Here is a 230686-nt window from a genome sequence, read left to right on the forward strand (position 1 = left end):
GTTGGTTTTTCCTGCCAGGGCTGTAAGAATTTTCCAAAGCGGATCAGGTCAGATCGTCTGCTGCATTCCCAGTAAAACTCACGTCCTCTTTCATCCAGCAGCTGATCCAGGGTTACACTGGCCCATGGAGCAACGTTGCGGGCAACACGTAGGATGTTTACCGGAACGAGTGCGCCGGCGGTATTTCCCTGGCGGAGTAATGCTTCAGCTTTCATGAGCAATACATCAGAATAGCGGTAATACACAAAGTCATTCTCAACTTTTCCATTACCATCGTTCACATAATCAGGGCAGTATTTAACTACCCGGATACCTGTAACCTCCAGGTTGGCACCGGTTTCAATGCTGTGTACTTCCGGGATGAATATCAATGGTGCACCTGTTCTGTCGGTTAAAGCCGCATTGGTTGTCAGATCATATTGCTGACCAATCAGGAATCCGACATTGATTCGTTTACCAGGGTTACCGGGTCCGTTAGTAGTATAAGCTGCTCCGCGTCTTACATCTGCAGCTTCAAACTTGTTGTAGAAGTCGGAAAGTGTGGCCCAGCCATTCCATCCTGCAGGATTTTGGTTGTAGTGCATTACAGTATGCCAAACAGAGCGTATGTCGCCTGCGTCCACACCGCCGATGTTTTCAGCAGTGAAGATATTCTCTTTCGAAATAGCGCCATTGTTTGGTGCAAAGTTGTCGAAGTAATTTGCACTGAAACTGTATCTGCCACTGGTGATGATAGCATCAGCCAGCTCCACAACTTTTGCCATATCCGCAGCATTGAAGGTAGGAGTAGCCCGGTTGGCGATCACTCCCTTATTCAGATAGCATTTCATCAGCAACATTCTCGCTGCATCCTGATTGGCCTTGGTGATATTGTGTTTATCTGCAGCCACATCAGGAAGATCATTCATCACTGCAGTCACTTCAGACATAATGTAGTCCAGGGCTTCTGCTCCGGTTCTTACTTTCGCCGGTACTGTTACTTTTTCTCCCGGCTCCCTGTATGGTACCTGGTTAAAGAGATCCAGCATACTGAACATGGCAAAGGCTCTCAGAAACCTGGCTTCTGCTGCCTGCTGTTTGGAAGGGCTGAACTGAAGAATGTTAGTAGCGGTATATACTACACCTCCAAGGTTGTTGAAAGCATCACGGATATGGATATTGTCGCCATCCCACTGGTGTGAGTGCAATACGCGCCATACGCCGTTATCATCCCAGTCGCCGCCCCTGGTAGGAGCTATCTGCTCGTCGGTACTCATTTCAGACAGTGCAAATACCTGATCATTATTCTGATATGGCAAGCGCATCGAATTATATACACCTTTCAGCAGGGCGTCTGCTGATCCGCCGCTACCGCCCACCTGTTCTGTGGTTGCCTCTCCCTGGAGTTTTTCATCCAGCTTGGTACAGGCTGAAATCAACAGTATGCCGGTGAGTAGAAAATATTTTGTTACGTGGTTCATATAAGCAATGTTTTTGGATTAGAGAGAAAAATTAACCCCCAGTGTAAATGTGCGGGCAGATGGGTAAGGCTGGTATTCAATACCTGCGGATGGAACACCACCAGCTGTAGACATGCCGGTTTTTGAATCTGCACCCGGTGTACCACTACCTTTATCCACATTTACCTCAGGATCAAATCCCCTGAACTTGGTGATCACAAACAGGTTCTGAGCGGTCAGGTAAACATTCAGTCCTTTAACTACATGGCTGATATCGCCGATAGCGTAAGCCAGTGAAAGGTTAGACAGTTTTACGTAGTTGCCGTTCTCAATAAACCGGGAAGAGGAAGTAACACGATTGGAAAGCGATTCCTGTACAGGAGCATTGTAGAATGCTTCTGCAATGTTACGGGTTCCCCTCAGGTTGCTTAGATTCACCACGTTGTTGAATGTATTGTTATAGATCTTGTGCCCAAATGCGCCGTTGAGGTTAGCAGTGAGCGTCAGTTTTTTGTAAGTAAGCGTAGTAGTAAAACCCAGTAGTGTAGAAGGGTTCGGATTTCCCTGATAACTTAGGCTATCACCGTTCGGGTAAATAGACTGACCATCCTTATCGATACCGCCAAATGTTCTTGTATAGAAAGCATTGATGGGCATGTTATTGTAAATGATTTCCACCAATGTACCGGAAACACCCTGGCCGTTCAACTGACCTGTATAGATGGGAGCTTTCATGCCGGTAACATTGTTTTTCAGGAAGGTAGCGTTTGCACCAACTTCCCAGATGAAGTTTTTCTGAGAAATAATAGTGGCGTTGACCATGGCTTCTACCCCTTTATTGATGATCTTGCCATCCAGGTTTTTCCAGGTTACAACTGATTGGGAGGCTGCCGGCTGAATAGCGGTTGTAGGATAAAGCAGATCAGATGTAGTTTTGTGGAAATAGTCCACAGAACCTGTGATCCGATTTTTCAGTAAACCGAAGTCCAAACCGATATTGAACTGTTTGTCAGATTGCCATTTCAGATCGGGGTTGTCGTTGGATTTCTGGCCAACGGCTCCGTTGTTCTGGAATGCCCACCTGGCCTGAGACGCGCCGGCAGGGAATTCCTGATTACCGGTGATACCCCATCCGCCTCTCAGTTTCAGGTTGCTGACTACGTCTTTATGGAAGAATTCTTCGTTACTGATATTCCAGGCTGCGGCAAATGAAGGGAAATAGCCATAACGGTTATTCTTACCGAATTTAGTGGAACCATCTGTCCTGAGAGTAGCCGTGAGCATGTATCTGTCTTTCGCATTCAGGGTCACCCTGCCGAATACAGATTGCAACTCTGAGATCGGATCTGCAAAAGACGTGATGTTTCGGCCTGCGGCATTGGAGAACTGGATATAATCTGTAAGGTCCAGGCCGTAGTTACCGAAGCCACCTGTTTGCGCAGGCCCAAGCCCGTTCATATAGGCTCCTTTATTGGTGAACTTCATGTACTCATATCCGACAAGTGCATTCAACCTGAAATTCTGGTTTAGTTGCTTGTTATAAGTCAGGGTGTGGGTTACCTGTTGCGTGGTCAACTCATTGTTGCCGATATTAGCCCAACCCAAACCGGTGGGATATTGAGGCGTAATACCAAAGGTATTGAGGTTGATGTTGCCATCTACCGCTGTTCTCCGGATACCACTGCTGTAGTTAATACTGTATTGCATACGATATTCCAGGTCATCAGTGATCTTGTAGTAAGGAGAAACACTTCCGAGAATAGTGGTCACTTTGGATCTGTCGTGGTAAACCCGTGACATAGCTACTGGATTTACTGCAGCACTACCTTGTTTAATGTTCAGGCTACCATCAGCATTGTACAATGGTTCTGTAGGGTTCCATTGTAACGCTTGCCCAATCAGGCTGTTGCCAAAGCCGGCGTCATTGGTGATAGGAGGAATATTTTCGAGGTACTGGTTGGCGATCACATTCAAATCAACTCCCAGTCTTCTGTTGTTAAGGAATTTGAAACCAGAGTTGAGGCCTACGGAGTATTTTTTGAAATCAGACTTTTTGATAATACCCTGCTGGTCCAGCATACCAATAGACAGGCGGTATTTTGCATTTTCGCTGCCTCCGCTAACACCGGCGTTATAGTTTTGTGTAACTGCGGTACGTAAAATCGCATCAAGGGCATTTACGTTGCTACCTTTATCGGCACTATTTCCCAGGTTCCATTTCTGCAACGCCTGGCGATATTCGCCTCCATCAAGTACCTTGATGCGCTTCATGATAGAGCTGATACCTACGGATGCACCTATATCCAGCTTGGGTTCTCCAACCTGACCTCTTTTGGTGGTGATCAGTACCACGCCATAGGCAGCCCTGGAACCATAAATAGCTGTTGCAGAAGCATCTTTCAATACATCTACGCTGGCAATATCAAAAGGGTTGATGAAGTTCAACGCATTACCTCCCGGCACGTTGCCCAGCTCGGGTACGTAAAGTCCCGGTCTTGCAGAACGCCCGTCCAACGGCACACCGTCCACTACATACAATGGCTGGCCGGTACCAGTCAGCGCGGCATTACCCCTGATCCTTACAGTGGTAGCACCACCGGGCTGCCCGGAGTTGGAAAGGATCTGCACACCTGCCACCTTACCCTGGATAAGTTGATCCGGCGCCGTGAAAGTACCTTTGTTGAAGTCCTTGGCCTGAATGGATGCCACCGCACCGGTGATATCCTTCTTCCGGACAGTACCATACCCTACCACCACTACGTCGGTTAATTGGGTGCTGCTCGATTGCATCGATACATTAACAGCCGATTTTCCTGCAATATTTACTTCCTGTGTGGTAAATCCGATAAAGGTAACTACCAGCGTGGTGGCATTTGAGGGAACGCTCAACTTAAAAGTTCCATCCGGACCTGCTGCTGTTCCTGTACTCGTACCTTTTAACTGGATAGAAGCTCCCGGAATAGGGGCCCCCTTATCGTCCGTTACCTTCCCGGCAACAGTTTTGGTTTGTGCGCTGGCTATGCCTGCTATCAGCAGCAATAACGAGCATAACAGACGCACTTTGCGAAATAGAACTCTGTTCATAAGATCAGTTTTATTTGTTTGTGGAATATTGATGCCTAAGTAAAAATGGATTTAGAAACGGAAGCAAAAACGGAAAGGCCGTTTCCAATAACGTGAATGCTTATTCATAATGGAATTTTTAGATTTTGATCCAGGTGCAAACAATGCCCGGGTTATTCTGTTGTTGCCTATAACATCCTTCGGGCCGCAATTGTTGCTATCGAAATTCAAAGTATAACAGCTTAGTCAGGCTAACAATTTATATGGTCAATGTATAGAAAATATTGCCCTTTTTCGGTGTTTTTACAGTTTTAATTATTTGTATATCAATTTATTATATAAACATTATAATATTTAATATATGAATGATTTCAGCCCTGAAAAAGAAGCATTTTTAAGTGTTTAAACAACCATTATTTAGTTCATTTTTCTTTTTTGGGGGCATATCGCCGGAGTAGATTTTTATAGCAGGATGAGGAATTTTAATATATGCCTCACAGTTATCAATCAAAAAAGCAGATGTTGGAAAAATAACGTCATCCGGAAGAATTGCGCAATTTCATCCACATAAAATTTTCTAAAAAAATTTAAAAACTGTGGGCACAAAAAAGTAAAATCAAGGATTGGGATATCATTTTAATGATTATGACGCCTCAACAGGTTACCGAATAAAAAGAGGCTGACCAAAAAGTAATGGTCAGCCTCGCCGGATATGGTGATATTATTTTTACCAGTTAAATATCTGGGTCAGATTAGGATTCAATACCCGTTGCGCATCCTGGATCGGCCGGTAATAATACTTAGGCGAAACGAAGGAACGCTGATTATCACGATTACGGGTGAACAGGATATGACCTGAAGTATTATTTTCCAGGTAGAAATTATTATCCTTTCCGTCTTTATCCTTCAGGTAGAATCTGGAAAGTTTGCCTCTCAGATCGGCCGGCATACCGGCAATCGGCGTAGTGTCGGCCGGATTGTTCAGCAGAATGATATCCGCAATACCATCTCCCGACAAATCAATACCTCCCAACTGCGGAATATACATGCCCTGTTGGCCTTTTTCGAGAAGCGCACCGGCAGCCCAGCGATTGACATCGTTAAGACGCAGCCCTTCACAGGCCATCTCCACCCGGCGTTCGCGGCGGATCTCCAGCAGTACTCCTTTATTGGCACCACCTACGAGCGGATAAGCTGCAGCCATGGTGGCATCGGGATTGGCGTTGGCAATAGCGAGCGACAAATTCGGCATTCCTACCCTGGCTCTCAGTTTGTTGATGGAATTGTCGAGATCAGACTGCGTAAGCAGGCCCAGTTCTGCCATCGCTTCAGCATAATTCAGCAATACTTCGGCAAAACGGTAAACAGGCAGCCCGGTGTAATTGGCCCCCCAACCCTGGCGCAGCGCCGGGTCGCGGGGATAAAATTTCAACTGATCGTAGCCTCCCAGGTTGGGCTTGGCAAGATACAGCACATTATTATTGGTGGTGGAAAAGCCAGGGTAAGCGATGGTTTCAGCAAGGCGTGGATCGCGGTCTTTGAACACCTCCACAAAACCTTTTGCTGCATATCCCGGCTGAGAGGTAAATGGGGTACCATCTTTCATCAGGTAACTTTCCATCAGGCTGCGGCTCAACGACCACATCCAGCCAAGTACACTATGTGTATTGTTCCCTATGCCCAGGCTTTGCTGGCAATCGAACCACTGGATCATTTCCGGATTCCCCGCCAGTGTAGGACTGGAGAACAATGCCTGGAAATCGGCTCCGTTCTTACCTGTATTGTAAACGGCAAAGCTGCTGTTGTTCATGATCTGACGGCATGCCCTGGCGGCACTGTCAAGGAAACGGTTGGCATCTGTCAGTTTAAGCTCATCATGATATTTCCGGAAAGTACCTTCAAATAAGCAGAAGCGGGCTTTCAGCGCCAGTGCTGTCCATTTGCTGACACGTGTTCTGTTGCCCAGGTCCGGTTTGATATTATCCACGGCATACTGCAGATCAGCCAGGATAGAGTCTACCACCCGGGCCCGTGGATCACGGGGCTTATATAAAGCCGAATCCACATTGCTCAGTGCGGCGGAATACCAGGGCACGTCAGAATAGCGCGCTACTTTTTCTGCATAGAACCTGGCCCTGAAGAAACGGGCGATGCCGATGTTGTGATTGATGGCAGCAGGGTCGCCCTGTGTTTTGTAGACGTTGCCCAACATGAAGTTATAACTGCGCAGCGAGCTCCAGTCGTTCCAGCCGGTGTTGCCCACGGTAACCGGATCCAGCCGGCCTTCCATCATCAGATCCATTTCTCCTGCGCCGCTGTAGCTGGAAACGTTATCGGAATTGATATCGTCTGTAGCGTAATAGGCATTTGCATAGAAGCTGTTGGTATATGTTTCCAGGTCTTTGGGCGTATTGAAGAATGCTTCCGGCGTGATCGATGTCTGCGGCAGGCGCTGCAGAAAATCTTTATTACAGGAAATCGTTGCTAACCCTGTTATTACAGCCAGGCTGCTGATATATAATTTAAACCGATGCATGATGTTCATTTTTTAGAAGTTCATGTTTAAGCCGGCAGAATAGGTTTTCTGGAACGGATAAATGGCCCCATCCAGTCCTTCCGGATCTATATTCGCTCTCAGGTGAGAGATGGTGAAGATGTTTTCTGCACTGAAGTAAAATCTCAGGCGTGCTATCTTCATTTTGTCTGTTAATTTCTTGGGCAGCGTATAACCGAGCGTGATGTTCTTCAGGCGCAGGTAAGCAGCGTTCTGCAGGTAACGGGTCTGTGGTGCGCCCAATTCGGTTGCTCCTTCTGCGATATAGGATTTAACACGCGGGAAATAGGCATTCGGATTCTCCGGTGTCCAGTAATCCATGTTATGCACCTGCACATTGGTCCACGGCTGCGCATATATTCCCCAGAAGTAGTGATTGCTTGGATTCGGGTACCAGTCGCGTTTGCCAATTCCCTGAAGATAAAGGCGCAGATCGAACCCTTTATAGCCTGTGTTGATATCAATACTATACGGGAATCTGACAGCATTATTACCAATGATGCGTTTGTCGCCATGATCCGCCAGTGTATTTTTACCATAGCTGATCACGCCATCGCCGTTGAGATCTTTGAATTTGAGATCACCCACATAAAATTTAAAGCCCTGATCAGGGGTACCTACTTTGGATTGATCTGCGTGATTTTTTAATTCGGTTTCATTCTGGAAGAAACCTTCTGTTTCAAGGCCCCAGATCTCTCCTATCTCCTGTCCAACATAATAATCATCCAGTGATCCTATAGGGTTGTCGTATTTGGTAATGAAAGTACGGCTGTCTGCAAGCGCCAGTTTGATGCTGTAGAAGAAAGGATCTTTGTGGATATTGAATTGATCTCTCCACATAATGCTCAACTCCTGGCCCCTGGTTTTCAGATCGGCGGCATTGGTAGCCGGTTCTTTAGCACCATATACTGCAGGCAGGGTCTTGCTTTTGATGAACATGCCTTCTGTAAAGCGGGTGTACCTGTCGTAGCTGAGGCTTAATCTTTCTTTCAGCAGGGCTACATCCACCCCACCATTGATGGATCTTACTTTTTGCCAGGTATAGGTGGGCGTAACCGGATTAGGCTGATAAACGCCGATTGGTCTGTTGCCATCGAGTATTACTCCCACCCTGTTGGAGGGCATGGTAGCGAGGTAACCGTAGGTCAGGTAGGTCTGATCGCCCAGAGAGCCATAAGAACCGCGTATCTTCAGGAAGTCGAGTTTTAATGCTTCATTAACCGGCTGGAAGAATTTTTCTTTTGAGATCACCCAGGCAGCAGAAGCAGATGGGAAGAAGCCCCAGCGGTTGTTCTGCGGGAACCTGGAAGATCCGTCGCGGCGACCATTGAATTCCAGGAGATATTTATCGTCGTAAGAATAGTTGAGGCGGTAGAATATACCACGTACTGCCCAGTCAGAAATGTTTTCATTCTGAGAAACGGCGCCGGTAGCCAGGTTGATGGTGGGGAAGGTAGGACTGATCAGGCCTTGTGCCTTTACGCCGTAGTTTACGTTATACCAGTACTCCTGGTTGAATCCGAGCAAAGCCGACAGTTCGTGTTTGCCAAATTTTTTGTTGAAGTCGGAATAAACGTTGTATACGGTGTACTTCGTTTGTCCGTTGCTGTTATAGGCATACGACTGGTTTCCATCGGTATACTGCAATGGCTGGCCAGGTCCTGTGCGGTAAGGAACAGGCACTACGAAGAGTCTTTCAGCGCCGTTACTTCTTCTGAAAGTAGCATCAGCCTTCAGTGTCCACACTTTTTTTATCAACCCGATTTCAGTATTGAAATTCGCCAGAAACTCGCTGCTGTTGTAATTGTCGCGTCCGCCGGATTCCAGTCTGCCCAGGAGTGCGGCGCCGTCTGATGTCCAGGTACCATCCGGGTTACGGGGTACGGAGAGAGAAGGCGTTCTGTTGGCATTATGGAAGAAGAGATAATCCATCGCATTCGATGGCTGATCATAGATCATATTGGTATAGGTAGTGTTGGTACCTATTTTTAGCCGGTCGTTGAAGGTATACGTGGCCTTGGCCCGGAGGTTATAGCGGGTATAGATATCCGGGTTGGAACGCAGCATTCCATCCTGTTTGTAATATTCTCCGGAGAGATAATAATTAAGTTTTCCGTCTCCGCGGGAGATGCTGAAGTTCGCGGTATACGCAGGAGCTGATTTGTTATATACTTCATGCAGCCAGTCGGTGGTACCGAAGTAGGCGTAAGCATTAGGATTATTAGGATCCACGATCACAGCGGGTAAAGACGGGTCCTTAGAGCGTTTGGCGGCATATTCCCTGACAGCACCAGGATACAGGTCGTACAGTGGTGTAGCGGCGTCGTGTTTCATCTGCATGGTGATCAACGGATCTGTGATGATTTTGGGTACGCTGCCCAGTGTGCGCACGGCATAGTTAGCGTTGACGCTAACAGCCAGCTGGCCATCTTTTGCAGATTTAGTAGTGATCAGTACCACGCCAAAAGCCGCCCTGGCGCCATATATGGCCGCAGATGCCGCATCTTTCAGCACAGATACATTTTCCACATCAGCGGGGTTCAGGCGGGAAACCTCATCTGCAGAGAAAGGAATACCGTCGACCAGGATGAACGGATCGCCTCCGTTTAATGAAGTATAACCACGCAGGTTAAAACCGGGAGCAGAAGAAGAGCGACCGTTGTTGATATTGATATTCAGGTTGGGAATCAGCCCCTGCAAGCCGGTACCTAAATTGGTAATGGGCCTGCTTTCCAGCGCTTTTCCGGAAATGTTATCTACCGCCCCGCTCAGGTTCACCCGTTTCTGACGGCCATAACCTACTACCAGTACTTCATTCAGGCCACTGGTATTGGCGCTCATCGTAACATTGAAGCCAGCAGCGCCCTTAACAGGCAGTTCGAAGCTTTGATAACCCACATAAGAGAATTCCAGGACCGCATTTTCCGGTACTTCTATCTGGTATTCCCCTTTTACATTGGAGGTCACGCCCTGTGCAGTGCCTTTTACCTTCACAGTCACGCCTATCAGCGGAGTACCCAACTCATCTTTGATACTACCTTTCACCTCGATGTTTTTCATAACATCGTTTGCTTTCATGATCACTACCAGGTTATTGGGCATGATCTTGTACTGCAGCGAAGTGCCTTCCAGTGCTTTGTTCAGCACCTCTGTGATAGAAGCATTGCTGACCCGGATGCTGATCCGCCGTTCGGAAATAGCATTGTTCTTGTACAGAAATGTGTAATCACTTTTTTTACTGATGGCATTCAGAAGCCTTTCAATGTTGATATTGTTGTAATCTACACTGATCTTTTCCTGGGAATACCCATGGGCGCTTAACTGCATAAAGCCGGCAAGAAGTAAGACAGACGTAAGTTTCATACGCATCAGGAGTTTTCTCCTGTCCCATATTGGAACAGGGGAAGGCCACCAATAAATTTTTTTCATAAATTTGTTTCGTTAGGTTAAATAATTATCCATTACCGTATCGTAGAGGATCGGTTTACGTTATTTAGCCAGCGTTAAAAAGGGGGAATGTGGCTGCATTTCCCTTTTTTGTTGGCATTAAAAAATATATACAATTGTTAGTTGTCCATTTTTGATGGATTTTGACAAGTGAATAATCGGCCTTCCGGCACGGACAATAAGTGAACAACTACCAGATACAGACTTCTTTTTTGTCGGTATCGAACTTGTAACGGAACCCCGACATCAGCTGTAGTGCCTGCAGGATGTCTGCCAGTCCCTGTTTTCTGAAGGCTCCTGTAAATACTTCTTTTTTATATATTTCATTTTTGAAAATGATGGTAACATCATACCATCTTTCCAGATCGTGTGAGAGATCTTCGAAAGAAGTTTTTTCAAAGCTGAAAGTGTCATTCAGCCAGGCAGTAGCCTGTTGTGTATTAGATACAACAGGGGCAATTTCAGTAACCTGGTGAACAGGAGCAGTAATGGATGAAGCCTGCCCGGGCGTATTGTCTGTATTATTGAAAGTTAGTTTTTCGAGAGGATTTAAAAGCACTTTACGCAATTTCCCGGATTGAGGATCGGGGAAAGCCACTTCCACTTTTCCGTTGATCAGCGTGGTTTCCACAGTGGCATCGCTGGAATAGGCTTTTACATTGAAAGCCGTTCCCAGTACCGTGATCGCTACCTTCCCTGTATGAAGCACAAAGGGATGACCAGGATCATGTTTGATATCGAAATAGCCTTCACCAATTAATACAGCCTCTCTTTTCCCTTCGAGGAATTTACGGCTGTCGTATCGTAACCGGCTACAGGCATTCAGCATTACAGTAGAGCCATCCGGTAATACCAGCCTTGATTTGGCGCCGTTGGTGGTAGCCACTTCGTCGCGGAGTTCATCGGCAACAGGCGCGGTAGTTTTAGATGGCCATTTATACCAGGCTGCGGTTACCAGCAAACAGATGCCCGCAGCAACGCTGATGGTTTTCCAGGGCAACAGCCGGCGCTTCACTGGAATTGCCGGTTGTTCCTGCAGCCATTGCTCCATACTGAGCCGTCCACTGGCCAGCAGCGCGGCTTCTTCTTCCGGAGTAAAGCCGGCAGCTTCCTGTATACCGCTAATTTCTTCGACCACAGAAAAGGCATATTTCATTTCGGAAGAGCACAACAGCAGGTGTTCCAGTTCTGCCAGTTCATCGCTGTCAGCTTCGCCCGATATCTTTTTGGCCATTAAAATATTCAAACGTTGTGCTTCCGTCATTGCCTGTTTTCAGTGATACAACCAGAGGACGAAAAAAAATGTCGAATCCCCCAAAGCATTTCAAAAAAAATATTTATTCCGCCTTGCCGGCCAGCTCAAGCCAGTTCAATGTATTGTTAACTTTAGCTTAATATGCTTTTTATAAATTGCAGCCATTATCCAGTAAACAAGTGATGGAGCAGGGGGCAATTAATCTTTTATTTTACAGGTTTACAGAGAGCAATGATCAGGAAGCATTCAAACGCTTTTATAACATGTTTTTTGTGACCTTGCTGCGTTTTTGCTTTTCGCTTGTCAAATCAAAAGAAGTAGCAGAAGAAATTGCCAATGATGTATTCATGCATTGCTGGCAGAAACGGGATACCCTGCGGGAAGTAAAAAATCCCAGTGTATATCTTTTCGTGGTGGCAAAGAACAGAATCATCGATTATAAGCGTAGAATGGCTACTCAACGGCAGGTGGCTATTTCAGAAGAAGATAAGGTAACCATTGCTTTTGATAGCGATCCTGAGCAACTGATGATTTCTGCAGAAATGAAAAGAAAACTGGAGTCAACAATTCAACAACTTCCACCCCGCTGCCGGATGGTCTATATCATGGTGAAACAATATGGGCTTAAATATAAAGAAGTAGCTACCCTCCTTAACCTCTCCGTAAAAACCGTTGAAAACCAGCTGGCCATCGCCATAAAACGTCTTACCCTCAGTATCAGCTTCACACTGGAAAATCAGCACTAGCCCGGAACTACCTGAAAATGTGGAATCTACCGCTGAAATCTATACCTTTGCGGTCATTATTTCCGAACAACATGAAGCATCATAAATTCATTGCAGTAGAAGGACTGGACGGTTCCGGTAAATCAACGCAGATCGACCTGCTTACAAAATACCTGGAATCAAAAAATGAAAAAACCAGGTTCATTCACTTCCCCCGGAGTAGCGAGGGCATGTTTGGCGAATTGATCGCCAAATTTCTGCGCGGTGAATTTGGTGATGTAAAAAGTGTACATCCTCAGTTGGTGGCATTGTTATTTGCGGAAGACCGTAAGGAATTTGCTGCTACCATCAATGAATGGCTGAACGAAGGCTGCTTCGTGCTGGTCGACCGGTATGTGATGTCGAATATTGCATTCCAGTGTGCTAAACTGCACTCCGAAGAAGAAAAAAGATATCTCCGCAATTGGATCAATGAATTTGAATACGTATATAACAAAATTCCCCAGCCTCAATTTTCCATCTACCTGGATGTGCCATTCTCATTTGTTGAATCGGCACTGGCAAAAAGAAGGGCCAACGAAAACCGGGAGTACCTGCAGGGAAAAGATGATATACACGAAAAAGATAATTCGCTGCAGCTGGCTGTAAAGAAGGAGTATGAAGCTTTACTGGCAATAGATCCGTCTATTACAGGTATCAACTGTGCCAATGCTGCTCAGCAAATGCGCCCGGTGGCGGAGATCCATGCAGAGATCGTAAAACTGGTTAACAGCCAGGTAAAACGCTAACCACTTTTCAGATATTTTCCCCGATTTCTTTCCAGCTGGTCAGTTGTATATTATTGGCCGCTATCTCATCAAAAAACGGACAGGGCGCCATGATGGACGCCGAATGGGTGACTTTACGCTCAAAAGCACTGATAATCGACTGATTAACCGACTGCAATAATCCTGCATCATCGGCCTGAACAATGAATAACCTCGTGTCGGGAGAAATATTACGAAGCGACATAAGCAGGTTATTTTTGGGCCGTCTATAAAAATAATAAAAAGAGCCCGGAAAAAAATTTTCAGCTGCTGTAGGTATTTTTATCCAACCTGCCTGTCCCTGTAAATAAGGCGCTTGTATAACCTGGTTCCACTGTTTTGTATTGGCAGGCTCCTGAGCAAATATCGACTTACGTTCAAGTACTTTAGAAACCCTTTATTGCTTTATTCCACAAAATTGAAAAACATGAAAATGCTATCCCGCGCCAAAGCGCCCCTCTTCAGCAAATTGATTGCTTGCAGTCTGTTGTTATCCATATTTACCAGCTGCCAGAAAAAGGAACTGACTGCCGTTGGCAGCGAAACCACCGGCCTCAAAAACAGCCTGGTTACTGCCAGTTCCGTGCAGCCTGCTAAATCAGAAGCCCTGCTGGCCATGCAGTGCTATAATAACGCTTTCTACCATGTGTATGGGACCTATGGCCCAAATTACAAGGCGTATTATTATTCGGATGTGACCCAAACCGGTCGGATGGATTTCTGGCGACAGGCAGAAGCCATCGAAACGTTGATCGATGCCTATACGGTTAATAACGACGCCGACCTGAAAAACAAAATGATCTATCTCTACAATGGGATGAGAGATGCCTATGGTCTGCTCTGGTCGTCGAATACCTACAACGACGATGTTATCTGGGGTGCACTGATGTGTATCCGCGCTTTCCAGATCACGAACGACGGAGGAATGAAAGACATGGCAAAGAATAACTTTGATATGGTCTGGAGCCGGGCATGGGATACCAACCTGGGAGGTGGCCTCTGGTGGACTACTGCCAACAACACCAAAAATGCCTGCGTAAATGCGCCGGCAGCTATCTGTGCAATGTATCTCTATCAGGCAACAGGTGATGCCGGCTATAAAACCAAAGCGCAGCAGATAACAGACTGGATGGTAAGCAAGTTGTATGATGCCGGTACGGGAGAAGTAAAAGGCGCCATGAATGCCTCCGGTGTAATCACGGAAGGAGCCCGCACTTACACACAGGGTACTTTTATTGGCGCCTGTAATTTGCTGCATGGCTACTACCCTTCCAATGGTTACAAAGCGATGGGAGCTAAAGCCATGGACTATACGAAAAACAGTATGTGTAATGCACAGGGACTGCTCCCGGATGAATATGATACTGATGATTGTCAGGGATTCAAAGCTATTTTTGCCCGTTGGGCCTGCCAGTTTGTGCGCGACCAGAGCTACCAGGGCACCTATGGCGCATGGCTGAATTATAACGCTGCAGAGGCCTGGAACTATCGTAATTCCAGTGGTCTTATGTGGGGCCAGTGGTGGCGCCGTACTCCCGATACTTACGTGAACTCTTTTGAAACTACGTGTGGCGTGGCGATGATGAATGGAGTGTGGCTGTTTTAAATGATGAATAGCCGTTAGTTTTTTTGCTAACGGCTATTCCTGATTCGTAATTATTTTCTCCAGCAGCTCAATCTTCGCAACGGCCGGTTTCGTTGTGAAAAAACCCTGTGAGCTATTATTTCTCACACCACGAACAAAACAATAGATGACGCCACCAAACTGGGTTGCGTAATCGAAACCAGGTATACGGCTTTCGAGATATTTTTTTATCGCTACTGTGTAGATGTAGTACTGGAGATGATAATTGTTTTCGTTCATGGCAGCAGCAAGGCCAGCTTCATCGTAGTCCGGTAAATTGCTGCCGAGGTAATTCGATTTCCAGTCGAGAATGTAAAATTTGCCCTGGTGTTCGAAAAACAAATCCACTTTACCATTCATGATGCCTTCCAGCTCCTGCGTACCATATTCCGGGAATCGTTTTACGATAATGCTTACCTGTTCGTCCGACAGATTGTTGAGCAACCCGGACTTAAATACAGGTACGGGAAAATCGAATTCGAATTCTGCCAGGCGCTGATGACGGCCAACAGCCGCCAGCTGGAAACTTGTTCCGTTGATGCTGATGTTGGAGTACATGACATGTTGCAACATTTCGTGTAGCCGTTCGAGATATGCCTCTCTTTGCCCGGGAACGAAATGACGGATGGCTTCTTCCAGCCAGTGCTCCCACCGGGAGGGGTCCGCGAAATTGATATTTTCGAAGATGTAGTGCAGCAGGTTACCTGTTTTGGCGCCCCGGCGCAGGGTATTGAAGATAAAATTATCGTAAGGGTCCGAAGGCTGAGCCGCGCGGCCACGGGGCCGTTGTTCCGGTTTGGCTGCCAGCATGGTATAACTCATCTTCCGCCAGTTCTCTTCCCGCAGATGAAAGTTTGCGGGGATCCGGTTAACGGCCAGCGCCCCTTTAGTGGCCTGCTGCCGGTAGCTTTGCTCCGGTGCAGCCGGTATCGGAACCTGAAGGTCGATCAATGCCGGATCGGGAACTGCGCTGGCCAGCTCCTTCAGGAACACAGCCAGCGACGAATCTTTGAAATAGTGATAACTATTCCTGAACAGGTAGCATTTGTATACAGCCCTGGTGATAGCTACATAAATAAGCCGGCGGTTTTCCTGTTCCTGTTGTTGCTGGTAGTGGGCGATCTGGGTTTCAGATAACAGCTTTTTCTGGCTGCCCAGGTATTCGCCGGTGTCCGGGTCGCGGAAGCTAACCAGGTTATCATCTTTCTCTTTCTCCACAAAATCAAGGAAAGGCGCCAGCACAATCTTATACTCCAGTCCTTTGCTTTTATGGATGGTCACGATGTTTACTGCATCTTCATCACTTTCCACCCGCTGTGCGTATTCGTCTCCTTCTGTTGTCATCCCATCTATCCCACGTTTGAGCCAGGAGATCAGATCGCGCATGGAAAGGTTTTTCCTGCTCTGCACCTGGTGCACCAATTCCGATAGCTGATAGAAATTGGTGATGATGCGTTCCCCGTTTTCGGTATGGCCATCAAGCAGTACCTGGCGCACGCTGAAATCGGTGATAAACTCCATCAGGGCAGTGTAGGCGCCATCGCGGAGCCAGAGGGTTCTGTATTTGCTGAAAAGATCCAGTACCGTTTCATCGTCGAGCTGCAGTATGGTACTCGTATTATAGCCGGTAAAGGTGCTTAATAACGCGCGGTTGATCGAAGAGCGGTCCGGGGCTTCCATGGCTTCCAGCAAGTGCAGCAGCTGTACGGCCTCGTCGGATTGCAGCACTTTGGCTTCATCGATCGTAACAGCAGGAATACCCAGTTTGGAGAGCGCATGCTTAACAGCTCTGCCTTCCTGGCCGGTGCGTACCAGTATCCCGATATCGGAAGGCACGATATGCTGGGAGTCAGCCTTGTTTTCGATCCTGAAACGCTTATCCAGCAATAGTTGCGCAATCTGGGCAGCAACCGCCTGATGGATCGTTTCTTTTTTATCACAGGTAATTACAGCGAGCGGTACTTCTTTCTTATCTCCATAAAATAAAAATCCTTTTCTGTTACCTGCAGGGCTGTTAACGTGAATATAGTTGATGCTTTCGCTGCCGCTTGTAAAATCGAAAGTCGGAAATCCGGTTGTGGGCTCAAAGAACACGTTCATTGCACTGATCATATTCTCAGAAGAGCGATAGTTCTCATTCATATCGTACACCTGCTGCACGCCGTTGCGGGCGTTGAAATAGGTGAAGATATCAGCTTTCCGCCACGCATAAATGCTTTGCTTGGGATCGCCGATATAGAACAGGATGGTATCCTGGCCGAAAGCCCTGTCAAATATCTCGAACTGTTCTTTATCTGTATCCTGGAATTCGTCTACAAATACTGCCTTGTATTTATTGCGGAGAGAAGTGGCCAATGCCTGGTTATTATTTTTCACCAGCGCTGTGTGAAGGTTGTTGATGAGATCATCATATCCCATCATATTACTGCGCTCTTTGAACAGGCGCACCTGCTCGCTGATTTCTCTGATGGCAGTATAGCAGAGCTGCCGCCGTATTTCTTCCTGGTAATTTTCTACCAGTTTTTTCAATTCATCTGTTTGCTCTATTTCTTGTAACAGATCAGGGAAAACGTCCGCAATGAACTTAACCTTATCTTTTTTCTCCCGGATCCTGGCAACCAGTGCTTCGGGTTGTTTAACAAGTTCGGGCCAGTCTTTGGTGTTCCTGTTAGCAAGACAGGCAGCCGTAAGTTGCTCCGCATTGGCTGTAATGCCGACGTACAGCGCGTCAATGGCGTTCTGTACTTCTGCGTTTAGCCGTTCCAATTGTTGCTGCCATTCGTCCAGCATGGGTGCGGTGATATGATCGGGTACATCGTTGTGGTATCCAAGAAATCTTTTTCCGCTGAGATGTTCCCGGATGATATTCAGTATCGTTTGCTTCAGATCTTCCTGCCAGATCTGTTCCAGTAGCGGAACAGGGAGCGTGGTTACTTGTTTGCGCCAGAATTTATTCAGCTCATTTTCGATAACCGGCGTCAGGTCGGGCACCATTTGTGCACCGAAAAGCTGGTTGGTTTCGAACGCATATTCATTCAGGGTTTGCTGACAGAAGCCATGTATGGTTAACACCGATGTTTCATCCAGCAGCAAAATGGCATCACGAAGCAGTTGCTGCACCGGAAATGGATCTTCCGGATCAATTACTTCCAGCACCAGGTTCATGATCTTATCATCGCTGATTTCCTGCCCCCTGCTTACTTTATAGGCCTGCCGGATAAACAGCCGTATGCGTTCTTCCAGCTCTGCCACAGCAGCCCTCGTGAAGGTAACCATCAGAATTTCTTTGACCGACAGCTTTTGTTCCAGTATCAACCGCAATACCAATATGGCAATGGAATAGGTTTTTCCGGTGCCGGCGCTGGCCTCAATGAGGTTGCTGCCTTCCAGTGGTACGGTAGCCGCATCAAATTTCTGATATGTAATACTATCGATCATGCTTTTTATCTGGTGTTTCTGAATATCCCGGGATCAGCGTTTTGACAGGAGCAATCAGCTTGTCGTAGATATCTGCATAATCTACCAGTGCCTGTTCCCGCTCAAAGTATCCCTGTTCGTATACCTGTACCAGGTAGGGATCAGGTGATTCGTATTTTGTGATAATACCGGAGATCTTATCATTCAACCTTTTAAGATCCATCTTGAGCCAGTCTTTTTCTTCTATTTCCAGGTCGGGATAGAAGGTCACCACTCTGCTGAAACCGGTTTTGTATATCCTGACGATATCTGTAAGGCGACGCAACGCTTCATCCTGGCTGAGCGGCTGCGCCCTGAATGCTTCTTCTTTCCTGGTACCCGAAATAAAACAAAGGTCGTTCACCAAATTGGCTGATCGCCCCGCCAGGTACCGGAGATAGGCCTCCATCAGGTATTTGCTTTCCCTGCTGGCCCAGGAAACATGTACGAGTGTATCGTTGAATGCGCGGATATTGCCTTTTAGCATACTGTTATCCGCCATTAATTCTATCGTGGCGCGTTTCTCCACTGCACCTGCGGTAAAGGTATTATACAGGTCACGCACAGGATCTACCAGCTCTTCCATCCGCTGCATCGTTACAGCTGCCATATTGCGCAGGGGTAGCCTGCCTTTTTTTACCAGCTCCCGCTGCAGCAGCTCCAGAGCGGTACCAGGTACCGGCAGCAGGTCGTCTTTTACCTTGCGTTGCTGCAGGCGGTCAAGACTGAAAATTTCTGTTTCGCTCAGCAGCAGCTGGTTGTCGTTGTATCGTATACCCAGCACTTTGTTGTAATATGCCCTGAACGGATTCTTAAAAAAGCTGATTAGCTCTTCCAGGCCTATCTCTTCAAAAGTTGCCGGTGTAACTATCTTACTGTCGTTAATAAATGCATTTTTACCGGATTCCCGGGCACTCAGATAGGAGAACAATTTTTCGTTGGTACCTGCATATTTCCTGCTGAAGCTTTGCAGCGGCTGCAACGTCACCAGTTGTTCTCGTACCTTTTCCGGAGCCGGAGTACCAGCTTCTATATAATCGATCAGTTCATCCACCAGTGCAGAGGGCGGAAGATCTGTATTATCCCTGGCATTTTTCCCAAGATAGCTGATGTATAAATGTTCCCTTGCCGATAGTAGTGTTTCAAGAAATAAGTGCTTATCGTTTTCCTTTACGTTACGGTCGCCTTTCTGTCGCTGCTGTTCCATCAGGTTAAAACTGGACTTGTTTTCCCGGCGGGGGAATTTGTCGTAGTTCAATCCCATCAGTGCTACTACCTTAAAAGGTATACTGCGCATCGGTATAAGCGAACAAAAGGTAATACCGCCGTTTACAAACAGCCCGCTCCGGGTGCTTCCGGTGAGACTGTCGAGGAAGCTGTGACTGAATACTTCGAAAGTCACTTTTTCTCGCATGAACTCATTCAGCGCATTGTATGCAGTGAGTTGTTTTATCAGGGTGTTGTAGTCTTCATCTATTTCTTCTACTGGCTCAAACACCAGGTTGTGCAATACCTGCTCTGTGTAGGCCACCCATTCCACGATGCTACGGCTGCGCCGGCGATCAACGATCGACGACATAAGCACGTCGGCAAAATGACAGAAGCGAATCACCTCATCGGCATCGCTGCCTTCAATGATATCCAGCGGAAAGAAGCTGTCGTCGCCACTGCCGTACTCTTCTCCCCCACTCATGCAGATGCCGTACATGATACGTTGTATCCCGTACTGCCAGCTCACGAAATGAGTTTCGTCCTTTTTACTGCCACTGATACCAAAGCGGATATTGGCAGCTTCTATGATACGGCGTATCAGCGCGGTGTCATAAAGATTAAAACGTTTACGGATATATGAAAAGTCGAGCAACTGCATGATGGTCTCTGCCTTGAAGTTCTCTTCATTCATGGTGAGTACTGCATGCAGGGCATTAAAAAGATTGTCGTTGTCCGTATAGCTTTCATCAGCAATGGTATACCTGAACGTATAAGGAGCATTGTTAAAAACGGCTTTGATATAGGGCGCATACGCATCTATATCGCTTACCATCACAACAATATCGCGTGGAGATAATTTTTCCTTACGCCCGGCAACCAGGTGTACCAGGTAATTGTACAATACTTCTACTTCGCGGGCAATAGTATAGCAGGCATTGATGGTAATGGAACCATCGGTAATATCCCGGGAACTGATTGGCTGCCTGTTGGTAGTTGCTGCGGAAAAAATATCATGTTGAATTTTATGCAGCAGGCTGTCAGTAGCCGGCTCAACGAGTTCAATTTCCTGGTAGGCATTGATGAAAGCATCATAGGCAAAGAAAAGAGAGAAGCTGTCCTGGATCACTCTGCCCCAGCCGGTTAGCAGCGCATTACCTGCTTTGGGATCTTCGATGTCATTGAGTCCTTTTTGCCGCCACCGGGCCAGTTGTTTTTCGTTCCGGTCGTCGAACCAGAAAGTCACCGGCGCCGGGTTAATAATATGAAAGTGTACATCGATGAACGCCGACAGCTCATGCAGGATCTTCACATGGTAAGCGGTGATGATCGACAGCCCGAAAAGGTGGATGGCCGGCATACGCGTGGCCAGTCCGGATTTCTGGCTGTTGCTGTGCAACGCATCCAGGATGAAGTTACCGGCAATAGTTTTGTCGGGCAGTGAGCCGCCGGAGAGCTGTTTTACTTTTACCCAGAGCCAGTGCTGCCAGCCTGCTGATGCAAGGGCCGGGGTATCAGTAAAGGTCCATGCCTGGATCATTTCCGGACGGTATACCTGGTACTGATCGAAAAGATCCGCTACTTTTTCTGCCAGCGCCATGCGTTTAAGATCGCTCTCAGATCCGTGATTAGTATAGTATGCGGCTACAGCCGGGTATTTGGCAATAAACTCTTCCTGCCCCAGCAATTTGAATACCAGCCAGCTAAGATTTTGCGGCGATAACACCTCTGAATGAGGCCCGCCCAGGATAACATACAGCTGGTAAAGCAGGTCGTTGGGCTTCAGGAAACGGCAGTTGGCTGCAATACCCAGTTGGCCGGCCAGCTGAAGTTTCAGCCAGTTATTCATACCTTCCGTCTGGGTGATGATATAGTGAGGCTGGAACACACTGTTGCCTGCATCCCGGAGGTCATCTGCCAATCCGGATGATAAGCTGTCCAATGAGTTCGAAACCTTTAAAAACAATGCCATTGATACCGTTTTTTACATGCTGCCATTCACTGTGCAGACAATTTAATTTGCTGTTGTTTTTGTTTCTCTGAACCTCGATGCAATTCCCGAAGCTCTTTCCACAAAACGTCCTGCCGCCTGGAGGATAACCTCCGGAGAGCCTTGTACATATACTTTGGTCCTGGCCCGGCTTACTGCTGTATACAACAGTTCCCTGGTCAGGATAGGAACATCTGCTGAATTGGGAAGTAATACCAGCACTTCCCCGAACTCCGATCCCTGGCTTTTATGGATAGTCATAGCAAAGGCTGTTTCAGCCTGTGTAAGGTATCCGGGTAGCACGGCTTTCAGCGTTCCTGTACTGTCTTCGAACCAGGCCATGAGCACGCCGTTTTCATCGGGCCGGATAATACCGGTATCGCCGTTGAACAGCCCATGCTCATAGTAATTCCGGGTGAGTATCACCGGCCGGTTTTCATAGAATTCCGTATGCGCGGTGATCAATTTTTTATCGAAAAGATATTTTTCAATTTGTTTATTCACTGCATAAAGACCAGCAGGCCCTTCTCTCACAGCAGTGAGCACACGCCGGGCATTCAGGAGCTTCAGTGCGGTGGTGATATCTTTTTCACGAATGAAAGCAGCGTAGCCTGCTATAAAATCTTCAAACAGGGTTACCGCAGCAGATGGATCTACCACTACCTGTTCATCTTCCAAAGGAGGAAAGAAGGAACTGATAACAGGGATATCGTTATTGATAATAGCCTTGCTGAATTTTCCGATGCCGGTGTTTCCCGTGAAACGATGACTGTGCCGCAATTCCACGAGATGTTCAAACAACGGATGAGAATCGTTTGAGCGTTCATGACTGACCGGGATCTGCCTGCTGATGTTGCTGATAAAGTGATTGATAAACTGCCGTCTTTCCGGGGAGAAGACATTCAAATGTTCCTGCGCCTGGCAAAGATCACCAAAGAGGCTGCCTGCTTCCACGGAGGCCAGCTGATCTTTATCGCCCAGCAGAATGATCCGTGTCCGCGGATCAATAGCGTCGAGTAGTTTGGAGAATAAGGCTACATCTATCATAGAACACTCATCCACAATCACCACATCATAATTCAATGGGTTATCTCTGCGATGCCGGAAGTAGGGCGTACCTATAGCCGGTTTCAGTAAACGGTGTATGGTAGCGGGCTGCAGCCCCCTGAACCTTTCAATGATGGCATCATCTGCATCCACATTGGTGTTGCGCAGGCTTTCCGCCATACGGGCGGCAGCTTTCCCGGTAGGCGCCGCCAGTGCCACTTTCAATGCCGGATCAGTTGCATATAGGATGGCCAGTATTTTAGCTACGGTAGTGGTTTTGCCGGTTCCCGGCCCGCCGGTGATGATGGTGAAATTATTCAATACACCCGTAATGGCCGCAGCCAGCTGCCAGTCGGCTTCGTTGCCTGTGCTCCCTGCAAATAGCCGCTGAATAAGCGATTGCTGCGTTTGCAGCAGTGCCGTTCTTTCCGCCAGCAATGCTTTTTCATTTTCCAGGAACTGACGAATGCAGCGTAGAAAAGAAGATTCATACCTGAAATACCGCTGGAGGTATAGTCTGTTCTCATAAATAACGAACGGCTGTTTGTCGTTGCCCTGCAGGCCTACCAGCGGAATACTTCCGAGGGCATCGTTATTGAGATCAATTTTCTGATAGATTTCCGGCAGGATGTCTTTCTCTGCAGCAATTTTATCCAGGTAAAGGCATATATGCCCTTCACTCCCCTTCTTTGATAACAGGTAAGCATATGGTTTCAGTGCCGGTATATCGAAATACTCGGCGAACTGCTGATGTACATCATTAAGGGTAGATAAATTTCGCATTCTTACCAGATCACTTGAAAAGATTAAAGTACGATTTTTTCTGCTTCAACCGGAGATGCGTGCTAAACCTGTATATTAGCGCTACTAAAACCTATTCTGTTACTTATGTCCAGGAAAATAGCATTCCTCTTTATCCTTTTTTTGACCAGCCATTTACATGTTAATGCGCAGGAAGATCACATGAGAAAGATCCGTCAGTTGAAAGCAAATATTTCATTGCTTGGAATACGTGCAAATTACGAATTGCGTCTGTTAAAATATTCAACTCTTAACCTCGAAGCAGGCATAGATATGTCCGTCGCCTATTCGAGTAATTCTCTGTTAGGCGACGATTATTGGACATTTGGAGGATTCCCGACATTTAGCGGTGAGTTCAGACAATATTACGGACTGGTGCGCCGGGAGGAACGAGGAAAGAGAATTGATAACAATGCCGGCAATTATTTCAGTTTAACTGGAGGCTATCGGACCCTTGCATGGTATTCGGGTTCCAGCGGTGCGGGTGGTGGTTATGGTTTTATCATACCCGCCTGGGGAATGCAGCGGAGCTGGGGGAAGCGGTTTAGCTTCGATGCCCGGTTCGGCCTGGAATATGCGCCTACATTCAGTAACCAGGGAGTAATGCCCAGTATCAGAGTTGGCTTTGGTTACGTGATCCTGTAACAGGCCGATTTTGTAAATTAGCTGATCAAACAATACAAGATGGCGTCCAGGATAGTTAAACAGGTAATAGTGATGCGCAAGGATCTGAACATGCGCAAAGGAAAGATGATCGCGCAGGGAGCGCATGCTTCCATAGCATTTCTGACAAGACAGGCCACTATAGAAGGCGCTACGTTGCAAACGCCTCTCCGGAATCCGGAGGAGGTGTTGGAATGGATGACCCGGGGCTTCACCAAGATCTGCCTGTCGGTAGATTCGGAGGATGAGCTGGACAGGGTTTACCAGCAGGCGGTGGAAGATGGATTGAATGCCACGCTGATCACAGATTCGGGGTTAACAGAATTCGGAGGGGTGCCCACCAAAACCTGTTGCGCAATCGGCCCTAACCTGAATGAAGAGATCGACCGTATCACGAAAGATCTAAAGCTGCTTTAACTCAATCTTCGTCGCCTGTTACATCCGTTTCTATAACACGCCCAACCTGCCCGTCTTCCAGCCGAACCTTGATCCCGCGGGAATGATACGCTGCTGAAGTCAGCAGATCCTTCACGATGCCATAAGTCTTTTTCCCGCTACGTTGATCCTTTTTCAGGATGATGGCCACTTCCAGGCCGGGGTAGATATTTTTTCTGTATTGCCAGTCCATAGAGCAAAATTAAGAATAAGGAATGAAGAATTAAGAATGAAAGCGAAGACAGTAAACGCGAATGTTATTTTCACTGCTATCTCCGCTTTCATTCTTAATTCTTCACTCCCTATTCTTAATTACTTCGTGAATATTTGCTTCAACTGATCAATCAACATACCATTTCCGTTAAGACTGATGCTGCTGATCTTTTCAGCGATCTTCTCCACGTACTCCATTTCCTTCAGCTTGAACAGCATCGGATTATCATCCATCAGCCTGGCAGTATTCATCAGGCTTCTGGTGCTGGCAGTTTCTTCCCTTCGCATGATGATATTGGCCTGTGCCTTCTTTTCAGCCACCAGTACCTGGTTCATGATGTCCTTGACGTCGCCTGGCAGTATGATATCACGGATACCGAAACCGGTAACGGATATCCCTAATGCTTCACTCTTTCTGCTAACGGCTTCGAGGATGGCAGGAGCAAGGCTTTCCCTCTTTTCCAGGAGCTCATCGAAGTTCAGTACCGCAATGTATTCTCTCAGTGCCAGCTGAAACAGGACATACAACTGACGCTCATGTTCCTTGTTCTGCAACACAGCCTTTTGAATATCGGTGATCCGGTACTGTGCCCAGGCGTTTACCCGCAGCGCAGCCTTATCCCTGGTCAGAATTTCCTGTCCGCTTATCTCCACCTGCAGCTGCCGGGTATCTATCTTACTAACAGTGATGGTGATACTGTTCTTCCACCAGAAGTACACGCCGGAATAAAGGATAGTAGTGTACTTTCCATCAACGAGCATAACTGCCTGTTCATGATTCTCCACCGTGAAAGACCTTACGAACGGCGCTACCAGCCGGTGGCATAAAGTAGCGCGGTCCAGGCTTTCGGTGATATCTATCTTGGAAATATCAGCCCTGACAAACTTTCTGTCGATCATATTCTTCCAGAAAGCATACCTTCCGGCAGTCAATACTTCCTTCAGTAATCCGTTCTCATAATGCAATACGATTTCTGTATCGCTTACTTCTACTACCTGCAGCGCTGCTGCTACGGCATCATCCTGCAACAGGATGTTCAGTTCAATGGGGGAAACGAAAGGCTTATTGGTGTCATAAACAGTCACGTCTTCATTGATCAGCCAGTGACGTCCTTCCAGCAGCATTCGCTGGTAAGCTCCATTCCTGAAAACCAACCCTCTTTCGTAGGCGTTGATAGTTACTCTTCTCATTTTTTTTGTTTTTTGGGGTTAGTTAATGAATGAAAAGCCAGCAAGGCCATCCATCCTGTTAAAAACGGAAACAAGGCGGTGTCAGCGGTCAGTCATCAGTTAGGGCGGAAGAGCTAAGTGATGGTGATGTAGCTGATACATACAATTGTTTACTGGTCTTTGCAGGATTGCGTTGCCACCCTTTTGATGGCGTAGCCGGATCAGCGATACTGGCTTCTCTGATGTTAGGGGGTTTCAAGCCCTTGCTTTTTACAGAAAGCGTCAGTCTATTGCTCTACCCAAATGAGCTACCGTTCGTAAACGGAAAGGATTCGAACCTTTTACCCATAGATCCTAAGTAGACTAATGTCCGTTCACAACAGCATACAACGCGTTACTACGGCTGCACTGCCGGGACTTTTGAATCCCTGGCCCGGGTTGTGTTTCGCGGCATTGATCTGATCTTCCCGTCAGGGAAGTTCTTTAGTAAATGCATCGCATTTACCTGGTGGATGAAGCAGGAATCGAACCTGCACAGGCGGCGCTTCAAACCGCTGCTCTACCGTTGGAGCTATTCATCCTGTTGGTGTGAGTAGCAGGAATCGAACCTGCTATGTCTGTTAAGACGATGGTTTTACAGACCATTGCGACACTCCAGCTTCGCCGTACTCACATACCGGGGTTAACAATATTGGGTGCAGGCGGGGTTCGAACCCTGATCTTCCAGTCCACAGCCGGATGTTCTGCCGTTGAACTACAGGCACCATATTAGTTGGCCAGACCGGATTTGAACCGGTAACCTCCTGCGTATAAGGCAGTTGCTCTAACCGTTGAGCTACAAGCCAGTATAGGGATAAAAAAAACGGTCGCCCAAAGACGACCGTTTTTACGTATAGGCGTAATAGTTACCTATGCTCCTGGTCGTTTATTTTTGAAGGCATGGAAATAGCCTATCGATAACAGCTGTTTGTTATGATCAATACTAAATCGTATGTTATAGACAGATATTTTCATCCGTTTCATGCAATTAAAAAGCCCCGCAAATCCTTGCGGGGCTTATGTTATATTGAATTCGTTATTTTAACTTATTCTTCAGCATAACATGCCCCGCGCGTATATCCCTGTATTGGGCTATACTCGTTTTTAAACTGCGTATGTAAAATTGAGCGGTACATGTTTCTATTATTTTATCAATGCAAAGGTGGAGATATTTTTTTGAACCTGCAAAATTTTTTCAGAATTTTTTTTGAAAAATGATGGGATAGCTGCGATGGCAGCTAGATAAGCATCACGTATAGGCTGCTTCTGGTTGTGAAAAATGATTATAACTATAACGTATATACGATAATGTATTTTGTATAAGCGATAAGAATGTATTGTACAGTATAAACAGAAATTTAGCCGACACGGGTTATAGGTATTATCTGAATGTTGAATAAGCAGGCGCATAATTTTTTGAGCTGGCACCCAACTATGCTCCTACTGTTAATCATTCGTTAATCCGATTACTAACAGTTAAGCCTATCCGATAATAATGCCCATTACTTATCGGGTTGAAAATTTTTTTTAAGCTGACCTGGCATATTTGGATTTGCTAAAGAGATACTGTTTATAGGGGTTCTATTTTGCGTGATCAAAATAATGGACTATGTATCATAAGGATAGGAAATGTACAAAATTTTAAAATCAAATTATACTATGAAACAATTCATTCCATCTGCAAGTCTCCCACCGGATCTGCCACACAACAATAGTCAGCCCGTTATGTATGATCCGGAACAACAGGTATTTGTGACCCTATACTCGGAAATCCTGCCTGTAGAACAAGACGTAATGGACCTTTTTCATGTACTGAAAGCCGGCGATGGCGACATTGTTAGTACCAACCACATTCAGGACACCATTTTCGGTAAAGGCATCAGAAGGAGAAGCCGCCTGGATGTATTGCTGCAAAAGCTGAGGCAACTACTCAGCAGAGGCACGGGAATGAGTATTAGGAACAAGAAAGGAATCGGCTACAGGCTGATCTATGTAAAACCCAAATCTATCACCGTTGTTCCGTTGGAAACCCTGCGTAGCATTGCATCGGAGCAACACAATAACACCATATGAATTCCTCTATTACGCCTACTCCTGAATACCAGGAGGTACATTTTGCAGATGGTTACATTTATGACCGGAAAAATTCAGCAATCCGGCATGAGAAAAGCCCTTGCTCCCTTGACCGGGAACATGCTGCTGTGCTGGAAGTACTGATACTGTATCGTAACCAGGTCGTGGCCAGGCAGGACATTATGAAAAAACTGGAATGGCTTAAAAATGAAAGGCACCTGGAAGCATTCATCAGGCATCTGAGAACACACTGTTTCGCAGCTAGCGAATCAGTAGAGATCAGAACAGTCAGGATGACAGGTTATTCCCTGATTGTAGCAGATGAGAATATCAAATTCATTTAAATCCGGCCTGCAAAAGGCCCTAATCTTCATTTTATCATGACTCAGCCGTTACTAATTCTTCACGTAGATGATGATCCCATTTTTTCCGGCCTCGTGAGCCGGATATTACATCGCAACGGTTTTAAGGTATTTAGCGCAGCGGATATAACAGCCGGCTGGAAGCTTTTTAATGAGATCAGGTTCCATGCCTGCCTGCTGGACATTAACATGCCCGGTGGAAGCGGTATAGATCTTGGGGAGAAGATCAGGAACCGCGACATCCATATACCAATCGCCTATTTATCCGGTGAGCCAACAGCAACAGTGTCGGAGGAGGTGTATGGGAGAGGTGGCGGTTTCCGCCACTTCTCCAAAATCGCCGACCTGCCGGAATTACCACAGATGGTAAGGAATCTGATACTGGCATATGCCAGTTCCTGTTTCGGACAAATGGAGTGGCCGCTCGTAAAAGTTTAGATGTTAATAACGTCATGGTTTGCTGTCCTGATCAAATATTTACTTATATTACAGGCGCGTTTAGTAAACCCGAAACATCCGTTAACCACATTTTTAAACTTCAAAAAAAATTTAACCATGAGACTTCAGAGAACCTTACACCATCCGGATGGTGGACGTTCATTAGCCGAATACGAAATAAGGGACAATAACGTTTACACTACCATACATCATACTAAAGGTTCAGGGGTAATGCCCTGGTACGAAATAAGAGAGAACAGGCTCTACCCTACTGAACATCATCCGCATGGACGGAGCTCATTTCACTGGTTTGAAATTAATGGGAACAACGTACTGCCGTCCGTTCACCATCCTAATGGATCGGATGGCCTGGCCTGGTATAAAATTATATAACCGTTACCGTAATGGTTTGCTGAACTTGCCTGGTTCCGGCCAGGCATTTTTATTTAAATGTACTCAGGAATGTATGCCGATAAACAAGATAAGAATTATCTGTTGCTTTGATGATCCGGGTATGATAGACGATAATGTATTTATCTTTACAATCCATACACTCCGGGATGTAAAAGGCGATTAACGGATGGAGATCATGTTAGTAAGGGATGCTAAAGCAAAGGCTGCAAAATGGGTAACACTGGAAGCGGTTCCACTGAACGGCTTCGGTGGTGCCTTTTTTCATGGATCTGTTAACTGGATGGCAGATGATGATATCTTCCCGGTTACTTCCGATATTGATATCATTGTGCTACTTACAGATCCGGAAGGCCACCTGCCCGGGAAATTTATCTTTGATGATCTGATACTCGAGGTTTCGTATTTACCCGTTCGGGAATTTCAACTTCCTGAAATCATATTAGCGAAACATTACCTGGCAGGGAGTTTCAGCAGGACCACTTTAATCGCCGATAACGGTAACCTCCTCAAAAATGTGCAACAAGCGGTTGCGACAAAGTACCCGGAAGAATATTGGGTCCGCAAACGATGCAGCAATGCCAGAACTATAGCATTGGGCTATCTCAGGCAACTACAGGAAGATATGCTTTTGCACGATCAGGTGACGGCCTGGCTCTTTGCCCGCGGATTGCTGGTGCATATGATGCTGGTAGCAGGATTGAAAAACCCTACCGTCAGGAAGCGATATGTTGTGCTGAAAGAATTACTGGAAAAGTACGGTGATTCGAAATCCTACGAAACGATGTTGCAACTAACCAGATTTGCTGCGCTTGACCCGGCCGCTGTGGAGCGGCATCTTCATACACTCACTGCCGCTTTTGACATGGCGGCTGAAATAAAAGCCGGATCACCATACCGCTTTGCTGCCGATATCAGCCCGGTTGGCAGATCCATCGTAATCGACGGAAGCCGGGAATTGATCCGGGTCGGACTTCACCGGGAAGCAATGTTCTGGATCGTAGCTTCGTATTGTCGTTGCCTGCACATACTTTTTCACAATATCTCCCCCTGCATAACGGAACCGCTCTACCGGGGATTTTCCGGCATGCTGGAGGAACTGGGAATTGCCACCTACGAAGAGCGATTGCAGAGCAATGAAGAGGTACTGACCTTCCTTCCCGCAGCGGAAAAATTGACGGAAAAAATTATACAACTTACCCCTGGAATTATACATCCCTGATCCTTTGCAAATCCACCGTTTTCTCCCTATCTTCATTTTGAGAGCCAATTATCCAAAACAGTCTCACTTTCGCCTGAAGCCATTTGCAGCATGATCTGGATGCATATTATCGCCAGTCCCGCCTGATGATCAAATACTGGGAAAATGCGATCTCTGATGAAGAGCGCGCAGAGCTGGACGCGTGGTTAGCCGCCAGTGATGAAAACCGGGCCCTGTTTGAAGAATTAAAAAATGAAAATTTTCTGAAGCAGGAAAAAAAGGAAATGGACAAATATCACCCGCAACAAGCATGGAACAAGATGAAAAATGAAACCAGACGTAAAAAAGGACCGTCCGGACCTGGCTTGATAATTACGCTGATAGCCTTGCTGCTGGCCATTTTACTGAAATGGTGCTATCTGAAAGACGCTTCTCCTGCAATTAATCCTCAGCAGGATGGGGGTACCGTTAAATCAGCCGCGTCCTCTTAATATTCTACCTCTTTTTCCGCCAAAGCGCCTTCCCTCAAAAAGGAGGCGCTATTTGTTGTTGGGTAAACAACAGGTATTTCCCACAATGTTTTACATTTGAGAAATGTGAATAAAACGAGAGTATTATGATTTTTTTACTTGTATCTTTTCTGGTCCTCTGTTGTCTGCTCCTGTCTGCTACTGTTTACGCTGTCAATGAACAGTCGAAACAATGGGCGGAATCCGATATATAATCCCGTCACAATAATTAATGGGCGAAGCCATTGAGGGGAATATTATTACGAGAGATGGAAGAGCCGGCGCGGTCCGTTCCGATAAAAGAACCGGAGAGCAGCTCTTTTTTGCAAAAGAGAGCCGTTCGGTATTGCCCAGGCCTGTAAAATTTCTGTTTTCCTTGCTGAAAAGGAAAAAACGGGCAAAATCACCACTCCTTTCGGCAACGATCTATTCCCCTGCCAATAAAATTTTTACGAGGAAATCAATAGGGGGCTACCCCTTTTTCCGGCGTTATACAAACGTATAAACGTGCGTACTGTAGCATTTTTATTTTTATCTGGCAAAATATTGATATGCGTGAAAAAAGGAATGTGCTGACTTTTTTGGCTGAAAAGGAATGGCTGATTTTGAGCTTGTGGTTTGGGCTGGCCTTTCTTGGAGCCGTCATGGAGATCTCCAGGGGGAATATTAATAATTTCCTCATATTTAAGAACGTTTTTTTCCACGTCATTCACCAGCAACCGCTATACATCGAATATCCTGCGGAGTATTACGACGTTAATTTATATGGACCTGTATTCAGTATTGTAATTGCTCCGTTTGCAGGACTTGACACTCATATAGGTGCCGTGTTGTGGGCACTTACAGGAGCTGCTGTACTTTATTACGCTATCCGGCAGTTACCACTCTCCCAGCTACAGCAGAATATTATATTACTGCTCTGTACACAGGAACTGATGGGTGCCAGTGGCTGGTTTCAGCTGAACCAGTTTATAGGCGCCTTTATTATCCTTGCCTTCACCAACACCATCAAAGGCAAAGATATCTGGGCTACCCTTTTCATTTTACTGGGCACCATGACGAAAATTTATGGTATTGTAGGTCTCGCTTTCTTCTTTTTCAGCCAAAATCCAAAGCGTTTTATCGGTGGTCTGTTTCTCTGGGGAGCCGTTTTGTTTGCACTGCCAATGATTATCTCATCGCCCCAGTATATCATTAATTCTTATTTTGAATGGTATGCCGCGCTGGTGCATAAGAATGCGCTGAATGTGGAATCGATCATTTCATTCCAGGACATCTCCGCCGGAGGCTTTATCAAAAGAGTATTTGGTATTCCATGGCTGAATAACATGGCGGTATTGATCCCGGCTACAGTGTTATTCCTGCTGCAGTATACACAACTGAAATACCGCTACAATTCGAGGTACCGGCTCTATATCCTTTGCTCTACCCTGATGTTCCCGGTGTTATTCAGTACCAGCTCTGAATCGCCTACCTACATCATTGCCATACCGGCCATCTGTATCTGGTATGTATTGCAACCGGCTACCCGTTGGAATAATATCTTCATCTTCTTTGCCATTCTGCTGGTCAGTTTCTCGCATTCCGACGTAGTTACTCCCTGGGTAAGGAAAAACCTGGCGGTGCCCTACGCGCTGAAAGCATTGCCCTGCCTGGTTCTCTGGCTAATGATAGCTTACCAGATTTATACCCGTAAGTTCCTTGTGAAGAATACGCCAACTCCTGAGCCGGCACGCCAATTGGAACCTGTTCCCCAATTTTAAAAAAATAGCACAAAAAGTAACAATCAGGGCGTAAATTGCCATCTTGATTAAAGGTTTTTGATTATGATTTCGGGATTCAAGATAGGTAGTGCCCTCGCATTATCTGCTATGCTGTTTCATGGCATTAACGCAAATGCCCAGAAAAAAACAGCGCCTGTGCCAGGCTTTGCTGAAAGTAAATATCTTGCTGCGGTCGACCCCTATATTGGCTCTGGTGGCCATGGCCACGTATTCGTAGGTGCGAGTGTACCTTACGGTGCTGTACAGGTAGGCCCGGGCAATATCGTTAAAGGATGGGATTGGTGCTCCGGTTATCACTATTCCGACAGCGTACTGATAGGGTTCTCCCAGATGCACCTCAGTGGTACGGGTATCGGCGATCTGGGCGATGTGCTGATCATGCCTTATACCGGTAAGGTCCGCACCAACAGGGGAACACAGGAAAATCCAACTTCAGGATATGCTTCTCATTATTCTCATGAACGGGAAAAAGTACGCCCGGGATATTATGCAGTTCAACTGGATGATTACAATATCAAAGCCGAGCTGACTGCTTCTGAAAGAGTAGCCTTCCATAAATATACTTTCTCCGGCAACCAACCCGCTAATATCATTATCGACCTGAAAGAAGGAATTGGTTGGGATGCTCCCGTGGAAACTTTTATCCGTCAGGTAGATGAATATACGCTGGAAGGATACCGCTACTCCAAAGGCTGGGCGGTAGACCAGCGGCTGTGGTTTGCTATTAAATCTTCCGTACCCGTAAAACAATTCCTGGTATTTGACGGCGACACCCCGCAAACCGGTAATTCCGTGAAGGGGAAAGAAGCCAAAGGAGTAATTGTTTTTGATAAATCACCCGGACAGGTAATGCTGAAAGTGGGGATCTCTCCCGTAAGCAGCGAAAATGCCCTGGCTAATATCAAAGCAGAAATTCCCGGATGGGATTTTACCGCTACTGTAAACAGCGCCAATGCTAAATGGGATAAGGAACTTTCCAAAGTAGACATTGCAACAAAAGATAACGCCGCACGCCGCGTGTTCTATACTGCATTGTATCATACGATGATTGATCCGGCCCTTTTTAATGACCATAACGGTGCCTACAGGGGTACCGACAAAAAGGAATATCCCAATCCCGGATTCGATAACTATTCTGTATTTTCTCTCTGGGATATTTACCGCTCCTGCGCACCACTGAGCACTATTCTGCACCCGGAAAAAGTGAACAGCTTCGTGAATTCTATGCTCACCATTTACAAACAACAAGGCAAGCTGCCTGTCTGGCCGCTGATGGGCAATGAAACCAATTGCATGGTGGGCTATCACGCAGTGCCTCCGATTGTAGATGCATACCTGAAAGGCTTTAAAGGATTTAATCCGGAAGAAGCGCTGGCAGCCATGAAGGCTACCGCTAACCGCGACGATCTGGGCCTGAAGTACGTAAAGGAACTGGGATATATTCCTGCTGATAAGGAATATGAATCCGTTTCCAAAGCAATGGAATATGCAATCGACGACTGGTGCATTGCGGCCATGGCAAAGAAACTCGGCAAAAAAGAAGATTACGAGTACTTTAAGAAACGTGCCGGTTACTACCGTAATTATTTCGACAGTACCATCCGCTTTGTGCGCCCTCGCCTCAGCAATGGCAGCTTTAAAACACCTTATGATCCGTTCAACTCCATTCATGAAAAAGGCGACTTCACCGAAGGAAACGGATGGCAGTATACCTGGCTGGTTCCCCAGGATGTGGAAGGCCTGATCTCACTGATGGGAGGCGATGATGCATTTACTAAAAAACTCGACAGCCTCTTTACTGCAAAAGGCGACATGGGAGCTGAAGCATCTTCCGATATCTCCGGCCTCATTGGCATGTATGCACATGGCAATGAGCCGAGCCATCATGTTACTTACATGTACGCATTCTCCGGATATCAATGGAAAACAGCTGAAAAAGTAAGGCAGGTGATGAAAGAATTCTATTTCGATCAGCCTGAAGGTCTTGCCGGTAATGAAGATTGCGGCGCAATGTCGTCCTGGTATGTATTCTCTTCCCTCGGCTTCTATCCCGAAAATCCTGCCAATGGTGTATACGTGCTGGGCAGCCCCTTATTCGATAAAGCCACATTGAAACTCGGAGGAGGCAAAACGTTTACTGTACAAACGAACGGTAACAGCGCAGAAAACATCTACATACAAAATATTACCCTCAACGGTAAACCATATACCCGTAGTTTCATTACCCATAACGATATTATGAAAGGTGGCACTATGGTTATTAAAATGGGCAACAAACCGAATCTCAGCTTTGGTAAAGCTGCAGCGGACAGGCCGAAGAACGAATTGTAGAAAGAATTAGGAATTACGAATTATGAAATAGCGGGGAGATAGTAAACGCGAGGATCAACTTCGCAACTATCTCCCCGCTATTTTGTAATTCGTAATTTTTTCTACAGCTGCGTTGCCGCAAGCACCTCCAACACCTCCTTCGTCACTTCTCCAAAAATAGAAACGCCCGCTGCTCCGTTCTGCATAGCCAGGTTCACTGCTTCCGCCAGATTGCGATAGTTGCCGTTGAAATCGGGCAGGAAAAGACCTGCATATAAAGGGAAGGCTCCGTGCAGCCCCTTCACGCCTTCTGCTACAGCATCTCCGATCCAGCTAATGGGTTCGCGGTAGAAACCATGGTAGATCATCGGACAAACCGCATTTAACGGCCAGTTGGTCCAGTCTTGCCGTACCAGGCGCTTAGCGATTTCAGGAGTAGGAAATACCGCTGCGGATATTGGTTTGTGGTGTTGTTGTGCCACCTGTGCAAGATGACTAACTACATTAGTGATACGATCGTAGCGGAATTTGCGCCAGGATGGGCTCTGGTCCGGATGCTCCAGCTGTAGCGGATCTGCGCCGTATTTCTCTTTGTAAGCGTTGCGGCATTGATCACAATAACAGAAATCATATTCCGGCAACTCTTTCGACTGATCGATGCCATAGTGGCTCCAAAGGTTTATGGGTAATATAACATCACAGAAACGTACATAATCGAGATGTATCCCATCCACATAATCCAGTGAAAGGATCTGTTCTACCTGGTTGCTCAGGTATTTCACCACTTCCGGTTTGGTAGGGCATAGCCAGCGATAGTAATCCACATATGGGGGATGATTGGCGCAGGATTCACCCTTGCGGTTCTGCGCATACCACTCCGGATGGCTGGCCAGCAGGTCTTTTTCTCCACGGTTCATCGTCCACATCCAACGATGCGCCTTTATGCCGCTGGCTTTTGCTGTTCTGAAATGCAGCGCGCTATCGGCTTCAAACATAATATCAGTAATACCTGCTTTCCGATATGCCGCATACCGGGTTTTCAGTATGGCTTCGGTATCCTTGTGATCCGGATTAATCCATACGCGATGCTGAACAACCGTTTTCTCCAGCGGAAGTTTTTTCCCTGCTGCTGTTGCCTGGCTGAGTGGCAGCGAAGCTTTCGCCAGCGACAACCCTCCAATACCCAGGGATTTGATAAAAAATCGTTTATCCATAACCGTTATTTTCTGTTACTGTAAACTTTCCCTTCCTGATTGATGTTAACGGAACCGGCGAAATTACTTCCCGTAACGCTGGCTGTAAACTGGGATGATATGCCTTCCATAATCAGATTATAGACCTGGCCATGGGCGCCCGTTTGCCGGGCATTGATATTCAGGGCATCAAGACCGGATGCATATTTTCCATGCAGCTGCGCGTAATTTTGCTGTGCACTGTATATCTGCCAGAGATATTTCTTCGCTTCCTCCGATGCCGGTAATTCAAATACTGCATTGGCTTTGCTGGTAAACAACAGATAGCCCCACCTTTCAGGCGCATGCATATTGATGATACCCTGCGGCGACCATACCCAGTTATGTTCGGGCAATGGCTTCTTCAAATATTTTCCATCCTTTATATCTGTATCCCATTCCACACGTGAAAAATTGATCCGCCAGATAGTGTTCTCGGCAGGGCGCAACTCCCTGCTGAAGAAACTAAGCGCCTTATACGGAATCGCCATTTCCACAGACCATTCTTTATCCCTGTCAGACGGGTTGTTAATGGTACCATCGATATGAACGGCTGTGATAATGCCTTTGGTATCCCAGTTGATCATGGCCTCTCCCCCATTGCGATAGGGAATATTCATAAACAGGTCCATCACGGTATTCAGGGCATTGATCTCGATCTCATAATACCTGTGTGTATCACCATCCGGATCTATAAATACTTCAAAATCATTATCATGGAAGATGATCGCATCATGCTCCTTCAAAGTGCCCCAGATATGTGGTTCCTGTAATACCGCTCCAATATAAAGATATGCTGAGTCCCACATCATCTTTACCCTCGTACGCAAAGCCGGCGCTGGTTTGACATCTCCTTCAATATCTTTGAAATCCTCGCTCCAATCGGCTGTTTGCCATCCCTTGTCGTCCAGCTTACCGTCAATAACCACTTTGTCTTTCGTTTCCCGGCAGATATAATGCCTGGGTGTTTCTTTAAAAACAGGAAGCGGTTCATGAAACTGTTGCGAAAAAACAGGCTTTCCGATGACAGAAAGCGAGAGGAACGCCGCAGCCCTGATACCTCTTTTGATTAAATTATGTCTAACTCTGATACTATTTTCTGAATATGGCATCTGGCGAAGATTTGAGACAGCTAAAGTAAAGAATTCGACATGAAGAATAAAAGCGGAGATAGTAAACGCGAAGTTCAACCTCGCGTTTACCATCTCCGCTTTTATTCTTCATGCTTATTTCTTCATTCCCAATTCTACCAGAGCCTCACCCTCGCACTATCTGCTCTATACATGCCATCGCCGGGTTTTACGCCATACACGTCATAAAAAGCATCTACATCGCTGAAGGGGCCGTTTACCCTGAATTTGGCCGGAGAGTGTACGTCAATTAATACCTGGCGGGCCAGTGATTCTTTTTTGGTATGTCCGAGCCAGCCTAAAGAGTAGCCCATGAAAAAGCGCTGTGCCGGTGTATAGCCCGCAATTTTTTCATTCTTCTTGTATTGCTCCGTCTTTTTAAATGCCTCCCATCCAAGCAAAATACCTCCGAGGTCGGCTATATTTTCTCCCAGTGTGGCTTTCCCGTTGATATGCAGCGTGTCTACTACTACGTAACTGTTGAATTGCCTTACCATTACCGCAGCACGCTCGTTGAATTTCTTTACATCGGCAGCTGTCCACCAGTTTTTCAGATTACCGGCAGCGTCAAACTGACGGCCTTCATCGTCGAAACCATGTGTGATCTCATGACCAATAGTGGATGCGCCGGCGTAACCATAAACAACGGCATCATCCAGTTCTTCATCACGCTTTCCGGGTACGGTGAAGATGCCGGCCGGCAATACTATTTCGTTATTGCTGGGATTATAGTAGGCGTTATATGTTTGCGGACTCATATCCCATTCCGAACGATCTACCGGTTTGCCCAGTTTGTTGATATGGTATTGTTGCCACCACAAACGGGCTGCTGCCATGTTCTGATAGTAAGACTGCTCCTTGATTTCCATCGCAGAAAAATCTTTCCATTTGTCGGGATAACCTACTTTTTTTGTGATCTTCGACAGCTTGTACAATGCTTTCTGCTTTGTACTGTCGCTCATCCAGGCGAGTTTTTCTATGCGGATTTTCAATTCGGCGCGTATGCTCTCTACCAGGTTTTCGTATCTCTTCTTAGCAGTGGCGTCGAAGAACTCTTTAACGAATAACTGTCCAAGCGCTTCGCCCATTGCTTCCTCTTCTGCGTCCAGCACACGCTTCCAGCGAGGCTTCTGTTTGTCCTGCCCCCTCATCAAAGTTCCGTAAAATGCAAAATTAGTGTTGGAGATAGTATCGCTGAGTTGCGCCGCTGCTCCCCTGATCAGCTGCCATTTGAGATAGTTCTTCCAGTTTTCCAGTGGCTGCGATTTAACTGCGTTACTGAGTGCAGTGTAGAATTCCGGTTGACCAACAATTACGGTGTCGGCGTACCTGGTGATGCCCTGCTGCTGAAGGAAATCATTCCAGTCGATATTTCCGGCAATCTTTTTCAGACTGGTAACAGCCATTTTATGGTAGTTAGCCTCGGGGTCACGAAGGTCTTCCAGCTTTCGGCTCGATTTGGCCAGTAATGTTTCCAGCTGCAGAATAGCTGTAGCAGCACTGCGTGCGGCATTGCTGTCGAGCCCCGTGAACTGTAGCATTTTCGCGATGTGGCCGGGATATGCCTCTCTGATTTTTGTAGTACGTGCGTCGGTATTGAAGTAGTAATCGCGGTTCGGAAGCCCCAGTCCCCCCTGGTTGAGCTGTACTGCAATCGCCTCGCTGTTTTTGGCGTCCTGCGCTATGTACAGGTCGCACATTGATGTCATCTGGATGTTCAGTTTCGACGCCAGTTGCACCAGCTGTTGTGTATTCGAAACTGCATTGATCTCCTTTAACTCATTTTCTATCGGCTTAATACCGTCTGCATTAATGCGCACGGAATCCATTCCGCTTTTCCAGAAGGCTGCGATTTTCTTTGATATCGGATCTGCAGGATTTTCTACTGCTTTTTCATTGATGATCCGCAGGCGTTTGTATAATTCTTCCTGAACAAGATTACCGATGCCCCAGGAGCTATATTCCGATGGTATGGGGTTGCGTTTGATCCAGCCGCCGTTGGCATAATCAAAAAAATCCTGTGCGGGGTTCACAGTGCTGTCTACATTAGCGGCAACTGCATCAGGAGTGGATGCTGCGCCGGAAGATGACTGGCCCTGGTTACAGGCAGTAAAACATGCCAGCCCGGCCAGGCCGGCTCCGGCAAGAATGGTTTTGATCATAAGCATTACACGATTTTGTTATTGGAAGAAAGGTAGGTTTTTTTTGGAACCGCTGGTCACTAAATAGGTTTAACGGTAAACAGAAAATATGTATTTTGTTAGGAAGATGTTACAACCCCGTATCTTATGATCAACAAACTCAAACCCGGCCGTATTCTGTCTATCGATGCTTTCAGAGGAATCAACATTCTTGTCATGATATTCGTCAATGGTGTAGCAGGCGTACAGGGTATCCCTTCCTGGATGGAACATGCCGGGCGTAATGAAGACAGGATGACGTTCGTAGATGTTGTTTTCCCTGCATTTCTTTTTATCGTCGGAATGTCTATCCCTTTTGCGATCAATAGCAGGATGGCAAGAGGCGACAGTTTCTGGCAGCTGCAGCGGCATATTATCTGGCGCACGCTGGGTTTGTGGATATTGGGTATTTTCATGGTAAACACGGAAAGAATCAATGCAGCAGCTACCGGGATGAATGGTGCTGCGTGGGCGTTGTTGTTTTTTATATGTGCAGTGCTGGTGTGGAATATTTATACTTTCCGGCAGCCCTGGCCGGCGTGGGTATTGAGGGGGGCTGGTGTTGCAGGACTTATTGTGCTCGGCATTGTATTTCGTGGAGGGAAAGATGGTACAGAATATCTGCAGCCGCATTGGTGGGGAATATTGGGCCTTATCGGTTGGGCTTACCTGTATGCCTGCCTGTTTTACCAATGGTTTAAAGGCACGCCGAACGCCATGATGCTGATGATAGCCGTTTGCCTCGGTTACTATATACTGTGCCGGCAGCCATTTATGCAACATGGAGAGTGGAGCTGGCTGGGATCACAGGCCAGGAATGCGGCACATACATCCATTGTATTGGCAGGGATACTGGTGACCTTGTTTTATTTTGATGAAGAAATAGCCTTGCGCGGTAGCAGGCTTGCGAGCAGAGTAGTAGGTTTTATCACCCTGACAATGTTTTGCGGCCTGATGCTGCGGCCTGATTACCAGTTGTCTAAAATACAGGCTACGCCTACCTGGTGCCTGTATTGTATGGCTATATGCACGATTATATTTTCTGTTTTATATTTTTTGGTAGATGTAAGACAGCTCAGCAGGTGGACTTCCTTTTTCCGGCCTGCCGGAGCAAATCCCCTGCTTACTTATATACTTCCGGATATTGTTTATTATTTTATGATATTGACAGGACTCAGCTTTCCGGCCGTGCTGGAATCGGGCCTGCCTGGAATCATCTGGTGGGGCGTGTTTGCACTGTTGATGCTGCTGTTGGTAAAAGGATTAAATAAGCTGGGAATCCGGCTGCAGTTGTAACAATATCAATGGATGAAGCGTTATATACCCGTGAAGTGACAGAAAGTTTTTTATCCCAAAAAGATTCCCATGAAAAAAATAGCTTTAGTATTGCTGTCCGCCGGAACTATTTTGGCTATCTTAGCACAGTACGCCTTAACAAACGATTGGGTGTGGTTCCGTATCTTCCATACCATCGGTTTCATTGGGTATATATTAATCATTAGCGGTCTTGCCTGTTTCTCTCTCTGGGCTATTCATCAGCTTTCCCGCGATGAAAAAAACAGAATTAAACGATACTATCATCAGCAGGATGAGTAGTAATGGCACTGCGCAACGGTAATAACTTTATGTCAGATATTTTCACGCTCAAATTTGAGTACAAAGGTCATCCTCACATTCTGGAGGTACATACCGTACACCAGCAGTACAAAACTGTATATAAGGTGGTATTGGAAGAACATGAAATTACGTTTGAACCCGATGAAGAAGGTTACGTGCGGGCTGTTTCCAGCAAGCCCCTGCACGATCACCTGAATACGGTGGATGTTGCACTGTTGCATCATGTAGCAGAACTCATTATTCAGCATATACAGTAAGCTGATCAGTTCTCCCCTGTTTGTTCGCCGCGGATTTCTTCACGCAGACTCTCGGGATCCCAGCCCTGTCCCTCGTCCAGCCAGGTTTTGATCCGGTCGGAGGTAATGAGTTTCTCCATTTCTTCAATACGCTCTTTCATGGTATTGATGTATTGCTTCTTGTCATCGCGCAGGGCCGACAATCCTTTCAGTGCATTCTCATCCTGCCGGAGAAACGTTCTGGCCGCGCGTTCACTCCGATAGGCCCGTCCACCAAGCATCCTGAGTGCATCCACTCCTACCCTGATCGAAGTGTCTACCGTTTCCCGGTAAATGTGCAGCACACCAAGATCCATCAACTCAAAAGTATCTTCTGTATTCTCTGCTCTTACAAGTAGTTGCAGATGAGGAAAATAACGCTGCACCATTTTCACTATTTCCAATGTTTGCTCTGCATGATCGGTAGCTATGATCATCAGTTTAGCGTCGGCCGCGCCCGCAGCAACGAGCAAATCATAGCGGGATGCATCTCCATAATATACCTTAATACCCAGGTTATGAAGCGAGTCTACCCGGTCGGAATCCAGATCCAGTATGGTAGCATTGATACCGTTTGCGCGCAGAAAACGGCCTGTCATGCTGCCGAAGCGCCCGAAACCGGCAATGATGACCGGATTCTTTTCATTAATCTCATCAGCTTCCCGCTCCGCTTTTATCTCCGAACGGGTGAAATGCGGTTGTATCACTTTTTCGTACAGCAGCATTACCAGTGGTGTCAGTGCCATACTGATGGCCACCACAGCCGTCATCATCGCAGTCATTTCCTCATTCAGCAGATGAGCCTGGCGGGTGAACGATAGCAAAACGAAGGCAAATTCTCCGATATCAGCCAGGGCGAAGGCAAACAGCAGATTCTGATCTGTATTCAGTTTGAAGATCTTGCCCAGGATCAGCAGTACCACTCCTTTCAATGTCATGATACCCGCTACAAGAGCCAATATAACCCAGGGCTGCTCCATGATCAGTTTGAAATCGATGGAAGCGCCTACTGCAATGAAGAATAGGCCCAGCAACAATCCCTTGAATGGTTCAATATCACTTTCCAGCTCATGTCTGTATTCACTGTTAGCCAGCACCACTCCGCCCAGAAACGCACCCAGCGCAGAGCTCAGCCCTACCAGGTTCATCAGCACTGCAATACCCACTACCATTAACAGCGCAGTTGCCGTGAACAGCTCACGTACTCTGGTTCCTGCAATAATGCGCATCAGCGGTCGTACCAGGTAGCGGCCCGCAATAATAATTACAGCTACAGCTCCCAACACCACCAGCGTTTGCCCCCATGCCGGCAGACCATCTCTGAGCGAATGAGACTGCGAAGCAGCTTCCGTACCGGCATTGCCTGCCAGTAATGGAAATATTGCCAGCATCGGGATGACAGCGATGTCCTGGAACAGCAATACAGAAAATGCACTCTGCCCTGCGGCAGTGCCCATCCAGCCTTTTTCATTCAACGTCTGTAATACAATGGCAGTCGATGAAAGCGACAATATCATTCCCAGCGCCAGCGAGGTGTTTACCGGCTGGCCGATCAGCATGGCTATACCTGCCAGCACCGCGGCACTAATGACCACCTGCAACCCTCCCAACCCCAGTATCGACGAACGCAATCTCCATAACAACGCAGGCTCCAGCTCTATCCCTATAAGGAACAACATCATTACTACACCAAACTCTGCGAAATGCATAATGTCTTCTCCCTCTGTTCCGATAAATCCAAATACAGAAGGCCCAATAATAATACCTGCCAGCAGATAGCCAAGCACGGCGCCCAGTCCCATTTTCCGGGCGAGCGGTACAAATATGATGGCGGCCGCCAGGTATACCATCGACTGAAATAATAAAGAATGCTGGTCCATATTAACTGGTTTGAGCGGGTAGTTGAAGAAGTTGATTCAGGTACTCGAGATCAGGCAGCGGCTTGGGATCAAATTGCTTGTCGCGCAGCAGCTCCAGCGTTTTTCCAAGCTTTACAGCTTCCTGCTGTATATCTGAAATATCCATCCGGTGCACGCCAAATACCACATAGGGCGCAACATATTGCATGTTGCATAACTTAGCGGTTTGTATGAATGGCAACAGAAAATCATGTACTGTATGTCCATGATGTCCTTCGGGATGATAGGCATGTTCGGAACCTCCCGCACTGATAATATTACCGAAGTATTTCCCCTGCAACGCTTTACCAGTATGACCATAAGCCCAGCCATGTTCCAGTACAAGGTCCAGCCATTGCTTTATAATAGCCGGGGCACTATACCAGTAAAAAGGATGCTGCATTAATATAATATCGTGTTGTTCCAGCAGTTTTTGCTCGCGGGCTACATTGATGTCCAGGTGGGGATATTGCTCGTACAGATCATTAAAAGTAATACCCGGCATGTTTTTTATAACCCGCAGCAACTGTGCGTGCACCCTCGATTTCTCCAGGGCCGGATGTGCAAAATTTATCAATACTCTGGCCATCGTCGGATTTTCGTATACAGGAATTTAGGCATTTTGTTTTATATCCCAAATAGTGCTATCCTTCGGAATATTCCTGCAGGAGTAAACGGTATTTATTGAGTAAAGTGGATTTAGAGATAAAACCCACCAGGTGCTTATCCTGCAAAACGGGCAGCAGCCAGGTGTTGGACCCGTCGAACTTCCGGATCACAGTGTCTACATTATCTTTTATGTTCACAACAGCCGGTGATGTCTGCATCATTTTCTTTACAGTAATCGTATCATACAGCTCAGGGTTGAACATCACCGGCCGGATGTCGTCCAGCGTGATGATGCCTTCAAATAATTGCTGTTGGCTCACTACAGCAATAATGTTCCGGCCACCCTCTTTCACCAGTTCTATGACTTCGCGGAGGTGCGCGTTAATATCTACCATTTGTACATCTCTGTCTATCAGCTCATCTATCCTGAGCAGAGATAAAATGTTTTTATCGTGAGCGCGTGTAAACACTTTACCTTCTTCTGCGAGTTCTTTTATTTCCGGGGAGATGGGAGAAAACCACTTTGCCATCAGGAAGGAGATCGTTGAAACAATCATCAGCGGTATGAAAAGGTCATATCCGGAACTGGATTCGGCGATGAGGAATATGGCGGTGAGCGGGGCATACATTACGCCAGCCATTACGCCAGCCATACCAACAATCACCATATTGGTGACCGGGATATTGGTAATACCCATCTGCAGACAAACCACGGCGAAAAAGAATCCCAGAAATCCTCCTGCAACGAGGGAGGGTGCAAAATTTCCACCGTTTCCACCACTCTGTATGGTGATGGAAGCGGCAAATGCTTTCAGCAAACATACGCACCCGGTGAAAACCAGTATCATCCAGCTTTGCAGCGGCAGATACCGGAAGAAGCTGTTTTGCAGAATATCTTCACCAGCTCCGCCGGCAAGCGCCTTTACACTGGAGTAGCCTTCCCCGAATAAAGGAGGCATGGCCACGCAAAGAGCAGATACCAGTATGCCGCCGAGGATGGCCCGTTGTAATGCAGACCACTTCAGATGATGAAAGAAATGTTCCACCTTCCGGGAAATGACCACATAGTAGCGGGCATAAAATCCACTGAGTATCCCCAGAGCGATGTAATAAGGTACATTATGATAATTGAATGCAGTTCTCGACTCGAAGTGAAATAACGCTTCTTCCTGCAGAATGATCTTGGAAAGCAGGCTGCCACAAACGGCGGCCACCACAAGGGGCATGAAATCCGAAAACACGACCCCGGTTAATAATACCTCGAAAGCGAACATCATCCCGGCAATGGGAGCATTGAAGGCGGCGGCGATTCCTGCAGTTGCGCCGGCGGCCAGCAGCAGGGTCCGCTCTTTATATCCAAGATTGTATACCCGCGCGTAGTTAGAGCCCACGGCGGCACCCGTAACAGCAATCGGGCTTTCAAGCCCTGCTGATCCCCCCAGCCCTACAGTGACCGCACTTTGCAGGATCTGAGAATACATTTTTACCGGAGGTACCCGGCTGGAGTTTTGCGCAATCTCGTGCAGAATGGCCGGTATCCCTTTCCTCGACTGCCCCTTGAAAAACCAGATGACAATCAGCGTCGTGAGCACGATCCCCAGAAAAGGAAACACGATGTAAAAGATGACCTGGGTACTGAAATGTACCTTATAAGTAATGACGTAATGGATATAGTGAACAAGACTCTTCAGCACCACTCCCGCCAGTCCTGCTGTACACCCTACTAAGATACCGGACAACAACAGGAATTGATTGCGGTTCATCTTATTATGGAGCCAATGCAGGATCAGTTCGTAGCTTCTGGCACTTTTCAGACTATATTGTTCGAAATCCTTTCTGAATCTGAAAAAACTATGATGCTTCCGCAGACGCTTAAATTGACTCATGCAACAAATTTAAGGATCACAGCTCAATCAAAGCATAAACTTTATCATTCATATATGGCCCTCCGGGGCGGCGGGCAGTATAATCGAGGTTAATCCAATACTCTCCCTTCAGCTCGTGGTAGTATATTTCTTTGACTGGTGGTTTGGGGAAAAGAGTGATGATGGCCTGTTTCATGATTTCAAAGTCGTTTTTATCCCCACAGTATAGTTCCGGGTATGCATGTCCCTTGATGAGTACTATACGGCATCTTGCTCCGATCGACTGCAGGCAGGAGGTCATTAATATGGAGTGATCGTCGCAGTCGCCGCCCAGCCCGTTCTGAATGGTTTCCTGCGGAGTGGCGAAATATTCGTCCCTCCTGGAATCAAGAACATATTTAAAATTGCTGTTGATATAACGGAATAGCGACAGAAAACGGGTGATTTTTCCGTATTTGTAGAAGTATTCATCATAATAATCCAGCGAATGTTTTACCGAGAAGTTGCGCACCAGTGAATCCTGAAAATTGACCTTCTCGCGGATACCTCTTACCGTTTTATCCCGGTAGCTCTCCACTCTTCGTGGATAAAGGCTCAGGATATCGAGCTGTTTGCTGTCTTTCGCCCGGAGGTTGCCCTGCACCATTCCCTTGTAGTCGTTCAGTACATTCTGCAAGGTATACCGGTCTGTAAGACGATTAAATACGAGTATACAACAAAGAACGAGGAAAACAGGTATGATAATCGGCCTGAAGATCCATCGGAATGCATAGATAATGACGAAACTGGCCACCACAGCTACCAGCAGGTCAACATGCCAGCCATTGGCCACCAGCGGAGGAATAAAGCGGTTAATGTAGGGCGCAAGCAATAATAAAGTCAACAGACTCAATATGTTAAACAGTATTTTCTGCGCCCCGGAATATTTGCTTTCGTCTATAGCCATTATGCTACGCAATAAAGCAAAATTATGCCATAATCAACGCGCAAAATTTGGAACGGCCTGTTTAAAGGAAGTGCTTTTCCTGATGAGCTCAATCTGTTGGGCAGTATCATTCTTCTGCTTATCCATATGCAGCTGCTGGTAGATTTTATTGAGCAACCCAAAGTTCATCAGGGCGATTATTTTGAAGTCGAGCTTCTGTGCGTTTTCCACAGCAGTTTCGGCTACCCTGATGGCTTTGTTAAAGTCGTGCTCATTGAAATATACCCCGGCATATAACAGTTTCTGCATGGATTCCATGTACTTGCCTCCGAAGTAATCCGTGGAATAATTTTTTATCACCTGGTCGGTATGCCTGCATATCCGCGCAGCAGAAGCAGTTTGACCTAATCCAAGATAGGCCTGTGCCTGCCAGCAGAGCAGGGTCATTCTCAGGGAATCGGTTCTGCGGTGCTGTAAAGAAGGATATGTCTCAAAGATCCGGGTAGTGAAAGACAGCAGGCTTTCGTTGTCTCCCAAAAGGGTAAAAACAATACCCATATTCCGGAATACGATTTCCTGTGCTTCAGAAATTGGTTTTCTGCCTCCTCCGGTCCAGTAGCGGAAATAATTGTAGATTTTTTCTCTTATACCTTCGTTTATAATACCAAACTTGAGGAATTCATATATGAAGAGCTGTATTTCATAAGGAGAAACCCATAGTTCTTCATCGAATTCATCAGCGCTGTATATTTTTTTGATATTGTTTAATTCAATTTCGCATTGCTCGGCATCCAGCTGAAGCAGGGCCATGGTAAAGAGCTTGCTCCTGATCTTCAGTTTGTCTTCCCGGGCTTCTGACAGTCCGAGTAACGCCGTAAGCACTTTACGCTTTCTGAAATGGATAAACTCATCACTGATAAACGGCCCTATCGGATTCTTTTTAAAGAAGCCCGTAGGGAAGATGGATTTCAGCTCGCCCTGGTTATTACCATCATGCTGATAGTGGAGCACGAGGTATTCCAACAGATGTGATTTTTCTATGTTAGACAGGGGAAGGTGCAGCATTTTAATAATGCCCTCGATCTGCGCATGATTGATGGCATAACGGAGCAGCCACCTGAAAACACCGATCCGGTAAGGCGATTGGGGAAGATGTTCCAGGATGGCCAGCAGCAGATCCTCATTGATCTCCTGACCATTCTGTTTCAGGTAGTGCATGGCCACAAAATACTCCAGGAGCATGGTGTGGGCGAAGCGCACTTTCACATTGAACATGATCTCCTGGCTGAGATTTTCTTCTACCAGAATATTATCGGCGAGCAGCTCCTTGTAAGCCGGGAACAGATCTGCGTTCTGAGTCAGGAGCAGGTTCTTGTCTACATAAATCCCTGTCCTGCCCAGATCCAGCAAGGTCAACAGCTTTTCAATAATCTTTATTTTGAAGGAGTTGCTTTGCGAATTGAAAACCCTGTTCTGTATGAACCGGGAAACTATTTCGAACAAACTGAGGTGTTCATCCACGAAAGTCTGTTCCGGGCCGCTGTTCAGCTGGCAGAACAACTGCAGATAATACGGGTAACGTAGTTTCTGGAGGAAGTTTTCAGAGAACAGTCTTACAGTTGCCGGGTCGAACTGATGGTTGTAGAGAATAGACTTCACTTCCTGCTCGGTAAGCCGGGGCATGTTTATGTTCGTTTCCTCGTCCATTTCTGCGCCCAGATACCAGTAGCGGCGAAAAGCCGGGTATTGCTGGGAGTGTTGGAAGATTTCAGCCCAGGTGCTGCTTCTGATCGACAGGATCACTTTCACCCATGGGTAGAGATCATTGGAGTATACGAAATCTTCGAGTTTAGAGTACAGGAGGCGGAGTTTTTCTCCGGCTACTGCAATTTCATCGAAGCCGTCTATTATTAATATAAGGCGTCCGCCTTTTTTGTCGAAGTGGCTGGAGAAATATTCGCGGAAGTTTTCGCCGTTGCCGAGGTTCATCTGGTTATCCAGCCAGGATGAAAGGGAGAAGCCTTTCAACAGAAGGCTACCCGCAGCATGCGCGTGAATGAACCAGCAGATGTCCTGCTTGTACCTGGCTTCTTTCCCGAACCAGAAATGTTCGGCCAGATGCACCAGTGCAAGCGATTTACCCCATCCGGATGGTGCAATGAGAGCGGTAGCGGCGTAATCACTTTCCAGGAACTTTTCAATATGTGCATTACAGTACGGCCGGTGTACAGTATAAGGAAATGCAATGCCGGAGCGATTCTTAAGCGTAAGCATGGTATAGTGGGATACCGCGTCCGCTTTGGTTTTTAAATCGGTCCACTTGCTATTATCCGCCACAGACGACGGACTGGCAGCATTGGATGGCCTTGAGGCTGTATTCAGCTTCCGGTAATGATGTTGCTGAAAATCTTCCCAGTCTTTATATTGACAATATTGTGAAAGCGTATTCAAAGTATATCTGGAAAAGCTGTGTTGAGCAACAGCAAATCCAAACACTCTTTTGAGGGTCGTTTCGCTCACCAGTTTGGTGGTATCATCCAATATAGCCTGAGAGAGATGTTTGCAATCTCCTGGTAACATGACTTCAACGCCAAACCTGCGTAGAACTTCGTTCTGCAGGGTTATGATAAAGTCATAGGACAGATCAATCATAGGGGACAATAAATGGATTTTCGAATTGTCGGTACTTGTTTAAGTACGTATGGTTTTTACGTTTAGATTTAACAAATACCGAATGAACAAAATGAACAGAAAATATTAGACTGAATTATATATATTATTATAACTAATAAGTCAACTCGTCTGTTTATTTACGGAATGGAAACCATATATAAATATGATGAGTTGCAACAGAATATGATGATACAAAAATTATCAATATAATATTTTTTGAATTTCTAAAGGCCATATAGACAGTCTAACTTTACACTAAATCTTTTTAAAATTTTTTTTGGCCAATACGATAGTTAGCCTCGTTTTTTCATTATTTCCCCTTTTTGCCTCTTTTTTCTTTGCTTGAATGAACAAACTGAACAGAAAATTTAGCTTCTGAACAAACTGAACTATTCAAACGGAATGAACAAAAAGACCCTTTAGTAAACCACCCCTTCAACATACTTTCGTACCGTTTTGTAACAATCCTTTAACAAATATGCGTAGAACGTATTCTGAAAAACGGTGATGTTTTCATAAACCATTTCCTAACCGCTGCCTGCCTTAGAGTTTTATTATACGTAGTAGAACCGAAAATTTTCTTAGTCAAATATTGATGCTATGCATTCAAAAGCTACTCCTAATAGCCCTTTTACTGCTCCTTTATCTATCCCCCGCCGGAACGGGAAAGTTACTGTGAAGAACAGAGCTGGCCGCTTTTCCCATGGCGCCGGATCTTTGATCTGGAAAAGCATACTGCTATTGCTGTTAATGTTTGGTATTGGCGCCAGGGATAGCTTTGCGCAATCATATATAACCAGGGTATATGCAGGTAGCCAGAATCCGGTTGCCGGCGGCCTTTGTGTGTTATGTTCTGTGGATAATGCGGCATCAGCTGCCGATGGCAATTTAAGTACTGCATCAACCATTAATACTACGCTTGGGCTCTTGGGAGCTACCATGTCGCAGGATGTTATATTTACTGCCGGTAATGGACTCCCAGGCAGCAGTACACCGGCCATTGTGAAAATCGGTATACCTAGTGGACTGAATTCAATAGTGTCTGCGAATTTACTGGGTGGGATCTATGTACAAGCTTATAACGGAAACACTCCTGTAGGAAATAAAGTATATGCAAGTACAGCTGTATTATCACTACTTGCAAGCGGTAACCAGGCCGAAGTCTTTTTGCCTGCTCCCGGCGCAGCCTATGACAGGGTTCGGGTTACTTACGATAGTGGTCTGGCTGGTCTTCTGGGATCAGTCAACGTTTATGAAGCATATTTTGAAAAACCGGCAACATCCACCATTCCCTGCGATTTGCCGATTGATGTATTATATGGAGTTACTGGTCTGACATTGGCTAATCTTGGTACTGTTACCAATCCTGCACAGGCAGGAGATGGTATTGTGAGCCCAACCAACTACGCAACTTTATCCGCAACGGCTGGTGTACTGGGTAGCGGGGCACAGGTTACTGCCGTATTCCCGGGACTTTCAAAAGCTGGCGATTCAGTACGGGTGATTATGTCGAATCCTAGTGGACTGCTTACTGTACAGTTATTGGGCAATGTGACCATTAAAACATACAATCATAATGTACTGGTAGATAGCATGAATATCAGCACTGGCATGTTGCGCCTAGACCTTCTCCCGGGTGGCACCAATTTGCAGGCGGTTACTTTCCAGGCATCTGCTCCTTTTGACCATGTTGAAGTAATTATAGGTGGTGGTGTGGCAAGTTTACTGACCACTGTACGGGTACACGAAATACAGCGTTTCGGCCCTGGCCCAACGCTCACCAATCCGGCCTTGGTACAAACAACCTGTTTGGGCAGTCCTCTTACCCTCTCACTCAGTAATACAGATCCATCACTGGTTTATAACTGGTACAATAATATTACGCAGACTACCCCGATTGCTACAGGTACAAGCTTTAACGCACCGGCAACAACGGCTGGCAGCACCACTTATTATGTAGCTTCCACCAGACCGGGTTGTACTACCGAGTCCGCAAGAACTCCTGTTACTGTACTGGTAAATAATTACGCCACTGCCGCCGATGTTAACGCTACTGTCAGCGCCACACAGATCTGCTCCGGCGATACAGTAAGTCTCACTCCTTCTTCCACCACCGCTAATATTCAACCAGTATTCAGCTGGTATCTGGATAATAACAAGGTAAGCGCTATCAGAAACGGATTGGATAGCAATGGTGTTAAGTACACTATTAACCCAACTACGGGCAAATTGTCCATAGTTGGTCTGGCTGCCGGCACTTATACATATTATGTAAGTGTGCATGACAGTCTTCATTGTGAGAACCAGGCAGGTGCACTGAAAGCTGTTGCTGTCACAGTAGGTGCCAAACCAGCACCAGCTGTGGTTACCGGCGCCTTCACCGTAGGTACCGGTCAACAGGTAACGCTTACTGCACAGGCAGTACCGGGTTCCAATATCCTGTGGTATACTGATACTGCAGCTGCGCCAATTAGCACTGGTCCGGCTACATTTGTTGTAGGGCCATTTGCTACACCCGGTACTTATACTTACTATGCGGGTGTGCAGGCTGTTGGCGGCGGATGTGTCTCCAACAGGGTTCCGGTAGTGATCACTGTAACCGGTGCGGTTACTCCGGGTGCAGATTGTAATATTCCTACTACCCAGGCATCGGGAACAACTTTGGGATGCGTATTGTGTAGCGTGTCTAACCCTACTTTCGATATAGATGCTGATACCACTAACTTTACCACACTGAATATTCCGGTAGGATTATTAGGAGGTAGCGTTTATCAGCAATTGGGCTTCCCTAAACGTGGTCAGCCAACAGACAGCCTCAGGTTAAACCTGGGCTTCCCAACCGGTTTGGCCGATGTGAGCCTGCTGGGTGGTACTGTGGTTACGGTGCTTAACGGCGCTACTGTGGTAAGTCAGACAACACTCTCCAACCTGACGATAAGATTGCTTAGTGGAAGCCGGTTTATTGCTACTGTGCCTACCGGTGCAGCTTATGATCGTGTTGAAATCAGGTTGACAGGGGTTGCTAATCTCCTGACATCACTCAATATATATGGTGTGCGTGCTGTTGGTGCTAATCCAACTATTAGCAGCAGCAACATCACTGTATGTCAGGGTATGCCGGCTGTATTATCTGCTACTCCGGCCACTAACACTACTTTACAGTGGTTCCTGGATTCTACCAGCACTACTCCTGTCAGCACTCAGGCTACTTTTACTACCGATTCCCTCAAAATACCAGGTACATTCAAGTACTTCGTTCAGGTGGTAGATAGCGGCTGTGCTAATCCTGAGCGGATACCAGTTACTGTCAATGTAACAGCATTGGGAACTCCGGCAGATATTACCCTGGCCGATACTACTGTAGCCTGCAGCAATACAACTACCGTTCTGACTCCAACAGCAGCGGGTGTAACTAATCCTGTATTTAAATGGTATGCTGATGCCAATAAAAATACTCCGATTACCAATGGTGCTGTGATAGGTGGTGCTACCTTTACCATTGACGCCAGTGGTAAACTCAGTGTTACCGGCCTTTCTACCGGTAATCACACCTATTATGTAAGCGTATCCGGCAGCAACCGTTGTGAAAATGCTGCAGGCAGCCTGAAAGCTGCTACTATAAAAGTAGGTACCAGTGCAGCTCCTCCGGCAGCTGTACTGAGCTATTCCATCAGCACAGGTCTGCCACTGACCATGACAGCATCTCCTGCTGCTGGTGCAATTGTCGTATGGTATACCGATACTACAAAGGCCTCCATCGCAACTGGCAATAGCTTTACATTGCCTCCATTCACTAATCCGGGTACTTATACCTACTTCGTGGGAGATAGTATCCCCGGAGGTTGCGTTTCCAACCGTTTACAGATCACCGTTACCGTAAATGGTCCGGTTATCCCGACCAGTTGTAATGTACCTACCAGTCAGACAACCGGAACAACCTTAGGTTGCGTACTGTGTTCTGTGGTAAACCCGACTAACGATATTGATGCCGATACCAGCAACTTCACCCGCCTGAATATTCCTGTGGGATTATTGGGAGGCAGCGTGTATCAACAACTGGTTTTCCCGGCAGTCGGCGCGGGAACTGACAGTATCCGCCTGAATATGGCATCACCTACCGGCCTTGCTGATGTAAGTTTGCTGGGTGGTGCTGTTGTAACTGTTTACAACGGAACAACCCAGGTAAGCCAGACAACCCTGTCAAACCTGCTTGCAGTAAGATTGCTGAACGCCAACCGCTTCGTGGCAACCGTACCAACCGGTGCACCATATGATCGCGTTGAAGTAAGACTGACCGGTGTAGCGAACCTGCTGAACTCTCTTGATATTTACGGCGTACGTGCCGTGGCACCTGATCCTACTGTAAGTGTACAGAGTGGAACAGCCTGCGCAGGATCTAAAGCAACCCTGACAGCCACTCCGGCAACTGGTACAACTGTTCGCTGGTATGCTGATTCAACAACTGCAGTTGTACTTAGTACTTCAAATACATTCACTACAGATACGCTGAAAACAGCAGGTAATGTTACCTATTACGTTCAGGCAGTAGATGCAAATGGTTGCGCTAACCCGAACCGCATACCGGTAACCGTTACTGTGAATCCATTAGGTCAGCTATCTAACATCAACATTGCAGATACTACAACTGCCTGCACCAGCACTCTGGCTGTTCTGACTCCGACAGCAACCGGCGTAACCAATCCTGTATTCAAATGGTACCTGGATGCAAATAAAGCAACCCAGATCACTGATGGTATGGTGAATGGATCAGTTAAGTATGCTATTGATGCTACTTCCGGTAAGTTGACCGTAACCGGCCTCGCTGCAGGTATGTACACTTATTATGTAAGTGTATCCGGTTCTAACATATGTGAAAATCCGGCTGGTGCACTGAAAGCTGCTAAAGTAAATGTGGTAACAGCTCCAGCTCCGCCAGTTGTAACCGGCGATGTTGTTGTGCAAACAGGTGCTAAAGCAACCCTGACCGCCAACCCTGTTCCGGGTGCAAATATTGTCTGGTACAGCGATAGTACCACAATAGCCGGAACTGGTGCTACTATACAGGTCGGACCATTCAACGCACCTGGTACTTATACTTACTTCGCAGTCGTGCAGATACCTGGCGCATGTCAGTCTGCCCGTGTACCAGTTAATGTTGTGGTAACCGGTACTCCGATTCCGCCAACAGATTGTAATGTTCCGACTACACAGGCTTCCGGTACTACATTAGGTTGCGTACTGTGTTCTGTACAGAACCCAACTAATGATATCGACAATAATCCTGCAAATGCCACCACATTGTCAATCCCTGTGGGTGTGCTGGGTGGCTCAGTATATCAACAACTGATCTTCCCGACTCCGGGTGCTGCAGGCGATAGTATCCAGCTTCGTCTTGGAAATGCTGTAGGCCTGGCCGACGTGAGCCTCCTGGGTGGAACATTGGTTTCTCTCTATAATAATAACACACTGGTGAAATCAGACACGCTGTCTAATCTGCTCACACTGCGCTTACTCAACGGACAACAGTTTACTGCTACAGTAGCTGCTCCTGCTGCGTACGACAGAGTGGAAGTAAGATTGAAAGGAGTGGTGAACCTGCTGAATTCACTCGATATCTACGGTGCAAGGATCCTGTATCCGACTCCAACTGTCAATACCAATAATGCAACAACCTGTATCAATACAAAAACAACCCTTTCTGTAACTCCGGCAGCAGGTACTTCTGTTCGCTGGTACGCTGATTCAACCGGCACTACAGTATTGGGTAACCAGAATACTTATACTACAGATACCCTGAAAGTAGCAGGTACTGTAACTTACTATGTAGCAGTGGTGGGTGGGCCTAACAACTGTCCGAACCCGACACGTATACCGGTAACCGTTACCGTAACTCCTGCTCCTCCTGTTCCTGGTGCTCCGGCCACAGTAAATGTTTGCCCGGGTTCTGATGTGGCATTGCAGCCAACAGCAGTTAATCATCAGTTTACTTACAGGTGGTACACTGTAGCAACAGGAGGTACTGCACTGAATACCGACAGTGGATATGTATTTAACCTGAAAGCTGTGATGAGGGATACTACATTCTATGTAGAAGCTGTTAGCAGCTGTGGTGCTACATCTCCGCGTCAGACAATCAGCGTTGTGATGTCATCGTCCCTGAGTGCACCAGTGGTAACTCCGAATCCTGCGAGAGTAACGAAAGGTACCCAGGCAGTACTGAACGCCAGCTCCAACACTGCTAATGTCATCTTCAAATGGTATGGCAGTCAGACCGGTACCGATAGCCTCTACACCGGACCTGTCTTTGCACCGCCAATCACTGCGGTCGACAGCGTGACTTATTGGGTGGAAGCATCCCTGTCCGGAGGTGGAACCTGTAAGTCAATCAGGGTACCTGCTACCGTTATCTACGGGGCTGCACCTCCATTCATACCTGTTCCATGTGAAGGCGCTACTTCACAAACTGTGGGCAGCAGCGGCCTGCTGGTACTGGGCGATGTTTATAACCGCGCATTGGCAGTGGATAACGACGCCAGCACCGCATCGGCTCTGGTAATGAATGTAGGCGCGCTGAATGCACAGATCTGGCAGAGAGCAATATTCAACGGCGTATCCACATTAGGTGATACCGTGAGAGTATTACTCTCCAACCCGAACCAGGTGCTGTCTGCATCACTGCTCGGAGGTGTACAGCTGACCACTTATAACGGAACTGTTCCGGGTGATTCTATGGCAGTTAATAGCCAGCTCCTCAAGCTCACCCTGCTGAACAATAATTCTCAGGCACTCGTGGAATTCGTACCGACCAAACAGTTCGATGCGATAGAAGTGAAACTGAAATCAGGTATTGTGGGTGCGCTGACAGAAATAGACTTTAACTACGCACAACGTGCACTGGTGGCTCCAACCGTTCAGGCGGCCCAGGTGAATATCTGCAGTGGCAATACGGCTACCCTGCAGGTTCAGAACCCTGCAGCAGGTATTACCTACCGCTGGTACAACAGTAACGGTACTTATATTACCGGTAAAGATGGAGCTACTTATGTAACAAATACATTGAGCGCTGATACAACCTTCTTTGTTGAAGCCTTCAGAAATGGATGCGCAAGCACAAGCCGCACAAGAGTAAATGTGAAGGTACTGGCGGCTCCTGTTGCTCCTGCTGTACAGGCAGCCTCAGTAGGAGTTTGCGCCGGATCTGATGCTAGCCTGGCAGTAGCAAATCCTGTTAGCGGCTATATTTACGGATGGTATAATGTAGCTACCGGCGGAACCAGATTAAATCCTGCACCAGATAGCGGACTGGTATTCAATGTGAAGAATGTGACCGCACAGGCTACTTACTATGTAGAAGCTATCAACGACAGCTGTAAGACAGTATCCGCAACAAGAACAGCGGTAACAGTTAATACAGTAGCTGCATTGCCGGTACCAACTGTAACTCCAATGAATGATACAGTGGTAGTAGGTCAGAACCCAGTGTTCACAGCTTCTGCTACAACTGCCAACGCCCAATTCTACTGGTTCAGAACTCAGACAGCTACAGATACACTGTTCAAAGGAGCTCAGTTTAAAGCTGATGCACCAACAGCGTTGGGTACTACTACTTATTGGGTGGAAGCAGCCATTCCGGGATCCGGAAGTTGTACATCTGCACGGGTAGCGGTGAATGTGATTGCAGTGACTCCCGGCCCCGGTATAGTACCATGCGAAGGTGCAACCGGCCAGACTATCGGTGGCTCCGGCCTGCTCGTACTGGGTAATGTTTATAACCCGCAACTGGCCGTAGACCAATACGTAAGCACCGCATCATCTCTCGTAATGAACCTGGGTGTGCTGAATGCAAATATCTGGCAACGCCTCACCTTCAACGGTCTGTCTGCTCCAGGCGATACCGTGAAAGTGATGGTATCTAACCAAAGCCAGGTACTCTCTGCAGCAGCATTGGCCAGCGTACAACTGACCTCCTATAATGGTAATACACCGGGCGATTCAGTATTGGTATCTAACCCAGTGCTGAATGTGAATATCCTCAGTGGCAATAGAAGCGCAATACTATCGTTCGTACCAACCAAACCATTTGATGGTGTGGAAGTGAAACTGAAGGCAGGCCTTGCAGCAGCACTCACTGAGGTGGATATCAATTATGCACAACGTGCGCTCGTTCAACCGACAATACAGGTAACAACCGCAACTGCATGTAAAGGCAGCCAGGCTGTTCTTAATGTAGTGAATCCTGCTCCGGGAGTTGTTTACAGCTGGTACAACAGCAAAGGCAACCACCTGCTGGATAGTGTTGCATTTGTAACACCAACTACGCTCGACTCAGGTACCTATGCGTACACTGTAAGGGCCAGCAGAAATCAGTGCCAGAGCGTAGCATCACAACCTGCTACAGTCACTATCCTCGGTACTCCTGCAGTTCCGGTGCCAATGAATGGCGATACTGCTACCACTTGTGTGAATAATACAGTAACGCTTAAAGTACAACCGGTAGCCGGCGTACAGTTCAACTGGTACGACGCAGCAACAGGCGGTGCTAAACTGGCCACCAATACTAATCAGTATACCACTCCGGCTACGCTGGCGGTGGGTACCTATAACTTCTACATTGAAGCTGTAAACGCAGGTAACTGTGTAAGTGACAGTGGACGTTTAAGGATGACAGTGATGATATCCAACGGCGCTACTGCCGCAGATATTCAGGCAGCTGATCAGACCATCTGCCAGGGCGATACTGCAAGGGTTACACCAACCAGCACTACTGTGCAGAACCCTGTCTTCAAATGGTACGCTAATGCCGATAGAACAGGTCCGATCACCCAGGGTGTCAGCAGTACTGGTGTATTGACGCTCACAGGCCTCACTCCGGGTGCATACACCTACTACGTGAGTGTGAGCAGCGGCGGTAACTGTGAAAACAAACCAGGCGATCTGAAAGCTGTGAAGATTACAGTTAACAATACGTCCGTGGCTACAGATATCATTGCAAGAGATACCACTACCTGCCCGAACAACACTGTTCAGCTCAGCGTAAGCTCCAATACTGTTACCAACCCTGTCTTCAAATGGTATGCTGATGCAGCCCTGACCAAATACCTGGCTACAGGAGCTACCTACACTACTCCGGCGTTGACAGCTACTACTTCTTACTTCGTGACAGTAGAAGGAAGCAACAGTTGCGCTAATAAAGCCGGTTCGGCGAAAGAAGTGAAAGTGAATATTGCAACTGTGCCGGAACCGATCATTAACGCATCTGCAATCAGCATCTGTGTAGGTGATACAACTACGTTGACCGTACAGAACGCAGACAATAGCATCACTTACAAGTGGTACAATACAGCTACAGGTGGAACAGCGGTATTCACAGGTCCTGTTTATCAGGTAACCGGTCTTACCACTTCAACAGACTTCTATGCTGAAGCATCTATAAGTGGCTGTACAAGTGCTACCAGAACTAAAGTATCTATCGGTGTGGGTGTTGCACCAACTCCGATACTGGAATCCAATAATGTAACAGCGTGTCAGGGTGGAACAGCCGTACTGAAAGTAACCTCTTCTACTGCCAATATTACTTACAAGTGGTATACAACACCAACAGGAGGTACTGCGGTATTCACCGGACCAATATTCACCGTGCAGAATGTAACTGCTAATGGTTCTTACTATGTGGAAGCATCAGGCGATACTTCGAAATGTGGTAAGCCATCTGCAAGGGCTCAGGCTAAGATCACTGTGGTGCCTGTTCCTGCCGCTCCATCACTGGTAAGCAGCAATGTATCAGTATGTAAAGGTCAAAGTGTGGCACTGCAGATACAGAATCCGGCCGCAGGTTACACCTACGAATGGTTCGATGCAGCAACTGGCGGTAATCAGGTGAATAGCGGTACAACATTTAATATAGCCGCTGCCGATAGCTCTGCTACTTACTATGTACAGGCAACGCTGAATGGAGGCTGCTCAAGCGCCAGCAGAACTGCTGCAACTGTTACGGTTACTGTCGTTCCGCCAGTACCACAGATCTCAGCATCTACTGTATCCATCTGCGCAGGCGGTACTGTAACACTTTCTGTGAATAATCCGGTAGCAGGCGCAACTTATCGTTGGTTCGATGCTCCGGTTAACGGTACTCTGCTGGCAACAGCGAATACTTATACAACCGCACCGTTGGCTGCAAATACAGACTTCTACCTCGAAGCAGGTAATGGGGTTTGCAGCAACCCGGTAAGAACTAAGGTAACTATCGGGGTAGGACAAGCACCAGTTCCGGTGCTGGAATCCAACACACTGACTGTATGTCAGGGTAGCACAGCGACGCTTCGCGTAACATCCGCTACAAATGGCATCATCTATAAATGGTACACTTCTGCGGCAGGCAACGATTCAGTAGGTGTTGGATCAACATTTACAACTGCTCCGCTGAATGCAAGCACCGACTTCTATGTTGCGGCAGTGGGTAGTAATACCAGCTGTGGTGCGCCGTCAGCAAGGGTGAAAGCCAGTGTAACCGTTACAACTCCGCCGGCAGCACCGGATGTAGTTGCAGGTGCACTCAGAACATGTGCGGGTACCGGAGTAACGGTTGCTGTGAAGACAATCGTACCAGGGCTTACTTATCAATGGTATGATGCTGCAACAGGTGGTACATTACTCTCTTCAAATGCAGTATACAATGTACCGGTGGTTAGCCAGACAACTACCTTCTATGTACAGTCTAACCAGGGTCAGTGCTCCAGCACCAGAACTGCGGTAACTGTAAACGTAGATCCGACTCCGGCGATGCCGTCAGTGATTTCCGGTAATCAGACAACCTGTGTGGGTGGTACACTTACATTCGCAGTCAGCAACCCGGATGCGTCACTCACCTATCGCTGGTATGATGCACAGACCAATGGTAATCTGCTTGCAAATGGTACTTCTTATGCAACCACACCGCTCGCTGCCAATACCACATTCTATGTGGAAGCATTAAATAGCCAGGGCTGCGCCAGTGCACGTTTGGCAGTGAATGCAATTGTGAAGAATCAGATAGATCCGCCGCTGGTAGATCCGATCACACTGTGCAGCAGCTATAGCGGTGTACTGAGCGTGAAGAATAAACAAGCGGGTCTGGTATACAACTGGTATACAGCAGCAACAGGAGGAACACCTGTATTCACTGGTGGCGATTTCACCATCACACCAACTGCAGGTACTGTTTACTATGTTGAATCATCTACCGGAGCAGGTTGCGTAAGCGCCAGCAGAACTATGGTAGTGGTAACAGTGAATCCGTCACCGGCTGCTCCGGCGGTATCAAGTGCAGGCATCGGCGTATGTACAGGTTCAACTGCTACACTGAACGTACTGAACCCGGATGCGACACTTACTTACGCATGGTATACAACCGCAACAGGTGGTACAGCAGTTTCAACAGGAACAACTTATACCACTCCGGCCATCACTGCTAACCAGATGTACTATGTAGAGGCATCCAACAGCTTTGGCTGTGCCAGCCCGACCCGTACTGCAATAAGCGTACAATTGACTCAGCCGCCAGCAGCTCCTGTAGTAACTGGTAATACTGAAATATGTCCGGGCAAGACTACAACGCTCACGGCTACTTCAGCTACAGCAGGTACAATACTCAACTGGTACAGTGTAGCCACTGGTGGAACCCCGATCTATACTGGTTCTCCGTTCGTAACGCCTGCACTCAATGCAAATACTACTTACTATGTAGAGGCAGTTACGAAAGATGGATGTACAGGAGCCGGTGGCAGAACAAGGGTAGATATAACAATGGCGCAGCAGTTACCTGCTCCGGTGGTAACAACGGATAATACAACTCCAACATCAATTACCTTCCGCTGGACACCAGTACCAGGAGCTCAGGCATACCAGGTGACTATTGATAACGGTGTAACGTTCATCGTGCCAAGCTCAGGTGCTAACGGTACAACACACACGATATCCGGCCTGCAGGCGAACCAGAGTGTTACTATACAGGTAAGAGCTGTGGGAGCTACCGACTGTCAGACCAGCGCGCTGTCTACTGCAGTAACTGATAAAACCAAGAATCCGAATGGTAATAACATCTTTGTACCGAACATTTTCAGTCCGAACGGAGATGGCGTGAATGATGTGCTGTACGTTTACGGTACAGCTATAGCCAAACTTGAATTCTGGGTTTACAACCAATGGGGTCAGTTGGCGTTCTACTCGAAAGATCAGCGCCAGGGATGGGATGGTACCATGAGTGGTCAGAATCAGCCGTCAGGTGTGTATGTATATATCGTGAAGGCTGTAATGCAGGATGGTAGCACAGTCTATAAGAGAGGAAACGTAACGCTGATGAGATAAAGCGAAAACTTGTAAGCTAATGACCAGAAATAATATAACCGGGGTGTGGAAACACATCCCGGTTTATTCGGAAATTCTTAAAAATGTTCCTATGAAAAGGATTTTTATAATTACAATAATTTTGTGGAGTAGTTTGCTTGCCAGGACATCCTTTGCACAGGTTGACCCACACTTCTCTCAGTATTATGCTTATCCGCTATGGTTAAATCCTGCTATGACGGGGATAATCGATGGAGATTACCGTATTACAGGCAATTATCGTAACCAGTGGGCGAACTATGGCAAGCCATTTTCTACAGCAGGTATATCTATAGATGCAGCTACTGATAAAAATATCGGGGTTGGTCTTAACGTACTAAACATGTCAGCGGGAGATGCCGGGTATAATTATTTCAATGCCATGGCCAGTGTTTCGTATAGTGGTGTGAAATTTGGCCCCGCGAAAACCAGTCAGCTGGTATTCGGCATCAATGCGGGGGTAATCAACAGGCGCCTGGATCCTGCTAAGTTTCAAACAGGTAGCCAGTACCAGCCCGTTACGGGATTCGATCCCAGTATTTTTAACGGCGAGAATATCAATAATACTACATCTAACCAGTTTGATGCAGGCGCTGGGGCAATGTATTTCGATGGTAACCCAAATCATATGTTCAATCCGTTTGTCGGATTTGCCGCTGCTCACCTGACACAACCCAGAGATCCATTCTACGACCAGGGATCCCAAAAAAAATTGCCAGTGCGCTATCTCGTAAACGGAGGAACCAGGATCAAGCTAAATGATGCATTGACGCTTACTCCAACGGGCTTGTTCCTGCATCAGGGAAATGCTGAAGAAATAGTGGCTGGTTTGTATGCACAGTTTATGGTGAACACTGAATGTGACTTTCTGGTGGGAGGCAATTATCGCTTCAATGATGCAGCAGTACCTTTCGCCGGTTTCCATTTTAAAAATTTCGTACTCGGCATGAGCTACGATACCAATACTTCCAACATGCGCCGTCTGGTAAATGGCAGTCAGAGCTTTGAAGTTTCGCTTTCCTTCATTAGCCGTAAGAGGAAATTGCTGAATCAGGAATACTTCATTTGCCCCAGATTATAACCTTTTTGGAAATCAGATCAGATGAAGGATTTAACTCATACAGAAAAAAGAAATGGAACCCTCATGAAAAAAATTACACTTTGTTTGCTGGTAGTTTTTTCAGGAATAATCAGCTCTGTGCACGCACAATATGTGTATGATTTTAAACATACAGCTGATGTGTTCTATAATATCAAAGATTATTATTCAGCTGCCCAATACTACAATAAGGCGCTTGGCACATTTAAGATTAAAAAGGAACAGGTATTGCCTTACGCCTTGGGAGGGGTACCTCCAAGTGGGAAAATTAAGGACTATCAACAGGTAGTTGCCCGCCTGGCTGAATCGTATCGCCTTTATTTCGATTATGGCAACGCCGAAACCTGGTATGCCCAGTTGGTAGGGTTTAACAACCCCGCATACCCGCAGGCCCGCTACTGGTATGGTGTTTGCCTTCGCTATAATGGCAAATACCAGCAAGCGCTGGATGAATTTAACAAATTCAAACAAAGCTATACTGCAGCAGATGAGATTTCAGTAAGAACTCCGCTGGAAATCGCCTGCTGCGAGTTTGCATTATCTGAAGCAAACAAAGAACCCAGATATACTATTGAGAAGGTTGCCGGTAATGTAAACGAAGGTGGAGCCAATTATGCCCCGGTTGTATTAAACTCCGGAACACTGATGTTCACCTCTTCCCGCCCGGAAACTCCACCATTACCAACTACTGTTACTCCAAAACAGTCGGCGCATAAAAAACCTAAAGGAACTCCTTATGTAAATGATCTTTACTCTGCCAACGGCGACGAAAATACTTATAGTAACAGCCAGAAGGTAAAAATACCTGCATCCAAAGGATATGATCAGGGTGTATCGGCCATTACGCCTGATGGTAACGCTATGTATCTTACCCGCTGGTATATAAAAGATGGTACAAAACATACCGCTATTTATCTAAGTACCAAACAGAACGGAACCTGGACTGAACCTAAAGTACTCGGCGAAAATGTAAATGTGGCTGGTTATAACTCTATGCAGCCATATATTACAGCCGACGGTAAATACCTGCTCTTCTCGTCTAACAGGCCGGGCGGAATGGGTAAAAACGATCTTTGGTATTGCGTAATGACAAACGGTGTACCGGGATCGGCGCGCAATATGGGTACTACCATCAATACCAAAGATGATGAACAAGCGCCTTTCTATGATGCAGAAAAGAACCTGCTGATATTCAGTTCGGATGGCCGTGTAGGACTTGGAGGCCTCGACTTTTTCTCCAGCGAGGGCGACTTCGGTACATGGTCTGCCCCGGTTAACATGGGCAAACCACTAAACTCAGCAAAAGATGATGTATACTATACCGCTTTGGATAATTCTCATCCGTTTGCTGCAGGGTTTATCAGCTCCGATCGTGAATCAATCTGCTGCCTGGAAGTATTTTCTATTAAACGTGTCCGCAAAATGGCGAGTGGCCTTATCGTCGACTGCGATACCCAACTCCCGCTGGAAGGCGCAACAGTTACGCTCGTGGATACAGTGAGAAGAAAAACTATCCGCAAAACAACACTTGATGCAACAGGCAGATATAGCTTCGAAGTAGATCCTCAGCGCTATTATAAAATCATTGCTGAAAAAGAAAATTATTTCACCAAAGCAATCTACTTCAATACAGAAAGCCTCGACAGAACAGATTCTTTGAATAATCCGTCACTCTGTCTCAAGCATTATGAGATCGAAAAACCAATTGTACTGAATAATATTTACTACGACTTTAACAAAGCTACTCTTCGCGAAGACTCCAAACGCGTACTGGATAGCGTAGTGGATATTCTGAAAGACAATCCTAAGATTACCATCGAAATGAGTGCACACACTGATAGCGTCGGCTCTGCGAAGTACAATGAAAAACTTTCTCAGGCCCGTGCTCAGTCCTGTGTAGATTACATCATTAGTAAAGGCATATCATCCGACAGGTTGATCGCAAAAGGCTACGGAAAATCTAAGCCTATTGCGCCAAACTCATTGCCTAACCATAAAGATAACCCTGAAGGTCGTCAGCTCAACCGTAGAACAGAGTTCAAAGTGTTAAAAAGACAAGTACAGGTGAAAGCTGAAGACGACAATAGCAGTACACAATAGCATTTGCTTATCCATATCCTTTAAACACCATTCAAAGAAGCCGGCAATTAGCCGGCTTCTTCAGTAAGCCGCCATAAAGAAAAATAAATCGGCCAGGCAAAAGAGCGACAGGGAATTGTAATAACAATAAGCTACCCTTTCATCATTGCTGATGAATTGCTCTCCGGCCGGCCCTGATAGTTTTAGTGAAAATTTATAACGATAGATTAATTAGCCTTTCCAAAAATTCCGATGGCTGTAGTGTCTGCTCCTTTTAATATTTTGATGTGAGAAGTAAACGCAATGGCATCATTGTATTTGAAAGTGGTATCTTTTTTTACTCCTGTTTCTTTAGTCACAGAAACTTTTTTCACGTTCTTGAATAACTCTATTTTCATCGCATTACCCGTACCCTTGAATACACCGTTATACAAAGTATCCTTCTTTGGCGTTACAGGTGTTCCGAAAATAAAGTACACATTATGATCTGCGTCTTTGGTGTTTTTAATCAGGTTCACGATTACATTTACAGAACTATCGGTATTTTCAGTGATAGTGATATCTCCTACTTTATTCCCTCTGTCAGCTCCGCCACCTTTTAATTCAAATGATTGGGAGCGTGGAGTTGGTGGTGTTGGGTTATCATCTTTGCTACAGGATACGAATGTTATACCCAATACGGTTGCTACTACTACTCCTGACAGGAGAGCATTTTTGTTGAACATAGACATTAGTTTAAATGGTTTCTTAGATTGCGGTTTCTACAATCATGTGTTATTTTTCTTTATGTAGGTTTTCAGCGCTTACTAACGGTATTAAACGAACGCAGATTTCAAAAGTTACAGGAAGCTGATAAAAATAAATTTATACTTAGATGTTGTAAGAAGATGTTTAACCACCTTTTTTATTTTTTTCGACCACAGAAAAATTTTTTTACATTTGCTAAGCATACTCCCCATGCAATAACCTGTTAGCATTATGAAAGTCTAATCAGACAACGGTACTACGGTTGGTCGCCTTCCGGTTTTCTTAATTGCAGCGTTCATGAAACGCTGTTTACGTTTCACATTTCAAGCTTTTTTATGCCACGTTTCACGAACGCGTTCGCGCGCATTAGTCGTTTTTTTCAATTATTTAAGATAGCTGTAACAGGTAGTGAGAAGGAGTTTACGACAGGGAGTATCAATAGGGCTATCTTTCTGCTTTCTATTCCAATGATACTGGAAATGGCCATGGAGTCGCTGTTTGCAGTAGTAGATATTTACTTCGTCAGTCACCTGGGAGTAAACGCTATTACTACCGTGGGACTTACAGAATCTGTACTTACACTGGTGTATACCGGAGCTATGGGACTGAGTATGGCCGCAACAGCTATGATAGCACGCAGGATTGGTGAAAAGAATCCGGACGCCGCCGCACGGTCAGCTATGCAGGCAATATACCCGGGTCTGGCTATTGTACTGCTGGTGAGTATTACAGGGATTTTCTTTTCAAAAGATATTCTGTTGGCGATGGGAGCGGCAAAAGATGTGGCAGACTACGGTTATGAATATACGAAGATACTATTGGGCGGTAATCTGGTGATCGTAATGTTGTTTCTCATCAACGGTATCTTCCGTGGCGCCGGCGATGCTGCATTGGCCATGAGGGCACTGTGGCTTGCCAATGGATTGAATATCCTCCTTTGCCCGCTGTTGATATCCGGCTGGGGGCCGGTGCCGGCATTGGGACTTAAAGGAGCGGCTATCGCTACTTTCATCGGCAGAGGCTCCGGGGTTGTTTATCAGCTGTATCACCTGGTAAAAGGGAAAGACCTGATCCGGATTACCCGGAAACACCTGGCGCCTTCTTTTCCTGTAATATTTTCCATTCTCAAAGTTGCTGCCGGCGCTACTGCTCAGATGCTGATTGCATCGGCCAGCTGGATATTCCTGGTGCGCATTATATCCAATTTCGGGAAAGATGCAGTGGCCGGTTATACCATCGCCATCAGGATCATCATTTTTACCATCCTGCCCGCCTGGGGGATGGCCAATGCAGCAGCGGCTCTCGTAGGGCAAAACCTTGGCGCACAACAACCCGACAGGGCGGAAACCTCCGCCTGGCGCGCTGCTTTCTTTAATATGCTGTTCCTGGGGCTGGTAGCCATTATTTTCTGGACAGGTGCCCCGGTAATCCTCAGCTATTTTACAAACGATCAAACGGTGGCTGGCTACGCCCTGCAATGCATACGCCTGATGAGTGCGGGGTATATCTTCTACGCCTATGGTATGGTACTAACCCAGTCGTTTAATGGTGCCGGTGATACCCGAACCCCCATGCTGATCAACCTGTTTTCTATGTGGCTTTGGCAGATGCCCCTGGCATATACGCTGGCCGTATTCCTGAAAATGGGGCCGGCAGGCGTGTTCTGGGCCATTGCCATATCAGAGTCGACAGCAGCCATAGCCGCGATCATCCTGTTCCGCAGAGGGGCCTGGAAGAGGGCAAAGATTTAGCTTCACGCTTCCTGTATAAGTAGTACCTTTGCGAGGTTTTGTATTAAATTTAAAATTAATAAAAATAAACTAAGCAACATGTCACTTACAGTCGTAGGCACAATGGCATTCGATGAAATCGAGACCCCATTCGGTAAATCGGGCAGAATTATTGGCGGTTCCGCAACCTATATCGCCTGGGCGGCGTCTAACTTCGTTAAACCAATCAATCAGGTTTCCGTAGTAGGAGAAGATTTCCCGGCTGCTGAACTCCATGCACTGACTGCTAAGGGTGTGAAACTGGATGGTGTACAGATCAAAAAGAATGAAAAGTCTTTTTACTGGTCCGGCAAGTATCATATGGACATGAATACCCGGGATTCCCTGGCTACCGAGTTAAATGTATTGGCTGATTTTCAGCCCGTTATACCAGAAAGCTATCAGGGAAGCGAATTCCTGATCCTCGGTAACCTCACTCCGCAGGTGCAGATGAGCGTACTGGATCAGATGAAGGAACGGCCTAAACTGATTGTAATGGATACCATGAACTTTTGGATGGAAGTGGCGATGGAGGACCTGCTGAAAGTGCTGAAGAAAGTAGATGTGCTGATGGTAAATGATAGTGAAGCAAGACAACTGAGCGGTGAATATTCACTGGTAAAAGCTGCCCGGAAGATCCTGACCATGGGCCCCCGTTACCTGATCATCAAAAAAGGTGAGCACGGCGCTTTACTGTTCTCAGAAAACCACGTGTTCTTTGCCCCTGCGATGCCGCTGGACGACGTATTTGATCCAACTGGTGCCGGTGATACCTTTGCGGGAGGATTCATCGGATACCTGGCTAAAACGAAGGATATTTCCTTTGAAAACATGAAAACAGCCATCATTGTTGGATCAGCCATGGCTTCCTTCTGTGTGGAGAAATTTGGCACTGACCGTATCAGAGAAGTAAACCATGATGATATCACCACCCGCATCGAACAATTTGTTCAGCTGGTGAATTTCGATATTGACCTTGTATAGAATATAGAATAAGAAATAGCAAGAAGACCTTAGCGATAGATAATTATTCGCTAAGGTCTTCTTGCTATTTCTTATTCTATATTCTTAATTCTTGAAAATCCCATTCAATATAGCCGCCAGTCTCACTCCTCCCTTCAGCAACTGTTGATTAAGATCGTTTACAAAAACATAATTATAACGATAGCTGAGCTTGGAATCGGGTTGGGTATAGGCATATATCCGGTCCGATAACTGATGTGAATCAAACATCCAGTCTGCGATAGTGCCCTGCTGCATGGCCTTTATTGCTGCAGGGGTGGCAATGTCCAGCGCTTTGGTATATTCAGTATAGCTCAGCTGCTGATAGTCGATCAATTGCTCATCCCATACCTTATGCAGGTTGGATGGCGTATTGAACCATGTTACATTGATCTTGTTACCGCCCAGATCTTCGTCACGGCCAACATGCAGCGGTTGATGTAAATCTCCCATCAAATGGATCAGAAAAGTAAGCGCAAAAATCTGTTTTTCTTTTGCCACAGAGCGATCTTTCAATTGTTTGATCAACGCCTGGACTTCTGTATAAAGGTTCTCCCCGGTAGCTTCGGCCATTAACTGATCAAATCGGGCACGGTCGATATTGGCTGGAAAATCCAGGTAGTGCCATTGATTGGTATGATCGTACTGATGAGTAGTGTCTGATTTGATGAAATCAGGCCAGTTGGCCACCATCGCCATACTTTGTTTGCCCAGTATATTGGATACTGCCTTCCGGGCTTGCGGAGTAAGATGTAGCCATGCAATTTCAGCTACAATACGATGCCCGTTGGGACCCCATGCAAAAGATGCCATAGGTAACAGGAAGGCCATTAACAGGCCCATTAAGATCTTTTTTCTCATAAGTCGACTTGATAATGAAGGAACAAAAGTAAAGCATCTTTTTTAACACTTATACTTCCTGATTCTTTAGTATTTTTACAGATACCGCTCAAATAAAATTTCAATATGTCATTTAATATCCATGCTCCGTATGCTCCGGCTGGTGACCAGCCCGAAGCCATAAAGCAGTTAACCAAAGGTGTCAGAGATGGAGAACCTTTTCAAACCCTGTTAGGTGTAACAGGTTCCGGTAAAACATTTACCGTTGCCAACGTTATCCAACAAGTGCAACGCCCTACCCTGGTGCTTACGCATAATAAAACATTGGTGGCACAGCTTTACGGCGAACTCAGGCAATTTTTCCCGGATAACGCTGTTGAATACTATGTTTCATATTACGATTATTATCAGCCTGAGGCCTATATGCCGGTTAGCGATACCTATATCGAAAAAGACCTTGCCATCAACGAGGAATTGGATAAACTAAGGCTGAAAGCTACCTCCAATCTCCTTTCCGGCCGGAGAGACATCATCGTGGTAGCCAGTGTTTCCTGCATTTATGGTATCGGTAACCCCGCGGAATATGAGAATGGTATCATCCGTATTCAGAAAGGACAAACAATAGGTCGGAATACCCTCCTGCATGGCCTGGTAAATTCGCTGTACAGTCGTACTACAGGTGATTTTAACCGTGGTAATTTCCGCGTTAAAGGCGATACCGTAGATATTAACCTCCCCTATGTGGATTATGGTTATCGTATCACTTTTTTTGGAGATGAGATTGAGGAGATAGAAACTATTGATGTTCAGAACAGCAAAAGGATCACGGTAGTGGAAAATGCAGCCATTTTCCCGGCTAATATGTACCTCGCGCCGAAAGATATGATGCAGCAGATCATCTTTGAAATACAGGATGAGCTGAAGGCCCAGGTCGACTACTTCAAAGCTAATGGAAAACTGATTGAAGCGCAGCGTCTTTCCGATCGGGTAAATTATGATGTGGAGATGATCAGGGAATTGGGCTATTGCTCCGGAATTGAGAACTATTCACGCTTTCTCGATCGTCGCAAACCAGGTGCAAGGCCATTCTGCCTGCTGGATTATTTCCCGAGCGACTTTCTGCTGGTGGTAGACGAGAGCCATGTGACTGTTCCTCAAATCGGTGCGATGTATGGAGGCGACCGCTCACGCAAACTGAACCTTGTAGAATTTGGATTCCGCCTGCCTTCTGCCCTGGATAACCGTCCGCTCAACTTCTATGAGTTTGAAAATATGTTGAATCAAACCATATTCGTAAGTGCGACTCCGGGCGACTATGAACTGAAGAAAACAGAAGGCGTGGTGGTAGAACAGGTAGTTCGGCCAACAGGTTTGCTGGAGCCACCTATCGAGGTAAGGCCCAGTGTGAATCAGGTGGATGATCTTCTGGAGGAAATAGATAAGAGAGTACAGAAAGGCGACCGCGTACTGGTAACTACACTTACCAAGAGAATGGCCGAAGAGATGGACAAATATCTCGGGCGTATCAATATAAAATCCCGTTATATCCATTCAGAAGTGGATACGCTGGAGCGTATAGAAATACTGCGCGACCTGCGACTGGGGAATATCGACGTACTGGTGGGCGTAAACCTGCTCAGGGAAGGGCTGGATCTGCCGGAAGTTTCGCTGGTAGCAATACTCGATGCGGATAAGGAAGGCTTCCTGAGAGACGAACGTTCCCTGACACAGACCGCAGGTCGAGCCGCCCGTAACGTAGACGGACTGGTAATATTTTACGCAGATACTATTACCGACAGCATGCAGCGTACAATAGATGAAACCAACCGGCGCAGGGAAAAACAGGTTGCTTTCAATATTGAACATAACATTACACCGCGTACTGTCCGCAAGACTAAAGAACAAATACTGGGGCAAACATCTGTATTGGAAGTCAAGCATTTTGATGAAAATTCCCCGATGGCGATACATGATGAAGTGCAATTGGTGGCGGAAGATGCCATGGAATACGCGAAATCATCTGCTGCGGAAGTGAAAACAATCCCTCAGATGGAGAAGTCTATTGCTAAAGTGAAGAAGGAAATGGAGAAAGCTGCCCGTGACCTGGATTTTATGGAAGCTGCCCGTTTACGTGACCAGATGTTTGCATTGGAACGCGAATTACTTGAAATGAAACAGTAAATCATCCGTCGTTGGAATAATATCACATGTAATTATTTTTAATGTAAATGATGTTTTTTTCATTTCAAAACATTTTTAATTTAATTTATACATTATTATTTACCAGGTGCTTATGCTTATTTTTTTTGATTTCCTGTAAGCACTGTACCTGGTAAAATTGAAAAATGTTAACCTGGAGGTAATATACCTTATTATATATTGATAATCAATTATTTATATTAATCATTTTCACTCTCCCAGTCTTACATATTCTGAAAATATATAATTAATATTATTATTAATTATAATATAATTGATTTAATACAGCATTATCGTCCCTCCTATTCAAATTTTTCTATTTTTAGCGCCTTCTATTTGACGTTTTAAATTTCGGGTATACTTTTATTTCAGAAATTTAAAAATCGAACGCTATGAAGAAAAAATCTTTTCAGGACTATCTTCCCTTTATTTTTCTCGCGATAATTGCAATTGTCGGAGTTTTTACACCTTCCCTTCCAAATTTTGCAGATGGTGGTAAATATAATACCGGTGATATCGCCTGGATTCTGGTAGCATCTTCTCTGGTGTTTTTAATGACTCCTGGTTTATCATTCTTCTACGGAGGTATGGTAAATAAAAAGAATGTGATTTCTACCATGACGCAAAGTTTCATTGCCACTGGTCTGATCAGCGTGGTTTGGGTAGTGGTAGGATTCAGTCTGGCGTTCGGTAAATCTTATCATGGTATTATTGGTGATCCCAGCACTTTTTTCATGTTCAAAAATGTAGGGTCAGGAGCCCCATGGAGCCTGGCCCCCACTATTCCGCTGTTGCTGTTTGCGCTCTTCCAGATGAAGTTTGCCATCATTACACCAGCCTTAGTGGTAGGAGCTGTTGCTGAAAGGATCCGGTTTACTTCATATGTATTGTTCATGGTGTTGTTCAGTTTACTGGTGTATGCTCCGATTGCACACTGGACCTGGCACCCCGATGGTATCCTGTTTAAACTGGGTGTTCTCGATTTCGCCGGTGGTACAGTGGTGCATATTTCTGCCGGTTGTGCTGCACTCGCCGGAGCGTTGGTACTGAAGAGAAGAAAAGATCATATTGAAAAGAAAGAGTTGCAACCTGCTAATATTCCTTTTGTATTACTCGGTACTGGCTTGCTGTGGTTTGGCTGGTTCGGTTTCAATGCAGGTTCTGCGTTGAGCGCCAATGCCCTCGCTGCTACTGCATTTGCTACCACTAATACTGCCACTGCTGCTGCTGGTTTATCCTGGGTGTTTTTTGATGTGATCCGCGGTAGAAAACCATCTGCGCTCGGATTCTGCATCGGTGCAGTGGTTGGTCTTGTTGCTATCACACCTGCTGCCGGTTTTGTTGCTATCCCGCAAAGTATATTCATTGGCTTCATTGCTGCGATCGTTTCTAACATGGCAGTACACTGGAAATCAAAAACCAGCATCGATGATACGCTCGACGTATTCCCCTGCCACGGTTTGGGTGGTATGGTAGGTATGCTGCTCACCGGTATCTTCGCTACCAAAATTGTAAATGAAGGCGGTAATAACGGCTGGTTCTATGGCAACTTCGAACTGTTTAAAAATCAGGTACTGGGCCTGTTGCTGGTAGTATCTTACAGCTTCACGGTATCTTATGGGATCTTCAAACTCATTAACCTGATCCATCCACTGCGTGTATCTGAAGAAGAAGAAGCACTGGGACTGGATGTTACACAGCACAACGAAACATATCATCCTTCACTGATCAGTATTTCCGGCAACGGCGCACTGAAAGAAGAAGACGAACTGATACACTCCTGAAAGAAGTTGCCTTATTCAGGCCTTAGTCAGGAATTACAGTTCTTTGAATACCATCTTTATCAACTTTATTAAATACCCTCTTAATGTAAAAAAACTGGAATGGATAATTGATAATTGAATTTGCTGTAAAAAGTGAAGAAACTCGCATCAGTCATTATTAATTATCCATTCCTTCTATTTCTGGGTAGCATCAGAAAACGCATATACACCCCTTGAACAATCCGTAAGAAAAGGCCGCACATTTTACACTTACTATTTATCAATCAAATTCAACAGTATGAAAAAAATGTTAACGACCTTATTCGCGATGGGTCATGCCCTCGTTGCCACGTCTCAGTCCACAACAGATACTACTGCGGCTCCGGCTTTTAAGCTTTCAGGTTCTGCAGATGTATATTATAAATATAATCTCAATGGAAATTATACAGACAATAAAACCAGTTTTACAAATTCCCATAATTCCTTTGAATTGGGTATGGTTTCTCTCAAAGTAGAACATGGATTCAAAAAAGGAAGTATCGTAGCTGATCTCGGATTCGGTAAAAGAGCTGGTGAATTTTCCTATAATGATCTGCCTGGTTCTTCTAATGGCCTGGCAATGGCAATTAAACAACTATATGTTTCCTATCAGCTGACAGAAAAAGTAAAACTTAGCCTGGGTAGCTTTGCTACTCACATCGGTTACGAACTGGTAGACGCCTACGCCAACCGTAACTATAGCATGAGTTATATGTTCAGCTACGGCCCGTTTTTTAATACCGGTTTAAAAGCCGACATTGCCATCACTTCTTCCCTGACCGCCATGGTAGGCGTGTTCAATCCTACAGACCTCAAGTCTGTTTCCCAAAACAGTCATAAATATATTGGTGCACAAATTGGTTTTGCGCCGGCACAAACACCTGTTAAACTATATCTCAACTATCTCGAAGGAAAAGATACCTCCGGTATCCAGAATCACCAGATCGATTTTGTAGCTACTTATCAGTTCAATCCGGTTTGGGGATTGGGTTATAACGCTACCTTCAGTACTTACAGCAACACCACTGAACCTAAAGGCAGCCGGCATAATACCAATTGGTGGGGAAATGCTTTGTATGTGAATGTCGACTTTACAAACAAAGTAGGGCTTACACTCCGGGGCGAATATTTCAGTGATAAGAATGGCCTGAAAGTTTTTGGTGCATTCTCGAATGGTGGCGATGTTGTTGCAGGTACGCTTACGCTGAATTATAAGGTAGGAAACCTTACTATCATGCCTGAATTCAGAATAGATAAGGCTTCTGTTAATCTGTTCCATAAATCAGGAGATAAGCCTACAGATGTGACATCGAATGTTTTGTTTGCTGCAACCTATCATTTCTGATTGCCTGGCTGAATACCGGTGTTCCCTCATATTGATTAATTCTTAATTATTGATTTCCGGTTCGCAATTTTTAATTCCAATTCTTATCTTGCTGTTAAAAAGAACGAATGTTACAGCCGTCCACGTTAAAATTTCTGAAGTCGCTCAGGCTGAATAATAACAAAGTCTGGTTCGACGAACATAAAACCGAATACCTGGCAGCGAAAGCTGATTTTGAAAGCATGGTACAGCAGTTAATTGACGGGCTGGCCAGACAGGATCCTGGTACACAGGGTTTACAGGTAAAAGATTGCGTTTTTCGCATTTATAAAGATGTGAGGTTTTCCAAAGACAAGACCCCATACAAGGCAAATCTGGCGGCTTCTTTTCAGAGTGGGGGAAAGAAATCTACCCTTGCCGGATATTATTTTCATCTGGAACCAGGTGGGAACAGTTTTGCAGGTGGGGGAATCTGGATGCCTGCTGCGCCGGAACTGAAAAAGCTACGGCAGGAAATAGATTATAATTTCAAAGAGTTCGAACAGCTGATCTCCGGGAAAGATTTTATCAAACACTTCGGTAAAATAGAAGGAGAATCCCTGAAGTCAGCTCCCCAGGGATATCAGCCGGATAATCCGGCCATTGCTTACCTGAAGCTAAAAAGCATGGTGGTTTCCCATCCGTTCTCAGATGAAAGCTGTACACAACCCGCTTTGGTAAGAGAGATACTCAAAACATTTGCCCTGATGCAGCCATTGATTGGATTTATCAATCGCGCTATGGACTAATAATACAAGTGGTTTATTGATTGATAAGGGAATATATTCACCTGATAAATCAATAAACCACTGTTTCCGGTACTGCCCGGAACTAATTCTTGTGAATCAGAAACTCGAAAGGACGGGCCTTACGGTGCTTCAACAGATTCTCCTTGTCAGTACGCGCATGGGCAAAACGTTGATTGTAAACATTTGCCACTTCGATAATAGGTATTATCCCATCCAATGTATCCTGCTGATCAACAATATTCATGATCCTGGATACCTGAGAGGAAAAATTTGTACTCCACTCTTCGGTGAACTTGTGCATCAACAAAAGTTCTCGATTGGTGTTGGTTTTCATAGGACTTAAGGGTGTTTTCTGATTAGAAAATAACGACAATAACCGGCATCTCTAAAATTGGATAACTCCTGTGTTTCAAAGAGTTTTAGTTGGCATAGGATTATTACTTCCAAAATTGGATTTTATCCTCCAGAAATCAATACTACTTCCGTGTAATTTTTAACCTTTTTATGTTATGCTTTTATGAATCACGCAAAAAAGAGCAAGCGATAAACTGCTTGCTCTTAATGAGTTATAGATATATTTTCGTATAGTCATCCCCGGGAGCTACGTTTAACCACGTTTATATCGCGTAATTACATAGCACAACAGTATGATTATAACCAGTTCTTACCACTCAGGTATTCGGCGATCTGTACTGCGTTAGTAGCCGCACCCTTACGCAGGTTGTCTGCTACGATCCACATATTTACCGTCTTAGGCTGTGTTTCATCCCTGCGTATGCGGCCAACAAATACTTCGTCTTTATCGTGCGCATCTTTAGGCATGGGGTATTTCGCTGCAGACGGATCATCTACCACTATCACACCAGGCGTTTGTTCCAGCAGGCCTCTCAGCTCTTTCAGATCATATTCATTTTCAAACTCTATATTCACTGCTTCGCTATGACCTCCCATTACCGGAATACGTACAGTCGTAGCCGTTACAAGGATGTTATCATCGCGCATGATCTTCTTGGTTTCATTCACCATTTTCATTTCCTCTTTCGTATAGCCGTTATCGAGAAAAACATCGATCTGCGGAATAACGTTCAGATCAATCTGGTATGGATATGCCATTTCACCGCTGATGCCCTGTCTTTCATTCATCAGCTGTGTAACCGCCTTCACACCCGTACCTGTAACAGACTGATAGGTTGATACCACTACCCTTTTGATTTTATATTTTTCATGCAGTGGTTTCAGCACCAATACCATCTGTATAGTGGAGCAGTTAGGATTGGCAATGATTTTATCAGATTGTTCGAGTGCATCACCATTTACTTCCGGTACTACCAGTTTTTTACCCGGATCCATTCTCCATGCACTGGAGTTATCGATCACTGTAATCCCGGCCGCAGCAAATTTAGGCGCCCATTCCAGGGAAGTACTGCCTCCTGCGGAAAATATAGCCACATTGGGCTTCATTGAAATTGCAGTATCGGCATTCACTACCTTCCAGGTCTTACCCTTAAATGTTACTTCCTTACCTACGGACTTCTCAGAAGCCACGGGAATCAATTCTGTAACCGGAAAATTCCTTTCCGCTAACACCTGTAACATTTTTGAGCCAACCAGTCCGGTTGCTCCGACTACGGCAACTTTCATTTTTTTACATTTTATTTTTGGAGGCCCAAAATTAATATATAACCCGCGGTTTTCATAGCAAAGATTTTTTTGCGCCATTTACATACTGTTAACAATATGCAGCGTCCTCCATACTACCTTTGAAGGGCCTATAAATCAGGTTTATGCGACTAATCATTGTTTGTGCCCTGCTGTTACCGGCTATAGCCGGATTTGCCCGTATACCGGACAGGTATGACCTCGTTATTCACGAAATAATGCCTAAACCATTACCCGCAAAGGGATTACCTCCTTATGAATATGTGGAGCTGAAGAACCGGAGCAGCCAGCCCGTTCAGCTGAAAAACTGGCGGTTAGGGATCAACCGGCGGGAAGTAGTATTACCCGCGTATCTGCTGCAGCCGGATAGTCTTGTGCTGCTTTGCACTCCGGCAGCAGTACCGGCTTTCCATGTCGCTGATGCACTGGGAATAGACCGCTTCCCGGCCCTGGCGGATGATTCATGTGTATTGGTACTATACGATCCGGCTCACCGCGTTATTCATGCTATTGACTATAACCTGGGCTGGTACAACGGCACTGCTGCCGCCAAAGGCGGTGTGAGCCTTGAAATGGTTGATCCGGCGTTTCCCTGCAGCGGAAGGCGTAATTGGATGGCTTGTACAGATGCTGCCGGCGGAACCCCGGGGAAAGTCAATGCAGTGGCCGGCCGGATGACCGATCCGGCAAAACCGGATCTGGTTTTTGCAGGGATTACTGACAGTATTCATTTGCTGCTGCAATTCGGAAAACCGGTCGACAGTGTGCAGGCGGCAGATCCACAGCATTATCAGTTTACGGGCGGGCTCCGCGCAGTGGCCGCCCAGCCGGTAATGCCATTGCTGGCTGCCGTGCTGATAACATTGAATTCCCCCATACAGGATGGAGAGATCTATACCGTTCACACAACAGGCATTACCGATTGCAATGACCAGGAAAGCCTGCTGTACAATACGATAACGTTTATGATTCCTCATCCGCCGGAACCTGATGATATCGTCATCAATGAGGTGTTATTTTATCCCCCTGCCGGCATACCGGAATTCATAGAAATCTATAATGGCGGTTCCCGTGCTATTGACCTGCAGCAGCTGCGACTCGGCACCTGGAAAGCAGATAATGCGACGGAAGGATGGAAGAGCATAACGGCATCCAGCCGTTTGCTGATGCCTGGAGGATTCCTGGCGCTGACTACAGATGTATACAGGCTCAGTAATTACTATCACCACCTGGCGGCTTCCTCGGCGCAACAGGTAGGAAGCCTGCCTCCTATGCCTCATGCTAACGGGAATATTGCACTGCTGCGGGCCGACAGCCTCGTGATCGACCGGCTGTATTACAATGAAAAAATGCATTTTCCCCTTGCCAGCGATGTACGCGGCATATCATTGGAACGGCTGCAATACAATCGTCCGTCGTCTGATCCGTCCAATTGGCATTCTGCTGCAGCAACAAGTGGTTATGCCACTCCCGGATTGCCTAATTCCCAATACTATCCGCAGTCCGACGACACACTGCATGTTTCGTTATCACCTGCCGTATTTTCTCCTGATCAGGATGGCATTGACAAGGTAACGTTGCTATCCTGGCAATTGCCCGGCCCTGGCTATGTTGGAAACATTACCATCTATGAAGCCACCGGTCGTGTGGTAAGGTACCTGGCCAGGAATATGCTGATGGGAAACAAAGGCACCTTACAATGGGATGGTCTTGGAGAGAATGCAGTTATTTTACCTTCAGGAATTTATATATTTTTAATTGACTTATTTAATCTCAAGGGTGAGGTGAAACACATCAAACGAACAGTGGTGATGGCACGAAAGTTGAGCAGAGGCTGACCCCGCGGCACTGAAAAATAGCCGTGGGCAATCTATTATAATTATTTATATTTGCGCTTCCTAAAAATTAGAACATGCAGTACAGAGAAATTGTTGCAGTAACCGGATTGGGCGGTTTGTTTCAGTTAGTAGCCAGTAAACAAGATGGCGCCATCGTAAGGTCACTGGAAGATAAAAGCACAAGGTTTGTATCTTCCCGCGTGCATAATTTTACTCCACTGGAAAGTATCGAAGTATTTACTACCGGCGAAAACGTAAACCTGGCAGAAGTGTTTAAAGCCATGGATGAAAAAGCTTCCTCATTTCCGCCTGTAGATGGTAAAGCAGATAACAATGCTATCAAAGCTTATTTCAAGAGCGTATTCCCTGAATTCGATGAAGAAAGAGTATATGTGAGTGATATGAAGAAGATGGTAAAATGGTTTGGAATCCTCAAAGCAAACGAGCTTTTGAAATTTGAAGAGATCCTCGCCGATGGTGAAGAAGAAGTAGTGGAAGAAGTGGCTGTAGAAGAAGCTGCTCCGGAGAAAAAGAAAAAGGCCGCTCCTGCAGAAGAAGCAGTAGCTGAGGCGGAAGAAAAGCCAAAGAAAGCACGCGCTAAGAAAGCGACAGAAAAAGACGGAGAAGAAGGCACCAGCGAAAAAGCTCCTAAGAAAGCAAAAGCTAAGAAAGATGAAGCGCCGGCTGCAGAAGGTGAAGAGCCTAAAAAAGCTGCTAAGCCACGCAAGAAGAAAACTGAAGAATAATCAGAAGAATATAGCGCAGAAAGCTGCAGGCTAAAAGCAAGAAGCTATTGAAGCGGATACCCGGAGCATATTTCATAAGAATTGCTTTGGCTATTCGCTTCAATAGCTTTTTGCTTTCTGCTTTTTAGTTTAAAATTGCCTAAATTTCATGCTAACGTTAACTTAAAAATTTGAAAGAATGGATAATAATTTAAGTGCAGATATAAAGAAACTACCGCGTGAGTTTCTCCCGGAAAATTTTACAGTGACTACCTGGGATGCGCTGCAGCCTTACTTTGAAGAGTTGGTGCAACGGCCTGTTGCTAACGTTGCTGATCTCGGGAAATGGCTGAAGGATATAAGCGAACTGGAAGCTGTTATCAGTGAAGATGCCTGCTGGCGACAGATCCGCATGACCTGCGATACCACCGATAAAACGCTGGAAGAAGCATTTACTTATTTCTGCATGGAGATACAACCCAGGCTCCAGCCTTATGCAGATGCACTCAATAAAAAGCTGCTGGATAGCCCGTTTGTAAACGAACTGGATCAGGATCTTTACAAAACCTACCTCCGCAATGTGAGGAAACAGGTGAAACTTTTCAGAGAGGAAAACATCCCTATCCAGGCAGAACTGAGCGTGATGGCGCAGCAATATGGCGTTATTGCCGGTAAGATGACGATCAATGTAAAAGGACAGGAATATACCCTGCAGCAGGCTGCCAAATTCCTCGAAAACAGCGACCGCTCCCTAAGGGAGGAAGTCTTTTCCAAAACTGCCGCCAGACGTCTGGAAGACAGGCAGGCACTCGATGAATTGTATACCAGTCTGGTGCTGAAACGCGATCAGGTAGCCAAAAATGCCGGATTCGCCAATTACCGCGATTATAAGTTTGAAGACCTCGGACGCTTCGATTATAACAAAGAAGATGTATTCCAGTTTCATGAAGCTATCAGAACGCATATCCTTCCGCTGGTACAACAAATACTCGAAAAGCAAAAGGAAAAACTCCAACTGGGCGTACTCAAACCCTGGGATACAGATGCTGAAGCCGTAGGCGTAAAGCCGCTGGAGCCCTTCCATACAGGCGAAGAACTGGTAAATAAGGCGATCAGCACCTTCGATGAATTGGGGCCTTTCTTCGGAAATTGTCTTCGTGTCATGAAACAAATGGGCCGGCTCGATCTGGAAAGCCGCAAGGGGAAAGCTCCTGGTGGCTATAACTGCCCGCTGGCAGAAACCGGCGTACCGTTTATTTTTATGAACGCAGCAGGCCAGATGAAAGACCTCACTACCATGGTTCATGAAGGAGGCCATGCGGTACATTCTTTCCTCAGCCATCACCTGGCCCTCAGTTCTTTTAAGGAATATCCCATGGAAATAGCCGAGGTAGCCAGCATGAGTATGGAACTCTTCACCATGGATTATTGGAATATCTTCTTCGATGACGAAAACCAGCTGCGTCGTGCCAAACTGCAACAACTGGAACGTGCCATCACCATTTTCCCATGGATAGCTACCATCGATAAATTCCAGCATTGGATCTACGAAAATCCGCAGCATACCGTTGAAGAACGCACTGCTAAATGGCTGGAAATACTCAATGAATTCTCCCCCGCAATGGTCGACTGGTCCGGGCATGAAGATTATCGTGCCATCACATGGCAGAAACAGCTGCATCTCTTTGAAGTACCCTTCTATTATATCGAATATGGGATCGCTCAACTCGGTGCTATCGCCATGTGGAAACAGTTCAGGGAGAACAAACAAAATGCGCTCGATAACTACGTAAAAGCACTTAGCCTGGGTAACACCAAAACCCTGCCTGAACTCTACAAGGCTGCCGGAATCAAATTCGACTTCTCACCAGCTTATGTAAAAGAACTCGCAGACTTCGTACAAGCCGAGATCGAAAGAACCAGAGGATAGAGTAGAGAATTAAGAATAGAGAATATAGAATTAAGAAATAGCCCGAAGATTTTAGTGGATGTTGAAACTATTATCCGCTAAAATCTTCGGGCTATTTCTTAATTCTATATTCTCTATTCTTAATTCTCTATTTACATTCCTTACACACTCCACTCACCACCACCTCTACATTATGCGCCGCATAGCCCTTAGGAAGCTGTATCAGTGGCACATCCGTTTCTTCGAGGCAGGTAGTAGCCCCACACTCTTCGCACTTAAAGTGTATATGATGGTCGTGATGATGATGCTCTGAACATTCCGACTTGCACAATGCATAACGCACCGACGTATCGGTAGTTGGTATTTTATGGATGATTCCCTTGTCAAGGAATGTTTGCAGTGTCCTGTATACGGTTACGCGGTCAAATGACTGACCAGCCAGTTTTTCAAAATCACTATGTTCCAGTGCACCGCTGCTTTTAAAAAACAGCTCCAGAATTTTTGTCCTGGTTTCTGTTACACTCAGCTTGCTTTCACGCAACAAGCTGCTAATTTTTTCTGTTACTTGTTGTTTGGCGCCCATGATAAAAAAATTACTCCTCCATTAAACGATCTATGTCGTTGATCAGTTTATCAATATCCACTTGCTTGGTACCCTCGTACAATCCACGTATCTGCCCGGTCTTATCTACCAGGGCAAACCATTGGGTATGTACGAAATCTTCATCACCGGTGTAGGTACCGTCGTCTACCAGGTAGCCCTGCCGCGCCAGGCGGTAAAGTTGCTTTTTATCCCCGGTAAGGAACCACCAGTTCCTGGAGTCCGCACCATGTTTGGCTGCATATTGTTTTAAAACCGGCACACTGTCGTGGTCCGGATCAACAGTATGCGACAGGATAAGAAAATCAGGCTTGTTCTTATACTTCGCGTATACTTTATCCATATTGGCATTCATCTTCGGACAAATACCGGTACAGGTAGTAAAAAAGAACTCAGATACGTAGATCTTACCATCCACATCAGCTTTGGTACGGGTATGCCCTTCCTGATCAGTAAACGAAAAGCCCGGTATGGTATGCCCCGGTGCCCCTAATATGGGTAGTTTCTCTTTTCCCAGGAAAGTCCCCGTTTGACCTTTAATGACGTACCCGGCATAACCCAGAAATCCTACGCTCAAGACTACAAAAAATGATATCAGTATAATTGCTTTCTTCGACATTGGTAAAAATCCAGTATAGTTTAGTCAATACACAAAGGTAGCACTTAGTTGACAGATGCCCAGCGTTACACTCTTTGGTTCCTTTTTTTAACAGGTTTGCAACATTTTATAAGTAAACAAATTAATTATCTGATTTTACTGTAAAAAATTATTTGCAACATAGTTGCAAATTTACGTAGTTTTGTCCGGATTGAAAAAACAGGATATGGAAGTGAACTTTTTTAAGAAGATGAACCTGGATGCAGTAGGTATTGGCGCTTCCCTGCTTTGTGCCCTTCATTGTGCCCTGCTGCCGCTTTTTTTAACAGCCCTTCCTCTGATGGGCACTCAGATACTGGAGAATAAACAACTCGAATACGCGCTGTTAGGAGTTTCCTTCTTCATAGGTTGTTTCGCACTCGGGCGCGGATATATTCGCCTGCACCGGCGCCTGCTTCCTCTCCTGTTGTTTGTTGCGGGCTTTTCGCTGCTGCTGGCCGGCCATTACCTGCTGGATGGAGGCTATAAGGAATCGCTTGTGATACTATTGGGAGCTATTGGTGTAATGCTGGCGCATTTCATCAATATACGCCATGGCAGAACATGTAAAACGCATAAACACCAGCTATAGCAATATAATATCATATATATGGAAAGATTACCTGTTACGGTGCTGAGCGGCTTCCTCGGCGCGGGGAAGACTACTTTGCTCAATCACGTCCTGCATAATCGCGAAAATATTCGTGTAGCCGTTATCGTGAATGATATGAGCGAAGTCAATATTGATGCCCAACTCGTAAGAAATGAAAATACCCTGCACAAAACAGAGGAACGTCTGGTGGAAATGAGCAACGGTTGTATCTGTTGTACATTGAGGGAAGACCTGCTGAAAGAAGTGGCAGCTTTGGCAGCAGAAAAACGCTTCGACTATCTCCTGATAGAATCCACCGGAATTTCGGAACCGATCCCAGTTGCGCAAACTTTCTGCTACCAGGATGAAGACAATGGTATAGACCTCAGTAGCGTCAGCCGGCTCGATACAATGGTAACCGTAGTAGATGCCTTCAACTTCTCCAATGATTACGGCAGCATCGCTCAACTACATGAAAAAGGACTCACTGATGATGAAAACGACAGCCGCACCATCGTTAACCTGCTCACAGATCAGGTGGAATTTGCGGATGTTATTGTGCTGAATAAATGTGACCTCGTGAGTGCGGAAAAACTGGGCAATCTGAAAGCAGTACTGCGTAAACTCAACGCAAGAGCCAGGATCATTGAAGCCGTGAATGCTCAGGTTCCCCTGAGTGATATCCTGCATACCGGCCTGTTCGATTTTGACACTACTTCCCAAAGTGCCGGATGGCAGGCAGAACTGGAAAATGAACATACACCGGAAACAGAGGAATACGGTATTTCTTCCTTTGTATACCGCAGCAGAAAACCCTTTCACCCGGAGCGCTTCTGGAAATATATCAATGAAAGCTGGCCGGGAAACGTCATCCGCAGTAAAGGTCTTTTCTGGCTGGCCTCCCGCCCGAATATAGCTGTTAACTGGAGCCAGGCCGGCGGCTCATTGCGCGCGGAAAAAGCAGGCTACTGGTGGTGCGCCATCCCCCGCAAACAGTGGCAACTCAACCAGGAAACATTGGATCTTATCAACGCCCGCTGGGACGAACGCTTCGCTGACCGGTATAATGAACTCGTCATCATCGGCCAGGAACTGGATGCACATGGCATTATCATCGACCTTGACAGCTGCCTGTGCACCGAAGAAGAAATACTGCGCTTCAAAAAGGGCTCGGCTTTTAAAGATCCATTTCCAATTATTTAGACTAATCTAAAAAATAATTAAGGCGAATATAAAAATAGAACATAGTTTTGTTAAAAATTAAAACGGAAGTGTAAGCTTTGTTACTATCCTTAGAAACCTACGCTGTACTTAAAACCCGCACAATTGACACATGAAACATTTTTTTACATTACTGATGCTATTTTTTATTTCATCCATAACCCAAACCCTTGCTCAGCAGCCTTTCATAAAAGGCGTAGTTACTAATAAGGAAGGAAGCCCGCTGCAATTCGCCAATGTAGCCATTCCGGCCTTACATACCGGTGCTATTACCGATCAGCATGGCGCTTTCAGTATAAAAAATCTCCGCCCCGGTACTTACGATGTCAGCATTTCAATGATAGGATACCAAACGTTAAAAACCCGTAGAATAATTGCTGAAAGTGCAACAGATATATGGAGTATTGTACTGGAGGAAGACCTGTCGAAACTGAATGAGGTAATAGTGACGGGCGTTTCCAGAGCCACTGCTGTCAGGAAGAATCCTATTCCCATTGCTGTTATCGGCAAGCGGGAGATGAACATGAACGTGAACAACAACATCATCGATGCCATCATCAAAGGCATACCCGGTGTGAGCGCAGTAACTACCGGTCCTAATATATCCAAACCATTTATTCGCGGTCTTGGTTATAATCGCGTACTGACGCTGTTCGATGGTGTACGCCAGGAAGGCCAGCAGTGGGGCGATGAACATGGCATTGAAGTGGATCAGTATGGTGTTTCCAGGGCCGAAGTAGTGAAAGGGCCTGCCAGCCTTACTTATGGCTCAGATGCATTGGCGGGGGTGATTAATATGATTCCCGATATTCCTGAGCTTAGCCAGAAACGCCTGCAGGGTAATTTTCTAACGGACTATCACAGCAATAATGGCATGATCGGCACTTCTCTGGGATTAGGTTACCGGGTCAACGATTGGAAATATGTGTTGCGCGGTACCTCGAAAATGGCGCATAACTACCGTAATAGTGTCGATGGATGGGTGTATGGCACTGCGTTCCGGGAATACAATCTCACTGCTCTGGCAAGAGTGGATAAGTCGTGGGGCTATTCCCAGTTTGGTGCCACGTTGTACGACAACATGCAGGAGATCCCCGATGGAAGCAGAGATTCCCTTACCCGCCGGTTTACGAAGCAGGTGTCGGAAGATGACAACATCAGGAACAGACCACTCGTGCCGGATAACGAATTGCATACTTATAAAATCAACCCGTTGCACCAGCATATACAACACTATCGCATATACAACCATTCACAATGGAAACTGGGAAGCGGGGATATCAATACATTGCTGGGGCTGCAGCAAAGCATCAGGAGGGAATATAACCACCCGGAAATGCCTGTTCAGCCAGGCTTATATGTAGTGCTGAATACACTCAACTATGATGTACGCTATAACCTGCCCTCTTTGAACGGACTGGAAACAACGGCTGGAATAAACGGAATGTACCAGGAGAATAAGAGCAGGAACGGAACAGATTTTCCTATCCCTGATTACAACCTGTTCGATATAGGCGGCTTCCTGTTTGCCAAGAAAACCTTCGGAAAGGTGGATGTATCGGGCGGTATTCGTTACGACAACAGGCATATTCGCTGGAATGATTTCTATGTAGGGCCCAATAAAGACAATGGGTTTGAAAAACACGCCCACATTCCGGATACAGCCGGTGCCAAACTGCAGTTCCCCGCTTTTCAGCATAACTATACCGGTATCTCCGGCAGCCTCGGCGCCACCTGGAATATCAGCAATCGTGTACTGGTGAAAGCCAATATAGCAAGGGGGTACCGCGCCCCGAATATTACAGAGATTGGCTCCAATGGTCTTGACCCCGGTGCACATATCGTATATCTGGGCAACCGCGGATTCAAGCCCGAGTTCAGTCTCCAGGAAGATATAGGTTTCCAGGCCTGGTTGCCGGATGCCGATATCAGCGTGGAGCTCTTCCATAATAATATCGAAAACTATATCTATCAGGCAAGGCTATACGATGATGCGGGCAACCCCGTGGTAATTGTTCCGGGTAACGCTACTTACAAATACCAGCAATCTGCTGCCCGGCTGTATGGGGCAGAAGTTGCAGTAAACCTGCATCCGCGCAGCATAGCCTGGCTAAGCATGAATAACAGTATCGCCTATACGCAGGGCCGTAACGGGAATAAGAAATTAGTAAATGTTTATGGAGATAAGGCCCGCTACCTGCCTTTTATACCGCCAACGCATATACGTAGTGAGCTGAAGGCAATGGCACAAAAAAATTATGGGATCCTTTCCAAAGCCTATATCAGGCTGGAAGCTGATGTAATAGCATCTCAGCCTCATTTCTATGGGGTAGACGACACAGAAACATATACACCGGGTTATACCCTGTTTAATATAGGCGCCGGCAGCGCTTTTGTGAATAGAAAAAACAAAACGTTGTTTGAACTGTTCCTGCAGCTGGATAATGTGGCTGATGTAGCCTACCAGGCCAATACGAACCGCCTGAAGTATTTTGAATATTATAGTGCATCTCCGAACGGGCGCTTCGGTATATATAACATGGGAAGAAATTTCAGCGTCAAGGTAATAATTCCTTTTTAGGCATTAGGCTTACCAGAGCTTGAGCCCCATCTTGATGCCTATCTGCAAACTGGGCAATACACTGACCATCCGGCCATCGCTGAGCGATACTTTATTATCGTCGAAATGATAGGTGGTGTAATTATATATTTTGCTGCGGACACCTATACCGATAAAAGGATCAAGCAGGAACTTGTCTTTTTTGAACTGACGGCCCACCAACAGCTGTAGCCCAAAAACGTTTTTGTCGCCTGAGTCGGTATAGGTTTTATTTTCAAAGGTCTGCTTCTCGTTAGGATAGAAAACCTTTTTATAAAAAAGAATAGGTTCAAAATAAGTACCCGCAGCCCGGTTGCCGGTCATTTCCCGGGATATCAGGTACCAGCGGGCGCCAACACGGAAACCCAGTCCCCGGCCATCAACAAATTGTTCTGTACTGATGTCGGGTTTCTTCTGACCAATATCTATCTTTTTAGCAAGCACATAATCGGGGTAGTCCGTATATATGCCGCTCACGCCAACTTCAATACTGAACTTGTCGGATAATTCCTGTTCCAGGTATATATCGAGTTCATTAATGAGCGTAACAGGATTGATTTTGAGATAGGTATTTCTGCTGACCTTTGTCTTGTCCTGCGCAAAGGAGAGCAAACTGAAAAAGCAGGATACCCATATCAATAGCAGCGTTTTTTTCATACAGTTGTAAGGGTTATACTAGCAGTAAGAAAGAATTTCCGGGTCTGTATCAGAGGCCTGATTCAGTCAATAATCGTTCCACTATTACAGGGAACCATTGGTGTTCCAGGGCCTGCACCTTCTTTGCTACAGTTTCCGGCGTATCTTCCGGTGTTACCTCACAACGTTCCTGCAGGATAGCTTCTCCGTCATCATACTTTTCATTCACGTAGTGGATGGTAATACCGCTTTCCTTTTCACCGGCAGCAACTACTGCCTCATGTACAAAGTGGCCATACATTCCTTTCCCCCCAAATTTCGGTAATAATGCGGGATGGATGTTAATGATTTTTCCAGGAAATGCCTGAACAAGATTAACAGGTATTTTCCAGAGGAACCCGGCGAGTACCACCAGGTCGGTATGATAATCCTTTAAAAGCTGTATATATTTATCTGAGCGGAAAAATGCGTCCTTATCAATCAGCACGCTGTCGATGCCTTCGCGTTCTGCAATTTGTAAAACACCGGCTCCTGGCTTATTACATACAATGAGCACAACCTTTGCTTTGCCGGACCCCCTGAAATGATCGATAATCTTCTGCGCGTTGCTTCCTGCACCCGATGCGAATATGACAATGTTTTTCAAAATCTCAGTTTGTTTAGATAGGGTGCAAAAATAGAGAAATGTATTTACTTGCCGGGAATTGTTTAACTACTAGGCTACTCATTATTTAATATATGTTAAATATATTTATATTGTAATATTTTATATAGACAGACAAATGCGCTGGTCTGTGCGAAGAGCGGTCTGTGGCGACCCCCCATCTCCTTATTTAATATATTCACCACATCCCTGGTAGGTCTTGTCCTTTACTTTCACCTGTACGGTATTAGGATGCATAAGCCCGCTCATATCGTCGGAACAGACCGTATTCCGGATGCTGACAGTAATAGCAGGAGTAGTATAGACCTTCAGGGTGTCGGTATTGGGGTTTGCGGGTGGCAAATTTACCTTCACACTATCGCCGTTCATGGTATGGAAGAGCAGTTTGCGGCTCTCGACATCCAATGTCCAGCCGGGCTCATTACCTCCTGCGGTGAACCGGACGCCTGCTTTTACCTTGCCGGCGATCATTTCCCGGCGGTCTCCACCCTCTATCGGCTTCAGCATATAATTGCTGGCGAGTACGCCTTCAATGCGCTTGCCTTTGGTATCGAGCAGTAACAGTTTTCCTTCTGAGGCGAGGAAAGAGCTGCTGTCCAGTTTTTTGTGCAGCACAACGGTCGAATCGGAGGTTGCCTTCCAGGTGCCGGTTTCCACGGTAGCTATTTCAGCTCCCCTCCCCTGGTAAGCAACCAGCTCGCTGAAAGTTTGGTCATCGAACAGGCTAATCTGGTAGTCCATCCCCGGACAATCTGCACAGGGCAGGGTACCCTGATAAGTGCCGGTGATCCTGGGCCGGTTAGTAGCTACAGGAACGGTATGGGTACTGTCGGTATGGCTGGTTGTACTGCTATTATTACAGGCGGCTACAGCCAGGAGTAACAGGGGAAGTAATAGTTTTCCTTTCATGGGAGTCAGTTTTTAGCAGCTGATTGAACTTTCCGGTAAGCTGGCAGGTTATTATGGTAAAAATAACAACTCCCCGGAAATAAATTGCGGAGGAGGGATAATATATTATATATTGTGTTAGTGATGTTAGAGGATATAGGAGACTGCTATCTGGTTTTTCATCTGCATATAATATAATTATATCCCCGGAAACCTTGCCCCACGTTAAGATGTAGACAGTTGTCCACAGTGGAAATGAACTTTCAATGAAAATAATAAGTTTTGAAAGATAAATTCGAAAGAGTGTTCAAATAGGCCAGCAGTAGGGCTTTCAAACCAATCTAAGCTTTTTTGATAAGTAAAAAATGCCATTATATAAGGCAATAAATTTTTTGAATTGTTGGTAAATTGTCAACATTCTGTCTTATTTTTGCTGGCACTTTTAAGAAACTTTAGGTCAAATCTAAACTATATAGGCTGTGTATCGTCGTGTTTCCATTCTTTTGCGCAAGCATTTTGTGAGTGTGCTTATTCTATGCGCTAGTATAGTAATTCCGTTTTCTGCTGTAAAGGCTGCGGATCCTGCGAAGGGTAAGTCACTTTTCCAAACAAATTGCGCTTCATGCCACAATGTCCACAAACAGTTGACGGGTCCTGCACTCGCAGGGGTTGAAGAACGCTGGACCGATAAGAAATTATTACACCAGTGGATTCACAATTCCGCTTCGGTACTGGCTTCAGGCGATAAATACGCCAATGACCTCTTCACCAAGTTTAACAAGACTGCGATGACAGCGTTTCCTCAGTTATCTGATGGAGATATCGATGACATCCTGGCTTTTGTTAAGGTGGAAGAAACCAAAACTGCTGGTCCGAAAACAGATGCTGGTCCTCAGGCTGAGGGTGGCGCTGAAAAAGGCAATGACAACAGTTTGCTGTTCGGTATCATTACCCTGATCCTCGCTGTAGTAGCGCTGATCCTCATGCAAATCAACAGCAACCTGAATAAGTTGGCTGGTGATAAAGAGGGCACTCCTACTCCGGATCCTGTTCCTTTCTACAAAAACAAAGCTTACCTGGCCCTGATTATCCTGGTGCTCTTCATGGTAGGTGGTTACTTCACTATTAATGGCGCTATCGGCCTGGGTCGTCAGAAAGACTATATGCCTGAACAGCCGATCTTCTACAGCCACAAAGTACACGCCGGCATCAACCAGATCAACTGTCTGTATTGCCACGCTGGTGCTGAGAAGAGCAAACACGCCATGATTCCTTCTGAAAATATCTGTATGAACTGTCACAAGGCCATTAAGGAATACTCTGGCACTTATGAATTAGTGACTGCAGAAGGCAGGAAGGTCGACGGTACTGCTGAAATCAAAAAATTATACGACTACGTTGGCTGGGATCCTGAAGCTGGTAAATATACCAAGCCAGGCAGACCTATCGAATGGACTAAAATCCACAACCTGCCAGACCACGTTTACTTTAACCACTCTCAACACGTGGTTGCTGGTCAACAACAATGTCAGACTTGTCACGGCGCCATCACTGAAATGGACGAAGTACACCAGTTTGCTGATCTCTCAATGGGATGGTGCATTAACTGTCACCGTACTACCAAAGTGCAGTTTGCTGACAACAACTATTACAGCATTTTCGAAAAACTTCATCAGGATATTAAAGATAAGAAGATCGATAGCGTAACTGTTGAAATGGTAGGTGGTACTGAATGTCAAAAATGTCACTACTAGGAAGGATTTAGAGAGAGTTTCTCTTGATCAGAAGATATCAAAATTTATAAAACGTAACTCGTTAATATAACATGGAGCAAAAAAAGTATTGGAAAGGCTTGGAGGAGTTGCACAATACCGATGCGCATCAGGAAATTGTGAAGAACGAATTCAGTGAAGAACTGCCGTTCGAGAGTGAAGGCCTGTTGAATGCTACTACCCCCCGCAGGGATTTTCTGAAATATCTGGGGTTCACTACTGCCGCTGCTGCTATTGCTGCCAGCTGTGAAACACCGGTGAAGAAAGCGATTCCGTATGTAAATAAACCGGAAGAGATTACTCCTGGTGTGGCCAACTATTATGCTTCTTCTTACGCTATTGATGGTGAATATGTGCCTGTTGTGGTGAAAACCCGTGAAGGCCGCCCCATCAAGATGGAAGGAAATACTTTATCATCAATCACTCAGGGCGCCACTTCCGCAAGGGTACAAGGTGCGGTACTGGGCCTGTATGATACTGCCCGCCTCCGTTTCCCGTCTATCGGTGGTACGGAAACTACCTGGGCCGAACTCGATAAACAAGTAACTGCAGCACTGGCCGGTTTAGGCGGTGCTCCTGTTGTTTTATTGAGCCCTACTTTATTAAGCCCTACCACTAAAAAAGTGATAGGCGAATTCCTGGCTAAATATCCTAACTCCCGCCACGTAGTATACGACGCAGTTTCTTACTCCGGTATGCTGCAGGCTAACGAAGCCTCCTACGGTAAAAGAGTAATCCCCTCCTACCACTTTGAAAATGCCAAAGCGATAGTGAGCCTGGGTGCCGACTTTATCGGAACCTGGCTGAACCCAGTTGAATATTCCCGCCAGTACGCTCAAACCCGTAAGATCAACGCACAGAAACCGGAAATGTCTAAGGCTTTCGCTTTCGAAAGCCATATGAGCCTGACCGGTGCCAATGCGGATGAAAGATATACTCACAGGCCTTCAGAAACCGGTGCGGTAGCACTGGCCCTGCTGGCTGCGGTTGGTGGAAGCGTTACTGCTCCTGCTATCGCCGACAAACGCCTGGCTGATGGTATCCAGAAAGCTGCGAAAGAACTGAAAGCCAATACCGGTAAAGCACTGGTGGTGAGCGGTTCCAATGATGTAAATGTACAGATCATCGTTAATGCTATCAATAACATCATCGGCGCTAACGGTACTACCATCGACTTCGCTTCTCCTTCTAACTATCGTCAGGGTATCGACAGCGACATGGCTAAACTGGTGAGCGATATGAATGCCGGCAGCATCGGTGCTGTACTGGTGTTTGGCGCTAACCCTGCTTACGATTACTTCGATGCAGCTAAGTTTAGCGAAGGCCTGAAGAAAGTGAAACTGGCTGTTTCCTTCAACGACAGAAACGACGAAACTACTGAACTGTGTAAATATTCTGCTCCTGATCATCACTTCCTGGAAACATGGAACGATGCAGAGGGCAGAACCGGTTACTACAGCTTCGGTCAGCCTACTATACTCCCGCTCTTCAAAACCCGCGCAGTACAAGATACCTTACTGACTTGGTCTGGTAATACCACTGCATGGGCTGATTACCTGAAGAACGAATGGACCGGTAAACTCGGTGGCCAGGAAGGTTGGGATAAAGCCCTCCAGGATGGTGTGATCGAGCCTGCTACTGCTCCTGCTTTAGGCGGTGCTTCTTTCTCCGGCGATGTTGCCGGTGCTGCTGCTAAAATCAACAGCGCTAAGAAAGGTGGCAAATATGAAGTGGTACTTTATGAAAAGGTATCCATCGGTAGCGGTAGATTGTCTAATAACCCCTGGTTACAGGAAATGCCGGATCCTATCACCCGCGCTACCTGGGACAACTACGCTTGTGTTTCCAACACACTCGCCAAAACATTCTCTACTCAGTTAGGCGATGACTACGAAATCAATGTTGAGAAGAAAGAACTGAAAATAAAGACCAACGGCAAAGAAATCGTACTGCCGCTGCTGATTGTTCCTGGTATACATCCGGAAGTAATCGCCATCGCAGTAGGTTACGGCCGTAGCGAAAAAGTTGGTAGAGCAGCCGGTGGTATCGGTAAAAATGCTTATCCGCTGGTTAGCTTCAATGGTCAGACACTCGACTACTTCACTACTGACGCTACTGTAGAAGCAACCGGAAATAAATATCCTGTTGCCTCAACACAAACACATAATAGTTACGAAGGTCGTCCTATCGTTAAAGAAACTACCCTGGCTGAGTTCATCGAGAACCCCAAGGAAGTGAATGAAGACAGGAAAGAACTGGCTAAGTTTGGTCCTGACTTCCGCAGAGATGCGACCCTCTATCCTAATTACAGCTACCCTGGTATCAAATGGGGCATGTCTATCGACCTGAACACCTGCTTCGGTTGTGGTGCCTGTACGATTGCCTGCCAGGCTGAAAATAACGTTTCTGTTGTAGGTAAAGAAGAAGTGGCGAAGGGCCACGAAATGCACTGGATCCGCATCGACCGTTACTTCAGCGGCGACGAAAACAATCCGGAAGTAGTGTTCCAGCCGATGCTGTGTCAGCATTGCGATAACGCTCCCTGCGAAAACGTTTGCCCGGTTGGTGCTACCAACCACAGCTCTGAAGGTATCAACCAGATGGCTTATAACCGCTGCATCGGTACCCGTTACTGCGCTAACAACTGTCCTTATAAAGTACGTCGCCTCAACTGGAGAGACTGGAATGGTGCCGACAGCTTTGAGAACAACCTCTACGATGTAGCTGATATGAACGATAACCTCACCCGCATGGTACTGAACCCTGATGTAGTGGTTCGTAGCCGTGGTGTGATGGAAAAATGTTCTTTCTGCGTACAGCGTTTACAGGATGCGAAACTGGAAGCTAAGAAAGCCGGTCATCCTATGAAAGATGGAGCTGCTAAAACTGCCTGCCAGCAGGCCTGCGGCGCTGATGCGATCGTATTCGGTAACGTCAACGACAAGAACAGCGAAATCTATAAGGTACGTAACGAACAACAGGTAGACAGGTTGTACTATGTGCTGGAAGAAACACACGTACTGCCTTCTATCAGCTATCTCGCTAAGATCAGGAATAAGGATGCTGAACATGTTGAGAAGAAAGAATCTGCTCACAAAGAAGAAGCGCATCACGCGTAATTGATCTTAACAGGTATCGTTAAGATAAAAGACAGAAAGAAGTTACAGAATCTGAGATCATAACAAAAGACAAGGGCTGCTAGCAGCTAAAAGCTTATAGAATATGCATTTAAAATACGAATCCACACTGAGAGAACCTTTAGTAGACGGGGTTAAGGATTATCACCAGGTAACGGAAGATATCATTAGTCCCATTGAAGGGAAGCCTGGAAAATTGTGGTATGTAGGCTTTTTTATATCACTGTCACTGTTGGGCTTCGGCGCATTTTCAGTGTTTTGGCAGATCTATTTCGGTGTCGGAGTGTGGAATCTGAACAAAACCATCGGTTGGGGTTGGGATATCACCAACTTCGTGTGGTGGGTAGGTATCGGTCACGCTGGTACCCTGATCTCCGCGATCCTCCTCCTGTTCCGTCAGGGTTGGCGTACCGGGGTAAACCGTGCGGCAGAAGCGATGACGATCTTCGCGGTAATGTGCGCCGGTCAGTTCCCGATCATTCACATGGGTCGTGTTTGGATGGCCTTCTTCATCCTGCCTTATCCTAATACCCGCGGTCCGGTTTGGGTGAACTTCAACTCCCCTCTCCTCTGGGACGTATTCGCGATCTCTACTTACTTCACAGTATCCCTGCTGTTCTGGTACTCCGGTCTGATTCCGGATTTCGCTACCATCCGCGACAGGGCTAAAACTAAACTGCGTAAGTTATTATATGGTGTAGCTTCCTTCGGCTGGACCGGTTCTACCAAACACTGGCAACGTCACGAAGCACTGTCGCTGGTACTGGCAGGTCTGTCAACTCCGCTGGTACTTTCTGTACACACCATCGTATCTTTCGACTTTGCTACCTCTGTAATTCCTGGCTGGCATACTACCATCTTCCCTCCTTACTTCGTTGCGGGTGCGATCTTCTCCGGATTTGCGATGGTAAATACCCTCCTGATCATTACACGTAAAGTATTACACCTGGAAGAATATATCACCCTGGGCCACATGGAAGCCATGAACAAGGTGATTGTATTAACCGGTTCTGTAGTAGGTTGTGCTTACCTCACTGAGCTGTTCATGGCCTGGTACGGTGCTAACCCCTACGAATTTGCAACCTTCTTTAAATATCGTGCTGCTGGTCCGCTGGGTTGGTCTTACTGGATCATGATGACCTGTAACGTAATCACTCCGCAGGTGTTCTGGTTCCGTAAAATGAGAAGAAATGTAATGGTGACTTTCGTAATGTCTATCATTGTAAACATCGGTATGTGGTTTGAGCGTTTTGTAATCATCTGTACTTCACTGTACCGTGATTACCTGCCGTCCAGCTGGTCTTACTATCGTCCGTCCTGGCCTGAAGTAGGTTTCTACATGGGTACATTCGGTCTGTTCTTTACCTGCTTCTTCCTGTTCTCTAAATATTTCCCGGTAATTGCGGTAGCTGAGATCAAGTCTATCCTGAAAACATCCGGTGAGAGCTTCAAAGACAAAATGGACGTTTACGAAGAACAGAGCGCAGAGAAATTTGCTCACGAAGTTGCACACGCACACTAATAGACGAATTAAGAGAACTAATTACCTGGAATTTGAATTTTTAAATATATGGCTGTTAAAAAATTTGTTGTAGGCTTGTTTGACGATGAGGCAGTGTTGTTTCCGGCAGTAAAGAAAGTACGTACTGCTGGCTACAAATTGCACGATGTATACACTCCTTTTCCTATTCACGGCCTCGATCATGCAATGGGTTTAAGGGAAACCAGTCTGCACACAGCCGGTTTCATATATGGTATCACCGGTACCACTACAGCGTTATCCTTCATGAGTTGGGTATTCAATGTAGACTGGCCGCTGAACATTGGTGGTAAACCGCATTTCCCACTGCCTGCATTCATTCCTATTACCTTCGAGTTGACAGTATTATTTGCAGCAGTAGGGATGGTAATGACTTTCTGCTGGCTCTGCCAGATCATGCCGGGAGTGAAGAAACACATCTTCCATCCGCGTCAGACAGACGACAAGTTTGTTATGGTGATTGAACTGACAGAAAAAACCAATGCAGAAGAAGTAAAGAGTTTCCTCGCTGCAGCTGGTGCACAGGACATCAACGAACAGAAAGCGGAAGCCGGATGGTGGTTCGGAAGATTTGATAAGGACGATGAGCCTTATCTCCGTAAGATTCAGACTGCAAACGCTTAATTATAATTAACAGCATAATATACAGTTGCGACATTAGGATTTGAGCAAGCAAGACTAATGAAAGCTAGATAAATAATTTCTGATGAAAAGGACTTCCAACATATTGATTGTAGCCGCATTGGCAACTGGAGCTTTCCTGGCAGCCTGTAATAAAGGGGAGCATAACAGAAAGCCCGGCAGGATTTATATGCCCGACATGTACGAATCCCGTGCGTATGAATTTTATAGTGCTCGTTTGTCAGGCCTGAAGCCAGTGGAAGGAACAGTAAAAAGAGGTGAACTTTTGCCATACCATCTGAAAGAAACAGATACGGCACTGGCAAATCTGGTGAAGAATCCATTAACTATTACGCCTGCTGATCTGAAAGAAGGTGGACGTTTATTTAACATCTATTGCGGTATCTGCCATGGTACTGCCCTGGATGGTAATGGTCCTTTGTATAAAGGTGGCGAGGGTCCGTTCTCTGCGGCTCCTGCTAACCTGATCGCTGGTGCAAAAGCCGGTTATACTGAAGGCCGCCTGTTCCATGTAATGACTTATGGCTATAATATGATGGGTAGCTACGCCAGCCAGCTCGACAGAGAGCAACGTTGGAAAGTGGCTGCTTATATCAAAAGCAAACAGCCAGGTGGTGCAGCCATTGCTGCTGCTGTTCCTGCGAAAGACAGCGCTGCAGCTAAATAAATAAGTAAACTGAATTTCAATCAAGTATTTTAATATACAGTAATGAAAGACCAATTTGTAGTACCGGCAAGATTAAGAAAGACCAGCATCGTATTGATGGGCGTGGGCTTGCTGACGTTATTGATCGGATTAATTGCGTTTAACGGTGAGAACGCGACACGGTTTTGGGCCGGTCTGTTGCAAAACAGCAGCTTCTTTTTGCTGATTACATTGGCGAGCACATTCTTTATCGCTGCTACTACCCTGGCACATGGTGGCTGGCAGATCGCTTTCCGCCGTGTACCTGAAGCTATTTCAATGGCCGTTCCCGTACTGGCCGCTATCTTATTTGTGGTAGTGATGATCCTTGTATTTGGTGGAAAAGATGATATCTACCACTGGGTGAACGCTCACCACGTAGCTGAAGATAAAGTCCTGACCTGGAAATCTGCTTTCCTGAGTAAAGGATTCTTCACCACAGCTACCATTATCACATTGGGCCTCTGGGTATTCTTCACCATGAAACTTCGCCGCATGTCTATCGAAGAAGATGGTTGGGATCTGCGCCCTGAAACCGGCCGTAAACTGCTCTGGAGGAACACTGTTGTTTGCGGTGGCTTCCTGGTAATTTACACCCTCAGCGTTGGTTCCACCACTCCATGGTTGTGGCTGATGAGCATCGATGCTCACTGGTTCTCTACCATGTACAGCTGGTATACCTTCGCCAGCAGCTGGGTATCTGGTCTGGCTGTTATCTCCCTGTTCGTGGTTTACCTGAAGAAACAGGGTTACCTGACTTATGTGAATGAAGAACACCTGCACGATCTGGGTAAATTCATGTTTGCTTTCAGTATCTTCTGGACTTACCTCTGGTTCTCCCAGTATATGCTGATCTGGTATGCTAACATGCCTGAGGAAACTGAATATTTCCAACCTCGCGTATGGGGCCAGTGGAGACCAATCTTCTTCCTGAATCTCCTGATCAACTTTGTTGCGCCACTGCTGTTCCTCATGAAAAGGGATACTAAACGTAACTATACTTCGATCGTATTCATAGCTATCGTCATCATCTTCGGTCACTGGCTTGATTTCTGGCAGATGGTTTACCCTGGTACGGTTAAGACCCTGGTATTCCCCTGGTATGAGTTCGGACTCGGACTTGGTTTCGTAGGACTGATCATCTTCCTGGTTTCCAATCAGCTGACAAAAGCTGCTATGGTTCCGAAGAATCATCCTTACATGAAAGAAAGTATCATTCACCACACCTGATAATCAGGTGATCAAGGAGATTAGGCAAACGAAAAGCATTAGATAACTTAATTATTTCATATAGCAATGTCAGGATTTTTAGCAGTCTTAGTTGTTGTTCTCATATTCATAGTCATCTTCCAGATTGCGAAGGCGAGCGAATATGTGTCCATATTGAAGGGAGAAAAGAAAGCACGTGAGCAGAGCAACCGTATCAATGGGTTCCTGCTGATTGCATTCCTGGTGCTGGGGCTTATAGGAGTGTACTGGTGTAATGATTTGCTGAAAGGCAAAATCCTCGGTGAATCCGCTTCAGTACAGGGAGAGGGCGTGGATACGCTGATTTATGTAACACTTGCCATCACAGGTATTGTGTTTGTTATTACCCAGATCCTCCTGTTCTGGTTTGCATTCAAATACCAGGAAAAAGAAGGCCGTAAAGCATTTTATTTTCCGCATAACAATAAACTGGAAGTTATCTGGACTGTTATCCCTGCTATTGCATTGACGGTACTGGTAGCTTTCGGTCTGAAACACTGGTTCCAGCTCACTTCAGAAGCTCCTAAAGATGCTGCTGTTGTGGAAATCACCGGTAAACAGTTCAATTGGATCTTCCGCTACCCCGGTAAAGATGGCCAGCTCGGCCGCCGCGAAGTCAAGAAAATTGACCCGACTGCCGGAAACGAATTAGGCCAGGACTGGAGCGACCCTCTCAACCAGGACGACTTCATCCCTACTGAAATGCACCTCGTAGTAGGTAAACCCGTTAAACTGATTATCGGTTCCCGTGATGTGATCCATGACGTGGGCTTACCTCACTTCCGTATGAAAATGGACGCAGTACCCGGTATCCCTACTACCATGTGGTTTACTCCTAAGTATACCACCAAACAAATGAAGGAAAAAACCGGCAACCCGGATTTCACATATGAAATTTCCTGCGATCAGATGTGCGGTAGCGGCCACTACTCCATGAGAGGGGTGATAGTTGTTGAAACTCAGGAAGAATACGATGCCTGGGCAACCAAACAAAAATCAACTTATAGCCTGACCCATGCTGATACTGCTGCTCCTGCTGAAGGCGGAGCTAAGGCTGACAGCACACAAAAAACTGTAGCGGCTAATATTAAGTAAGCTGTAATTTTGTGAGAAGAATTTTTGACGGAGTACAATTAAAAACAATAAAGACGAACTGACAAACGACGATACTTCCCGGGCGTTAGTTTATAAATAAACCGAACCGATTATGAGTAACGAAGCAACATTGCACAGTCAACAGGAGGTAATGCACGGAGCGCATGATCATCATGATCATGATCATGAGCACCACCATGAAGGCAATTTCATCTCGAAATATGTTTTCAGCATGGATCACAAAATGATCGCCAAACAATTCCTGATTACTGGTATCGTTTGGGCTATCATTGGTGCTTTCTTCTCTGTTCTGTTCCGTTTGCAACTTGGTTTTCCTGATGCAACTTTCCCATGGCTGGAAAGCATTCTGGGGCATTGGGCAAAAGGTGGCCGCATTTCTGCGGAAGCATATTACGCATTGGTTACAATGCACGGTACCATCCTGGTATTCTTTGTATTAACTGCCGGTTTGAGCGGTACTTTCTCCAATCTGCTGATTCCTTTGCAGGTGGGTGCCCGCGATATGGCGTCTCCTTTTATGAACTGCCTTAGCTACTGGTTCTTCTTCCTGGCAAGCCTGGTAATGATGGCTTCTCTGTTTGTGCAAACTGGTCCTGCTTCCGGTGGTTGGACGATGTATCCTCCGCTGAGTGCGCTGGGCGATGCTTCTATCGGTTCTAAAATCGGTGTGGATCTCTGGTTAACCAGTATGGCACTGTTTGTTGTTTCTCAGCTGCTGGGTGGTTTGAACTATATCTCTACACTCCTGAATATGCGTACTAAAGGCATGGCGATGACCAAAATGCCTTTGACAATATGGTCTTTCTTCTTTACTGCAGTGTTGGGTGTATTGTCTTTCCCCGTACTGCTGTCAGGTTTCATCCTGCTGCTGTTCGATCGTCACGCTGGTACCAGCTTCTACCTGTCTGATATCTTTATCGCTGGTAAAGCCCTGGCTAACGAAGGTGGTAGCGCGATTCTCTATCAACACTTATTCTGGTTCCTGGGTCACCCGGAAGTATATATCATCATCCTCCCTGCAATGGGTATGGTATCCGAAGTACTCGCGGTAAGTTCCCGCAAACCTATCTTCGGTTACCTGGCAATGATTGGTTCCCTGTTCGCCATCTGTATCCTGGCCTTCCTGGTTTGGGCGCACCATATGTTCGTAACAGGTTTGAATCCGTTCCTGGGTGCCTTCTTCGTACTCCTGACCCTCCTGATCGCGGTTCCGTCTGCTATCAAGGTGTTCAACTGGATCACTACCATCTGGAAAGGTAATATCAACTTTACTCCAGGTGCCCTGTTCTCTATCGGTTTCGTAAGTACTTTCATCTCCGGTGGTTTAACTGGTATCTGGCTGGGTAACTCTTCTATCGATATTCATCTGCATGATACCATGTTCGTGATTGCCCACTTCCACATTGTAATGGGTGTATCTGCTTTCTTTGGTATGTTTGCCGGTATCTATCACTGGTTCCCTAAAATGTATGGCCGATTCATGAATTCAACAATCGGTTATATCCATTTCTGGGTAACCCTGGTGGGCGCTTACCTGATCTTCTGGCCAATGCACTACGAAGGTATGGCGGGTATGCCAAGAAGATATTATGATGTTTCCGGATGGGCTTCCTTCAAGCAATTTGGCGGCCTGAACGAATTTATCAGTATCGTGGTAATCCTGGTGTTTGCAGTACAGCTGCTGTTTGTATTCAATTTCTTCTACTCCATTTTCAAAGGAAGAAAAATGACTACACCGAATCCATGGAATGCTACTACACTGGAATGGACAACACCAATTCACGCCGGTCACGGTAACTGGCCTGGTGAAATCCCTGAAGTTCATCGCTGGGCTTATGATTACAGTAAAGACGGAAGAGATTTCATTCCGCAAACTGAGCCTATCGGACCTAACGAATCAGCGCACTAGTATATATGGCAGGATACCGGTAAACAGGAAAAATCTGCTTTCCGGTATCTTGTTCTCTGTGATGTTTGTAAATTTGTTCCGGACATAAAACCGGAATGTGGATAGAAAAAACATGTTGCAAGAAAACTCCATAAAATTGTCGTCATCATATGCGATAGCCAGTAAGGTCAAGGATTATTCTCAACTGATGAAGTTTAATCTCACCTTTATGGTGGTATTTTCGTCAGTGGTTGGCTATCTGTTGGTGCCGGGTGTGGAGTTTAAACAAAACCTGATACAAGTTCTTTTACTATTTGCTGGCGGCTTACTGGTTTCAGGATCTGCCAATACCATTAATCAGGTATGGGAAAAGCAAACGGATAAGCTGATGGCCCGTACTGCTGTTCGTCCATTGCCCGCAGGGCGTATGAACGACGGAGAGGCGATTGCGCTGGCGATTATTACCGGGGTAGCAGGCATACTCATTATGGGTTACTGCTTCAACTGGTTAAGTGCTATGCTTAGCCTCATATCTTTGGTATTGTATGGCTTTGTATATACTCCCTGGAAGAAATGGAACTCACTGGCGGTGCTGGCGGGTGCATTTCCGGGGGCTATGCCTCCATTGATCGGTTGGGCTGCCGGAGCTGGTAATCTGGGCGAAGGTGGCTGGTCTTTATTCGCCATTCAATTCCTGTGGCAATTTCCGCATTTCTGGGCAATCGCCTGGATTGCTTATAAAGACTATAACAGGGCTGGCTTTAAGATGTTGCCTGGTAACGGAGAACCAAATAAATATACAGCTCTCCAGGCAGCTATGTACACCCTGCTACTGATCCCTGCCGGTGTTGCTCCTTACCTGTTGAAGATAACTGGCAGCATTTCAGCCATCATAGCAGTTCTGGCAGGCGTTTTCTTCCTGTTCAGGGCAATTAACCTATATAGGAAGAATGATGTTCCAGCAGCGAGAAAGCTCATGTTCGGATCTTATATTTATCTGACCATTGTCCAGCTGGCACAACTGCTGGATAAAGCTTAAATTGAAATAAGAGGAGTGATGGATATTATGACACTAGAACAACGTAAGAAAATACATCCGCATAAATATTCCCTATGGATTGCAATGGGGAGCATCACTATGATGTTTATCGGATTTACCAGTGCTTACATTGTTAAGAGATCACAGGCAAATTGGCTGGCTTTTGAATTGCCGCATATTTTCTGGCTGTCCACTGCTATCATTCTTACCAGTAGTGTAACCATACAGCTCGCTTTGAAGCAGTTCAGGGAAAGAAGTATGCAACGCTACAAACAGCTGATCACAATTACAGCTATTCTTGGAGTGGTGTTCGCAGTTTGCCAATGGATCGGATTTTCTCAAATGAAATCTGCGGGGTTGCCTCTTAACGGGCCGGTTTCCGCTTCTTTCATATATGTTATTGTAGGGGTGCATTTGCTGCACGTACTCGGAGGGGTTGTTGCCCTGCTGATCATGTTTGGCAGAGCATATCGTACCAGGGTTCGTACCTACAGCGCAGTGCCGATCGAAGTTGCCGCCACTTACTGGCATTTCGTGGACATACTGTGGATTTACCTGTTAATTTTTTTAAGTATCGCCAGATAAACTTTGTAAAATTTTATAAAACTAACAATGGATACAGCAGTTACAGCGAAGAAAAAATGGTGGGCCGGAGGATATTCTCCCTTTAATGTGAGCTATGGCAAGTTGATGATGTGGTACTTCCTGATGTCAGATGCGTTCACTTTCGGTGCATTATTGATATCATATGGTACCATCCGGTTTTCCAGCCCATCCTGGCCTGATCCGAATGAGGTGTTCAAATCATTCCCTGGTATGGGACATGCTGAACTGCCTCTGATGTTCGTGAGCTTGATGACCTTCATCCTCATTATGAGTTCTGTTACCATGGTATTGGCTGTACATGCCGGTCATGCGAGAGACAGGAAAAATGTTGTCAAATGGCTCTCCTGGACTATTGTAGGTGGTATCGCCTTCCTGAGCTGTCAGGCATGGGAATGGACTCACCTGTTCCATGAAGGCGCATGGTGGGGTCGTAACCCGTTCCATAATGTTGATGGCACCGCTGCAACTACCAACTTTACTAACTTCTTCTTTACCATCACCGGTTTCCACGGATTACACGTAACTTCCGGTGTGATACTGAATATCATTATTCTGGCAAACGTGCTGAAAGGTACTTACGAACACAGAGGTCACTATGAAATGGTGGAAAAGGTTGGTCTTTACTGGCACTTCGTAGATCTGGTTTGGGTATTCGTATTCACCTGCTTCTACCTGCTCTAAGCAATAAGCAACTATTGTTATTGATTTTTTTGAAAACTGATTTTTAGAATTTATTTAATTTAAATAGTAATGGAGCATACACACGCCGCGGCCGGACATGAAACTGCACATGCCGGATCTTCTACCAAAACTATCTGGAGAACATTCTGGATACTGTTGTGTATCACATTGGTGGAAATTGGCCTGGCATTCCTTCACCTGGAATATGGATTCCTTCCAAGAGTATTGTTGAATGCTATCTTCGTTGGTCTTACCGTTGTAAAAGCCTTCTATATCGTAGCTGAATTCATGCACCTGGGTCACGAGATCAAAAATCTGATCCTCACCATCCTGATTCCGCTGCTGCTGTTCGTTTGGTTTATCATCGCATTCCTCTATGAAGGTGATTCATGGAAGAATATGAGAAAAGACCTGAAACCCGGTACCCCGGCTCCGGTTGAAAGGGTTGCACCCGCTGAAAAGCATCATTAATTTACCATAAAATATCAGGACCATTTCTCGCAGGGCTTTATTAGGAGTTTCGTTGGCTATACTGGTGCCACTTCTGGGTTATCTAATCGTAGATCACTATGGAAAAAATGTAGTGCCAGTACCCGGATACTATGTCCCTGAGAAAGTGGATACAATATCGAAAAACGGTAAAGTCACGTACGATACCGTTTTTCATCAGCTGAAAGACTTTCACCTTACTAACCAGTTAGGTAATCAGGTAAGTCTGAAAGACATGGAAGGAAAAGTGCTATTGGTTGATTTCTTTTTCACTTCCTGTCCCAGCATCTGCCCCACCTTAACGAAGAACCTGAAAAAGATACAGAGCGCCTACGTTAAGAATGATTCTTTACTGCAGATCCTCTCCTTTTCAGTAGATCCGGAAAGAGATACGGTAGATAAACTTCGCAAATACGCATACGACTACCAGGTAAATCCTGATAACTGGTGGTTGCTGACCGGTAGCAAAAAGGAAATCTACGACCTTGCCAGAAATGATTTCTTTGTTTCAGTGACAAAGGGAGACGGCGGTCCGGACGATTTCATACATACCGAGAAACTGGTATTACTGGACAAAAACAGAAATATCCGGGGATATTACAATGGCTTGGATTCCAATGATGTAAAAAGGTGCGCAGGCGATATCGCTATATTGCATCTGGCAAAGGAAAGACACAGACCAGGTTTTATAGCTTTCTTAAAGAAGCTGTTCTCCGGAGAAAACTAACAGATAATTTTCCTGAAAGGTGAATAAAGAAAGGGTGTTCACCTGTCTTTATTCACCTTTCTCATTTTTAGCGGATATGGAACTTAAAAACAAAAATCTCAATACACCTATAGCTATTGTGTCAATCGTCATACCTGCGCTGGTGGCATTATTGTTTTTTTTACCTAAACCGGACATGCATCCTGGTTTTGATGTCAGGATACTCCCGCTGTTTCATGCCATCCTCAATACAAGTACTGCTGTATTATTGCTGGCCAGCCTGTATTTTATCAAGAATGGCCATGTAAAGGCACATAAAACCACCAATCTGATTGCAGTTGCCTTATCTGTGATCTTCCTGCTCTCCTATGTAACCTATCACGCCCTGGCGCCGGAAACGCGTTTCGGCGATATTGACCATAATGGCGTGCTCGACGCTTCCGAAAAGGCCGCTTTAGGCGGTATCCGCTACCTGTATTACTTCCTGCTATTGACGCATATCCTGTTGGCTGGGATCATTGTACCATTGGTACTATTCACCCTGCTGCGCGGATTCCAGAATGATATTCCCCGCCATCGTAAAATTGCACGTATTACCTGGCCAATCTGGTTCTATGTGGCAGTAACTGGTGTGATTGTATATATCATGATCTCACCATATTATCATTGATGTAATTAATGCCTTTTTTTAAGGAAGATGCCCTAATTTTGTTTCATCAAATATGAATGCTATGAAGAAGACTGCTTTGTTTTTGCTCACAGGTGCTTTGATGATATTGAGTAGCCAGGTAATGGCACAGTGCTCCCTGTGTACCAAAACAGCGCAACAGCTGGGCGAAGGCCCTGCTAAAGGTTTGAATAATGGTATTCTTATGTTAGCGATAACCCCGCTGGCAATTATCGGCTTTCTCGCATTCAGATGGTGGAAAAGCAATAAAGAAGCCTGATAAGGATAAGGAGAGAAAACCCTCAATGCTATGATAACCTACAGAAAGGCGGATATAAATGATATCCAGCAGCTCGTGCGCCTGAGACTGCAGTTCCTGAAAGAAATGTACCCTGATACCGACCACTCCCGGGACACTGTCTTAACTGAACATCTTAATACTTACCTGAAAGAACATCTCACGAAAGACAATTTCGTCAATTGGTTTGCTGAAGTTGATGGCAAGGTCGTGGCCAGCGCCGGGATCGTTTTTTATAATCAACCCCCACTGTACCACAACCTCGAAGGTAAAGTCGCTTACATCCTCAATGTATATACTTCACCGGCTTTCCGTCGCAAAGGTATTGCGAAGACGCTTGTACAGAAGATCATGGATGAAGCAAAACTACGTAATACCGGGAAGGTAAGCCTCCATACCAGTAAAGAAGGCAGGCTATTATATGAACAATTCGGCTTCATAGCAGGGGATAATGAAATGACCTGCCAATTGCCGCGCAAACAATAATAAACCGGAACTATTCTTCTTCCCTGAACTCAAAAACCGGACAATCTACCCGTAATCCCCCATTGTTGAGCGACATTTTCAGCTTGTTACAATAATGGCCCTTCTTTGCTACATAAAATTGGCAATTGAAACACATAGGTTGCGAAGAGATGACTTCCTGCTGATTGAGTTGGTAAATAAGCTGCATAAGCTGCTCTAACAGGCCATTTTGCTCTTTAGCCGACATTTGTTCAACCGTTTCCTGTAATGGCGAAGCAAATTGTTCCACTTTCTTCGCAATTGCCCTGCCTTCCTTTACCAGATGGAGGGTGTGGCTGCGTGTGTCGGTGGTACTCGCCTTACGGGTCAGGTATTTTTTTTGCTCCAGTGATTTTACGGCGTCACTGATGGTGGCTTTTGTCATATTGAAATATGACGCTAACGTTGTTACAGTACGCTTTTCCTCCGGGTAATGGAGTAAAAAAGTGAGCACCTGGATCTGTATTGGACTGAGTCCATACTGCGTTGCCTCTTGCCATAACAGCACACGGAAGGCTTCTGATAATCGCTCCAGGGAGGCTACTACTTTACTGGACGTGTTTTCTGCCTGCTGCGCCGGGCTGAATGTGGAAACTTTCCCCATATTTTCTTGCTGTCCTTAAGATTTGATTAGTTCGGCAAGGTACAATATTAATGTATCGGATGAAATAGCATATTAGTGACATTCCTACCGGCCCGGCTTTTTTTCTCAATGACATCCCTCTAATTCGTGTATATAGTACCCTTTTTGCGCTATCTGATGCTCCCAACGGGGGATAATTTCCGTAAAATGGCAAAAACGGCAATCTTTATGTGCCACCATCAACCCCGATTCTTTCCTCGAAGTCAGGTAATCGTTCCCAAATTCGAGGACCTCCTCAAAGGGAGTTTCATCGGATACAATAATGTCGAAATGAAGGTAACCACCTGCTTTCCTCTTTACATAAGTATCAAAAACAGCAACTTTCATAGCTAAACAGTTGAAGCTAACGTTAATGGTTATATTAAAATAAGGGTGACCGGGACTGAGGATATATCCATAATAATACACTAAAACTGATTGCCTTGAACCATGCCTGCTGCATTCGCTCTACATCGGACTCCGGATAGCCATGCCCATTGAGAAAAGTCCTTACAGCTTCTGATACCGGGTAAATAAACGTGGTCAGATAACGTAGAAATATGACAGGTAATGAGCCCGGCTCACTGTGATTCGTTTGCTCTAACTCCGCAGCAATATGCTCTTCAAACAGCCACCACCTGGTTCCCTCCTCCCGGGTACATAAATTGTTAATCCATTGCCGGAACTCAGGTCTTAATGATTGTAAATACGCTAAATCGGGCTTCCCATCCCTGGCGAAATAACCTGCGAGATAATTGTTTTTCAGAATGTATTCGTACCACCTGTCCAGAATGTCTTCCGTATGCGCCGCGAGAATGTTACCTGCCATCATCAGATACTGCTCATCCTCATTGGTAAACAGCAGCATTCTTTTTAATTGAAATAATGTTTGTGCATCCAGTGAAGAATCGGGATTTTCAGCGCCAGCTGTATCAAAATGCCTAGCGTCATTCATATGCGTAATTTTGGTTCCTTCACGGATTGGTTACTGCAAATATAATAAGGTTGCCTAACTAAAGCAATAGATTACGTATAGACTTATAAGTTATCAATATGTTATATTAATTTAATGTTATTTGTGATTGTTGTGTGAACTATATAGCTTTGATAATCTTGCTGATAACAATTTTACATGATCTTCAGACACAATTACCTGAACGGCAGAATATTACCGGTGATACCATTATTACCATCCGGAACAACCGTGCCCTCGAAATCCGGTCTTAAACTTTCACTGGCAGCGGCCCTGGTCGCCGCATTTGGAACTGGCATCGGAATACTGGTGAAATACGTAATGAATACTCTCACCGCACTGATTTTTTTTGGCAACCTGCATACGGGAAATATCAGGATGAACGACATTGAGTCTGCACCATGGCTCATGGTGATTCCGGTGGCAGGCGCATTGTTTTTAACCTGGGCTACCGGAAAGGGTGCTGCATTCTTCTCTGCCCTGGGATTAACAGTGGCTGCGGGCGCAGGTGCCCCGGTGGGCGCCGAAAGTCCGGGTACACTGCTGATCGCTGCGGCTTCCGCCCGGATCTCCGGCCTTTTCCGCTGTACGGACGAAGAAAGCCATCTGCTGTTTCTGGCAGGGATCTGCGGTGTTGTCAGCTGTTTGTTTGGCGCCCCGCTGGCGGCATTGATATTAGTCCTGGAACTCTGGGTGAATCGCTGCAACATAAGGAGTATATGGCCGCTGGCTATTGCTGCGCTGGTTTCCGGCACTACTGTATATCTTATCAATGGTTTTGCTCCGGTATATAACATGCCCAACGCGCCGGCTGTAAATATAAAATCACTAACGGCCTATCTGCTGGTCGGAGTTTTCACCGGATTGTGGTCCCGCCTGACTGTATGGCTGTATAAACGCCTGCAAAAAGGATTTGAAAATTTATCTGCACGCAGTAACTGGTATATATTGTTAGGATCACTAATGGTTGGAGTAGTAGCATATATCTACCCGGGAACACTGGGTGCGGGGGAAAGCAGTGTTAACGACCTGCTTCAGGCTCATGTTACACTCTCTATATTGTTTTCTCTGGCCGTTATGAAATGGTTATCGTGGCTGTTTTTTTCATCCGCATATAGAACAGGCACGGGTATTATTCCCCTGCTGATAACTGGTGGAGCTGTTGCGTTGTTTGTGGGAGTCGCCATTCAATTACTTTTCCCGTCTTTAGTAATACATTCAGGCACTATTGTATTAACAGGGATGTGTGCCATGCTGGCTGGTACTTCCGGTGCGTTACTCACATCGATGGTATTATCCGTTGAAATTACCCACGATCTGAATGCCGTGGTACCTGTGATAGCCGCCTGTCTTGTTTCATATTTTATCTCAATACCGGCATTAAAGAAAGAGGCGGTACCCCAGTGATACCGCCATTTTCCTGAAATCATTCATGCCCTGAAACAAACTTCAGCCCCACAATGGAGCCTATCAGCAGCACGAGAAAAAAAATCCGCCATAAAACTGCAGGCTCTTTGAAAAAGAGCATTCCTGCTATGGCTGTTCCTGCAGCTCCAATGCCTGTCCACACTGCGTAAGAGGTGCCTATCGGCAACCCACCATTAATAGCTTTGTTGAGGAAGAAAAAACTCAGCGAAATACATATCACAAAACTTACTGAAGGCCACAGTCTTGAAAAATTCTCAGAATACTTCAGCGAAATAGTAAAGCCTATCTCAAATAGTCCACCGATGACAAGGAATAACCAAGGCATAATACAGGATTTATTAGGTAAGAAAAAAAATTACAGCATTAGATGGAACAGCAGGAAACGCCTGTTCCCGGGGGATCAGAGACCGTAGTTGAAAACTGCGTATGCGATTGATATGCCAAATGAAGTAGAACGCATGGCGCAAAGATAGTAAAAAAATCAGACAATCCTGCGCAAGGCTTCGCGTTGGCTCAGCGAAGCAAGCGGTGTTTGCATGACAAATTTCCGGACACTTTCCGGATTGGTTTTGGAATATTCGCGCAGTGCCCAGCCAATGGCTTTCCGGATGAAAAATTCATTGGAAGAAGCACAACGCTGTATGTAGCGGTAGAGCAGCTTTTCATCCGTATCTTTCTTATAAGCATTCTGAAAAATGATAGCCGACCGCTGTAACCAAAAGTTATCGCTACTGATCCACCGGTCAGTGATCGCCGGTTGTGCTGCAGGGAATTTTTTGAACCACGGCCCCGCGAGCGCGGATACTACACTATCTACGCTGTCCCACCACGACTTATGCGTAATCATGTATTCAAACAGATGTATATCGTCAGGATTCCATTGTTTTTTAAATCGTTCCATCAGGTCAATGGCAATATACTGATATTCTCTTTCCGGCATCGCCCACAACATTTTGACGAGCATAGGCATGTCTGAAACTGTCGGAAGACCATGCCTGGCGATGACTGTCTTCAGCATATTCCGGCGCTCCGGAGTTTTAATGCCGATGTGCTCGAACTGATCACGCAGGTAAGCTTTCATTGCCATCGCATTATTTTCGTTAACAGCAGTAGTGAAAACTTCCGCGAGCAACTGCATATATTCCATGATGGCTAGCTTTTGGTGCCGATATAACGGTAAAGGTTAAACGCTTCTTGTTGTACCAGTACCCTGATTTCTGCCTGCAGCAGCTGTTTTGATATATCTTTCATGCGTCTGTGCTGTATAAGCTGATAGGCTTTTTCAGCCAGCAACAATATATGTTTTTGCTGGAGATGTGAAACCGCATGGTGATGTCTGCTGATGGCAGCTATAATTTCGTCTACCCCGGTTTGCTGAGTAGCTACTGACTTTATAACCGGTATTTCCCATTCCTGTTGTTGCCGGCTATGGGCCAACAGGCGGAGATTTTTGGCAAAAGCATCGGCATTGTCACGATCTGCTTTATTAACAACAAAAATATCAGCGATTTCCATCAGGCCGGCTTTCATGGTCTGTATTTCATCGCCCGCTTCCGGTACCACTACAACAATGGTAGTATCGGCAATACCTGCTATTTCCACTTCACTCTGACCTACTCCTACCGTTTCAATGAACAGATAATCGAAGCCGGCGGCTTTAATCAGATCACTCACTTCTATGATCTTGGGGCTTAATCCGCCCAATGCGCCGCGGCTGGCCATGGAACGGATAAATACATCCGGATGGTTGAAGTGCTGGCTCATTCTTATGCGATCGCCCAGTAACGCGCCGAAATTAAACGGTGAGGATGGATCTACTGCTATAATGGCTACTTTCTGCTGTTGCGCGGTGAGGCTGCTAATCAGCGCATTTACTAAGGTACTTTTACCGGCTCCCGGAGGGCCTGTAATGCCCACTACCCTGGTATGGGTATTGGCCGGCAGATGTTCCAGCAGCTGCTCATAACCCGCCCGCTCATTTTCAACCAATGAAATACACCGGGCCAGTGATTTGATATCTCCCTGCTGTAGCGCTGATAAGTACTGTGCGTACATCTTAATGATTACTGTTTGCAGACAAAAATAGCGGCAATTCCTTTATGATACGAGCGAGTGGTAAATATCCAGGTATTGACGGGCTATATCTGTCCACCTGAAACTGTTCGCATGAGCAATCAGTTGCTCTATTGGCTGGGTATTGTTATAATGCTCCATGCCTTTCCTGAAAACTTCCTGCATATACGCGGGCTCAAAATTCTCAAAATAATAGGCAAGATGTCCTCCTATTTCCGGCAAACTGGTTTTATCAGATAAAAACACCGGCTTCCCAAAATGCATGGCTTCTACCACCGGTATACCAAAACCCTCCGCGATCGATGGGAACACAAAAGCGGTGCAATGGCGGTAATACCAGTATTTATCTTCTTCTGAAACAGGCCCTACTATTCTGACCCTGTCAGATACCCCATGTAATGCTGCTTCCTGCATAATCCGCTTTTGGTAAGCTGCATTTTCATTGCCTGCTATGATTAATTCATAATTCGTATTTTTAAGTAGAGCGGGTAAAACGTGGAAATTCTTTTTAGGTAAAATAGTACCTATGGTAAAAAGAAATGGTGTAGCCGGACGATAAACAGGATTGTTGAAACCAGGAAACTCTTTTACATCGCATCCATTGTAGATAACACTGAGTGGTTTATTTCCGATGTCCAGGTTTCGCTCTACGTCCTGCTTTACATAATTGGAAATAGTTATAATATGGTCAGCCCGTTCTATCATCCGCTGAACTTTCGATAATTTAAGCGGCTTTCGGGGCACAATGTATGGTTTGTATAGGAAGTTCAGATCATGAATAGTTAATACCATTTTAACATCCCTGGAACGGGGGTAGTAACCAGACGACTGATAAGCGGTATGCCACAATTGGATGTCTTTTGAATATGGCATCCATAGCTTATGCCATAGCTTTTGCCTGTATGATAATTCTCCGTCAAAAGCTGTAATTTTTTTGTCTGGAAGATAGAAATACAGCTCTTCCGGTGGCGAAACAATCTGTAATAAAGAACGGCCAAGTTCGTAGCAATAGGTATATAGACCGGTATTCGGATATTTTAATCTTTCACAGTCTATAACGAATCTTGGCATGTTAGATAGTTTGATTATTTGTAAGGTATATATTTACATATAAATAAATGATAAAACGAAGATATTATATCTTTTTTCGAAAAAAAGATAATTATGTTTATCTCTTAGCTAATTCGTAGTTGCGCATAGGTATATTGATCAGTTTGATGTATAATTATAGTGAATGACAAATTTTATTTCCATATTTCCGCTTGGTATTGTAGTCTATCCCGGGGAGCAACTGAACCTGCATATTTTTGAGCCCCGTTATAAGCAATTGGTCACTTCCTGCCTGGCAGAGCAGAAGCCATTTGGTATTCCAGTTGTAATAAATAAAAAAATAATGGAATATGGAACACTCGTGCAAATAAAAAAGGTAGAAAAAATATATGAGAATGGGGAAATGGACATTGTAACCATGGGAGAAAGCGTTTTCAGAATACTGGAACGAGTAGACGATATTCCTGACAAGATGTATACAGGTGCCATCGTCAATTACCCGGACAATAACGAAACTGTTTCTGCCAAATTGCTCCAGGAAGTCCTGCATGGTGTAAGGGAATTACATGCTATCCTGCAGATCCACAAGAATTTCAGGAAAGACGACAACCAGCTGCAGTCATATGACCTGGCCCACCATGCCGGCCTGTCGCTCGATGAGGAATATGACCTGCTCCACCTGTTTTATGAAGCCCAGCGGCTGGAATATCTCAAGAGACACCTTCACAAGGTGATCCCCATGATGGCTGAAATGGAACGACTGAAAGAGCGGGTTCAGCTGAATGGTCACTTCCGTAATCTTTCTGCCGATAATATTTAAAAATCGTGGAAATGCCCGCTGGTTATATTTTTCCAACCAGAAAAGCAGGAACTTTAACGTGCATTTAACAGGTACATTTTTGGTTTTTTTTGCTTCACGCCTTAAAAAGTAGATATTTGCAGTCCCATATTTTAACAGGAATAGGGCTTAAACTCAATTCTGTAACTAAATGCATTGGATAAAAGTCAATATTCTCTGCCTGGTCGGAGTTTTCTTCCTACTGGCAAACAGAGCAACGGCACAGGACAACTCACCATATTCCCGCTACGGATTAGGAGACCTGAATAATAATCAAAACACGGTCAACCGTGGAATGGGAGGGATTTCCCAAGCCTACAGTGATCCTCAGGCAGTTAATTTTATCAACCCAGCCAGCTATTCCAGCCTGGTACTTACCACTTTCGACGTTGGCGTTGAAGGCGGAGGCCGGTCGATCACCGAGCAGAGTGCTAAATTCAGCTCTGGTTTTGGAACACTCTCTTACCTCCAGGTAGGTATTCCGATCATTATTAATAAGTGGGGCCTTAACCTCGGGCTGCGCCCGGTAACAAGGGTCAGCTATAATATTCAACAGGGAAGCACCGGTACTTTCTTCGATACACTTAAACTGCCATTGGCCAACAGGTATGAGGGCAGCGGTGGTTTGTACCAGCTGTATGCCGGTACCGGCATACGCTTTGGTAATTTCAGTGTAGGTGTAAACCTGGGCTATCTGTTCGGTAATATCGAAAACAATACCCGTCTTATCTTTCCCGATCAGACCACTTACGTTTCTCATCGTATGTTCCGGACCAACTACAGCAGCTTCTTCTATAAAGCTGGTGTACAGTACCGGACCAAGCTTACAAAAGATATGGATCTTACCTTCGGAGCAACCGGTAGTCTGAAACAGAATATGCACGGCCGTCAGGAACTGCTTTTCGAAACACAGCAATACGACGCGGGTAATAATAACTTCGTCACCCAGGATACAGCCCAATATGTTAAAGGTGCCAGAGGTACTGTTGTGTATCCACAGGAATTCGGAGGAGGTATTATGCTCCGCAAATACGATAAATGGATCGTAGGTGTAGACTTCAATACTTCCCAGTGGAGTGATTTCAGCAACTTCGGTGCAAAGGATTCTTTGCAGAATTCCTGGAAATTAGCCGTAGGAGGCCAGTTCGTACCCAATGCCACTGCACTGAATGGATACTGGAACAGGGTGGCTTATCGTCTTGGTGGTTACTACGGGCGCGACTATCTGAAACTCAACGGACAAAATATGCCAATGATGGGTTTCACCGTAGGTGCCGGATTACCAGTACGCCGTATGCCTTACTCCAATCAGTACAGCATGATCAATCTGGCGTTTGAAGTTGCTCACCGGGGCAACAACCAAACTGTCCTCAAGGAAAATACTTACCGTGTGTCGCTGGGTCTGACCCTCAGTGATAAATGGTTCATCAAACGTAAATACGACTAAGGGCAAATGCCCCGAACCGAAGGCCAAAAGCTATTGATGTCTGGAACAGGTACATACTCCTCCTGTTGTTTGCTTCAGTAGCTTTTGGCTTTCTCCTTTAAGGGCTTTCCTTATCTTTGGCGCATTATTCATAAAAATGATCAGACGAATCATCTTATTCTCAATAATAGCCCTTGCCTTCAGCAGCTGTGAAAATGACATTCAGACAGTCATGGAGCTGGACTCCAAAAAAGCGGCCACTGAAAACGGACAGGACATTACTATCATCTTCAGCCAGGGAGGAAAGGTGAATGCTAAATTGGTAGCTCCTACACTGGAGCGTACCCTGGAACGCCCTTCCTCTGTATTGTTTAAAAACGGGCTCAAGGTATTTATGTACAACGACAGCCTGGGGCTGGAAAGTACCCTTTCTGCTAAGGTCGGTAAGTATATGGAAGAAGAAGGGAATGTATATTTATCGAAGAATGTTGAAGTTATTAATAAGAAGGGAGAAAAACTCAATACAGATGAATTAAACTGGGATCCCAAGAGAAAGATCTTCTACTCTACCAAAGAGGTATTTATAAAAACACCCACAGATTCCCTGCATGGTTGGGGGCTGGAAGCGAACGAAGATTTCAGCGAAAAGAAGATCCTCAATGTAAGCGGACCTATTACGGTACAAGACAGTACTTCTACGGCAAATTAGACTTACCTGACTATATAAAGCGAAAGAACCCCACCTCTGCAGGTGGGGTTCTTTCGCTTTAACCTATTTTTTAACCTAAAATTTGCGCTATGAAAGTCAATAATTATGCCAGTTTGGCGTATTTCAGAGGCTGTTTTTTACCGCTCATAATAATGATGAGCTCTATAAGCGTTGTATAACAACGTGCAGATTACTATTTTACAAACAACTAAAATGAAAAGATATGGAAACTATCAGCTGGCCGGATTTTGAAAAAGTAGAAATGAGAGTAGGTACTATTCTGGAAGTAAATGATTTTCCCAAAGCCCGTAACCCTGCTTATCAGCTATTAATCGATTTTGGACCCGAGCTCGGACACAAACGTTCGTCTGCGCAAATCACTCAATTATACAATAAGGAAGAGTTGGTGGGCAAACAAGTGGTGGCGGTGGTGAACTTCCCTGTTAAGCAGATCGCCAATTTTATGTCGGAATGCCTGGTATTGGGAGCCGTGGGAGAAAATAAAGAAGTAGTGCTGTTGCAGCCCAATAAATTGGTTAATAATGGGCAACGAATTGCCTAAATCATGATAAGTAAGATAGTTTGTGATTGATTATTATCTACTTATAAAATCATTAAATTATTAATTCATTATTTTAATAATATTATTATTAGAATAATATAATAAGACATTTACCATTATCCTGTGTTTACGAACAATAATATATCGTTCACGGAAATGAAATTAAACAGAAAGTTCGCCGATATATCTTTGTTATAGGTTTTTCATAGGATATGGTTAAAATTATTACAAGGGCGGTATTCTTACCACCCTTTTTTATTTTTTTACCGTTTATAGTCGTAAAATGGCTGTAATTGATATATGTTTTTGATTATCATTTAATTGAATTTATTTCCGGCGCAATTTACTTATCTAGAACCCCATTTTCGCCCCTTGCGTTCACCCTCTTTTTTTGAGCGTTTACCAGATAAAATATACCGTTCACTAGAATCTGCCTTGCTGTGTCGTAAAATTCAGCCACCTTTGGTATAGGTTTTTCAATAAAGATATGGTTAAAATTTTTCGGGGCTGTAGTCTTGCAGCCCTGTTTCTTTTTTAGGACCTCCCACTTATTATCTCCCTTTCTTTTACTTGGAATGTTTTAAAATGACTTACGGCCTGGATAACAGAACGTATGCGTCTGCTATTCAGGCCATAAATGAAGAATTTTTTAATGTGTTTACTGCTGAAACTGCTGCGGGTAAGCCTTATCGAGCAGCTGATTATAGATAAAGCGGTAAGATTCGCTTGTAGAGTGAATGCTTTTCACGCCTCTCCAGCCATGGCGCTCGCCGGGATATAACATGAACTCGAAGTGTTTATTCAGATTTTCGAGTTTATCGATCAGCTGAATACAGTTTTGCATGTGCACGTTGTCGTCCATTGTGCCATGAGTAATGCGCAGGAGGCCCTTGTATTTATCTGCATAGGTCATTACTGCAGTGGTCTTATAACCTTCCGGGTTCTCGGCGGGAGTATCCATATACCGCTCCGTATAGTGGCTATCGTATAACTGCCAGTCCGTTACTGCAAAGTTGGCCATACCGTGGGTGAACACGTCGGCGCCATAGGTCAATGCCATACAAGTCATGTAACCGCCGAAGCTTCCTCCTGTCATACAAACTTTGCTGGCATCTGCCCAGGGTTGTGAACGCAGCCATTTCGCAGCATCCATATAATCTTCAATTTCGTGGATGCCGAGTTTACGGTGGATATAATTCATACCCATCTTGCCCAATTGGCCGCTGCTTCTGTTATCGATCACAACTTGTACTACCCCTTCCTGAGCCCACCATTGTTGTTCAGGAGTGAATTTCCAGGTGTCGTATACAGTGCCGGCATCCGGGCCACCGTAAATGCTGATCAGGATGGGATATTTTTTCCCTTGCTCCAGATGAACAGGCATCATGATGGTAAGAGGAAGTTCCAGTCCATCGCGGGTTTTATACGTTTGGAGCACTGGTTTGGCCAGATTGTAGGCGTCAAATTTGGAACCTTTACTATCTCCCAGCTCCCTGATTACTTTTCCATTATTGTCTCCCAGAGCCATTCTGGATGGCGTCAGAAGGTTAGAATAGGTAGTGATAAAATATTTACCACCAGGGGCCAGTTTTACAGCATTATTATAGTTACCACTGGTAAGGCGTGTAATTACCCCCGACTTCATGCTCACTTTATACAAATCGAAACGGGTAGATGCTTCCTTTCGTGCAGTAAAGTAAACGAGTTGATTTTTTTCATCTACCTCCAAAACATCCTTTACTGTCCAGTTGCCGGAAGTAAGCTGTTTTTTCGGGGTGCCGTCTATATTATAAAGATATAGATGCGCCCAACCTGTTTTATCGCTTTTCAGCAGGAAGCCCTGCTTGTTTTTCAGAAAAGGAACCGCAGTAAACCAGTCGATCCAGGTAGATTGTTTCTCATCGTAGATTTCTTTCCTGGCGCCACTTTCCGGGTTAATGCTGTATATTTTCAGATTATCCTGGCCCCGGTTCATCCACTGTATCCAAAGCTGCTGGCTGTCGTCAGTCCAGAACGGTGTTCCGAAATATTGATCGTCATTCTCATTGAAGTCAGCCCAGGTGGTTGGTCCGCCTGAAACGGCCACCACGCCCAGTTTTACTGTGGGATTCGGGTCGCCTGCTTTAGGGTAACGGGTATTTTCGAGGTAGCCATGCTGCCCTTTCTCGCTATAGATGGGAAACACGGGTACTTTGCTGTCATTGAAATGCATGAATGCAATCTTCCGGCTATCGGGGCTCCACCAGAAAGCGCGGTAATGAGTAGGCCGGCCCAGAATTTCTTCATAATACACCCACGATGCCCAGCCATTATATATCACATCAGTACCATCTGTAGTGTACCGGGTTTCTTTTTTGCTGCTCACTTCCACACTGTACAAATCGTTGTTGCGGGTAAAGGCAACATACTTTCCATCGGGAGAAAGAGTCGGATTTTTTTCTTCAGCGCTGTCATTGGTCAAACGGGTAACCTGGCCATCTGCTGCTTTGTAGAAGATATCTTTCTCCCGTACTTCCACACTGGGGCCATCTACCGGCGCAGTATACACGGTGGCCTTACCGGAACGGGCATCCACATTCCAGGCCTGCATTCGGCCATTGACCGGATCCGGCCGCATTTCCAGGTAATGTTCGCCATCAGTCCATTCCCGGATTGCCGGAAGTGGATTGGTGATATGGGTTGCCTGGCCTTTAAATACCTGTTCAAAAGTAAGATCTGGTTTCTGTTGCGCCTGCAAACAGAGGGAAGTCAGTAAAAGTGTGGCAGTACCGCCTATGAAGGCTGGCTGGAACCATTGTTCGCTTCTCATAATTTGTATCAGGTGGTTTTTTGTTGCTCTTGACGGACGAAAATAAGCATAAGTAAAAAATAGCATAAACAATTTATATAAACGGGCAACTGCCTGCTGCCAGAAACAACGTAATTCCCGCCGGTTATGGATCAATTATCCGCGATGGGGAACTATGGCTGAAAATCGCAGCGGAAGCGGCTACCTTTATCCCGGTTTTCATAGGATATGGTCAAAAAATAAGAGGGCTGTAGTCTTACAGCCCTTTTTATTATTTTTGCACTCCAATATTACGACATGACACAATTATCTGAGCAAGAGATTATACGCCGGGAAAAATTACAGGAGCTGCATAAACTGGGTATAGACCCTTATCCTGCGGCCGAATACCCGGTTAATGATACTTCCGTGAATATAAAAACGAATTATTCGGAAGAAACCAAGGACCAATTCCAGGAAGTATGCCTGGCTGGACGTATTATGAGCGTTCGTGATATGGGCAAAGCCGCATTTGCCGTTATCCAGGACAGCGTAGGCCGTATCCAGGTATATATACGCCGGGACGATATCTGCCCGGGCGAGGATAAGTCGATGTACGACATTGTTTTCAAGAAATTGCTCGATATCAGCGATATTATCGGCGTAAAAGGCTATGCCTTTATCACCAAAACGGGCGAAACTTCCGTTCATGCTAAAGAAATAACTATTCTTGCTAAATCACTGCGCCCATTGCCTGTTGTAAAAGCAAGAGAGGGAGAAGTGTTTGACGAGGTAACAGATCCGGAATTCAAGTACCGCCAGCGTTATGCCGACATGGTGATTAATCCTGAGATCAAAGAGGTGTTTATCAAACGCACCAGGATCCTGCAAACCATCCGTGAATTCTATAACAACCTGGGCTACCTGGAGGTGGAAACTCCCATTCTGCAACCTATCCCTGGAGGTGCTACTGCACGGCCGTTTATTACTCATCACAATGCATTGGATATACCGCTGTACCTGCGTATCGCCAATGAATTGTACCTGAAACGACTGATCGTAGGCGGATTTGAAGGGGTGTATGAATTTGCCAAGGATTTCCGTAATGAGGGAATGGACCGTACACACAATCCCGAATTCACCGTAATGGAAATGTACGCTGCTTACAAAGATTATGACTGGATGATGCGTACGACAGAATCCCTGCTGGAAAAAATTGCCATCACACTGCATGGTACCACCGCTGTACAGGTAGGTGATAAAACCATCGATTTCAAAGCTCCTTTCCGCCGCGTATCCATGTACGAGGCGATTAAGGAGCATACCGGATTTGAAATTGCCGGAATGGATGAGGCACAGCTCCGCGATGTTTGCAAACAACTGAGCATACATGTGGATCCTAAGCTGGGCAAGGCTAAACTGATAGATGAGATCTTCGGCGAAAAATGTGAAGGCAACTATATTCAGCCTACTTTCATTACAGACTACCCGGTGGAAATGAGCCCGCTGACTAAAAAGCACCGCAGCAAAGCCGGACTGGTAGAGCGTTTTGAACTGATGGTGAACGGAAAGGAAATAGCCAACGCTTACAGCGAGCTGAATGATCCTATTGATCAGCGCGAACGTTTCGAAGAACAGATAAAATTGATGGAACGCGGCGACGATGAAGCTATGTACATCGATTATGATTTCCTGCGTGCCCTCGAATACGGAATGCCGCCTACATCCGGTATCGGAATTGGTATCGACCGCCTCACCATGCTGATGACGAACCAGCCATCTATTCAGGATGTGCTGTTTTTCCCGCAGATGAAACCGGAGCAGAGAGGATAGTATAAAGAATTAAGAAATAGCAGGAAGACCTTAGTGACTTATTATCAAATCACTAAGGTCTTCCTGCTATTTCTTAATTCTTAATTCTCTATTTTTAATACTCTGTTCTTTATTTCCTAACTTTAAGACAGTATCTCAAAATTAGGAATATGAAAACACTACTCGTCCCCACTGATTTTTCTGATACGGCTTATAACGCTGCTACATACGCTATTGCCCTTGGTAATAGCCTCGGCGCTACCCGCATTATTTTGTATCATGCTTATGAGTTGATTGTACCTGTTCCGGATATACCTACAATGATCCCTATGGTGAACCCGGACGATCTGAGAGAGGCCAGCATGGATGGGCTCAATAAAATGAAACGCGAACTGGGGCCATTGGCAGATGGAGGTACCACACTGGTGGTAAGGGCAGACAACGCATTGCTGGCCGCCACTATTGAAGAAGTGTGTAAAAATGAAGGGGTGGATCTGATTGTGATGGGAATTACCGGTGGCAGTAAGCTGGAAGAGGTACTGGTGGGGTCTAATACGATAGATGTGGTGAAGCACACCAGCTTCCCGGTGCTGGTAGTTCCGGGCAATGCCAGGTATAAACCGATAGAAAAAATTGTGTTTGCTGCCGACCTGCGTAAGGTAGCTGATACAACACCGATAACTCCCCTGAAGAAGCTGCTGCGTATCTTCAACGCTGAATTGCATGTGATTAATATCGATCATGAAAGTCGTCACTTCACAACCGATACGCCTTTTGAAACTATGATGCTGGATACGCTGTTGGAAGATTTTCAACCGGTATACCATTTCATCGACAATCCGGATGTGGTGGCCGGGATCGTGGAATTTGCCGAAGAAAACAAGGCAGATCTGATCCTGACCATACCCAAGAAGCACGGTCTTTTTGAAAGTATTTTCAAACGCAGCCGTACATCTAAACTGGCTTATCAGACACATATACCTTTGCTGACTTTACACGAATAATTTATAAATTTGAAGACATTAATTTTTATATAAATATTATGTTGAAGCGTTCATTATTAGTACTGCTGGGCTTTTTTTGCCTGCAGGCCAGTCAGGCACAGTTCCTGAAGAAATTGGGAAAACAATTGGAATCGGCTGCCAATAAAAACAATAGTACAGGAGATAACGGTTCCGGAACTTCTCTCGCTAACATTACCGAATCTGATGCGGGATCTGCCATTAAAGAAGCACTGTCGAAGGGTGTTGCTGCTGGCATTGCCAAGCTGAATAAAACTGATGGATTTTTCGGAAATGAGTTATATAAGTTATTGCTGCCTCCCGACGCTGTTAAAATTGGAAATACCCTGCGTGCCATCGGCCTTGGAAGCGAGGTAGATAAAGCCATTCTGCAGATTAACCGTTCTGCGGAAAAGGCGGTTGGTTATGCAGCTCCTATATTCGTGAACGCCATCAAACAGATGACACTGACGGATGCGATCAATCTTGTGAAAGGAGGAAATACATCCGCCACAGATTACTTCAAAGGCAAAACCACTGAATCGCTGAAATCCGCCTTCTCTCCTGGAATCAAAAAATCACTCGACAGTACCAGCGCTACCCGCTATTATTCTGGCATCGTTAATTCCTACAATAAACTCCCCACTACTTTCAATAAAGTAAATCCGGATCTGCAGGACTACGTAACTACAATGGCTGTAAATGCCTTATTTGACCAGATAGGCAAAGAAGAAACTGCCATCCGTGCCAACCCTGCTGCCCGAACTACTGATTTGCTGAAAAAGGTGTTTGGAGCGAAATAGGAAGAAAAAATTAAGAAAATAGAAAGAAGAATTAAGAATGCCAGTGGAGATAATAGCGAGTTTAACTTTCGCGTTTACTATCTCCACTGGCATTCTTAATTCTTCTTTCTATTTTCTTAATTTTTCTCTTGATTTGAATTAGCCGGCTAAAAGCACTTGCCACGCCTCCCTCACCTTCCCTTCATTCAATAGTCGCTGCGCATAATGGTGCAGCTCTTTTTCCATTTCCTCCGGAGTAACACTGTAATATTGGATGATGTTTTTCAAGTGGTCATCTGAAAAGGTAGCATCAATGAAAGGTATTTCTTCTACATTGCCCAGCTGGCCCAGGTTATTGCCGGTAAGAATGGCACTGTTGCGGATGGGCTGTGGTAGCGCATCTACGCCGATGCCCAACCTGGTATTGGGTTTGGCAACTTCAAATACGGCGTTACCTGAAGCGCGGCAGTAATAATCTCCGCCCATTCGTGCTACCAGGTCTATTTTATGCGGATCAATTTTTCCGTTTTCATTCAGAATACGGTCCTGTATATGTATCAATACCGGCTCACATATTACGAGGTTGCCGGCGCCCCCGTGCTCCCCTGTTGCAATGATCTGTTTTACGATACACTCCATTTGCACGGGGCTTTCCTTTACCCGGAAAGGCTGTACTTTCTCTGATTTTATGGGAGTGAAACCGGATTTTTCAAATTCGTTCACGCCTGCCGGATACTCACAGCTGGCAAGGGATGCCTGTTGCACCATGTCGTAGCTGACTACGTTAATCACGACTTCTTTTGTAGCATAAACATTTTCCAGTGTATGCTTTACCGTATTATCCCTTACCCTGCGCGCCGGTGAAAATATAAGGGTAGGAGGATTGGAACCGAATACATTGAAAAAGCTGAAGGGAGAAAGGTTAGGCCGGCCGTCGGCATCGAGCGTGCTGGCAAAGCAAATAGGACGCGGCGCCACAGCGCTCTGCAGGTAGGCGTGCAGTTCGCTGGTTTTTATCTGTGAAGGATCTATTTGCATCATCACGCTTTTTTCTTGAGTGCCAGTATAGAAAAATCGCTGTCTTCTTTAACGATGGTGTTAGTAAGTACTCCTAACCCACTTACTTCCATCTCTACTACATCGCCTGGTTGCAGCCACTGCTCTTTATATTCCGGATCGTTGAGTTTACCGGTGCCGTTCAATTCAAGAAAACATCCGGTGCCCACTGTGCCACTGCCGATAATATCGCCCGGGAGAATATTGGCGCCGTATGCACATCGTTCCACTATCTCCGCGAAGGTCCAGTCCATATCGCCCATGTTGCCTTCACTGACTTGTACGCCATTTACTTTGCATGTCATTTTAAGGCTATAGTTATTGCCTGTGTGGCCCGGTTTAGCGGGTACTTTGAAAGATTCCAGCTCGTCGGGGGTAACCAGCATTGGCCCGATAACGGTGCTGAAATCCTTGCCTTTGGCGGGTCCCAGGTTCAGCAACATCTCCTCCATCTGCAGGGTACGGGCGCTCATGTCGTTCATGATCATAAATCCGCCGATATGCTCATCCGCTTCCGCCGCAGTGATATTGCGTCCTGCCTTACAGATGACTATGGCTACCTCGAGCTCAAAGTCCAGTTTTTCGAAATGATCGGGCATGCACGCAATTTCGCCCGGCCCTTGTATGGCGTTATGGTTCGTAAAGTAAAAGATAGGATACTGGTCAAACTCCGGTATCATCGGTACTTTCCGGTTGCGGCGGGCGGCAGCCACATGTTGGCGGAATGCGTAACCATCCCGGCAGGATGTTGGAAACGGTACCGGCGACAGCAGCTGTACACTTTCCATCGGAATACCCACGGCAGAACCAGGGTGTTTACCCTGTTTTAACAAGGCATCTGCCTGTATGGCGATATCTATCACATCTTCCCACATCATCAGGAACATACCCATGTTGTTGGGAAGATCGGGGAACAGATCCTGTGTGTTGTATAAAAGACCATCCACCAGGATGGCCAGTTGATCAGTTTCTTCTCTTAAGTAGCTTACTAATTTCATGACTTGTTAATTGTTCTGGTTGTATGAGTTTCCAAATATAAGCATGGCTGCCAAATGGAATGGCTATTTTTTCCTGATTTGTTACTCTTGGGGAAAATGCACGCAGCTGCCGGGGATTTGAGCTATATTTAGGTGTAGAAAACCCGTGTATGCGTTACTGTTTGCTGCTATTATTGCTTTATTGTCAATGTTTTAGCGTGCAGGGGCAATCCCGCACAGATACGATGCTACAAAACATGCTGTGGAGGAATGCGTCTCCCGCTCTGCAACATATACTACAGTACCCCGATTCTTTCCGCTACCAGCTGATCTACACGCAAATCGACAGAGACGCGGATAACACGCCGCATTTCAAACACTATTATCTTGATGTGGATCCTGCGAAATATTTTAACCCGGCCAGTACAGTAAAGCTGCCGATTGCCCTGCTGGCGCTGGAAAAACTGAATGAGTTGAATATACCCGGACTAAACCGCGATACGCCGATGCTGACTGATAGTACCACAAGTGGCCAGCTAACCGTACATACCGACTCCTCCTCTGCCAATGGCCTGCCTTCTGTCGGGCATTACGTCAAAAGGGTTTTTCTTATCAGCGATAACGATGCCTATAACCGTCTGTATGAATTCAGTGGTCAGCAGGCAATCAATGAAAAGTTATGGGCAAAAGGATATAAGAATGTCCGTATTGTACGCCGGTTTATGCCGCTTTCCGAAGAAGAAAACCGCCATACGGGACCGATTCGCTTCGTACAGGCCGGAAAACCGGTATATGCACAGCCGGCCGCTTACGACACACTCACCTTCGACTACAGCCGGAAAATAACTATCGGGCATGGCTATCTCGATAAAAACGACAAACTGGTACCCGCTCCCATGGATTTTACCAAACACAATATCCTGCCGCTGGCCGAACTGCAGCATATGTTGCAGTCGGTGCTATTCCCGAATTCTGTACCAGCTGGTCAACGCTTTAATCTCAGCAACGATGACTATCGTTTTCTGTACCGGTATATGTCGCAGTACCCTTCTGAAACCCAATGGCCCAGGTACGATACTTCCGAATACTTCGACAGCTACACGAAATTTTTCTTTTTCAAAGACGGCCGGCAAACTATTCCGGAGTGGATACGCGTTTTTAATAAGGCAGGCTGGTCGTACGGGTTTCTGACGGATGCAGCATATGTGGTTGACTTCAAACATAAAGTGGAATTTATGCTGACAGGCAGTATTTACGTGAACAGGGATGGTATTTTAAATGATGATAAGTATGAATATGAGGAAGATGGATATCCATTTTTCCGGGAGATAGGAGAAATTATCTATATGTATGAGCTGCAACGCAAGCGCAGGCATACACCGGATTTGCAGCAGTTCCGCATTAATTATCGTGAATAGGAGCCCTGGAATAGATATTTTTTATATCCATATTGGTGCAGGAAATAACGCCTGAAGATCGTATTTTTGCGGTCTATAAAGGATAACCCGGCCATCAGAATAGGTATCATTCTGAGCTGGTTGTCAGGGTATAAAAGAAAGGTTTTATTCATATCCCGTAACTGTATTCTAAAATTTTTGGGGAGTTATGAAGTTTGAAAAGATTAAGAACAAAGGACAGGCAAGACTATTTGAAAGCCAGTATCTGGAGATGCTAACTAAAACGCATCCATTGGTAATTTGGGGAATGTATCTGCCCATTATAGGCTATATGTTGTATTATAGCTATGATACACTGGGTTTCAGTCCGGGAGCGGTAGCTGGAATATTCTTCGGAGCGATGTTTTTCTGGTCGTTTTTTGAGTATATCATGCATCGCTTTTTATTCCATTTTGCGAGTGACAGTCCTAAGGTGCAACGTTTCATTTACGTTATGCATGGTAACCACCACGAATACCCGAGAGATAAGCAACGTTTGTTCATGCCTCCGGTACCAAGCCTGATCCTGGCTTCGGCCATCTTCGGCGCCCAGTACATCTTCCTGCGTCAGTACACCTTCATGTTTTTCCCGGGCTTTTTGCTGGGTTACCTGATTTATGGAAGCATGCACTATGCCATCCACGCCTGGAACCCTCCGTTTAAGTTTATGAAGCCGGTATGGCGCAACCATCACCTGCATCACTATAAAAGTGAAGACAAGGGCTTTGGTGTAAGCTCTTCTGTCTGGGACAGGGTTTTCGGCACTTTCTTCGACCTTGAAAAAGAGAAGGAAGACAAAGAAAAAGTGAAAGAACTGATGTTTAAATAGGAGTTAGTATTTAGTAAAATGCAGCGGAGATCACAATTTTAGCCTATTATGTGATCTCCGCTGCATTTTACTAAAGGCTGTTTTACCATTTCTCCTCATCGTCGGGGAGATCGTTTTGTTTATAGGTAGCCCGCGATATTATCTTTTCCAGTTGCCGTTCGATAACCAGCCTGGCAATGGGGCGGTAAGGATCTTCTCCGGCCGCATTGGCCGCCGCCAGTATCTGTTTTACTTTTTTCTCTGCCACATCTGTACGATACAGCAAATAGATAAAATGGCTGAAATCTTCATTGATCAATGTCTGGATTCTCATTGCCAGCAATTCTTCCAATTGTTCATAACTGATGTGCGGTGGAACAGTTAATTCGAAATGTTCCCCGGTCCGTGCAGCTGTTTCGTCGAGATATTGTGCTGGCAAAGCAGTCATTATTTCATTCTTTTTATTTTATAAGAAGCATTAGTCACCACTTTTACCGGCACTTTCATATCATGCTTGATACGTTTGGCTTTATTCACTTTGTAGGTGTAATCGCCGGACATATCGGTGTTTTGTACGCAAATGCTTGGTAACCCGCTGCTGCGGTCTACCAGGTAGTTGGAGCTGGTAGTACCTGAAATCTCTGCGGTAGCTTTGATATCATCATCCAGGGTAAGTACCTGTATTTTATCGGTGCTTATCTTAGAAGTACCACCTATTTTCGCTGTTTGTGCATCCCAGGTCTGTAGATTCCAGTAGAGGTCTATCCTTCCTACCAGGCCACCTCTCAGGGGAACGTTCTCTTCCCACTGAGTTCCTGTTTTAATGCCGTGAGCCGGGTACATGATCAGCAGCTGTTCCAGCCAGCTCCGGAAGGCATCTGTGCCGAACTGATCTTTCATCAGCTTTTTATAGGCTTCCTGTTCATCGCTTTTGAGGTTGCTGAAGGCGGTAGAGGCGTTGCTGAGGATGGCTTCCAGGCCGTCGATTTTATTGATAACGCCGGACGACTGGATTTCCACGGTGATGGGTTGGTCCAGCATTTTCTTCAGACCGGCCTGAAAAGGTTCTTTATCATTATTTATTTTGGCATCTACGAAGATGTTGGTATTCTTGGCATTGAAGTTAAATTTCAGCTCCTTGTAGCGGAATGCCAGCGTGGTTTTTCCTGGTTCCACAGCAGTTACTTCGATAGCAATAGTGTTGTTGTAATCACGGGTGGTGCGTTGCATTACCTCGTTTACCGTCATATAGGTTTCACTTCTGCTTTTCTGTTCCATTTCAAACAGCTGACCTTTCGCAAATTGATAGTTCAGGTCAACATACTCCTGTGCATTGGCAGAAAACGCCATGGTTACCGCTATCGCAATCAGTCCCGGGATTCTTTTCATTACAATTTTTATTTTAATCAAACATATTTTTCAATTACCCCCAGTCCGAATAGCGCGAAATCATATTTGGCGGGATCATCCGGGTCCAGCTTTTTCAGCTGATGAGTAAGTGCGGTGGCTGTTTTCCAGTCCGACTTTGATTCCGGAATAAGTCCCAGTCTGGCGGCTACACGGCTAACATGAACGTCCATCGGACATACCAGTTGAGCCGGCTGGATATGTTGCCACAGCCCAAAATCCACGCCATTTTCATCTTTTCTGACCATCCAGCGCAAATACATGTTCAGCCGCTTGCAGGCCGAATTTTTCGCCGGGGTGGCAATGTGTTTGCCGGTTCTATCCGGGTGTTCCAGTGCAAAAAATACTTTCCTGAACCCAATCAGCGCTTTTTCCACATTTTCATCTTCCGGCGAAATGTGAGCACTGAACGCAAATTCCAGCGATGTTACATTGATGTAATAATGCTGAAGGAATTCTACGAAATACAACAGGTCGAGGCCATTAAACGTGCGATGACAGAAGGAAAGTAGCTTCATACGGTCGCGCGGCTGATGGTGACGGATAAACTCATAGGGAGCATCGTCCATCATTTTCAATAGCTCTGTGCATTTGTTAATAATGCTGGTACGGTTTCCCCAGGCCAGTATGGCGGCGAAGAAACCTGCTATTTCAATATCCTGCAATACACTGAACCGATGAGGAATACTGATCGGATCATTCGCAATAAAGTCCGGGTGATTGTAGTATGCCGCTTTGGCATCTAAAAACTCCCTTAATTTCTGGATCTTCATAAGTTATGTCGCGTGTATTACCACAAGCGTTTTTATACGACATTCATCGCGTATAAAAACGCTCTGGATATGGTTAGGGTAAATAATTACAGGCTGGTAAAGATAATTTTTACGAGATAAGAATTAAAATTTATTACTTAACCAATAGCCTGAGCCAGATCAGCGGTAAGATCATCTGCATCTTCTATACCTACACTTAAACGGATAAGAGAATCGACCAGCCCGTTTTTGATCCTTTCCTCTCTTGGAATAGAGGCATGGGTCATGCTGGCGGGATGGCCTATCAGCGATTCTACTCCACCCAGCGATTCCGCGAGGGAAAACAGGTGGGTGGTGCTGAGTATCCTGGTCGCGGATTCCATGCTGTCGTCTTTCAGCGTAAATGACATCATACCACCAAAGCCCCGCATCTGCTTTTGAGCGATCCTATGATTAGGATGATCTGTAAAGCCCGGCCAGTATACCTTGTCTACTTTGGGATGACTGCGCAGAAAATTGGCTACCACTGCCCCGTTTTCGCAATGACGCTGCATCCTTACATGAAGGGTTTTTATACCACGCAATACCAGGAAACAATCCTGCGGACCGGGTACTGCACCACAACTGTTCTGTATAAAATACAGCTGACGGGCCAGCTCCTCGTTTTTTACAATTACCGCACCATGCACCACATCACTGTGGCCACCCAGGTATTTCGTGGCAGAATGTAATACAATATCAGCGCCGAGGTCCAACGGATTTTGAAGATAAGGAGACGCGAATGTATTATCTACACAAAGCATTACTTCACTTTTTCTTGCTATCTGGGCACAGGCGGCTATATCAATGATCCTGAGTAAGGGGTTGGTAGGCGTTTCCAGCCAGATCAGCTTTGTTTGAGGGGTAATATGAGATTCAATGTTCAGGGCATCCGACATGTCAATAAAATTGAATTTAATGCCGTACCGTTCAAACACTTTGGTGAAGATTCTGTAGGTGCCTCCGTACAGGTCGTTGGTGGCAATTACTTCGTCGCCGGGGCTCAGTAACTTCATTACCGCATCTGTGGCGGCCAGGCCGCTGCCAAAACAAATACCATGTGTACCGTTCTCTATAGCAGCCAATGCCTGCTGCAGGGCGTCGCGGGTGGGGTTCTGGGTACGGGCGTATTCATAGCCCTTATGTACCCCGGGTGCACTCTGCACATAGGTGGAGGTCTGAAAGATCGGCGTCATAATGGCGCCGGTTGAGGGATCGGGAGCTACACCTGCGTGTATGAGTTTTGTACCCAGCTTCATGTCTTAAATGTTTTAAAATGAGCAATTTCTGGCGGTTACCAAATATACTTCAGTTTTACGATTGACGGAAAGGGAATTGTCAGGTGGCGGGAGTTGTCTGATTTAGCTCCTGAATGCATATGATCTGGTAAATAGCTACGCTTACGAACATTTTTATAGCTTTCACCAATTTGAGAATAACGGCTAAGGATAATCGCTCTACATTTGTTTTAGGTTTTTCATAGGATATGGTTAAAATTCTTAGGGCGGTATTCTTACCGCCCTTTCTATTTTAAAAAAAATGCAGCGGAAAAGCATATTCCCACTGCATTTTTCAAAGATTGAAAGCCAATAATTATTTCTGCCATTTGATAGGAAGGCTTACACTTACCTTGTCCCAGGCGATGATCAGGTTGGCGCCCGGATCGGCCTTTTCAAATACCATGGTAAATGCTTCCACAGGAGTGTCCAGCGATGCTACCGGCAGCACAGTACGTACAACATCTTTTTTCTGATCGTATTTAAACGCTCCCCAGATATCAGTTTCCTTATTCAGGATAATAGTCCATGTTTTTTCTGTAGGGATGGCGTACATGGTGTAGCGTCCTTTCGGAATATTTTTACCGGCAATGGTAACGGGCCGGAAAAATTCAATTTCCGTAGCCTCGTTGGCGCCAAGCCGCCATATTTTTCCATACTCTTCCAGGTTACCGAATATCTCCCTTCCTTTGGTCTGAGGCCGGCTGTATATGACCCTGGCCACCAAAGCACCGGGTTCGCCTTTTACCTTCACCGTGTAAGGATACATTACAGGGTAATAAGCCATGTCCATAGGACTGGCATCTAATGGTGGTAGTTTTTTATCCTGTGCCTGGGCACCCAAACCAAGCATGCCTGCTACAAAGGCAATGAGGAGCACTTTTTTAATCATTCCGGAAAGCTTTTTCTTTTAGATAGAATTGGCGGCAAACCTACCCAATTTTGAGGAATCAGAAAAGAGTGCTCACCGCTTTTAACAAGCTGTTAGCGGTTATCCTGCTTCAGTAAATTTTCCACATGTTCCTGGAGCTCCGGGAAGAATGCTTCATAACACAATTTCAACGCGTCGTAATGCTCCATAAACACGGCAAATACAACGTTACCATCTGTTTTCAGATACCTGGCCCTGGCGGCTATCCCTCTGAAAGCTCTTGATATGCCTTCCGTGGTACGGTAATTATACAGCCAGTTATAGGTTTGCATATATCCGAACATTTCCATGAATGCCGGAGGTAAGATACCTGCACGCTCATTGATCTGGCTGTAAACGTAACGGGCAAACGAATACAGCGAATCTTCGCTGAAACGGGTGGTATCTGTGGCCAGGAAATGATCATATACAAGATCTGTGAATACTCCGCTGTAAAGCCCGCACGATGGCTTGAAGAAGAGCTTGGCCCGGGCTGTTACCGGATGCTGGTCAGTAAAGTTGTCGATCGACCGGTGAATACGAATACCCTGCTGTATACCGGCGTTGTAAGCTGTTAGCTGTTTTTTTCCTTTCACAAAGTCTGCTATAAGATTGCCGGTGATCAGTTCCGGTTGCCGGAACGATAAGTAAGCATGGGCCAAATGATTCATGCTTACAAGGTACGTATTTATGCCGAACGGAACCTGACCAGAACGGATAGCGAAGAGGATGGTAAGTAATTGTAAATGAAATAATTATATAACGGAAGATAGATACTTTGGCGGGGTTGCATTTGTTAAAACCCATTCAGTATATCATCTTCCCACAGCAAATTCAACCGAATGCAGGCTGGTATTGCGATCAGGCGTTTTGGGAGTTGTTTGAAACGGGTCTGTATTTCCATCCATTTTAACAATATCTTAACTCCGGCCAATGCAACATTGGCAAGTTGACACCAACACACAGACTATGGCTGCTCTGTATTTGCAGGTGTTCGCGTGCGGTCAGGCGGACGTTCATAAGCGGATAACCCAACTTTTCGAGTGCTTCCATCAGTAAAGTATGCCTTGACCACCCACCCGTTCGTGTAGTAGCTTTGAACTGTCAAAAGCGAAAAGCATTTCAAAAACATAAATTTTTTCCGCCATGAAAAAACTTATCTTATTAATCAGTGCAGCCCTGTTAATGAGCGTCAATGTACTCTTTGCAGGCCCTTATGAAACTACTGTCAACAACAAAATCAACAGTACTTTCAATGAATCCTTTACCGGTGCCACCAACGTAAAATGGTATACCGATGATAACAAAACATTTACCGCCAAGTTTACCATGAGTAACACTAAGGTAACTGCCTTCTTCAAAGATGATGGTACATTGCTGGCCACTTCGCGGTACCTTCAGGCAGATCAGCTGCCGCTGAAATTAGCCTGCAAACTGAACAAAAAGTATCCGAACGAAAGCATTTACTGTGTAGTGGAATATACTGCCGGCGAGGTGATGACCTACTTTGTGACCCTGGAAGGACAGGATACCTGGACTGTTATCAAGTCAGATGAATATGGTAACATGAAGGTCTATAACAAACTCAAAAAAGCTTAGTTTTAGTTGTGTTAAAAATACATGGCCCGTGGCTTTTGCCATGGGCTCTTTTGTTTTATTCACATCCCGCTCGTCCACCAAAAATTATCTTAACTTTGCTGCCTGTTAAGGCATTATTAGCCAGACTGTTAATGTATAAATGATTAAATGACATGAACAAGGGACCCGTTTCTCAATTTATTCAGCACCATTACCGCCACTTTAACGCAGCTGCATTGGTGGATGCTGCCAAAGGATATGAAACACACCTGCTGGAAGGTGGTAAAATGATGGTAACTCTGGCCGGTGCGATGAGTACGGCAGAACTGGGCATTTCTTTCGCAGAAATGATCCGTCAGGGTAAAGTGGATATTATCTCCTGTACTGGTGCCAACCTGGAAGAAGATATCATGAACCTGGTAGCACATACTCACTACAAAAGAGTTCCTAACTACCGCGATCTGAGTCCTCAGGAAGAATGGGATCTGCTGGAACAAGGCTTTAACCGCGTAACCGATACCTGTATTCCTGAAGAAGAAGCTTTCCGCCGCATCCAGCGCCATATCTACAAGATCTGGAAAGATGCCGAAGAAAAAGGTGAACGCTATTTCCCGCACGAATATATGTACAAGCTCCTGCTGAGCGGCGTGATGAAAGAGCATTACGAAATTGATACTAAACACAGCTGGATGATCGCAGCTGCTGAGAAAAATATTCCTATCATCGTACCAGGTTGGGAAGATAGCACCATGGGTAACATCTTCGCCTCCTATTGCATCAAGGGCGAGCTGAAATCTTCTACTATGAAGAGTGGTATCGAATACATGGTGTTCCTGTCAGACTGGTACCGCAAAAACTCATCTGGTAAAGGAGTTGGATTCTTCCAGATTGGTGGTGGTATTGCCGGTGATTTCCCGATCTGCGTTGTACCGATGATGTATCAGGATCTGGAATGGACAGATGTTCCATTCTGGAGCTATTTCTGCCAGATCTCCGATTCTACTACCTCTTATGGTTCTTACTCAGGCGCTGTGCCCAACGAGAAGATCACCTGGGGCAAACTCGATATTCATACGCCTAAATTCATTGTAGAGTCAGATGCTACGATTGTGGCTCCGCTGATCTTTGCATACGTGTTAGGCTGGTAAACAACTATTTGCTATAAAAAAAGCAGCCAGAAACATATAACATGTTTCTGGCTGCTTTTTTATAGCTGATCACTAAACAAACAATTCCCCCGCAATTCCATCGGCGAACAAACGGCCGGCATTGGTCAGGCGCAGGGTTTCTCCGAGATGTTCCATCCGGCCATTGGCAATGAATGGCTGGCTATGAGCCAGCAGATGTGTCGTTAACGCAGTACCGAATCTTTCTGCGACCCATTCCAGATTGCAACCGGCAGAAGTCCGGAGCGCAGTCATAACATATTCATTAAACTGCATGGCGGTAGTCAGTGATTCCCGCTCAAACGGGATAACACCATTGGCAATACTTTTTACATATTGCGTATTGTTGGAAACATTCCATTGCCGGGAAGTTCCGTTAAACGAATGTGCTGAAGGCCCAAGCCCAAGGTATGGTTTCCCCTGCCAGTAGCTGCTGTTATGCCGGGAATGCCAGCCGGGCAGTGCAAAATTAGAGATTTCGTAATGCTCATAACCGGCTGCATGCAGCCAGTTCATCAGCAGCTCAAAATGTCGCGCTGCTTTATCCGGATCAGTGGCCTCCATTTTCTTCTTCCTGATAAAAAGATCCAGTGCAGTACCCGGTTCTACTGTTAAAGCATAACAGGAGAGATGAGGGATGCCCAGAGCTATTGCCTGTTTTACGTTCTGTTCCCAGCCTTCATCGGTGAGTGTAGGCCCTCCGTAAATAAGATCGATGGTAATATTGCTAAAACCTGTTTCCTGGGCCAGCTGTATACATTCCAGCGCCTGCCGGCTGTTATGCGCCCGGTTCATCCAGGTAAGGTCCTGCTCATGAAACGACTGTACTCCTATGCTCAAACGATTGATGCCAGTGGCTTTCAGCATCTCCAGTTTTTCTTTGTTCAGGTCATCGGGGTTGGCTTCCAGGGTAATCTCTGCATCTCCGGCTACCGGAAAATATTGTTTTATCCCTGCCAGCAGCAGCTGCAATTCTTCTGCAGTCAACAAACTGGGAGTACCTCCTCCGAAATAAATGGTTTGTACGGTGGCGCCTGCGAGATAATCTTTTTGCAGCGCCATTTCCTGCAACAGACTTTTTACCACTGCACCCTGCCGGGCAACTGACGTGGAAAAATGAAAGTTGCAATAGTAGCAGGCCTGTTTACAGAACGGTATGTGTAAGTAAATTCCTGCCATGTTCCTGGTATTGTTTCAAAATATTGTTCATTATCAGCAAAGGTAAGCATAGCCCCGCAGGTCAACTATAGACTATTTTAATATATTTGCTCCGGAAAAACGCGTTTCCATTTGGTGATGTAATCCGGACAGTGTTAATTGCCGCAGAAACGTTTATTGGAGAACCGATTTTAAAGTCATTGCAAAATATTTTCCTGGTGCGAAACTGGTTACTGCTGTTATTTATTCTGGGGTATTTGCCTGTATTGGCACAAACTAATGATTCCGCCGCGCCTAAACGTCCGGTGGTAAAGAAAAAACCGGTGGTCACCCGTGTAACTGGCGATTCCTCCCGGCCCAGGGTACATGTCCTTCCGGTGAAAAAGGATTCAATACATGCGCGTGCTGCCGTACGGAAAGATAGTAGCCGTGCCGGGGCGCCCGTAACGGCCGGCATTGCCAGATCTCCGAAAGATACCAGCGCTCCGGCAAAAGATACGCTTGTAGCTGCCGCTAAGCCGAAGCCGTTATCTGCATATGATATCTATATGAAAAAACTGGCGCAGGAGAATGTTTTCCTGAAGCCGGATAAACCGGTTTTTACCGATACCAACCCGTTACGCCCCTACCGCGATATGGACTGGCTCATTTACGTAATGGCCGGAATTCTATTGCTGCTGAGTGTGATACGCCTCTCTTACCGCAAATATTTCTCTGATCTTTTCAGGGCATTTCTGAATCCCACATTAAGCCAGCGCCAGCTGAAAGATCAGCTGTCGCAGTCGCCTTTTCCTAACTTCCTGTTGAATGTATTCTTCGCCATCGCGCTGGGATTATATTTTTACCTGGTGTTATACCGCCAGCAGGTATTTCCGCAGGCTGAGCCATGGTTGCTGATTCCGGGACTGGTGGTGCTTGTGGCTGCAGTGTATGGATTTAAATACATTATGCTGCGTTTCTGTGGCTGGTTGTTTGGCAATTCAGAGCTGGCAGATGCCTATATTTTTATTTTGTATCTCATCAATAAGATATTAGGGGTGTTATTGGTGCCTTTCCTGGTTATTATTGCATTTTGTAAGCCCGAAATAGCCCGTACATTCCTATATATATCTTTGTTTTTTATTGTATTACTCATTATCTACAGGTATATTAGGTCTTATTCCCTGGTCCGTCAATACCTATCTTTCAGCAAATTGCATTTTTTTCTTTACCTTTGCGCATTCGAAGTAGCGCCAGTTTTAATATTAACCAAGGTGCTGCAGAATATCTGGTTAACTGGTAATCCCTGATTATCGCCTATTGTTAACACAAGAGCAAAAAACGTATGATTAAAGGCGGGCCAAAAAAAGATTTGCAAGGAAAACAAATTCAGTCAATCCTAATTTCTCAACCTAAGCCTGAAACAGAGAAATCACCCTACTATGACCTGGCCAGAAAATTTAACGTCAGGTTGGATTTTTTCCCGTTCATCAGAGTGGAAGGTTTGCCAGCAAAAGAGTTCAGGAAACAGAAGATCGACATCCTCAACTTTACGGCGGTTATTTTTACCAGCCGTAATGCAGTGGACCATTTCTTCCGTATTTGCGAAGAAATGAAGATTAAAGTATCGCAGGACTGCAAATATTTTTGCATTACTGAAGCTGTAGCGCTGTATTTACAGAAATTCATTCTCTATCGTAAAAGAAAGGTCTTCTATGGCGCTGATGGTTCTACCAAAGGTGTCCTCGAAGTAATGAACAAACACAAGGATAACGAGAAGTTCCTGTTCCCGAGTTCAGACAGCCAGAAGAAAGATATTGAAGAATGGCTGAAGGGAAATAAGTGCGAGTATGCGGCTGCCACCCTTTACAAAACAGTTTCCACTGACGTGAAGGAAGTGCTGGCTGCGACCGCTTATGATATGATCGTGTTCTTTAGTCCTTCAGGGGTGAAGTCATTGTTTGAGAATGTACCTGAATTTGTACAGAATGGCACCCATATCGGCGCCTTCGGACCCACTACCTCTGCGGCTGTTGAAGAGGCGGGGTTAAGACTGGATGTTAAGGCTCCTCTCCCACAGGCACCATCGATGGTAGCTGCTTTGGAGCTGTATCTCAGCAACCTGGGTAAGAAATAATAGCGAATTAAGAATAAAATAATTTAGAATTATAAAGCAAAGATCTTAGCGAATAATGTTAGTCATCAATATTATTCCCTAAGATCTTTGCTTTATTTCTTGCTTTTCTTAAAAAAAGAAATTTCTTTGTGTAGAAATTCTATCAATCAACTCATCGCTTTCCGGAATCCATGAATAAGCTTATCAGCGAAACAAGCCCGTACTTGCAACAGCATGCCCATAATCCGGTGGATTGGTATCCATGGGGAGAAGAGGCATTGCAGCGGGCATTGAAGGAAGATAAGCCTATCCTGGTGAGCATTGGATATGCGGCCTGCCACTGGTGTCATGTAATGGAGCGGGAAAGCTTCGAGAACCCGGCTACGGCGGCCGTCATGAATGAACATTTTATCAATATTAAGATCGACCGGGAAGAAAGGCCCGACCTGGATCATATCTACATGGATGCGGTGCAGGCTATGACCGGCGCCGGTGGCTGGCCGCTGAACGTTTTTCTGACACCGGAGAAAAAGCCCTTTTATGGCGGCACCTACTTCCCGCCGGTGCAGGCCTATAACCGCCCTTCATGGACAGATGTGCTCTTGTCGCTGGCCGATGCTTTTCAGAATAAGCGGCAGGATATTGAGATGCAGGCCGAAAACCTGGTGCAGCATATTGCACAATCAGCCCAATTGGGGATGCAGGCCGGTCCTGCTTCCCTGGTGAAGATCCCGGTGGAGGAATTATTCACCCGGTCGCAGTGCGATAGTATCTGTGAGAATATCCTGAAACAGGCCGATACCCGCTGGGGCGGATTTGGCCGGGCTCCCAAGTTTCCGCAAACATTTACCATCGCTTATCTTCTGCGTTATCATTATGCATTCGGACATCCGGCAGCACTGCAACAGGCGTTGCTGTCGCTCAACAAAATGTTACAGGGCGGGCTTTACGATCAGCTGGGTGGTGGCTTTGCCCGCTATTCCACTGATGAAAAATGGCTGGCACCACATTTTGAAAAGATGCTGTACGATAATGCTCTCCTGATAGATGTGCTATGCGATGCTTACCAGCTGACCCGCAATGAGAGCTATGCCCGCACCATTGCAGATACCTTGGAATTCATCGTTCGTGAAATGACTGCACCGGAAGGCGGATTCTATTCTGCGCTGGATGCGGATTCCGAAGGGGTGGAAGGAAAGTTCTATACCTGGAGTAAAGCAGACATCGATCATATATTGGGAGAGCATGCAAAGGTGTTTTGCGAATATTATGATATAAGTGAGCATGGAAACTGGGAAGAACAGAATATATTGTGGGTACGGGAACCCCTGTTGTCTTTTGCGGCGGCAGGAGGATACAATGTTGAGGAGCTGGAGGAGACGCTGAAAGAAAGCCGCGCGAAACTGATGGCCGTCAGGGCAGCGCGTATCCGGCCGGGGTTAGACGATAAAGTATTACTGGCCTGGAATGCGATGATGGTGCATGCCTGCTGTAAAGCGTTTTCGGCGCTGGGAACAGAGGAATACCGGCAGATGGCTATTCGCAACATGGAGTTTTGCCTGGCCAGATTCCGGCAGGAGCCAGGGAAACAGGCATTTTTTCACACCTGGAAACAAACGGCAAAGTATCCGGCTTTCCTGGATGATTATGCCTGCCTGGTGAGGGCGCTGATAGCATTGCAGGAAGTGACCGGGAATACAGCGTATTTGTATCAGGCAAGGGAAATCTCGGAATTTGTAGTGCAGCATTTCAGTGATGAAAAGCAGCTTTTCTTTTACTATACCATTGAGGGGCAGGAAGATGTGATTATCCGGAGGAAAGAAGTATACGACGGGGCGGTGCCCAGTGGTAATGCGGTGATGATGCAGAACCTTTGGTATCTGTCTGTTGTTTTTGATCATAAAGAATGGGCAGAAAGGTGTGTGGAAGCGGTTTCCGGTCTTTCCCAGACCATAGTCCGTTACCCTACTTCTTTTGGCGTGTGGGCGAGCCAGTTATTGCAGCTGGTGAAAGGTACCCCGGAACTGGCCATTGTAGGCAGTCATTTCAGGGAAAGGATGAATGAGGCCGGCCGTTGGTTCCTGCCATTCAGGGTGCTGTTGGGCGCAGAAAAAAATAATGCAGCTATCCCTTTGTTGAACGATCGGGAACGGGAAAATGAGACCCTGGTGTATTTGTGCAAAGATTATCATTGCATTAAGCCAGTGCGTTATATAGAAGAAATTATTAATTTAATATAATAATTATGTAACTTGCCTGTCGTAAGGGGAGACAGCGATTCAATAATTGTTGTTACGTTTATATAATAAAATGTTAAAAGAAGCGTTTAAACTACTTGCAGATCGGTTGTAAGCGGAATTGAAAAAGTTGGTAAAAAAGTCACTACGGATTAAAATTAATTGTTACATTTGCTATCTTTCATATAAACAAAGCGGGTGATAAAATGAGATACGTGATCCCTTGTATACAGGCAAAATGCACCAGGCTGGTTAATAGAAAAAAATATTCTGATGAAAGCTACCCTTATGAAGCTTAACTATGTAAAAGGTCTGTTGGCAATTCTGCTGGTTTCCCTGCTGGCCAGCTGCGGTGGTAGTAAAACCCCCAAGAATGCTCAGGGTCAGTTAATCGGTGTGAGCCCACGACCTAAGTACACCCCACCCGTACCTTATGGTATGGTCTATGTACCTGCCGGAACTTTCCACATGGGTCCGAGTGATGAGGACGTGAACTATGCGTTCACTGCCCGGAACAAAGCAATTTCCATTTCAGGGTTCTATATGGACGCTACGGAAATTACTAACAACGAATACCGCCAGTTTGTGCAATGGGTGCAGGACTCCATTGCGCATATCCTGTTGGGGCATGTAAAGTCTGACGATGGGCATGACATCATCGACTGGAAACAGAAGATCAACTGGAGAGATAAGGGTACAGTTGAGAAGCTGGATGCCATGATATATTCTGAGGCAGATCGTTTATACGGACGTAAAGATATCGATGTAGGAAAGCTGATCTACCATCAGGAAACTTTCAACTGGGATAAGGCGAAACTGAGAGAGAACGCTGGTAAGCCGCGTTCAACTTTTATTGTAAAGAAAGATGTTCCCATTTATCCTGACACATTGTGCTGGATCAGGGATTTTTCTTATGCCTACAATGAGCCGATGACACGTATGTATTTCTGGCATCCGGCGTTCGATAACTATCCTGTTGTTGGTGTAAACTGGCATCAGGCAACTGCTTTCTGCGAGTGGAGAAGTAAGTTCTGGGAAGATTACCGCGCCAGCAAGAAACTGTTTACAGAAGATAAATTCCAGCTGCCCTCAGAAGCACAGTGGGAATACGCAGCCCGCGGCGGAAGAGAGCAAACTCCTTATCCATGGGGAGGTTATTATATCCGTAACAAAAAAGGATGTTTACTGGCCAACTTTAAACCCGGCCGTGGTAACTATCCTGAAGATGGTGGCTTCTATACAGTACGTGCCGATGCTTACTGGCCTAATGATTACGGCCTGTACAACATGGCTGGTAACGTTGCGGAATGGACTGCCGACATCTTCTATGAGAACGCTTATTCGTTCACTTCTGACATGAACCCGTATCTGAGAATGGATGTGCCGGATGATGCACCGCTAAAAATGAAGCGTAAAGCCATCAGAGGAGGTTCCTGGAAAGATGTGGGGTATTTTCTCCAGACTGGTACAAGAACATATGAATATCAGGACAGTGCGAAATCCTACATTGGTTTCAGATGTACCATAGCCCTGAGCAGAAGGTCCAAACACAGATAACGATGAACTAAAGAATAATAGCCGTATTATTAATTATAACTGCCAAAAAACTGTTTGTATTATGTACACTATTATCGGCAAATCACGGAGAATTAACTATTCCATACAGACTTTAACTATCATTTTAACCAGTAAATTTTAACCTATGGCTATGAATCCTAACAAAGCTAAATGGCTGAATTTTTTCGTATGTATCGGGGCTTCGGTGGTGATTATCGGAGCATTATTCAAATTGTTGCACTTACCTTTCGCTAACATCGCCCTGATTGTAGGTTTGGGTACAGAAGCGCTTATCTTCTTTGTATACGCCTTTGTACCAGACACTAACGCTGCTCCTGCAGATGCACATGCGGTAAGAGTTGCCGGACACCCTGCGGTGGCTGGTTTGGACAAAATGCTTCAGGAAGCCGAAATTACTCCTGCTAACCTGCAACGCCTGAGCGAAAACTTTCAGAAACTGGGAACTACCGTTGATAAGATGAGAGACATCAGCGATGTAGTGGCTGCAACCGGCGATTATACCCAGAAAACAAGAGAAGCTGCCAGCGCAATCGGAAATGTGGCTAATGCCTACACTACTGCGGCTTCTGCAGTATCTTCCTTCAACAGTGCATCAGAGTCCACCAAGGATTTCCATGTACAGATGCAGGGTATGACCAAAAATCTGGCCTCACTCAATGCTATCTATGAGCTGGAACTGCAGGATACCAACAACCATCTGAAAGCGATGAACTCCTTCTACAGCAACCTGCAAAATGCTTCTACAGCAATGAGCGGTAGCATCGAAGACGCCAAGAAAACACAGGAACAAATTTCCCTGCTTGCTAAAAACCTCAGCAACCTGAATTCCATTTATGGTAACATGTTGAGCGCTATGCACGGTGGAGGAAGATAAGGTATCGCTAATAGTTTCTGAATTTAAACCTATTAAAAATCTGAAAACAAACTATGGCACTACCTAGGGATCCGAGGCAAAAGATGATCAACATCATGTACCTGGTCTTGACGGCCATGCTTGCGTTGAACGTCTCTGCCGAAATATTGAACGCTTTTAATATCATCAATAACTCTATCAATACTTCCAATAAATCACTGGCCGACAAGAATAAGATCATTTACGATCAGTTTGAGGAGCAAATGCAGAAAGATGCTGCCAAAACCGCTCCACTCAGAGCTAAAGCTCAGGATGTAAAGAAAATCTCTGCCAGTGTTTATGATTATATTGAATCGCTGAAAGATGTAATCATCAATCAAAGCGGAGGAAGAGATGAACATGGAGAGATTAAAGACAAAGCAAACCTGGATGCTCCCACTCATGTGATGGAGGATCAGAAGAAAGGCCCTGAGCTGGAAACCCGGCTGACAGAGCTTCGCAATCAATTGTTGTCTTATGTAGATCCTAAAAAGAAAGACCAATTTGCAAAAACTTTACCTCTCCGTATTGAGGCAGGTAAATCAGTCGGTGATGAAGGTACTGGCCGTAAATCATGGACTACCTACCACTTTAACATGGTACCTACTGTTGCAGCAGTGACCATTTTGAGTAAGTTCCAGAATGATATTAAAAATTCCGAGTCTGCTATCATTGATGACCTGTACCGTCAGATCGACGCGCAGCGTTTCAAATTTGATAAAATAAGACCGTTTATTTCTCTGAATTCCAAAAACCTGATGGAAGGACAAACCTTAACTGCAAACATTGCAGTAGGTGCTTACAGCACAACGGTAAATCCTACTATCGTGGTAAATGGTCAAACCATTGAAGCTCACGACGGTTTGGCAACAGTGAATATCCCTGCTTCGGGGATTGGTGAAAAATCCATCTCCGGTACTATTACCTTACCTAGCCCTACTGGTGGCGCACCAGAGTCCTATCCCTTTACAGAAAGTTATAATGTAGGTGCTTCCACCACCTCCATCTCCGCAGATAAAATGAATGTGCTGTATATCGGCCTGCAGAACCCGATTTCTATTTCTGCTGCCGGTGTGCCTGCTGAACAGGTATCTGCTTCTATATCAGGAGGTAATATTAGTAAACGCAGTTCCGGTGAATATATCGTAACGGTAAATCAACCGGGAAGAGCTGTTATCAACGTCGTAGCTAACATCGATGGTAAAACCAAAGAACTGGGTAAAAAGGAATTCCGTGTTAAACGGGTACCTGATCCGGTGATGAAAGTAGGTGTTAATAAAGGAGGCAGTATGAAAGCGGCCGACTTTAAAGTACAGGGAGGATTACGTGCCGACCTGGAAGATTTTGAATTCGAAGGTGTGAAATATGAAGTGGTAGGTTACCGCGTAGGTATCTCTGCCAAAGGCAAGGAATACCAGGAAGGAGATGCTACATCTGCCTATTTCCCTGGTAATGTTACTGCCTCTATCCGCTCACTCCGCCCTGGTGACGAAGTTTACTTCGAAAACATCAAGGTGAAAGGCCCGGATAATGTGGTACGTTCCATGCCGAGTACTATATTTAAATTAAACTAATGGTCATTAATTGCTGAATTATGCGAGCAGTAATATTTAACAGAATTGGTTGGTGTACTTTATTGCTGGCGATGCTGGCAACTGCAGCCGATGCACAACGGCGCGGTGGTACTACCCGTCGCCGGACTGCTACCACCGGTAACACACCTACCCAGGATGCCCCACTGGTAAACCCGGCAACCGGGAATGCTGTGGCGCCTCCACCAGCTGTTCCTGCTACTCCCGCTGTTTCCCAACGTCCGGATGGTATTACCGCCCCATTGGTAGATACCCCCCGTAAATCACTGCGTGTAGATGGCGTGGTGGAAAGGAACCTCTCCAGGGACCGTGCTCCTATCGCCTACGACTATATCCGTGAAGACGACAGATTCTGGGAAAAAAGAGTATGGCAGGTGATCGACACCCGGGAGAAAATAAACCTCCCCTTCCAGTACAATGTGGAAGATGAGGCTGGGGTAAACCAACTGTTTATTAATATCCTGCTCGACGCAATCAAAAATAAAGAGGTAGAAGCTTTCAACCCCATAGATGACCGTTTTACCACTAAAATGCCTTATTCTGAAATCCAGACTAAACTTAGTGGTGAAGAAAGAACTGTTCGCAGTATAGATCCTGTAACCGGCGAGGAAAAAATGGTGAATACCCGCGACGACTTCGATCCCCGTACTATTAAGCAGTATAAGATCAAGGAAGTATGGGTGTTCGACAAAGAAGCCTCTGCACTCAAAGTTCGTATCCTCGGGATTGCCCCGATGGTATCCCGCATCAATGAAGATGGAAGCGTACGTGCATCTATTCCGCTGTTCTGGGTATATTACCCCGATTGCCGCGCGATACTGGCCAAACATGACGTGTATAACCAGAATAACGATGCTTCCACTATGAGCTGGGAAGACCTTTTTGAGATGCGTTTCTTCGGCAGCTATATTGTGAAAGAAAATAACGTTTACAACCGCGAGATCAAAGATTATATTAAAGACGGGGTAATGCGTTTGCTCGAAGGACAGGCCATTAAAGACCGCATCTTTAATAAAGAACAGGACTTGTGGCAATATTAAACAAGAATTGATTATAAAGGCGAAGACCTTAGCGGATGATATGGTTATCACTAATCTCTGCTAAGGTCTTCGCCTTTATGAATAAATCCTCCCCTGATTTCCATCCAAATGCCGGCACTGGATCAACTACGCCAGACAGTTTTCAGCATGATGCCCCTGCCCGAACAAGAGTGGGAGGCATTGGCGGCCTGCTGGCAGCCAGTCCGGTGTAAAAGGAAGGAATTATTGACAAGCGCAGGAGATGTAGAGAAGTACCTGTATTTTGTTATCGACGGCGTACAACGGGCGTTTTCGCTGGAAGGTGAAAAAGACGCGACGATCGTTTTTACCTATGCCGGTAATTTTTCCGGAGTGCTGGATTCATTTCTGTTACAAACACCATCGCCCTGGTATCTTGAAACACTTACCCACAGCGAGTTGCTGCGCATGTCTTTTTCAGATTTCAACCGGCTTACCCTTCAGTATCCGCTTGTGGAAAGATGGGTCCGCCTGAGTACAGCAGCAGCATTGGCAGGCATCCTGGAACGGCAAAAAGAATTGTTATGTTTTACTGCCGAACAGAAATTCCGTCAACTGCTAACCCGCAGCCCTCAGGTGTTACAGCTGATACCCCATAAATACCTGGCTTCCTATCTGGGAATAGACCCCGCTACGTTCAGTAAATTGTTGGGTACCGTTAAGTTATAAAATGTTGATCTGCACAAAGATTTTCTGTCGGCGCCGGGGCTAGCTTTACATAAAATAACAGGATTATGAGCGCAATCAGGACCGACCATCTGCTACAGGAATTACAGCAAAAAATAGCGGTGGTAAAGAGAAAGGCGGAAATCCGCTTTAATGGGCAATCAACAACCAATCTGCAGCAGCAGCCAGGCCCCGGTAAATGGAGCGCTGTCCAATGTCTGGAACATCTGAACACCTATGGCCGTTACTATCTTCCCGCACTTGACCAGGCAATCAAAAAAGCAGAAAAAAAAGGTAGTCGTTCGCATCCCTCTTTTAAAAGCAGTTGGCTTGGTGCATACTTTACCAGGTTAATGCAGCCCGGGGACGATGGTCAGCTTCGTTCGAAGATGAAATCTCCCAGAGATCACGTACCCGCTGAGGTTCCTGATGTAGTAGTGGTGTTTAGGGAATTTCAGGAACAACAGGTATATATGGAAAATCTGCTGCAAAGGGCAGCCAGTATCGATATTGCCCGGTATACGGTGCCTACTTCCCTCTCCCGCTTCATCAGGCTTTCTGTTGGAGACACCTTCGGTTTTATGGCAGCGCATATTCAGCGCCATGTATTACAGGCAGAAAATGCACTCGCAGCTATTGCTCCGCAGAGAGTTTCTAATTCGTAATTAGCCTTCTGTTTTGTTGAAATATTCCCAGATCAGCTTTGCTTTAGCTGCCCCCACTTCTTTGGCAAGATCGTCCTGCGAGAGTTGTTTTACTTTCGCCACGGAGCGGAAGGTTTTCAACAGTTGAGTAGCCGTATTTTCACCTATTCCCTTGATGCTTTCCAGTTCGTTTTTAAAGGTGCCTTTGCTGCGTTTCTGACGGTGGAAGGTAATACCAAAACGATGCACTTCGTCGCGCACGCGTCGTATCAGCTTGAGGCTTTCACTGTTATATGGCAATTTGATACTCTCGGAATCACCGGGGAAAAAGATCTCTTCTTCATTTTTAGCCAGGCCAACAACGGTCATGCTGCCAATTAGGTTGAGCTCCCTGATACTCTCCATTGCCGCGCCCAGCTGTCCCTTTCCTCCATCAATGATCACCAGCTGTGGCAGTGGTTGTTGTTCGGCCAGTAAGCGGTTATATCTTCTGTATACAATTTCTTTCATGGAGGCAAAGTCGTTAATACCTTGCACTGTTTTGATATTGAAATGGCGATAGTCCTTTTTGGAGGCTATCCCATCTTTGAACACCACACAGGCTGCCACCGGATAAGCACCCTGGAAATTGGAGTTATCGAAGCATTCGATATGTTCTGGCAGGGCTGGTAATTCAAGATCTGCCTGCAACTGATAGAGCACCTGTTTCCGCTCCATATCCGATTTCCCTTCGAGGTGCAGGATCTTTTTGCGGTATAGCTCTTCCTTAAAGTAGTTGACATTTTTCTCCGACAGCTCCAGGAGTTTCTTTTTGTCGCCTCCTTTTGGTACAGTCACTGTAATTCCGCTATCCGGATACGCTAACGGGAACGGTACTACGATTTCGTCAGTGATACTGCTAAATGCTTCCCTGAGGTAAGCAATCGCGTAAGAAAGCACTTCTTCATCTGTTTCTTCCAGCTGTTTTTCCAGTGTAACGGTTTTCGTATCTGCGATACTGCCATTCTGAATACGCAGATAGTTAACATATGCATGATTTCCTTCGCTGATAATGGAAAATACATCCACATTGCCGACCCTGGTATTAACGATGGTGGATTTGGCGGAGTAGGTTTCCAGGCTTTCTATCTTCTTACGAACAATTTCAGCTTTCTCAAATTCCATTCTGGCAACATGCTCCTGCATTTGTTCCTTAAAAGTGGCTACTACCGGCGAGAGGTTACCTTTCAATATATTCTTGACCTGCTGGAGTCCTTCGCGATAATCTTCCTGAGTCTGTAACCCTTCACAGGGGCCTTTGCAGTTGCCCAGATGATACTCCAGGCATACTTTGAATTTTCCTTTTTTAATATTTTCTTCTGAAAGGTTGAGATTACAGGTGCGTAGCGGAATATTGTATTTAACTACGTCCAGTATTTCCCTGACGCGGCCTACAGAAGTAAAGGGCCCCAGATAATCTGAACCATCCTTTATCATATTACGTGTGAAGAAGACCCTGGGAAATGATTCATGCTTAATTACGATATACGGATAGGTTTTGTCGTCTTTCAGGTTGATATTATACTTAGGCTTAAACTGCTTAATCAGCGAATTTTCAAGCAGAAAAGCGTCCTGTTCTGAGTTTACAATGGTGAACTCGATATGATGGATATGCTCCACCAGCTTCCTCGTTTTGTAGCTGTCGTGATTCTTTACAAAATAAGAACTGACCCTTTTGCGCAGGCTCTTGGCCTTCCCCACATAAAGCAGGGTGCCTTCTTTATCGTAATATTTATAGATCCCTGCATCAGGCGGGATGGTATGTGAAATTTGCTGAAACTCTGCTGATGTCATTTTTTACATGGCGGTTTTGGGTGCGATGGTAACGTTCACTTCCAGTTCCTTGGGTGCAAGAAAGGCGATCTTTTGATAGGTAGCGATCCGAACCTGTTTGTTTTTCTGGTAAAGCAAGTCTTGCCGGAACTCATATACCATATTGTTGGTATAGGAATGAATGTTCACCTGCTGTATACTGCCCTGCTTATCAAGCTCCATAGTGACTTCGGAAGGATTGGTTTGCTTACCTCGTGATTTATAAATGATGGATTTTCTGCCTGAAAACGGATCATACAGGCTGGAGGTATCATATTCTTCCCTTAGGGAAGGCTTGTTGAGATCGGCTTCCATGAATGGTTTCAGCAGATCATGAATAGCTGCACTGTCTTTGCCGGTAAAATTGCTGGTATCTGTTTGGCCATTGAGTGTAACCGAGGAATGCAGATAATAGTCACTTGCCCGTATCCGGGTGTTCTCGCTATTGAAATAATCCGGAATTCTTATAAACTTATCCTGTGACTGTTGTGCTGATGGTTTATTTGCCAGGTTACAGGCCATGAAGCCAATTATAGTAAATAATACCGTTACTCGCCCGTATTTTTTCATGATGCAAAATTAATACTTAAATGTGGGCCATAAAAAATGCGCCGTGAAAACGGCGCATCGATGCATGAGCAAATCTGTCGAGAGCACTAAAAATATGTAAATCAGCTTGTTGGGCCGAATTCTTTTTGAATTAACGCTTGTTAAACGCTAACGATGATTTAAATGTTACAGAGAAGGGGAAATTATTTTCAAAAAAAAATTGCTTGAAAAGAATCAGGAATTACGAAATAACCCGAAGAACTTAGCGGATAATAATTATTATCTATCAATCGCTAAGCTCTTCGGGTTATTTCGTAATTCCTGATTCGTAATTCTTAAACCAACAGGTTGCCTGTCATTTCCTTTGGAACCGGCAGTCCCATGAAATGGAGGATAGTGGGGGCAATATCGCCCAGCTTTCCGTCTTTTACTGTGCCCTGGAAGTCTTTATTGATAATAAAGAAGGGTACAAGGTTCAGTGAGTGGGCGGTGTTAGGAGTACCATCAGCATTGACCATGAAATCAGCGTTGCCGTGATCTGCTGTGAGGAATACCGTATAATCGCTGGCGAGAGCAGCATTCACTACTCGTTCAACGCAATGATCTACGGTTTCAACGGCTTTCACAACGGCTTCAAATACGCCAGTATGTCCAACCATATCTGCGTTAGCAAAGTTGAGCACAATGAAATCGGCTGATTTCTTCTCCAGCTCCGGAACAATCATATCAGCGAGCTCGTTGGCACTCATTTCAGGCTTCAGGTCGTAGGTGGCAACTTTCGGAGATGCTGCCATCAGCCTGCGTTCGCCGTTAAATTCAGCTTCTCTTCCACCTGAGAAGAAGAAAGATACGTGAGGATATTTTTCGGTTTCCGCAATCCTGATCTGGGTACGGTCTGCCAGGGTCAGCACTTCACCCAGGGTCATATTCAGGTTATCGTTTTCAAAGATAACATGTACATGTTTGTAGGTGCGATCGTATTCCGTCATGGTTGTGTAGTAAAGATCCAAGGGCTGCATGCCAAAGTCGGGGTATGCCTGTTGCGTCAGCGCCATCGTGATTTCCCGGCAGCGGTCTGTTCTGAAATTGAAGCAGAGTACTGCATCTCCGTCCTGGATAGTAGCAACCGGTTTTTGTTGCGCGTCAGTCACTATTATCGGTTTGATAAACTCGTCAGTCACGCCTTCGGCGTAAGACGCTTTCACCGCAGTGAGTACATCCTGGGTAGGAGTACCAATGCCATTTACCAGGGCATCATAAGCCAGTTTTACCCTTTCCCAGCGCTTGTCGCGGTCCATTGCATAATAGCGGCCGGTAACAGTTGCGATCTGTCCACCGGATGTTTCCAGGTGTTTCGACAGGTCTTCCAGGAATCCTAAACCACTCTTAGGATCGGTATCCCTGCCATCGGTAAATGCATGAATATATACTTTAGTCAGTCCGTTGGCTTTTGCAATAGAGGTTAGTGCTTTTAGATGAGCGATATGAGAGTGTACACCTCCATCACTTACAAGACCGATGAGGTGCAGGGCTTTATCGTTGTTTTTTGCATGTGCCAGGGTATCCAGCAATACCTGGTTTTTTGCCAGCTCTCCATCCCTGATCGACACATTGATTCGCTGCAGTTCCTGGTAAACGATCCTGCCCGCACCAATGTTAAGGTGACCCACTTCAGAGTTTCCCATCTGGCCGTCCGGCAATCCAACATCTTCTCCGCATGTAATAAGATGGCTGTGAGGGTATTTATTGTATAAGCCACTTACAAAAGGAGTCTTTGCATGGGCAATAGCATCGGCTTCAGGAACTTTACCTTCGCCCCATCCGTCCATAATTACGAGAATGGCTCTTTTTTTTTCCATATCCTATCTGGTTATAGTTTTTTTAATTCACTCGAAAAGGTGAAAGTACTTATAAAGGGTTTAAATTTTTTGCAAAAATAAAACTAATCAGAAAAATGCTACCTCTATATGAACTTTAAAGTATATTATAATTTAATTATTCAAAATTAAACACATATTATCATAGTGTTATGATTTACCCTTTAATAGCTACCACAATAATGTGATTTTATTGATTCGTAGCGCGTTTGGCATAATTTTCGCTTTTAATTTGTATTTAGGTAAATCACATTTTAGTAAAATAACTGACAATGAAGAAGCTATTGATTGTGCTGGGGATCTTGTTGTTGGGAGGTGCTTTTCCGACACTAACACTGTCGGCCAGGTCAATTGATATCACAGTTGCCGGTCCATTCGACGACGTTGTAGCTGCGTTGAAGCAGGGCGATGTGAGTGGCTTATCCCGTTACCTCGACAATAATGTAGAGATTAATATTTCCGGAAAGTCAAATTCCTATAGTAAAGCACAGGCTGAGATCATACTGAAGGATTTTTTTGGTAAGAATCCGGTAAAATCCTTCGAACTTGTTCACCAGGGAGGTGATAGCTCCCGTTTTGGTATTGGTAACATGACTACCGGCAGCGGAAACTTCAGGGTTTCGTTTTTTCTGCAGAAGAAAGGTGGTGTGATGGTGTTGAACGAGCTCAGATTCGAGAACAAATAAAAATGCCAGCATAAATTAGTTGAAAAACCCCGGTGCCTCGCAATTAATTGCGAGGCACTTTTTATTTTTGATAAATATTTCATACAAGACATCTTACAACAAATAATATTTGCGACTTTGCTGGCGGAATTACTTGTATGAATATCAGATAATATTGTCGATTATGTTAGAAGAAGCAGCGCTGAATGCGTTCATCAGAAGTGCACTGGCGGAAGATATAGGAAGCGGAGATCATTCCACTATGGCGTGCATCCCGCCTACCGCCAAGGGTAAGGCCGTATTGAAGATCAAGGAAGATGGTATCCTGGCCGGAATGGAAGTGGCGGAAGCCATCTTTAAGTGGCTGGATATGTTTACTGTTTTCACGCCGTTTAAGAAGGATGGTGATCCGATGAAGGCCGGCGAAGTGGCTTTTGAAGTAACGGCCGCTGTACATACTTTATTGATGGGGGAAAGACTGGTGCTTAATTGTATGCAGCGCATGAGCGGGATTGCCACTCTTACACATCAGTATGTTGAAAAACTGAAAGGTTATCATACCCGTATCCTGGATACACGTAAAACCACGCCCAATTTCAGAATGCTGGAGAAAGAAGCTGTTCGTATAGGCGGAGGCGTTAACCACCGGATGGGGCTGTATGATATGATTATGCTAAAAGATAATCACATCGATTTCTCAGGAGGCATCACTGCAGCCATTACTAAAACAGTGGCTTATCTCAGGGAGAAACAACTGCCGCTGAAGATTGAAGTGGAAACGAGGATGCTTGATGATGTGAAAGAAGTGCTGGCAGTAGGCCAGATAGATCGTATTATGCTCGATAATTTTGCCCCGGCGGATATTGTAACGGCGCTGCAGTTGATCAACGGCCGTTTTGAAACAGAAGCGTCCGGCGGCATTACGCTGGACACCTTGGAAGCATACGCCAAAACAGGCGTAGATTACATTTCAGCCGGCGCCATCATTCACCATGCAGTAAGCCTGGATCTTAGCCTGAAGGCGATCATATTATAAAATCAGTTGTTTGAAGAAGATCTTATTTATCATTAACCGTAAGGCAGGTACTGATCGTGAAAAGCGATTAGGAGATGCTATCAGCAGGTATCTGCCTGCCGGTGAATTTGAAGTGAGCACTACCTATCTTGCCTATCTGGGTCATGGAACGGACCTGGCAAGAGAGGCTGTGAAGAATGGGGTACATACGGTTGTGGCGGTTGGTGGCGATGGTTCTATCAATGAAATAGCCCGGGGCCTGGTTGGTTCTGATACCGCCATGGCTATTTTACCGCTGGGAAGCGGCAACGGGCTGGCCCGGGCGCTGAAGATTCCGCTGGATATTAACAGAGCGTTGAAACTGATTGCTGCCGATAAACAGCGCGCTATAGATGTGGGCTATGCTAACGAACACCTGTTCCTGAGCAATGCAGGCGTTGGTTTCGACGCATTGGTAGCAGAGCAGTTCCGGCATAAGACCAAGCGGGGCCTGCCGGGCTACGCCAAATTGGTACTGAAGAGCTTCAGCAGCTATAATCCGGCAGAATACAATATCGATGTAGACGGGCACCCACTTCAGGAAAAAGCCTTCCTACTGACCGTGGCCAATGGCAACCAGTTCGGATACGAATTCAAACTGGCGCCTTCCGCCAATGTGTTCGATGGGGAACTGGACTTGTGTGTGATGCCTCCGGTAAACGTTTTCAGCCTGTTGCCGGTGAGTTTATTTTCGCTATTGGGCAATATCGATAAAACCCGTTACCTAAAACATTACAAAGGAAAGGAAATTACTATCCGAAGTAATGAGTTGCAGTACCTGCAGGTAGATGGGGATGCAGTGCCCCTCGCGGAAAACGGTGTGGTGCACATGCGTGTGGAGCCGGCCGCGATTAATGTAGTAGTGAATGAATAACCTTTAAATATTCAGAGCGATGTCGAAAAAGAAAAATAACTCCGCAAACGGGATCGTATATTCTACCGATCCTAACTTCTCTTTTGAGCCAGAGCAGGAAGAAGTAACCGAAACGCTGTCCCCTGCTGAACAAATACTCAGAGTAGTATTGGACAAGAAACAGAGAGCCGGAAAAGTAGTAACCCTGATCACTGGTTTCGTAGGAAAAGAAGAAGATCTTGAGAAATTAGGTAAGGAACTGAAAACCAAATGTGGTACCGGGGGTAGCGTTAAAGACGGAGAAATCCTTATCCAGGGCGATTATAAGGAGAAAGTAGTGAAGTGGTTGCTGGATTGGGGATATAAGAAAACGAAGTAAGAATTAAGAAACAGAGCGAAGCCCTTAGCGAGTATTTTATTGATTTATACTCGCTAAGGGCTTCGCTCTGTTTCTTAATTCTTTATTCTCTTTTCTTAACTCCTTATCCTATCTGTTCACCAGCTTCATCCCTCCATCTGTATACCGTTCGCCGGCTACGGCGTTTTTGGTCAGAATTTCATTGATGGCAGCGAGGTCTGATGAAGACAGCTGAATGTTTGCAGCGGCCGCATTTTCCTGCAGGTATTTGCGCCGTTTGGTGCCAGGGATCGGTACTACATCTTCACCTTGTGCCAACAGCCAGGCAAGCGATAATTGAGCAGCCGTAATACCTTTTTCTTTGGCAAATACTTCGAGCGCATTGGTTGTTTGCAGGTTCTGCTCAAAGTTGCTTCCCTGAAAGCGCGGCAGGTTTTTGCGGAAGTCGCCGTCACTCAGAGAAGCCGCATTGTTGATAGCTCCGGTGGAGAGACCACGACCCAGCGGGCTGTAAGCTACCAGTGAGATGCCCAGCTCGCGGGTGGTGTTGAGGATTTCCCCTTCCACATCACGGGTGAACAGTGAATACTCTGTTTGCAGTGCAGCAATAGGATGTACCGCATGCGCTTTTCTGATAGAAGCCACTCCTGCTTCAGATAAGCCAAGGTAACGCACTTTACCCTCTTTCACCAATTCAGCCATTGCGCCTACTGTTTCTTCCACTGGCACTGTATCATCGATACGGTGAGTGTAATAAAGATCTATTACATCTACTTTGAGCCGCTTTAAACTTGCTTCACAGGCTTGTTTCAGATATTTAGGAGAGCCATCGAAGTAGTAGGTACCATCTTCTTTAAATCTGAAACCGAATTTAGTGGCAAGGAATACTTTATCTCTTTTGGTGGCGAGTATTTTGGAAAGAAGTATTTCGTTAGCTCCCTGGCCATACATATCTGCTGTATCCCAAAAGTTAATGCCTAAATCCAATGCCAGCTCCAGCGTGGCAAGTGATTCCTGTTCGTTGAAATCCTGCTCACTTCCGTATGCGAACGACATACCCATGCAACCCAGTCCTATTGCGGAAATTGATTCACCGGTCTTACCTAGTTTTCTGTACTGCATATTGTTAAAATTTTTAGTGAAACAAATGTACACTCCCGCTGACGGCTGTCGATTGTAATAGGCAAAGTATTAATTGTAAAAATCAAAGATCATCCTGCGCGGTAGATATGAGGCGACATCCCACTGTGATTTTTGAAGAAGTGCGTGAAGTTACCGGGATCTTCAAAGCCCAGACACCAGGCTATTTCAGCAATTTGCCAGTCGGAATGCATTAGCAGCAATCGGGCTTCCAATAACATACGTTGCCGGATATGTTCGCTCACGGTACGTCCGGTCGACTGCTTCACACAGGCGTTCAGATGATTGGGGTGTGTATTCAGTGCATGTGCAAATTCCTTGGCGGTTTTTAATCCCAGCTGGTTATGGGTGAACTCGATAGGGAACTGTTTCTCCAGTTTGTCGATGAAACGGTTCGCCAGGGTTTGGGCCGCAGTTAGCTGCCGCTGCGGGGCATTGCGCTGGCTCGACAGGCGCTTTCCCTCCAGCATCAGCAACTTCAGGTAAATCAGGATGGCTTCCTGTTTAAAGGCTGTATTTTCCCGGTATTCTTTCAATAGCTGACGGAAGATAGATTGCAGGTAAACCGACTGTTCTTCAGTCAGGGGAAATACCGCCCTGGCGTTCATCTGCAGCAACGGGTGGTGCAGGAGGTTCTCCTGGGTGGGCAACGACTCAAACAACAAGTCGGTAAACAGGCAATAGTAGCCGTCCTGGTGGTCGGAGGTGCTTCGCCACGTCTTCAATTCAAATGGATTGATGAAGAGGAGTGTTGGCTGAGTGATCTCATACCGGTCGTCTCCCATCGTGAAAATACCGGTACCTTCTGAAACCAATGTTATTTTGTAATAGTCCCTCCTGCTGGCACGTACTTCGTCCATACAAGGGTAATCTGATTTTTTGTGAACGGCGAAGCTACCGCGCAGCGGTGCTTTCGGAATTGCCTCGTTGCGGGTGTAAATTAAAAGCTCGTCGTTGAAATCGTTGAAAGTTTTCAGTTCAATGGAGGTATTCTTGTTTGAAGGCATACACCAAATTTAACTAAATCTGTAATAAATTATTTGAGTGGTAAAGATTCCAATGTTAACTTTTTGAAAGATGAGAGATGCTGAAACCAATACTGGGAGACGGTTTTATTTATAAATGCAACAAAGTTGCAATTTTATTTTTGATTAAATAGAAAAAATTTCACAATTTGTTAACGCCTTTATCAACCAAAATCTTGTTATCATCAAACCCGGATGATTGCTATGTAGGGCCGCTTGCCACATAAGCCGTAGAACAAGAGATTATAAATTTACGAACGGAAATGCTTCGCTTATCTCGCGGGTATTTCCGTTTTTCGTTGAAGGTATTTCCTTTCCACCAAAAGTGTTTCCTAAAGGTGTTGTTGCATAAATATTTTCCAATGCCAATGATTGTTTACATAAAGCAATGGAAGAAACTTTTTTATATTTTATTTCCTTCTCTGTTATCTGATCCCGAAAGCCCTGCTGGCGTCGTACCGGATTTATTTTGAGGCATATGCTATACGTCGGGTGGTTATAAAACCAGAAGTGAGGCAGCGCAATTATGCCAATTGCTAATAGAAATGCCCGGGCATACTGCTGTAATCAGAGAATTGCCTCAAACGGAGCAGGGCTTATTGCCTTAAAATAAACTCAATTTCGCCAAAGCCAACCTGGATGATGCCGCCATCTTTTTCCAGGCAAAGGTGGCCATCTGGCAGTACATCGCAGATAATGCCCTGAAACACCTCCCCGCCCGGTTGACGGTATAAACCTGGCTGCTGCCATCTGAACAGTTTCGAAGTATATTCCTCTAACAGGGCATCGTATCTGGCAGCCCGCAGTTGCGTTATTCTTTTATCTAAGTAAGTGCATAGCTCCTTTGCCAGTTCGCTGGCTTCGCGGGTTTTGCCGGTGATTTGCCGCAATGAAACCGCGTTGGGGAGGTGCTCCGGAAATGCTGCCTGGTTAATGTTGAGTCCGATACCAATAATGGCATATTGCCATGTATTCCCCCGGAGAACATTTTCAATCAGGATACCGCCTGCCTTTCTGTCACGCCAGTAAATATCATTGGGCCACTTAATAAGCGTTTCGTCGCCCGCATAGGAAGTAAAGAAATCGCAGGTACCAAGTGCTACGGCAACGCTGAGCATGAACTGTCTGGAAAGTGGTAAGGTGGCTGGTTGCAGGGCAACAGAGAGGGCGCTGATATCGCCGGGTTGTGCCAGCCATTGTTTTCCACGGGTGCCTTTTCCTGCCGTCTGATTGCTTGTAAACCAGGCTGTGCCGGATGTGACGTGGCCTGAATTCACCTGCTCCATGGCATAGTTATTGGTGCTGTCAATTTTGTCTAATATATAAAACGGGTGTCCAATCACATGAATCTTTTTTAGTCTGTATATCCGGCCCGAAAAGTAATTCATTTTATTATTTTATTAACATTTAAAGGCACCCCGCCGGCGATATTATACATGTTATATTACCGCTTGTTTAGTAACTTTGACAATTAAAGATTATTTTTAACAAAAACGATATTTATTGGCACCCTTAACCGTTCTGAGCACGAGAAAGAAGGCGCAGCAACGCCTGACCAGAGAAAGTGAAATTTTTACCACCATCATAAAGGCCATACAGGATAAGAAGGGGGAAAATATCGTATCCCTGGATCTACGTCAGATTCCTGAAGCCGTGGCCGATTTCTTTATATTATGTGAAGCCAATTCCGGCACCCAGGTGAAAGCTATTGCTGATTATGTAGCAGAAGAAGTAGAGAAGTATACATCGGAGCAACCATATAAGCATGAAGGATTTAGTTCACAGCAATGGGTACTGGTTGACTACGTGAACGTAGTTGTTCACGTTTTCCAGCCGGAAAACCGGAAATTCTATAATCTTGAGGAAATGTGGAGCGATGCCGACAGGATGGATCACAACGAAAACTGAACAAAAGCAGTTGTTTAAGAATTTAATTATTCATATTATTCTGAATGCAATAAACATCCGTAAAGGAGCGTAAGATTATGGAAAAAGGAGGCAATAACTTCAACAAGGGTTCAGAGAAATCACCTAAGAAAGGACCGAAGTTCAATATATACTGGGTGTATGCCTTTATTGGCGTTGCCCTGCTCGCAATGAACTTTTTTGATTTAAAATCCCCTACCAAAGAGATCAGTTTCCAGGAGTTCCAGGTAAATTACCTGAAACCAGGAGATGTTGACAGGTTGGTTGTAGTTAATAAGAAGTATGTAGAAGTCTACATAAAGCCTGACAGGCTTAAAGAAGAAAAATTTAACGCTGTTAATAAAAGTAAATTCGGTGGCGAGAACCCTGGTCCTCACTTCCGCTTTACTATTGGAAGCGAAGAAAGTTTTAAGAAGGACATTGACAAAGCGCAGGAAGGAATACCTGTGGAAAATCAGGTGAAGATTTCCTACGATGAGCGCCAGAGCTGGTTTGAACCTATATTCCAGCTATTGCTGCCCATTATCCTTATCATCGGTTTATGGATACTGTTGATGCGTAAAATGGGCGGCCCTGCTGGTGGCAGCGGAGGTCCCGGCGGCATCTTCAACATCGGTAAATCCAAGGCTACCCTGTTCGATAAAGGAACCCGCGTTAATATCACTTTCAACGACGTGGCGGGATTAGATGAGGCGAAAGTGGAAGTAATGGAAATTGTTGATTTTTTGAAGAATCCCAAGAAGTATACATCTCTCGGTGGTAAAATACCAAAAGGAGCTTTATTGGTGGGCCCTCCGGGTACTGGTAAAACCCTGCTGGCAAAAGCTATGGCGGGAGAAGCACAGGTTCCGTTCTTTTCCATGTCCGGTTCCGACTTCGTGGAATTGTTCGTAGGTGTGGGTGCAAGCCGTGTCCGCGACCTGTTTAAACAGGCCCGCGAAAAAGCTCCCTGTATCATCTTTATCGATGAAATTGATGCTATCGGCCGTGCAAGAGGAAAGAATGTGATGATGAGCAACGACGAACGTGAGAATACTCTCAACCAGTTGCTGGTGGAAATGGATGGATTCGGAACAGACAGTGGTATTATTATCCTGGCTGCTACCAACCGGCCGGATGTACTGGATAGTGCGTTGCTGCGCCCAGGCCGTTTCGACCGTCAGATATCTATCGACAAACCGGATCTGGCAGGAAGAGAAACTATCTTTGAAGTACACCTGAAACCCATCAAAACTTCCCCCAACCTGGATGTGAAGAAACTGGCTTCCATGACGCCTGGTTTCGCCGGTGCGGATATCGCTAACGTGTGTAACGAAGCTGCGCTGATCGCTGCCCGTAAAGGCAAGTCGCAGGTGGAAATGGAAGATTTCAATGATGCAATCGACCGTGTAATTGGTGGTCTGGAAAAGAAAAACAAGATTATTTCTCCGGAAGAGAAGGAAGTGATAGCTTACCACGAAGCAGGACACGCTATCTGCGGCTGGTTCCTGGAACATGCTAATCCACTGGTGAAAGTAACTATCGTACCACGTGGTGTAGCAGCATTGGGGTATGCACAATATCTTCCTAAAGAACAATATCTGTACAATACAGAACAGCTGATGGATGATATCTGTATGACCCTCGGCGGTCGTGCAGTGGAAGAGCTGATCTTCGGCAAAATTTCTACCGGTGCTCAGAACGACCTGCAGGTGATTACCCGCATGGCCTATGCAATGGTGACTGTGTACGGTATGAACGATAAAGTGGGTAATGTATCTTTCTACGATCCTAACAGCGATCAGTCATTTACCAAGCCTTACTCTGAAGAAACATCCCGGATGATCGATGAGGAAGTAAGAAAGCTGATAGAATCTGCCTATGTGAGAACTAAAAACCTGCTTACCGAAAAACTGGAACAGGTAAAGACCCTCGCACAGGAACTGTTGAAGAAAGAAGTGTTGTACCAGGCAGATCTGGAAAGACTGATTGGAAAACGTCCTTTTGATACTCATAAAGAACACCAGGTAAATAAGGAAGGAATGACTACTGATGGAGTGCATCCGTCAGATATCATCAACCCTTCTCCATCACCAGCTAATGCGTAAATTTTGATATGAAGATTTCTCCTGCCAAGGAAAATATTCTGAAGAGAGTACGGAATGCTTTAAGTCAGCCGGTACAATTGCCCTTCCCAAATTCGGAGGGCAATTCTTCTGTTTTCAAAACTGATAATGAGAGCCTGGAATTAAAGTTTGCAGAGGAGTTTACCCGGCTTCAGGGCAAGTTTGTTTTCTGCGCAGGAAAAGGTGAATTGACAGAGAGTCTGAGGGCGCTTTGTGATCATAAAGAATGGCATAATGTGGTGTGTCAGACTCCGGAACTATTGAAGATCCTGCACCGCGGGGATTTGCCGGTACTTAACCAGGCGAATATGCATGAGGCCAATGCAGCTATTACGGATTGCGAGTATCTCGTTGCCCGTACCGGAACGTTGGTGTTGAGCTCGGCACAACCAAGCGGCAGGGCATTACCGGTGTATGCGCCAGTGCATATCGTGGTTGCCTTTACGCATCAATTGGTATTTGATCTGAAAGATGCGCTGCAGAAACTGAGGGATAAATATGGCAACGACATTCCTTCTGCGATTTCCTTTGCCACAGGCCCCAGCCGGACCGCTGATATTGAGAAAACATTGGTGGTGGGCATTCACGGTCCGAAAGAAGTTTATGTATTTTTAGTAGATGAATAGCTTTCAGCGCTTGGCATTAATTTTTTAACAGGACTGATACTGTTAAAAAGTTAATGCCAATCACTGAAAGCTTCATAATTTTAAGAATGGAGATCCAATTACCTGCCAATAAGAAAGTATATTTTGCTTCCGATTTTCACCTGGGTGCCCCTAACCCTGCTGCCAGCAGAGAACGGGAGAAACTGATCCTGCAATGGCTGGAACAGGCAGAAAAAGATGCACAGCATATCTTTCTGGTAGGCGATATTTTTGATTTCTGGTTTGAATACAAACATGTGATCCCTAAAGGATACACAAGGATATTGGGCAAGCTGGCATCGATGAGTGATAAAGGTATTGGTATCTCTGTATTTATCGGGAATCATGATATGTGGATGAATGGATATTTTGAAGATGAACTGAATATCCCGGTTTATTATGAGCCACAGACCTATACCATTGGCAGCAAGAGGTTTTATGTTGGTCATGGCGACGGATTAGGCCCCGGCGATCACGGGTACAAAATGCTGAAGAAGGTATTCCGTAACCCCTTTTGTCGCTGGTTATTCTCTGCATTACACCCGGCATGGGGAATATCCCTGGCTAACTACTTCAGCCGTAAAAGTCGCGCTGCTACCGGTCAGGAGCTGGAGCATTTCCTGGGAGCAGAAAATGAGTGGCTGGCAATTTATAGCAAAGAGGTATTGCAAAAAGAACATTTCGATTACTTCATATTCGGGCACAGGCACCTTCCGCTGGATATTTCTCTGAAGGATAACAGCAGGTATATTAACCTGGGTGATTGGCTCAACTACTTCTCTTACGCCGTATTCGACGGACACGACATAACCCTGAAATATTTCACGGAGGCTGGCGAGAAGGCAGCCCGGTCAGGCGTCAAGGATCTCGTGCAGGATAGGCGGTGAATGCATCTCTGTAAAATCGGGGATATGCAATCTGAAAAACTCCAGGTAAGCATATAGCAATTTCCTGCGTCGCTCCTTATTCATGGCGATGGCGGCGAGGTGTTCCACCGCGGCACACTGAAATAGTTTATCTGTGAGCTCGCTGTTCACAGGATCGAGGTGATAGCTGTGATGAGGCGGCAGATCCGTGAATGTACCTTCCTGCAGATCGAGGTAGGGAGTGTATTCTGAAAAGTGGCCATTCAGCCTGAAACCCAGGTGCTCCCCTACTTTCAGGGTATAGTAGAGCGGAAGATTAGCCACTACCGGGGTTGCTGAAATATCCAGCAATTGCAGTATATTTTCGGTGAAATAATAAAGCTCCGTTTGTTGCTCCGGCTGCTTCAGGCATTTCTGCAGTAACTCAATAATAAATAACGTAACGGTATTTTTCACCACGTTCAGCTGAATGGTATGGTAAATATATCCGGGTTTGTATTCAGAAATCCGCTGCAGATTTTTGTTATCATTATGGTACACGACCATTTCCAGTATATTGCCGGGTTGCAGCAGATTGCCCTTGGCGGCTTTGGGCTTCGCAGAGCGGGCGCCGTTCACCATATATGACTGGATTCCGAAGAGTTCTGTAAATATGCTGACAACCAGGCTGGTTTCACCATATTTAACTGTACGTAATACTATGCCGCGCGTTTTATGAAGCATTTAATTCTTAAATATTCCCGCAAGTTAATACAAACGATGATTTCCCCCTCCTGAACAACTGAACGCCAAAAGCCGCTGGCTGATAGCTAAAAACGGCCTGCTCATCGCCGCCTGCTAACAGCCAATAGCTATTTTTAGTTACCTTTACGCCCACATTATAAAAAAAAGAGACTCCTTATGTGGCAACGTTTAGCAGGCTTTGTGCTAAAATATCGGTTATTACTGCTTCTTTTATTACTCATCGGAACCGGGGTGATGGGTTATTTTGCCAGTAAGGTGCAGATGTCGTACGAATATGTGTCCACTATTCCTCACGATAACCCCAAATTTATTGAATATCAGAAATTTAAAGAAAAATTTGGAGCAGATGGCAACGTCCTGATGCTCGCTGTACAAACAGATAAGTTTTTCCAGGCAGATTTTTTCAAGGACTATGTTCAGTTGAACAAGGATATGAAGAATGTTTTTGCCGTAGAGAACATTATGAGTGTGCCGATGGCCATCAACCTGGTGAAGAATGACAGTACGCAGAAACTTGAAGCAAAGCCATTGTTCAAAGGAGATCTCGGCAACCAGGAAACGATTGATAGCTTGTCGAAAGTATTTAATACATTGTTGTTCTACAGGGGGCTGCTGTACAACCCGGATACCCATGCCTACCTGATGGCTATTTATGTAAACAAGGATGTATTTAATTCTCCCAAACGTACAGCGGTAGTAGCTGAAGTTACTAAATTAGCCAATGCCTTTCAGGAAAAGCAACATACAGAAGTACGTCTGAGCGGGTTGCCGCTGATTCGTACAGCCATGGCCGTTAAAGTGGCCGACGAGCTGAAGTTATTCCTGAAAATATCTTTCCTGTTAACTGCCCTGATATTGTTTCTCTTTTTCCGTTCGTTTAGTGCGGTATTGATGTCGATGATTGTAGTAGCAATAGGTGTGATCTGGTCAGTAGGAACGATTGTACTGATGGGATATAAGATCACCCTGCTTACCGGGTTGATCCCCTCGTTGATAGTGGTGATAGGGATTCCGAACTGTGTGTATTTTCTTAGTAAGTATCATACGGAATATGCCAGGGATGCCAATAAAACAAGGGCTCTTGTACATATGATCCAGCGTATGGGAATTGTGACGCTCTTTACCAATCTGACTGCAGCAATTGGTTTTGGTGTGTTTTGTTTTACCAACAGTGCCATCCTCCGGGAGTTTGGTGTGGTAGCAGGACTCAATATCATGTTCATCTTCCTGATCTCCTTTATTTTCCTGCCTTCAGTGCTCAGTTATTTACCGGCACCTAAAACCAAGCACACAACTTATCTGGATAACCGTTTCTTCGGAGCAATTCTGGATTTTCTCAATACGTTGGTGTTCAGGTACCGTCCATGGGTATACGGCGTAAGCCTGGTGGCAGTAGTGCTGGCAGTGGCGGGAATGGGCCGGCTTCAGTCGGTCGGTTATATGCTGGACGACATCCCGCATACTGATAAGTTATATACTGACCTGAAATTCCTGGAATCGAATTTCAAGGGAGTAATGCCACTGGAGATAGCGGTAGATACAAAGAAAAAGAATGGCGTAGTTAATCTGCAAACGCTGAATAAGCTGGATGAATTGACTCAGTTAATTGCCTCTCAGCCTGATTTTGGCCGGCCATTGTCTGTTGTGGAAGGGATCAAATTTGCCAAGCAGGCTTATTATAACGGAGATAGTTCCAACTATGCAGTGCCCAACCAGTTTGATCTGGGTTTTCTGGCGCCTTATTTACGTATGAAAGGGACGAATACGGCGTCGGGTCCGGCATCCACTTTTTCTAAGCTGGTATCGTCTTTTATGGATAGTACCAAGCAGATAGCAAGGTTGAGTGTGAATATGAAGGATGTGGGTTCTCAGCGTCTGCCGCAGTTGCTGGATTCCCTGCAACCTAAAGCAGTAGCTATTTTTGACACCGCGCATTATAAGGTGACATTTACCGGAACCAGTGTGATATTCCAGGAGGGAACGCGTTTCATCATTAATGGATTGGCGGAGAGTATCATTCTGGCGTTTGTGTTGATTATGTTATGTATGCTGTATCTTTTCCGTTCCTGGAGGATGCTGATCATTTCTCTGATCCCTAATGTGATTCCGCTGGCAGTAACAGCCGGGGTGATGGGCTGGGCCGGGGTACCTCTGAAGCCCTCTACAGTACTGGTGTTCAGTGTTGCGCTCGGAATAGCAATAGATGTGACCATACGTTTCCTGGTCAACTTCAAGCAGGAGTTGCCCCGTCACGATTTCGACATCAGTGCCACTGTAAAACAGACCATTCATGAAACAGGGCTTAGTATCATCTATACCTCCGCGATCCTGTTTGCCGGGTTTATGATATTCAGTTTTTCTGAGTTTGGAGGTACAAAAGCACTGGGCTGGCTTACTTCTCTTACGCTGGTAGTAGCAATGATTACTAACCTTACGATCTTACCAGCGCTGCTGTTATGGATGGAAAAAGCATTATTGAAGAAAGCCCGTAAAAAAGAGCTTTGGAAAACCCTTGATGAAGAAGCAGACATAGATATTGCAGAGTTAGGTATCAGCGATAAAGAGTAAACATAAATTTACAGATAAGGCCACCGGGGCAGGTAATAGGCGGATTAGTTCGTTTATTGTCTGCCCCGGTGGCTTTTTAGCCCCCTGGCTGGCAACAAATGCTAAAATTTTAGCTAAAATGGACAAAAAGACCTCATAAAATAATCTAGTGGGCAGCACTCACATACCATTATCGCCGTTTGTAAAATTTGGGGGTGTTTTATAATGAAAAAGTTAGAGGTTTATAATGCCATTCTAACCACATAGTTCATGAAAAATAAGTACTTAAAGGGTGCTCATTTATCCGAGCGCAAATTTAAGGAGATCTTGCGGCTATTTGCCGATGATCTCACTGCTACGCAGATCGCCAATATCAGTGGCGTAAGCAGGGTAACTATCAACAGCTACCTCAAAAAACTGCGAAGTCAGATTGCCCGTTATTGTGAAGCCCAACACCCTGTGCCGGTACCAGCTCTTACCTACGATACCAGGCAGAGTGACCCAATCTCCGATCAGGACGGCGACACGATGGTTGCAGTAAAACCGGAAGTAGACCGGATTGTTAAGCCAGTAATTTTTGGTATTTGCAGATCGGCCGACAGGCTGCACACGGAGATTCTTCCGGATGTGAGCAGGTCGATGATCCATGCTGTTACCCGTGGACGTTCCGTACTGGAAACGCAATCTGCTACTGAGCGCCTGCGCCGCTTTAACGGTCTGGTAGATCTGGGGCAGTACCGCCTGTACAGGCTTGGGCAAACATCAGACAGTCACCAGATGGATGATGTAGATGCTTTCTGGGGGCTCACAAAGCACCGGTTGGCTAAATTTAAGGGGCTGAACCGCAATACTGCGTATCTCCACCTCAAAGAGTGTGAATACCGGTTTAATCATCGCAATGAAGATTTATTTGCGGTGCTGCTGGAGTTGTTAAAAACACACCCACTGACCCTGTCTTAATAAGATATTTGCCCCGCGTCATGCGGGGCTAATTTTAATCTCGATTTAGATTTTGGTTGATGAGCACAGGCGGTATTCTTGCCGCTTGTTTATTCCCACGTGTATATATATCGTTTGTTAATTTAATAAGTTAATGAAAAGTTAAAAACTTGTTATCTAAACGTTATCGCCAACTTTACGAGTTTAATTTTTTGTTAATAAAGTTTATATTTGAACCTTGGTTAAAGTTTTTGCTAAGGATATTGCTTATGAGAAAGAAGTTGGTTACTTCTTGCTGATTTCATTGAATAAATTTCAGAAAGGGTAATCATTTTTTAGAATTTATCAAAGTCTGTACTATGCCAGACCGACTCTTCAGCTGTAGTTTATCCATTTGATATTTTGATCAAAAGAAATGACGGAAACCAAATGAATCAGGGGTTTTGCCCTTGGTAACAGGTTATTTTTTTAAGGTTCGCAACAAAATCAATTAATTGCTTATGAGGAAAATTTTATTTCTCCTCTTGTCCGTCCTATCCCTTGGCGGACAGGTTTTTGCGCAAAGTCGCGCCGTAACCGGGAGAGTTACTGATGCAGGAGATGGCTCCGCTATTCCGGGAGCCAACATTCAGGTAAAGGGCACATCCCGTGGAACTGTTACCAGTCCGGAAGGAGGATTTACATTACAGGCAGATGCCGGTAATGTGCTGATTATTTCCTTCATTGGTTACGAAACCAGGGAAATACCTGTGGGAAGCGCCACTACATTGAACATTAAGTTGAAATCTGATTCCAAAGGTCTGGATGAAGTGGTGGTTACCGGTTATACCATGGAGAAAAGGGCTACCAGTACAATTGCTGCTTCCAAGATCAGCGGAGCCAAAATTAACGACATCGCGTTACCGGACGTGAATCAGATGCTGCAGGGTAATGCACCAGGAGTAGCGGTTTCTACCAACTCCGGTCAGCCTGGAGCTAAGACAGAAGTTCGTGTTCGTGGGGTGGGTTCTATTTCAGCCAGTACCAGTCCGTTGTACGTAGTAGACGGGGTCGTGGTTTCTTCTGGTGACTTCACTCAGAACACCCCTACCCAGGACATCCTGGCAAACCTGAACCCCGCTGACATTGAGGATGTAAGTATCCTGAAAGATGCGAATGCTACTGCGATGTATGGTGCACGTGGTGCAAACGGAGTGGTGGTAATTACTACCAAAACCGGAAAAAAAGGACAAAACCGCATCAACTTTAATGCGAAATATGGTTTTGATAACCTGGCGCATAAAATCCCGATGATGAATTCATCAGAACTGTTGGCCTATCAACGGGAAGCGCTGAAGAATGCTACTAAAAAAGATGGTACGCCTGCATTCACTGATGCGGATATACTCGCTATGCGTCCTGATTATCTGGCTAATATAAATACAGACTGGACGAAAGAAGCCTTCCGTACCGGTAAAACCCAATCATATGGCATCAACGCGAGCGGTGGTAGTGATAAGACTCAGTACTACGCTTCCGGCGATTACTTCAAACAGCAGGGTATTATCATTGGTTCCGATTTCAGCCGTTATTCAGGCCGCCTGAACGTAGATCATAAATTCAATGAGAAATTTGATCTGAGCGCAAAAGTGAGCGGATCTTATACAGATCAGACCAATGCAGGTGCAGGTAACTCCTACTCTTCTCCTTTACTGGGATCGCTTTTTAACGTGCCTTATATCCCGGTTCGTGACGATCAGGGAAATCTTTACGACGGTTATTCCGCCGGCCAGCCAGGAAGTAACAGCTGGGCTGCTTTTAAGGATATTCCGAAAACTTACATACCTGTTTTGCTGGGTGGTAACTTCCCTCATACTGTTTCAAAGAATGTAAGAAAGAATAACAACACCCAGACCGTATTCAACGTAGCATTAGGATACAATATCCTGGATGGTTTGCGTTTTGTTGTAAGAGGAAATGCGGAGTTAACTAACATTCGTGAAAAGCTATGGTATGCTCCGGATTCTTACGATGGCCGCAGTTATGTTGGACTCCTGACTAATGCCAATACAAACGTAGCGCTTTACACTACCCAGCAGTTGCTGACATACAACTTCAATGTTGGTAAAGATCACAGCTTCCGTTTATTGGCTGGTAACGAATATTCTTTCCAGAACCGCATATGGAACCTGACTACAAAAACAGGATTCCCGAATGGCGCCGCGCAGGTTCCAGGTGTGGGCGCTAATATTAAAGAAGCGCTGGGAGATGAAACTTCCTATGCATTCCATGGCCTGATCGGTAAAGCAGACTATGATTACAAAGCAAAATATTTTCTGAGTGCCAGCTTCAGAAGAGACGGTTCATCCCGTTTCCCTAAAAATAACCGCTATGGTAATTTCTACTCTGTGGGTGCTGCATGGCGAATTACTGAAGAAGAATTCACCAAGAATATTTCCTGGCTGAATGATCTGAAACTGCGTACCAGCTATGGTATCATGGGGAATGCAGAAGGACTCACAGATTATCCTTATCAATCATTATATGACCTGAAAGGCCAGTATAATGGAGAATCAGTTGCTTTCCAGAAACAACCAGCCAATAGTTCGCTGAGCTGGGAAAAACAAAACCTGTTTGACATCGGGCTTGATGTAAGTGTGTTAAACAGACGTTTATATGGTTCTGTTGGTTTCTACGACAAGCGCTCTTCAGCATTGCTGATGCAGTTGCCGCTGTCAATGACTTCTGGTTATGACGTTATCAATATGAACGTTGGTAAAATGCTTAACCAGGGCTTTGAAGTAACTATCGGTGGTATTCCTGTCAAAACCAGGGATTTCCAATGGACTTCTGATCTGAATTTTGCAACATTGCGGAACAGGGTATTATCTCTGGGAGATCAGCAATTCATTCCTTCCGGTACCCGTCAGAGAATTGAAGTAGGCCGGCCATTTGGTTCATGGTATATGCCTGTTTGGACAGGAGTAGATCCTCAGACAGGATCAGCTACCTGGCTGGGACAGGATGGTAAGCCAACATCGGATTACAATTCAGCAGTAAGGCAGTATGTTGGCCAGCTGCTACCGAAAGTAACCGGTGGGTTCACTAACAAATTCAGCTACAAGAATATTGATCTGACAGCATTCTTTACCTTCAGCTACGGTAATAAAGCTTATAACTCCAACCGCGCCAACATCGAAAGTGATGGTAATAACACTTCTGCCAATCAGGCAAAAGATGCAGGCAGCTACTGGAAAAAGCCCGGAGACATTGCAGATCGTCCAAAAGTTATCTGGGGTAACGGTACCAACTCTATATCTTCTTCAACCCGTTTCCTGGAAGACATATCTTATTTCAGGTTAAGAAACCTGACCCTGGGTTATAACCTTCCTAAAGCACTGATCACGAAAACAAAACTGCAGAATGTACGGGTATATGCACAGGCAGAGAACCTGTTTACCCTTACGACGTACAAAGGATGGGATCCGGATCTGAATACCAATCCTGCTTCTCCGACCAGTACCGCTTCAGTGACGAATGTTAACGCAGGTACGGATTTCTTCCGTTATCCGACATCAAGGGTATTTACATTTGGTATTAGTGTAGGCTTGTAATTGAGGGACATAAAAAATTTAAGAGAACATATGAAACATACAAAACTCTCCATATTAACATTGGCAGCAGCTGGTTTGTTTTCTGCCTGCAGTAAACTGGACCAGGAGCCGTTGTCGTCCCTGAATGGCGACAATGCTGTAACAGTAGCAAACGCGCGTATTCTTGCAAATGGTATGTACAAGCGTATGCAGGCCCTGGAATACTATGGCCGCGATTTCCTGGTAGTATCTGATCTGGGTGGGAATGACCTGAAAATTACTTCCCAGAACTCCAACAGGTTCATCACGGAATTTCAGATGAATTACACCGCGCTGGTTTCGCCACAAACCAATACCTTCCTGAATGCTTACCGGGCAGTGAACCAGGCGAATGCGCTGATTTATAAATTGCCGCAAAACGACCAGACCACTTCTATCCGTGGCGAAGCATATTTCGTACGTGCGTTGGCGGAGATGGATATAGCAAAGAGGTATACCAGACCTTATCTGAATGTTACATCTAACCCAACAGCGCCTAATTCAGGTATTACACTGGTAACGGAGTCATTGGATGCGCCTGCAACGTATAAACCAGGCCGTAGTACCCTGAAAGAAACATATGATGCTATTATCGCTGATCTGAAAGAGGCACAGAAATCTGCCCCCGCCGGAAAATCAGAAGATAAAGCTGCAAATATTTTCAGGGCTAACCGCGATGCTGCCACCGGATTACTGACCCGCGCTTATCTTTATACAGGTCAGTGGCAATTAGTAGTAGATGAAGCCAGCAAGCTGATAGGTAAATATCCTTTATATGAAGCAGCTGCTGTGGGTGACGCTTTCAATTCAGATGGGGCTACCTCTGAAGAGATTTTTTCTCTGCGTTTTCTCACTCCTGACGGACTGGGAACAAACAGTTTCGGTTACATCTATATACCAGCTGGTAACGGTGCTAAGAGTGGTTATGGAGATGTGAGGTTAAGCGATGGATTTATGGCGTTACTGGATCAGAAAGATGCCCGCAGGGCACAGACATATCTTCTTAATGGCAGCAACTATCTGATGAAGTTCTCCGGAAACCCGGCTCAGAACCAGAATGGAATGGTGAACACCCGTATCGTAAGGATCAGCGAAGTATTACTGAATCGTGCAGAAGCATATGTTGAACTGAAGCAGTTTCAGAACGCAGTGGATGATATAAATATGCTGAGAGCTAAACGTGGTTTGGATCCGTTTACAGATGTAGCTCATATTGGTGACGAAATTGTAAAGCAGAGAAGATTGGAACTGGTTGGTGAAGGCTTTGCAATGATTGACCTGTTCCGTAAAAATGGTACACGTCTTATCTCCGATGCCAATGCGCTCCCTACCAGGGAAACCAAGCCAGATGATTTTAGGGTAGCATATCCGATTCCGCAAGCGGAAATGGATGCTAATCCTAAAATGGTGCAGAATCCCGGATATCAGAAGTAGTACGAAGTTATCATGATTAAATAGCAGGAGGCGTTTTGGAAACAGAGCGCCTCCTGTTTTTTTATAAGCTGGATAAGATGATATCAGGGAGATGTATGTTAAATTTTTCCAGATAAAAAATGAAAATAGTTGCAGGCGCAGCTAACGTTATAACAGAAATTTCCGGACAATATTAGATTGTATTGAGATTTTATTATCAATTATTGCATGTAACCCATTTCAATTTTTGAGAGTATTTGGAGTAGTAATAGGGAAAAATATTTTTAATTTTCCTATATTGCCGAATAATTAAATAAAAATTAACAATTCAAAATCTAAAATGCATGTATCAATAGAGGTTCTGACTAGTAGTGCTTGTGAGACTATATTGCTTACTGTTTAATCCACTTTAGAAGATTGTTTCCGGACCCTGAAACTATTGTTGTTGACAGAGCTGTAGAAATGCCGGAAAATTAAAATTACCAGGAATAAGTATGCGAATGATCCAATAAGTTAACTATCAAATATTTTACAAATCTAAATTGCTTATGAAAAGAGGACTACTCTTATGGTTACTTGTGACCATCGGTGTTGTGCAGGCCTTTGCACAAACAAAGCTAATCAGTGGCAAGGTAACGGATGCGAAAGATGGCTCGGGTTTGCCGGGTGTATCTGTTGGCATCAAAGGTACTGGCAAAGGTGCACTGACCAGCAACGACGGCTCTTATAAAATTGAAGTGCCGGAAAATGCCACACTTATTTTTTCTTTTATCGGGTATACTTCCAAAGAAGTACCTGCCGGTGCTCAAAGCGTTATCAATGTTTCACTGGGAATAGATAATAAAGATCTGAGTGAAGTAGTTGTTACGGCTCTTGGTATCAAGCGGGAGAAACGTACACTCGGATATACTACTCAGGAAGTAAAAGGAGATGAAATTACCCAATCTAAGGAAGTGAATTTTCTAAGTGGCTTGCAGGGCAAGGTTGCTGGAGTGCAGATCAGCAGCTCCAGTGGAACTGCTGGTGCAGGTACTAAAATTGTAATTCGCGGCGGGGCTTCACTCACAGGTAATAACCAGCCCTTATTTGTAGTGGATGGTGTGCCTATCAGCAATGATCAGATTGCTGTTGGTGATGATGACCCTATTCAGGTAGGCGGCGGTTCCGCTAACAGGGGAATTGACATCGATCCGAATATTATCGAATCCGTAAATATCCTGCGAGGAGCTTCTGCAACTGCATTGTATGGCTCAAGAGCTGCAGGTGGTGCAGTGATTATCACTACCAAAACCGGCTTAAAGAAAAAAGGTTTAAGTGTTACAGTAGGTTCCAGTGTAAATATTGACAAACCCATCTTGCCGGAGTTTCAGACTCAATGGGCACAAGGTATTGATGGTAAATATTACAATGGTATCGACAAAAAGACCTCTCAGTCATGGGGCCCGAGAATGGATACCTTCAAACTGGATGGACAGCCGTTGAAAAAATATGATCCCCGCAAGGATTTCTTTAAAACAGGTACAACCTGGGATAACAGCCTAAGCTTAACAGGGTCTACTGATAAATCTAACTACCTGTTGTCTTATAGCTCCCTTAGACAAGAAGGTGTAACCCGGAACACAGACTACTATCGTAATTCACTTTACGCTAATTTTTCCAGTCAGCTTACGGATAAATTCACGGTTACCACCAGCCTGAACTATATTGATTCAAAGAATGATCGTTTAGTGGAAGGTAATGGCGGAAGTACAACTACGCCGTATCTGTCTATACTTTACAATACTCCGGTCAGTTATGATCTCCAGCCATACCTGAATCCGGATGGTAGCCAGCGCATGTTTAGAAAAAGTTCAAACAATCCATTCTGGATTGCTGATAATACTGGCCTTTCCATGAATGTACATCGTTTTATCCCGAATGTGAGCCTGGTATATACCCCGTTGAACTGGTTAACTTTTACAGAAAGAATCGGCGCAGATGTTTATGCAGACGATCGCAAGTTCCATGAAGCAAAAGGCTCATTGGGAACCGCTTTCCCAAATGGACGTGTGTTTGACCAGATTATTAATAATACACAGGTGAACCACGATTTCTACGCCAATGCACGTAAGAGCTGGGGAAAATTTGATCTGAGTGTAATGGTCGGTAACAATATTATTTCTGAGCATTATACTGATCTGTTAACAAAAGGTATAGGTTTGTCTGTAGATGGATTATATGATATCTCTAATGGCCTCACTATTTCTTCCCGCAAAAATTACTATGACAGAAGAAGGGTAAGCGTATATGCACAGGCCGTATTGGAATATAACAGGACGTTATCATTAACTTTAACCGGAAGAAATGACTGGTCTTCTACTCTCCGTCCAGGCCACAATTCTTATTTTTATCCTTCTGTAACAGGTGCTTTTATATTCTCTGAATTAGATGGACTGAAAGGTAGTAAGGCATTATCGTTTGGTAAATTAAGAATAGCTTACACATCTATTGGTAATGATGCTGCTCCTTATCAGACAAGTACAAAATTCTATAAATCCTCGATCTCTGATGATTTCAATAATCAGATTATTCCTCCGCTCAATGGTTCCAATGCTTTTTCCTTGAATAATATACTGGGAAACAGGGATCTGGAACCAGAAAGGATCAGGGAATTTGAGGTAGGGTTAGAAACCAAATGGCTGGATAACCGCATAGGGCTGGAAGCCAGTTGGTATAGCAAGGTTAGTACCAACCTGATATTTGAAACTTCTGTATCCGGAGGCTCTGGTTACACGAAAGCTATTGTAAATGCTGGTAAGTTTACTAACAAGGGTATTGAGATAACTTTAAATGCAACTCCAATCAGGTCAAAGGATTTCAACTGGAATATCGCAGTTAATTACTCCAAAAATAATGGCGAGATTGTAAGTCTTACTAAAGGTGTGAATGCTATCCAGATCGGAGGCTTCACTACTCCTGGTGTTTACCTGATTGCCGGCGACAGATATGGTACCATCAAGGGAACCAGCTGGGCTAGGAATGATAAAGGACAAAAGTTAATTGACGATGAGGGATACCCGATTCAGGCCACATCAAAAGGTATTGGAAACATCCAACCAGATTGGCTCGGCGGTCTGACCAATACCTTCTCTTATAAGGGTTTGGATTTGTCCCTGACCATGGATGCCCGTATTGGCGGCAAAATCATCAACTTTGATGAATATTATCTGACTTATTATGGTACCAGTAAGCTGACAGCGAACAGAGAAGGTACAACAATCATTGAAGGGGTGAGGGTTAGTGATGGTAAACCCAACACAACCGCTATTAAAACAGACCAGAACTACTGGCAAAACTCATGGGGAAGTGCTGATGAAAACCTGATCCAGGATGCCTCTTTCATCAAGCTCAGAAACGTTACCCTGGCTTATCACCTTGGCGAAAAATTGCTGAAACGTACTCCATTTAAGGCTGCTATGGTGTCTGTAGCAGGTCGTAACCTCTGGATACACCATGATAAGAGCTACACAGGTTCAGACCCTGAACTGGGTACTTATGGTGTTGGCGGAAATGCGGCAGGTTTCTACAACTACGTAACGCCAAGCACCAGATCGTTTAATGCAACAGTGAAATTAACTTTCTAAACCAAGCTATGATGAAAAAGAAAATAATTATATCTATCATATCCGGAGTAATATTATTTGCTGGAGCTGGGTGTAAAAAGTTCCTTGACGTGAACTCAGATCCTGCCGGCGCAGATAAAGTAGATGATAACCTGCTTTTGGCCGGGGTACAGATCCAGGATGCCTTTAATATTTCCGGCGGCTTCCCGGCGAAAGTAACGTCTTTCTGGACTCAGCAATTATCGTATATGCAGACCCAGCCTAATTGGGAATCTTATAAGGTAATTGCGGCAGACTGGGAGAACACTTGGGCCTACAATCTGTATCCGGGAGCATTGAAAAACCTGAAAATGTTAGAAGCTCAGGCTAATGTCGGTGGTCATGCTCATTATGAAGGTATCGCCAAAATCCTGATTGCATTCAACCTCGCGCATGCAACTGATCTATGGAATGCGGTTCCTTACTCTGATGGTTTTAAGGGTCTGGATAATATCACTCCGAAATATGATTCTCAGGAAAGTATTTACCAGACAATTTTTACATTATTGGATGATGCTATTAAGCTTTTACAGGGGGCCAATACGAGTGTTGTGAAACCTGATGCCAAAGATCTGGTATATGGTAAATTTTCCGGCGCTGGAACCCAGGTAGATCACTGGATTAAATTTGCCTGGTTGCTCAAAGCGAGATATTCACTCCGTCTGATTAACGCTCCGGATGGCAAACGTACTGCGCGTATTGATGATGCACTGGCTGCTGTAGACAAGAGTTTCCCGGATGCCAGTTACAATGCCGGAGTAAAGTTTGCTACCACCTCCGGAAATGAAGCACCATGGTTCCAGTTTATTAACAACTGGGGAAGCACGGTTATGGCCGCAACACTGATAGATATGCTTAAGAAGAGCCAGGATCCTCGTTTGGAGGTAATGGCAACTACCAATGAGGCAGGAGAGTATGTGGGGCATGTAAATGGCGTCTCAGAAGGACAGGTTGCTGAATTTTCTGGTGTTGGTGATTTCTTTACCGCTGCTGACCAGACTGTTTTCTTTGGTACATATGATGAGCTTTTATTTATCAAAGCTGAGGCAACTTATCTTAAAAGTGGTTTCAGTGCCGCCCAGTCTACACTGGATGATGCTGTGAAAGCTACGATGACCCGTTATGGATTAGATCCTAATAGCCAGGCAGTGGCAGATTACCTGGATGCCAATTGTAAACTGACTGCGGCAAATGCCTACAATGTGATAATGACAGAAAAGTATATTTCTAACTTTTTATCAATTGAGGCGTTCAACGACTGGCGCAGGACTAATTTGCCAGTATTGAATGTAGCCAATAATGCCTACCTCAATATGAAGGCCGTTCCCCGCAGATTTCTATATCCAGGTAGCGAGTTAGAGACAAATCCACAACCACAGCAACCAGGTGCAATGACAGAACGTGTTTGGTGGGATACTAAACAATAGTAATAATTTTTGAGACCATAAAAAAGAAAGGCTGCTTCTAAAGAAGCAGCCTTTCTTTTTTATTTTAACCTATACTCACTTCAACACTTCCTTCAACTTCTCTTCCAGCGCCTGCCCTCTCAGATTCGCTGCAATAATCTTTCCCTGCGGATCCAGCAGAAAGTTAGTAGGAATCGCATTAATACCATATAAAGGCACTACCGCTGATTCCCAGAACTTCAGGTCGCTCACATGATTCCAGGCCAGTCCGTCGGCTTTAATAGCTTCCTGCCATTTATCTTTTGTTTTATCCAGCGATACTCCCAGAATGGTAAAATTCTTTCCCTTGAACTGCTGATAGGCTTTTACTACGTTCGGATTTTCCTGGCGGCATGGTCCACACCAGCTGGCCCAGAAATCCACGAGCACATATTTACCACGGAAAGAACTCAGGCTGATCATTTTGCCTGAAGGATCTGGTAAAGTGAAATCCGGTGCTACCTGGCCTACTTTCACTGCTGTAGGCTCTTCGCTGCCGGCATCTCCCCCGCCCTGGTTTTTCTCCAGTTCTGCAATTTTATCGGTCATGCTCTTTACCAGCATATTCTTAGGGAATCTCTTCGTAAGGTTTGCGATCACTTGTTTGTGCTCCAGGATGGCCTCTCCCTTGCTCACCTGACTGATTGCAAATACTGCATTGGCGGGGTTCTTGGTTTTATCTGCCATGATGAAAAAGCCTTCTTCGAAATCTTTTTCTTTCTTCTGGAAAGCAGCTACCTGCGGCTGGAATACACTGTCAGGGGCACTGCCATGCAAACTGTCCAGTTTACGCATATCTGCTGTCAATGCCACAGATTGTTTGCTGATATCATTCATAAACTGCTGCAGTTCTGAAGTGGCTTCAGAACCGGAGATCTTCAGATCTTCCAGTTTATCCATATCTCCGTTTACCTTCATATCGCCTGCATCCAGCGCCAGTAATATGAATTTACCATTATTGAAGCGGATGCGGTATAAGCCCTGTTCAGCCACCATACCTTTCAGCGTAAATTTCCCGCTGGCGTCTTTTACATTGGAAGAATCTACTGTTTTTACATTATCCAGCGTTAATTCTTCCAGGACTACAGTACCCAGGGGAAGGTTACTCAGATGACCTTCTATTTTAAATTCCCCTTTTTCCTTTTCTCCGGCACATCCAGCCAGTAACAAACCGGCGGCCGCCCATAATAAGTATTTTTTCATGCTACTATGTTTTTGAACATTCATTCTGACGGGTGTTTAACGCTTTAATTTTTCAGCCAGCAGCTCGTTGGTCAGGCGGGGATCCGCTTTACCTTTCGAGAGCTTCATCACTTCACCAACGAAGAGAGACATCAATCCTTTTTTGCCCCCCTTGAACTCCGCAACTTTATCCGGATATTTTGCCAGCACTTCATCTATCAGCGGCGAAATATGATCTGCATTGTGATCTTGCAGCAGATTAAGACTGGTGGCTATTTCCAGCGGCTCTGCGGACGACTGCATCATTTCCGGCAATATACGGGAAGAGGCAATAGAGAAACTGACTTTCCCCGCATCTACCAGGGCAATCAGTTTTGCCAATGCTGCCGGCGTTACCGGGAACCGGCTGATATCGGCTGAATGCTCATTCAGCCACGATTTAACCGGACCAAGCAACCAGTTGGCAGCCGCTTTATACTGACTGGTTTGTGCAACCAGGCTTTCGTAATAATCTGAAGTGGATTTATCGTCACATATCACCCGGGCATCGTACTCCGGCAAACCGAATTCGGTAGTGTATTTCCGTACCAGCTCCTCCGGAAGTGCAGGTAGCGTGGCTCTGATGCCATCAATGAATTCGTCTGAAAGTCTGAACGGCGCCAGGTCTGGCTCGGGGAAGTATCGGTAGTCGTTAGCTTCTTCCTTGGAACGTAGCGAAAAAGAACTACCATTAGACGCATCGAAACTCCGTGTTTCCTGTACCAGGGTACCACCAGCTTCTATCAGATCTATCTGCCTTTTTACTTCGCTATCAATAGCCCGCTTTACATTGCGGATAGAGTTCATGTTTTTTACTTCTACCTTCGTTCCCAGCGTAGTGCTGCCTTTGAGCCGCACGGAAATATTGGCATCACACCGCATGCTGCCCTCTTCCATATTACCATCGCAAACACCCAGGTAGCGAACCAGCCGCCGTATTTCCGTCAGGTAAGCATAGGCTTCTTCACTGCTGTGAATGTCGGGCTCAGTTACAATCTCCACCAACGGTACACCGGCACGGTTAAGATCCACATAACTGTTTTCCGGATCCTGGTCGTGCAGCAGCTTTCCGGCATCTTCTTCCAGATGGATACGATTTAATTTTACGTCGCGGGTACCGGCATCGGTAGTGATGCTGACGTAGCCACTTTTACAAATGGGAGCAGTATGTTGCGATACCTGGTAGCCTTTGGGCAGATCCGGGTAAAAGTAGTTTTTGCGGGCGAAATAGTTATCTTTCTCGATTTCACAATGGCAGGCCAGTCCCAGTTTTATTGCATATTCGGCTGCTTTGCGGTTCATCCGCGGCAGGGTGCCCGGATGCCCCATCGTAATAGGACTGATATGCGTATTGGGAGCACCGCCAAAGGCAGCACTGTCGCTACAGAACAATTTACTCTCTGTAAGCAGCTGTGCATGCACTTCCAGGCCGATCACTGTTTCATATTTGCTGTATATATCGCTCATATTCCGTACTGATTGCCACAAATATATTCAAATAATACCGGGATTTCAGGCTATCTGGTGCCAATAAATCGCTAAATTGAGACTGACATCAAGTTAAAAATTTCTTTCCTATGATCAGTAAGGCCCAGGCAAGTCAGCTTTATCAGGCGCAACAGGCGTATTTTGATACAGGTGCTACTTTGCCCTATTCGTTCCGGAAAGCGCAGCTAAAGCGCCTGAAGAAGGGAATCAGGAAGTATGAAGATAAGATACTGGCCGCGCTGCATGCGGATCTGCATAAACATCCACTGGAGGCTTATAGCAGTGAGGTCGGATTTATATATGAGGAGATCACTTATATCCTCGAAGGACTTAAACTGTGGATGGAGCCGGAAGTAGTTACTTCTCCCTTTACCGCATATCCCAGTAGCAGCCGGGTATATAAACAGCCTCTCGGATTGACGCTGATCATCGGGCCCTGGAACTACCCGTTTATGTTGCTTATCAGCCCGTTGTTAGGGGCTATTGCCGGTGGAAACTGTGCTATCATCAAACCATCGGAAATGGCGCCACATACGGCCGCAGTAACCGCTGAGCTGATCAGGGATACTTTCGATCCTGCTTATGTTACCGTGGTGGAAGGAGATGGAATGGAAGTGATTCCTGCGTTGATGAGCTTCCGTTTCGACCATGTATTTTTCACCGGCAGCATTCCCGTGGGCAAAAAGATCATGGAAATGGCGGTGCCACACCTGACGCCGGTAACGCTGGAACTGGGTGGAAAATCGCCTTGTATTGTGGATGAAACCGCGAATATAACGGTAACGGCCAAACGAATTATATGGGGGAAGTTCTGGAATGCAGGGCAAACCTGCGTGGCGCCTGATTATCTGCTGGTGCATCAGCGGGTGAAGGAACAATTGGTGGCAGCAATGAAGAGTGCTATCACGGCGTTCTTTGGAGCTGATCCGGCCACCAGCACCGATTATGCCCGGATGATTAATGCCCGTCGGTTTGATACAGTGGCGGGTTACCTGAAGGAAGGGAATATCCTGCACGGCGGACAGTTGAACAGAGACGAACTTTATATAGCCCCAACCCTGATCGATGAAGTGGAGTGGAACGACCCGGTGATGCAGGAGGAGATATTTGGTCCGGTATTACCCATACTTACTTATAATGAGCTGCCACAGGCCATCCAGGCGATCAAACAACTGCCTTACCCGCTGGCGCTGTATATTTTTACCAAGAGTAGCAAGACGGAGAAAATGATCATAGATCACGTGCGGTTTGGAGGTGGTTGTGTGAATAATGCCCTGGTACACCTGACCAATCCGGAACTACCTTTTGGCGGGGCGGGTTACAGTGGCATGGGGCGGTATCACGGAAAATACAGTTTTGATACATTCACACATCAGAAAGGAATGCTGAAAACAGCCACCTGGCTGGATGTACCAGTGAAATATCCACCATTTAAGGATAAACTGAAAATGCTGAAAATGATTATGAAATAGGCAATAAAAAACCGGGATTTGTTACGGAAGATGAATAACATCCCATGATAACAAATCCCGGTTGCCTGCAGTGTGATTATATATCTGCTTTATTAAGCTTCTTTGGTATTTTAATATCTATTGTTTTTAGACTTCCGTTGCGGTTAACCTTCGCCTGTAAAATGCCTTTGCTGCGGTTTTCGCGGTATGCTCTGGCCAGATCTGAGGCAGATTTAACCGCCGCTCCGCCCAGTTCCTGCACAACATCGTTTTTCATAAATCCTGCACTGGCTGCAGGTGAACCTTCTGCAATGTCTATTACCCGCGCTCCATCTCCATTTTCAGTATCCTGTACCTGTAAACCCAGTTTTACCCCATTATCTTCGTAGTTAAACCATCCGTCGCCGAAGCCCTGGCGGCCGCGCGGAGAAGGGAATGTAAAGCTGCGTGGACCGCTTTTCGGAAATCCGGGAACCGCAGGATAGGTACCAAAAGAGCCTCCGCCCAGATCCTTTCTTTCGTCGAGTGTAACAGCTGCCTTAGTGGATTTTGAATTTCGTGTGTACGTTACCGTTATTTTGTCGCCTGGCTGGTGTTTACCGATTATCTCAAACAATTGGGCAGGCTCATTGATGTTTTCGTTATCAATAGCTGTAATAACATCGCCTGTTTTAATCCCTGCTTTATCGGCCGGAGTGCCTTTGGCTACTGATTTCACGGTAACGCCGGCAGCACCGGTTTTTCTGTGATCACGCCGAGTATGGCCTTATTCATGGTAACAGGCGCGCTGTCGTCGCCTTCATCATTGAAAAGATTGAAACGATCCTGCGGATTGTTGCTGTCGAAGCTAAAAACATTTCCATCGCGGGGTGTTATTTTCCTGCGGAAAACAGAAATGTCCGGATCATCATACTGGTCAATCTTTTTCCCGTCAACAAGTATATCACCATCCCTGATCTCCACCGTCACCTTACCATCTTTGTTACTTTTATGTTTGATCACAATTTCATCGAATTCCCCCAGCTTGTCTTTGGGAGCTTCTTTGCTTTGTGCAGATACCGTACTCATAGTAAAGCACGAAATACCCGCCAGCGCGAAAATTTGAAGTAACCTGGTCATATTACTTTACTGTTTTGTTGGTTAAATTTAAGCTAATGCAGCAAAAATAAAGGGCAGAGCAGGAAAGGAAAAGTTAAAAAAAGCGGTTGGCCTTTCATAAAACGCAGTGGAGATCACAATATCAGCATATTATGATCTCCACTGCATTTACTTAATGACTCACCACTACAGGCTGATAGCTTTCTTTACTTCGGCTACTACCTGGTCGAGTTTGTCAATATTCTGACCGCCGGCGGTAGCGAAGGATTTCTGACCGCCGCCGCCGCCCTTGATGAGCGGAGCGATTTGTTCTTTAATGAGTTTGGGTGCTTCCCAGCCTCTGCTTGCAACAAGTTTTTCATCGATGCTCAGGGCTACACTGGCTTTGCCGCCTATGTTTGCAACGAATACCAGCACGTGGTCCGGAATATCGTTTTTCAGCTGCATGGCAAGTTGTTTCAGACCTTCAGCATTGCTGACGTTCACTATACGGCCCAGGAAGTTTACTCCGTTGATCTGTTCAGCTTCTCCGCGTAATCCGGCAGCCAGCGCCCTTACTTTCTCCAGTTCCATTGCCTCCAGCTGTTTTTCGAGCGCAGTTTTGTCCTGTAGCAGGGTTTCAACGGTTTTTACCAGCTCCTTCGGATTCTTCAAAGCAGCTTTTATGTCTTTAAGTTGTTGCAGTTGTTCATTCACAAATGCTTCGGCCCTGGCGCCGGTAACGGCTTCAACGCGGCGAACACCTGCTGCCACAGCTCCTTCGGAAACAAATTTAAATATTCCCAATTCACCGGTAGAGCTGATATGCGTACCTCCGCAAAGTTCCACACTATACGCCGGATCGATCACCACTACCCGTACCACATCGCCGTACTTTTCACCAAACAGTGCCATAGCGCCCAGTTTAAGCGCTTCTTCCTTAGGCATTTCCCGGATCACTACCGGGATGTTCTCACGGATCTTCCTGTTTACAATGGCTTCTATCTGCGCCAGTTCCTCATCGGTTACTTTGGCGAAGTGAGAGAAGTCGAAACGGAGGGCTTCCGCATTCACCAGGGAGCCTTTCTGGGCTACGTGTGTACCCAATACCTGCCTTAATGCCGCATGTAACAGGTGCGTTGCCGAGTGATGGCGCTCTGTGTTGTGGCGTTTATCCTTGTCTACACGCGCTTTTACAGCAGCTGCTGGCTGTGCTGGCAGCTTGTCTGCAAAGTGTATGGTGAGGTTGTTTTCTTTTTTAGTGTCGGTAACATGAATGGTTTCATCGCCGAATTGCAGGGTGCCGGTATCTCCCACCTGGCCACCGCTTTCAGCATAGAAGGGAGTCTGGCCCAGTACCAGCTGGAACTGCTCTTTGCCCTTTGCTTTCACTGTACGGTATTTCAGCAACCTGGTGGTGCTTTCCAGTTCTTCGTAACCAACGAAAACCGAGTTAGGAGTTTCGTCCAGTATCACCCAGTCGCCCATATCCAGTTCTGTGGCTGCGCGGGAGCGGTTTTTCTGTTCCTGAAGAGCTGCATCAAAGCCTACCTTATCCATTGTGAATCCATGTTCTGCAGCAATGAGGCTGGTAAGATCATAAGGGAAACCATAGGTATCATACAGCTCAAATGCTGCTTTGCCATCCACAGTTTTTGCTGTTGCATTCCGGATATAGTCTTCCATACGACGTATGCCGCTTTCCAGGGTACGGAGGAAGTTATTTTCTTCCTCAAACACCACTTTCGTCACGAAGTCTACCTGCTGTTGCAGTTCCGGGAATACATGTGAGAACTGCGCTGCCAGCACGGGTACGAGGTCGTGCAGCAATGGTTTCTTCACATCCAGGAAGGAGAAGTAATAACGCACCGCCCTGCGGAGAATGCGACGGATCACATAGCCGGCGCCGGTATTGGAAGGCAGCTGGCCATCGGCAATGGTAAAGGAAATGGCCCGGATATGATCAGCGATCACACGGAATGCCACATCTTTTTTATCATCTGTGCCTGTATATTTTTTACCGGTCAATCCTTCTGTGGTATGAATGGTACCCATGAAAAGGTCGGTATCGTAGTTGGAGGTTTTACCCTGTAATACCCTTACCAGGCGCTCCAGGCCCATACCGGTATCAACGTGCTTAGCAGGCAACAGCTCCAGCGATTTATCCTTTAACCGGTTAAACTGCATGAATACGTTGTTCCAGATCTCAATCACCTGGGGATGATCAGCATTCACGAGAGTTTTACCGTCTACCTGCGCTCTTTCGGCATCCGGGCGACAGTCCACATGAATCTCGGAGCAGGGACCACATGGTCCGGTATCTCCCATCTCCCAAAAATTATCTTTTTTATTACCCAGCAGGATACGATCTTCAGAAATATGTTCTTTCCAGAAGTTATATGCCTCTTCGTCTTTAGGCAGGTTTTCGCTGGCATCTCCCTGAAAAACAGTGACATAGAGTTTGTTTTTCGGGATTTTGTATATCTCCGTCAGCAACTCCCAGCTCCAGGCAATGGCTTCTTTTTTAAAATAATCGCCAAAGCTCCAGTTGCCGAGCATTTCAAACATAGTATGATGATAAGTATCAATACCTACTTCTTCCAGGTCGTTGTGCTTGCCGCTTACCCGCAGGCATTTTTGCGTATCCGCCACCCTGGTATGGGGAGGAACGCGGTTGCCCAGGAAATAATCCTTGAACTGGTTCATACCCGCATTGGTGAACATCAGGGTAGGGTCGTTTTTTATAACGATGGGGGCAGATGGGACAATCTGGTGGCCTTTAGACGCAAAAAAGTCCAGGAATTGCTGTCTTATTTCAGATGCTGTCATAAATATTGATGCGAATTAATATGTATTTTTTATCTTATAATGGCGTTTCGACCAACTTCCGGCTTGCTACTGTGTTTCAAGCCCTTATAAAAGTAGTTAGAAAATTGACATTCAAAAGGTTGACGTTTTAATCTAATTACAGTAGGTTTGTGCGCCTTATTTTCCCGCCGTGTTAAGGGGAGTGCAAAAATATCGAAACCTGTATGATTATGCAAAACAGGTTGTGTTTACCCGGCAAAATAGTTCTGTGGGAAAAAATGCCAGCCGAAAGCATCCATAAGTTTGCCCTCATGAAAATAAAATAGCTGTCATAGCGTTCACTGCACTATGACGTGCTTAAAGAAAGTATACCCTGGTGCATGAAGAAGGTTAAATATTTTTACAACACTCAAACTTTAAAATACGAGAAGCTCGTTGTATCTCTAAGGGTAAAGATCCTGCGGATACTCGGATTTGTGTCCGCCGCTATTGTAACGGGAGCTATTTTCCTTTCTGTGGCGTACCGCGTAGTGGATTCCCCGAAAGAAAAATCCTTACGCCGGGATCTGGAAGGCATGAAGGAAAAATATGATGCGTTACAGGGGCGGATGAAAGAGGTGAAAGGTAAACTCGCCGAGCTGGAAGACCGGGACAATGAAATTTACCGTGTCATATTTGAGGCGTCCCCTATTCCGGACAGTGCCCGCATGGGAAAGATCAAACGGGATGAAGAAGCAGCCCAGCTGCAGTCTTTCGCCAGCGCCGACATTATAGCTTCAACGTCCGTTTTACTGAAAGAACTGACTAACCGTATTAAGGCGCAGGAGAGTTCCTACGAGGAAATTGACAAGATGGTAAAGAACAAGCAGCAGATGCTGGCTTCTATCCCCGCCATACAGCCTGTGTCTAACAAAGACCTGAAACACATTGCCTCCGGTTTCGGATACCGTATAGATCCTATCTATAAAACCATGAAATATCATGCAGGACTCGATTTTGCGGCTCCCAGCGGTACGCCTATCTATGCTACCGGTGATGGTACAGTAGAAGAGGCCAGCCTGAGCGACGTAGGATATGGTAATCATGTGATCATCCGCCATGGTTATGGTTATAAAACCCTTTATGGCCATATGTTGCGCATGAAGGTAAGAGCCGGCCAGACGGTGAAGAGAGGAGATGTGCTTGGATGGGTGGGAAGCACCGGAAAATCTACCGGCCCGCACTGCCATTATGAAGTAATTAAGAACGGAGATAAAGTAGACCCGGTTTATTTCTTCTTCAACGACCTGACCCCCGAGCAGTTCGATCGCATGCTGAAAATGGCAAGGTCGGGTAACCAGTCGTTCGATTAATAGTCCTTACTTGTTAATTTTCAGGCATTAAGAAAAGCGGAAAAGTTGCAGGTGATCAAAAAAACGGGTCTAAAAGCAAAAAGCTAAAGGCTAAAAGCTTAACTTCATCTTCGTAAAAGATATTTGTCACCCTTGTTTTTTACTACGATGCACCAGCTAGACCTTTTTTCGACATCTGGTATACCGCATCCTGAAGCAACAGCTGCGGCTACAGCACCAGTTAAAGTAAAAGTAAAGGCAGGCAGCCAGAAAGCTGCAGTAGTTCCCGGTGCACCCGGGAAAAAACGGGGACGTAAATCATTGAAAGAGTTATCGGAAGATCCGGATTTGATTATGGAATTGGATAAATTGGCACTGGATAAGCAGTATTATTCGATAAGTGAAGTGGCTGCCATGTTTAAGGTGAATACTTCATTGATACGCTATTGGGAAAATGAGTTTGACATACTGCAACCCAAAAAAAATCGCAAAGGCGATCGCCTTTTCCGGCAGGAGGATATCCACCATCTCAAACTGATTTATCATTTACTTAGAGAAAGAAAGTATACCATCGAAGGGGCCAAACAAAAGCTGAAGGAAGATCATAAGCTCGCAGCCCGGAACTTTGAAATGGTACAAGCTTTGCTGAAGGTGAGGGGTTTCCTGACGGAACTGAAAGATCAATTATAAAAACATCATTATGCGTTTGAAAACATTATTATTGGGTGGCGGTTTGTTATTCTCGTCCATGGCGTGGGCACAGAATGAAAAGGAACTGAAGGGTAAAATAGATATGAAGACCCTGATGAATGACCCATCCACTAGCTGGTTCTATAAAGGGGTGAACAGCTACCAGCCCAACGAAAATATGCTCAATTATATTAAATCCAACCGCTCCAACTTCAATATGGTGGTGGTAATGAGCAGCTGGGACGACGCGAGCCGCGAAGTAATCCCGGCGCTGTATAAAGTGATGATCACCGGTGGCAGCCCGGAAGAACAAATAGTGATGTTTGCCGCTGATCACAAGCTGGAAACAGATGCTCCGGTAGATTATAAAGTAAAGAAACTGCCTACCATCATTATATTCAAAGATGGTAAAGAAGAAGGCCGTATCGTAGGCACTCCTAAAGAGTCTATTGAAGCGGATATTTCCCGTATTCTGCTGAGCAGCAGCAAGAAGGAAAAGAAAGAAAAAGATAGCGAATAGCCTTTAGCTTTAAGTAATAACAGGAAGACCTTAGCGATTGATATGATCTGCTAAGGTCTTCCTGTTATTACTTAAAGCTAAAGATTCCCTGTAGCCCTGTTGTCTGTTATGTTAACATTGGTGGAAGTAGTGGGAAGCCTGATACTACGTGCTTCCAGCATTTTGATCACTTCCAGGTTTACGGATTCCCTTAGTGCTGCATACTGGCCACCATCGATGATGTAAGTATTGAAGATGATCTGGATAATATAAGTGTCTTTGGAAAAGTCGTTCAGGTTAACGACAAAACCATCCAGTATATTCGTATTGCTTTTCAGGTACTGCCGGATGTCTTTCAGCAGGGATAACAGGCTCTCAGCCGGTGTATCCGTGCCCAGCTCCAGTTTCATCGCCACCCGTTGCTGCGTGCGCCGGGATAAATTATCGAGGATACTGTCGACCATCTTTTTATTAGGCACTGTCACAAAGGTTTTTTCCAACGTACGGATACGGGTACTCCGCAATCCTATCTTTTCCACAGTACCCTGCCAGGCGTCTACTTTCACGTTATCGCCCACCCGGAACGGTTTATCAAAGAAGATGATGAAAGAGCCAATCAGGTTCTCAATGCTTTCCTTGGCAGCCAGGGCAAGGGCTGCAGCACCTATCCCCAGACCGGCAATAATCTTTTCTACCAGTCCGTCGCCGAAAAGGATACGGATAAAGGCAATAGCCCCCATGATAAAGATAATTGCCTTGAAAAAATCGCGGAAGAAAATGATAAACTGGTTATCTGTTTTGTCGTCCGTCAGCTCTGCTTTTTTGTGGAGTACCAGTGCAATGAAATCGATCAGCCTCAGGATGATCCAGATAATACTCATGCTCAGCGCCAGGGCGAGCAAGGTATTGGTTACATCCTGTAGTCTGGTTTTGTTGTATACATGTATGTTGAGTATACCGGGAAATGTAAACCGGTCGATGGTAAACATGAATGCAACCAGCAGGAAAAAGTATTCCAGGGGCCGCAGCAGCAGGTTTACAAAGTCTTTTTGGTCTATGCTGGGCGACCAGTGTTTGACCAGCCGGAACAGCACTGCAGCTACCACTTTAGAAATATACCGCTTTACAAAAAATACAATTAATAAGACGCCGATAAGAATGAGGTAGTCTTGTACGGGATTATCAAGAATTACCTGGTTCAGAAATGAATTCATAGTTTACAGCTAAATAATTCTGGTGCATTCATGGTTAATCAATAGAACACCGGGTGTAGCCCCGGGATCGAAACAGCCGTAAGTGTCCTCTATGCCGAGGAACTTAGCGCCGTTAAAAGTAGCCCATTGTAACATTTCATCCAACGGAATTTCCGGAAAATACCTGCGAATAGTTTTTATTTCTTCCCAAATAGACAGGCAATGATTAGAGGCCAGACTGTCGGTGCCAATGGTGATGGGACAATGAAGGCGTCTCATCATGGCAATATCCGGTAGTTTGTTTTCAATATAGAGGTTGGCCTGTGGACAGAGGCACCACCAGGCATCCACATCCAGTTGTTTTGCGGCCTGTATGTCTGCTTCGGTTGTAAAAGTATTATGTACGAGGAGTATCCTGTTGCCGTTGAAATACCCAAGGTAAGCTTCCAGGCTGTTAGTGCCGGAGGACCGGAATCCGCTGGCGTCCATGCCGAATTGCCGGTAGAAATTAAGAAAATCGCCGGTTTTTTGCTGATAGAGCTCATTTTCGGCGGCTGTTTCCTGATTGTGAATGCTGACAGGCGAATTTCCCGGTGTATCCGCCAGTAATTTGAAGAGAGTGGCGCTTACGGAGTAAGGGGCATGAGGAACGATGGTGCACCGGTGGCGGGAACCGTCTATTTCCCGGAATGACTGAAGCACATCCAGGCTGTAGGTATACCGCCCTGTGGCGCCGGCATCGGCTACCCCCATACATTCCACGAAAGAGTGGTAATACATACGGCCCTGTTGTTTTTTGATCAGGGTGGCAGTGCCATTACAAATGTCGCCCACGGCAGCAATGCCGGATTCCCACATTTCCTGCTCTGCCAGGTCTATTGCGGCATTGAGGTCGGCCGTGGCGTTATTCCGCTGTTGCATGACCTGGGTGAGGAAGGCGGGCAGGCCGGTTTTTTCCGGGATCACTCCTTTCATATGGGATAATTCCAGGTGGCAATGGGTATTTACAAAGCCGGGGCAAAGGATGCCGTTCAGTTGTTGTACCCCCTCGCCGGCTTCAGTTTCCGGAACAATACCCGCCACAGCGCCGTTTTCCTCCAGTATGAGTACTTTCCCGGGACCCAGCAGCTCATGGCCATTAAATATATCCGTTCCTTTTAATTTGATCTGTTTCAATTACCTGCTCTTTAATTAAGTTAATGGTGTTAATTTTGCAACCCGATTGATGACCCTGCCGTTTGTATGGAGGCAGGAACTCAAAAGTCAAATATAATTATGATAGACAAACTGGAAGCTATAAAAGGTCGATTCGATCAGGTATCCATGGCACTTACCAATCCTGAAGTAGTTAGCGATAACAAGAAATTCGGGCAGCTCAGTAAGGAATACCGTCAGTTGGAAAAGATAGTAAAGGCCTACGACGCCTATCGGAAAACGCTGGATAATATTGCTTTTAACAAAGAAGTACTGGACAGTGGCGACGAAGAGATGCGCGAACTGGCGAAGGCGGAAACCGAGGAATTACAGGAGCAGAAAACTGCTCAGGAAGCGGAGATCCGTAACCTGCTGATCCCGAAAGATCCGCAGGATGAGAAGAATGCCATCCTGGAGATCCGCGCAGGTACCGGTGGAGATGAAGCCAGCCTGTTTGCCGGAGATCTGTTCCGCATGTATCTCCGTTTCTGCGAGCTGAAAGGATGGACTACCTCGCTGCTGAACGAGAACCCAGGCTCAGTGGGAGGTTATAAGGAAATTGTGCTGGAAGTGAATGGCGATGATGTATACGGAACGCTGAAATTTGAATCCGGCGTGCACCGTGTACAGCGTGTACCGGCAACGGAAGCATCCGGCAGGGTACATACCTCGGCTGCAACAGTGGCGGTATTGCCGGAAGCAGAAGAAGTGGACGTAGATATCCGGGAAGCAGATATTAAGATGGATACTTTCCGTTCTTCCGGTGCGGGTGGCCAGCACGTAAACAAAACCGAATCTGCGGTGAGGCTGACGCATATCCCTACCGGCGTGGTAGTGGAGTGCCAGGAAGGCCGAAGCCAGCATTCCAACCGCGAAATAGCGATGAAAATGCTGCGTACACGCATTTATGAAGCAGCGGTTCGTAAGCACGAGGATGCCATTGCATCTCAGCGAAAAAGCCTCGTATCAACCGGCGACCGTTCTGCCAAGATCCGTACCTATAACTATCCGCAGGGGCGCGTAACGGATCACCGTATTGGTATGACCATCTATAACATGGATGCTTTCATGAATGGCGATATTAAAGAAATGGTGGAGGCCCTGCAGTTTGCCGAAAATGCTGAAAAGCTGAAACAGGGCAGCTGATGGCCGGCAGGGCAGGGCAAACGGGATAATTTAAGAAAAATTAATAAATGCTCCGTTTGCTTTGCCCATCTGTTGTTTCTCCCGTCTTCCCCAAAAAAAATATCCACTCCTCTACCCCTCCCCGCTCCTTTAGCACGAAATATGCTACATTTAGCAACGCGGTATTTGCCGCTGCACTAAAATTGTAACTTTCCTCCTTAAATCATCTCCAAAATGTTAGAGCAATTACTGGATCTCGTTAAGGAACATGCACAGGAAGCTGTTGTAAACAATCCTGACGTTCCCAATGAACACAATGACGCCGTGATCGGCGCAGCCACTTCTTCTATCGCTTCAGGTTTGCAGCAGGAACTGGCCAATGGCAACACTGAAGGCGTACTTGGATTATTGGGTGGCACCCAGAGTGCAACTGCCGACAACCCGGTAGTAAGCAATATTTCAAATAACCTGGTAGGTACGCTCCTGGAAAAGTTTAACCTGGATAAAGGAACTGCTACACAGCTGGCCACTTCCCTTATCCCTACTGTGCTGGGATCTCTGGCTCACAAAACCAACGACCCCAATAACAGCAGCTTCAGCCTGGATGGTATCCTGAATTCTCTTACCGGTGGATCTGCACAGGGCCTCAATTTGCAGAGCATACTGGGGCAGCTGTCTGGTGGCCTCGACAAGAACGGTGATGGTAAAGTAGATCTGAGTGATCTTACCAGCCTGCTTTCCAATGGGGCTCAACAGCAGCAACAACAGCAGGGTGAGAGTGGAGGAATTGGCGGGTTATTAAAAAATCTGCTCGGTTAATCTTTTTGGCGGTTTCCGTTGTTATCAAACAGGTGCAATTTATTTGTATAGGAGATTACTATCATGTGTTTTTGACTTGCGCTTTTTTTGCTGTCTGTTTATTTTTATTTATCAATAAGTTGCGACTGAAAAAGCAGTTGGCAATATATTTGCTTACCAATTTTTCAGTTAATTTTGTTAACAGAATTAATGCTAAAAAATCTTCATGTCTAAAATTATTATGATGAAAAAACTCAATGTTCTGGTAGCTTCGGTCTTGTCTGTAACCATGTTGTTCAGCTGTAAAACCTGGCAGAGCGCGGATAATACAAAAAAAGGTGCTGCAATTGGTGTTGGTGGTGGTGCTGCTGCAGGGGCTATCATTGGTAAAGCGGCAGGTAATACTGCATTAGGAGCAATTATCGGTGCTGTTTTAGGTGGCGCTGGTGGTGCGCTGATCGGTAAGAAAATGGATAAGCAGGCGCAGGAAATCAAGAACGAAGTACCCAATGCTACTGTTGAACGTGTAGGTGAAGGTATTAACGTTACTTTTGACGCCGGTGTTTTATTCGGTTTCGACAAGTCCGATTTATCTGCTGTTGCACAGGACAACATCAAAAAGCTGGCTGCCATATTGAACAAGTATCCTGATACATATGTACGTGTTGAAGGTCATACCGACGACCGTGGTACAGATGAGTACAATATGAAATTATCAGAAAGAAGAACAAAGAGCGTAACTGCTTATCTGCAACAGCAGGGTATTGCAGCGGATCGTATCCAGGGCTTCTGGTATGGTAAATCCCAGCCGAAAGTGCCTAACGATACTGATGCAAACCGTGCCCTCAATCGTCGTTGTGAATTCTCCATCTTTGCTAACGATAAGATGAAGAACGACGCGAAGAAAGAAGCAGGACAGCAGTAATAAAGATATCAGAGAGACTTATTTCTCATAAGCAGATATACACTCCCCCCTGGTTACAGGGGGGATTTTTATTTTTGCTTCTCTGTAAAAAACAGGTACCGGGTTAGTTTGAACACCCAAACACCTGCAATGGCGCCGAGTGTATCGGCAAGTACATCGTACATATCGAAGCTGCGGCCGATAGCCCAGTATTTTTGAATGAATTCAATAGCAAGGCCATAGCAGGCGGAGCATAGCACCAGAATAAAGAGTGTAGTAGATGATATACGATGCTTTAGCCAGTAAATACCGAGAGCCAGGAATAATACCACGCCACCGAACATCCCGAAATGGACGATTTTATCAAAATGCACGGCTTGAAAAAATGAGTTGGAAGGAATGTCTTTTCCCGGGAGGGTACACAAAACAAGGATCATAATGATCCAAAGAATAGCTGGCAGGTAATATTTCAGAGATTTCATCTGGATTCCGCGACTTTGACTTTATGAAAAAGGACAACAGGCCAGTTGTATAACGTAGCCTGTTGTCCTTTAGTTATGTTGATAATATATGGGCAGAATTATTCGCCTACCAATGCTTTATAAGCAGCAGCATCCAGCAAACCATTTATATCAGCAGGGTTGGAAACAGTCATTTTTACCATCCAGCCGTCGCCATAAGGATCCGAATTTACCAGTTCAGGTGAGGATTCCAGCTCGTCATTTACCTCCTTAATAGTACCTGCTACCGGCAAAAAGAGGTCTGATACGGTTTTTACTGCTTCAACAGTGCCAAAAACTTCTTCAGCCTGAAGGGTTTTACCTACTGTAGGGATGTCAACGAACACTATATCGCCTAACTCACGCTGAGCAAATTCTGTGATGCCGATAGTGGCTTCGTTACCATTTAATATAATCCATTCGTGATCCTTTGTGTAACGCAGATTTGACGGAAAATTCATATCAAGTTTGATTTTGAGCCGTAAAAATACAGAAAGTATTATGATTTTGACGGTGGACCGTCTTTTTAAATTTTCTCTATTAGAAGAAGAACCATTTTTTCTTTAGCCTGATACGCATGGGCATATCTTCCAGCGGTCTGTTATTGCCATCAGTTTTCATTGCTGCAATTTTATCGATAACATCCATGCCTTTAATAACCTGGCCAAATACGGTATAGCTTTGGTCGAGGTGTGGGCTGCCACCAACGGTCTTGTATACCTTGCGCTGGTCGACGGGGATTTTACGGCCCCCCAACCGGGTTTTCTCCAGTTTGTCCAGCTGCTCGTCAGTGAATACCTTGCCCTGTACGATATAGAACTGGCATCCGGAGGAGGCTTTGTCGGGCCGGTCGTCCCGGGCTGCAGCCAGTGCTCCTTTGCAGTGATAAAGATCCAGCTGAAACTCCGGAGGAATGGTGTAGCCTACATCACCGTTGCCTAGTGTATCTCCGCGATGAGCATGTTTGGAATCAGGATCGCCTCCCTGAATCATAAAGTGCTGTATTACCCGGTGAAAGAGCGTGCTGTCGTAAAAGTGCTGCCTGGTAAGCTTGATGAAATTATCCCTGTGCTTAGGAGTCTGATCATACAAAAGAACAACCATGGTTCCATATGGAGTAAAGATCTTTACCTTACGGTGTTTAGCTGCCATCGGGTGTAATACAAGCAGCAAAAGGGTACTCAGGAGTAAAAAACGCTTCATAATATTGATTTATACTTCGTGGTCTGCGAAGTAGGCGATAACATGCTCTTTCAGGAATTGCTCCTGGTCGGCCATATCCATTTTCGGAACAGGCTGTAATTCTTTGAAATGAGGCCACCCGTCTTTGTCGTAGCCATCTACTTCATAATAGCCACTCTGGCTTAACAGGGTACATACTGCTACATGCATGAGATCCTGTTTTTGTTCTTTGGTGTATTTCTTTTTGAGATTATTCAGTTCGTTTATGCCTATCAGAAAGAGGATGGCTTCCATGTTAGGCTTTTTGCCAAACCTGGCAGTAAGCATATCCTCTATCGGTTTCCAGCGCTGTTCGAAATCTTCCATTTTATGTTGTTTTTATATACGGGGCTGAAGGGGCCGGACGCAGCCGGAGCATTTCGGAGAACCGCCCGGTGTTTGCTTCCAGGGCTTTCAGCTCCACGCAAAGGTACGTTTTAAGCAATTTATTATAGAAATATGCAGAGCTTTATTAATTTACGCGGGGTCATTAAAGGATGTATTGTCTAAGAAGCCCTACTGGCGCAAGTTTAACAGCATTTTAACGGCGACTTCACATAGTGATAAGTTTTATTTGACCAGAGAATGTTTATTTTAGCACACCTGAAAAATTATTAGCATGGAAAATACATCGTCCGATATCCGGCAACTGAATGAGAAAATACACCAGGCCAGCGCCTTTGTAGACCTGCTCACAATGGAGCTGGGTAAAGTAATTGTTGGCCAGCGTTATATGGTGGAAAGACTCCTCATCGGTTTGCTGGCCCAGGGCCACGTACTGCTGGAAGGGGTGCCTGGTTTGGCAAAGACCCTGTCCATTAAATCCCTGTCGTCCGCCATTAACGCTAAGTTCAGCCGTATTCAGTTTACGCCTGATCTGTTACCGGCCGATGTGATCGGAACCATGATCTATAACCAGCAGAAAAACGAGTTTGTAGTACGCAGAGGACCGATTTTTGCCAACTTTATATTGGCAGATGAAATTAACAGGGCCCCTGCAAAAGTACAGAGTGCCCTGCTGGAAGCCATGCAGGAAAGACAAATCACCATCGGTGATTCAACTTTCAAACTGGATGAACCTTTCCTGGTACTGGCTACACAGAACCCGATTGAACAGGAAGGTACTTATACGCTGCCTGAAGCCCAGGTAGACCGTTTCATGCTGAAAGTCGTGATCGGCTACCCGACCAGGGAAGAAGAAAAACTGATCATTCGCCAGAACCTCAATCCGGAAGCGGCTAACCCGATCCGCAGTATTATACAGCCATCCGACATACTGGAAGCGCGTAAGCTGGTGAGGGAAGTATACATGGACGAGAAAATTGAGAAATATATTCTTGATATCGTGTTCGCTACCCGTAATCCGGAAGAGTATAAACTGAATAAGCTCAAACCGCTGATCGCTTATGGAGGTTCTCCAAGAGCCAGCATTAACCTCGCCTGGGCTGCAAAGGCTTATGCCTTTATGAAGCGCAGAGGATATGTGATCCCGGAAGACGTACGCAGTATATGCTTTGATGTGATGCGCCATCGCGTTGGCCTGACCTATGAAGCAGAAGCTGAAAACGTTACCAGCGAAAATATATTGAGCGAAATCCTCAATGCGGTAGAAGTACCTTAATTCTTAATCTGTAACACTTTCCTATGTTGGATACGGCAGAAATACTGAAGAAGGTAAGGCAGATAGAAATCAAAACAAAAGGACTTACCAACCACATATTTGCGGGGGAATACCATAGTGCCTTCAAAGGACGGGGTATGTCGTTCAGCGAAGTGAGGGATTATCATTTCGGCGACGATGTACGTTCTATCGACTGGAATGTAACCGCCCGTTTTAACCATCCTTTTGTGAAGGTTTTTGAGGAAGAAAGGGAACTCACCGTGATGTTGCTGGTGGATGTAAGTGAAAGTTCCTCTTTCGGAACAAAGAACAGGGACAAAAGAGATCTGATCACTGAAATCTGCGCTGTACTGGCTTTCTCTGCCATCAATAACAATGATAAAGTAGGCGTGATCTTTTTTAGCGATGGCATGGAGAAATATATACCACCCAAAAAAGGGAAGTCACATATCCTCTTCATTATCCGCGAGCTGCTATCGTTTACGCCTAAACGAAAAGGTACGAATATCAAGGAAACGCTCCGGTTCTTTAACAATGCCACCAAAAAACGCAGCATCGTTTTTATGCTGAGCGATTTTTTGTCGGGCCAGTACCAGGACGCACTGAATATTGCCGCTAAACGGCATGATGTGGTAGGGATTCAGGTGTACGATCAGCGCGACAAAGAGCTGCCTCCTGTAGGGCTTATCCAGGTATCAGATGCAGAAACAGGAGCAACGCAGTGGGTGGATACGAACGACCGCCGGGTGCGCCAGTACTACGAACAGCTGTTTCAGCAGCATTCGCAATATTGCAGGAATGCTTTCATGAAAAGTGGTGCAGAATTGATGAGCATAAGAACAGATGAAGACTATGTAAAAGCACTGCAGACATTTTTCCTGAACCGGGCATAAGATTAAAGGAGAGCAAATTCAACATGCATAAACAACAAGTTATAAGGAGTATATTTTTATCTTGCTTACTGGGTTTATTACTGCCTGTTTGCCTGTATGCACAGCAAACATTGGATGTAACAGCCAAGGCAGATACCAATAGTATCAGGATTGGTGAGCAGATAAAACTGCAACTTACGGCGACCCTCACGCCTAACCAGGTAAAAGACGCCGGCTTTAAAGTGCTGTTCCCTGTACTCCCCGATTCTCTGGATCATTTTGAAGTGGTGACCCGCACAGAACTGGATACCTTGGTAGACCAGGACAAGCGCATTCTGCACCAGACTTATACATTGACCAGTTTCGACTCTGGTCGCTGGCAGATCCCCCCGATGCATTTTCAGGTGTTCAGTGGTGGAGCCACCGCTCCGGATTCGGCGGTAACATTGCCGATAGATGTGGATGTAAATACCGTAGCCGTTGATACCACAAAAGCATTCAAACCCATCAAGGCTATACAAACAGTACCCTGGAGTATCTGGGATTACTGGTTGTATATTGTGATAGGAGCAGTGATCGCATTGGCGGTGGTAGGGCTGATATGGTACTTCCGCAGCAGGCCGAAGAAACAGCCGGTGATTAAAACGCCAACGGTTTCGCCATATGAGCTGGCTGTACAGGAACTGAAGGCATTGAAGGCAGAACAATTATGGCAGCTTGGAGATATCAAGCAGTATTATACCAGGTTAACGGATATATTGCGGACCTATTTTGAACACCAGTTTGGCATTGCTGCTCTGGAGCAAACCAGTGAGGAGCTGTTGCAGAATATAAAGCCGGTAACAAAGCTGAACCAGCAACGGGATAAACTGCGCGCCCTGTTGGCTATTGCGGACCTGGCCAAGTTTGCCAAACTGCAGCCTACGGCTGATGAGCATGAAGACTGTATGCACAAAGCTGAAGAGATCCTGGAGTGGACCAAACCGAAACCGGCAGATACAGATGTTGCAGCGCCGGGAAATGAGGCCGTTGTTCCGAAACAATAGTATAACTGAATATTTTCTGTGAGCAACAACATAAGGCAGATTGCCATTGTTCCCTGCTCCTACTAATAATACACGAATGGATTTTTCAACGTGGAAAAATATTGAATTCGCTTATCCGGCATTCCTGTGGCTGTTGCTGCTGGTACCGGTGTTGATTTACTGGTATTTTGGCCGGCGTAAGAAGCAACAGGGTGTGATGAAAGTATCTACTGTGGTGGGCCTGAAAACGCTGCCCGTATCGTGGAAGGTACGTTTCCGGCCGTTATTGCTGGTGCTGAGGTTACTGGCCATCAGCGCATTGATTGTTGCACTGGCACGGCCGCAAACCTCCAATACCTCTGAAAGCATTGACAGTGAAGGGATCGATATTGTGATGGCCATTGATATTTCAGGTAGTATGCTGGCGGAAGATCTGCAACCGAACCGCATGGAAGCAGCCAAAAAGGTAGCGATGGATTTCGTGGACAAGCGTATCAGCGACCGTATTGGCCTGGTTATCTTCTCCGGGGAGAGCTTTACACAATGTCCTATCACTACGGATCATGCAGTGCTGAAAAGCCAGATCATGCAGGTGAAAAGTGGCATGTTGCAGGATGGTACTGCTATCGGAATGGGGCTGGCTACTTCAGTTGACCGCCTCCGCAGCAGCCATGCGAAAAGTAAAGTGATTATTCTGCTGACAGACGGTGTGAACAATACCGGCCTTATTGACCCGCTCACTGCGCTGGAAATAGCCAAGGCATTTAAGATCAGGGTATACACCATTGGCGTAGGTACTATCGGAAAAGCCCCCTTCCCCATGCCGATGGCAGACGGAAGTGTGCAGATGGTGATGCAGGATGTGCAGATCGATGAACCGCTGATGAAGAAGATATCGAAAGAAACAGCAGGGAAATACTTCCGCGCTACTAATACCAATGATCTGAAAGATATTTATAATGAGATCGACCAGATGGAGAAAACAAAGGTAGAAATCACCTCCTACAAGCGATTTGCGGAGCATTTCTTCCCGCTGGCTATGATTGCTCTCGCCTGTATATTACTGGAAGTAGTGCTGCGATATAGTTTGTTTAAGAGTTTGCCTTAGCTGCCCCGGGCTTTTTCCCTACCTTTGACATACTAAATCATTAACAGATATTGCAAGCAACAGTATATAAATCGACGGGGAGTTGGTATGTGGTGAAAACCGATGCCGGCGAAATTTTCCAGGCCAGGATGAAGGGCATCTTCAAAAAGAATGAAGATATCACGTCTACCAACCCTATTGCTGTCGGCGACAAAGTAGAAATTGTAGAAGACGACAGTGACGCCAGTTCCAAAAATGCGATGATCACGGAAATCGCTCCCCGGGCCAATTATATTGTCCGCAGCTCTCCGCACGGAAAAAATAAAAAGCATATTGTTGCCGCCAACCTCGATCAGTGTGTGCTGGTATGTACCTTAAAAGAACCACGTACATCCAGGGGCTTTATTGACCGCTTCCTGGTCACCGCAGCAGCCTATCATATCCCGGTTGTGCTGGTGTTCAATAAAATGGATATATACAAAGAGAAAGAAATAGACCTTTTCGCGGAACTGGCGGCTTTATATGAAGATATAGGTTACCAGGTGTTGTTGCTATCTGCCACAACAGGTAATGGTGTTGATAATTTTAAGGCTTTATTGAAAGATAAAACAACACTGATGTCGGGCCATTCCGGAGTAGGAAAATCATCACTGATCAATACACTGATGCCCGAATTGGCACTCAAAACCAAAGCGGTGAGCGGTTGGAGTGGCAAAGGCCTGCATACTACCACGTTTGCAGAAATGCATGAATTGCCTTTCGGCGGCCGCCTGATCGACACGCCCGGGGTGAGGGAATTCGGTATCGTAGATATCCCAAAAACAGAATTATCGCATTACTTCCTCGAAATGCAACCTTATATCAGTGAGTGTCAGTTCAATAACTGCCTGCATATCAATGAGCCTGGCTGCGCGGTGAAAGTCGCTGTGGAAGAAGGCAACATTGATGTAGACAGATATGTAAGCTATGCAACGATACTGGAATCTATCCAGGACGAAGAATACTGATCTGCTCAGCGTTTCCGCGGTTTATTCAACTCATCAATCACTTTTTCTGCACCCCAGTTCCGTCGGGGAAGCGGACAACCTTTCTTTTGAGTTCGGCAGGATGAAAGAATAATAGTACAAAGCAGGATAACCGGCAGGATAAATTTAGACATGGTACAGGAATTTTAGAACAAGCGCATTTGTTTACCGGCTTTACGGTTGTGTTGCTGAATTCCCCATTTTTCGTAATTAGAGGCGGGGCATCCTGTTTTCTGCGAAGAGCAGCCACTGAACAGGATGCTGCCCAGTACAAGCAGGCATAGCAATGTTTTCATAGGAGGGTATTTGCCTGCAATATAATATATTTTTATAATATGATTTAAGGCTGTTTGATCTCTTCTGCCTGCTGATACCAGGAGGCGTACATGATGTAGTTTTTGGAGATGCGGTTAATTTCTCCTTTGATCAGCGCCATATCAATATCCTTTACCTTTTTAGCAGGTACGCCTGCATAAATACTACCGGGTTCTACATGCGTATCGGCCAGTACAACGGCGCCTGCAGCAATAATACTGTTGCTGCTGATACGGGCATTATCCATCACGATTGCTCCCATACCGATAAGTACATCATCTTCCACGATACAACCATGCAGGATGGCGTTATGTCCGATGGATACGTTGTTGCCTACAATCGTTTTGGATTTCTCATAAGTGCAGTGGATCACCGCCCCGTCCTGAACATTTACATTGTCACCGAGCCGGATGCTGTTCACATCGCCGCGAACAACTGCGTTGAACCATACAGTACAGCCTTTACCCATCACAACATCTCCTACGATGGTGGCATTGGGGGCGATAAAGCAATCGTCTGCTATCTGAGGAGTAATTCCTTTAAGTGGAATGATATGCGCCATAATCGGATGTTTTAGTACTTATATTACAAATATAACAATTACTAATTAGCAGTTGTTTTCTAACTTCGCAAACAACAGAGCAGAAAGTGATATGAATAACAGGCAACTTTTTTTGCAGCACGTAGCACAGACTTCTGATGCGCCCCTCGCATTAGAGATAGTGAAGGCTAAAGGGATGTACATGTGGGACGTGAACAACAAACGGTATCTCGACCTTATAGCAGGGATCAGCGTTTGTAATGTAGGGCATTGCCATCCTGCTGTAGTAAAAGCGATACAGGAACAGGCGCAGCAATACATGCACCTGCTGGTTTATGGTGAATTTGTTCAATCGCCGCAGGTGGCCTATGCAAGCCTGCTGACAGAGCATCTGCCTTCCAGCCTCGATTGTGTATACTTCACTAATTCCGGGGCCGAGGCCGTGGAAGGAGCGATGAAACTGGCCAAACGTTATACCGGCCGCACAGAGATTGCGGCTTTTAACAGAAGCTATCACGGATCCACACAGGGGGCGCTGAGCATACTGGGAGATGAATATTGGCGCAATGCTTACCGGCCATTGTTGCCAGGCATACAACACCTGGAGTATAATAATTTTGATTCGCTGGAAGCGATTACCAGTCAAACTGCGGCAGTAATTGCGGAAAGTGTGCAGGCAGAAGGTGGCGTAATTGTACCCCAACGGGAATGGCTGCACGCTTTACGAAATAAATGCACTGCTACCGGCACCCTGCTGATACTGGATGAAATACAGTGTGGATTCGGAAGAAATGGTACACTTTGGGCGTTCGAACAATTTGGAATAGTGCCGGATGTATTGCTGCTGGGAAAAGCGTTAGGAGGTGGAATGCCTTTGGGAGCTTTTATTTCATCGCGCGATATCATGTGGTCGCTCACGAATAGCCCTGTACTTGGCCATATTACCACCTTTGGAGGCCATCCGGTTAATTGCGCTGCCGGGCGCGCGGCATTTCAGGCCTTGCTGGAGCAGGATTTGTTGAAAGACGTTAAAGCAAAGGAACAGCTATTTCTCGAAGGATTACAGCATCCGGCCATTAAATCCGTCCGTTCCCTCGGATTGATGATAGCAGTGGAGTTTGAGAATTTTCCGGTAAATAAAAAAATTATTGATTATTGTATCTCCAAAGGCGTACTGACCGACTGGTTCCTGTTCGCAGCAGAATGCCTGAGAATTGTTCCGCCGCTGATCATCACACCGGAGGAAATTAAACTGGCCTGCAGCATCATCCGCGAAGCCGCGTCTGCTGTTTAGAATTGCAGTTTAAAGCTGCCGAATACGCCAAATTTTTTGTTGGCTGGTTCTCCGGGTGTAACATCAGGAGTTACTCTCCAGATAAAATCCACCCGGAGGAACTTGAATATATTCTCTATCCCTGTACCAATTTCCAGATACGGATTTCCCTGTAATGTTTTGAATGGATAACCATTGTTGAGATTCAGTTGCTTGTTAGCTTCTGATAAAGAACCTATCACGCCTTTGGCCGTCCAGAATTGCCGCCATTTCAGTTTCTTGATGAGAGGAATATAACCAAAGATACCATTACCGATAGTATGCTCCACATTGAAACCTGCATATTGGTCGCTGATGAATTCAAAGCGGTTCATCATGTTGAAAGCATATTTGTTGTAATAATATATTTCGTTACCAGGATGTATTTCCAGTGAACTGTAAGGGAGTGTACCAAATATTTTACCACTGAAAACATTATAGTAGAAAGACCCAAAGGGCGGCAGTTTAACGTAATCGGATACACTGAGCGACACCTTTTCATATTGTTGCCCGCTGTTGGCAATGCCAGGTACACCTACCGCAAATTTCAGCTCTGTGATGGGATATTTACTACCCAGGCTGATGCGGTAGTAGTTACCTTCCAGGAACTGTTCGTGGAAAGCATAACGCAGCTTTAGTTCCACTTCCATGCTGGTGAGGGGATCGCGTCCGTTGGTTTCTTTGGGATACGACAGCACTGTTGGCAGCGGCTCAAATGGCCGTACCTGCTTGTGCGCAAAGGATAGCTGATGAGAAAATCCACTGTAATATTCCTTGAAATACTCAAAACGTTTTTCGTCTATCATCAGGAATTTTTGCGGTACACCTCCCTTGCGTATCGCCAGCGTAAAGATGTTATCTGTGCCTACTTCATCGTAATAATGTGTTCCGTTATCAAGATCCCTGGTGTAGGCCGCATACAGATAACTGCGTGGATGCCGCTTCAACAGCCACAGCGCAGATATCTTCCCCTTATATACCTGGTCTTTAAATCCATAGGCCAGGTATCCATATAGATAGAGGTCCTTATTAAATTTTGGAGTAGTGCCAAGATCAAGCCGCAGGCGGAAGCCTTCCAGCCTGTTCTGTGTAAACAGGTAGTAGTAAGGGCCCCATTCAATCGGTCCAAGCGGTTTATAGCCGGTAGCAAGGAAACGGATCGTGTTGGAGTAAGTTCTGAAAAGCGGCATCTTCTGCAGGGTATCCACCATTTTATAGATGTTCTCCTCATTCTTGCTCAGGTCTTCATGGCGGTTATCCATCCAGAATGATTCCTTGCGGAGCCGCGCACTATCCATCACTACTACATTTTCCGGGTATTTTTTGTTATGGAAGATATTAGTAGCGGCAGTATCATCTATGATCACGTCGTTGTAAGTGGTTGTTTTGCGACCGATGAAATCAAGCGTACGCCCGGGTTTAGGACTTGGCGCCCAGAAATCGGCCACAAATTTATCTTTATAGAGAAACCATACACTGTCTTTCAGCTGGTGAAACTCCTGCACCATACTAATTTTACGCACGAAGTTGATATTGGCGTCGCGGGGTACGGATAAAGTTGTTTTCATCACAGCATAAGTTGTATCATGTACCCAGAGATCCCCTATGAATGTGTTTTCTCCTTTTCGTTTAGGTGTAAAGTTTAGTTTTATAAAACGTTGTCCGCTGATGTACTGCGTATCTGCAATGGAGTAATCGTAATAGAATGCACCGTTGTGATGTATCGGGCTCACAAATTGTTTATCGAATACCGGGATGAAATTATCGTAGATGTTGACATTCTGGTACATACCGCCCAGGAACTTGGTAACGCTTTCATTGTCGATGCCGGAGGTACGCGCTGCTTTGATAATTTCTTTTGTTTTGCGTGGGTTCAACTGATAATAATAATCCGACAGCGACTCAGTAAGAAATATGGGCAGAAAGGGCTTGTCTTCCGAGGTACTGTCGATGTTATCAAGTATAAATGCAAACGGTTTGGTGAAGCGGTTTTTCCCCAGCTTTTCTTTGTTGAGGTTCTTCATATCCAGCTCCAGTTTGTTATATACTTCGTACTTGTAGTTGTCGAGACGATTGTAATTATTTTCCGGTTTGTGTTTGACGATCTGGCGAAGCAGTATCAGTGCAAAGTTCACATTGGCTTTTACCTCGTAGGTCTTTAGAGAAACATCAGAACGGGTAATATCGAAGTTGATCGTTTGTTCTTTCAACGACCGGTTAACCGGCATTTTAAGGATGTTATATCCCATTACCCTTACCAGCATGGAATCTGATGGGATAACATTTAATTCAAACAGGTATTTACCATCAGCATCGCTGACCATTCCTGTTTGTGTATTTACGAATTGAAGCGTGGCGAAGGGAATGACCTCCTGAGAATGCGCGTCTCTTACTAGCCCACTAACCTTATACTGTTGCGCCATCAGATTTGAGCACCAAACACTTACGCCGATGAGTATTGCTAATATTCTATTCCAGCCTATCATATCTGTCAACAATATTATATTATTTATCGGGAATCCTGCCCGACCTTTTTCCGCAGCTAAGGTAGTTATAACATAGAATTATATTTTGCTATTTAAAATTTTCTGTTAACTTTGTAATGCAAAGTACTTTTCTGTATGACAGATCAACAACATTTACAGGCGCTGACAGACATTAAGCGGCTTATGGAGCGCAGCAGCCGGTTTATTTCATTAAGTGGTTTGAGTGGAATTTCGGCAGGATTAAGTGGGTTAATTGGCGCATTTGTGGCACATCAGTGGTTGACTGAATATTACAGGAAATGGGATACTTCAGGGGTTTTTTCGGTACAGGAATTTCAGGATCTGAAATACCGGCTGGTAATACTGGGATTTGTGGTGATGGCAGCGGCTATAGCAGGCGGAATGTTTTTTACCTGGAGGAGGGCGAGGAAGAACAATCTGCCTATCTGGGATCTTACGTCAAAAAAAGTATTGATCAACGGGGCTATTCCGCTGGGTGTAGGCGGTGCTTTTATAGCAGGCCTGTTATACAATCATGCAGAAGTACTGGTAGCTCCTACCTGCCTGGTGTTTTACGGTCTGGCATTGATCAATGCGAGTAAATACACGTTGCCGGATGTCTGGTACCTGGGAATCTGCGAAACGCTGCTTGGAATAGTTAACCTTTTTCTTTTGCGTAAAGGCCTTTATTTTTGGGCTGTGGGATTCGGTTTGCTGCATATCATCTATGGAGCACTGATGTGGTGGAAATATGAACGGAAAGGATTACTCAATCAATAGCATGAACCCGATAGGCAACTTAAACAAGATATTTGAAAGCCGTATACGCCTTGGCGTTATGAGTGTATTGATGGTAAATGAAGAGGTGAATTTCAATGATCTGAAACAAATGCTGGAAGTCACGGATGGCAACCTGGCTTCCCATCTGAGTACATTGGAAGAAAATGGCTATATCAAAATACATAAGGGATTTATTGGCCGGAAAACCAATACTACCTACGCTATTACTGCCACGGGCGAGAAGGCGTTCAAAGGCCATCTGGCAGCGCTTGAGCATATGATAAAATTTACGAAGTAAATTTTTTTTATCCCTATACTTTGAAATACAAAGTACTTTTTAAAACAACGAAATATGGAAAACACCACCCAAGAAACTTCATCACTAATCGGCAGGTACGCCTATGCTATCAAGGGCTTCATACTGCTATTCTTAATGCTGGTACTGTTGGTTCCTTCTGTTATGATCCAGGATCTCATCCGCGAACGCGGCCACCGTCAACAGGAAGCTACCCGGGAGGTAAGCAGCCGCTGGGGCGATGAACAGAGCATCTCCGGCCCTGTGCTGGCTGTTCCGTCCAGAACAAAACCCGACAGTTACCTGTTTCTTTTGCCTGAAAACCTGAAAGTCAACGGAGAACTGATACCACAACAGCTGCACAGGGGAATCTTCAATGTGGCCGTTTATACAGCGAAACTGCAACTGAGCGGAAATTTTACCGCCGGTGCATTGAAAGATGTGGATGCTGTGCCTGAAGACTTCGACTGGCAGCATACTTCGCTGCTGATGGGGATCAGCGACCTGCACGGCATTGCGGATCAGGTGCAGCTGTCGTGGAACGGTAAAAACAGCTTATTTAATCCGGGTGTGACCAGCACCGACTTGTTTGAAACCGGTATCCAAACACCGGTCGTTTTTAACCCGGGCGATACCAGTGCGGCCGGTAGCAGCTTCTCGCTGGAGCTGAATGTGAAGGGCTCCAGCCGGATCAGCTTCTCTCCCGTTGGTAAAACCACACATGTAGGCATTAGTTCCACCTGGGCTAACCCCGGATTCGATGACGCTATTCCACCTCAGAAAAGAGAAATAAATAGCAAAGGGTTCAGTGCAAGCTGGCACGTATCGCATCTTAACCGTAGTTATCCGCAATGCTGGACAGGCAAGAAATTTAACATACACTCATCAGATTTCGGGATCAGGCTGCTGATGCCGGTAGATACCTATCAGATGGCCACACGGGCGGTCAAATACGCCATATTATTCATCGGCTTAACCTTCATCATCTTTTATTTCATAGAATTAGCTCAGCGCCGCGCCCTTCATCCATTGCAATACAGCCTCATTGGTTTAGCCCTTTGTATTTTTTATACCCTGCTCTTATCTCTCTCAGAACAAATTAACTTTATGATAGCATACATTATCGCAAGTGTGCTGACAATCGGACTGATTGTTGCATACACCGGAGCTGCTTTTAAAAGTAAGCGCATAGCAGCTGGTATTGGAGGTGTGCTTACAGTGCTTTACGGATTTATCTATGTGATTATCAGCGCAGAAGATCAATCGCTGTTGATGGGCAGCCTGGGGCTGTTTGTGATACTGGCCCTGATCATGTACTTCAGTACTACCATTAAATGGGATAAATTGGGGCAGAAAACTAATGGCGATCAACAATAAAAATAAATATGCAAAAATCATATATCAGTAAGCGGCTGGCCAGTTTTGGATACGCCATCAATGGAATTATATCCTTTGTGCGGAGCGAGGCACATGCCCGGATCCATGCAGTGGCTACAATAGTGGTAGTGGCAGCCGGTTGCTGGTATAGGATCACTAAGCCGGAATGGGTCTGGATCGTACTGGCTATTGCGTTAGTATGGGCAACGGAAATGATCAATACCGTAGCAGAAAAAATAATGGATCATTTGTCGCCCGCTCAACATCCTGATGTAAAATTCATTAAAGATGTTGCCGCCGGCGCTGTACTGGTAGCTGCCATTGCAGCAGCTATTACCGGGGCTGTTGTATTTATTCCCTATATCTTTCCAAACAGTTAAAAAAAGTGTAACCATATGCAATTGAAGAGATCTTTCCGTTTGTTACAATACCGTATTGGCCGCTCCCGGCAGAAATACACGCTGTATGCCTCTATTCTGTTCAGTATGGCATTACTGCTTTGCCGTGTCCTGCACACAGGTACTTACCTGCGTGTTACCCTGATCTGGAACCTGTTCCTGGCTTATGTGCCTTTTGCTATTACGCGCTGGATGGAAAAACACCCCAACCAGATAGAGAATCGGTATAACTGGTATGCCTGCTTTATCTGTTGGTTGTTGTTTATTCCTAATGCACCGTATATACTCACCGATCTGTTCCATCTTTTTGATGGAGGAGTGCCTTTGTGGTTCGATCTGTTTGTCATATTTTCCTTTGCCTGGAATGGCATGATGCTGGGATATATCTCTATCCGCAGCATGGAGAACATGTGGAGTACACGATATTCCCGCTGGCCCGCATGGATGTTCACTTTCCCGGTAATGTTCCTTTGCGGTATGGGAGTGTATATTGGCCGCTACCTGAGATATAACAGCTGGGATGTTGTAAAAGATCCGCTGACCCTGTTGGGCGATATGCGCGATATTGTTCTGCATCCATGGGAAAACAGACATGCCTGGGCATTTACAATATGTATGGGCGTTTTTTTGAGTTTGATGTATCCGTTGGTGAAGAAACAGAATAGCCTCTAACATTTAGCTTTAAATAAAAATGCAGCGGAGATCAATATTACTGATCTCCGCTGCATTTTTATTTAAAGCTAAATGTTGTTTAGAAATCCACTCCCATTCCAAAATACCAGATCGGGCTGCCTCTGAAGAACCCTACTGCCGGCCATCCTGCGTCGCAACGGAGGAAATAACCTGCTATCGTAGTACGGGCTCCAAAACCATAACCACCCAGGAATGGACTCAGGAAACCTTCTTTTACCCTGGTTGTTACCCCTGTTCCGTCATCATAAATCGTCTTTGTATTGAAGGTTTTATTCCAGGCATTACCGATATCCATGAAGGATACTACCTGGAAGTTCCGCAGGAAGGCGGAGTTAATGGGCTTATTGATAAAGGTGGAGAACACCGGTAAACGCAGTTCTGTATTTAGCAACATTACATTGTTACCGTTTCTGGCGTTCTGCTTGTAACCGCGCAGGTTTTCAGCCAGCGTCTGGAATGCGTAGTTAGCGGATTGGTCCACCTGATTACCAGTATTAATCTGCGGATTCAGCCAGTTGTCTATACCACCCAGGTAGTACAACAGCTTACGGGTACCCCACGACATATCCAATGAGAACCTCGTTGCCCAGATGAAATTCCGGTAGATCTTCTCATAGTGCCGGATATCAACCCCCATATTGTAAGTAAATCTGCCTTGTGCAGCTGCCGAGCTAGCCGGATTAAACTTCTCATTCAACCCACCATTTGTCAACTGGGCATTTACTTCGCCATACACTTTATAGCGGGTACCATTCCAGATATTGATAGCAGGGTTAATGGTATTGTCGTATACATATTCCAACCGGCCCAGTGCATAAGTTTCCTTCAGGTCTTTGGCTGCCAGAGGTGCCTTGTCTGTGGCCTGCTGCACCAGCCTGTCTGTACGAATACCGGCCGACAAGCGAATGCTTCTTACCTGATCGAAAGGATACCTTACTTCTCCCTGGTAGATGTTGGTGATCATTTTGATAGGAATGACAGCAGAGTCATTACCGTATTGATCAGGTATTGTAAAGCCGTTATTCTTATCAACTTTTCTATAATAAGTAAACTTATAATCAAACCTTTTCTTCAGGTAATTAGCCGTGAAGAAATATTCGGAGCCTTGTAAAGACGATGGAATACGGAAGCCACCATTGAATTTCAGATCTTCGAACAAATCACTTACACCAATGCGGATTAACCCGTTCACCGGATCAGTAAGCCGGATCGGCCCGCTGGGCTGGCCGGTAAAAGGCTGATATTTGTTCACCAATACCGAGTTATCCAATTGCAGGATGAGGTAATCCGATGCAAACTTGAGTTTGTAAGGCAATAGCTTCGCCTTTTTCAGGATAGATTCCTGTTCTTTCCTTTTTTCAAACAACAGCGGTTCTTTTGCAGCAGCTGCAGCACTGGTATCAGCCGGCTCGTTGGCAAATTCATTCTGGAAGAAATTCGCATGGCTGCTGGTGTCTTTAGTTGGTGCCATATAGGTTGGCAGCCCTAACCTGAGACTATCTGCATGCATTTGTGCCCTTCTGAAACTGGTAGGCCGGGCAGTGATATTTCTTTTCTTCAATGTCACGGTATCTACTTTCAGCTTCATCAGGCGTTTGATATCAGCATACTGCACTACTTCTGATACCTCTCCTTTTTCCCCGGTTACCCGCGATTCCTGTATGCCATAGGGATAATTGGAAATAGGGAATGTATAGGTAGAATCTTTAGTAATGGTTACTGCTTCTACTGAATCCGGCGCGGTAGTTCCATATGCTGCCAGTGCTGAATCCAGCTCTTCTTTCTCAGGGTTGTGCAGGATCTCGGCGCCAACATAGAACAGGGAATCCACTCCGGCTGCCTGCGACTTAAAGAAACCTGCATAACGGTTACGGATACCGTTTTCGTCGGATACGAAAGTAAAGTGGGTAGTGTTATACTGCATGGGCAGTCGGGCATTGCCATACTTCAAATCTGTCAGCTGGGTGATCTGCTTATCCGAGCTTCTGTTCCAGTTATCGACCATGAAAATATTGTAGGGCGCTTTGAGCATGGAAGTATCAGCACCTCTGCCTTTCGGCCCTGGCCGGTTCGATGAATAGATAATACCACTTTTGCCCGGGAATGCCGCGAAAGTAGGATCCAGGTCGTCGTACACATCGTTGGTGATCTGCTCTGTCTTAGAGTTGCTGATATTATAAGTGAAAATGTCGGTATGACCATTTTTCACGGCCGACAGTAACAACGTATTTTCCTGTATAGGTATGTATTTGAAGTCTACTACACGGTCGAACTGGTTAAGATCCTGACGTATGGTAATATGCGTGATCAGATCATATATCATCAGTTTGGTCTTCCCTTCGCGTTCATAGATTACTGCCAGCCGGTTGCCTTTATTATTCCAGGCCATTTGCGGATAATTGGGATCCACCTGGTTAGCCATCTGAATAACACCGCTGCGGAGCAATACTTTCGGTTTATTCCAGCCCTGCTGAAGTTCTACGCGGTAAACGCCTTTCTTAAATTCCACCACTGCATAGGAGGTGTTTTTGGGATTGGGATTGAACCGGTAGTAGTCTTTTTTCTGGGTAATTTCCTGAGCCACAATGGTGCGGCCTTTGGCAGATGTTTTACGGCGACGGTTATCGTCCAGGAATCTTTTCTGATAGAATACAAAGAAATCCTGTGTTGCCTTCTTGGGAGTTTGATTCAGCACCTGCTCGAAACCCTTTTTCAGTCCGCGGTTGATACGGGTAATATACATCAGGTAAGGAACTGCATCCTTCCCATATTTGCTTTCCACATAGTACCAGAATGCCTGTCCGGCCAAAAATGGATGATCATAGGCCAGCTGGTTGAAATTGCTGTATTTTCCGGACATCAGGATAAGTTTCAGCTCTTCGTCCTGTTTAGCAGTCCAGTTTTCGGCGGCATATCCGATAAAGCCATCAGTAAACCATTTTGGAAAATCGATCAATGCCGCATTTCCGGCGAATTCGCCGATATCTTCCCCAAAAAGCAATGTTTCAAGCATAATGCGGGCGATCCCCTGCCTGATCTGGCGGCGGAGATTTTCATGGTCTCCGTCAAAATAAACGATCATTTTGTTGCCTACCAGCTTGGTCACGCCCCCGGTATTCTGCCATTCTACCCCAATACCGATATTCGACTGTTTCATTTCGCCGAAAGAGTTATACACTACAATGTTGATCCGCTGGCGGGGGTTGGATTCCATGAACTGTTCCAGCTGGGGCAATTCTTTTTCGGCTGTCTGGGCAGCGAATTTACCAAGTTCCAGGCCATTCTGGGCAAAATAGGTATTGAAATGCCGGGTTTGATAGTATCTCCACTTGAAGTTCTTATACTGAACCCGGTTCTGTCCAAATTCTACCGTATTCGTCTGAGCCTTCGATGCTATCGTTCCAAGTAATAGGGTACCGTGGAATAATAGGAGTAATAACCTGGTAATAAATCTGTTCATACAGAAAGTATTGATAATATTGTAATCAGTTTTAAAATTAACCTAAAAAATCGGGTTGCAATGATTGAAATACAACAATTCACTTTTGGTCCTTTACAAGAAAACACTATCCTGCTTATTAACGGGAAAAAGGAGTGTATAATTATAGACCCAGGATGTTATTTTCAAGACGAAAGAAAAGAATTATTACAATATATACAAACGCACGGGCTAAATGTTATAAGATTATTGAATACCCACTGCCACTTTGATCATATCTTCGGAAACAAGCTAATATCGGACACGTATAAACTCCGCCCCGAATATCATGAGCTGGAACAGCCGGTACTGGACAGTTCGCAACAGGTGGGCGCCATGTATAATATTCCCTTCGAACCCTCTCCGGTTGCCGGCAGATACCTGCAGGAGGGAGAAAAGATCCCCTTTGGTTCGGATGAACTGATTGTACTGTTTACTCCCGGTCACTCGCCAGGGAGCGTGTCTTTCTATTGTCCCGGCCAGCAGTTTGTAGTGGGCGGCGATGCCCTGTTTTTCCAGAGTATCGGGCGTACCGATCTTCCCGGAGGCAATCACCATACCCTGCTGAAAAGCATACGGGAACAGCTATTCGTATTGCCGGACGAGGTGCGGGTATTCCCCGGCCATGGCCCTGCTACCAGTATCGGGTTCGAAAAAAGACATAACCCCTTCCTGCAGGAAGAATAGGATATAACTATTGCAGCAGATGATACAGCTTGCCGGGCCTGTATTATCTGCTGCAACAGTTTTGAATATCTCTCTATATAAATTACCGCTTTATAAACCGGCCAATTACCGGTAATTTGGCAAATTCGCGCTTTTCCATCCGGAAAATGAACCAGCCATACGCGAAAAAGAAGAAGGTAGCTACTAAGAGCGACAGTGGCCGGAGGGCATAAATATTATCAGGTGATAGCAGCCTGGAATTCAGCCAGTTGAACACATAGTATACCATTATTGCCAATCCCACATAGGTAATGAGTTTAGGAAGATGGTAAGGGATCGGGTAATACTTCTGCCCCAGCAGATAACAGATGATCATCTGTACGAAATAACACACCATGGTGGCTAACGCAGCCCCATAATACCCCATTACAGGTATCCACCAGTAATTGAGCAGGAAGGCGAGTACTGCAGTGATGAGCGTGATCACCGCGCCGGTTTTGGTCCGGTCGGTGAGCTTGAACCAGATCGTCAGGTTGTAATAGATACCCAGGAACATATTGGCCAGCAGTAAAACCGGTACTATCCGCATGCCCTGATAATAGAAGGGAGTCCGGAGGAAAGCTTTCCATATATTCAGGTAAAGACTAACGAAAAGGAACATGAAGCATAGCATGATTACAAACAGCTTCATGATCCTGGCGTATATCTTCCGGGGATCCCCGCTTTCCGCCTGCTTGAAAAAATAAGGTTCCGCACCTAACCTGAACGCTTGTATGAACATAGTGATCAGGATCGCCAGTTTATAGTTGGCACTATAGAGCGCAATGATCTCCTTTTTGGCTTCCATGTCATCCCCTGGAAGAAACTGCGGCAGGAACCAGGCCCTGTCGAAAGTTTCGTTCACCATGCCAGCCATCCCCACAATGATCAGTGGGAGGGCGTAGTGCATCATCTGTTTCCACAGGCCGGAATTGAACTTCCATTCTATTTTGCTGATCTGAGGCAGGAAAAGCACCAGGGTGATTGCACTGCCCAGCATGTTACTCAGGTAAATGTAACCCGTCTGCTCGCTTCCGCTGCTGACATCCGGCAGCCAGTGATGGCCGGAAGCATACAGTTTCGGGCAGATGACCAGGAAAAATATGTTGAAGAAGATAGTAGTCACGATCCCGGCTATACGAATGGCTGCATATTTCATCGGCCTGCCTTCCAGTCGGAGCTGGGCAAAGGGAATGGCCGTCAGTGCGTCAAAAGCCATCAGCAACACCACATACGTATAATAAGCGGGATGCCCCGCCAGCCCAGCCAGCTCGCCTGCGTATGAGTTGATCACCGGCGATCTGAGCATCAGCATCAACAGGGTGATGCTGATCGTTGAAAGAATCAGGGAAATAGTGGAAGTACCCAGTACATGCGCTTTGTTCTCTTTTTTGGCGAAACGGAAAAACGCGGTTTCCATTCCGTAAGTCAGCACAATATTGGCAAATGGGATATAGGCATACACATTCGACATTTCCCCGAATGAGGCACGGGATAAGATAGTCAGATAAAATGGGGTAAGAAAATAATTGAGCAGCTTGCTCACTATATTACTTAACCCGTAAAATATCGTTTGTCCTGCCAGGTTCTTTATACTCAATTCCCAATTATTTTGGCGCAAATTACGAATTACGGACTACCAATTATTCATAATCTCCGTTTCTGCGCTGCTGCTTCTTTTCAGACTGCCGCTTCTTAGACGTCAGCCTTTTTTCTTTGGCTGCTTTCGATGGCCGGGTAGGTACTCTCTTCTTGCGGGGTATCAGTGCTTTACTGATAAGGTCGTTCATTTTAACGATCACTTCCTGCTTGTTACCAAGCTGGGTACGCTCCGTCTGCGATTTTACCTGCAACAGGCCTTCCGCATTGATACGGTTAGCCAGCTTCTCCATTAAAACAGTTTTTTGTTCCGGGGTTAACAGGGCAGAAGTCATGATGTGGAAATACCCTTCTACCATCGTTTCCACCTTATTCACATTTTGCCCGCCACTACCGCCACTGCGTGCTGTACGGAATGTGATTTCAGGGGTCACATCAATTTTCATTTTAAAAATAATTTAAATATAAGAGTGTTTAAAACTGCAAGTTATTTAAAATGCTTCGAAAATGCCGGTTTTAAAACACTTTTCCACGGGGTAGATCAGTAATCAAACCATTTCAATTAATTTCCCGTTTCTTAAAAGAGGAATTATGAGGGTAGTTATACAAAGGGTGAGTGCTGCATCCGTAACAGTAGATGGAGCGGTGACCGGCCAGATCGGGCAGGGACTGCTGGTACTGTTGGGTATTGAAGATGCCGACACTGCTGAAGATATCCATTGGCTGAGTGCCAAGATTGTTCAGCTCCGGATCTTCAACGATGACGCAGGTGTCATGAATCTGTCCGTGAAAGATGTACATGGCGACGTTCTGTTGGTAAGCCAGTTTACGCTCCACGCATCTACCAAAAAAGGAAACCGGCCTTCGTATATCCGTGCCAGTAAACCCGATACAGCGATCCCTCTATACGAAAAAATGATCCATCAACTGGAACAGGATTTGGATACCACCATCCAGCGGGGAATTTTCGGTGCAGATATGAAGGTGGCACTGGTGAACGATGGCCCCGTTACCATAATTATTGATTCACATAACCGGGAATAATTATCTTTAAATCAAAAAATAACCCATGACCATCCAGGAAGCACAGGAAAAAATCGATAACTGGATCAATACCACTGGTGTACGCTATTTTAGTGAACTCACCAATATGGCCATACTTACGGAAGAAGTCGGAGAAGTGGCGCGTATTATGGCCCGCAAATATGGCGACCAGTCATCGAAGGAAAGCGATAACAAAATGCTGCTGGCCGACGAGCTGGCCGATGTGATGTGGGTACTGCTCTGTCTTGCCAATCAAACCGGTATTGACATGACAGTAGCCCTGGAAAAGAACTTCGAAAAGAAAAATATACGTGATGCTCAACGTCATCATAATAATCCTAAATTAAAATCCTGAGATACCGGCCTCACAGGCCGGTCAAAACAATACCCTAATGGCGGGAAAAGGCAAACTTAGAATATTCTGGCATGTGCTGAAGCAATCCGGTAGCGACTTTATGGACGATAAGGTGCTGAAGCTCAGTGCTGCCCTGGCCTACTACACCATCTTTTCAGTGGCTCCCATGCTGATCATCATTATCTTCCTCTGCGATCTGTTCCTGGGGAAAGATGCGATAGAAGGTAATATCTACGGCCAGATCCAGGGCCTGGTAGGCAGCGATGCCGCCTCCCAGATCCAGGCCATGATAAAAAATGCCTCTCTCTCCGGAGACATGAGCTGGGCTACCATCATAGGTTTCGGCACATTGATAATAGGTGCTACCGGGGTATTTGCTGAGATTCAGGATTCTATCAACTATATATGGCGACTGAAATCCAAGCCTAAAAAGAATGGTTTGCTGAGAATGTTGTTGAACAGACTGCTTTCTTTCTCCCTGGTGGTAAGCCTGGGATTTATATTGCTGGTTTCCCTGGCAATCAACGGTCTGGTGGAACTTTTTTCTGTGCTGGTGGTAAAACTGTTGCCCGGTAAGGTCACTTCCGGCATACTCTTTTCCCTGGCCGATTTTATAGTGCCGTTTATTGTGATCGCCACCCTCTTTGCCATCATATTTAAGGTATTGCCAGATGCCCGGATCAAGTGGAAAGATGTCAGGGTAGGCGCAGTTGCCACTGCCATCCTTTTTATGATAGGAAAATTTGCCATCGGATACTACCTGGGCGCCAGCAAAGTAACCTCTACCTACGGAGCCGCCGGCTCTATCGTGATCATCCTGCTATGGGTGTATTACTCGGCCGCAATCCTTTATTTTGGTGCTGTTTTTACCCGGAACTATGTCCAGTATTTCGGTTCCAGGATCTACCCCAACGACTATGCCGTGTGGATCAAACAGGTGGAAATACCGCATACTTCGGAACCGGTTGAGGAAGGGTAGTCAAATATTTATAGTTTATTAAATAATCGCATACGTATTTTCGAAATAGCCTTTTATCTTTGCGCCACTATGTCTACAGATCAGAATAAATTCCAGGCGATTATATCGCATTGTAAAGAATATGGTTTTGTTTTTCCGTCCAGTGAAATATACGATGGTTTAAGCGCTGTATATGACTATGGCCAGTACGGATCAGAACTGAAAAAAAATATCAAGGATTACTGGTGGAAGAGCATGACCCAGCTCCATGAAAATATCGTGGGGATCGATGCTGCCATCTTCATGCACCCTACTACCTGGAAAGCATCCGGGCACGTGGATAATTTCAGCGACCCGATGATCGATAACAAGGATAGCAAGAAACGCTATCGTGTAGATCACCTGATTGAAGGACACGCCGAAACATTGTCGTCCGAAGCCGGAGCTGCCCTCCTGGCCCAGATGGACGAACTCCTCAAGGAAAATGATTTCGCAGGGCTTAAAACCCTGATTGAAGATAACAAGATCAAATGTGCTGTCAGCGGCACAGCCAACTGGACAGATATTCGTCAGTTTAACCTGATGTTCTCCACTCAGCTGGGTAGTGTAACTGATGAAGCCAACGAAATTTACCTGCGCCCGGAAACAGCTCAGGGTATCTTCGTGAACTTCCTGAACGTACAGAAAACCGGCAGGATGAAAGTGCCTTTCGGTATCGCACAGATTGGTAAAGCTTTCAGAAATGAAATCGTTGCCCGCCAGTTTATCTTCCGTATGCGCGAGTTCGAACAAATGGAAATGCAATTTTTTGTACGCCCTGGCACACAGCAGGAGTGGTACGAAAAATGGAAGGAAGAACGTATGCAGTGGCACCTGAGCCTCGGCATTGATCCGGCAAAATACCATTTCAAGGATCACGTGAAATTAGCCCACTATGCTGATGCGGCGGTGGATATCGAATACGAATTCCCATTTGGTTTCAGAGAAGTGGAAGGTATACATTCCCGCACCGATTTCGATCTGAAACAACACCAGGAATACAGCCGTAAAAAGATCCAGTACTTCGATACAGAAATCAATCAGAACTACGTACCCTACGTCATCGAAACGTCCATCGGGCTTGATCGTATGTTCCTGCTGACGGTTTGTAACGCCTACGAAGAAGAAGATCTGAGTACCGCGGAAAAACAGGACAGTCGCGTGGTGATGCGTTTCCCGGCGAAGCTGGCGCCCATTAAACTGGCTATCTTCCCGCTTACCAAAAAAGATGGACTACCTGAGCTGGCAAAACAACTGATGGATGATTGTAAGTACTCCTTCCATTGTTTTTATGAGGAGAAAGATGCGATCGGTAAGCGCTATCGTCGTCAGGATGCGATCGGTACTCCTTTCTGTGTAACCGTAGATCATCAAACCATAGAAGACGGTACTGTTACCATCCGCTACCGCGATACCATGGAACAGGAAAGGATTCCGATGTCGCAGGTGAAACAGCGGGTGCTCGAGAGAATTACGAATTAAGAATTACGAATTACGGATAAGAGCGAAGACCTTAGCAAATTAATAGCTAAGGTCTTCGCTCTTATCCGTAATTCGTAATTCTTAATTCGTAATTCTTTATCCGTACAGCTCCTGATGTATCGCATGCCTGTCGTATCCCATCGCCTGGATACGTTGCTTTGCCTCATCAATCATGGCTTTCCAGCCACAAAGGAAAAAGTTGGCAGGCCTTTTATCTTCGCGGAGCATTTCTTCATATACCTGATGCACGTATCCTTTTCTCCCGAGCCAGTTTTCTTCCCGGGAAAGTGTAGGTATGAAAGTAAATCCGGGCAGGGTACCGGCCAGGTCACGCATTTCCTGTGCATAAAGCAGGTCGCGCTCATACCGGCAACCAAAGATCAGATGAATGGGCGCGTGAGGTACGGCATGTTCGCGTATGTAATGTGCCATCGACCGGAATGGCGCAATGCCGGTGCCGGTGCAGATGAGAAATAATTCCTTGTCTAACGGTTCCGGTAATACGAAAACTCCCTGGGGCCCCCTTAGCAGTAATTCGCTTCCTTCCCGTATCTCATTAAAAAGATAAGTACTGCCGGCGCCACCTTCCAGCAATACGATCACCAGCTCAATTACATTCGTACCATCGGGATGCGATGCGATTGAATAGCTGCGCCACCGTTTGTTCTTTTTTTCGTGGATGGGAAGGTCCAGGGTCACAAACTGCCCTGGCTTGAAATCGAAACGCTCCATGTCCGGAATCTGTATCCAAAACCGGCGAGTATTGTGGGTTTCATCCACTAGCTTTGTTACAATGCCTGTATGCCATACATCCAGCATAGGAGTAGAGTTTGGTCTTATTGAATTTAATGAAATTTTACCATTTTACTATGGAGATATTTTTTTATTCATATTTTTTGCCATGAGACCGGCAGGAAATATCCTTCCTGACGCCTCGCTGATTTGTGAAAACTTCGTACCTTTGCATTCTTCATGAATTTACAGGCTGTATTACAATTATTTCAACGTGATGCTCGCCTGCAGTCGCTGGTGAAAGGGATTGAATCACCCACCCCACAGCACTTTCAGCTTTCCTCTGTTAGCGGAAGTGCCATTAGTTTTGTGGCAGTGAGCACCTGGGCGCATGCAGATGCGAACCATCTCTTTATTCTGAATGATAAAGAGGAGGCAGCCTATTTTCATAACGACCTGGAACAACTTAGCCAGGCCCTCGATATTTTCTATTTCCCGGATTCATTTAAGAAGGCAGGTCAATTCCATGAGATCAACAGCAGCCACAGTATGCTGCGTACGGAAGCGCTCATGAAATTCTCTGCAGATACCGTACGGAAAAAGATCCTGGTCACCTATCCCGAGGCACTCTGGGAAAAAGTGGCAGGGAATAAGGCTTTCAATGCCAACATGGTGCAGCTGAAAGTAGGCGACGTACTGAAGATGGATCCCCTGCTCGAACAATTGATAGGATGGGGATTTCATGCTACTGATTTTGTGTATGAGCCCGGTCAGTATGCCGTAAGAGGAGGTATACTGGACATCTACTCATTCGGAAATGAAAAACCATATCGTATTGAGTTGTTTGGAGAAGATATAGATTCAATCCGCATATTCGACCCGGAATCTCAGCTGAGTGAGCGCAAGCTTAACCAGATCTCCCTGATTGCCAATATGGATACCCGCGCATTGGATCATACTAAAACTCCCCTGCCGGAATTCATGCCTGCCAATACTGTTGTCTGGATCAAAGATCCGGCTTATGTACAAGGTGTGATAGAACAGCTCGAACAGCGGTTGGATGATTTTCTGCAGTCGGGCCAGAAAGTAAGAGTAGATGAGGATGAAGAAATGGTGCTGAATGAAGACGACTTTGTAAAGGCAGGAACCCTGATGGAGCAGCTGTTACAGCGATCGATGGTGGTTTTTGGTAACAAAGACTGGTTATCTTCCCGCGGCATTCAGCCACAGTCCATTATATTTGACACGCAGGAACAACCGGTGTTTAACCGGCAGTTTGATTTGCTTATCAAAGACCTGAGCCGGCACAACAACAATAAATACGCACTTTTTATATTCGCGGATAATCCGCGCCAGCTCGAACGGCTGCGAAGCATTTTCGAAGACCTTAAAGCTGACTTTGTATTCTATCCCATACCGGTAGCCATCAGCAACGGATTCATTGATCATTCACTGAAGCTGGTATGTTATACCGATCACCAGATCTTCCAGCGTTTCCATAAATACAAGGTAAAACAAGCCTACAACAAGAATAAGGCAATTACCATGAAAACGTTGCGGGAGCTGCAATCAGGCGATTTTGTAACACATATCGATCATGGTGTGGGGGTATACAGCGGGTTACAGAAAATAGAAGTAGGTGGTAAAATGCAGGAAGCTATCCGTATTATTTACAAGAACAACGACCTGTTGTATGTAAATATCAACTCCCTGCACAAGATCAGCAAATACACCGGTAAAGAAGGCGTAGAGCCGAGAGTCAACAAACTTGGCAGCGACGCCTGGGATAAGCTGAAAGAAAAGGCCAAAACCCAGGTGAAGGATATTGCCAAAGACCTGATCCAGTTATATGCCGTACGCAAGGCACAGCAAGGCTTTGCGCATACACCGGATACTTATCTGCAAACAGAGCTGGAGGCATCCTTCCTCTATGAAGATACTCCCGATCAGAGTAAAGCTACCGCTGATGTAAAGCGCGATATGGAATCCCCCGCGCCGATGGACAGGCTCGTGTGTGGCGACGTAGGCTTCGGTAAAACGGAAGTAGCTATCCGCGCCGCGTTCAAATCTATCGTGGATGGAAAACAGGCTGCCGTGCTGGTGCCTACTACCATCCTGGCTTTCCAGCATTATAAAACATTCGCAGACCGCCTGAAAGATTTCCCCTGTACAGTAGATTATCTCAACAGGTTTAAATCTTCCAAAGAAAAAAAGGACACACTTAAACGACTGGAAGAAGGAAAGATAGATATCATCATCGGTACCCACGCATTGCTCGGAAAAGAAGTGAAGTTCAAAGACCTGGGAGTATTGGTAGTGGATGAAGAACAAAAATTCGGTGTTTCCGCTAAAGAAAAACTGAAGCAATTCAAACATAACGTAGATACCCTCACACTAACGGCAACGCCTATCCCAAGAACGCTGCAGTTTTCATTGATGGGCGCGCGCGATCTTTCTGTTATCAATACGCCTCCGCCTAACCGGCAGGCGATTGAAACTGAAGTACAGGTATTCAATCAGGACCTGATCCGCGATGCCATCTATTACGAAACCGAGCGTGGTGGCCAGGTGTATTTTATCCACAACCGGGTAAAAGGATTGCAGGAAATGGCCGGTCTGATACAAGGCCTTTGCCCCGATCTGTCTATCGCCACCGCCCATGGCCAGCTCGAAGGGCATCAACTGGAAGAAGTGATACTGGATTTCATTGACCGTAAGTACGATGTATTGGTTTGCACCAACATCGTTGAAAGCGGTGTGGATATCCCCAACGCCAATACGATCATTATCAATAATGCGCATCATTTCGGGCTGAGCGACCTGCATCAGCTGCGCGGACGCGTAGGCCGCAGTAACAAGAAGGCATTCTGTTACCTGCTGGCACCGCCCATGAGTACCTTGCCATCCGATAGCCGCAAACGCCTGCAAACACTGGAACAACACAGTGAGCTCGGCAGCGGCTTCCAGATTGCGATGCGCGACCTCGACATAAGAGGCGCCGGTAACCTGCTTGGAGGAGAACAAAGCGGCTTTATGGCGGAAATAGGATTCGATATGTATCAGAAGATCCTGGATGAAGCAATCCGCGAACTGAAACAAAATGAATTCCGCGATCTGTTCAAAGACCAGCTGGAAGAAAAGAAAGATTTTGTCAGCGACTGTACTATCGATACAGACCTGGAAATACTCATTCCTGATACCTATATCGAAAGCATACAGGAACGCCTGAACCTCTACCAGGAATTGGATAATATCACAGAAGAAGGCCGCTTACAACTATTTACCAACGACCTGATCGACCGCTTCGGTCCTTTACCGGATCCGGTGAAAGACCTGCTGACTACTATCCGCTGCCGCTGGATGGCTATTCAGCTTGGTTTTGAGAAGATGATGCTGAAAGAAGAAAACCTGCGCTGCTATTTTATAAATAACCCAGACTCTCCTTACTTCGAGTCGCCTACGTTCAATCATATATTAACGTATATACAAACCCGTACCAACAACGCCAAATTGAAACAGGTTGGAAAGAATTTTATGCTGGTGGCTTCCCGCATCCGTAGCATGAACGACCTGTACGATTTCCTCAAGGCAATGACCGATAGCCGCAAATAAAATTCAATTGTAACATAATTCTCCCCTGCTCCGTTTCACTGCTTATTTCAGGCAGTGGATACGCCATTCCCGCGTTAACAAAACTTTAGGAAATGCACTTTGTGGAATCACCTGATGTCAACACATCATGAAGGCGTAAACAACAAGTAGCAACTAATTTTTTAAACAATAGAAAAACATCAACACATGAAAAAGGTAATGTTACTAGCAGCAGGTTTATTTATCGCCCTGAGCACATTTGCACAAACCGATGTTAAGCAGCCCGTGAAAAAGATCGAAGTAAACGGATCGGCAGAAGTGGAAATCACACCCGACGAAATCTATTTCAATATCTCCCTGCGGGAGTACCTGAAGGGAAAAAATAAAGTAGAAATCAGCACACTGGAAAAACAACTGCAGAAGGCTGTTCAGGATGCAGGCATTCCTAAATCCGATTTTACAATAGAGAATGTGTATGGCAACAACTACGAAATATGGCGTAAAAAGAAAGATCCGCAGGAATTCATGGCACGCAAACAATACCGTCTGAAATTAAACAGGTTGGATAAGATCAATGAAATCCTTGGTGCAGTGGATGCAGAAGGCATTGAGAGCGCCCGCATCGCTTCTTACTCTTCCAGTAAAATCGAAGCATACCGCAAGGAAGTAAAGATCAAAGCATTACAGGCGGCAAAAGAAAAAGCGGAATATATGCTGGCTGCTATCGGTAATAAGATAGATGGCGTACTGGAAGTGCAGGAAATAGGAATGGATAATTACCCGGATGTTCGCCCGCTGATGGCAAATGCTTACATGAAAGCTGGCAACGCTGCTGCTGATGATGATGTTAATTCAGATATCGACTTCAAAACAATAAAAATCCGCGCTGAAGTAAGAGCTTCCTTTGGTATCAAATAACTACACCCTGGATATATCAAAAAAAAGAGGTTGTTCCATCCGGAACAACCTCTTTTTTTATTAAGATGAACAACTTTTTATTAGAAGCTGTATCTCAGACCCAGCTGCATCTGATAACGTGATGCGAAGAAGTCTTTTGAATACGGCGTACCTGGTTGAGTAAAGCTGTAGGTTGGGTAGTTGTTTACAACCTTTCCGGTTGGGTTCAGACCAACACTCGAAGTTGAGTTGAAAGTGTTTGGTGAGAAGTACTGAATACCCCAGTTTTTATTCAACAGGTTAGTCAGGTTCACGATATCATAAGTTAAAGTGATGGTGTGTAACTTCTTACCACCTGGTTTGAAGTTGAAGTCCTGTGCGAAACGGAAGTCAGCCTGTGTATTCCAGGGAGTGCGTCCGCCGTTACGTTCAGTGAAGTTACCTTTACGACCGCTCAGGTATTTGTCGCTGTTCACATAGTCCATGAAAGCGCCAGCCTGTTGAGCAGCAGTTGGTCCGCCAACTTTATCAGTAAAGAAGTTAGTAGCTTCAGCAACATCTTTCGGGATGTAAGCCAGGCTCACCTGCTGAGGAGTACCCTGGATAGTGGTATTCACGAAACCGTAAGTGAATGGTAAACCGGAAGAAGTATTGAAGAATACAGAGAAGTTAGAAACCCACTTGCCTTTAGAACCCCAGTCTTGTTTGTAAGCCACTGTAGCAACGATACGGTGACGAACATCGAAGTTAGAGTAAGCCAGACCCGGATTGTTCGGATTCAGCGCCTGGTTCAGCTGCCAGTTAGATTCCATAGAGTTACGGATACCGTTGGTCAGATCTTTAGCCTGTCCGTAAGTATAAGCCACCATAGCATTCAGACCGAAAGGGAACACTTTAGATACCTGACCGGTGATGCTGTAACGGTAACCTTTATCGGTGTTCGACAGCAGGTAAGCGTTTGTATACAGCGGGTTGATTTTCTTACCGGAGTAAATAGGCTGTTGCTTATTTACATCATATGCGTAGTAAGTAGGATTATCTACCAGGTTCACCTGTTGGAACATCAGGTCTTTTATCACTTTAGTATAAATACCTTCGATAGTGAATTTCCACTGATCGCGGGTAGTATAATCCAGTGCCAGGCTACTTCTCCATACCTGCGGCATTTTGAAGTTATTGTCGATCATATCTACCTGTGTAGCAGTAGAAGGATCAGTTACGTTAACACCGTTCTGTTTCGCGAAATCAGCAATACCATTAGGTGACGGTTTTGCTGCAGGCTGTGGAGTGTTTACAGCTGGTTTTTTCTGATCGTATGCACCATAAGTAACACCGTTGTTATAGTAAGCATAGCCTAACCATGCGAACGGAATACGACCGGTGAATAAACCTGTACCACCACGTAATACCAGACTGTTATCGCCCTTGATATCGTAGTTGAATCCTAAACGCGGAGAGATCTGCACATTGTTCAGGAAGTCGTTTTTGATATCCTTAGGTTTGGTATACGTGTAAGTAGTACCGTAGTTAGGATCTTCCGGAGCTTTGATGGTCTTGTCGCTCAAAGGCTGTTTGTTCGGAATACCAGTGTAGTCGAAACGGATACCAGGAGTGATACGGAAGCGGTCTGTCAGCTGAATTTCATCCTGTCCGTATAAGCTCAGCAGGTTCACTTTGAACTGTGCCGGAGGATGGTTCCAGATATAGTCACGTGAGTTATCGGTATAGTTGTAGTTACCGCGTACACGGGCTGGTTTGTTGTTCAGGAAGTCAGCAATGCTGTCATAATCCAGACGGCCGTTCCAGGAGTTAACGAAACCATAGGTGATATTGTAGAATTCGTTGTGAGTACCGATAGTGATAGTGTGGTTACCTTTGAACAGGGTAACGTTATCGGTTACTTCGAATGTTTTCTGCTTCATGTTGAAGATACTTGCTTCACGGTCAGTACCCAGGAAGATGGTAGAACCAGGAGTTCTACCCTTGATCTGGATCTGTGGTACAGCCGGATCAGACAGCGGATCTCTGTAGTCATGGATGTTGGAATAACCCAGGATCAGGCTGTTAGACAAAGTACTGTTGAAGTTACTTTTCAGTTCTGCAACTGTAGAAGACTGGTTGTTCACCTGTTTGAAGTCGATGCCGCTGAAACGGAAGTTCTGTTGGTCGCGCTCCAGGTTGGTCGCATCAGAAACAATAGTGTTGTTGCGGAGCGACAGTTGGTGTTTGTCGTTGATGTGCCAGTCTAAACGGTTGAAAAATTTAGTAGAGTTAGAATTGATGGTGGTGTTGCCGGCAGTTCCCGGATCAACGCCATAAGATTTCATCAGTGCAGTGATATCTGCTGCGTCTTTTTCAGTCAGTATACCACCATTATCAGCAGAACCGGCTGCGAGAATCACAGGATCCACACGGCGGGTGATTTCTTCGTTGGTGAAGAAGAACAGTTTGTTCTTGATGATAGGGAAGCCAACTCGTACACCAGCCTGGTATTCGTGGAAATCGCTCGGCAGTTTGGAACCATCACCGGCGTTGTTTTTACCAACCAGGGCAGCAATACGGCCAAAACCGTAAATAGAACCGTGAACTTCGTTGGTACCACTGCGGGTTACGGCGTTAACGCTACCTCCGAGGAAGTTACCCACCTTAACATCAAACGGAGCCAGTAATACCTGTACATCCTGGATCGCATCAACAGATACGGGGTTAGTACGGGTGCTGCTACCTGGCTGACCGCTGGTGTTGCTCTGGCCACCCAAAGAAGGGCTGAAACCAATCGCATCGTTATTGATAGCACCATCCACGGTTACGTTGTTGTAACGGTAGTTGGTACCCAGGAAAGAGTTATTGTTGCTCTGAGGAGTAACCTTGGTCAGATCCTGCAGACTGCGGCTCAACGAAGGAATCGTTTTGATCTGCTCTTGCCCTACCCTGGTACCACCTGATTTGCTGCCGGTGTTACCAGTTACTACTACTTCACTCAATGCAGTAGATTCTTCCTGCAGTTTGAAGTTAAAGTTAGTAGTTCCAAGTCCGAGGTTAACATCTGACTTTACTTCTTTTTTATATCCAATAAATGAAACGGTGATAGTGTAAGGACCGCCTGGGTTCAGGTTAGGCAGTATATAACGGCCGTCTGTGTTGGTCTGGACGCCGGTTTTAGCACCGGTAGCGTTATTGACTACTACTACAGTTACTCCCGGGATAGCCTGACCTCCAGGATCAGAAACTTTACCCGTTACAACAGATGTGGTTACTTGCGCCTGTACATTGTTGTAAAATAGAATTACAAGAAAGCTAATTAATAGCGTGTAAAATGATTTCATAAACCGATGTAAGTATTTACAGGTGCAAAGGAACTAGTCCAAAACAACCAGAATGTTAACAGATTATTACGGAATTGTTAAGGACTGCATAAACTGGACGCTAAAAAGTCAATTATTCGTTTTTGGGGTTTAGAAAACATCAGTTTTTTGACTTAATGTAACCTTAATGTTAACAACTGACCGGAAATCAGTTACGGATTCTATGTTAAGTCAGGGTAAAGCACAAATGAATTGTGATAATTTTAACGGACTGTAGGGCACTTAAACAGAAGGCCCCGCCTTTAAAGGCAGGGCCGGTTGATATTCATCAAAAAGTGCTGTTAGTAAATTTGGACTTTAAAAGTCCCGTCCGTTAAAGGTTTTTCGATATCACCATTTATTAATGCACCGGAGAATATGCCCTCCGCGTGTTTACTATTAATGTCTGTTACGATTACCGTAATATTATTTCCCATGTATCCGGTCTGCCTTTGCTGTATATCCATCAACGACATCTCCACACCTGACGTATAAGTACCGGCATGTACAGAATCAGGAAAGGTGATCATCAACTCCATATGCTGACCAAAATTATTGGTCACGCCATCGATGACCAGCGTTTTCTTTCCATCATATATGGTATCAGTTAAATAAGCAGCCGGAGTACTGGCATGATAAAAGTCGGTACCTAATTTAAAAGAGAATATGCTGGCAGGTGCCGGGCCATTATTTTTATTGCAGGAATACAGGACTATGCTGCATATCATAGCAGCAATTGCCCAAAAGGATCTCATTTGCATCATGCAGTCAGTTTACAGTCAGGTATGCCGGAAAAACCAGTGCCAGCCGCATTTCAGCAGCTGGCAATCATTTGAATTGACATAGGATACTGGTTCTGTTTCGTTGGCATAGGGATAATATACCTGCAATATATATAAAATTTTATTAATTAAATATATTTTATATAGATGATAGCTGGATTTATTGTTGCTTTGCCAGGTAATATTACCGGAGTTATTTCATAATCGCAGGGTTCCCGGATTTGCCATAATTAACACTTTTTTTGCGCACGAATTGTGTATTATTACGGTTCTCAATTACAAGCACATTATGTCATCGGAAGTAGTTAAACAGTTACAGGAGGCCGTTCAGTTTTCGCCGGAAAATGTGCCTTTACGCTTGCACCTGGCCCAGGTGCTGCTTCAGGATTATGATTACGCTGCCGCGGAAGAGCAATACAGGAAAGTATTGGAATTATCTTCTGCCAACACAGCGGCACAGCTGGGACTTGCACGGACATTCTATCATCAGCAGAAGTACTCAGCAGCCATTGTTGTGCTTGAACAGCTGGAGCATCGGGAGCCTGATCATTTTGATGCGTTGCTATTGCATTGCCGCATACTCGTTAAGGAAAAGTCGATGCCCCAGGCAAAGGAAATATATCAACACCTGTTACAGATCAATCCTGGTTTTCGTGATGAAGCGCTGGATGGGCTTTTCAGAGTAGTACAACAGTCGCCTCCACCATCTTTCGATAATAATGATGATGATGATATCGGAGAGGCAGAGCGTCAGTTCATGCTGGAGAAACCTGAAATCAATTTTGCAGATGTGGGTGGTATGGAGAGAGAAAAACAGGAAATAGACCTGAAGATTATCAAGCCCCTGCAATTTCCTGATCTTTATAAAGCTTACGGTAAAAAAGCCGGTGGTGGTATATTGCTCTACGGGCCTCCAGGATGTGGTAAAACCTACCTGGCTAAAGCCACGGCCGGCCAGATACAGGCTGAGTTCATCAATGTAGGTATCCATGATGTATTGGATATGTGGGTCGGCAACAGTGAAAAGAACCTGCACAGCTTATTTGAACTGGCCCGGCAAAGCAAGCCCTGTGTATTGTTTTTTGATGAAGTGGATGCACTCGGAGCCAACCGGTCAGCACTCCGGCAAACAGGCGCCACACACATCATCAATCAATTCCTTGCTGAGATGGATGGAATTGCGGCAAGCAACGAAAATATCCTGATCATCGGAGCTACCAACGCCCCGTGGAGCCTGGATCCGGCATTCCGCCGCCCTGGTCGTTTCGACAGGATCATTTTTGTAGCGCCTCCTGAAACTGATGGCCGGGAAGAAATCCTGAAACTGCAGTTGCGCGATAAACCCATCAGCGATATTAATTTCAGCGCCATCGCCAAGGCTACGGCTGGTTATTCCGGCGCCGATCTGAAGGCAATTGTAGATATAGCAGTGGAAGAAAAACTGCTGGAAGCACTGCAAAAAGGAGCACCACAGCCCATCACCCAGAAAGAGTTACTGAAAGCTGCTAAAACCCATCGGCCTACCACCAGGGAATGGTTCAATACTGCCCGTAACTATGCGCTGTATTCCAATGAAACCGGCCTTTATGACGATGTGCTGAAATACCTGGATATTAAGAAATAACGTTTATGGCTGTATTAATTCAGCGCGCACAGATTTTATTGCAACAAGGTCGTTTTGAAGACGCTTTTACGACACTCCGTCAGCATTTGAGCACCAATGCCCATGATACCGACGGGTTGTTTCTGCTGGCGATCTGTTACCTGGAAACAAACAAACTCCCGGAAGCCGCGCAGGTAGCGGGAGATGCCCTCTCTTTTGCTCCTCACGATGATCGTTTCCTATATCTGCAATCCAGAATAGCATTCCTTAAAAATCAATACCAGGAGGCTATTCAGGCAATTAAAGCCGCAGTGGCACTTAATCCATACCGGGTGGATTATTTTGCCATGTGGAGCCAGATATTACTTTCCCGGAAAGATTATGAAGGTGCACTGCATAAAGCAGAAGAAGGACTCGCGGTTAATCCGGAAGATGAAGCCTGTCTGAACCTCCGCTCTCATGCCCTTTTTAACCTCGGGAAAAAAGAAGAAGCGTTTTCTGATCTGCACGAGGCGTTGGAACATAATCCGGAAAATGCCTACACCCATGCCAATCTGGGCTGGAAGTGGCTCGAAGCCGGTAATCATCGCAAGGCGCTGGAACACTTCAGAGAATCCCTGAAAATAAATCCCAATAACGACTGGGCCCGGCATGGTATGGTACAGGCCATGAAAGCAAGATACTGGCTCTACCGCCAGTTCCTGAACTATGCCTTTTTCATGGGCCGTCAGAAAGCACGTACGCAATGGATTATTATCATTGCCATCTTTGTGCTGACACAGATAGCCAACCAGGTATTTTTCCCGCTGTATGTATTGCTGGCACTGTTGGCGATATCTACCTGGCTTATCACGCCGGTAAGTAATCTCTTCCTGCGACTGAATCCCTACGGAAGATATGCACTCAGCCGTGAGCAAACACAGGTATCTAATATCGTAGGGATACTCCTTTCTGTGGCCCTGGCAGCAGCTATCAGTTACTGGATCACCAATTTGCAGGGACTGTTGGCGCTGAGCATTTGTTCCGGTATTATGTTGTTGCCGGCAGCCGGTTTTTATATTCCTGAAAGTAAAAAGAATCGCAACATTATTCGCTGGTATACACTTAGTCTTGCTGCCCTCGGTATTATGGGCGTAGGCTACGCGTTCATTACAAACGATCCTTTTAATATATTCGTTACCGTTATGCTGATAGGTGTTTTCCTGTATCAGATATTGGCGAATTATATATTGACGAGAGAGAATTAGAGAAAGAATTAGGAATATAGAATGAAGAATTAAGAAATAACTCGAAGACCTTAGCGGATAATTACTAATCGCTAAGGTCTTCGAGTTATTTCTTAATTCTTCATTCTATATTCTTAATTCTCTACTATGCGTCAATCTTCGCATACTTCGCATGCGACTCAATGAACGCTCTGCGTGGAGGTACTTCGTCTCCCATCAGCATGCTGAATACGCGATCCGCTTCAGCAGCACTTTCAATGGTTACCTGTTTCAGGGTACGCTGTTCAGGATTCATGGTGGTATCCCACAATTGCTCAGCATTCATTTCACCCAAACCTTTATAACGCTGAACAGTTACGCTGTCTTCTTTACCGCCGCCGGCCAGTCTGGTGATGGCTTCTTTGCGTTGGTCTTCCGTCCAGGCATAGATTTGTTCCTTTCCTTTCTTCACCAGGTACAGTGGAGGCTGGGCAATGTATACATAACCCTGCTCTACCATCGCTTTCATATAACGGAATACAAAGGTCAGGATGAGGGTGGCAATGTGGCTTCCGTCCACATCGGCATCCGTCATGATGATGAGTTTGTGATAACGCAGTTTGGTGAGGTTCAGGGCTTTATCATCTTCTTCAGTACCGATGGTTACGCCCAGGGCAGTGAAGATATTTTTGATTTCATTGTCTTCATAAATTTTATGCTCCATGGCTTTCTCCACATTCAGAATCTTACCACGCAGCGGCAGGATCGCCTGGAAGTTACGGTTACGACCCTGTTTGGCAGTACCACCCGCAGAGTCACCCTCTACCAGGTACAGTTCACATTTTGCAGGATCGTTATCGGAGCAGTCGGCCAGTTTACCAGGCAGGCCGCTTCCGGTCATCACGCTCTTACGTTGTACCAGCTGGCGGGCCTTCCGGGCAGCTTCACGCGCCTGTGCGGCCAATACTACCTTGCTGATCACCGTCTTGGCTTCCTTGGGATTTTCTTCCAGGAAAGCATCCAGTACAGAAGCAACAGAGCTGTCTACAACGCCCATCACATCCGAGTTACCCAGCTTGGTTTTGGTTTGTCCTTCAAACTGAGGCTCAGGTACTTTCACGCTGATGATAGCGCTAAGACCTTCGCGGAAGTCATCTCCGGTCACTTCTACCTTCGATTTCTCAAACATTTTATTCTTATCACCATAAGCCTTGAACACGCGGGTAATAGCACGACGGAAGCCGGCTACATGCGTACCCCCTTCAATGGTGTTGATATTATTTACGTAGGAGAAGATGTTTTCGCTGAAGGCATCATTATAAACCATCGCTACTTCCACTGCCACATTAGATGCGGGATCATGAGCTTCCACATAAATGGGAGCCGGCAGCAGCGGGTTACGACGACCACTCTTATCAAGCATCTGGATAAATTCCTTGATACCGCCTTCGCTGTAGAAAGTTTCAGAAAAGATCTTTCCTTCTTCATCTTTCTCGCGTTCGTCGGATAAAGTGATGCTGATTTTGCGGTTCAGGTAAGATAATTCGCGCAAGCGGCTGGCAAGGATCTCACGGTTGTAGGTGGTTTCCTTGAAAATCTCATTATCGGGTTTGAAAAGAATAGTGGTGCCTGTTTTGTCGCTGTTGCCGATTTCCCGTACAGCATACTGCGGCACACCACGATGGAATTCCTGCTCGAATATTTTTCCTTCACGTTCTACAGTAACATACAGTTTAGTACTCAGGGCGTTCACGCAACTCACACCTACCCCGTGCAAACCACCGGATACTTTATAGGTGTTTTTGTCAAATTTACCACCCGCGTGAAGCACCGTCATTACTACTTCGAGCGCTGAACGGCCTTCTTTCGGAATGATACCTGTGGGAATACCACGACCATCATCATATACCCGGATGGAATTATCCTCCAGTATGGTCACCTCGATGTTTTTGCAATATCCTGCCAGGGCTTCGTCAATGGAGTTGTCTACGACCTCATAAACCAGGTGATGGAGACCTTTGATGCCAATATCACCGATATACATCGCCGGACGCTTCCGTACAGCTTCAAGTCCTTCCAATATCTGTATACTCCCTGCATCATATCCATTACTGCTGGGGCTGGGTGCTTGCACTAATTCTTCGCTCATATGTTGGTGTAAAATCTATTAGAAATAAAAACGGTAGACAATCATGCAAAAATACGAAAAATAAGCCTTATTTCCACAAAAGAAGGGCTGTTTTTATGAGGTATGGACAGGGCATTTTTTCCACTATAAATTTCCAGTACCAGCAATATTTTTAACTCCTGTAAACAAAGTTTTCCACACCAGGTTAAAAAAGGACTTCCGCGGATCGCGGTTATAAGTAACATTGGCGGTACGCGGTTTTTCGTTTTTTAAGGGGTTCGACTCATTGATAACCATTACATTAGCAACTAGGCTCATAAGTCCTTTACGCTTGAATTCCTTTTGCCCTTTTTCCAGCTCCAGTACGGCTA

184 protein-coding genes, 3 tRNA genes and 1 pseudogene (2 of these 188 running past the window's edge) are annotated in these 230686 nt (G+C 45.6%); 109 read left to right on the forward strand and 79 right to left on the reverse strand.

Features of this window, described 5'->3' with window-relative positions; all coding sequences use genetic code 11:
- From UNH61_RS30395 to UNH61_RS30415, 5 genes are all read right to left on the reverse strand, one after another.
- Positions 1–1460 carry the 5' portion of a RagB/SusD family nutrient uptake outer membrane protein gene (locus tag UNH61_RS30395; protein WP_326995790.1) on the reverse strand. The gene continues 85 nt to the left of window position 1, outside the view, so the window shows 1460 of its 1545 coding nt (coding positions 1–1460); it begins with the start codon at positions 1458–1460; its stop codon lies off the left edge, out of view.
- A gap of 18 nt (positions 1461–1478) precedes the next feature.
- A complete protein-coding gene (locus UNH61_RS30400) occupies positions 1479–4523 on the reverse strand; it encodes a SusC/RagA family TonB-linked outer membrane protein (RefSeq protein ID WP_326995791.1) in 3045 nt (1014 codons plus the stop codon).
- Between the two features lie 706 nt (positions 4524–5229).
- A complete protein-coding gene (locus tag UNH61_RS30405; RefSeq protein WP_326995792.1) occupies positions 5230–7038 on the reverse strand; it encodes a RagB/SusD family nutrient uptake outer membrane protein in 1809 nt (602 codons plus the stop codon).
- A 12-nt stretch (positions 7039–7050) separates the two neighbouring features.
- On the reverse strand, positions 7051–10485 hold the full coding sequence (locus UNH61_RS30410; RefSeq protein WP_326995793.1) for a SusC/RagA family TonB-linked outer membrane protein: 3435 nt from the start codon (positions 10483–10485) through the stop codon (positions 7051–7053).
- 208 nt (positions 10486–10693) lie between these two features.
- A complete protein-coding gene (locus tag UNH61_RS30415) occupies positions 10694–11767 on the reverse strand; it encodes a FecR domain-containing protein (protein WP_326995794.1) in 1074 nt (357 codons plus the stop codon).
- Between the two features lie 173 nt (positions 11768–11940).
- Here UNH61_RS30415 and UNH61_RS30420 point away from each other — a divergent pair, with 173 nt between their 5' ends.
- Both UNH61_RS30420 and tmk read left to right on the forward strand, forming a co-directional pair.
- Positions 11941–12504 (forward strand): RNA polymerase sigma-70 factor, encoded by a 564-nt coding sequence (locus UNH61_RS30420; protein ID WP_326996178.1) that lies wholly within the window; start codon positions 11941–11943, stop codon positions 12502–12504.
- Positions 12505–12575: 71 nt separating this feature from the next.
- Positions 12576–13271: a dTMP kinase gene (gene tmk, locus UNH61_RS30425; protein ID WP_326995795.1), complete on the forward strand. Its 696-nt coding sequence runs from the start codon at positions 12576–12578 to the stop codon at positions 13269–13271.
- A 7-nt stretch (positions 13272–13278) separates the two neighbouring features.
- Here tmk and UNH61_RS30430 read toward each other — a convergent pair whose 3' ends face one another.
- The gene (locus UNH61_RS30430) at positions 13279–13494 is read right to left on the reverse strand and encodes a ChbG/HpnK family deacetylase (RefSeq protein ID WP_326995796.1); all 216 of its coding nucleotides are present in this window, start codon (positions 13492–13494) and stop codon (positions 13279–13281) included.
- 222 nt (positions 13495–13716) lie between these two features.
- Here UNH61_RS30430 and UNH61_RS30435 point away from each other — a divergent pair, with 222 nt between their 5' ends.
- Positions 13717–14895: a glycoside hydrolase family 76 protein gene (locus UNH61_RS30435; RefSeq protein WP_326995797.1), complete on the forward strand. Its 1179-nt coding sequence runs from the start codon at positions 13717–13719 to the stop codon at positions 14893–14895.
- Positions 14896–14928: 33 nt separating this feature from the next.
- On the opposite strand, the gene recB is transcribed toward UNH61_RS30435, so the two are convergent.
- From recB to recD, 3 genes are read right to left on the reverse strand one after another with little or no spacing between them, the layout of a single operon-like run.
- Entirely contained in the window at positions 14929–18351 is a 3423-nt protein-coding gene (gene recB, locus UNH61_RS30440; protein WP_326995798.1) for an exodeoxyribonuclease V subunit beta, read from the reverse strand.
- Positions 18341–21550, reverse strand: coding sequence for an exodeoxyribonuclease V subunit gamma (recC, locus tag UNH61_RS30445; protein ID WP_326995799.1), 3210 nt, complete (start codon positions 21548–21550; stop codon positions 18341–18343). Before recC ends, recB begins: the two co-directional genes overlap by 11 nt.
- Positions 21551–21592: 42 nt before the next feature.
- A complete protein-coding gene (gene recD, locus UNH61_RS30450; protein WP_326995800.1) occupies positions 21593–23398 on the reverse strand; it encodes an exodeoxyribonuclease V subunit alpha in 1806 nt (601 codons plus the stop codon).
- Between the two features lie 105 nt (positions 23399–23503).
- Here recD and UNH61_RS30455 point away from each other — a divergent pair, with 105 nt between their 5' ends.
- Positions 23504–24061, forward strand: coding sequence for a hypothetical protein (locus UNH61_RS30455; protein WP_326995801.1), 558 nt, complete (start codon positions 23504–23506; stop codon positions 24059–24061).
- Positions 24062–24100: 39 nt separating this feature from the next.
- Positions 24101–24496, forward strand: coding sequence for an aminoacyl-tRNA hydrolase (pth2, locus tag UNH61_RS30460; RefSeq protein WP_326995802.1), 396 nt, complete (start codon positions 24101–24103; stop codon positions 24494–24496).
- Position 24497: 1 nt separating this feature from the next.
- On the opposite strand, the gene UNH61_RS30465 is transcribed toward pth2, so the two are convergent.
- From UNH61_RS30465 to UNH61_RS30490, 6 genes are all read right to left on the reverse strand, one after another.
- Positions 24498–24707, reverse strand: coding sequence for a YwbE family protein (locus UNH61_RS30465; protein WP_326995803.1), 210 nt, complete (start codon positions 24705–24707; stop codon positions 24498–24500).
- A gap of 119 nt (positions 24708–24826) precedes the next feature.
- The gene (locus UNH61_RS30470; protein WP_326995804.1) at positions 24827–25918 is read right to left on the reverse strand and encodes a slipin family protein; all 1092 of its coding nucleotides are present in this window, start codon (positions 25916–25918) and stop codon (positions 24827–24829) included.
- 88 nt (positions 25919–26006) lie between these two features.
- Complete coding sequence (locus UNH61_RS30475) at positions 26007–26156, reverse strand: hypothetical protein (RefSeq protein ID WP_326995805.1); 150 nt, start codon at positions 26154–26156, stop codon at positions 26007–26009.
- 247 nt (positions 26157–26403) lie between these two features.
- Positions 26404–26478 (reverse strand) — tRNA-Phe (locus UNH61_RS30480).
- A gap of 3 nt (positions 26479–26481) precedes the next feature.
- Positions 26482–26570 (reverse strand) — tRNA-Tyr (locus UNH61_RS30485).
- 99 nt (positions 26571–26669) lie between these two features.
- Positions 26670–26742, reverse strand: a tRNA-Ile gene (locus UNH61_RS30490).
- An 853-nt stretch (positions 26743–27595) separates the two neighbouring features.
- Between UNH61_RS30490 and UNH61_RS30495 the strand changes: the two genes are divergently transcribed.
- From UNH61_RS30495 to UNH61_RS30530, 8 genes are all read left to right on the forward strand, one after another.
- Positions 27596–28009 carry a helix-turn-helix domain-containing protein gene (locus UNH61_RS30495; RefSeq protein ID WP_326995806.1) on the forward strand — a complete coding sequence of 138 codons (414 nt, stop codon included), beginning with the start codon at positions 27596–27598 and terminating at the stop codon, positions 28007–28009.
- A complete protein-coding gene (locus UNH61_RS30500; RefSeq protein ID WP_326995807.1) occupies positions 28006–28353 on the forward strand; it encodes a winged helix-turn-helix domain-containing protein in 348 nt (115 codons plus the stop codon). The genes UNH61_RS30495 and UNH61_RS30500 overlap by 4 nt, the downstream gene beginning before the upstream one ends.
- A 36-nt stretch (positions 28354–28389) precedes the next feature.
- On the forward strand, positions 28390–28809 hold the full coding sequence (locus tag UNH61_RS30505) for a response regulator (protein WP_326995808.1): 420 nt from the start codon (positions 28390–28392) through the stop codon (positions 28807–28809).
- A 117-nt stretch (positions 28810–28926) separates the two neighbouring features.
- Positions 28927–29202: a hypothetical protein gene (locus UNH61_RS30510; RefSeq protein ID WP_326995809.1), complete on the forward strand. Its 276-nt coding sequence runs from the start codon at positions 28927–28929 to the stop codon at positions 29200–29202.
- A gap of 187 nt (positions 29203–29389) precedes the next feature.
- Positions 29390–30442, forward strand: coding sequence for a hypothetical protein (locus UNH61_RS30515; RefSeq protein WP_326995810.1), 1053 nt, complete (start codon positions 29390–29392; stop codon positions 30440–30442).
- 83 nt (positions 30443–30525) lie between these two features.
- On the forward strand, positions 30526–30912 hold the full coding sequence (locus UNH61_RS30520) for a hypothetical protein (RefSeq protein ID WP_326995811.1): 387 nt from the start codon (positions 30526–30528) through the stop codon (positions 30910–30912).
- A 569-nt stretch (positions 30913–31481) separates the two neighbouring features.
- On the forward strand, positions 31482–32693 hold the full coding sequence (locus UNH61_RS30525) for a glycosyltransferase family 87 protein (protein WP_326995812.1): 1212 nt from the start codon (positions 31482–31484) through the stop codon (positions 32691–32693).
- 63 nt (positions 32694–32756) lie between these two features.
- Positions 32757–35045 carry a GH92 family glycosyl hydrolase gene (locus tag UNH61_RS30530; RefSeq protein WP_326995813.1) on the forward strand — a complete coding sequence of 763 codons (2289 nt, stop codon included), beginning with the start codon at positions 32757–32759 and terminating at the stop codon, positions 35043–35045.
- Between the two features lie 101 nt (positions 35046–35146).
- On the opposite strand, the gene UNH61_RS30535 is transcribed toward UNH61_RS30530, so the two are convergent.
- The 3 genes from UNH61_RS30535 to UNH61_RS30545 all read right to left on the reverse strand — a co-directional run bounded on the left by UNH61_RS30535 (position 35147) and on the right by UNH61_RS30545 (position 39548).
- The gene (locus tag UNH61_RS30535; protein WP_326995814.1) at positions 35147–36238 is read right to left on the reverse strand and encodes a family 10 glycosylhydrolase; all 1092 of its coding nucleotides are present in this window, start codon (positions 36236–36238) and stop codon (positions 35147–35149) included.
- A 5-nt stretch (positions 36239–36243) separates the two neighbouring features.
- Positions 36244–37368: a carbohydrate-binding family 9-like protein gene (locus UNH61_RS30540; protein ID WP_326995815.1), complete on the reverse strand. Its 1125-nt coding sequence runs from the start codon at positions 37366–37368 to the stop codon at positions 36244–36246.
- A gap of 134 nt (positions 37369–37502) precedes the next feature.
- Positions 37503–39548 carry a M13 family metallopeptidase gene (locus tag UNH61_RS30545; RefSeq protein WP_326995816.1) on the reverse strand — a complete coding sequence of 682 codons (2046 nt, stop codon included), beginning with the start codon at positions 39546–39548 and terminating at the stop codon, positions 37503–37505.
- 126 nt (positions 39549–39674) lie between these two features.
- Between UNH61_RS30545 and UNH61_RS30550 the strand changes: the two genes are divergently transcribed.
- The 3 genes from UNH61_RS30550 to UNH61_RS30560 all read left to right on the forward strand — a co-directional run bounded on the left by UNH61_RS30550 (position 39675) and on the right by UNH61_RS30560 (position 41440).
- Positions 39675–40862: a DUF5009 domain-containing protein gene (locus UNH61_RS30550; RefSeq protein ID WP_326995817.1), complete on the forward strand. Its 1188-nt coding sequence runs from the start codon at positions 39675–39677 to the stop codon at positions 40860–40862.
- Between the two features lie 69 nt (positions 40863–40931).
- The gene (locus tag UNH61_RS30555; RefSeq protein WP_326995818.1) at positions 40932–41162 is read left to right on the forward strand and encodes a hypothetical protein; all 231 of its coding nucleotides are present in this window, start codon (positions 40932–40934) and stop codon (positions 41160–41162) included.
- 29 nt (positions 41163–41191) lie between these two features.
- Complete coding sequence (locus tag UNH61_RS30560) at positions 41192–41440, forward strand: hypothetical protein (protein ID WP_326995819.1); 249 nt, start codon at positions 41192–41194, stop codon at positions 41438–41440.
- Between the two features lie 5 nt (positions 41441–41445).
- Here the strand turns inward: UNH61_RS30560 and UNH61_RS30565 are convergent, their stop codons facing one another.
- From UNH61_RS30565 to UNH61_RS30585, 5 genes are read right to left on the reverse strand one after another with little or no spacing between them, the layout of a single operon-like run.
- Complete coding sequence (locus UNH61_RS30565; protein ID WP_326995820.1) at positions 41446–43338, reverse strand: monovalent cation:proton antiporter-2 (CPA2) family protein; 1893 nt, start codon at positions 43336–43338, stop codon at positions 41446–41448.
- A gap of 1 nt (position 43339) precedes the next feature.
- The gene (locus UNH61_RS30570; RefSeq protein ID WP_326995821.1) at positions 43340–43945 is read right to left on the reverse strand and encodes an NAD(P)H-dependent oxidoreductase; all 606 of its coding nucleotides are present in this window, start codon (positions 43943–43945) and stop codon (positions 43340–43342) included.
- 55 nt (positions 43946–44000) lie between these two features.
- A complete protein-coding gene (locus UNH61_RS30575) occupies positions 44001–45851 on the reverse strand; it encodes a chloride channel protein (protein ID WP_326995822.1) in 1851 nt (616 codons plus the stop codon).
- Between the two features lie 16 nt (positions 45852–45867).
- Positions 45868–46776 (reverse strand): transglutaminase-like domain-containing protein, encoded by a 909-nt coding sequence (locus UNH61_RS30580; protein ID WP_326995823.1) that lies wholly within the window; start codon positions 46774–46776, stop codon positions 45868–45870.
- A 33-nt stretch (positions 46777–46809) separates the two neighbouring features.
- On the reverse strand, positions 46810–49407 hold the full coding sequence (locus tag UNH61_RS30585; protein ID WP_326995824.1) for a hypothetical protein: 2598 nt from the start codon (positions 49405–49407) through the stop codon (positions 46810–46812).
- 621 nt (positions 49408–50028) lie between these two features.
- Between UNH61_RS30585 and UNH61_RS30590 the strand changes: the two genes are divergently transcribed.
- The 3 genes from UNH61_RS30590 to UNH61_RS30600 all read left to right on the forward strand — a co-directional run bounded on the left by UNH61_RS30590 (position 50029) and on the right by UNH61_RS30600 (position 64987).
- Entirely contained in the window at positions 50029–61770 is an 11742-nt protein-coding gene (locus UNH61_RS30590; protein ID WP_326995825.1) for a gliding motility-associated C-terminal domain-containing protein, read from the forward strand.
- A 91-nt stretch (positions 61771–61861) separates the two neighbouring features.
- Positions 61862–62869: a PorP/SprF family type IX secretion system membrane protein gene (locus tag UNH61_RS30595; RefSeq protein ID WP_326995826.1), complete on the forward strand. Its 1008-nt coding sequence runs from the start codon at positions 61862–61864 to the stop codon at positions 62867–62869.
- Positions 62870–62932: 63 nt separating this feature from the next.
- Positions 62933–64987, forward strand: coding sequence for an OmpA family protein (locus tag UNH61_RS30600; protein ID WP_326995827.1), 2055 nt, complete (start codon positions 62933–62935; stop codon positions 64985–64987).
- A gap of 206 nt (positions 64988–65193) precedes the next feature.
- On the opposite strand, the gene UNH61_RS30605 is transcribed toward UNH61_RS30600, so the two are convergent.
- Positions 65194–65691 carry a hypothetical protein gene (locus UNH61_RS30605; RefSeq protein ID WP_326995828.1) on the reverse strand — a complete coding sequence of 166 codons (498 nt, stop codon included), beginning with the start codon at positions 65689–65691 and terminating at the stop codon, positions 65194–65196.
- A 357-nt stretch (positions 65692–66048) separates the two neighbouring features.
- Between UNH61_RS30605 and UNH61_RS30610 the strand changes: the two genes are divergently transcribed.
- The gene (locus tag UNH61_RS30610; RefSeq protein ID WP_326995829.1) at positions 66049–67464 is read left to right on the forward strand and encodes an MATE family efflux transporter; all 1416 of its coding nucleotides are present in this window, start codon (positions 66049–66051) and stop codon (positions 67462–67464) included.
- 78 nt (positions 67465–67542) lie between these two features.
- Positions 67543–68466, forward strand: a complete 924-nt coding sequence (locus UNH61_RS30615; protein WP_326995830.1) for a PfkB family carbohydrate kinase — start codon at positions 67543–67545, stop codon at positions 68464–68466.
- 84 nt (positions 68467–68550) lie between these two features.
- Here the strand turns inward: UNH61_RS30615 and UNH61_RS30620 are convergent, their stop codons facing one another.
- The gene (locus UNH61_RS30620; RefSeq protein ID WP_326995831.1) at positions 68551–69345 is read right to left on the reverse strand and encodes a S1/P1 nuclease; all 795 of its coding nucleotides are present in this window, start codon (positions 69343–69345) and stop codon (positions 68551–68553) included.
- 105 nt (positions 69346–69450) lie between these two features.
- On the opposite strand from UNH61_RS30620, the gene uvrB reads away from it, so the two are divergent.
- The 4 genes from uvrB (at position 69451) to UNH61_RS30640 (ending at position 75437) form a co-directional block, all read left to right on the forward strand.
- On the forward strand, positions 69451–71505 hold the full coding sequence (uvrB, locus tag UNH61_RS30625; RefSeq protein WP_326995832.1) for an excinuclease ABC subunit UvrB: 2055 nt from the start codon (positions 69451–69453) through the stop codon (positions 71503–71505).
- 410 nt (positions 71506–71915) lie between these two features.
- Positions 71916–73307, forward strand: coding sequence for an ammonium transporter (locus UNH61_RS30630; protein WP_326995833.1), 1392 nt, complete (start codon positions 71916–71918; stop codon positions 73305–73307).
- 277 nt (positions 73308–73584) lie between these two features.
- Complete coding sequence (locus UNH61_RS30635) at positions 73585–74670, forward strand: porin (protein WP_326995834.1); 1086 nt, start codon at positions 73585–73587, stop codon at positions 74668–74670.
- Between the two features lie 107 nt (positions 74671–74777).
- Entirely contained in the window at positions 74778–75437 is a 660-nt protein-coding gene (locus UNH61_RS30640) for a DUF2461 domain-containing protein (protein WP_326995835.1), read from the forward strand.
- An 82-nt stretch (positions 75438–75519) separates the two neighbouring features.
- Here the strand turns inward: UNH61_RS30640 and UNH61_RS30645 are convergent, their stop codons facing one another.
- Positions 75520–75738: a hypothetical protein gene (locus UNH61_RS30645; RefSeq protein ID WP_326995836.1), complete on the reverse strand. Its 219-nt coding sequence runs from the start codon at positions 75736–75738 to the stop codon at positions 75520–75522.
- Positions 75739–76088: 350 nt separating this feature from the next.
- Positions 76089–77078, reverse strand: coding sequence for an aspartate-semialdehyde dehydrogenase (locus UNH61_RS30650; protein WP_326995837.1), 990 nt, complete (start codon positions 77076–77078; stop codon positions 76089–76091).
- A gap of 143 nt (positions 77079–77221) precedes the next feature.
- Between UNH61_RS30650 and UNH61_RS30655 the strand changes: the two genes are divergently transcribed.
- The 3 genes from UNH61_RS30655 to UNH61_RS30665 all read left to right on the forward strand — a co-directional run bounded on the left by UNH61_RS30655 (position 77222) and on the right by UNH61_RS30665 (position 81589).
- Entirely contained in the window at positions 77222–78934 is a 1713-nt protein-coding gene (locus tag UNH61_RS30655) for a lamin tail domain-containing protein (protein ID WP_326995838.1), read from the forward strand.
- A gap of 74 nt (positions 78935–79008) precedes the next feature.
- Positions 79009–79680 carry a DUF5606 domain-containing protein gene (locus UNH61_RS30660; protein ID WP_326995839.1) on the forward strand — a complete coding sequence of 224 codons (672 nt, stop codon included), beginning with the start codon at positions 79009–79011 and terminating at the stop codon, positions 79678–79680.
- 178 nt (positions 79681–79858) lie between these two features.
- Positions 79859–81589 (forward strand): M3 family oligoendopeptidase, encoded by a 1731-nt coding sequence (locus UNH61_RS30665; protein WP_326995840.1) that lies wholly within the window; start codon positions 79859–79861, stop codon positions 81587–81589.
- A 127-nt stretch (positions 81590–81716) separates the two neighbouring features.
- Here the strand turns inward: UNH61_RS30665 and UNH61_RS30670 are convergent, their stop codons facing one another.
- Together UNH61_RS30670 and UNH61_RS30675 are read right to left on the reverse strand one after the other, a co-directional pair.
- Positions 81717–82151 (reverse strand): transcriptional repressor, encoded by a 435-nt coding sequence (locus UNH61_RS30670; RefSeq protein WP_326995841.1) that lies wholly within the window; start codon positions 82149–82151, stop codon positions 81717–81719.
- Between the two features lie 10 nt (positions 82152–82161).
- Complete coding sequence (locus UNH61_RS30675; protein WP_326995842.1) at positions 82162–82788, reverse strand: SCO family protein; 627 nt, start codon at positions 82786–82788, stop codon at positions 82162–82164.
- Positions 82789–82993: 205 nt separating this feature from the next.
- Here UNH61_RS30675 and UNH61_RS30680 point away from each other — a divergent pair, with 205 nt between their 5' ends.
- From UNH61_RS30680 to UNH61_RS30690, 3 genes are all read left to right on the forward strand, one after another.
- On the forward strand, positions 82994–83398 hold the full coding sequence (locus UNH61_RS30680) for a MerC domain-containing protein (RefSeq protein WP_326995843.1): 405 nt from the start codon (positions 82994–82996) through the stop codon (positions 83396–83398).
- A gap of 18 nt (positions 83399–83416) precedes the next feature.
- A complete protein-coding gene (locus UNH61_RS30685; RefSeq protein ID WP_326995844.1) occupies positions 83417–84601 on the forward strand; it encodes a GTP-binding protein in 1185 nt (394 codons plus the stop codon).
- Positions 84602–84731: 130 nt separating this feature from the next.
- Entirely contained in the window at positions 84732–87200 is a 2469-nt protein-coding gene (locus UNH61_RS30690; protein WP_326995845.1) for a TonB-dependent receptor, read from the forward strand.
- Between the two features lie 9 nt (positions 87201–87209).
- Here the strand turns inward: UNH61_RS30690 and UNH61_RS30695 are convergent, their stop codons facing one another.
- From UNH61_RS30695 to UNH61_RS30705, 3 genes are all read right to left on the reverse strand, one after another.
- Positions 87210–87875 (reverse strand): hypothetical protein, encoded by a 666-nt coding sequence (locus tag UNH61_RS30695; RefSeq protein ID WP_326995846.1) that lies wholly within the window; start codon positions 87873–87875, stop codon positions 87210–87212.
- 49 nt (positions 87876–87924) lie between these two features.
- Positions 87925–88500, reverse strand: a complete 576-nt coding sequence (gene purN / locus UNH61_RS30700; protein WP_326995847.1) for a phosphoribosylglycinamide formyltransferase — start codon at positions 88498–88500, stop codon at positions 87925–87927.
- A gap of 183 nt (positions 88501–88683) precedes the next feature.
- Complete coding sequence (locus UNH61_RS30705) at positions 88684–89427, reverse strand: copper resistance protein NlpE N-terminal domain-containing protein (protein WP_326995848.1); 744 nt, start codon at positions 89425–89427, stop codon at positions 88684–88686.
- Between the two features lie 503 nt (positions 89428–89930).
- Between UNH61_RS30705 and UNH61_RS30710 the strand changes: the two genes are divergently transcribed.
- The 16 genes from UNH61_RS30710 (at position 89931) to UNH61_RS30785 (ending at position 106406) form a co-directional block, all read left to right on the forward strand.
- Positions 89931–91160, forward strand: a complete 1230-nt coding sequence (locus tag UNH61_RS30710; RefSeq protein ID WP_326996179.1) for a c-type cytochrome — start codon at positions 89931–89933, stop codon at positions 91158–91160.
- A gap of 71 nt (positions 91161–91231) precedes the next feature.
- Positions 91232–94297 carry a TAT-variant-translocated molybdopterin oxidoreductase gene (locus UNH61_RS30715; protein WP_326995849.1) on the forward strand — a complete coding sequence of 1022 codons (3066 nt, stop codon included), beginning with the start codon at positions 91232–91234 and terminating at the stop codon, positions 94295–94297.
- 103 nt (positions 94298–94400) lie between these two features.
- Positions 94401–95837 carry an NrfD/PsrC family molybdoenzyme membrane anchor subunit gene (gene nrfD, locus UNH61_RS30720; RefSeq protein WP_326995850.1) on the forward strand — a complete coding sequence of 479 codons (1437 nt, stop codon included), beginning with the start codon at positions 94401–94403 and terminating at the stop codon, positions 95835–95837.
- A 48-nt stretch (positions 95838–95885) separates the two neighbouring features.
- Positions 95886–96479, forward strand: a complete 594-nt coding sequence (locus UNH61_RS30725; protein WP_326995851.1) for a DUF3341 domain-containing protein — start codon at positions 95886–95888, stop codon at positions 96477–96479.
- 82 nt (positions 96480–96561) lie between these two features.
- Positions 96562–97164 (forward strand): cytochrome c, encoded by a 603-nt coding sequence (locus tag UNH61_RS30730; RefSeq protein WP_326995852.1) that lies wholly within the window; start codon positions 96562–96564, stop codon positions 97162–97164.
- 42 nt (positions 97165–97206) lie between these two features.
- Positions 97207–98412 (forward strand): quinol:cytochrome C oxidoreductase, encoded by a 1206-nt coding sequence (locus tag UNH61_RS30735; protein ID WP_326995853.1) that lies wholly within the window; start codon positions 97207–97209, stop codon positions 98410–98412.
- A gap of 66 nt (positions 98413–98478) precedes the next feature.
- On the forward strand, positions 98479–99525 hold the full coding sequence (locus UNH61_RS30740) for a cytochrome c oxidase subunit II (RefSeq protein WP_326995854.1): 1047 nt from the start codon (positions 98479–98481) through the stop codon (positions 99523–99525).
- A 112-nt stretch (positions 99526–99637) separates the two neighbouring features.
- On the forward strand, positions 99638–101455 hold the full coding sequence (locus UNH61_RS30745; protein ID WP_326995855.1) for a cbb3-type cytochrome c oxidase subunit I: 1818 nt from the start codon (positions 99638–99640) through the stop codon (positions 101453–101455).
- A gap of 136 nt (positions 101456–101591) precedes the next feature.
- Positions 101592–102473, forward strand: coding sequence for a heme o synthase (cyoE, locus tag UNH61_RS30750; RefSeq protein ID WP_326995856.1), 882 nt, complete (start codon positions 101592–101594; stop codon positions 102471–102473).
- Between the two features lie 27 nt (positions 102474–102500).
- Positions 102501–103058 (forward strand): cytochrome c oxidase subunit 3, encoded by a 558-nt coding sequence (locus tag UNH61_RS30755; protein WP_326995857.1) that lies wholly within the window; start codon positions 102501–102503, stop codon positions 103056–103058.
- Between the two features lie 27 nt (positions 103059–103085).
- Positions 103086–103760, forward strand: coding sequence for a cytochrome c oxidase subunit 3 (locus UNH61_RS30760; protein WP_326995858.1), 675 nt, complete (start codon positions 103086–103088; stop codon positions 103758–103760).
- 69 nt (positions 103761–103829) lie between these two features.
- A complete protein-coding gene (locus UNH61_RS30765) occupies positions 103830–104231 on the forward strand; it encodes a cytochrome C oxidase subunit IV family protein (protein ID WP_326995859.1) in 402 nt (133 codons plus the stop codon).
- Positions 104232–104376: 145 nt separating this feature from the next.
- Positions 104377–104976: an SCO family protein gene (locus UNH61_RS30770; RefSeq protein WP_339070535.1), complete on the forward strand. Its 600-nt coding sequence runs from the start codon at positions 104377–104379 to the stop codon at positions 104974–104976.
- Between the two features lie 76 nt (positions 104977–105052).
- Positions 105053–105625, forward strand: a complete 573-nt coding sequence (locus UNH61_RS30775; RefSeq protein ID WP_326995861.1) for a DUF420 domain-containing protein — start codon at positions 105053–105055, stop codon at positions 105623–105625.
- Between the two features lie 61 nt (positions 105626–105686).
- Positions 105687–105902 (forward strand): hypothetical protein, encoded by a 216-nt coding sequence (locus UNH61_RS30780; RefSeq protein WP_326995862.1) that lies wholly within the window; start codon positions 105687–105689, stop codon positions 105900–105902.
- A 30-nt stretch (positions 105903–105932) separates the two neighbouring features.
- Positions 105933–106406 carry a GNAT family N-acetyltransferase gene (locus UNH61_RS30785; RefSeq protein ID WP_326995863.1) on the forward strand — a complete coding sequence of 158 codons (474 nt, stop codon included), beginning with the start codon at positions 105933–105935 and terminating at the stop codon, positions 106404–106406.
- A 10-nt stretch (positions 106407–106416) separates the two neighbouring features.
- Here the strand turns inward: UNH61_RS30785 and UNH61_RS30790 are convergent, their stop codons facing one another.
- The 3 genes from UNH61_RS30790 to UNH61_RS30800 all read right to left on the reverse strand — a co-directional run bounded on the left by UNH61_RS30790 (position 106417) and on the right by UNH61_RS30800 (position 108001).
- The gene (locus UNH61_RS30790) at positions 106417–107028 is read right to left on the reverse strand and encodes a MarR family winged helix-turn-helix transcriptional regulator (RefSeq protein WP_326995864.1); all 612 of its coding nucleotides are present in this window, start codon (positions 107026–107028) and stop codon (positions 106417–106419) included.
- A gap of 105 nt (positions 107029–107133) precedes the next feature.
- Complete coding sequence (locus UNH61_RS30795; protein WP_326995865.1) at positions 107134–107394, reverse strand: DUF2024 family protein; 261 nt, start codon at positions 107392–107394, stop codon at positions 107134–107136.
- A 34-nt stretch (positions 107395–107428) separates the two neighbouring features.
- The gene (locus UNH61_RS30800; RefSeq protein WP_326995866.1) at positions 107429–108001 is read right to left on the reverse strand and encodes a protoglobin domain-containing protein; all 573 of its coding nucleotides are present in this window, start codon (positions 107999–108001) and stop codon (positions 107429–107431) included.
- Between the two features lie 177 nt (positions 108002–108178).
- On the opposite strand from UNH61_RS30800, the gene UNH61_RS30805 reads away from it, so the two are divergent.
- Positions 108179–109426 (forward strand): chloride channel protein, encoded by a 1248-nt coding sequence (locus UNH61_RS30805; RefSeq protein ID WP_326995867.1) that lies wholly within the window; start codon positions 108179–108181, stop codon positions 109424–109426.
- Between the two features lie 19 nt (positions 109427–109445).
- On the opposite strand, the gene UNH61_RS30810 is transcribed toward UNH61_RS30805, so the two are convergent.
- The 4 genes from UNH61_RS30810 to UNH61_RS30825 all read right to left on the reverse strand — a co-directional run bounded on the left by UNH61_RS30810 (position 109446) and on the right by UNH61_RS30825 (position 112591).
- The gene (locus tag UNH61_RS30810) at positions 109446–109772 is read right to left on the reverse strand and encodes a multidrug efflux SMR transporter (RefSeq protein WP_326995868.1); all 327 of its coding nucleotides are present in this window, start codon (positions 109770–109772) and stop codon (positions 109446–109448) included.
- A gap of 156 nt (positions 109773–109928) precedes the next feature.
- Positions 109929–110594, reverse strand: a complete 666-nt coding sequence (locus UNH61_RS30815) for a DNA alkylation repair protein (protein WP_326995869.1) — start codon at positions 110592–110594, stop codon at positions 109929–109931.
- A 5-nt stretch (positions 110595–110599) separates the two neighbouring features.
- Positions 110600–111502, reverse strand: a complete 903-nt coding sequence (gene meaB, locus UNH61_RS30820) for a methylmalonyl Co-A mutase-associated GTPase MeaB (protein ID WP_326995870.1) — start codon at positions 111500–111502, stop codon at positions 110600–110602.
- Positions 111503–111544: 42 nt separating this feature from the next.
- A complete protein-coding gene (locus tag UNH61_RS30825) occupies positions 111545–112591 on the reverse strand; it encodes a glycosyltransferase family 1 protein (protein ID WP_326995871.1) in 1047 nt (348 codons plus the stop codon).
- Between the two features lie 163 nt (positions 112592–112754).
- Here UNH61_RS30825 and UNH61_RS30830 point away from each other — a divergent pair, with 163 nt between their 5' ends.
- From UNH61_RS30830 to UNH61_RS30845, 4 genes are all read left to right on the forward strand, one after another.
- On the forward strand, positions 112755–113390 hold the full coding sequence (locus tag UNH61_RS30830) for an LON peptidase substrate-binding domain-containing protein (RefSeq protein ID WP_326995872.1): 636 nt from the start codon (positions 112755–112757) through the stop codon (positions 113388–113390).
- A gap of 169 nt (positions 113391–113559) precedes the next feature.
- On the forward strand, positions 113560–114855 hold the full coding sequence (locus UNH61_RS30835; RefSeq protein ID WP_326995873.1) for a hypothetical protein: 1296 nt from the start codon (positions 113560–113562) through the stop codon (positions 114853–114855).
- Positions 114856–114991: 136 nt separating this feature from the next.
- Entirely contained in the window at positions 114992–115543 is a 552-nt protein-coding gene (lptC, locus tag UNH61_RS30840) for an LPS export ABC transporter periplasmic protein LptC (RefSeq protein ID WP_326995874.1), read from the forward strand.
- 223 nt (positions 115544–115766) lie between these two features.
- Complete coding sequence (locus UNH61_RS30845) at positions 115767–116105, forward strand: tRNA-binding protein (RefSeq protein WP_326995875.1); 339 nt, start codon at positions 115767–115769, stop codon at positions 116103–116105.
- 658 nt (positions 116106–116763) lie between these two features.
- On the opposite strand, the gene UNH61_RS30850 is transcribed toward UNH61_RS30845, so the two are convergent.
- Entirely contained in the window at positions 116764–118914 is a 2151-nt protein-coding gene (locus tag UNH61_RS30850) for a S9 family peptidase (protein WP_326995876.1), read from the reverse strand.
- 276 nt (positions 118915–119190) lie between these two features.
- Here UNH61_RS30850 and lysS point away from each other — a divergent pair, with 276 nt between their 5' ends.
- The 3 genes from lysS (at position 119191) to UNH61_RS30865 (ending at position 122488) form a co-directional block, all read left to right on the forward strand.
- Entirely contained in the window at positions 119191–120705 is a 1515-nt protein-coding gene (gene lysS / locus UNH61_RS30855; RefSeq protein WP_326995877.1) for a lysine--tRNA ligase, read from the forward strand.
- Between the two features lie 149 nt (positions 120706–120854).
- Positions 120855–121688, forward strand: a complete 834-nt coding sequence (locus UNH61_RS30860; protein ID WP_326995878.1) for a universal stress protein — start codon at positions 120855–120857, stop codon at positions 121686–121688.
- A gap of 38 nt (positions 121689–121726) precedes the next feature.
- Positions 121727–122488, forward strand: a complete 762-nt coding sequence (locus tag UNH61_RS30865; RefSeq protein WP_326995879.1) for a DUF4197 domain-containing protein — start codon at positions 121727–121729, stop codon at positions 122486–122488.
- 138 nt (positions 122489–122626) lie between these two features.
- Here UNH61_RS30865 and UNH61_RS30870 read toward each other — a convergent pair whose 3' ends face one another.
- Positions 122627–123508 carry a flavin reductase family protein gene (locus tag UNH61_RS30870; protein WP_326995880.1) on the reverse strand — a complete coding sequence of 294 codons (882 nt, stop codon included), beginning with the start codon at positions 123506–123508 and terminating at the stop codon, positions 122627–122629.
- Complete coding sequence (locus tag UNH61_RS30875; protein ID WP_326995881.1) at positions 123508–124521, reverse strand: fumarylacetoacetate hydrolase family protein; 1014 nt, start codon at positions 124519–124521, stop codon at positions 123508–123510. Before UNH61_RS30875 ends, UNH61_RS30870 begins: the two co-directional genes overlap by 1 nt.
- A gap of 236 nt (positions 124522–124757) precedes the next feature.
- Between UNH61_RS30875 and UNH61_RS30880 the strand changes: the two genes are divergently transcribed.
- Entirely contained in the window at positions 124758–125918 is a 1161-nt protein-coding gene (locus tag UNH61_RS30880; RefSeq protein ID WP_326995882.1) for a serine hydrolase, read from the forward strand.
- Positions 125919–126105: 187 nt separating this feature from the next.
- Positions 126106–126765 (forward strand): sterol desaturase family protein, encoded by a 660-nt coding sequence (locus tag UNH61_RS30885; protein ID WP_326995883.1) that lies wholly within the window; start codon positions 126106–126108, stop codon positions 126763–126765.
- An 82-nt stretch (positions 126766–126847) separates the two neighbouring features.
- Here UNH61_RS30885 and UNH61_RS30890 read toward each other — a convergent pair whose 3' ends face one another.
- The 6 genes from UNH61_RS30890 to UNH61_RS30915 all read right to left on the reverse strand — a co-directional run bounded on the left by UNH61_RS30890 (position 126848) and on the right by UNH61_RS30915 (position 131800).
- Complete coding sequence (locus UNH61_RS30890) at positions 126848–127192, reverse strand: hypothetical protein (protein ID WP_326995884.1); 345 nt, start codon at positions 127190–127192, stop codon at positions 126848–126850.
- Entirely contained in the window at positions 127192–128133 is a 942-nt protein-coding gene (locus UNH61_RS30895; protein WP_326995885.1) for a DUF6263 family protein, read from the reverse strand. Before UNH61_RS30895 ends, UNH61_RS30890 begins: the two co-directional genes overlap by 1 nt.
- A gap of 17 nt (positions 128134–128150) precedes the next feature.
- The gene (locus tag UNH61_RS30900; protein WP_326995886.1) at positions 128151–128924 is read right to left on the reverse strand and encodes a TIGR02757 family protein; all 774 of its coding nucleotides are present in this window, start codon (positions 128922–128924) and stop codon (positions 128151–128153) included.
- A 137-nt stretch (positions 128925–129061) separates the two neighbouring features.
- Complete coding sequence (locus UNH61_RS30905) at positions 129062–130201, reverse strand: cystathionine gamma-synthase (protein ID WP_326995887.1); 1140 nt, start codon at positions 130199–130201, stop codon at positions 129062–129064.
- A gap of 334 nt (positions 130202–130535) precedes the next feature.
- On the reverse strand, positions 130536–131111 hold the full coding sequence (locus UNH61_RS30910; RefSeq protein ID WP_326995888.1) for a DUF2911 domain-containing protein: 576 nt from the start codon (positions 131109–131111) through the stop codon (positions 130536–130538).
- Positions 131112–131203: 92 nt separating this feature from the next.
- Positions 131204–131800 (reverse strand): ACP phosphodiesterase, encoded by a 597-nt coding sequence (locus UNH61_RS30915; protein ID WP_326995889.1) that lies wholly within the window; start codon positions 131798–131800, stop codon positions 131204–131206.
- Positions 131801–132275: 475 nt separating this feature from the next.
- On the opposite strand from UNH61_RS30915, the gene UNH61_RS30920 reads away from it, so the two are divergent.
- Both UNH61_RS30920 and UNH61_RS30925 read left to right on the forward strand, forming a co-directional pair.
- Complete coding sequence (locus tag UNH61_RS30920; RefSeq protein ID WP_326995890.1) at positions 132276–132728, forward strand: hypothetical protein; 453 nt, start codon at positions 132276–132278, stop codon at positions 132726–132728.
- Between the two features lie 152 nt (positions 132729–132880).
- Positions 132881–133855, forward strand: coding sequence for a deoxyhypusine synthase family protein (locus UNH61_RS30925; protein WP_326995891.1), 975 nt, complete (start codon positions 132881–132883; stop codon positions 133853–133855).
- Positions 133856–133927: 72 nt separating this feature from the next.
- Here the strand turns inward: UNH61_RS30925 and hemW are convergent, their stop codons facing one another.
- On the reverse strand, positions 133928–135052 hold the full coding sequence (gene hemW, locus UNH61_RS30930) for a radical SAM family heme chaperone HemW (protein ID WP_326995892.1): 1125 nt from the start codon (positions 135050–135052) through the stop codon (positions 133928–133930).
- 197 nt (positions 135053–135249) lie between these two features.
- On the opposite strand from hemW, the gene UNH61_RS30935 reads away from it, so the two are divergent.
- The 9 genes from UNH61_RS30935 to UNH61_RS30975 all read left to right on the forward strand — a co-directional run bounded on the left by UNH61_RS30935 (position 135250) and on the right by UNH61_RS30975 (position 145814).
- Positions 135250–136320 carry a DUF4271 domain-containing protein gene (locus tag UNH61_RS30935; RefSeq protein WP_326995893.1) on the forward strand — a complete coding sequence of 357 codons (1071 nt, stop codon included), beginning with the start codon at positions 135250–135252 and terminating at the stop codon, positions 136318–136320.
- 35 nt (positions 136321–136355) lie between these two features.
- Positions 136356–137147, forward strand: coding sequence for a uroporphyrinogen-III synthase (locus UNH61_RS30940; protein WP_326995894.1), 792 nt, complete (start codon positions 136356–136358; stop codon positions 137145–137147).
- Positions 137148–137317: 170 nt separating this feature from the next.
- The gene (locus UNH61_RS30945) at positions 137318–139366 is read left to right on the forward strand and encodes a thioredoxin domain-containing protein (protein WP_326995895.1); all 2049 of its coding nucleotides are present in this window, start codon (positions 137318–137320) and stop codon (positions 139364–139366) included.
- A 270-nt stretch (positions 139367–139636) separates the two neighbouring features.
- Positions 139637–140920 carry an SUMF1/EgtB/PvdO family nonheme iron enzyme gene (locus UNH61_RS30950; RefSeq protein WP_326995896.1) on the forward strand — a complete coding sequence of 428 codons (1284 nt, stop codon included), beginning with the start codon at positions 139637–139639 and terminating at the stop codon, positions 140918–140920.
- 151 nt (positions 140921–141071) lie between these two features.
- Positions 141072–141815, forward strand: a complete 744-nt coding sequence (gene gldL / locus UNH61_RS30955; protein WP_326995897.1) for a gliding motility protein GldL — start codon at positions 141072–141074, stop codon at positions 141813–141815.
- 53 nt (positions 141816–141868) lie between these two features.
- Positions 141869–143407, forward strand: coding sequence for a gliding motility protein GldM (gene gldM / locus UNH61_RS30960; RefSeq protein WP_326995898.1), 1539 nt, complete (start codon positions 141869–141871; stop codon positions 143405–143407).
- A gap of 20 nt (positions 143408–143427) precedes the next feature.
- A complete protein-coding gene (gene gldN, locus UNH61_RS30965; protein ID WP_326995899.1) occupies positions 143428–144465 on the forward strand; it encodes a gliding motility protein GldN in 1038 nt (345 codons plus the stop codon).
- A gap of 108 nt (positions 144466–144573) precedes the next feature.
- Positions 144574–145152, forward strand: coding sequence for a Crp/Fnr family transcriptional regulator (locus UNH61_RS30970; RefSeq protein WP_326995900.1), 579 nt, complete (start codon positions 144574–144576; stop codon positions 145150–145152).
- Positions 145153–145217: 65 nt separating this feature from the next.
- Positions 145218–145814 carry a DinB family protein gene (locus UNH61_RS30975; protein WP_326995901.1) on the forward strand — a complete coding sequence of 199 codons (597 nt, stop codon included), beginning with the start codon at positions 145218–145220 and terminating at the stop codon, positions 145812–145814.
- Here the strand turns inward: UNH61_RS30975 and uvrC are convergent, their stop codons facing one another.
- From uvrC to gpmI, 3 genes are all read right to left on the reverse strand, one after another.
- Positions 145815–147626, reverse strand: coding sequence for an excinuclease ABC subunit UvrC (gene uvrC, locus UNH61_RS30980; RefSeq protein WP_326995902.1), 1812 nt, complete (start codon positions 147624–147626; stop codon positions 145815–145817).
- Between the two features lie 3 nt (positions 147627–147629).
- Entirely contained in the window at positions 147630–148214 is a 585-nt protein-coding gene (locus UNH61_RS30985) for a hypothetical protein (RefSeq protein WP_326995903.1), read from the reverse strand.
- A gap of 314 nt (positions 148215–148528) precedes the next feature.
- A complete protein-coding gene (gpmI, locus tag UNH61_RS30990) occupies positions 148529–150052 on the reverse strand; it encodes a 2,3-bisphosphoglycerate-independent phosphoglycerate mutase (protein ID WP_326995904.1) in 1524 nt (507 codons plus the stop codon).
- A gap of 290 nt (positions 150053–150342) precedes the next feature.
- Between gpmI and UNH61_RS30995 the strand changes: the two genes are divergently transcribed.
- From UNH61_RS30995 to UNH61_RS31010, 4 genes are all read left to right on the forward strand, one after another.
- A complete protein-coding gene (locus UNH61_RS30995; RefSeq protein WP_326995905.1) occupies positions 150343–150756 on the forward strand; it encodes a DUF4783 domain-containing protein in 414 nt (137 codons plus the stop codon).
- A 163-nt stretch (positions 150757–150919) separates the two neighbouring features.
- Positions 150920–151771, forward strand: a complete 852-nt coding sequence (gene nadC / locus UNH61_RS31000; RefSeq protein WP_326995906.1) for a carboxylating nicotinate-nucleotide diphosphorylase — start codon at positions 150920–150922, stop codon at positions 151769–151771.
- 10 nt (positions 151772–151781) lie between these two features.
- Entirely contained in the window at positions 151782–152663 is an 882-nt protein-coding gene (locus UNH61_RS31005) for a diacylglycerol kinase family protein (protein ID WP_326995907.1), read from the forward strand.
- 19 nt (positions 152664–152682) lie between these two features.
- On the forward strand, positions 152683–153021 hold the full coding sequence (locus UNH61_RS31010) for a translation initiation factor (protein ID WP_326995908.1): 339 nt from the start codon (positions 152683–152685) through the stop codon (positions 153019–153021).
- Between the two features lie 108 nt (positions 153022–153129).
- On the opposite strand, the gene UNH61_RS31015 is transcribed toward UNH61_RS31010, so the two are convergent.
- The 3 genes from UNH61_RS31015 to UNH61_RS31025 all read right to left on the reverse strand — a co-directional run bounded on the left by UNH61_RS31015 (position 153130) and on the right by UNH61_RS31025 (position 156553).
- Complete coding sequence (locus tag UNH61_RS31015) at positions 153130–154122, reverse strand: aldo/keto reductase (protein WP_326995909.1); 993 nt, start codon at positions 154120–154122, stop codon at positions 153130–153132.
- Between the two features lie 89 nt (positions 154123–154211).
- Positions 154212–155147, reverse strand: a complete 936-nt coding sequence (locus UNH61_RS31020; RefSeq protein ID WP_326995910.1) for an AraC family transcriptional regulator — start codon at positions 155145–155147, stop codon at positions 154212–154214.
- Positions 155148–155761: 614 nt separating this feature from the next.
- Positions 155762–156553, reverse strand: coding sequence for a biotin--[acetyl-CoA-carboxylase] ligase (locus UNH61_RS31025; protein WP_326995911.1), 792 nt, complete (start codon positions 156551–156553; stop codon positions 155762–155764).
- Positions 156554–156668: 115 nt separating this feature from the next.
- On the opposite strand from UNH61_RS31025, the gene rsfS reads away from it, so the two are divergent.
- The 4 genes from rsfS to UNH61_RS31045 all read left to right on the forward strand — a co-directional run bounded on the left by rsfS (position 156669) and on the right by UNH61_RS31045 (position 160727).
- A complete protein-coding gene (rsfS, locus tag UNH61_RS31030) occupies positions 156669–157073 on the forward strand; it encodes a ribosome silencing factor (RefSeq protein WP_326995912.1) in 405 nt (134 codons plus the stop codon).
- Between the two features lie 77 nt (positions 157074–157150).
- Positions 157151–159178 (forward strand): ATP-dependent zinc metalloprotease FtsH, encoded by a 2028-nt coding sequence (ftsH, locus tag UNH61_RS31035; RefSeq protein WP_326995913.1) that lies wholly within the window; start codon positions 157151–157153, stop codon positions 159176–159178.
- 8 nt (positions 159179–159186) lie between these two features.
- Positions 159187–159822, forward strand: a complete 636-nt coding sequence (locus UNH61_RS31040) for a lactate utilization protein (RefSeq protein ID WP_326995914.1) — start codon at positions 159187–159189, stop codon at positions 159820–159822.
- Between the two features lie 86 nt (positions 159823–159908).
- The gene (locus UNH61_RS31045) at positions 159909–160727 is read left to right on the forward strand and encodes a UDP-2,3-diacylglucosamine diphosphatase (protein ID WP_326995915.1); all 819 of its coding nucleotides are present in this window, start codon (positions 159909–159911) and stop codon (positions 160725–160727) included.
- Here the strand turns inward: UNH61_RS31045 and recO are convergent.
- Positions 160692–161429, reverse strand: coding sequence for a DNA repair protein RecO (gene recO, locus UNH61_RS31050; protein ID WP_326995916.1), 738 nt, complete (start codon positions 161427–161429; stop codon positions 160692–160694). The genes UNH61_RS31045 and recO overlap by 36 nt on opposite strands.
- Before the next feature lie 177 nt (positions 161430–161606).
- Here recO and UNH61_RS31055 point away from each other — a divergent pair, with 177 nt between their 5' ends.
- The 6 genes from UNH61_RS31055 (at position 161607) to UNH61_RS31080 (ending at position 175028) form a co-directional block, all read left to right on the forward strand.
- Positions 161607–164018 (forward strand): efflux RND transporter permease subunit, encoded by a 2412-nt coding sequence (locus UNH61_RS31055; RefSeq protein ID WP_326995917.1) that lies wholly within the window; start codon positions 161607–161609, stop codon positions 164016–164018.
- Between the two features lie 249 nt (positions 164019–164267).
- Positions 164268–164957 (forward strand): hypothetical protein, encoded by a 690-nt coding sequence (locus tag UNH61_RS31060; protein ID WP_326995918.1) that lies wholly within the window; start codon positions 164268–164270, stop codon positions 164955–164957.
- 479 nt (positions 164958–165436) lie between these two features.
- Positions 165437–168529 carry a TonB-dependent receptor gene (locus UNH61_RS31065; RefSeq protein WP_326995919.1) on the forward strand — a complete coding sequence of 1031 codons (3093 nt, stop codon included), beginning with the start codon at positions 165437–165439 and terminating at the stop codon, positions 168527–168529.
- 30 nt (positions 168530–168559) lie between these two features.
- Positions 168560–169981, forward strand: a complete 1422-nt coding sequence (locus UNH61_RS31070; protein WP_326995920.1) for a RagB/SusD family nutrient uptake outer membrane protein — start codon at positions 168560–168562, stop codon at positions 169979–169981.
- Positions 169982–170508: 527 nt separating this feature from the next.
- The gene (locus UNH61_RS31075; RefSeq protein ID WP_326995921.1) at positions 170509–173583 is read left to right on the forward strand and encodes a SusC/RagA family TonB-linked outer membrane protein; all 3075 of its coding nucleotides are present in this window, start codon (positions 170509–170511) and stop codon (positions 173581–173583) included.
- An 89-nt stretch (positions 173584–173672) separates the two neighbouring features.
- Positions 173673–175028 carry a SusD/RagB family nutrient-binding outer membrane lipoprotein gene (locus UNH61_RS31080; protein ID WP_326995922.1) on the forward strand — a complete coding sequence of 452 codons (1356 nt, stop codon included), beginning with the start codon at positions 173673–173675 and terminating at the stop codon, positions 175026–175028.
- A 75-nt stretch (positions 175029–175103) separates the two neighbouring features.
- Here UNH61_RS31080 and UNH61_RS31085 read toward each other — a convergent pair whose 3' ends face one another.
- Positions 175104–176249 carry a TlpA disulfide reductase family protein gene (locus UNH61_RS31085; protein WP_326995923.1) on the reverse strand — a complete coding sequence of 382 codons (1146 nt, stop codon included), beginning with the start codon at positions 176247–176249 and terminating at the stop codon, positions 175104–175106.
- A gap of 36 nt (positions 176250–176285) precedes the next feature.
- Positions 176286–177734 (reverse strand): Asp-tRNA(Asn)/Glu-tRNA(Gln) amidotransferase subunit GatB, encoded by a 1449-nt coding sequence (gene gatB / locus UNH61_RS31090; RefSeq protein WP_326995924.1) that lies wholly within the window; start codon positions 177732–177734, stop codon positions 176286–176288.
- A 110-nt stretch (positions 177735–177844) separates the two neighbouring features.
- Here gatB and UNH61_RS31095 point away from each other — a divergent pair, with 110 nt between their 5' ends.
- Complete coding sequence (locus UNH61_RS31095; protein ID WP_326995925.1) at positions 177845–179227, forward strand: aldehyde dehydrogenase; 1383 nt, start codon at positions 177845–177847, stop codon at positions 179225–179227.
- A gap of 76 nt (positions 179228–179303) precedes the next feature.
- Here the strand turns inward: UNH61_RS31095 and UNH61_RS31100 are convergent, their stop codons facing one another.
- The 3 genes from UNH61_RS31100 to alaS all read right to left on the reverse strand — a co-directional run bounded on the left by UNH61_RS31100 (position 179304) and on the right by alaS (position 183112).
- On the reverse strand, positions 179304–179924 hold the full coding sequence (locus tag UNH61_RS31100) for a PDZ domain-containing protein (RefSeq protein WP_326995926.1): 621 nt from the start codon (positions 179922–179924) through the stop codon (positions 179304–179306).
- Positions 179921–180325, reverse strand: a complete 405-nt coding sequence (locus tag UNH61_RS31105; RefSeq protein ID WP_326995927.1) for a hypothetical protein — start codon at positions 180323–180325, stop codon at positions 179921–179923. The genes UNH61_RS31100 and UNH61_RS31105 overlap by 4 nt, the downstream gene beginning before the upstream one ends.
- Positions 180326–180490: 165 nt before the next feature.
- Positions 180491–183112, reverse strand: coding sequence for an alanine--tRNA ligase (gene alaS / locus UNH61_RS31110; protein WP_326995928.1), 2622 nt, complete (start codon positions 183110–183112; stop codon positions 180491–180493).
- A gap of 359 nt (positions 183113–183471) precedes the next feature.
- Between alaS and UNH61_RS31115 the strand changes: the two genes are divergently transcribed.
- From UNH61_RS31115 to UNH61_RS31125, 3 genes are all read left to right on the forward strand, one after another.
- Complete coding sequence (locus tag UNH61_RS31115) at positions 183472–184443, forward strand: peptidoglycan DD-metalloendopeptidase family protein (RefSeq protein ID WP_326995929.1); 972 nt, start codon at positions 183472–183474, stop codon at positions 184441–184443.
- A 147-nt stretch (positions 184444–184590) separates the two neighbouring features.
- Positions 184591–185112 (forward strand): MerR family transcriptional regulator, encoded by a 522-nt coding sequence (locus tag UNH61_RS31120; RefSeq protein ID WP_326995930.1) that lies wholly within the window; start codon positions 184591–184593, stop codon positions 185110–185112.
- A gap of 10 nt (positions 185113–185122) precedes the next feature.
- Positions 185123–185632 carry a thioredoxin domain-containing protein gene (locus UNH61_RS31125; RefSeq protein WP_326995931.1) on the forward strand — a complete coding sequence of 170 codons (510 nt, stop codon included), beginning with the start codon at positions 185123–185125 and terminating at the stop codon, positions 185630–185632.
- Between the two features lie 77 nt (positions 185633–185709).
- Here UNH61_RS31125 and UNH61_RS31130 read toward each other — a convergent pair whose 3' ends face one another.
- Together UNH61_RS31130 and UNH61_RS31135 are read right to left on the reverse strand one after the other, a co-directional pair.
- Positions 185710–186825: a mechanosensitive ion channel domain-containing protein gene (locus UNH61_RS31130; protein WP_326995932.1), complete on the reverse strand. Its 1116-nt coding sequence runs from the start codon at positions 186823–186825 to the stop codon at positions 185710–185712.
- A 9-nt stretch (positions 186826–186834) separates the two neighbouring features.
- Positions 186835–187980: an amidohydrolase family protein gene (locus UNH61_RS31135; protein WP_326995933.1), complete on the reverse strand. Its 1146-nt coding sequence runs from the start codon at positions 187978–187980 to the stop codon at positions 186835–186837.
- Positions 187981–188079: 99 nt separating this feature from the next.
- Between UNH61_RS31135 and prfA the strand changes: the two genes are divergently transcribed.
- From prfA to UNH61_RS31150, 3 genes are all read left to right on the forward strand, one after another.
- Entirely contained in the window at positions 188080–189144 is a 1065-nt protein-coding gene (gene prfA, locus UNH61_RS31140) for a peptide chain release factor 1 (protein ID WP_326995934.1), read from the forward strand.
- Between the two features lie 213 nt (positions 189145–189357).
- Positions 189358–189942, forward strand: a complete 585-nt coding sequence (locus UNH61_RS31145) for a hypothetical protein (RefSeq protein ID WP_326995935.1) — start codon at positions 189358–189360, stop codon at positions 189940–189942.
- Positions 189943–190147: 205 nt separating this feature from the next.
- Positions 190148–190846: an OmpA family protein gene (locus UNH61_RS31150; RefSeq protein ID WP_326995936.1), complete on the forward strand. Its 699-nt coding sequence runs from the start codon at positions 190148–190150 to the stop codon at positions 190844–190846.
- Between the two features lie 68 nt (positions 190847–190914).
- Here the strand turns inward: UNH61_RS31150 and UNH61_RS31155 are convergent, their stop codons facing one another.
- The 4 genes from UNH61_RS31155 to UNH61_RS31170 all read right to left on the reverse strand — a co-directional run bounded on the left by UNH61_RS31155 (position 190915) and on the right by UNH61_RS31170 (position 192873).
- Positions 190915–191307 (reverse strand): VanZ family protein, encoded by a 393-nt coding sequence (locus UNH61_RS31155; protein ID WP_326995937.1) that lies wholly within the window; start codon positions 191305–191307, stop codon positions 190915–190917.
- Positions 191308–191405: 98 nt separating this feature from the next.
- Positions 191406–191786 carry a glycine cleavage system protein GcvH gene (gcvH, locus tag UNH61_RS31160; RefSeq protein WP_326995938.1) on the reverse strand — a complete coding sequence of 127 codons (381 nt, stop codon included), beginning with the start codon at positions 191784–191786 and terminating at the stop codon, positions 191406–191408.
- A 79-nt stretch (positions 191787–191865) separates the two neighbouring features.
- A complete protein-coding gene (locus tag UNH61_RS31165; RefSeq protein ID WP_326995939.1) occupies positions 191866–192528 on the reverse strand; it encodes a peptidylprolyl isomerase in 663 nt (220 codons plus the stop codon).
- 9 nt (positions 192529–192537) lie between these two features.
- Positions 192538–192873: a hypothetical protein gene (locus tag UNH61_RS31170; protein WP_326995940.1), complete on the reverse strand. Its 336-nt coding sequence runs from the start codon at positions 192871–192873 to the stop codon at positions 192538–192540.
- Positions 192874–193165: 292 nt separating this feature from the next.
- On the opposite strand from UNH61_RS31170, the gene UNH61_RS31175 reads away from it, so the two are divergent.
- From UNH61_RS31175 to rsgA, 5 genes are all read left to right on the forward strand, one after another.
- Positions 193166–194167 carry a MoxR family ATPase gene (locus tag UNH61_RS31175; protein ID WP_326995941.1) on the forward strand — a complete coding sequence of 334 codons (1002 nt, stop codon included), beginning with the start codon at positions 193166–193168 and terminating at the stop codon, positions 194165–194167.
- Between the two features lie 23 nt (positions 194168–194190).
- Entirely contained in the window at positions 194191–195060 is an 870-nt protein-coding gene (locus UNH61_RS31180; RefSeq protein WP_326995942.1) for a DUF58 domain-containing protein, read from the forward strand.
- Between the two features lie 23 nt (positions 195061–195083).
- Positions 195084–196085 (forward strand): hypothetical protein, encoded by a 1002-nt coding sequence (locus UNH61_RS31185; RefSeq protein ID WP_326995943.1) that lies wholly within the window; start codon positions 195084–195086, stop codon positions 196083–196085.
- A gap of 76 nt (positions 196086–196161) precedes the next feature.
- Entirely contained in the window at positions 196162–197172 is a 1011-nt protein-coding gene (locus UNH61_RS31190; RefSeq protein ID WP_326995944.1) for a VWA domain-containing protein, read from the forward strand.
- Between the two features lie 50 nt (positions 197173–197222).
- Complete coding sequence (rsgA, locus tag UNH61_RS31195) at positions 197223–198158, forward strand: ribosome small subunit-dependent GTPase A (RefSeq protein WP_326995945.1); 936 nt, start codon at positions 197223–197225, stop codon at positions 198156–198158.
- Between the two features lie 5 nt (positions 198159–198163).
- On the opposite strand, the gene UNH61_RS31200 is transcribed toward rsgA, so the two are convergent.
- Genes UNH61_RS31200 through UNH61_RS31210 form a run of 3 tightly spaced genes read right to left on the reverse strand, consistent with a single transcriptional unit; the run spans position 198164 to position 199053 of the window.
- Complete coding sequence (locus UNH61_RS31200) at positions 198164–198310, reverse strand: hypothetical protein (RefSeq protein ID WP_326995946.1); 147 nt, start codon at positions 198308–198310, stop codon at positions 198164–198166.
- Positions 198311–198322: 12 nt separating this feature from the next.
- Entirely contained in the window at positions 198323–198472 is a 150-nt protein-coding gene (locus tag UNH61_RS31205) for a hypothetical protein (protein ID WP_326995947.1), read from the reverse strand.
- 44 nt (positions 198473–198516) lie between these two features.
- Positions 198517–199053, reverse strand: a complete 537-nt coding sequence (locus UNH61_RS31210) for a gamma carbonic anhydrase family protein (protein ID WP_326995948.1) — start codon at positions 199051–199053, stop codon at positions 198517–198519.
- 91 nt (positions 199054–199144) lie between these two features.
- Between UNH61_RS31210 and UNH61_RS31215 the strand changes: the two genes are divergently transcribed.
- Entirely contained in the window at positions 199145–200326 is a 1182-nt protein-coding gene (locus UNH61_RS31215; protein ID WP_326995949.1) for an aspartate aminotransferase family protein, read from the forward strand.
- Here UNH61_RS31215 and UNH61_RS31220 read toward each other — a convergent pair.
- Positions 200323–202830, reverse strand: a complete 2508-nt coding sequence (locus UNH61_RS31220) for a DUF5686 family protein (protein ID WP_326995950.1) — start codon at positions 202828–202830, stop codon at positions 200323–200325. The two genes, UNH61_RS31215 and UNH61_RS31220, sit on opposite strands and share 4 nt — an antisense overlap.
- A gap of 135 nt (positions 202831–202965) precedes the next feature.
- Here UNH61_RS31220 and UNH61_RS31225 point away from each other — a divergent pair, with 135 nt between their 5' ends.
- The 5 genes from UNH61_RS31225 to UNH61_RS31245 are packed head-to-tail and all read left to right on the forward strand — an operon-like array spanning position 202966 to position 206352.
- Complete coding sequence (locus UNH61_RS31225) at positions 202966–203610, forward strand: hypothetical protein (RefSeq protein WP_326995951.1); 645 nt, start codon at positions 202966–202968, stop codon at positions 203608–203610.
- Between the two features lies 1 nt (position 203611).
- On the forward strand, positions 203612–203908 hold the full coding sequence (locus tag UNH61_RS31230; protein ID WP_326995952.1) for a transcriptional regulator: 297 nt from the start codon (positions 203612–203614) through the stop codon (positions 203906–203908).
- A 54-nt stretch (positions 203909–203962) separates the two neighbouring features.
- A complete protein-coding gene (gene creD, locus UNH61_RS31235; RefSeq protein ID WP_326995953.1) occupies positions 203963–205282 on the forward strand; it encodes a cell envelope integrity protein CreD in 1320 nt (439 codons plus the stop codon).
- 8 nt (positions 205283–205290) lie between these two features.
- A complete protein-coding gene (locus UNH61_RS31240; protein ID WP_326995954.1) occupies positions 205291–205662 on the forward strand; it encodes a diacylglycerol kinase family protein in 372 nt (123 codons plus the stop codon).
- Positions 205663–205677: 15 nt separating this feature from the next.
- Positions 205678–206352 carry a DUF1361 domain-containing protein gene (locus tag UNH61_RS31245; RefSeq protein WP_326995955.1) on the forward strand — a complete coding sequence of 225 codons (675 nt, stop codon included), beginning with the start codon at positions 205678–205680 and terminating at the stop codon, positions 206350–206352.
- 79 nt (positions 206353–206431) lie between these two features.
- On the opposite strand, the gene UNH61_RS31250 is transcribed toward UNH61_RS31245, so the two are convergent.
- Complete coding sequence (locus UNH61_RS31250; RefSeq protein WP_326995956.1) at positions 206432–209833, reverse strand: hypothetical protein; 3402 nt, start codon at positions 209831–209833, stop codon at positions 206432–206434.
- 60 nt (positions 209834–209893) lie between these two features.
- On the opposite strand from UNH61_RS31250, the gene UNH61_RS31255 reads away from it, so the two are divergent.
- A complete protein-coding gene (locus UNH61_RS31255; RefSeq protein ID WP_326995957.1) occupies positions 209894–210538 on the forward strand; it encodes an MBL fold metallo-hydrolase in 645 nt (214 codons plus the stop codon).
- An 82-nt stretch (positions 210539–210620) separates the two neighbouring features.
- Here the strand turns inward: UNH61_RS31255 and UNH61_RS31260 are convergent, their stop codons facing one another.
- Complete coding sequence (locus UNH61_RS31260; protein ID WP_326995958.1) at positions 210621–212156, reverse strand: polysaccharide biosynthesis C-terminal domain-containing protein; 1536 nt, start codon at positions 212154–212156, stop codon at positions 210621–210623.
- A gap of 43 nt (positions 212157–212199) precedes the next feature.
- Positions 212200–212601 (reverse strand): annotated as a pseudogene (gene arfB, locus UNH61_RS31265) (alternative ribosome rescue aminoacyl-tRNA hydrolase ArfB); the annotation flags it as partial.
- Positions 212602–212746: 145 nt separating this feature from the next.
- Between arfB and dtd the strand changes: the two are divergent.
- The 4 genes from dtd (at position 212747) to UNH61_RS31285 (ending at position 216033) form a co-directional block, all read left to right on the forward strand.
- The gene (gene dtd, locus UNH61_RS31270; RefSeq protein ID WP_326995959.1) at positions 212747–213199 is read left to right on the forward strand and encodes a D-aminoacyl-tRNA deacylase; all 453 of its coding nucleotides are present in this window, start codon (positions 212747–212749) and stop codon (positions 213197–213199) included.
- A gap of 25 nt (positions 213200–213224) precedes the next feature.
- Positions 213225–213554, forward strand: a complete 330-nt coding sequence (locus UNH61_RS31275) for a nucleotide pyrophosphohydrolase (RefSeq protein WP_326995960.1) — start codon at positions 213225–213227, stop codon at positions 213552–213554.
- A 37-nt stretch (positions 213555–213591) separates the two neighbouring features.
- A complete protein-coding gene (locus UNH61_RS31280; protein ID WP_326995961.1) occupies positions 213592–214533 on the forward strand; it encodes a YihY/virulence factor BrkB family protein in 942 nt (313 codons plus the stop codon).
- 69 nt (positions 214534–214602) lie between these two features.
- A complete protein-coding gene (locus tag UNH61_RS31285; RefSeq protein WP_326995962.1) occupies positions 214603–216033 on the forward strand; it encodes a glycine--tRNA ligase in 1431 nt (476 codons plus the stop codon).
- 96 nt (positions 216034–216129) lie between these two features.
- On the opposite strand, the gene UNH61_RS31290 is transcribed toward UNH61_RS31285, so the two are convergent.
- The gene (locus UNH61_RS31290) at positions 216130–216852 is read right to left on the reverse strand and encodes an FAD-binding oxidoreductase (RefSeq protein WP_326995963.1); all 723 of its coding nucleotides are present in this window, start codon (positions 216850–216852) and stop codon (positions 216130–216132) included.
- A gap of 153 nt (positions 216853–217005) precedes the next feature.
- Here UNH61_RS31290 and mfd point away from each other — a divergent pair, with 153 nt between their 5' ends.
- Positions 217006–220377, forward strand: a complete 3372-nt coding sequence (gene mfd, locus UNH61_RS31295) for a transcription-repair coupling factor (protein ID WP_326995964.1) — start codon at positions 217006–217008, stop codon at positions 220375–220377.
- Between the two features lie 186 nt (positions 220378–220563).
- Positions 220564–221274, forward strand: a complete 711-nt coding sequence (locus tag UNH61_RS31300) for an SIMPL domain-containing protein (RefSeq protein ID WP_326995965.1) — start codon at positions 220564–220566, stop codon at positions 221272–221274.
- A gap of 80 nt (positions 221275–221354) precedes the next feature.
- Here UNH61_RS31300 and UNH61_RS31305 read toward each other — a convergent pair whose 3' ends face one another.
- On the reverse strand, positions 221355–224579 hold the full coding sequence (locus UNH61_RS31305; RefSeq protein ID WP_326995966.1) for a carboxypeptidase regulatory-like domain-containing protein: 3225 nt from the start codon (positions 224577–224579) through the stop codon (positions 221355–221357).
- 320 nt (positions 224580–224899) lie between these two features.
- The gene (locus UNH61_RS31310; RefSeq protein WP_326995967.1) at positions 224900–225361 is read right to left on the reverse strand and encodes a hypothetical protein; all 462 of its coding nucleotides are present in this window, start codon (positions 225359–225361) and stop codon (positions 224900–224902) included.
- A 307-nt stretch (positions 225362–225668) separates the two neighbouring features.
- On the opposite strand from UNH61_RS31310, the gene UNH61_RS31315 reads away from it, so the two are divergent.
- Complete coding sequence (locus UNH61_RS31315) at positions 225669–227003, forward strand: AAA family ATPase (protein ID WP_326995968.1); 1335 nt, start codon at positions 225669–225671, stop codon at positions 227001–227003.
- A gap of 5 nt (positions 227004–227008) precedes the next feature.
- A complete protein-coding gene (locus UNH61_RS31320) occupies positions 227009–228229 on the forward strand; it encodes a tetratricopeptide repeat protein (protein WP_326995969.1) in 1221 nt (406 codons plus the stop codon).
- 124 nt (positions 228230–228353) lie between these two features.
- Here the strand turns inward: UNH61_RS31320 and gyrB are convergent, their stop codons facing one another.
- Complete coding sequence (gene gyrB, locus UNH61_RS31325) at positions 228354–230336, reverse strand: DNA topoisomerase (ATP-hydrolyzing) subunit B (protein WP_326995970.1); 1983 nt, start codon at positions 230334–230336, stop codon at positions 228354–228356.
- Between the two features lie 123 nt (positions 230337–230459).
- A protein-coding gene (locus UNH61_RS31330) for a hypothetical protein (RefSeq protein WP_326995971.1) crosses the window boundary here: on the reverse strand, positions 230460–230686 show its 3' portion. It continues 1456 nt past the right edge of the window; only the last 227 of its 1683 coding nucleotides appear in the window; its start codon lies off the right edge, out of view; its stop codon occupies positions 230460–230462.

The sequence above is a fragment of the Chitinophaga sp. 180180018-3 genome, from assembly GCF_037893185.1.
In the GTDB taxonomy this organism is placed as follows: Bacteria; Bacteroidota; Bacteroidia; order Chitinophagales; family Chitinophagaceae; genus Chitinophaga.

Excerpts from the sequence above, each read along its gene's own strand:
- UNH61_RS30400 (WP_326995791.1), bottom strand. The coding sequence starts at position 4,523 with ATGAACAGAGTTCTATTTCGCAAAGTGCGTCTGTTATGCTCGTTATTG.
- UNH61_RS30405 (WP_326995792.1), bottom strand. The coding sequence starts at position 7,038 with ATGCATCGGTTTAAATTATATATCAGCAGCCTGGCTGTAATAACAGGG.
- UNH61_RS30410 (WP_326995793.1), bottom strand. The coding sequence starts at position 10,485 with ATGAAAAAAATTTATTGGTGGCCTTCCCCTGTTCCAATATGGGACAGG.
- UNH61_RS30415 (WP_326995794.1), bottom strand. The coding sequence starts at position 11,767 with ATGACGGAAGCACAACGTTTGAATATTTTAATGGCCAAAAAGATATCG.
- UNH61_RS30420 (WP_326996178.1), top strand. The coding sequence starts at position 11,941 with ATGGAGCAGGGGGCAATTAATCTTTTATTTTACAGGTTTACAGAGAGC.
- tmk (WP_326995795.1), top strand. The coding sequence starts at position 12,576 with ATGAAGCATCATAAATTCATTGCAGTAGAAGGACTGGACGGTTCCGGT.
- UNH61_RS30430 (WP_326995796.1), bottom strand. The coding sequence starts at position 13,494 with ATGTCGCTTCGTAATATTTCTCCCGACACGAGGTTATTCATTGTTCAG.
- UNH61_RS30435 (WP_326995797.1), top strand. The coding sequence starts at position 13,717 with ATGAAAATGCTATCCCGCGCCAAAGCGCCCCTCTTCAGCAAATTGATT.
- recB (WP_326995798.1), bottom strand. The coding sequence starts at position 18,351 with ATGATCGATAGTATTACATATCAGAAATTTGATGCGGCTACCGTACCA.
- recC (WP_326995799.1), bottom strand. The coding sequence starts at position 21,550 with ATGGCATTGTTTTTAAAGGTTTCGAACTCATTGGACAGCTTATCATCC.
- recD (WP_326995800.1), bottom strand. The coding sequence starts at position 23,398 with ATGCGAAATTTATCTACCCTTAATGATGTACATCAGCAGTTCGCCGAG.
- UNH61_RS30455 (WP_326995801.1), top strand. The coding sequence starts at position 23,504 with ATGTCCAGGAAAATAGCATTCCTCTTTATCCTTTTTTTGACCAGCCAT.
- pth2 (WP_326995802.1), top strand. The coding sequence starts at position 24,101 with ATGGCGTCCAGGATAGTTAAACAGGTAATAGTGATGCGCAAGGATCTG.
- UNH61_RS30465 (WP_326995803.1), bottom strand. The coding sequence starts at position 24,707 with ATGGACTGGCAATACAGAAAAAATATCTACCCCGGCCTGGAAGTGGCC.
- UNH61_RS30470 (WP_326995804.1), bottom strand. The coding sequence starts at position 25,918 with ATGAGAAGAGTAACTATCAACGCCTACGAAAGAGGGTTGGTTTTCAGG.
- UNH61_RS30495 (WP_326995806.1), top strand. The coding sequence starts at position 27,596 with ATGAAACAATTCATTCCATCTGCAAGTCTCCCACCGGATCTGCCACAC.
- UNH61_RS30500 (WP_326995807.1), top strand. The coding sequence starts at position 28,006 with ATGAATTCCTCTATTACGCCTACTCCTGAATACCAGGAGGTACATTTT.
- UNH61_RS30505 (WP_326995808.1), top strand. The coding sequence starts at position 28,390 with ATGACTCAGCCGTTACTAATTCTTCACGTAGATGATGATCCCATTTTT.
- UNH61_RS30510 (WP_326995809.1), top strand. The coding sequence starts at position 28,927 with ATGAGACTTCAGAGAACCTTACACCATCCGGATGGTGGACGTTCATTA.
- UNH61_RS30515 (WP_326995810.1), top strand. The coding sequence starts at position 29,390 with ATGGAGATCATGTTAGTAAGGGATGCTAAAGCAAAGGCTGCAAAATGG.
- UNH61_RS30525 (WP_326995812.1), top strand. The coding sequence starts at position 31,482 with ATGCGTGAAAAAAGGAATGTGCTGACTTTTTTGGCTGAAAAGGAATGG.
- UNH61_RS30530 (WP_326995813.1), top strand. The coding sequence starts at position 32,757 with ATGATTTCGGGATTCAAGATAGGTAGTGCCCTCGCATTATCTGCTATG.
- UNH61_RS30535 (WP_326995814.1), bottom strand. The coding sequence starts at position 36,238 with ATGGATAAACGATTTTTTATCAAATCCCTGGGTATTGGAGGGTTGTCG.
- UNH61_RS30540 (WP_326995815.1), bottom strand. The coding sequence starts at position 37,368 with ATGCCATATTCAGAAAATAGTATCAGAGTTAGACATAATTTAATCAAA.
- UNH61_RS30545 (WP_326995816.1), bottom strand. The coding sequence starts at position 39,548 with ATGATCAAAACCATTCTTGCCGGAGCCGGCCTGGCCGGGCTGGCATGT.
- UNH61_RS30550 (WP_326995817.1), top strand. The coding sequence starts at position 39,675 with ATGATCAACAAACTCAAACCCGGCCGTATTCTGTCTATCGATGCTTTC.
- UNH61_RS30555 (WP_326995818.1), top strand. The coding sequence starts at position 40,932 with ATGAAAAAAATAGCTTTAGTATTGCTGTCCGCCGGAACTATTTTGGCT.
- UNH61_RS30560 (WP_326995819.1), top strand. The coding sequence starts at position 41,192 with ATGTCAGATATTTTCACGCTCAAATTTGAGTACAAAGGTCATCCTCAC.
- UNH61_RS30565 (WP_326995820.1), bottom strand. The coding sequence starts at position 43,338 with ATGGACCAGCATTCTTTATTATTTCAGTCGATGGTATACCTGGCGGCC.
- UNH61_RS30570 (WP_326995821.1), bottom strand. The coding sequence starts at position 43,945 with ATGGCCAGAGTATTGATAAATTTTGCACATCCGGCCCTGGAGAAATCG.
- UNH61_RS30575 (WP_326995822.1), bottom strand. The coding sequence starts at position 45,851 with ATGAGTCAATTTAAGCGTCTGCGGAAGCATCATAGTTTTTTCAGATTC.
- UNH61_RS30580 (WP_326995823.1), bottom strand. The coding sequence starts at position 46,776 with ATGGCTATAGACGAAAGCAAATATTCCGGGGCGCAGAAAATACTGTTT.
- UNH61_RS30585 (WP_326995824.1), bottom strand. The coding sequence starts at position 49,407 with ATGATTGATCTGTCCTATGACTTTATCATAACCCTGCAGAACGAAGTT.
- UNH61_RS30590 (WP_326995825.1), top strand. The coding sequence starts at position 50,029 with ATGCATTCAAAAGCTACTCCTAATAGCCCTTTTACTGCTCCTTTATCT.
- UNH61_RS30595 (WP_326995826.1), top strand. The coding sequence starts at position 61,862 with ATGAAAAGGATTTTTATAATTACAATAATTTTGTGGAGTAGTTTGCTT.
- UNH61_RS30600 (WP_326995827.1), top strand. The coding sequence starts at position 62,933 with ATGAAAAAAATTACACTTTGTTTGCTGGTAGTTTTTTCAGGAATAATC.
- UNH61_RS30605 (WP_326995828.1), bottom strand. The coding sequence starts at position 65,691 with ATGTTCAACAAAAATGCTCTCCTGTCAGGAGTAGTAGTAGCAACCGTA.
- UNH61_RS30610 (WP_326995829.1), top strand. The coding sequence starts at position 66,049 with ATGCCACGTTTCACGAACGCGTTCGCGCGCATTAGTCGTTTTTTTCAA.
- UNH61_RS30615 (WP_326995830.1), top strand. The coding sequence starts at position 67,543 with ATGTCACTTACAGTCGTAGGCACAATGGCATTCGATGAAATCGAGACC.
- UNH61_RS30620 (WP_326995831.1), bottom strand. The coding sequence starts at position 69,345 with ATGAGAAAAAAGATCTTAATGGGCCTGTTAATGGCCTTCCTGTTACCT.
- uvrB (WP_326995832.1), top strand. The coding sequence starts at position 69,451 with ATGTCATTTAATATCCATGCTCCGTATGCTCCGGCTGGTGACCAGCCC.
- UNH61_RS30630 (WP_326995833.1), top strand. The coding sequence starts at position 71,916 with ATGAAGAAAAAATCTTTTCAGGACTATCTTCCCTTTATTTTTCTCGCG.
- UNH61_RS30635 (WP_326995834.1), top strand. The coding sequence starts at position 73,585 with ATGAAAAAAATGTTAACGACCTTATTCGCGATGGGTCATGCCCTCGTT.
- UNH61_RS30640 (WP_326995835.1), top strand. The coding sequence starts at position 74,778 with ATGTTACAGCCGTCCACGTTAAAATTTCTGAAGTCGCTCAGGCTGAAT.
- UNH61_RS30645 (WP_326995836.1), bottom strand. The coding sequence starts at position 75,738 with ATGCACAAGTTCACCGAAGAGTGGAGTACAAATTTTTCCTCTCAGGTA.
- UNH61_RS30650 (WP_326995837.1), bottom strand. The coding sequence starts at position 77,078 with ATGAAAGTTGCCGTAGTCGGAGCAACCGGACTGGTTGGCTCAAAAATG.
- UNH61_RS30655 (WP_326995838.1), top strand. The coding sequence starts at position 77,222 with ATGCGACTAATCATTGTTTGTGCCCTGCTGTTACCGGCTATAGCCGGA.
- UNH61_RS30660 (WP_326995839.1), top strand. The coding sequence starts at position 79,009 with ATGCAGTACAGAGAAATTGTTGCAGTAACCGGATTGGGCGGTTTGTTT.
- UNH61_RS30665 (WP_326995840.1), top strand. The coding sequence starts at position 79,859 with ATGGATAATAATTTAAGTGCAGATATAAAGAAACTACCGCGTGAGTTT.
- UNH61_RS30670 (WP_326995841.1), bottom strand. The coding sequence starts at position 82,151 with ATGGGCGCCAAACAACAAGTAACAGAAAAAATTAGCAGCTTGTTGCGT.
- UNH61_RS30675 (WP_326995842.1), bottom strand. The coding sequence starts at position 82,788 with ATGTCGAAGAAAGCAATTATACTGATATCATTTTTTGTAGTCTTGAGC.
- UNH61_RS30680 (WP_326995843.1), top strand. The coding sequence starts at position 82,994 with ATGGAAGTGAACTTTTTTAAGAAGATGAACCTGGATGCAGTAGGTATT.
- UNH61_RS30685 (WP_326995844.1), top strand. The coding sequence starts at position 83,417 with ATGGAAAGATTACCTGTTACGGTGCTGAGCGGCTTCCTCGGCGCGGGG.
- UNH61_RS30690 (WP_326995845.1), top strand. The coding sequence starts at position 84,732 with ATGAAACATTTTTTTACATTACTGATGCTATTTTTTATTTCATCCATA.
- UNH61_RS30695 (WP_326995846.1), bottom strand. The coding sequence starts at position 87,875 with ATGAAAAAAACGCTGCTATTGATATGGGTATCCTGCTTTTTCAGTTTG.
- UNH61_RS30705 (WP_326995848.1), bottom strand. The coding sequence starts at position 89,427 with ATGAAAGGAAAACTATTACTTCCCCTGTTACTCCTGGCTGTAGCCGCC.
- UNH61_RS30715 (WP_326995849.1), top strand. The coding sequence starts at position 91,232 with ATGGAGCAAAAAAAGTATTGGAAAGGCTTGGAGGAGTTGCACAATACC.
- nrfD (WP_326995850.1), top strand. The coding sequence starts at position 94,401 with ATGCATTTAAAATACGAATCCACACTGAGAGAACCTTTAGTAGACGGG.
- UNH61_RS30725 (WP_326995851.1), top strand. The coding sequence starts at position 95,886 with ATGGCTGTTAAAAAATTTGTTGTAGGCTTGTTTGACGATGAGGCAGTG.
- UNH61_RS30730 (WP_326995852.1), top strand. The coding sequence starts at position 96,562 with ATGAAAAGGACTTCCAACATATTGATTGTAGCCGCATTGGCAACTGGA.
- UNH61_RS30735 (WP_326995853.1), top strand. The coding sequence starts at position 97,207 with ATGAAAGACCAATTTGTAGTACCGGCAAGATTAAGAAAGACCAGCATC.
- UNH61_RS30740 (WP_326995854.1), top strand. The coding sequence starts at position 98,479 with ATGTCAGGATTTTTAGCAGTCTTAGTTGTTGTTCTCATATTCATAGTC.
- UNH61_RS30745 (WP_326995855.1), top strand. The coding sequence starts at position 99,638 with ATGAGTAACGAAGCAACATTGCACAGTCAACAGGAGGTAATGCACGGA.
- UNH61_RS30755 (WP_326995857.1), top strand. The coding sequence starts at position 102,501 with ATGACACTAGAACAACGTAAGAAAATACATCCGCATAAATATTCCCTA.
- UNH61_RS30760 (WP_326995858.1), top strand. The coding sequence starts at position 103,086 with ATGGATACAGCAGTTACAGCGAAGAAAAAATGGTGGGCCGGAGGATAT.
- UNH61_RS30765 (WP_326995859.1), top strand. The coding sequence starts at position 103,830 with ATGGAGCATACACACGCCGCGGCCGGACATGAAACTGCACATGCCGGA.
- UNH61_RS30775 (WP_326995861.1), top strand. The coding sequence starts at position 105,053 with ATGGAACTTAAAAACAAAAATCTCAATACACCTATAGCTATTGTGTCA.
- UNH61_RS30780 (WP_326995862.1), top strand. The coding sequence starts at position 105,687 with ATGAAGAAGACTGCTTTGTTTTTGCTCACAGGTGCTTTGATGATATTG.
- UNH61_RS30785 (WP_326995863.1), top strand. The coding sequence starts at position 105,933 with ATGATAACCTACAGAAAGGCGGATATAAATGATATCCAGCAGCTCGTG.
- UNH61_RS30790 (WP_326995864.1), bottom strand. The coding sequence starts at position 107,028 with ATGGGGAAAGTTTCCACATTCAGCCCGGCGCAGCAGGCAGAAAACACG.
- UNH61_RS30795 (WP_326995865.1), bottom strand. The coding sequence starts at position 107,394 with ATGAAAGTTGCTGTTTTTGATACTTATGTAAAGAGGAAAGCAGGTGGT.
- UNH61_RS30800 (WP_326995866.1), bottom strand. The coding sequence starts at position 108,001 with ATGAATGACGCTAGGCATTTTGATACAGCTGGCGCTGAAAATCCCGAT.
- UNH61_RS30805 (WP_326995867.1), top strand. The coding sequence starts at position 108,179 with ATGATCTTCAGACACAATTACCTGAACGGCAGAATATTACCGGTGATA.
- UNH61_RS30810 (WP_326995868.1), bottom strand. The coding sequence starts at position 109,772 with ATGCCTTGGTTATTCCTTGTCATCGGTGGACTATTTGAGATAGGCTTT.
- UNH61_RS30815 (WP_326995869.1), bottom strand. The coding sequence starts at position 110,594 with ATGGAATATATGCAGTTGCTCGCGGAAGTTTTCACTACTGCTGTTAAC.
- meaB (WP_326995870.1), bottom strand. The coding sequence starts at position 111,502 with ATGTACGCACAGTACTTATCAGCGCTACAGCAGGGAGATATCAAATCA.
- UNH61_RS30825 (WP_326995871.1), bottom strand. The coding sequence starts at position 112,591 with ATGCCAAGATTCGTTATAGACTGTGAAAGATTAAAATATCCGAATACC.
- UNH61_RS30830 (WP_326995872.1), top strand. The coding sequence starts at position 112,755 with ATGACAAATTTTATTTCCATATTTCCGCTTGGTATTGTAGTCTATCCC.
- UNH61_RS30835 (WP_326995873.1), top strand. The coding sequence starts at position 113,560 with ATGCATTGGATAAAAGTCAATATTCTCTGCCTGGTCGGAGTTTTCTTC.
- lptC (WP_326995874.1), top strand. The coding sequence starts at position 114,992 with ATGATCAGACGAATCATCTTATTCTCAATAATAGCCCTTGCCTTCAGC.
- UNH61_RS30845 (WP_326995875.1), top strand. The coding sequence starts at position 115,767 with ATGGAAACTATCAGCTGGCCGGATTTTGAAAAAGTAGAAATGAGAGTA.
- UNH61_RS30850 (WP_326995876.1), bottom strand. The coding sequence starts at position 118,914 with ATGAGAAGCGAACAATGGTTCCAGCCAGCCTTCATAGGCGGTACTGCC.
- lysS (WP_326995877.1), top strand. The coding sequence starts at position 119,191 with ATGACACAATTATCTGAGCAAGAGATTATACGCCGGGAAAAATTACAG.
- UNH61_RS30860 (WP_326995878.1), top strand. The coding sequence starts at position 120,855 with ATGAAAACACTACTCGTCCCCACTGATTTTTCTGATACGGCTTATAAC.
- UNH61_RS30865 (WP_326995879.1), top strand. The coding sequence starts at position 121,727 with ATGTTGAAGCGTTCATTATTAGTACTGCTGGGCTTTTTTTGCCTGCAG.
- UNH61_RS30870 (WP_326995880.1), bottom strand. The coding sequence starts at position 123,508 with ATGATGCAAATAGATCCTTCACAGATAAAAACCAGCGAACTGCACGCC.
- UNH61_RS30875 (WP_326995881.1), bottom strand. The coding sequence starts at position 124,521 with ATGAAATTAGTAAGCTACTTAAGAGAAGAAACTGATCAACTGGCCATC.
- UNH61_RS30880 (WP_326995882.1), top strand. The coding sequence starts at position 124,758 with ATGCTGTGGAGGAATGCGTCTCCCGCTCTGCAACATATACTACAGTAC.
- UNH61_RS30885 (WP_326995883.1), top strand. The coding sequence starts at position 126,106 with ATGAAGTTTGAAAAGATTAAGAACAAAGGACAGGCAAGACTATTTGAA.
- UNH61_RS30890 (WP_326995884.1), bottom strand. The coding sequence starts at position 127,192 with ATGACTGCTTTGCCAGCACAATATCTCGACGAAACAGCTGCACGGACC.
- UNH61_RS30895 (WP_326995885.1), bottom strand. The coding sequence starts at position 128,133 with ATGAAAAGAATCCCGGGACTGATTGCGATAGCGGTAACCATGGCGTTT.
- UNH61_RS30900 (WP_326995886.1), bottom strand. The coding sequence starts at position 128,924 with ATGAAGATCCAGAAATTAAGGGAGTTTTTAGATGCCAAAGCGGCATAC.
- UNH61_RS30905 (WP_326995887.1), bottom strand. The coding sequence starts at position 130,201 with ATGAAGCTGGGTACAAAACTCATACACGCAGGTGTAGCTCCCGATCCC.
- UNH61_RS30910 (WP_326995888.1), bottom strand. The coding sequence starts at position 131,111 with ATGATTAAAAAAGTGCTCCTCATTGCCTTTGTAGCAGGCATGCTTGGT.
- UNH61_RS30915 (WP_326995889.1), bottom strand. The coding sequence starts at position 131,800 with ATGAATCATTTGGCCCATGCTTACTTATCGTTCCGGCAACCGGAACTG.
- UNH61_RS30920 (WP_326995890.1), top strand. The coding sequence starts at position 132,276 with ATGAAAAAACTTATCTTATTAATCAGTGCAGCCCTGTTAATGAGCGTC.
- UNH61_RS30925 (WP_326995891.1), top strand. The coding sequence starts at position 132,881 with ATGAACAAGGGACCCGTTTCTCAATTTATTCAGCACCATTACCGCCAC.
- hemW (WP_326995892.1), bottom strand. The coding sequence starts at position 135,052 with ATGGCAGGAATTTACTTACACATACCGTTCTGTAAACAGGCCTGCTAC.
- UNH61_RS30940 (WP_326995894.1), top strand. The coding sequence starts at position 136,356 with ATGATTAAAGGCGGGCCAAAAAAAGATTTGCAAGGAAAACAAATTCAG.
- UNH61_RS30945 (WP_326995895.1), top strand. The coding sequence starts at position 137,318 with ATGAATAAGCTTATCAGCGAAACAAGCCCGTACTTGCAACAGCATGCC.
- UNH61_RS30950 (WP_326995896.1), top strand. The coding sequence starts at position 139,637 with ATGAAAGCTACCCTTATGAAGCTTAACTATGTAAAAGGTCTGTTGGCA.
- gldL (WP_326995897.1), top strand. The coding sequence starts at position 141,072 with ATGAATCCTAACAAAGCTAAATGGCTGAATTTTTTCGTATGTATCGGG.
- gldM (WP_326995898.1), top strand. The coding sequence starts at position 141,869 with ATGGCACTACCTAGGGATCCGAGGCAAAAGATGATCAACATCATGTAC.
- gldN (WP_326995899.1), top strand. The coding sequence starts at position 143,428 with ATGCGAGCAGTAATATTTAACAGAATTGGTTGGTGTACTTTATTGCTG.
- UNH61_RS30970 (WP_326995900.1), top strand. The coding sequence starts at position 144,574 with ATGCCGGCACTGGATCAACTACGCCAGACAGTTTTCAGCATGATGCCC.
- UNH61_RS30975 (WP_326995901.1), top strand. The coding sequence starts at position 145,218 with ATGAGCGCAATCAGGACCGACCATCTGCTACAGGAATTACAGCAAAAA.
- uvrC (WP_326995902.1), bottom strand. The coding sequence starts at position 147,626 with ATGACATCAGCAGAGTTTCAGCAAATTTCACATACCATCCCGCCTGAT.
- UNH61_RS30985 (WP_326995903.1), bottom strand. The coding sequence starts at position 148,214 with ATGAAAAAATACGGGCGAGTAACGGTATTATTTACTATAATTGGCTTC.
- gpmI (WP_326995904.1), bottom strand. The coding sequence starts at position 150,052 with ATGGAAAAAAAAAGAGCCATTCTCGTAATTATGGACGGATGGGGCGAA.
- UNH61_RS30995 (WP_326995905.1), top strand. The coding sequence starts at position 150,343 with ATGAAGAAGCTATTGATTGTGCTGGGGATCTTGTTGTTGGGAGGTGCT.
- nadC (WP_326995906.1), top strand. The coding sequence starts at position 150,920 with ATGTTAGAAGAAGCAGCGCTGAATGCGTTCATCAGAAGTGCACTGGCG.
- UNH61_RS31010 (WP_326995908.1), top strand. The coding sequence starts at position 152,683 with ATGTCGAAAAAGAAAAATAACTCCGCAAACGGGATCGTATATTCTACC.
- UNH61_RS31015 (WP_326995909.1), bottom strand. The coding sequence starts at position 154,122 with ATGCAGTACAGAAAACTAGGTAAGACCGGTGAATCAATTTCCGCAATA.
- UNH61_RS31020 (WP_326995910.1), bottom strand. The coding sequence starts at position 155,147 with ATGCCTTCAAACAAGAATACCTCCATTGAACTGAAAACTTTCAACGAT.
- UNH61_RS31025 (WP_326995911.1), bottom strand. The coding sequence starts at position 156,553 with ATGAATTACTTTTCGGGCCGGATATACAGACTAAAAAAGATTCATGTG.
- ftsH (WP_326995913.1), top strand. The coding sequence starts at position 157,151 with ATGGAAAAAGGAGGCAATAACTTCAACAAGGGTTCAGAGAAATCACCT.
- UNH61_RS31040 (WP_326995914.1), top strand. The coding sequence starts at position 159,187 with ATGAAGATTTCTCCTGCCAAGGAAAATATTCTGAAGAGAGTACGGAAT.
- UNH61_RS31045 (WP_326995915.1), top strand. The coding sequence starts at position 159,909 with ATGGAGATCCAATTACCTGCCAATAAGAAAGTATATTTTGCTTCCGAT.
- recO (WP_326995916.1), bottom strand. The coding sequence starts at position 161,429 with ATGCTTCATAAAACGCGCGGCATAGTATTACGTACAGTTAAATATGGT.
- UNH61_RS31055 (WP_326995917.1), top strand. The coding sequence starts at position 161,607 with ATGTGGCAACGTTTAGCAGGCTTTGTGCTAAAATATCGGTTATTACTG.
- UNH61_RS31060 (WP_326995918.1), top strand. The coding sequence starts at position 164,268 with ATGAAAAATAAGTACTTAAAGGGTGCTCATTTATCCGAGCGCAAATTT.
- UNH61_RS31065 (WP_326995919.1), top strand. The coding sequence starts at position 165,437 with ATGAGGAAAATTTTATTTCTCCTCTTGTCCGTCCTATCCCTTGGCGGA.
- UNH61_RS31070 (WP_326995920.1), top strand. The coding sequence starts at position 168,560 with ATGAAACATACAAAACTCTCCATATTAACATTGGCAGCAGCTGGTTTG.
- UNH61_RS31075 (WP_326995921.1), top strand. The coding sequence starts at position 170,509 with ATGAAAAGAGGACTACTCTTATGGTTACTTGTGACCATCGGTGTTGTG.
- UNH61_RS31085 (WP_326995923.1), bottom strand. The coding sequence starts at position 176,249 with ATGAAAAAATACTTATTATGGGCGGCCGCCGGTTTGTTACTGGCTGGA.
- gatB (WP_326995924.1), bottom strand. The coding sequence starts at position 177,734 with ATGAGCGATATATACAGCAAATATGAAACAGTGATCGGCCTGGAAGTG.
- UNH61_RS31095 (WP_326995925.1), top strand. The coding sequence starts at position 177,845 with ATGATCAGTAAGGCCCAGGCAAGTCAGCTTTATCAGGCGCAACAGGCG.
- UNH61_RS31105 (WP_326995927.1), bottom strand. The coding sequence starts at position 180,325 with ATGACCAGGTTACTTCAAATTTTCGCGCTGGCGGGTATTTCGTGCTTT.
- alaS (WP_326995928.1), bottom strand. The coding sequence starts at position 183,112 with ATGACAGCATCTGAAATAAGACAGCAATTCCTGGACTTTTTTGCGTCT.
- UNH61_RS31115 (WP_326995929.1), top strand. The coding sequence starts at position 183,472 with ATGAAGAAGGTTAAATATTTTTACAACACTCAAACTTTAAAATACGAG.
- UNH61_RS31120 (WP_326995930.1), top strand. The coding sequence starts at position 184,591 with ATGCACCAGCTAGACCTTTTTTCGACATCTGGTATACCGCATCCTGAA.
- UNH61_RS31125 (WP_326995931.1), top strand. The coding sequence starts at position 185,123 with ATGCGTTTGAAAACATTATTATTGGGTGGCGGTTTGTTATTCTCGTCC.
- UNH61_RS31130 (WP_326995932.1), bottom strand. The coding sequence starts at position 186,825 with ATGAATTCATTTCTGAACCAGGTAATTCTTGATAATCCCGTACAAGAC.
- prfA (WP_326995934.1), top strand. The coding sequence starts at position 188,080 with ATGATAGACAAACTGGAAGCTATAAAAGGTCGATTCGATCAGGTATCC.
- UNH61_RS31145 (WP_326995935.1), top strand. The coding sequence starts at position 189,358 with ATGTTAGAGCAATTACTGGATCTCGTTAAGGAACATGCACAGGAAGCT.
- UNH61_RS31150 (WP_326995936.1), top strand. The coding sequence starts at position 190,148 with ATGTCTAAAATTATTATGATGAAAAAACTCAATGTTCTGGTAGCTTCG.
- UNH61_RS31155 (WP_326995937.1), bottom strand. The coding sequence starts at position 191,307 with ATGAAATCTCTGAAATATTACCTGCCAGCTATTCTTTGGATCATTATG.
- gcvH (WP_326995938.1), bottom strand. The coding sequence starts at position 191,786 with ATGAATTTTCCGTCAAATCTGCGTTACACAAAGGATCACGAATGGATT.
- UNH61_RS31165 (WP_326995939.1), bottom strand. The coding sequence starts at position 192,528 with ATGAAGCGTTTTTTACTCCTGAGTACCCTTTTGCTGCTTGTATTACAC.
- UNH61_RS31170 (WP_326995940.1), bottom strand. The coding sequence starts at position 192,873 with ATGGAAGATTTCGAACAGCGCTGGAAACCGATAGAGGATATGCTTACT.
- UNH61_RS31175 (WP_326995941.1), top strand. The coding sequence starts at position 193,166 with ATGGAAAATACATCGTCCGATATCCGGCAACTGAATGAGAAAATACAC.
- UNH61_RS31180 (WP_326995942.1), top strand. The coding sequence starts at position 194,191 with ATGTTGGATACGGCAGAAATACTGAAGAAGGTAAGGCAGATAGAAATC.
- UNH61_RS31185 (WP_326995943.1), top strand. The coding sequence starts at position 195,084 with ATGCATAAACAACAAGTTATAAGGAGTATATTTTTATCTTGCTTACTG.
- UNH61_RS31190 (WP_326995944.1), top strand. The coding sequence starts at position 196,162 with ATGGATTTTTCAACGTGGAAAAATATTGAATTCGCTTATCCGGCATTC.
- UNH61_RS31200 (WP_326995946.1), bottom strand. The coding sequence starts at position 198,310 with ATGTCTAAATTTATCCTGCCGGTTATCCTGCTTTGTACTATTATTCTT.
- UNH61_RS31205 (WP_326995947.1), bottom strand. The coding sequence starts at position 198,472 with ATGAAAACATTGCTATGCCTGCTTGTACTGGGCAGCATCCTGTTCAGT.
- UNH61_RS31210 (WP_326995948.1), bottom strand. The coding sequence starts at position 199,053 with ATGGCGCATATCATTCCACTTAAAGGAATTACTCCTCAGATAGCAGAC.
- UNH61_RS31215 (WP_326995949.1), top strand. The coding sequence starts at position 199,145 with ATGAATAACAGGCAACTTTTTTTGCAGCACGTAGCACAGACTTCTGAT.
- UNH61_RS31220 (WP_326995950.1), bottom strand. The coding sequence starts at position 202,830 with ATGATAGGCTGGAATAGAATATTAGCAATACTCATCGGCGTAAGTGTT.
- UNH61_RS31225 (WP_326995951.1), top strand. The coding sequence starts at position 202,966 with ATGACAGATCAACAACATTTACAGGCGCTGACAGACATTAAGCGGCTT.
- UNH61_RS31230 (WP_326995952.1), top strand. The coding sequence starts at position 203,612 with ATGAACCCGATAGGCAACTTAAACAAGATATTTGAAAGCCGTATACGC.
- creD (WP_326995953.1), top strand. The coding sequence starts at position 203,963 with ATGGAAAACACCACCCAAGAAACTTCATCACTAATCGGCAGGTACGCC.
- UNH61_RS31240 (WP_326995954.1), top strand. The coding sequence starts at position 205,291 with ATGCAAAAATCATATATCAGTAAGCGGCTGGCCAGTTTTGGATACGCC.
- UNH61_RS31245 (WP_326995955.1), top strand. The coding sequence starts at position 205,678 with ATGCAATTGAAGAGATCTTTCCGTTTGTTACAATACCGTATTGGCCGC.
- UNH61_RS31250 (WP_326995956.1), bottom strand. The coding sequence starts at position 209,833 with ATGAACAGATTTATTACCAGGTTATTACTCCTATTATTCCACGGTACC.
- UNH61_RS31255 (WP_326995957.1), top strand. The coding sequence starts at position 209,894 with ATGATTGAAATACAACAATTCACTTTTGGTCCTTTACAAGAAAACACT.
- dtd (WP_326995959.1), top strand. The coding sequence starts at position 212,747 with ATGAGGGTAGTTATACAAAGGGTGAGTGCTGCATCCGTAACAGTAGAT.
- UNH61_RS31275 (WP_326995960.1), top strand. The coding sequence starts at position 213,225 with ATGACCATCCAGGAAGCACAGGAAAAAATCGATAACTGGATCAATACC.
- UNH61_RS31280 (WP_326995961.1), top strand. The coding sequence starts at position 213,592 with ATGGCGGGAAAAGGCAAACTTAGAATATTCTGGCATGTGCTGAAGCAA.
- UNH61_RS31285 (WP_326995962.1), top strand. The coding sequence starts at position 214,603 with ATGTCTACAGATCAGAATAAATTCCAGGCGATTATATCGCATTGTAAA.
- UNH61_RS31290 (WP_326995963.1), bottom strand. The coding sequence starts at position 216,852 with ATGCTGGATGTATGGCATACAGGCATTGTAACAAAGCTAGTGGATGAA.
- mfd (WP_326995964.1), top strand. The coding sequence starts at position 217,006 with ATGAATTTACAGGCTGTATTACAATTATTTCAACGTGATGCTCGCCTG.
- UNH61_RS31300 (WP_326995965.1), top strand. The coding sequence starts at position 220,564 with ATGAAAAAGGTAATGTTACTAGCAGCAGGTTTATTTATCGCCCTGAGC.
- UNH61_RS31305 (WP_326995966.1), bottom strand. The coding sequence starts at position 224,579 with ATGAAATCATTTTACACGCTATTAATTAGCTTTCTTGTAATTCTATTT.
- UNH61_RS31310 (WP_326995967.1), bottom strand. The coding sequence starts at position 225,361 with ATGATGCAAATGAGATCCTTTTGGGCAATTGCTGCTATGATATGCAGC.
- UNH61_RS31315 (WP_326995968.1), top strand. The coding sequence starts at position 225,669 with ATGTCATCGGAAGTAGTTAAACAGTTACAGGAGGCCGTTCAGTTTTCG.
- UNH61_RS31320 (WP_326995969.1), top strand. The coding sequence starts at position 227,009 with ATGGCTGTATTAATTCAGCGCGCACAGATTTTATTGCAACAAGGTCGT.
- gyrB (WP_326995970.1), bottom strand. The coding sequence starts at position 230,336 with ATGAGCGAAGAATTAGTGCAAGCACCCAGCCCCAGCAGTAATGGATAT.